A 229,527-nucleotide genomic window follows, 5' to 3' on the forward strand; every position below is an offset into this window, starting at 1 on the left:
GAATGCTGAAGCTGGGTTTCCGGCCTTGGGCCGGGCATCAATTCCGGCTGAGCCTGGTTCGCCAGGAGTCTGAAATGCGCACGCCGTGGGCCGCGAAGAGCGGCGACATCGCCGCCCCATCCGATTACGACATCAAGCGTTACGGATGGGAAGAGGCCTGGCTGAGGAAGACCGTGATGCGCGATCAGAAGGTGGACTCGATCAGCGGCGAATGGCGTTACGCCAGCCCGGATCTTCCCTGGCTCGACCTTGCTGTCAATTATGCCCAATCGCGCCGCTATCAACATGACAAGCGGCCGGAATCGACATGGAAGATCGATTTTCGATCTTCATACGGCCATGAGAGCTGGGTGACGCAGAACAGCCGCTCGCTGGACGTCCGCAATACGGCGAGGCTGGGGGAGCGGCACAAGCTGGTTTCCGGCTTGGCATGGAGCAAGCAAGATTGGGATCCGCTGACGTTCCTGGCCAACAAAGCGAAAGACCCGGACTACAACTATGGTTGGATGAATGCCTACGGCGGCAATCGCGGCGAAGAGACGATGCGTTCCGCTTACCTGATCCATGAATGGACGCCATTCGTCGGCTGGAGAGTCTCTCCCTCCTTGCGTTACGATCAGGTGAATCTATTTGGACGCCCCAATCTCGCTCCCATTTACAATGTGGCCAGCGCAGGTCACGACTACCGCCCCGTGAGTTTCTCGGGATGGTCTCCGCGCCTGGCGGTGGATTGGCGTTTCGCGCCTGGCTGGAACGCCAGCTTCAGTTATGTCGACACTTGGCGGGCGCCGTCGGTGGACGAGGTGTACGCGGCCCAGATTCCTCAATCCACGCTATCAGGCACCAGCAGGCAGCTGAAACCGGAAAAGCTGCGCGGTTTTTACTATGGGCTGAATTTCGACCGCAATGGCGCGCTGACCCCGGGAGACCGGCTGAGTCTGTCGTTGCTGGCTTATCGTCAACTGGTGCGCGACAACATCTACATGCGTCTGGGCCATGGCAATACCGGCGACGCGCCGGGCCAGGCGCCCAAGCCCGGCACCGGTTTTTATCGAAACATGAGCGGCTACCAAATCCATGGCTATGACCTGACGCTGGACTACCAGCTGCGCGGCTGGTTCGCCTCTGCCGCTTTTTCCGCGACGTCCGGCAACCATCGCAACAGCTTGCGCGACCCCTGGGGGCAATCCGAACCGGTTGTGGATGCGCCGCCGAGGAAAGCGGTGCTGACCACTGGCTTCAGAGTGGCCAGGTTGGGCCTGACGCTGGGCGTGCAAGGCAAGTTCGTTCGCGCGCAGGACAGGATTCCGTATTTCGAAGGCTCGCGCACAGCCTATGCGATGCCGCCCAGCAAGGGTTATGCGCTGGCCAACCTGTTCGCAAGCTGGCAGCCGCAGAGCGGCGCGTTCAAAAACATGGAGGCCCGATTGTCGATAGACAATCTGACCAATCGCGACTACCGGCCGTATTTGACCGAGGGCGCGCAGGGAATGGGCCGCTCCATCCGCACCAGCCTGTCCTGGCGCTTCTGATTATCCGCCCGATGATTCGAAACCGGCCTCGGGCCGGTTTTTTTGCGCCGGCGCGGATTGGAAAACACCCATTCGGCTACAATATCGTCCAAACGACAATTCAAACCAAGGAGGTTTGCCGTGTTCACCGGTATCGTCCAGGGCGTGGCCGAAGTGGTCGCCATCGAAGAAAAACAGGATTTTCGCACTCATATCGTCCGCCTGCCCCAGGAGATGCTGCCCGGCCTGCAGCTTGGCGCTTCGGTGGCCCACAACGGCTGTTGCCTCACCGTCACCCGCGTGGATGGCGACTTGGCTCACTTCGATCTGATGCAGGAAACGCTGCGCGTCACCAATCTCGGCACGCTCAAGGCGGGCGACGGCGTAAACGTGGAGCGCGCGGCGAAGTTCGGCGACGACATCGGCGGCCACGCGATGTCCGGCCACGTGATGGGCCTCGCATTGGTCGTCGACGTCATCGAATCCCCCAACAACCGCACCGTCTGGTTCGAATTGCCGGCCGGGCTGGAAAAGTACGTCTTCACCAAGGGCTATATCGGCATAGACGGCATCAGCCTCACCATCGGCGCGGTCGAAGGCCGCCGCTTCTGCGTGCACCTGATTCCGGAAACGCTGAGCCGAACCAATATCGCTGGCCGCCGGTCCGGAGACAAGATCAACATCGAGATCGACCCGCAGACCCAGGCCATCGTCGATACCGTCGAGCGCGTGCTGGCGCAGCGCGGTCAGGCGTGATCTTGCGCGATCTGCCGGTGCTGGCGTCGTGGAGCGGCGGCAAGGACAGCTGCCTCGCGCTGTGGCGCGCCGCTCAGGCCGGCGCCAAGCCGCAGGCTCTGTTGACCATGCTGGACGAGGCGGGCGACCGCTCCCGCTCGCACGGGGTGCGGCCCGACGTACTGGCCCTGCAGGCGCAGGCGCTGGGGTTGCCCCAGCGCTTGGGAAAGGCAAGCTGGAATGATTACCGCGAAGTCTTCATTGAGCAGTTGCGCGCGGCCGCGGCGGACGGCATCCAGGCGGCGGTGTTCGGCGATATCGATCTGGACGCGCACCGAGAATGGGAGGAGGGCGTCTGCGCCGAGGCGGGCCTGGCGGCGGTTTTGCCGCTATGGGGCGAGCGGCGTGCCGACCTCGCGCGCGAATTCGTCGATGCCGGATTCGTCGCCCGCATCGTGATGGTCAATACTGCGCTGGTGGACGAAAAGTGGCTGGGCCGGACTTTCAACCGGCAACTGATAAAAGATATGCTGGCCGAGGGCGTGGATCCCTGCGGCGAGGCGGGCGAGTTTCATACCCTGGTGATGGACGGCCCCTTGTTCGACAAGCCGCTGGCGCTGCGCGACGGCGAGGCGGCGAAGCTCGGGGAATACCGGGCGCTGGACCTGCTGCCCGCGTAGAACGGGCGTACCGACAAAGGAATAGAGAAATGACCATATCCCCGATTCAAGACATCATCGCCGACATTCAGGCTGGCAAGATGGTGGTGCTGATGGATGCCGAAGACCGCGAAAACGAAGGCGACCTGGTGATGGCGGCCGAATTCGTTACGCCGGAGGCGATCAACTTCATGGCCAAATACGGCCGCGGACTGATCTGCCTGACACTGACGGAAGAGCGCTGCAAGCTGTTGAATCTGCCGATGATGGCGACCAACAACGGCACCAGCTTCGGCACCAATTTCACCGTTTCGGTGGAGGCTGCCGAGGGCGTCACCACCGGGATTTCCGCCGCCGACCGCGCCCACACCATCAAAACCGCCGTGGCGCGGCTGGCCAAGGCCAGCGACTTGGTCCAGCCTGGCCACGTATTCCCCTTGAAAGCGCAGAACGGCGGCGTGCTGATCCGGGCCGGCCATACTGAAGCCGGTTGCGATCTGGCCATGCTGTCCGGCGTGGAGCCGGCCGGCGTGATCTGCGAGATCATGAACGACGACGGCACCATGGCGCGCCTGCCGGAGCTGATGGAGTTCGCCAAAGAGCATGGTTTGAAAATCGGCACCATCGCCGATCTGATCCAGTACCGCAGCCGCACCGAATCGCTGGTTGAAAAAGTGGGCGAGCGCCCGGTGGAAACGCCGTTCGGCAGTTTCGACCTGCACGTGTTCCGCGACATCACCACCTCCGCCACTCATCTGGCGCTGAGCAAGGGCAAAATTCGCCCCGACAAGGACATCCTGGTGCGGGTGCATGAGCCGCTGTCGGTGATCGACATGCTGGCTCCGCTGTGCAGCCGCCATTCCTGGACGCTGCCCAATGCGCTGGAAACCATCGAGGAAGAAGGCTGCGGCGTCATGGTGTTGCTGTACCGCGACGAGACCGGCCAGGACCTGGCTCAACGCGCCCTGGGCCAGGAAGCGCCGCGGCAGAAATGGGACAGCAAGACCTTCGGCATCGGCGCGCAGATGCTGAAGGCTCTGGGAGTGGGCAAGATGAGGCTGATGTCCAGCCCGGTCAGCTTGCCGTCCATGGCCGGATTCGAGCTGGAGGTGACGGGTTTTTGCCAGCCGGGCCACTTCCACGTGGACAGCCAGAACGGCCCGGGCGTGGCCTAAATGCGGCAATTACGTTACAATCGCCGGCTTTCCTTAGTGTTTTCGCCGCGAGGACAAACCAATGCTTGATGCAATCCAGTGTATTGAATCCAATTTTTCCGGCAAGGGCCTCAAAATCGGCATCGCCATGGCGCGTTTCAACACGCCGGTATGCCACGGCCTGCGCGACGCCTGTCTCGCCGAGCTGGGGAAACTGGGCGTAGGCGCTGGCGACATCACCCTGGCCACCGTGCCGGGCGCGCTGGAAGTTCCGCTGGTGCTGCAGACCATGGCCAAAAGCGGTCGCTTCGACGCGCTGGTGGCGCTGGGCGCGGTGATCCGCGGCGAAACCTATCATTTCGAGCTGGTATCCAACGAATCCGGCGCCGGCGTCACCCGCGTTGGCCTGGACTTCGACATTCCGGTCGCCAACGCCATCCTGACCACCGAGAACGACGAGCAGGCGGAAGTCCGCATGCAGGAGAAGGGCGCTGACGCGGCCCGCGTCGCGGTGGAGATGGCCAATCTGCACAAGACGCTGCGCGGCTGATCCATCGCCGCCAGCCGCCATGGGGAGCGCGCGGCAACGCCGCTTCCCTTGCTCTTTCAAGGAATCGCCAACATGAAAACCGCCCGTCGCCGCGCTCGCGAATTCGCCGTGCAAGGCATTTACGAATGGGAGCTGAATCCGGACCGCCCGGCTTCGCTGATTGAAAAACACCTGCGCGAAAACGAGTACTTCGCCAAGGCCGACGAAGCCCTGTTCCGCAGCATTCTGTACGGCGTGCTGAAGGACGTGGAGCCGTTGTCCGCGCAAGTGGGCCGTTATTACGAACGCGCCGAGGACGAGGTTAGCCCGGTGGAGCGCGCCGTGCTGCTGATGGCGGCTCTGGAGCTGACCCAAAGCCCGGAAACGCCGTACCCGGTGATCATCAATGAAGCCATCGAGATCACCAAGACTTTCGGCGGCACCGACGGCCACAAATTCGTCAACGGCGTGCTGGACAAGCTGGCCGCCGACGTGCGCGGCGATGAAGTGCTGGCGCAGAAACAACGCCGCAAACAAGACTGAGCCGGACGCCGCAAGCGCGCCGCTGTCGACGACACCCGCCGCGGCGGGTGTTTTTGCGTGAGAACGCCATGAACGAATTCGAACTGATAAGCCGTTACTTCAAGCGCGACGCGCCGTCCGCCCGGCTGGGCGTAGGCGACGACGCCGCCATCGTGCGGCCGACGCCTGGCTGCGATCTGCACATGTCGGTGGACATGCTGGTGGAGGGTCGCCACTTTTTCTCCGATGTGGCGCCGCGCGCGCTGGGGCACAAGACGCTGGCGGTCAACTTGTCCGACATGGCTGCGATGGGCGCGCGCGCGCGCTGGGCCTTGCTCTCCATTGCGTTGCCCAAGGCGAATGAGGCCTGGGTGTCGGAGTTCGCCGCCGGTTTTTTCGCGCTGGCCGACGCGCACGGCGTGGAGCTGATCGGCGGCGATACCACCGGCGGCCCGCTGACGCTGTCGGTCACCATCCTGGGCGAGGCGCCGTCGGGCCAGGCGCTGCGGCGCGACGCGGCCCAGGCGGGCGACGACATCTGGGTGTCGGGCGAGCTGGGGCTGGGCGCGCTGGCGGTGAGGCACAGATTGGGCTGGCTGAATGTAAACGATGCGGAACTGCTGGCCGCGGCGACGCACAAACTGGAATACCCGGAACCTCGGCTGGCGCTGGGCGCTGCGATGCTGCCGCTGGCCCGCGCGGCGGCTGACGTGTCGGACGGCCTGCTGGCCGATCTGGGCCACATTCTGGCCGCCTCGGGCGTGGCGGGGGAGATATGGGCGGAGGCGTTGCCATCCCACCCTTTGCTGGAAGCCCGGCGCATGGAGCATATCGCCTGCCTGGCCGCGGGCGGGGACGATTACGAACTGATATTCACGGCGCCGCCATCGCGCCGCGCGGACATCGAGGCGGCCGCCCAGGTCTGTGGCTGCCGTGTCAGCCGCATTGGACGGACGCTGGCGGGCAAGGGCTGCGCGCTGCTGGACGCGGAGGGACGCGCCGTGAAACTGGATAAGGAAGGTTATGACCACTTCGGCTGACACCCCGAAGATCACGCCCAACTGGCGTTTTCTGTTGAGCAATCCCATCCACCTGCTGTCTTTCGGCTTTGGCAGCGGTTTGATGAGGAAGGCTCCCGGCACCTGGGGCACTCTGGTTGCCTATCCCATTTTTTTCCCCTTGCTGGCGCTGGGCGTCCATGGCTGGGCGCTGATGGCGCTATGCCTGCCGCTGTTTCTGATCGGCGTCCATGTCTGCGGCGTGACCGGCAAGGCGCTGGGCGTGCACGACTACGGCGGCATCGTGTGGGACGAGGTGGTGGGCATGCTGATGGTGCTGGCTTTCGCTCCGGCTAACTGGGCGGGATGGATTCTGGCCTTCGCGCTGTTCCGCCTGTTCGACATCGTCAAGCCCTGGCCGATACGCTGGTTCGATCAGCGCGTCGGCGGCGGTTTCGGCGTGATGGTGGATGATGTGATCGCCGCGCTGTTCGCGCTGGCCGCGCAGGCGCTGATCTGGCATTGGTTGTGATGCGAACGAATAAAACAGTTACAATCGAATCCTAAAGTGACATACGCATTGCCGCTTGATTCAGTCAAGCGACTCGCCATGTAAAACATGCCCGCGCTTGCCGCGGGCGACTAGATTTCGGGGTTACCAACCGTGTGGGTTGCAGTCGTACTATTGCTGCTGGCGCTGGGCGTCGCCGGCTGGCTGGCGAAAAGCGGCAAACTGCCGCAACTGATGAGCAAACTGGATGGCTTGCTGGGCGTGGAAGGCCGCGGCGAGCGCTACCAGCCTGACTATTTTGCCGAGCGGATAGCGCCGGCGGAAAGCGGCGGCCAGCCCCCGGCCGAGGCCGAAATCGAAGCGCCGGCGCGCGCGTTCGAAGCGGCGGAAGACAGCGGGCCGCAACCTTTGCCCCGGGCCACTCCCGTCAAGTCGTCCCGGCCGATCCGCGTCGAAGGACTGGCTGACGGCGAAAAACCCAAGGACACCATCATCCTGCCTAGACGGCAGCAAGCGGCCAAACCGAAGACCGAGGCCGAGCTGCCGATGCTGGAGCTGTCGCGCGAGTATCGCCGCGGCAAGGCCCAGAAGCCTGCCAGCCCTGAGGCGCCGCCGACGCTGCCGGTGATAGGCCTGTCGGAAATGCAAAGCAATATGCGGCAGGATTACCGCCGCCGCCAGCGAGCCAAGGGCATTGAAGATTCCGCCAGCCGCGAGGACGGCTTGCCCGTGATCGGCAGCGGAGAAGTCCGCGCAGCCGTAGCCAATCTGCACGCCCACCGGCACCAGCCCGCGCCCAAGCCCGCGCCGTTGCCGAAAGTGGAGTTGGTGCCCATCCCGCGCGCCAAGCCGGAACCCAAACCGGACCCGGTCAAGCCGCTGGTGATTCTGGAGCCGTTGCGCAAATCGCCTCCGGACCCCGCTCCGGGATCCAGCCCGACCGAGGCGGCGGCCCCCTTCCCGCCAGCCGCCTTGTCCGCCGGCGAGCCGACTGCGCCAGCGCCTGGCGAGTTGCCGCCGGCGCTCGTGAGCGACGAAGCTTCCGCGCTGCCGGCATGGCAGGAGATTGGATCGGCCAAGGCGTCTGTCGAGAAAACCGCGGAAGCGGAAGAGGAGTCGCCGACGCCCATTGAGACGGTCGAACCCGCCCGGCAAGCGCTTGCCGCTTCGACGCCGCCCGAGCCGATGGAAAGCGTCGAGGACGCCGCTCCGGCTTCACGCGCGCCGTGGCGCTGGCCGCAAACGCGAGAGGTGTTGATTCAGCAGGAAGACGACGCGCCGACCATCGTTCAGCAAACGGCATTGCCCGAACCAGCGGCGCCGACGCTGGCCGCCACCGCCGCCCAGCTTGCCGCCAACCCCATGCCCTGGACGCTGATGGAGGAAAAGTCGGCTCCTGAGGAGGCCACGTCTTTCCTGGCGACAGAAGAGAGCGGGCCGCCGGCTTGGTCGCCAGCGCCTCAGACTGAGGAGATTGAGCGTCCCGCTTACGACGACTCCATGCTGCCCGGCCTCGACCTGCTGCGGCCGGCCGATGCCGCTCAGGAAGCCTGCAATCAAGATGAGCTGCTCGAGCGCGGCATTGTGATCGAGGAGAAATGCGCAGAGTTCAAGGTCAAGGTCAGCGTGGTGGATGCCTACGCCGGCCCGGTGATTACCCGCTATGAGGTCGAGCCGGCGGTGGGCGTGCGCGGCAACCAGGTGGTGAACCTGATGAAGGACTTGTCGCGCGCGCTGGGCCTCGCGTCCATCCGCGTGGTGGAGACGATACCGGGCAAGACCTGCATGGGCCTGGAGCTGCCCAATCCCACGCGGCAGATGATACGGCTGTCGGAAATCTTTTCCGCCGACGTGTTTCAGCATAACGCCTCGCGGCTGACAATGGCGCTGGGCAAGGACATCACCGGCGAACCGGTGGTGGCCGATCTGGCCAAGGCGCCGCACCTCTTGGTGGCCGGCACCACCGGCTCCGGCAAGTCGGTGGGCGTCAATGCGATGATCTTGTCGCTGCTGTACAAGGCGACGCCGGAAGAAGTCCGCTTCATCATGATCGACCCCAAGATGCTGGAGCTGTCGGTCTACAACGACATTCCGCATTTGCTGGCGCCGGTGGTGACCGACATGAAGCTGGCCGCCAACGCGCTGAACTGGTGCGTGGGCGAGATGGAGCGCCGCTACCGGCTGATGAGCGCTTTGGGCGTGCGCAACCTGGCCGGCTACAACCAGAAAGTCCGCGAAGCGGCCGAGCGCGGCCAGCGCATTGCCAATCCGTTCAGCCTGACGCCGGAAATGCCGGAGCCTTTGGACAAGTTGCCCTTCATCGTGGTGGTGGTGGACGAATTCGCCGACCTGATGATGGTGGCCGGCAAGAAGATCGAGGAACTGATCGCCCGCCTGGCGCAGAAGGCCCGGGCCGCCGGCATCCACCTGATCCTGGCCACCCAGCGGCCGTCGGTGGACGTGATCACCGGTCTGATCAAGGCCAATATCCCGACGCGGATCGCCTTCCAGGTGTCCAGCAAGATAGACAGCCGCACCATCCTGGACCAGATGGGCGCGGAGAGCCTGCTGGGCCAGGGCGACATGCTGTTCTTGCCGCCCGGCACCGGCTATCCGCAACGGGTGCACGGCGCCTTCGTTACCGACGACGAGGTGCACGCGGTGGTCGAGCACCTGAAGCAGTACGGCGAGCCGGATTACGTGGAAGGCCTGCTGACCGGCGAAAGCGAGGCGGACGACGCCTCGGCGGACGCGACGGCCAAGGCGCAGGCGGCGACGGAGTCCGACCCGCTGTACGACGAGGCGGTGGAAATCGTGCTGCGCACCCGCAAGCCGTCCATCTCCGGCGTGCAGCGCCATTTGCGCATCGGCTACAACCGCGCCGCGCGGCTGATCGAGGAGATGGAGGCCGCAGGCATCGTCAGTCCGATGGAGAGCAACGGCAACCGCACGGTGCTGGCGCCGCAACGGGATTTCTGATTCCTTGCCCCAATAAAAAAACGCCGCGTATCATCGCGGCGTTTTTTTATCAGCTTGTCCGGGGACTTAGCCGTAGCGCTTTTTCGCTTCGATGGCCAAGCCGCTGCCGATGCTGCCGAACAGATTGCCCTCCACGTGGCGGGCATTGGGCAACAGCGAGCGGATGCCGTCGCGCAGCGCCGGCACGCCGCTGGAGCCGCCGGTGAAGAACACGGTATCCACGTTCCCGGCTTTGAGTCCGGCATCGTCCAGCAGCTTGCTGACAGTGCCGCCGACGCGGTCCAGCAGCGAGGCGATGCTGGTTTCGAAGTCGGTTCGGCTGAGATCGCAATGCAGGCCGCGCTCGATGGCGTCCAGTGCCAGGCGGTGTCTGCTCTGGTCGGACAGCGCGATCTTGGCGGCTTCCACCTCCATCGCCAGCCAGTGGCCGGCGCGTTCCTGGATCAGCTTGAACAAGCGGTCCAACTTTAGCGGCTCGGCGGCGTCGCGGTGCACATCCTGCAGATCCATCCAGGCCTTGCGGGTGTAGGCGAAATTGATGGTGTGCCAGGTGGCAAGGTTGAAGTACTGGCTGGACGGCATCTCCGCATTGTTGCGCAGCCGGGTCTTGAAGCCAAACAAAGGCATCACGCCGTGCAGGCTCAGCTGGCGGTCGAAATCGGTGCCGCCGATATGCACGCCGCCGGTGGCCAGGATGTCGTCGCGGCGCTCGGCATGGCTGCGGCGCTCTGGCGACAGGCGGATCAAGGTGAAGTCCGAGGTGCCGCCGCCGATGTCGACGATCAGCACCAGTTCTTCCTTCTGAATGTTGGACTCGTAGTCGAACGCCGCGGCGATCGGCTCCAGCTGAAAGGAGATGTCCTTGAAGCCCACCTGGCGGGCAATATCGGCCAGCGTATCCTGGGCCAGCTTGTCGGCCTGAGGATTGTCGTCCACAAAATAGACCGGGCGTCCCAGCACTACTTGATCGAAGGCCTGGCCGGCGCTGGATTCGGCGCGAAGCTTCAGCTCCTGGATGAACAGCTTCAGCAGATGGCGGAACGGCAGCGCCTTGCCCTGGACCTCCGTCTGGCTGTCGATCAGGCTGGAGCCCAGCAGGCTCTTCAGCGAACGCATCAGCCGGCCTTCAAAGCCATCGATATACTCCGCCAGCGCCGCGCGGCCGAAACGGGAATGATCTTCCTCATAATTGAAGAACACCACCGAGGGCAGGGTGATCTTGCCGTCTTCCAGCTGCAGCAAGGTGTCACGGCCGGGACGCAGCCAACCGACGGTGGAATTGGAGGTGCCAAAGTCTATGCCGCAGGCGCGGGCGGCAGTTTGGTGAGTCATTCAGCATCTCCTTGAAAATAAAAGAGGCGCGATGGTACGCGGAATGGCGAGGAAAGGGAAGGGCGAAACGCTCAGCAATCGCGTTTCAGCTTGTGCCGCCGGTTGGCTTCGTGGCGCGCGTCCTCTTCGCTGTGCAGATAGCGGCGGGTGGTCTGGATGCTGGCGTGGCGCAGGTTCTGGCTGACCATCAGCAAAGGTATGCCGGCTTCCAGCTGATGGCTGGCGGCGGTATGGCGCAGCCAATGCGTGCTGGCCTCGCGCAGACTCGCTCGCATTTCATCGCGGGGCGCGCTGGCCTCGGCCCGGGAGAAGATTTCCTTGCAAACTAGATAAATGGCTTTGTCCGAAAGCGGCATTGCCTGGCCTTTGCCGCCGATCCGGCAAACCAGTGGCGTCTCATCGTCGGCAGCGGGTTGCTGCGGCAGGCCCAAGCTCAACCGATAACGGGCCAGCGCCTCCATCAGCTCGTCAGACAGCGGAATGCGGGCGGACACGCCGCCCTTGCCTGTCACTTGCCACCACCAGTTGCCGTTGCGCCTGGACAGGTCGCAAGTCCGGGCGGCGGCTACTTCGGCGCGGCGGGCCCCAGTCAGGTAAAGCAGGGTGAACAGCCAGCGGGCGCGCTCGGCGTGGCGGACTTCCCTGGCGCTGCCGCGCGGCATGCCGCTCAATGCGTCCTGGACATGGCGCCAACAGTCGGCGTCAAGAAAACGCTCCACTTCCTGGCTTGCCTGGCGCGCGCCGCGCCGCCGAAGCAGCTTGAAAGGATTTCCTCCCAGGTAGCCGGCGTCATTCAGGTAAGCGAACAGGGCGCCCAGCACGGTCAGGCTGTGCTCAACGCTGGCGGGCGACAGCGGCCGACTGAATGGTTTCCAGTCAGGGTGGCTGCGCGGTCGAGACGGCCCTATCCAGCGCTCGGCCGGGTAGGGCGAGGCGAGGAAGCGCCGGTAATCGAGCACATCCTCGCGTTTGAGCCGCGATAGCGTTTGTTGGCGGTCCGCCAGCCACAATATCAAGCGCTCGGCTTCGCGGCGGTAGACCGCGAGCGTGGCAGGCCGGTCGGCGTGCTCGGCCAGCCAGGTCAGCACCGCCTGGGCGTCTGACTTGGCTTGTATCAGCGAGCGGGCGCCGGAATCGGCGCGAAAAACATCTGGCAGCATGGAGAGACGGCCGCCGCGAGGGCGGCCGGCGCGCTTACTTGAAGCTGGGCTTGGCTGGGGTGCCGGCCGACTGGGTGAGGATTTCGTAGCCGGTTTCGGTGACCAGTACGGTGTGCTCCCACTGGGCGGACAGGCTGCGGTCCTTGGTGACCACGGTCCAGCCGTCGGCCAGCATGCGCAGGTGGCGCTTGCCTTGGTTGATCATCGGCTCGATGGTGAAGATCATGCCGGCCTGAATCTCCAGTCCGGTGCCCGGGCGTCCGTAGTGCAGAATCTGCGGCTCCTCGTGGAATTTCTTGCCGATGCCATGGCCGCAGAATTCCTGAACCACGCTGTAGCCGGCGCTTTCGGCATAGCTCTGCACCGCGTAGCCGATGTCGCCCAGCGTGGCGCCCGGCTTTACTTTCTCGATGCCTTTCCACATGGCTTCATAGGTGATCTTGCTCAGGCGCTTGGCATGCGGGCTGACGTCGCCGACGAAGAACATGCGGCTGGTATCGCCGTGGTAGCCGTCCTTGATCACGGTGATGTCCAAGTTCAGGATGTCGCCGTTCTTCAGCGGCTTGTCGTTGGGGATGCCGTGGCAGATCACGTGGTTGACCGAGGTGCAGACCGACTTCGGGTACGGATTATGCCCGTCCGGCGCGTAGTTCAGCGGCGCGGGGATGGTGCCTTGCACATTGACCATGTAGTCGTGGCACAGCTTGTCGATGGCTTCGGTGGTGATGCCGGGTTTGATGTGCGGCGTGATGAAGTCCAGGACTTCCGAGGCCAGGCGGCCGGCGACGCGCATTTTTTCGATATCTTGGGCGTCTTTTATATGAATGCTCATTGTATTGGCTTGCAGTGATTGGCGGCTAATGAGACGTAATTCTAACAAAACGCGGCTCTCGCGGCACCCGGCGGAACGGCATTAATCCGCATGCCTGTCCAGCCAGTCTTGCAATTGGGCGCATAAATCGTCCAGTTCGGCCCGAAAGGCGTCGAACAGCGGCTCCAGACCATCCTCGCCTTGTTTTACCGCGTGTTCGAGCTCCAGCGCCCGGCGGATGAATTCGTCGCGGGCAAAGGTGCCCAGCGAGCCTCGATAACCGTGTATCAGCTTGGCCGCGGAAGCCGCGTCTCCATCGCGCCAGCGTTGCCGAGCCAGGTCGAAGTCTTGGCGGCAACCGATGACGGCCTCGCGCACGGTATTGCGCAATCTGCCGGCCGAAGCGCGATGCAATAGCTCCAGCGTGCTCAGCTTCAGCTTGTCGTAGATTGCGGAGGTCGTCAGTCCGGCCCGGCTTCGGTAGTGATTGATCAGGCGCTGCAGCGCCGAGATGTCCACCGGCTTGGTCAGGAAGCCATCCATTCCAGCCGCGCGGCAGTTTTCCAACTCCTGCGCGCTGGCGGTCAGCGCGATGATGGGAATGTCCAGCCCCAGTTCATTCCGGACCTCCCTCGTCGCGCTTAGCCCATCCTGCACCGGCATTTGCAGATCCATCAACACCAGTTGGTAGCGCTCCGCATGCCTCCGCAGCGCCCGCACCGCCGCTGCGCCGTCCTCCACGCAATCCAGCACGATATCCAGGTCATCGGCCAAGCCGCCAAGCAGCAGCCGGTTGATTTCGTCGTCGTCGGCCAGCAATACATTCATCTCGCCCGTCGAGCTGGCGGTTTCGCATTGCTGGACCATGGTTTCTCCTGCGTCGCCAGACTGCCTCGATAGCATCCGCAATGACTTTGCCGTCAGCATATTCTGTCGCGGGTCCGAGGAAGAGCTATAGCTGTAATGTTGGAATGACGAGATAGTAGGCAAAGCGTGAATGCTTGAGTAGAAGCTTAGACAAGCGAAAGGGCGGTGGAAATGGAAAAACACCGGATGCTGGTGATTGATGACGATCCTATTCTGACCCAGATCATGCAAATGCTGTTCGAGGCCACGCTGGATCTTACGTGCCGAAGCAGCGGCGAGGAGGGGGTGCAGGCAGTGCGGGAGACCTTGCCGGAGATCGTGCTGCTCGACATCGAGATGGCCGGCATGGACGGTTACGAAGTCTGCCGCCGGATACGGGAGCTGGATCTGCCATCCCAGCCCTACATCATTTTCGTATCCGCGCACAGCGATCCGGTCAAGAGGCTGGCGGCCTACAGCGTCGGCGGCGAGGACTTCGTCGGCAAGCCGCTGCAGCCGGAGGAGCTGGTGCGCAAGGTGGGGCAGGCGCTCAGCTATCGTCGGGAAATTCACGAGTTGAGAACCCAGGCTCAGGGGGCGATGTCGGTGGCGATGTCCGCGATGACCGACAGCAGCGCGCTGGGCATTTGCCTGCAGTTTTTCCGCAAGCTGTTCCAGATATCCGATCCTGAGCAACTGATGAAAACCACGCTGGACACGCTAGCGGAATTCGGGCTCAGCGCCACCGTGCAATTGCGGGTGGACGGCGCTGCGAGAACGTTGAATTCCGCTCAACTGGACGACCACATGGAGTCGCTGCTGTTGCGGGACTTGTCCGCCGACCAGCAACATATCGTCTCTTACGGCAGCCGCACCGCCTTCAACTACGGGCCTGTCTCGCTGCTGATTCAGAACATGCCGGTGGACGACGAAGAAAGGTATGGCAAGCTTAAGGACTATCTGGCGCTGATGGGCGAAGGCGCGGCGGAGCGGGCTGAAGCGATGGCGAGGGACCGCGCCGGGGATAGATTGACCCAAGCGCGCAGCGTCTTGGGAGGCCTGCTTCAAAACCATCAAGCTGGCATGGCGGAGGCCCGGATGCTGCAGGAGGTGGCGCTATCCCGGCTGGGAGGCATGGCGAAGGAGTTCGGCCTGAGCCCAGCCCAAACCTCGGCGCTGCTCGATGCGGCTGGCGAGGCGCTGGGAGGCCTTTGCCAGCTTCAAGGCCGGCAGGAGGCCGGTTTGAGCTTATTGCGTGCCACGCTGGGGACCTGACGAAATCCGCTGAATTCAGTCAAGCTGTTCAGCTAGCGCAGCCAGCAGGCCTTGCAAATGCTCGGCGTTATTGTCGCCCCCAAGCAGCGCGTCCTCCAGCCGGGCGGCAGCCACCGCCAGCTCGGCTTTGTCGGCGCTCAGCGCCGCTCCATGCAGCCTGTGCGCGTGATGCCTGGCCTGCGGCCAGTTCCGCTCCGCCAGCGCCTTTTCCAGCTCGGCCATGTCATCGCGAGCGCTGACGCGGAAGATCTCCTCAAGCGCGCCTCCGGCGCTGGCGGGAAGAGGAGGCGCCGTTGCTTCAAACTCTGCCGCTTGATGGTCCAGCCACAGTATAAGGATGTTTTCCAGCTGGGCCAGTTGCAACGGTTTGGTCAGACTGCTGTCCATGCCGCTTTCCAGGCAGCGCTGTTGATGTTCGATTCCGGTCGTGGCGGAAATGGCGACGATGGGCAGGTACGCTTGCCACTGCAGCGCCGGATGCTGGCGCAGCCGCCTGGCTAGCTCGTAGCCGTCCATGTCCGGCAGATTGCAGTCGAGCAGCACCAGAGAAAAACGGCGCCCTTGATCCAGCAGCGCCAGCGCGGCGGCGGCGTCCTCAGCCATGACGGATCGAAAGCCCAGTGTTTCCAGCTGCTGGCCGATGACAAAACGATTGGCCGGCTGATCCTCCACCACCAGAACCGGCGAATAGGCTTCCATGAGGCCGCCGTGGCCGGAAGGGGGAGAAACAAGCTCCACGGCAGGAGCGGGCTCGGAGTCCACCGGCAGCCTCAGCGTCATTGTCGTGCCCCGGTCCGGCAGGCTGGACAAAGAAATGCTGCCCGACATCAATTCCACCAACTGGCGGCAGATCGCGAGCCCCAGGCCAGACCCCCCATAGCCTTGCCGACTATCCCCGGCTTGAGCGTAGGCCTTGAACAAACGTCCCTGCTGTTCCAACGCGATGCCGATGCCGGTATCCTGGACGGTGATGAGCAGCGTTCCGTTGCCGGACTCGCCTTGCTGCAACTCCACTCGCAGCAGCACCTCGCCCTGGTGGGTGAACTTGACCGCATTGCTGAGCAGGTTGCTCAATATTTGCCGCATGCGAACTGGATCCAGCCAGACCCTTACATCCGAAAGCCCCGATAGCTGGGTGGTCAGCGCCAGTCCCTTCTTTTCGGCGCAGGGGCGATAAATGCCCGCCACGCCACTCGCCAGCGCCGCCATGTCTATGGGAACGGGCTCCAACAGCAGTTTGCGCGCGTCCAGCTTGGAAATATCCAATACATTGTCCAGCAGCTCCAGCAGATTGACGGCCGAAGCATTGGCCAGCGCCACCAGCTCGCGTTCGCGCGGCGGCAGCATGCTGCCGCGCAAAAGCTCCACCGATGCCAGCACCGCGTTCAGCGGAGTGCGTATTTCATGGCTCATCATCGCCAGAAACAGCGACTTGTCGGCTTCGCTCCGCTGCGCGGCGCGTTTAGCGGTTCTGGCGTGCTGGGAAAACAGCAGCAACAATAGCAGCGCGACGGCGAGCATCGAAAACTCCACCCAGTAGTGGCGAATGATGGAGCCGACCGTAGGCGTGCCGTAATCCGTCGCCCGCAGCCAGTTGTACAGGATATTGTCGGTGTCCTCGGCAGTCAGTTGCCCCAGCGCGGCATTGATGATGTCTCTCAGCATGGGCTGTTGCTGGTTGACCGCCATCGATACCAGCCGGGGCATTTCGCTGACGCTGCCCGCGATGTGAAGTTTTCCGTAGTAACGACGTTGAATCACGCTCTGCAATATGGCATCCAGCCCCACTGCCGCATAGGCGTCGCCGTTCGCCACGGCATCCAAGGCAGCCAGCGGCGTGGGCGTTTGCAGGATTCGGACCTCCGGATAGTGTTCCCTCAGAAAATACTCGTACGGATCGCCTTGCTCCACCGCGACCATTTTTCCGGATAGCCGGCTCGGATCGAAAACGATGGGCTTGTCCGGCCGAGTGACCAGAAGGGTGCTGCCGGAAAAGTAGGGGTCGCTGAACAGCATCTGTTTGTTGAAAGGGGGGGGGATCAGTCGGGGCGAAGTGGCGGTGACCAAGTCCAACTTGCCGCTTAGCAGCATGCCCATCGCCTGGTGGCGGTTTTGCACTGGAACCAGTTGAAAGCGGATGCCGCTGATGTCCGCTATGCGTTGCAAATACTCCTGGGTCAAACCTTTATGCTTGCCATCTTCCAGATATTCGATCGGCCAACCGTGAGGGTCGATCGCATAGCGCACAACCGGATGACGCGCGAGCCAAGCTCGCTCCTCGGTGCTGAAGGGGCTGGACGCCCAGCCGAAAGAGGCCCAGCAGCACAGCAGCAGCCAGCTGTGAATCTTTGCCAATCTCATGACCCCTCCAGGCGCTGCTGCTGCATGAATAACTCGTTGTCGCTGCGCAGGCCCAGTTTTTTCAGCGCGGCTTGTTTTTGATTGCTGATGGTCTTGATGCTGCGGGAAAACTTGATGGCGATCTCGCTGACCGACAGCCCCAGCAGGCAGCAGCGCAGCACCTCGCGCTCTCTCGGCGAAAGGTCCGGATGGTCCAGCAAATTGGGCAAGGCGCCCTGGGCAACGGATTCGACAGGGGGCTGCGCCAGTGACTCCCTCATCGATTCGCCCAGGTAGTCCTGCCCGGAAGCCAGGCGTCGTATGGCATGGAGCAGCTCATCCATGCTCTGTTCCTTGCCGATGAATCCGTGAGCGCCGCCGCGCATGGCCAAGGCCACGGTGGCGGGGGTGTAGTAGGCGGACATGACCAGAATGCGCAGCAAAGGGAAGCGTATTCGCAATGCGCGGATCAGGTTGAGGCCATCGACGTCGTCCGGGCGCAGAGCATAATCGATGACGGCCACATCGGCGGCCGGCGCGCCAGGCGCTGCCAGGGTGCGCATCAGCTGGCTGCTGGAAGTGAAGCTGCCGACCAGCCGAATGTCGGCGACTGCCTCGAGTTGTCCGCCCAGGCCATGTAGCACCATCAGATGATCGTCCAGCAGGATGACGCGGATCGCTTGATCTGAGGGGGCGGAGGTGGCAGTCATGAGGGGTCTCGGCGTAGAAGGGGGTTGAGGGCCTGGGCGCGATTTGCGAGCGTAACTTGGCTTCATTGTTGACCATATTGGCTGAGAAAGGAAAATGCGATCGCCGTCCGGCGATGGATATCACTTTGTCGTCCAAGTTCGGCAAATTTTACGTCGTATGCGGCTGGCGGAATATGTCTGCGCGCAACGTATGGGTCAAGCCATTGATTTTTCACGGCACAAACCTGAAAACTTCCGATAAGTATAATTATCGGAAATAATCAGAATTTTAAGTATATTTACCACGTAATACGTAATATATTTACATCATTAAATTTGCTACACTCACAAGCAAGCTAATTGCAATGGATGGAGCATGATGATGAGCGCCGATATTTACTCGCGCATACGGCAAGCCGCCTTCGAACTGGTATCCGAAGGCGCCTGGCCCACCGTGGTGGACGTGAGAGCCCGGCTGGGGAGCGGCTCCAACACCACCATCAACAACACGCTGAAGGCTTGGAGACAGGAGTTTTTGGGGAAGGTGGCATTAAGCGCACGACGCCCGGACTGGCCGCCCGCGCTGACCGAAGCCTTTGACCAAGTGTGGCAAAAGGCCTGCGATGAATCCGAGCGGCAACTCGAATCCGTGCGCCGCGAAATAGAGGCCGAGGGCGAAGCGTTGCGTGACGCGCATGCCAAGACTCAGGGCAAGCTTGAGCAGCTCGAGGCAGAGACCCAATCGCTGCGACACGAGCTTGAGTTGCGGGCTGCGCGGCAAGTTGAGCTGGACAGCTTGCTGCAGCGCGAGAGGGCGCAGACAGAGTCGCTGGCTCGGGAGCGGGAGGCATTGCTGGAAGCGCAAGAAAGCGCGCGCGCGGAGCTTAAAAATGAGCGCAAGCTGGCAATCGAGCGCAAGGAGGAGCAGGACACTCTGCATCAACAGCAGTTGCAGGCGGCAAGAAATGAATCCGAGCGCAAAGAAGCGCTGGCCTATGAGCGTCTGGAAGGCCTGCGCGTCCGCCTTTATCAGCAAGTGGAAGAAGAACGGCGGGAAATGAAGCTGCAACAACAAAGGCTTGAGGAAGCGCTCGGCCAGGCCAGGCAGGACGCCGCGAAGGTCGAAAATTTGTGGCGAGAGCGCCTGCTTGAGCGAGAGCGCGAGAATGGAGGGCTTCAGGCCAAACTGGAACTGCTGGCGGAGAGGGAGGGAACGCTCTTGCGGGAGGCTGCGGACAGGCAGCAGGCGGTCGAAGCAGGCCAGCGCCGGACGCAGGAGCTTGCTGAACGCTGCGCCAGGGCGGAAGAAAGGGCCATGCAGGACAGGGCGCTATGGCTAGAGCGCATTGGCGCGGCCTGGGACAGGGGAGAGCGGCAAGCCGAGGGGCAGTCGATGCGAGACTGGCTGCATGCAGTTTGCCCAGCAAGCGAATAAACCCCGGGGGCCCCGCGCGCAGCCTGTCCATCGGGCCGGGCGCGACAGGCAGGCGTTGGCTATGCTGAATGGATTTCACCCCTCCAGCAAGGAGCCAAAATGAGCATGCAGGGATATGCCGTACTCTACTCGGCGCTTGTGATCGCGCTGTTCGCCGCCGTTGTCTGGAAAACCGACCTCCTCCGCGACCGAGGCACCCTGGCCAGCGGCGTAGCCAGCGGCCAGCAGACGTACAGCCTGGCGCGCAGCCAGCTGATCTGGTGGACATTTCTTGTCGCCATCATTTCCGGCTGGCTACTCCTCACCACCAACAATCTGCCAGCGCCCACCGCGGAAGTGCTAGGCTTGCTTGGAATCAGCGTGGCGACATCCGGTGCCGCATCGCTGATAGACGCCCCCTCCGGCGCGTCGCCTGGTCCGTTGCGGCATTCGCGCGGCTGGGCTCAGGACGTGCTGGACGACGGGCAGGGCATATCCGTGCATCGCTATCAGGCCCTGCTGGCCAATGCGGGCATCGGCATCGCCTTTTTATACAAATCGGTGCAGCAGCAAGGCTTTTACCAGATAGACGCCAGTTGGCTGGCGGTGCTGGGCCTGAGCAGCGCGATGTATGTGGGCATGAAGTCGCGCGAACCCGCCATTCCGGCCGCCGCCGCGCCAGCCATTTCCGCCTCGCCCCAGGCCAGCCCCGCCGTCAATACACCGCCGCAAGCCGCCCAGGCCTGATCAGCGCAAGGTGCGAATTTGGTCGCCCGCATGGCCAGTCGGGCGGCAATCCCATACAATAAGGGTCGATTCAATAGCGGTCTCCGTGCGCAATGCGCGCCCGGAGCCCGCTTTTTCATTACGGAAAGACCAAATGGAACCTGTACGCCTGTCCAAGCGCATGGCCGAATTGGGGATGTGTTCGCGCCGCGAGGCTGATAGCTATATCGAACAAGGCTGGGTCAAGGTGGATGGAGAAGTGGCTGTCCTGGGCCAGAAAGTCCTGCCGCACAATCAGATCGAAATCGACAAGAAGGCGCAGGACGCCCAATCCGCCCGAGTCACTATTTTGCTGAACAAGCCGGTCGGCTACGTCTCAGGACAGGCCGAGGATGGCTACCTGCCCGCCGTCACGCTGATCAAGCCTGAAAACCGCTGGGCAGAAGATGGCAGTCGCAAGCGGTTCCAACCCTCCCATTTGCGAGGATTGGCGCCGGCGGGCCGACTGGATATCGATTCAGTAGGCTTGTTGGTGTTGACGCAAGACGGCCGCATCGCCAAGCAATTGATCGGCGAGCGCTCGAACGTGGAGAAAGAGTATTTGGTCCGGGTGGAGGGAGAGTTGATTCCCAACGGCTTGAACCTGCTGAATCACGGTCTGGAGCTGGATGGCAAGAAGCTGCTGCCGGCAAAAGTCGGCTGGCAGAACGACGACCAGCTGCGCTTTGTCCTGCAGGAAGGCAAGAAGCGTCAAATTCGCCGCATGTGCGAACTGGTTGGCCTGCGGGTAACGGGCCTGAAGCGCATCGCCATAGGGAAAATCAAACTGGGAAATTTGCCGACCGGGCAGTGGCGCTATCTGCGCGATGACGAGCAGTTCTGAATCAACAGCAGATGAGGGCGCGACCATGTTCGAGAGTTTGCTGCGCAAATGGGGGTGGGATGCGGCCAGCAGGCAGCAGGCGAGGGAGCGGGGGCTGGAAATAGACCGGCTGCTCCACGCGTGCGACCGCAGGCTTTGCCTGCTGCCCAATCATCAGCAGGCGCTGGCTCCAGGCATGCGCATCTCTCAGGATTACCTGTCGACGTTAACGGAGAAGCTGCCGCCGGTTCTGGAGCTTTCCCTGCCCAGCTTTTCACGCGACCGCAGATTGGGATTGTTGTTCGCCGGCCCGTCCAGCTTGCTGGAGTTGCTAGAGGGCAGCGACGCCTTGCGGGATTTTTTCTCCCGCGCGGCCAATGGCGACGAAGCCTGGGCCCTGATGACCATGCGCCGCAGCGAAACAGGGCGTTTCGGCGTCGCGATGGAAAATGGAGAACTGCGCAATGACGTCGCCCAAACCGTGGTCAGTTTCGACGGGCACCGCCTGCAGATGCCTTGCGCGAGCGAAGACAGCTTTCATCGGCAGTCTGGCGAGCGGGCGCTCCATGTCCTGACCGCGGTCATTGCCGGCCAGCTCAGTCTGCAGGAGCAGACTCGTCTGCAACTGGAGGCAGAACAGGGCAGGCTGCAGCTACGCAAACTTGCCTTGAAATCCGCCGCCCATGTGGTTCTGGACGAACAGGACAGCGACGACCTGCCGGAAACCTTGGCGGGGGTCGATCAAAGGCTGAAGGAAATCAGGCCTTTGCTGGAAAGCTTGCGCGAACTCAACAGCCTGGAAGGGGGGCTGGACACGGTGCGGCACATTCTCGAGCACCCTCGCGATTATTTCAGCCTGGAGAGCGTGGCGCTGAGACTGAATCGAATGGGCGTCAAGGTGGGGGACGGCGACGAAGAGAGCACCCTCTTGCAACTTGAGGAACTGGTATTGGGCAAAGAGCGCCCCACTCGTCGCGCGCTGATGGCGGTGCGCGTGAGACGGGAACACGTTATCGAGCTGCGACAGCAATTCGGCGCATAAATCCAACGCACGCAGTCTTGAACCGGCTATGCTGAAAACAGTACAAGTTTCAATCGGCCTCAGGGCGGTCGGTTGAATCTGCCCCGACCTTCCGGCCGGGGCTTTTTTCTGGCCTTAAGCCATTGCCCCTCGCCCGGGGCGGCCCGCCGCCTTGACGATCGCCAGCCATGCCACTGACGCCCAGCCTGCTGTCAAGCAGATTCAGGCGCGCCGGACGGCGACAGGGCCAAATAAAAAAACCGCCATGGAAACAGGGGGGCTGCAAAACCACGGCGGTAGAGAAATCGAAACGACATCGCGGACGCCCCGGCCGGCATGAGGGGTTTGCGATCGAGGCCAACGCTCCTGAATGAGAGTAGATGGCGTTCGAGGCTGGCGACCTGTACCTTGGTTCAGGGCAAGAGGGAGGGCCGCTGGGCCGATGGGAAAAGAAAGCGATGCGCCGCGGTTGGCGACGCATCTGGTCAGTCATTTCAGCGCAACGGAGACAGCGCTTCTATCAGCGCCACTTCCTGGGCGTAGCCAAGCGCCTTCATCTTGGCGAGCAATGCTTCGGCATCGATCTGGTGCTGCCGGTCCAGTTCGTCTTCGATGATTCTGGCTTCCACCGCCAGCCAGACGCCGCGGCAGGAGGCGGCGCTGTCGAAATGGATGCCCGCGATCACGCCGGCGATCAAGCGCAGCTCATCGTCGCTGAACATCCGCGACAGCTGGGCCTGCTCGCGGCGGACGATTTCCGCGTAGCGGTCGCACATCTGCTGCACCCGCTCCGCGTCGCCGTAATGCGCAGGCTCGTCGACCGCGCCGATCTCGCCGCCGTGATGGAACCAGGCCTCGATCAGCGGGCGCAGTTGCGGCAAGTCCTCGTGCCAGACCCGCGCCAGCTCTTCGCGGAACTCGGCATTGTCGGTAAAGGACAGGTCGTCGAACGGCATGGCCGGCAGAACGTTCTCGTCCAGCGTGCGCTTGCCGACCCAAACGCGGCCCTCGTCGTCGATGCGGGTTTCCGCGCGCCAAACCGCCTGCTCTTCGGTGGCGAGATTGTCGACATGGATTTCGACATAAGGCAGGGCGACGCCCTGGCCTTCGTCCTCGCTGACGAAGCGCAGCGTGATGTCGAACAGCCCGTGCTTCATCACCTCCAACAATTGCGGGCCATTGTCGCAGCCGACCAAGATGTAGCGGTCATCATCTTCATAAACCGCCACCTGGCTGGCTGTCGACGCCGGGTGGATCAGCTTGGCGCGCAATGCGTCCGCCAGCTCGTTGGTGTCATTGCGCTGAATGTCGTAACCGGTGCGATAGGCTTCGCGTTCTCGCCAAAGAGCGTTCCAGTCGTACATGTTTGGTGTTCCTTGTTGGCAGATGCGCGGAAGTGTAGCGTCAAACCGGCCTCGCGACTAATCGGCCCCGCCGGCAAAACGCATGCCGCGTTCACGAGATTGTCATTTGCCTTTGCCGAAATTTTCGCGGCATTGTTCTACCATGCTATAATCTTTCGATTTTTCTGTTTTCAGAATTCCAGCCGAAACACGCTAAACATGACCCGACAAATCCGCAACATCGCCATCATCGCCCACGTCGACCATGGCAAGACCACCCTGGTCGACCAACTGCTGAAACAAAGCGGCACCTTCCGCGAAAACCAGCAGGTCGACGAACGCGTAATGGACAGCAACGATCTTGAAAAAGAGCGCGGCATCACCATTCTCGCCAAGAACACCGCCATCAACTACGAAGGCGTGCACATCAACATCGTCGACACCCCGGGACACGCCGACTTCGGCGGCGAAGTGGAACGCGTGCTGGGCATGGTTGACGGCGTGGTGCTGCTGGTCGACGCGGTCGAAGGCCCGATGCCTCAGACCCGTTTCGTGACCAAGAAGGCGCTGGCCCTGGGCCTGCGCCCTATCGTGGTGATCAACAAGATCGACCGTCCTGGCTCCCGCCCTGACTGGGTGGTGGACCAGACCTTCGACCTGTTCGACAAGCTGGGCGCCACCGACGAGCAACTGGACTTCCCGATCATCTACGCATCCGGCCTGTCCGGTTTCGCCAAGCATGAGCTGGAAGAAGAGTCCAACGACATGCGCCCGCTGTTCGAGACCGTGCTGAAGCATGTGCCGACTCCGGCCGGCGACGCAAACGCCCCGCTGCAGCTGCAAATCTCCGCACTGGACTACTCCACCTATACCGGCCGCCTGGGCCTGGGCCGCATCCTGAACGGCCGCATCAAGTCCGGCCAGCAAGTCGTGGTGATGAACCATGAAGAGCAAGTGGCCACCGGCCGCATCAACCAAGTGCTGGGCTTCAAGGGCCTGGAGCGCGTGGAAGTGCCGGAAGCCGAAGCCGGCGACATCGTGATCATTTCCGGCATCGAAGACATCGGCATCGGCGTGACCATCTGCGATAAGGAGCAGCCGATCGGCCTGCCGGTTCTGTCCGTGGACGAGCCGACGCTGACCATGGACTTCATGGTGAACACCTCGCCGCTGGCCGGCACCGAAGGCAAGTTCGTCACCAGCCGCCAGATCCGCGACCGCCTGAACAAAGAACTGCTGACCAACGTGGCGCTGCGCGTCGAAGACACGGCCGACGCCGACATCTTCCGCGTGTCGGGCCGCGGCGAACTGCACCTGACCATCCTGCTGGAAAGCATGCGCCGCGAAGGCTTTGAAATGGCCGTGGCCAAGCCGCGCGTGGTGTTCAAGGAAATCAACGGCCAGAAGTCCGAACCGTACGAAAACCTGACCATCGACCTGGAAGACGACCACCAGGGCGGCGTGATGGAAGAGATCGGCCGCCGCCGCGGCGAGCTGACCAATATGGAATCGGACGGCATGGGCCGCACCCGCCTGGAATACCACATTCCGGCTCGCGGCCTGATCGGCTTCCAGTCCGACTTCATGACCATGACCCGCGGCACCGGCCTGATGAGCCACGTGTTCGACGACTACGCGCCGGTGAAGCCGGATCTGCCGGGCCGCCACAACGGCGTGCTAATCTCGCAAGAGAACGGCGAAGCCGTCGCTTACGCGCTGTGGAAGCTGGAAGACCGCGGCCGCATGTTCGTGTCCCCGGGCGACAAGCTGTACGAAGGCATGATCATCGGCATCCACAGCCGCGACAACGACCTGGTGGTGAACCCGGTCAAGGGCAAGCAGCTGACCAACGTCCGCGCCTCCGGCACCGACGAAGCGGTTCGCCTGACCACCCCGATCAAGCTGACGCTGGAATCCGCCGTGGAGTTCATCGACGACGACGAACTGGTGGAAATCACGCCGAAATCCATCCGCATCCGCAAACGCTACCTGCAAGAGCACGAGCGCCGCAAGATGGCCAAGGTGGAAAGCATCTAATCCTTAATGGATGAAAAAAGCCCCGCTTTCGCGGGGCTTTTTTGTTCAACCGCGCCCTTCCAGCATGGCTGCCAGCTGGTCGTAAAATTGCCGGTAGTACGCCTGGTCGCTGCACAGCAGGGTGCGGGAGTTGCCGTTGCTGTCCCATATCGTTTGCCGGATCTGGGCGCGCAGCATGAGTTGCCGGGCCTGGCCGCCGGGCCTCAGCGTCAGCAGCAATTCGGTGGTTTGATGATCGGGCTTGCCGGGCAGCGGAAATTTCAGCTTCAACAAGCCGCGCAATACCTGGCGGGCCTGGCTGATCAGCACTTCGTCCTTTTCCGCCCGTATCACGCCATATTCCGGGTCGAGTTCGACGCGGCCATATCCCATTTTCTCCAAGGCCTGCTTGCCAGCCTGCAGCGCTTCGGCGGCGCTGGCGCTCTCCAGCCGCAGATCGCGAACTTGCAGATAGCGCCTCATCTCCTCGGCGGAAGGCTCCACTCGGACCTGGGTAGAGCTGTAATGCAGGACCCGCCCGCCCTGGCCTTGCACCTGCTCATTTTCCGCCGCCCGCGCGCCCGCGCAGAACGCCAGCGACAGGCACAGCCAGAATATGACTCGCATGAAGCCTCCGGAATGAACAATGACGATCAATTTAATACCAATTGAATGACAATTGCGAGCGGCGCCGCGTTTTCAGCTTCATTTTTAGGCGATGAACACTATATATTGATCGCACTCAAGTTGGCTCACCATATTTTGAAGAAAAAGGCGCGCATGGCTGGGCCAAATCGCCTACAGTATGGCCGGACTAAAGGCCTGCTCCGCGCAGGCGTGTTTTGCAACGGCCGCCAGCCGGCCGACTTGAGGAGAGAAGCAGGCGATGCTGCAAGTGAGCAAGCGCGATGGCGCGGTAGTGGGATTCGATATCGGCAAGATCGCCAATGCCTGCCAGCGGGCGGCGATGGCTTCAGGCCATGCCGAGCCGGCGAGGCTGGCCCTGGAGATCGCCGCACAAGTTGAGCGAGAATGCCGCGAACTGGCGCGCGAGGGACGGCTGGACATTCCCGCCATCCAGAAACGGGTGGAGGACGCGCTGATGCAGCGCTATCCGGAAGTGGCCCGCGTTTACATCGAATACCGGCACGATCGCGACATGGTGCGCGCGCGCGGCTCGGAGCTGCACGCCAAACTGATGGGCCTGGTGCACAAGACGGACGAAGAGGCCACCACCGAGAACGCCAACAAGGACGCCAACGTGTTCCCGGTGATGCGCGACCTGATGGCGGGCATCGTGTCCAAGCAATTCGCCGGCAATTTCCTGCCCAAGGACATCCTGACCGCGCATAACGAGGGGGATATCCATTTCCACGACCTGGATTACTCTCCGTTCCTGCCATTCACCAACTGCTGCCTGGTGGACCTGAAAGGCATGCTGGAGCAGGGCTTCCGCCTGGGCAATGCCCAGATAGAAAGCCCCAAGTCGATAGGCGTGGCTTGCGCCGTCACCGCGCAGATCATCGCCCAGGTGGCCAGTCATCAGTACGGCGGCACCACGATACCCAATATCGATCAAACCCTGGCCCCGTATGCGCTGAAAAGCTACCGCAAAAACCTGGATATCGCCCGTCAATACGGCATTGCGGAACCGGAACGTTACGCCCGCGAGCGTACGGAGAAAGAGTGCTACGACGGCATCCAGGCCTGCGAGTACGAAATCAACACCCTGTTCAGCTCCAACGGCCAGCAGCCTTTCGTGACCTTTTCCTTCGGCATGGGCACCGCCTGGGAGGAGCGCATCATTCAGCAGTCCATCCTGCGGGTCCGCATCAAGGGGCTTGGCAAGGAAGGGATCACGCCGGTCTTTCCCAAGCTGGTGATGTTCATCGACAAAGGCGTCAATCTGCTGCCGGAAGATCCCAATTACGATATCAAGCAACTGGCGCTGGAGTGCACTTCCAAGCGCATGTATCCGGACATCATCTCCGCGGAGCTGAACCGTCGCATCACCGGCTCGTCGGTGCCGGTTTCTCCAATGGGCTGCCGCAGCTTCTTGCCTGCCTGGCGGGACGAAACGGGCAGGGAGGTGCTGGATGGGCGCAACAACCTGGGCGTGGTCAGCCTTAATTTGCCGCGCATCGCCATCGAAGCGGCCGGCGACCGGCAGGCGTTCTGGTCCCGGCTGGAATCGAAGCTGGAGCTGTGCTTCCGCGCGCTGATGCTGCGCATCGACCGCCTGCAGGGCGTCAAGGCCAATGTGGCGCCGATTCTTTACACCGAAGGGGCGTTCGGCATGCGGCTGGGCCCGGACGAAGACATCATGAAGCTGTTCAGCGGCGGCCGCGCGTCCATCTCGCTGGGCTACATCGGCCTGCACGAGGTGGGTACGCTGCTGTTCGGCGCGCACCCCGCCGACGATCAAGCCGCCCAGACCTTTTTGCGGCAGGTGGTCGCGCGCATGAACGAGGCGGCGGCGGCCTGGCGGCGCGAGACCGGTTTCGGCTTCTCGCTGTACTCCACGCCCAGCGAATCGCTATGCCACCGCTTCTGCAAGCTGGACCGCGAGCGCTTCGGCCCGATTCCGGAGGTGACAGACAAGGGCTATTACACCAACTCCTTCCATCTGGACGTGTTCCGCAAAGTCAATCCTTTCGAAAAGATAGATTTCGAGGCGGGCTATGCGGAAAAGGCCAGCGGCGGCCATATCACCTACGTTGAATTGCCGAACATGAAGCACAACCTGAAGGCGCTGGAGCGCATCTGGGACTATGCGCTGGCACGGGTGCCGTATTTCGGCAGCAATACGCCGGTGGACTCTTGCGGCGCCTGCGGCTTCATGGGCGAAGCCAAGGCCGACGCGGACGGTTTCTGCTGCCCGCAGTGCGGAAACCGCGACAGCGCGTCGCTATCGGTGACGCGCCGGGTGTGCGGCTACCTGGGCAGTCCCAACGCGCGTCCGTTCAACGCGGGCAAGCAGAAGGAAGTGATGCGCCGGGTCAAGCACTTCGGCGGCGAGCACTGAGTCCGGCATGAATTACGATCGCTATTACACGTGCGATCTGGTCAACGGCGAGGGCGTGCGCGTCACGCTCTTCGTCACCGGCTGCGCGCATGCCTGCGAAGGCTGCCACAACCGCAGCACTTGGGATCGCAAGACCGGCAAGCCGTTCACCGCAGAGACGCGCGAGGCCTTGCTCGCCCATTGCGCCGATCACGACGGCCTCAGTCTGTCCGGCGGCGACCCGTTGCTGCCTGCCAACAGGCCGGAGGTTCTCGAGCTGTGCCGGCTTTTCAAGCAACGCTATCCGGACAAGGACATCTGGCTATGGACGGGCTACCTCTACGAGGAGGTAAGGGCGCTGGAAGTGTTGCGTTTCGTCGATGTGCTGGTCGATGGCCGCTATCGCCAAGACTTGCCGACAAGCCAGCCCTGGCGAGGATCGGATAATCAACGGCTGCTGCGCTTGCGCGCTGGCGGAACATTCCCTGAGGCCTGAGTCGTTTGCAAAAGGCTTGGCGCGCCCCCGCGCCAGGCACTAGCCTGTTAGGAACAGTCGCCAACGGGGGGAGGGCATGTCCGGAACGCTGTGTCGCATCTGGCTGATCCTGGCTTGCGCGCTGCCTCAACTGGTCTGGGCGGCAGAGCCGGCCCAGACCATCGCCCTGGCCAATGGCGAATGGGCGCCGTATCTTTCCGCCAGCCTTCCAGACAAGGGCTACGCGTCGCATATCGTCAGCGAGGCGTTCCATCGCGCCGGCATCCAGACGCGCTACGACTTCTATCCATGGGCCCGGGCGGAAGCCATGGTCAAGAGCGGCGAGATCGCGGGCTCGGTGGTATGGTCCATCACGCCGGAGCGTCAGCAGTTCGCCCTATTCAGCGATCCTGTGGTCAGCGACGAAGAAGTCGTGTTCCATCTCGCCAGCCGCAAGATGGCGGCGGAAAAGGTGGACGATTTTGATGGCCTCACCATGGCCACGCCCAATGGCTCCAGGCTGGGCATCTGGCAAGAGGCGATCGCCGCCGGCAGGATTCGCAGTTACGTCACCAAGGACATTCAGTCCGGCATGCGCCAATTGCTGCTGGGACGGCTGGACTTTTTCCCCCTGATTCGCTCGGTCGGCCTATCCGAACTGCGGCGGCACTTCACGCCAAGGGAGCAAGTCGCCATCGTCGCTGCGCCTCATGTCTTCGTCCGCACCGACTATCGGCTGATGCTCAGCCGCAAACAGCCCGGCGCCGAACAGTTGCTGCAACGCTTCAATCAAGGCCTGGCGGCGCTGCGCGCCAGCGGCGAGTATCGCCGGATGGAGAGAGGCTTCCTGGCCGGCCGTTACGACCCTCGCCAGCTTCCCTGACGCAACTATATTGTTGCCCTTTCTTTCCGCCAGTCTTGCTTGCGCAGAAATTTATTTATCATAATGCCGGGCCGCGCAGAACGGCCTGACACAGAGGAGCGAGACCGCGATGGCGTGGACCAAGGAGCAGAAAAGAACGGTATTTGCTTGCTATATGGGCTGGACGCTGGATGCGTTCGATTTTTTCCTGATGGTGTTTGTTTTGAAGGACGTGGCGCGGGAGTTCGGCGCCGACATCGAGGCGGTCAGCTGGGCGATCATGCTGACGCTGGCCGCGCGGCCGATAGGCGCGTTGATCTTCGGCCGGCTGGCGGATCGCTTCGGACGCCGGCCGGTGCTGATGGCCAATATCGCGCTGTATTCTGCGCTGGGCTTTTCCTCGGCGTTCGCGCCCAATCTGATGGTCTTGCTGATGCTGCGCGCCTTGTTCGGGGTGGCGATGGGCGGCGAGTGGGGCGTCGGCTCGTCGCTGACGATGGAAAGCATTCCCAAGGAGTCGCGCGGCTTCGTTTCCGGACTGCTGCAGGCCGGCTACCCCAGCGGCTATTTGTTGGCGACGCTGGCTTTCGGCCAGTTGTTCGAACACATCGGCTGGCGCGGCATGTTCATGCTCAGCCTGCTGCCGGCGCTGCTGACGCTGTACATCCGCCGCAATGTGCCGGAAAGTCCAAGCTGGGAGGCCGCCAAACACCACGAGAAACCCGGCCTGCTTCAGGCCATCGCCGCGCAATGGCGGCTGTCGCTGTACGCGATCGTGCTGATGACCTGCTTCAACTTCTTTTCCCATGGCACCCAGGACATGTATCCCACCTTCCTCCGCGTCCAGCACAAGTTCGATCCGCACACGGTTCAGATGATAGGCATCTGCTTGAATGTCGGCGCCATCATCGGCGGGCTGTCCGTCGGCGCGCTGTCGGAGAGGATGGGCCGCCGCAACGCCATCACGCTGGCAGCCTTGCTTGCGCTGCCGGCGCTGCCGCTGTGGGCATTCGCCGGCACGCCGTTGCTGCTGGCCGCGGGCGCGTTCCTGATGCAGATATCGGTGCAGGGAGCCTGGGGCGTGGTTCCGGCCCACCTCAACGAGATTTCGCCGTCCGCCGTGCGTGCCACCTTCCCGGGGCTGGTTTACCAGCTAGGCAACCTGCTGGCCTCGGTCAACAGTCCCTTGCAGGCGCGCATGGCCCAAAACAACGGCGGCGACTACGGCATGGCGATGGCCATCGTCGCCGGCATCGTCGCGCTCGCCATCGCCATTCTGATTCGATTCAGCGACGAGAAGCGCGGAGAGCCCATGCGCGTGGCGCCGCGCGGATAAAAGCGGTCACCAAGACTCGAACTCTTGCGGCGCGCCGTCGGACAGCATCACCTCCTGCATCCATTTCTCGGTCTGGTACTGCAGGTTGTTCAAGCCTACCATCACGCCCATCAGGGACGCGTGCAGCGGAGAGTCTTTCCCTTCCGCCTTCAGCGCCTGGCCGATCGCATCCAGCTGGCTGGCAAGGTCGGGGAAGGCGATCTGGCCGTTGTCGACGAACTCCCGGAGCAGCCTGGAAAGGGCGGCAATATGGTCCCGCCTGGCCTGAGGGGTATCGTCTATGGCTTGCGGCACATCGCGCGCGGCTTGCAAAAAGGCCTGGACCTGCGCTTCGGACGCGGCGTGGGCGGCCAGGCGCTGTGACAGCGGCAGCACTTCGCCGCCAGACGAGGCCGCCGCCGCCGGGTTGGCGGCGGCGATTGGATTCAACATGGTTCAATCTCCGAATGCTTGGCCGACAGGCCTTCCTCCGCCTCCCGCAAGCATGCGGTGGCTATTTTCGACAACGCGCGGCAATCCTCCGGCAGCGCGTCCAGACCGCTTTGCAGCAACTGGACGCCCTCATCCACGTAACGCGCCGGGTCAAAGTCCGCCGCCAGCTCGCCGCAACGCATGAGGAAGCGGGCGTCATCGTGATACTCGACGTCCAGCCGCCCCTGCCATGATTCGGCCAGCAGGCTCATCAGTTGCGCATGAGCGATGCCGGCTGAGCGGGGCAGGCGCAAATACAAGGTTTGCTCCGCCTCTTCGCCGCGCCGCTCCCGCAGCCACTCGTCCAGCGCCAACAACAGCGCCTCAGGATGATCCACCGCAGCGGCAAGCATGCGCCTGGCTTCCGCATCCAGGATGCCGCGGAAGCGACGCAACAAATCATCGCCATCGGACAGATAATTTGCGACATGGCTCATCGCCTCGCGCATGCCTTGCGCGTAACCGTCTCGCCTTGCTTGCTCCCGCAGGCTGTCCGCCTGCCGCTCGGCTTCGCGGACGATTCGGGCTGCGTGTCGGCGCGCCGCCTGCTCCAATCCGAGGGCTTGGTTCTGTCGCCATAGCCGCTCGCGCGGAATCAGCACGCCTTCAATCGCGGCCGGAGGGCGGAAAATGGGGATGTCTTTTGGCATATTGCAGCGCCAGGGTCAGTAATAAAGTATCAGGTCGCGAGGGGGCGCGCGCATTGGCGTCCACCCAGGAAGGAAACAACAAGGGCAGCCGTTGGCGCAGCGCTTCCGGCATCCGCGCCCGCCAAGCCAGCAACTGGCCATAGCCTGCCAATAGCAGTCCGTCGTGGCCGGGCAAATTCTCGCCCATCGTCGAGCCGCCCGCGTCTGCTATGCTCAGCGCGGCGAAGCTTTTCGCCCAGCCCGGCAGACTCAATATGGCGCCGCGCTCCGCCAGCGCCGCCCTGCGCAGCTGGCAGCCCATCAGGTAGGCGGCCTGCGGCAGATGCCGCCACGATTCCAGCCACCAGCGGTGCGAGCGGTCATCCGGCGAAGGCATCCAATCCGTGCTCAAGCTATAACCGGCAAGCAACATGTCGTTGACCACGCGCCGCCCCTCCGGACTGGAGAGCGCGGGAGGCAGGCTCAGGCGTTCCGGGTGCAAATAGGAAAGCGGATCGAACAGGATCGTCCTCAGGGCGCCGTCCATTTCAGCCATGTCCCGGCGTGCCGGCCATCGCGCCTCGCCTCAGCTTCCACCAGCCGGCCACGCCGGCCAGCAGGACTAGCGCGCCTCCCGCGAATAGCCAAGGCAACCATCCGCCATTGCTTTTAGGCATGGCGGCCGGCGGCTGTTGCTGCGCTTCCTCCCGCCGCGACAACACCACCGATATGTTGTCGTACTCCACCTCGGCGAAGCTGTTCTTCAGAAAGCGCTTGATATTGTTGATCATCGCGGCGGCGTCGACGTCGCGGTCATACACGGCCAACGCCGAGATGTGCATGGGTTGCGCCGTCCGCCCGGCCTCGCCGCCATCCAGGTCATAGCTGACATGCACCCGCGCGGACAAAATGCCATCCATGGTTTGCAGCGACTGCTCCAGTCGCTGTTCTATCGCAGAGTAGAGCCTAGCCTTTTCAGCGCGCGGCGAAGAAACCAGCGAGTCCGCGGGAAACATCTGCGCCACCTCCAGGCGCGGCCGCGAGGGCAAGTCGTAGGCGCGCAGCCAATCCACCGCGGCGGCGAAATCCGCCGGCGCCACGGTGATGCTAAAACCCGCCTTGCCGCGATCTGTCTTGTCGGCGTCGATATTGTGCCGTTGCAGCACAGCGATCACTTCATTGGCTTGCTGCTGGTCCAGACCCTTCAGCAAATCCTTCTGTTGGCAACCAGTCAGCAACAACGCCAGCAGCAAGGCCTTTACCCACATTTTCATCATGAACGCAACAGGCTTTCCACCGCGCCCACGCTCTTGCGGGTCAGGGTGCTGATCATCGACACTTCCAGGTTGTAATTGGACGTGCGTTGCTGCAGCGCGAACAGCTCAGCCGGGTTGCTGATCAGCTCCGGACGCTCCAGGCGCTGCATGATGTCGCTGCGTTCGGCGTCGGTGGCGACTGCGGATTGGGCGAAGGCCTGAATCAAGCGATCATCCAGCGACACCACTTGGTGCTCGGTCTGTGTGAGGTCCTTGGTTTGCGTCAGCGCTTGCAAGGCTGCGGGGGCGATCACGCTCATGGAAGGCTCCGTGGTCGGCGCCGGCGCAAACCGGCGCATGGGGTTTAGCGGAAGTTTTGGATGATGGCGGCGTCGATATCCTTGAACGCCTTCACCGCGTTGGATTGCGCATTGCGGTACAGGTTGTACTCAGACAGTTTTGACTGGTATTGCGCCAGCAGCGTCGGATCGGAAGGCGTTTCCTTGAGGTTGTTCAGCGCCTTCTCCACATCGGCTTGCATGTTGGATACCTTGTCAAAGCCCGCGGATGTTTTATCCAGGTAGCCGCTCCAGTCGAAATTGGTATCGATTGCCATGGGAGGAATTCCTTCTCGGTTTAGATGGGCTGGGGGAAGAACCAGTGGCCATTGCTCAATTTGACATAGCCCTGGCGTCCATATTGGAAGGAATGACCCTTGAGCAAGTCATCCTTCAGTTCAACCGCGAACTGCACGTAACGCGCGCCCCATTGGCGGTAGTAACCGTCAACGAATTGCCGAGCGCGTTGCAGCTCGCCGTCATCCAGCGCGCCAGCGATCACGAAAGTGACGCTGTCGCGCTGATCGTTGCGGGTGAAAGGCAGAGCCTGCCGGCTCAGGCCTTCCTCCGCTTGCTTGGCGGCCAGCTCGTCGTCTACCGGCACGATGGAAACCTTGTCCGAATACGGCATCAGCTCACCCAACTGGCTGGCCAGCTTCTGTTTTTCCGCATCGCTGAGCGGCGAGCGTTGCATGCTCACCCACAGTTGCGGCTGGCGGGGGTCGTCGAGCAATAGGCGGTAAAAGGCCAGCTCGGGGCGGCTGTCCGCCAGCCAGCGCGAGACGCGCGCGCCCTCGCTGACGGGCTCCAGCACCTGAACGGGCTCGCTAAAGTCGCCGCGCAGCAGCGATTGCCGCGCCCAAACGCCATCGCGGGCATCTGCGGCAGCGATGTAATACACGCCGTCGCGGCCGGTCATGACTTGAAAGCGCTTGCCATTGTCTCCCAGCAAGGCGCTGAGTTCGGCCATCTGCCGCTGAGGGCTGTTCCACAGCCAGTGCATGCCCGCGCTCAGCAGCGCGATCGCCAGCAGGGCGGCGAAACCGAACGCGCCATAACGCGCGCGCGCCATGGGGCGCTCGGCGCTCGGCGCGGGGGGCTCAGCCGGCTGGATATCGAATCCGCTCAGAACCTCAGGCTGCCAGGGAAGATGCTGCGGACGCATGGCCAGCCGCAGCGCGCCTATCGTCAACGCCTGATTGAATGGCGCGTCGCATTCCACGACCGGCTCGCCCAATATGCGCAAGCGGCTTGCGCCATCCTCCAGCAGGACCTCGAAATTGACTCCGCCTTCGGCCAACGGCACGAATAAGGTGTCCGCCGGCAGCACGGGGGGCAATCCATCTGCAATCAGCGCTGCCTCCGGACCAACCAGAAACAAGGTCTTGCCCGGCTGCAGCGTGAATTCGCATCCCCGCAGCGGGCTGTTGAGCAGGCGGACGACGACGGCGTCGCATCCGGAGGTGTTGATGTCTTCCACGGTGTTTATCGTCTTCTGGATCGGGTGCACGCCGGCAAAACCGGCCATGTCGGCACTCTAATGGCCTTCAGGCAACAGTTCCTGATGAAAAGCCGATCAAAATCCAATGGGACGATCAGATTTGTGAAAACGGCGGTCGCACGACCGCCGCTCAAAGAGAGAGGAGGGCCGGTCGGCCCGCAAGGAAAGGCGCTAGCCGACTCGGGACTTGCCATCCTGGCCGAACAGAATGGCGCGGGAGGCTTCAGTGACGGATGGGGCGGTGTTGATCGACTCCGCCAGCGCATAGGCGCGCATGGTGGCCGGTCGCGCGGCGACGCGTTCGAACCAGCGCATGAGCGATGGAAAATCATCCAGATTCTGCTGCTGGCGCTGATGCGGCACAATCCACGGGTAGCAGGCCATGTCGGCGATCGAGTACTCGCCGGCGATGTATTCGCGGCCATCGGCCAGCAGGGTATCCAGCACGCGATACAGCCTTGCCGTTTCACGCACGTAGCGGTCAATCGCGTACGGCAGCTTTTCCGGCGCATATTGAGAGAAGTGATGGTTCTGGCCGGCCATCGGCCCCAGGCCGCCCATCTGCCAGAACAGCCACTGCAGGACCTCGTTGCGTCCGCGCAGATCCCGCGGGATGAAGCGCCCGCACTTGTCCGCGAGATAGAGCAGGATGGCGCCGGACTCGAACAGGCTGACCGGTTCGCCGCCGCCTTGCGGCGCGTGATCCACGATGGCGGGAATGCGGTTATTGGGCGCGATGCGCAAGAAATCGGGCTGAAATTGCTCCCCGGCGCCGATGTTGACCGGCACGATGCGGTAAGGCAGGCCGGCCTCTTCGAGAAAGATGCTGATCTTGTGCCCGTTGGGCGTCGTCCAGTAGTAAAGGTCTATCATCATGCGCATCCTGGCAGGAGTCGGAAGAATGACATGGGGGCGGCCTGCCGCTTTCAAAAGGGCAGGTCGCCGCAATGCTTGCCGCGCGGTATGATCGCGCTGTAATAAATCACGAGCAGTCATTCCATGCGAAATACGCAAGACAACCACTCCCGCTTCCTCAGCCTGGTGCTGCGCCACCAGCCTGACGCCATCGATTTGAAACTGGATGCCCAAGGATGGGCCGATATCGATGAGCTGCTGGCCAGGATGGCGGCCAAGGGCAAACCGTTGCGCCGCGCGCAACTGGAAGACATCGTGCGAGACAGCGACAAGCAGCGCTTCGCCATCAGCGAAGACGGTCTGCGCATCCGCGCCAATCAAGGGCATTCGATCCGGGTCGATCTCGGCCTGCAGCCATGCGAGCCTCCGGGGACGTTGTATCACGGCACCGCCACCCGTTTTCTCGACGCCATCCTCAGCGAAGGCCTGCGGCCGGGCAGCCGGCAACACGTGCACTTGTCGGCCGACTGGGCAACCGCCCACGCGGTGGGCAGCCGCCACGGCAAGCCCGCTGTGCTGACGGTGGACGCCAAGGCGATGCGCGAGGCGGGTCTGGCCTTCTGCAGATCGGATAACGGCGTCTGGCTGACCAGCCACGTTCCGCCGCGCTTCCTCGCTCAGTCTCCCCAGCCATGTGCGTAAACTTCTTGCCGCCCAGCCGGGCTCAGTTGCGGGAGTGGTTCGGCTGCGATCCCGGAGAATGGCAGTGGCAGGAGGAGGCCTGGCAGGACTATCTGGCGCCCATATTGACGCGGGACGGCCTGCGCCTGGCCAGCTATGGCTTTGTCCCCAAGCGCCACCAACCGGCGGGCGTAAGGTTGAGCACCATGAACGCCCGCGCCGAAACCATAGGCCAGCTGCGCAGCTACCGGGATGCCTGGCGCCATGGCCAGCTGTGCCTGGTGCCGATGCAGGCCTTCTACGAGCCTTGCTATGACAGCGGCCGCGCAGTGCGCACCAAGATAAGCATGGCCGATGGCGCGCCGTTCGCGGCGGCGGGATTGTGGCGGGAGTGGCGAGAGGCCGACGGATCCGTCAGCCTGGCTTTTACCCAGATCACCATCAACGCCGACGGCCATGCCGTGATGGGCCGCATGCACCGGCCCGGGGATGAGAAGCGCTCGCTGGCCATCATACCCGCCGGACGGTATCGGCAATGGTTGAGTTGCAGCGATCCCGAGCAAGCCCGCGCCTTTCTGCAGCCATTCGAGGCGGAAGACATGCGGGCGGAGGGCGAAATTCCCGACGCGCCGCGGCAGGGGTCGCTATTCGACTGATGGCGCGGCAGACGCGAAAAAGCCCGCTAACAGCGGGCTCTCTTCAAGCATGGGCGACCATTACTGCTGTTCGAGGTGGTAGCGCGTCACCAGCTCCACTTCCTCCTTGGAGCCCAGGAACACCGCCACGCGTTCGTGCAGCTTGGCCGGCACGATGTCCATGATGCGCTGTTGGCCATTGGTGGCGGCGCCGCCTGCCTGTTCGATGATGAAAGCCATCGGATTGCCTTCGTACATCAGGCGCAGCTTGCCGGCCTTGGACGGATCGCGCGCGTCCTTCGGGTACATGAAAATGCCGCCGCGGGTGATGATGCGATGCACCTCGGCCACCATGGACGCCACCCAGCGCATATTGAAATCGCGGCCGCGCGGACCGGTCTTGCCGGCCAGCATTTCTTCCACGTAGCGGCGCACCGGGGCTTCCCAGTGGCGCATGTTGGACATGTTGATAGCGAACTCCGCCGTGCGCTCCGGCACCTTCATGTCCGGGTGGGTCAGCACGAAGGAACCGTGCTCGCGATCCAGCGTGAAGCCGTGCACGCCGCTGCCGAATGTCAGCACCAGCATGGTTTGCGGGCCGTACACGGTATAGCCGGCGGCCACCTGGTGGGTGCCGGGCTGCAGGAAGTCGGCCTCGGTCGGCTGCGCCACGCCTTCCGGGCAGCGCAGGATGGAGAAGATGGTGCCGACGGAGATGTTGACGTCGATATTGGACGAGCCGTCCAGCGGGTCGAACATCAGCAGGTATTCGCCCTTCGGGTATTCGCCCGGAATATGATACGGCAGCTCCATCTCTTCCGAAGCCATCGCGGCCAGGCTGCCGCCCCACTCGTTGGCGTCCAGCAGGAAATCGTTGGCGATCACATCCAGTTTCTTTTGCGCCTCGCCCTGGATATTGCCGGTGCCGGCTTCGCCCAGCACGTCGGCCAGCGCGCCTTTGTTCACCGAGTAGCTGATGGCTTTGCAGGCGCGGCCCACGGTTTCGATCAGCAGGCGCAATTCAGGCGGCAGCGTGCCTGCCTTGCGCTGTTGTTCGATCAGAAAACGGGAGAGGGTGATGCGGCTCATGACGTTCCTTAGGAGGGATGGGTGCGCGAATGATAATGCCGTCGGCTTGGCGGCACAACGCGGCATTATAACCGAATAAGGGTGCGGGCCGGGCCGCGAAAAGCTATCACGATATGAGTAGTTCGACGTAGGAGATGCGCCATGCTCAGCCGCGCCCTGGTCTTGTTGCTGTTCAGTCTTTCCGCTTGGTCGGCGCGCGCGCCGGCCTTGACCATCTACACCGAAGAGTGGCCGCCCATCACGTTTCAACGCAACGGCGTGGCCGATGGCATGGCCGTGGAGGTGGTGCGCGAGATCCAGACGCGCATCCACGACAACAGCCCGGTGGAGGTCGTGCCTTGGGCGCGGGGCTACAAGGACCTGCTGACCAATCCTGGCATCATGCTGTTCACCGTCGGCCGCAGCGAAGCGCGCGAAAAACAAATGACGTTGCTGGGGCCGATCGCCGTGTCGCAAACCGTGCTGCTGGCGCGCAAGGGCGAGGCGGCCAAGCTGCTGGCGCTTGGGGCCGGCATCTACCAGCGGCCAGTCGGCGCTTACCGAGGCAGCATCTTCGCCGACGCCGCCTCCGCCGCCGGCTTTGTCGAGGTGGATCTGGCGCCCACTCCGCAAATCACGGCGCAAAAAATGCTGATGGGCCGTTACGACATGTGGGTGGAGGGCGGCTTTGTCGTGGCGTCCGTGCTCAAGGACATCCACCGCCAGCCCGATGCGGTCGAGCTGGTCCGCGTGCTGGAGTCGCTGGAGCTATACCTGGCGTTTTCCCGCGGCACCCCGGCAGAGGAAGTCCACCGCTGGCAGGAAGGCTTCTCCGCCATCAAGAAAGACGGCACTTTCAAACGCATTTACAACAAATGGTTGCCGCGCGACGCCGCGCCGATGGATATGAGGCTAATAGGCCTGCCGCCCGGGGCGCATTGAACGCTCAAGAGGGAAAGCCGCCGTCTTCCGCCGCTTCGCTCTCCAGCCAGCGGCAGAATGAGGCAACCGTGGAGTCCTCGGCCGCCATGCGCGGCACCACCCAGCAGTAATCCCTTACCGTCACCACCGGCGCAGGCAGCGGCGACACCAGCTTGCCCTCATCGATCAGAGCCTGAGCCATCGGCATCGGCCCCAGCGCGACCCCAAGTCCGTCGACAGCGGCTTGCAGCGCCAGCGAGAATTTGTCGAAATGCATGCTGCTGGCCGGCTTCAGCTCCGCCGCGCCGGCCAGCGTCAACCAGCGGGGCCAGGCGGTGGGGCGAGTGTCGGCATGCAATAGCGTATGCGCGGCGAGATCCGCGGGTGCGCTTAGCGGCTGGCTGGCCAGCAGCGCCGGGCTGCACAGCGGCAGCTCCCACTCTTTCAGAAAAGGCTTGGCGATGTGGCCAGCCCAATCGCCGGGGCCGCGGCGAATGGCGACATCGAATGGCGCGTCCAGCCGGCTGAGGTCTCGGTCGGACGTCGCCAGCCGCAGCTCCAGATCGGGAAAGCGCTCGCGAAAACGCGCCAACCGGGGCAGCAGCCAATAGGACGCGAAAGTAGGGGTGGAGTTGACGGCCAGCCGGCGCTGATGATCCGGCTGCAGCAGCTGGGCGGTGGCGTTGGCGATCAGGTCCAGCCCATCCTGCACTTGGACCAGGTAACGCCAGCCGGCGTCGGTCAGCTTGACCCGGCCGCCGCTGCGCTCGAACAGCCGCACGCCCAGCCAGTCTTCCAATTGCTTAATCTGTTTGCTCACAGCGCCATGCGTGACGAAGAGTTCGCCCGCGGCCGCGGAAAAGCTTTCCAGCCGGGCCGCAGCTTCGAAAATGCGCAGGGAGTTCAGAGGAGGGTAAGTGCTCATGTTGTGATTTTATCTCACAATCCGTGTTGCGATTACTCGTTTGTATGCAAGCGCCGAAAAGCGTAATCTTCACTCACTACAAAGTGCATATTCCAGCGCGAAACGCGCGGAAGTGATGCAGAATTAGCAAGTGGAGACTGCCAGCCCGCGCCGGCAGACTTGCGCCAACCAAGCCAAGAAGGTCCCGAGTCATGCTAGAAGCTTACCGTCAGCACGTTGCCGAGCGCGCCGCGCTGGGCATTCCGCCCCTGCCGCTGTCCGCCAAGCAGGTTGAAGAACTGGTCGAACTGCTGAAGAACCCGCCCAAGGGCGAAGAAAGCGTTCTGGTCGAGCTGATCACCCACCGCGTGCCGCCGGGCGTGGACGACGCCGCCAAGGTCAAGGCCTCCTTCCTGGCCGCCGTCGCCGAAGGCAGCGCGAAGTCGCCGCTGGTAAGCCGCGAGCTGGCTACCGAACTGCTCGGCACCATGCTGGGCGGCTACAACATCAAGCCGCTGGTCGATCTGCTGGACGACGCCGCGGTAGCCAAGATCGCCGCCGCCGGCCTGAAGAAAACCCTGCTGATGTTCGATGCCTTCCACGATGTGAAGGAAAAGATGGACAAGGGCAACGCCGTCGCCAAGGAAGTGGTCGAATCCTGGGCCAATGCCGAGTGGTTCACCAGCCGCCCGGAAGTGGCCGAGAAAATCACCGTCACCGTATTCAAGGTGCCGGGCGAGACCAATACCGACGACCTGTCGCCGGCCCCGGACGCCTGGAGCCGTCCGGACATCCCGCTGCATTACCTGGCGATGCTGAAGAACACCCGCGCTGACGCGGCCTTCAAGCCGGAAGAAGACGGCAAGCGCGGCCCGATGCAGTTCATCGACGATCTGAAGAAAAAGGGCCACCTAGTCGCCTACGTCGGCGACGTGGTCGGCACCGGCTCCTCGCGCAAATCCGCCACCAACTCGGTGGTATGGGCCACTGGCCAGGATATCCCCTACGTGCCGAACAAGCGCTTCGGCGGCGTGACGCTGGGCGGCAAGATCGCGCCGATCTTCTTCAACACCCAGGAAGACTCCGGCTCGCTGCCGATCGAAGTGGACGTGTCCAAGCTGGAAATGGGCGACGTGATCGACATCTACCCCTACGCCGGCAAAATCGAGAAGAACGGCACCCTCGTCTCCGAGTTCAAGTTGAAATCCGAAGTGATCCTGGACGAAGTGCGCGCCGGCGGCCGCATCAACCTGATCATCGGCCGCGGCCTGACCTCCAAGGCGCGCGAAGCGCTGGGCCTGCCGGCTTCCACCGCATTCCGCCTGCCCAAATCCCCGGTCGATTCCGGCAAGGGCTTCTCGCTGGGCCAGAAGATGGTCGGCCGCGCCTGTGGCCTGCCGGAAGGCAAGGGCGTGCGCCCGGGCACTTACTGCGAACCCAAGATGACCACCGTCGGCTCGCAGGACACCACCGGCCCGATGACCCGCGACGAGCTGAAGGATCTGGCTTGCCTGGGTTTCTCCGCCGATCTGGTGATGCAGTCGTTCTGCCACACCGCCGCCTATCCGAAGCCGGTGGACGTGAAGATGCACAAGGAACTGCCGGCCTTCATCTCCACCCGCGGCGGCGTCTCGCTGCGCCCGGGCGACGGCGTGATCCACAGCTGGCTGAACCGTCTGTTGCTGCCCGACACCGTGGGCACCGGCGGCGACAGCCACACTCGCTTCCCGATCGGCATTTCCTTCCCGGCCGGCTCCGGCCTGGTGGCTTTCGCCGCCGCCACCGGCGTGATGCCGCTGGACATGCCTGAGTCGGTGCTGGTGCGCTTCAAGGGCAAGCTGCAGCCGGGCGTGACACTGCGCGACCTGGTCAACGCCATCCCGTTGTATGCGATCAAGTCCGGCCTGCTGACCGTGGCCAAGGCCGGCAAGAAGAACATCTTCTCCGGCCGCATTCTGGAAATCGAAGGCCTGCCGGATCTCAAGGTCGAGCAAGCTTTCGAACTGACCGACGCCTCGGCCGAGCGTTCCGCTGCCGGCTGCACCGTGCACCTGAACAAAGAGCCCATCGTCGAGTACATGCGCTCCAACATCACGCTGATGAAGTCCATGATCGCCGACGGTTATCAGGATGCGCGCACGCTGGAGCGCCGCATCATGGCGATGGAAGACTGGATCGCCAACGGCAAGCTGCTGCAGGGCGATGCCGACGCCGAGTACGCGGCGGTGATCGAGATCGACATGAACGACATCAAGGAGCCTATCGTCGCTTGCCCGAACGATCCGGACGACGTGAAGTTCATGTCCGAAGTGGCCGGCACCAAGATCGACGAAGTGTTCATCGGCTCGTGCATGACCAATATCGGACACTTCCGCGCCGCGTCCAAGCTGCTGGAAGGCAAGGCGGACATTCCGGTGCGCCTGTGGGTGGCGCCGCCGACCAAGATGGACGCCAAGCAGCTGACCGAGGAGGGCCACTACGGCGTGCTGGGCCGCGCCGGCGCGCGGCTGGAAATGCCGGGCTGCTCGCTGTGCATGGGCAACCAGGCGCAGGTGCGCGAAGGCGCGACCGTGATGTCCACCTCCACCCGCAACTTCCCGAACCGCCTGGGCAAGAACTCCAACGTGTTCCTGGGCTCCGCCGAGCTGGCCGCGATCTGCTCCAAGCTGGGCAAAATCCCGACCGTTGAGGAATACCAGGCGAACATCGGCATCATCAATGAAAAGGGCGCCGAAGTTTACAAGTATCTGAACTTCGACCAGATCCAGGAATATCAGGAACTGGCCGCCAGCAAGGCCTGACCGCCGCATCGATTGTCTTGGTGATAGCGCCGTTCGCCCGCGAGGGCGGGCGGCGTTTTTTTTACGGGAACTTGGCCGGCAATTCAGCGGCCCAATCCGGTCGTCGCAACGCCTCAAGAAACGAATGAAACGTGGAAGTCACAAGCGCGCCGTATCAGTATCTGCCGCCGGCCTTGCGCCGGGAGATCAATGCCATGCTGCATCAGGCCTATCAATGCGAAGGCGAGCTCGATCCGGACGAGCGGCTGCATAGGCCGGCGCTGGAGGCCCGCTCGTTCTGCCTGGCAAGCCATGGGCGGCTCGCGGCTTACGCGTCGGTGCTCGGCAAGGACATCATTCACCAGGGACTGGTCTTCTCGCTGGGCAGCCTCAGTTGCGTCGCCACCCGGCCGGAGATGCGCGGCCGCGGCCTGGGCGAACGCGTCGTCGCCGCCGCTTCGGACTGGCTCAGGACTTGCGGCCGCTATGACATCGCCGCGTTCTCCTGCGATGCCGGGCTATTGCCGTTTTACCGGCGGGCGGCAGGATGGGAGGCGGCCGACGTCGTGCTGATCGCCAATGGCGACGATTGCGCCTTGCGCAGCGACGCGCTGGGCAAGATTGTGGTGCTGGAGTTGCTGTCGGAGCGGGCGAAGAGGGCGGAAGCGTCGTTCCGCGGGTCGGCGGTCAATCTGGGCTTGCCGCCGGGAGAGTTTATCTAAGGATCAGCGCGGCGCTTTGCGGCGCGAAGCCTTGGCGGGCAGCTGCATGCCCAGCTCCAGTTCGAACAGGCTGCCGGTGCGGCCGGTTTGCGACTGGCAGGCGATCAGCAGCGCGCGGTTGATCGCCTCTTTCTTGCTGACGCCCCACCACTCGATCATCTTGTCCAAAGATTTTTGCGCATCGCGGCTCAACTCCACCGTCACCGACATTTCCTGCAGCCGGCTGCGGCGCAATTCGCGGCTGCGGCGCTTGCGCTCGGCCACCGTCATCGCGCGCTCGCCCAGCGGCTTGCGGCCTGGCTTCTTCGGCACTCCGCCTATCAGGTCGAAGGTGTAGTGGTCGCAGGGGTCTTTCATTGATGTGTGACGGGTCACGGCCATTTTGAGCGGGGGCGCAAGAATACCACAAAGGCAGCGTTTGCGCAGGCACTCCCGTCCCACCCAAAAGAAAAAGCCCCGAAAACGGGGCTTTTTCCATCAGGCCAAGAGGGCTATCAATTGACCGGGCAGCTGTTTGCCGCGCGGTAGTCCACCACCTTGATCTTGCCGGCGATGATGTCCTTGCGGGCCGCGGTGATCTTCTTTTCCATTTCCGGCGTGATCAGCGCGCGGTTGTACTGGTCCAGCGCCCAGTCCACGCCGTTTTCTTTCAGGCCCATCAGCTTGGTGCTGGGCTTCCACTTGCCATCCTTGGCATCGCGCATGGTTTCGTACACGGCGTTGTCCACGCGTTTGACCATGGAGGTCAGCACGGTGCCCGGCTGCATGTAGTTCTGGTTGCTGTCCACGCCGATGTAGTACTTGCCCGAGGCCTTGGCAGCCTGGATCACGCCCACGTTGGACAGGGCGGCGGCGGCGAAGATCACATCGGCGCCGCGGTCGAATTGGCTCTTGGCCAGCTCGTTGCCGCGCGACGGATCGTTGAACGCGGCGTGGGTGGTGCCCAGCATGTTCTGCAGCACCACAGCCTTCGGATTCACGTAACGGGCGCCTTGCGCGTAGCCGCAGCCGAAGGCGCGGATCAGCGGCACGTCCATGCCGCCCAGATAGCCCACCTTGCCGGTCTTGGATTTCATCGCGGCGGCCATGCCCGCCAGGAAGGAGCCTTCCTGCTCCTTGAAGGCGATGCTTTGCACGTTGGCGCCCTTGGCTACCGAATCCACCAGCGTGAACTTGGTATTGGGGAATTCCTTGGCCACGGTCTCGATCGACTGGGTGTAGGCGAAGCCGACGGCCACTACCAGGTCGGCGCCTTTGCGCGCCATATTGCGCAGCACTTGCTCTTTCTGCGCGTCGTTGCTGGGCTGACCTTCGCGGTAATTGATCTTGAACTCTTTCCTGAAGCGTTCGGCGCCGGTATAGGCCGCTTCGTTGAAGCTCTTGTCGAACTTGCCTGCCTGGTCGTAGACCACTGCCACATTGAAGTCCTTGGCCAGCGCGGGGGCGGCGAGCAGGGCGGCGGCTACGGCGCATCCTGCGGTCTTGATCGCAAACGTCATTTTCATCAGCTTTTCTAGTAGTCGTTTTCGAGATGGTGCCCGCGGGCGTCCGCGAGCGCTTCAACGAGAGGCGTACCGCGCCTGGGCGCATTGAAGCAGCCGCGCAGGCGGGATGAGGCGAGGCGGGCGCCGCGCCGTCTCTCGACCGCGCATGCAACCCGCCCATTGAAGCGGCGAGATTCTACCCAGCGCCACCCCTCGTGTAAACCAATATAGTCGAAACGCTGATCAAATCCGCCGAATCAACCGCCCGGCATGCCGACTTACTCCTCTCCGATGCTCTCGTGCGCGCCGGCATCGCCGCGCTTCCAATAGCCTGCCACCCGCATTCTTTCCTTGGCCAAGCCTCGCTGTTTCAACAAGGCATGGACGGCGCGCATTTCGCCGCTCTCGCCAGCGCCCCAGACAAAGCCTTCGCCATCGGGCAGCGCGCAACTGGACAGCGCCTGCTCCAGGCTCTCATGCCTGTCTCGCTGCAGCCACACCACATCCAGGCCTTCCGGCGCAGTCACGCGGATTCGGCAATCGGCGTCATCCACCAATATCCATGCCATGCCCTTGGCTTCAGCGGGCAACTCCTCCAGCCTCCGGGCGATGGCCGGCAATGCGGATTCGTCGCCGAGCAGCCAGTGCCAGTCAAAGCCGGCGGGAATCACACGCGACCCACGCGGACCTCCCAGGCCAAGCCAGTCCCCGGGGGCGGCGCCTCTCGCCCAGTCCGCGGCCACGCCGCCATCATGAACCACGAAATCGATGTCGAGCTCCCCGGCATCGGCATCGTAACGACGCGGGGTGTAGTCGCGCATCGCGGGCCTGGGCTGGTTGGCCGGAAACTGAATGCCGCTATCGGAAACCGCAGTCGGCAACGCGGGAAGTGTTTCGCCTGAGGCGGGGAAGAATAATTTCATATGATCGTCGAAGGAGGCCGAGACGAATCCGTCCAGCTCGTCGCCCGCCAGGGTGATTCTCAGCATGGTCGGGGAGAGTCTGGCAATGCGGGAGACTTGCAGTTTGCGAAAGCGCAACGGATGGCGCAGACGTTGTATTTCAAGTTCGGAATGCATGAGGTCAATCTCCTGTGGAATTTTCCGCGCCCACGATTTCATCCGTGGCGCGCTGCAAAATGGCCGCGATGCGGCGCTGTTCATCCGGCGCAGCCTGATCCCTGAGCAGCAAGGCCCGCTTCAACGCGCGCCTCGCGTCTATCAACTCCTTGGTCCACCCCGCGGCGCCGTCCTCGCCGATCTCTTCCCCGGCGTAGGCTCGGCGCGCCAGCTCCATCTTGCGTCCGATGTGAACCAGCTTGGCCAGCATCAGCTGCGCGCGCTCCCGCCCCTCGGCCAAGCGCTCGCGCCCGGCATCGGTGATGGAATAGCGGCGCCGCTTGCCATCGCTGGCGGCGGCCACATGGCCCGTTGCCTCCAGGCTGGATAGCGCGGGGTAGGCAACGCCAGGGCTGGGGCTGTAGTAGCCGTTGGAACGGACGGCCAGCTCCTTGATCAGTTCGTAGCCATGACAGGCGCGCTCGGCTATCAATGCCAGCAGCAGCAGTTGCAAATCGTCCGCGCTGAATTTTCGCCCCCTGGCCAGCACTTCTGCTTCGCCGCCGGCGCGGCGGGATGCGCGCATCGGGCAGGGGGGAGGCCTGTGTCGCGTCAATACGCGGCGGCAATGTTTCATGGCGTGCCCTTATTGCTTAAGATGTATCTTAAGATACAAAATCCCGCCCAAAAAATCAACAATGAGATTCATTATCACTATTGGCAAGCGGTAGATGCCCATTTCGATGACAAACATCAATAAATTGCATTTGAATATTGAATTTGAATAATGGCATCGGTTATCTTTGGGAGTTGTTTACAAATTCCGTGTGAGCGAGACCATGGCCAGAACCCTTTCCCTGAAGCGCCGCTTGTTGTTGCAAACCGTCAGCGCCATCGCCCTGGTGTGCGTACTGGGCGCCTTGCTGATGAATACGCTGCGCCAGCAAATGCTGGACGACAGGCATGACCAGGTCCGCACCCAGGTGGAAAACGCAGCCAGCCTGGTGGCGATGCATGAAGAGCAGGCCGCGGCCGGGCTGGTGCCGGAGGCGGAGGCGCAGAAAATGGCTTTGCAGGAGTTGGCCAAGCTGCGTTTCGACGGCGATGAGTATTTCTTCACTCTGGACAGGAACCTCAAATGGATTTCCCATGGCATGAACCCCAAGCTGATCGGCAAGGACATGCACAGCGTGAGGGATGGCGCCGGCGCCAATATCGGCGCGCTGTTCGAGCAAACCATGCGCAGCGGCGGCGGCAAGGGTTTTGTCAGCTACGTGTGGGACAAGCCGGGCTCGAGCGCGCCGCAACCCAAGCTCGCTTACTTTCAAAGCTCTCCGCGCTGGGGGTGGGTAATCGGCACCGGGCTTTACCTGGACGACATCAATGCCACGCTGACGCGGCAGTTGCTGAGCGTGGGCGCGCAGGTGCTGCTGTTCATGGCCGTGAGTTTGTCGCTGGGCTGGTGGGTGTACCGCAGCGTGATGCGCGAACTGGGAACGGAGCCTTCCGTGGCCGCGGACATCGTGCGCGAAATCGCCGCCGGCAAGCTGGATAGGGAGATAGACGTGGACGCGGCGCGCGGCGACAGCTTGTTGGCCCATATCCGGGAAATGCAGGGACAGCTGCGCCAGCTGGTGGGCGACATTATGCGCGATGCGGAGGAGTTGGGCCGGCTGAACGCCGACGTGGTGGACGGCGCCCGCATGGTGGCCGACAACTCGCAGGGACAGAGCGAGGGCGCGGCTGCGATGGCGGCGTCGGTGGAGCAACTGACGGTCAGCATCAACCATATTGCACAGCACGCGTCGGACGCGCGCGAGGTGTCGCAGGACTCCGGCCAGCTTTCCGAAGCGGGCAGCGACGTGATCGCTCGCGCGGTGGCGGAGATGCAGGACATCAGCGCCACCGTCGACATGACCGAGGCCGCCATTTCCGAGTTGGCCAGCAAAACCGCCACCATCTCCAACATCATGCAAGTGATCAAGGATATCGCCGACCAGACCAATCTGCTGGCGCTGAACGCGGCGATAGAGGCGGCGCGCGCGGGAGAAACCGGCCGCGGCTTCGCCGTAGTGGCCGACGAAGTGCGCAAGCTGTCCGAACGCACCGCCAAAGCCACCGAACAGACGGCCGGCATGATTGCCGAGATTCAGGCCAGCTCCGATTTGTCGCGCCAGAACATGAGCGAGACCGTGGCCAAGGTGAAAACCGGGCTGGAACTGGCCGAGCAGGGCGGCGAGCTGATCCAGCAGATACGCGGCAGCGCCAGCCAGGTGGTGCAAGTGGTCAACGACATTTCCCACGCGCTGCGCGAGCAAGGCACCGCCAGCCAGGATATCGCCCGCCATGTGGAGCAGATCGCGCAAGTGGCGTCCGGCAACGCGGTGGCCGCCACCCAGGCGTCGGAAAGCGTGCAGCGGATCGACGAGGTGACCGGCAATCTGAGGCTATCGGTCGCGCAGTTCCAGGTTTAGCGCCGGCCTGGCGCGAGCGCGAAGCGCGCGGGGTCGGCCGCCCGCGCGCGTTGGCGGTAGAAACGGTCCAGCTCCGCGCGATAACGCTGTATCGATTCCTGAGTCAGCCAGCGGTCCTGGGATTGGCGATAGGCGGGGTCGGCCACCGCTTCGCTCAGCAGCTGGTCTATTTTCATCACCGCCATTCGTCCCCATGGGGTCTTGGGGCAGGCGATGCCGACCGGAATCAGTCCGGAGCCCTCGATGGGCAGATTGACCAGACTGTCATCCTTGTCCACCTCGCGGTGGTATTTGTAGTCGGGTTCGAAATCCAGCGTGTAGTCGGCCCTGGACAGCTGCAGCAGCTTGAACAGGCCGCTATTGGAGGGAAGCCGCGGGCTTTCCTTCAGGTTGGAATCGTTGCGATGCGCGGCGAACAGTTTGTCTATCGGGTCGGAATAGCTGCGTCCGGCTGCGATCACCCCCCTCAGCCCAGACCGCAGAATCAGTTTTTCCAGCGGCACCTCTCCCTTGCCGTTCAGCGGCGCCTGGTCCGCCACCGCCCGGCGAATGATCACCTCCTGCGGCAGCTGCATATGGGTCAACGTGAAAAAAGCGAATTTTTCGCGCTCCGCCGTCGGTATCAGGTTCATTCGGCACAGCTGGCTGCCGCGCTGGAGCTCCAGCACGCTGCGGGCGGTGCTCATCACGGCGAAGCGGTGCTCGGCCTCCGGCCAGCGCGCGATGATCAGCTTCAGGTAGATGTCGTTCTGGCCGTCCGTAGGCTTGCCGTCGCGGATGATGAAGTTGGGCGCCCAGTCGGAAAGCACCCAGGTGATCTGATACGGCTCCGCCGCGATGGCTGTCGTCAGCGTCACGGAGAAGGGAATGGCCGCCAGGCATCGTCTCCAGCATGCGGGTATCAGAAAACCTAACATCTGCGCTCCATCTCTGGTCAGGCCTTGGTCCATTCTAGACCGCTGCGATTGCGCAACCAATTCTCACTCGCACTGTCAGTCTCTGCCTGACTGACGGATTTCGGCGGGCCTGGCCATGAAAACGGCCGCAGAGTATGGATTTCTTCGGTCTGGTTTTTGCGCCGGCAGCCTGTCTGCAGTAGCATGTGCGCCCCGTGCGAATGTCACGGCGAACAACAAGAAGCGATACGCCGCAAAGGCAACAACAAGATGAATGAGAATTTTAGCGGCGGGGACCTGCCATGATGGTGGCTACCCACGTCGCCTTCGGCGCGTTCTGCGCGGTTTCGGCGGCGCTGATCCTGCGCTTGCCGGCCATGATGGCGTTGCTGCTGCTGGCCGGCGGCTTGGCCGGCTCGCTGTTGCCGGACCTCGACCATCCCAAGAGCTGGCTTGGCCGGCGCATACCCTTCCTGTCCCGGCCTATCGCCTATCTGTTCGGCCATCGCGGCATCACTCACAGCCTGTTGGCCGTGGTCGGCGTGTTTTACGCCAGCGCCGCCTGCCTGCACGGCTGGGGCGTGCAGCTTGGCCATGCGATGCCGCTGGTGCTGGGGCTGTGCGTGGGTTACGCCTCCCATCTGGTAGGCGATTGGCTGACCCCGGCCGGCATCCCCTTGCTGTGGCCGATACGGATACGCTTTCGCGCGCCGCTGATGCTGCTTCGCCCCAGAATGGCCGAGCCGGTCATGACCGTATTGCTGTGGTTCGGCGCGGGGTTCTTGATGTCGCGCGCCCTGTAGCGGACTTCTCCATCGCGCGGGCATAATGGGCGACAGCGATGCCGACTCGAAAGGGAGCGGGATGAAACGATGGATAGCGGTCGCCGCGCTGCTGGCGCTGGCGACTATCGGAGGCCTGGCTTATGTCCATCACCAGCGGCAGGCAGAAGCCGAAAAGCAGTCCACGCTGTACGGCAATGTCGACATCCGCGAGGTGGCGCTGGCCTTTCGCGTGCCCGGCCGGCTTGCCGCCGTGCGGGCGGATGAAGGCGACAGCGTGCAGCCGGGACAGATATTGGCCCAACTCGACGTCGAGCCGCTGCGCAATAGCCTGAATGCCGCGCTGGCGAGCGAAGCCGCATTGGCGGCGCGCAACGCGCTGATGCACAAAGGCAGCCGGCAAGAAGACATCGCCCAGGCCAAATCGCGGCTGGAGGTTGCGGAAGCCGCCGCGAAACAGGCGGAAAGCGAATATCGGCGCCAACGCGAACTGGCGCCGGCCGGCGGCAGCAGTCAGCAACAGCTGGAAGCGGCCCGCTCTCAGCGCGACCAGTCCATCGGCCAGCGCGACGCAGCCGTCCAGCAACTGCGCGCTTTGCGCGCGGGCTTCCGGCCGGAGGAAATCGCCGAATCCGACGCCCAGCTCAAGCAGGCGCGAGCCAGCGTGGCCGCCGCCAGGCTGGCTCTGAAGGATGCCAGCCTGCAGTCGCCCAGCGCCGGCATCATCCTCACCCGCGCGGTGGAAACGGGCAGCCTGGTGCAGGCGGGCACGCCCGCGTTCACGCTGTCGCTGCGTCAGCCAACCTGGGTGCGCGCCTATGTCGACGAAACCCAACTGGGCCGATTCACCACCGGGACCGAAGTGTCGATCGCCAGCGACAGCCATCCTGAGAAATCTTACCGCGGGGTGGTGGGCTTCGTGTCGCCTACCGCCGAATTCACGCCCAAGTCGGTGGAAACCGCCAGCCTGCGCACTGCGCTGGTCTACCGGATACGGGTGGTAGTCGGCGATGCGGATGGCGGACTCAGCCAGGGCATGCCTGTGACGGTGAGGCTGGCCAAGTGAATTTGTCCATCCAGGCTTGCGCGCTGAAAAAGCGCTTTCCCGGCGCGGATGCCGATGCCGTCGCCGGGGTCGATCTGGACATTCCTCCAGGCTGCGTGGCGGGTCTGGTCGGTCCGGACGGGGCCGGCAAGACCACGTTGCTGCGCATGTTGGCCGGATTGCTGACGCCTGACGGCGGCAAAGCGAAGGTGGCCGGGCTGGATGCCGCCATCGGCGACGAGTTGCGGCGCGCGATCGGCTACATGCCGCAAAAGTTCGGCCTGTACGAAGACTTGACCGTGCAGGAAAACCTCAATTTGTACGCCGACCTGCGGGGAGTGTCCGCCACCGAACGCGAGGGGGATTTCGCCCGCTTGTTGGCGCTGACCGACCTCGCGCCGTTCACCGGCCGCTACGCCGGCAAGCTCTCCGGCGGCATGAAACAGAAGCTGGGCCTGGCCTGCTCGCTGCTGGGCAAGCCCCGCGTCTTGTTGCTGGACGAGCCCGGCGTCGGGGTCGACCCCATCTCCAGGCGCGAGCTGTGGCGGCTGATACGGTCACTGGCGGCCGACGGCATCACGGTGCTGCTCAGCACCGCCTACCTGGATGAGGCGGAAGCTTGCGATCAAGTGTATTTGATGGCGGGCGGGCGCTTGCGCGCCGCCGGATCTCCCGCCGAGCTGACCGCGCCGCTGGCGGGCCGTTGCCTGAGACTGACGGGCATCGAGGGCAATCGTCGGCGGTTGTTGCAGCGACTGCTGCGCCAGCCGGAACTGATGGACGGCACGATACAAGGAAACGGACTGAGGCTGCTGCTGCGCGACGAAAGCCGCTGGCCCGATCTCGCCTTGGCCGAAGCCGGCCCGGAAGCCGCACTGATTCCAGCCAGGCCCAGACTGGAGGACGCCTTCATCAGCCTGCTGGGCGGCGGCCCCGGCGGGGACTCGCCTCTGGCGGAGGAAATGCCGGAGGTGCCGGCTTATGCAGGCGAGGCTGTGATCGAGGCGCGCCGACTCGGCAAGCGCTTCGGCGACTTTCGCGCCGCCGCCGACATCAGCTTCGTGGTGCGCCGCGGCGAAGTGTTCGGCTTGCTGGGCCCCAATGGCGCCGGCAAATCCACCACCTTCAAGATGGAATGCGGCCTGCTAAAACCCAGCGGCGGACAGGCGCTGGTGATGGGCTTGGATCTGAAGCGCAGCCCCAGCGCGGCGCGGCAACAACTGGGGTATATGGCTCAGAAGTTCTCGCTTTACGCCCAATTGAGCGTGCGGCGCAATCTGATGTTTTTTTCCGGCGTGTATGGCCTGTCTGGAGCCAGGCAGCGCGACAAGGTGGCGCAAATGGAGAGGGTGTTCGGCCTGACGCCCCATATGGACAATCTTTCCGGAGAGCTGCCGCTAGGCTTCAAGCAAAGGCTGGCGCTGGCTTGCGCGGTGATGCACGAGCCGCCGCTGCTGTTTCTGGACGAACCCACCTCCGGGGTCGATCCGGTGACCCGCCGCGAGTTTTGGACCCATATCAATGGCTTGGCGGAGAAGGGGGTGACGGTGCTGGTGACCACCCACTTCATGGATGAGGCGGAGTATTGCGATCGCATCGCCTTGATCTATCGCGGCCGGTTGCTGGCGCTGGACACCCCGGACGCCCTCAAGCGCGGCGTAGCCGACTCCGCCTGTCCGGAGCCGACCATGGAGGATGCCTTCATCCGCCTGGTGGAAGAGGCGGACGCATGAACCCTCGCCGGCTGCTGGCCCTGTGCAGGAAAGAAAGCTACCAGATCGTGCGCGACCCAAGCAGCATCCTGATCGCCTTCATTTTGCCGGTGGCGCTGCTGTTCATTCTGGGGTACGCAGTGAATCTGGATTCCGCCCATATCCGTCTGGGGCTGCTCAATCAGGACGGCGGCGGCGCGGCGCGGCGCCTGGCGGCCACGCTGCGCGCCACGCCGGCGCTTGCGGTTCAATCGCTGTCCTCGCGCGCGGAGCTGGAAAGCAAGCTGTCCCGAGGCGAGATACGCGGCGCGGTGGTGGTGCCGAACGATTTCTCCCGGCAATGGCAGCGCGGCCAAGGCGTCATCCAGTTGCTGACCGATGGCGCGGAGCCCAATACCGCGAATTTCGTCGCCGCGTACGCCCAGGGTGCCTGGCTGCGTTGGCTGCAGGCCGAGGGCGACGAGAGCGCCCGTCCCATGCCGCCGGCCATCGATATCCGCCAGCGCTTCTGGTTCAATCCCAGCGCGGAAAGCCCTAATTTCCTGGTACCCGGCACCATCGCCATCGTGATGACCATCGTCGGCGCGCTGCTGTCGTCCTTGGTCGTCGCGCGGGAGTGGGAGCGCGGCACGATGGAGGCCCTGCTGGCGACCCCGGTCAGCCGCGCCGAACTATTGCTGTCCAAGATATTGCCGTATTACGCGCTGGGCATCGCGGCCATGCTGTTATGCCTGCTGGTCGCGGTGTTTGTGATGGGCGTGCCGTTTCGCGGACCTGTATGGCTGCTGTGGCTGATGTCGTCGCTGTTTCTCGCCAATGCGCTGGGCATGGGCCTGTTTCTGTCCACCGTGATGCGCACCCAGTTTGATGCCGCGCAGGCGGCGCTGACCGCGGGCTATTTGCCGGCGCTGATGCTGTCCGGCTTCGTGTTCGAGATTTCCAGCATGCCGGAGCCGCTGCAATGGCTGACCCGCATTCTGCCGGCCCGCTATTTCGCCAGCACGCTCCAAACTCTGTTCCAGGCGGGCGTAGTGCCCGGGCTGTTATGGTTCAACGCCGCCAGCCTGACGCTGTTGGGCGCGTTCTGGCTGGGGCAGACTGTGCGCAAAACGCGCCGGACATTGGACTGAAACCATGTGGCAACGCTTATTGTGGCTGATCACCAAAGAGCTGCAGGCGCTGGCGGGAAACCGCCAGGGGCGGCTGTTGCTGATCGTGCCGGTGTTGCTGCAATTGCTGGTGTTTCCTTTTGCCGCCACGCTTGAGGTCAAGCATGCCAGCCTCGCCGTGTATAACCAGGATGCGGGCCCGCCCTCCCAGGAGCTGATAAAGCGCATGGCGGCCAGCGCCACCTTCGACCATATCGTGCAGGTTCGCAGCCTGGAGGCGCTCCGCGACTGCCTGGACCGGCAATGCGCGCTGCTGGCCATCGTGTTCCCCCCTGATTTTTCCCGCGCGCTGGCGACGGGAAAAGGGGCGGCGATGCAGATCATTGTCGATGGCCGCCGCTCCAACAGCGGCCAGATCGCCAGCGCCTACATCGGACAGATCGTCTCCGCTTACCAGCAGGAGCGGGCAGGGCCGACGCCCAGGCTGGCGGTGCGCAATCTGTACAACCCCAACCTGGAGTTCCAGTGGCACGTGCTGCCCAGCCTGGTGGCCATCATCACCACCATAGGCTGCCTGATCGTCACCGCTTTGTCGGTGGCGCGGGAGCGGGAGGAGGGGACGTTCGACCAATTGCTGGTGTCGCCGCTGACGCCTGCCTATGTGATGGCGGGCAAGGCGGTGCCCGGCGTGCTCGTGGCGCTGGCGCAAGGCAGCGTCATCGCCGTGGCCGCCGTCTGGGCTTATCGGGTGCCGTTCGGCGGCTCCATCGCGCTGTTGCTGGTCAGCATGGCTAGCTACGGACTGGCGCTGGCCGGTGTCGGGCTATTCATTTCCTCCCTCTGCCGCACCCAGCAGCAGGCTTTTCTCGGCGTGTTTTCCTTCATGGTGCCGGCGGTGATCTTGTCCGGCTATGTGTCGCCCATCGAAAACATGCCCGAAACGCTGCAGTGGCTGGCGCGGGTCAATCCGCTCAGCTATTTCATTCCCATTCTGAAGGGGGTTTTCCTGAAAGGGTACGGTTTCTCCGATGCCTGGCCGTGGTTGCTGCCGCTGTGGCTGATCGCGGCCCTCACCCTTGGCCTGGCCTTGTGGTGCTTCCGCAGGCATATCGAATAGCCCTGGCCGGCCCCGATGGCGTGGCGATCAGGTTCGAGCGTGCATGAAGCCCCGCGCATGGGACAGCCCCTCCAGCGCCCCGCGCAGGATGCGAGAGCAGCGCGGCAGCGCGTCCGGGTCGTTTTCCAGCAAGTCGTACAAGCCAATGAAGAGGCAAACCAGATAGTCGGCCGCCAGACCCACGTCCAGCTCCGCTGGCAGCTCGCCTAGGGCGATGGCGCGGCGCAGTTGGCGGCGGGTGTAGTGCATGGTCAATCTATCCGCCAACTCCCGCCTGCGCAGCACGCTGCGGTTTTCCTCGGTGCGCTCGCACTTCTGATACAGAATCTGATACACACGCTGCGGAGAGCCCGGCTCCAGGAATTGCGCCAGATAGTAGCCGGCTCCGGCCAGCAATGTGTCGCGCGCCGAGGCGCTGGCGGGAGGGAAGCGCATGGCGTCCAGCGCGAAAGCGCGATCTATCATCGCCTGGCACACCTCCATCTTGTTGTCGTAATGCCCGTATACCGCGCCGCGCGACACTTTCGCCGCGTCGGCGATCTCAGCCATGGTGGCGTTGGCGATGCCCTTGTCCAGAAACACCCGTTCCGCGCCATCCAGTATCGCATCTCGCGTTTTTTGCGAATCTTCCTTGGTCTTGCGAGCCATCCCGGCTTCCTTCTCGTCATTGTCCGTCATATTGTGTCATGATTTAATCAATCATACATGACTGATTAAATGTTAAGATGGCCATCCTTCATCGCGCTTTACCGCAACGACGCCATGCCGCATACCAATACGCACATCCGTGACCTGGACACGCTTCCCGTCTCCACGCTGTTCTGGCGCTACGCCATCCCCTCCATTGCCGGCATGCTGGTAACCGGCTTATATGCGGTGATAGACGGCATTTTCGTCGGCCACTACGTGGGTAGCCACGGCCTGGCCGCGATCAACCTCGCCTATCCGCTGGTGATGCTGCAGGTGGGCCTGGGCGCGATGATCAGCATGGGCGCGGCCACCCGCATCGCCATCCAGCAGGGCGCCGGCGACATGCGCGCCGCGCGCGGCACGCTGCTGGCGGCGCTGGCGCTGCTGGCTTTGCTGAGCGCGCTGCTTCCCGCTCTGGGCCTGCCCAATATCGATCTGCTCCTGTCCTGGCTGAAGGCCGATGTTCAGCCGCAAGTAGCCGAGCAGGCGCGCGGCTATCTGCTGCTGATGCTGTCCGGCGCCGGTTTGACCATGGGGCCGATGCTCCTGACCTATCTGGTACGCAACGACGGGCGGCCCAAGCTGTCCACCGCCTTGATGACGCTGGGCGCGCTGCTGAACATCGGCCTGGATTACTTGTTCGTCGGCGTGATGGGCAAAGGCCTGGCCGGCGCAGCCATCGGCACGCTGCTGGCCGAAGCCGTAGTGCTGATTCTGGCGCTGGCGTATTTTTTCAGTCCGCGCGCGGCACTGCGCATTAAGCTGGGCCAGCTGCGGCCCGACTGGCAGGGGCTGTGGCCCATTCTGGCGCTGGGCGCGCCCAGCCTGTTGATGGAGCTCAACCTGGCCCTGCTGCTGTTCGCGCACAACCGCCAGCTGCTGGTGTGGGGCGACGACCTGAGCGTGGCCGCCTACGCGGTGGCGGGCTATAGCGAATCGCTGTTCACCTTGGTCATTCATGGCCTGGCGGTGGGCATGCAACCGCTATTGGGGCATGCGATCGGAGCCGGACAGCCCGACCGCGCCCGCGCGGCCTTGCTGCATGGCCTGAAAGTGGGCTTGGGCATAGGCGTGGCAGCATGGATGGCGGTTCAGCGATTTCCCGCCTGGATCGCGGGCTGGTACAGCGACGGCAGCGCCGAACTGATCGAGGCGGGCAGCCGCGCCCTGCGCCTGCACCTGCTGGCGATGCCGCTGGATGGCCTGGTCATCGTCGGCGCCACCGCGTTGCAGGCGATGGCGCTGACCCGCTTGGCGCTGGGCGTCACCGTGGGCAAGACTGCGCTGCTGCTGCCAGCGCTGGCATTGCTGCCGATGGCCATGGGCCTGGACGGCGTCTGGCTGGCCATGCCGATGGTGAATCTGTTGCTGGGCGTGGCGGTATCGTTGCTGCTATGGAAGCAAATCGGCCAGTTGCAAGGGGGCGCGCGCGCAGAGTCTTCATGACAAACGGAAATGAAGTTTGATTTATGTCATATTGATATCTCAAATCCTGAAAGGGGGGGGACGATATGGCGCATTTCGAACAGCCACGCCATCAGGAGATGGCTCGGCGAGACCATCTGCTGCGCAGCCGCCTGCTGGAGGCCGGCATCCGCCAGTACGTGGCCAGCGGCACGGAAAGCATTTACTACCTGTCCGGCATCAGCTACGAGCCTCTGGAGCGTCCTTTCTTCTTGCTGCTGGATGCCGCCACCGGTAAACGCAAGATGCTGGTGCCTCAGCTTGAACACGCCCACCTGAAACAGGCCTGGGGCGTGGCGGAGGGAGACGTCCACAGCTACCGGGAGTATCCGGCGCCAGCCGGCGAGCGCTGGGAGGATGCGCTGATCCCGCTTTTGAGCGACCGATTCGCCTTCGATCCAGCCACCCCGTTGCATCACGCCGAATTCATGCAATCGGTGGGAGGGCAGGCCGATGACTCGCTGGACCGGATACGCATGGTCAAATCCTCCTGGGAAATCGCCAAGCTGGCAAGGGCCGGGCGCTATGCGGCCGAAGGCGTGAACCAGTTGCTGCGAGGCGTATACGATGGCGTATCCGTGGCAGAAGGCTACGCCACAGGCCAGCAGCTGCTGCGGCGCATCATCCGCGACGAGCCGGATTTCGACCCGCTCTGCACCCGGGTGCTGCTGGCCCCGTGGCCGGCGCCGCTCAGCGCGCAGCCGCACGCCATTCCACAACTATCCCAGCGTTTGAAGGCGGGGCCGCACGTGGTGATCTCGGTGGTGCGCCTGGACGGGTATACCGCCGAGTGCGAGCGCACTTTCTTCACCCGTCCGCCCAGTCCCAGCCAGCGCGAACGTTTCCAGCTGATGAGCGAAGCGAGGCGAGTGGCCATGGCCATGTTGCGACCTGGCGTGGCCTGCGCGGAGATCGATGAAAAAGTGAACGCCTTCCTATGCGATCAGCGCTTCGGCGATTGGCATCTGCGGCTGCACCGCTGCGGCCATGGCCTGGGGCTGGGCAATCACGAAGCCCCATGGCTGGCCCAGGGCAGCGATGACGTCCTGCAGGCCGGCATGGTGGTATCGATAGAGCCAGGAATCTACCTGGCGGAGGAGGGCGGATACCGTCATTCCGACACGCTGGCCATTACGGCGGACGGCTGGACCAATCTCACGCAGCAGGCGGCGGTGGATCTGAACGCGCTGACCATCGCCGCAGCCAAGCCTGCGCAAAGAATGAAAGGTTATTTCATCCGAAAAATGGTATCCGCCTGAAAATGAACAAGTCAGCATCTTTCCAATAATCAATATTCATTTAAGTAAATAACTAGGCCAGTCTTTGACTGGCCTTTTTTACTGTATCTACTAATCAAACGTTTGAATTAACATTTCCATCAGAAATTCTCACGGCTTTTGCAATTAAATTCATATAAATCGCAATAAAAACGATATTTTCCGTTCATATAAAGTAGGGGCTAACATGTCTAAAATGGGAAAATCCGTCGTCGTTGTGCCAAGCCTGATGAATGAGATGGATAGGACGAAGCTAGTCAATGAACTGTATCTGGTTCATTGCGACATATTTGACGGCGTCAGCAAAGACGACTTCGCCAATTACGTCGTTTATTCCAAAGCGAGGCAGACGAGAATCCTGATTCATAAAAACGATCAGGGCCAATCCGTCGGCTATTGCGCAATCCATTTCTTCGAGCAAGAACTGGAAGGCAAGGCGTCCACCGTCATTCGGATGGAAGCCGGACTGATGCGCGCGTACCGGGGGAAAAACCGCAACGCGCCCTTTGTCTGCCGCCAGGTCATGGGGTATCGATTGACGCACCCCGGGCGCAATGTTTACTACCTTGGCGCATTGGTGCATCCATCCAGCTACATGCTGCTGGACAAATACGCCACCAAGGTCTGGCCCAGCGCCGAGCAATCGACCGAGCTGGACTACGGCGGCGTGATCCGGCAATTGACCCGGCTGTTCGGGCTCAAGGCGGTGGACCCTGACCGGCCAGGCGTGGTTCATGTAGGCTGGCAAACCCGCGACAACGAGCGCGATCGCAAACAATGGCAAGCCAACCCCAACCATGCGGCCCAGTTTTACATTCACCGCAATCCCGGCTATACGCAGGGCCATGGCTTGCTGACCCTGGTGCCGGTGACGATCGGCTGCGTCGCGCACGCCACCGGCCGCATGCTGTTGAACAAGCTTGGCAATCTGCTCGCGCCGCATCCTCACGGCAGCCGCGGCTAGCCCAGCCTTAGGCTAAGCGGAATAGGGCGGGTCCGGCCGAGCAGGCAGGGCCCGCTCGAATGCTTCCGCCTGCCGCCGCAGCCAGGCCTGAAAGCTCGCCAGGCGAGGAGAGCCATGGCTGCGGTGCGGCCAGACCAGAAAATAACTGGAGGTATGCGCGACTTCGCGTTCGCTGGCCAATACCAGTTCGCCGGCGCGCAGCCATTGGTCCGCGATCGAACGCCGCGTCAACGCAACGCCCAGTCCTTGTCGAGCCGCCTCCAGCATGGGGGTGGAGTCGGTGAACTCCAGCGCAGGCTGCCGCAACGGAGGCAGTTCTCCCGTCATGCCGGACAGCCAGGTTTCCCAGCTGTCCGCTGCGCGTCCGATATTACCCAACTCTGCGCGTTGAATTTTACCCAGGGAGGAAAGCCACTTCCGTCTAGGGGTGGCTGTGGATAAGTCTAATACATTCCAGTAGCCTGATTCAGTTCGATGTCACCAATACCGAGGGCTTGGTGCTGTGACCCTCACCCCCGGTAGATCAGTACCTAGAATGGCTCTGCTTCGTCAGCCCCTCCTAGCCGCGTTTTCTCCCTGGCCTTGATTCTCGATTTCGCCGTATCGCTGCTATGACGGAACCGATAGGACTCGTTACCCGTCTCGACGATATGGCAGTGGTGCGTCAATCGGTCGAGCAAGGCTGTCGTCAGCTTGGCATCGCCAAACACGCTGGCCCATTCGCCGAAGGTCAGGTTGGTGGTAATCATCACACTGGTGTGCTCGTACAGCTTCGACAGCAGGTGGAACAGCAAGGCCCCACCTGCCTGGCTGAATGGCAAGTAACCCAGCTCGTCCAGAATCACCAGGTCAACCCGCATCAACGCGAACGCCAGCTTGCCCGCCTTACCCGCCGCTTTCTCCTGCTCCAGCAAGTTGACTAGATCCACGGTGGAGAAGAAGCGTACCCGTTTGCCGTGGCGCGTAATGCCAGACACGCCCAATGCGGTGGCAAGGTGTGTTTTGCCGGTACCCGTGCCACCAATGAACACGACGTTAGGCCTAGTCATGATGCAGAAACCGACGCGAGGTAAGAGAACTGCGTCAGTTTCTGCCTAGTGTTGCGTAGGAGCGACATGAATCGTGTCACCAGCATTTTTGCGGTTTGCTTGAAAATCCGTCCTGCACAAGATTTGACATAATATAGATTATGCGAACTAAAGCAAGAACCCATCTCGCATTATGTGTAACTGCATTTACCAGCTCAGCGCGCTCATTCTCTGGAAAGCTGCTAGCATTCGGGACAGTCATTGGGGAGTAGCCATTCTCGCGTTTGCCGCGGGAAGTCCACGTCAACAAACTTGAGGCCCTCGCCTCATGGCGTGGCCAGCCGCCGTGTATCGGGACGAGCCAGGCGAGACCTTTGGCCGCAACGCGCCAGCCGGCCAGGCAAGCGCGCGTTTGCGCGCCATTGGTTACACACGCTTGCCTGGCCGGATACTGTTCATGTTTGTCACGCTTATCCTGTTTATCCTTTCCGCCATGGCGATCTACGTCGCTTGCGAGTATTTTGTCAACGGCATCGAGTGGCTCGGCCATCGTCTGAATCTGGGCGCTACGGCTGTGGGGTCGGTGCTGGCCGCGTTCGGCACCGCGCTGCCGGAAAGCGCCGTCACCTTTGTAGCCGTGGTATTCGGCGATACGCCGGAGCAGAAATCGCTTGGCGTAGGAGCGGCGATGGGCGGCCCTCTGGTTCTGGCCACGCTGGCTTACGCTGTGGTGGGTATCGCCCTGTTTGCAAACCGCAGGCGGCTTGGCCGTTCATCTTGGCAGGCGCAAGCGGATCATCATCGATTGAGCCGGGATCAAACCGCTTTCTTGGCGATTTTCGCCCTGAAAGTATTGCTGGGCTTGTTCGCATTCACCATAAAGCCTTGGCTTGGCCTGATTTTTCTGGGCGCCTATGCAGCCTACGCGTGGCGTGAAATTCGCCTTGCGGACACGGCGCCGGAAGAAGAAGCGCTGGAGCCGCTGAAAATCCGCCCTTCCGTTCAGCACGCGTCCTTGTTGTTCTGGGCCGGCGCGCAAGTGGTGCTTGCTTTGACCGTCATCTCACTGGCTTCCCATGTTTTCGTCTCCCAGTTGGACGCCATCGCGCTTTTCTGTGGCTGGCCGCCGCATCTGGTGGCGCTGTTGCTCAGCCCGGTGGCAACTGAGCTCCCGGAAATCATGAATGCGCTGATCTGGGTGCGCCAGGGCAAGGAGCGGCTGGCGCTGGCCAATATTTCGGGGTCGATGATGATTCAGGCCACCATACCCAGCGCATTGGGCATTTTCTTCACCCCCTGGTTGTTTGACGGCCCGCTGCTTGTCGCCGGCCTGGTCACCATGCTGGCCATCGGCCTGCTGTCATGGAGCTTTCGCCAAAAAGGCGCGCACGGAGGCTGGATGGTGTTGTCGGGCGGACTGTACGGCGCCTTCGCGGCGCTGCTCTTTTTTGCCTAAACCGCTAGTAGCCTTACGATAGGCAAGCATTGCGGCTCAGGCGGTTGTCGTCCTCACCCTTCTCCAGCGCCAGTTCTATCAGGTGCGAGATCAGGTCGGAATAGGATAGGCCAGCCGCCTGCCACAGCTTGGGGTACATGCTGATATTGGTGAAGCCGGGCAAGGTGTTCAGCTCGTTGATCACCACCTCGCCTTCCGGCGTCAGGAATACGTCCACACGCGCCATGCCGCTGCATTCCAAGGCCAGGAAGGCCTCGACGGCGATGCGCCGGATGCGTTGGCAGGCTTCGTCCGGAATGTCCGCCGGCACCGCCACGCGGGCGCCGTCTTCGTTCAGATACTTAGTGTCATAGGCGTAGAACTCGTCGCTCAGCACGATCTCGCCGCAGCCGCTGGCCCGAGGATGTCCATTGCCCAGCACCGCGCACTCGATCTCCCGGCCGATCACCGCCTGCTCCACCAGCGCCTTGTGGTCGAAACGGAAGGCCTCGTCCAGCGCCGCGCGCAGGTCTTCCGCGCGCTTGACCTTGCTCACGCCCACGGAAGAACCCTGATTGGCCGGCTTGACGAACAGCGGCAGACCCAATTTCGCGACGATGGCGGACAGGTCAGCCTGCTCGGCCTTGGCTCGCGTCAGGCAGACCCATGGCGCCACCTTCAAGCCCGCGTCTCGCAGCAGACGCTTGGCCACATCCTTGTCCATGCACACGGCCGAACCCAGCACGCCGGCGCCGACAAAGGGGATATTGGCCATTTTCAGCAAGCCCTGCAACGAGCCATCCTCACCCAAGGTGCCGTGAACGATGGGAAACACCACGTCCACCGGCTGCAGCGGGCTGGCATTGGCCGCGTCCACCAGCTGGCGCGCCTTCTCGCCCGGCACCAGAGCCAAGCCTTCGCCGGTTTCCCGAAGCGCGATGCGGGCAGGGTCATCCGCGTTCAGCAGGAAATCGGAAGGCTGGCCGGCATGCCATTGCCCCCGCTTGTCCACACCTATCAGCAGGGCCTCGAATTTATCTTTATCCAAGGCCTCCAGGATATTTCTGGCCGACTGCAGGGAAACTTCATGCTCGGACGACTGACCGCCGAAAATCAAACCCACCCGTATCTTGCTCATGACCGCTCTCAGTGTGTGTAAGGCGAAGGCGGCATGATAATGCAACTTGCATCTCCTCGCCGCCCTAGCCGCTTATTCTTCTTCGGACAGCTCCTCGTCCGCGTCGTCCCCGCCTTCCAGCCGCAACTGCGCCGCCAACTGCTTGTTGTTGCGTATGCCCAGCTTGCGCAGCTTCTCCGCGCTAGTCACCAGATTGCCGCGGCCGCCGGTCAATTGCTTCATCGCGTCGGTAAACGTGTCGCGGCTGGTATCCAGCTGCTTGCCCAGCTTTTCCATGTTCGACACGAAACCGACGAACTTGTCGTACATCGCCCCGCCCTGGCGCGCGATTTCCTGCGCGTTCTGGTTCTGGTATTCATAGCGCCAGATGCTGGCGACGGTGCGCAGCGTGGCCAGCAGCGTGCTGGGGCCGACTATCATGATGCGGCGCTCGAAGGCCTCGTTGAACAGGCTCATATCGTGCTGCACCGCCAGCAAATAAGCCGGCTCCACCGGGATGAACATGAACACGAAATCCAAGGTGTGCAGCTTGTACAAGTCCTGGTAGCGCTTCTCGGACAGCGTGCGGATATGCGCGCGGATGGCGGCGATGTGGCCTTTCAGTTCCGCTTCGCGCGCGGCGTCGTCCTCGGCCGCGGTATGGCGGACATAGGCGTTCAAGGACACCTTGGAATCCACCACCAGCTGCTTGCCTTCCGGCAGGTCTATCACCACGTCCGGCTGGTAGCGCTTGATGCCGTCCTCGGTCTCCACCACGTCGGACACCTGCACTCGGTACTCGCGGTCCTTGGTGAGGCCGGAAGTCTCCAGCACCTTCTCCAGCACCATCTCGCCCCAGGTGCCCTGCGCCTTGCTGCTGGCGCCGGTCAGGGCGTTGGTCAACGCGACGGCGTCGTCGCCCAGCCGTGTATTCAGCTCCTGCAGGCGCTTGAGCTCGGTTTCCAGCGTCAGCCTCTCCTTGCTGTCCTTGTCGTAAGTGTCCTGCACTAGCTTGCCGAAATTCTGGATGCGCTCATGCAGCGGATTGAGCAGCGCGCCCAGGTTTTGCTGGTTCTGCTCGGTGAAGCGCTTGGATTTTTCTTCCAGGATGTCGCCGGCCAATGCCTTGAACTGATCGGACAGCGTCTGCCTCGCCTCCATCAGCAGGGCCAGCTTTTCCTGGCTCTGCTGACGCTCCTGCTGCAGCGTGGTGGCGAGCTCCTGCTCGCGCGCGCTCAAACGGACAATGTCCTGCCCCTGCTGCAGGCTGCGCGCTTCCAGCGCTTCCAGCACCCTGCCCTGCTCCTCGCGGGCCGCCAGCTGAGCGGCGATCTCTCGCAACTCCCGCTGCGCCGCGGCCAAGGCCTGCTCCCTGTCCTGCAGCTGCCTTTCCAGCTCTGGCACGCGCTGGGCGCGGGCCACGTAAGCGCCCAGCTGGGTCTGGCTGTCGGCCAGTTGCTGCGCTTGCGCCTGCTGCGCGCGCACGGCCTCCTGCTCGCGCGCCCTCGCCTCGTCCAGTTGCGGGCGCAAGGCCTCCAGTTGCGCCTGCATCGCGGCGGCCTGCTGTTTCAATGCCTCCCGTTCGCGCATGCCCTTGCTTCTCGCCGTCCAGGCGGCGGCGCCGCCGCCGATCAGCCCCAGCAACAAGCCTATGGCCAACATTTCCATTCCCGATATCCCTTCATCGCCGGCGGCGCCAAGCGCTCATCCAGCTCATCACAAAATCCGCCCGCTGCATGACTGTGCCTCGCGGCACTTCCTGCAATCGGTATCCCAGTCTGGCGTAAACGCGCTCCATCGCTTCGCAGGTGCGCTCCGCCTCTTCCAGCGTTTGCCGGCGCTCGCGATCCTGGACGAATATTTCAGGCCATGGCCTAAGCAGGAAGACCTGGTCGTAGCGAAACACCTTGGCAGCGCTCTCCAGGTGCGCAGGCACCGGCAGGCCGCACAGTTCGAGATAGGCGATGACATCAGGGATGCCGCGATCAAAGAAAACCGGCCCCTCGCTCGCCTCCGCCATCCGGTGATTGCGCATGTCCCAACCCAGCATCTGGTCGGCAAAAGCGCGCCTGTCCATCCAGGGCAGCGCCGGCCCGCCTATCCGTTCCTGATCTTGAATGACGGCGCGCCCCGCCTCTTCCAATACGGACCAGCCTCGGCCCCGCAAGGTTTCCAGCAGCGAGGTTTTGCCGGCCCCGGGCCCGCCGGTCAGAACCAGGCGCGCTTGGCTTTCACCCCTCTGCGCCATCAGCAAGCGGTCCAATGCTGCAAATACACCTGCAGCTCCTTGCGGCCCTGCCATTCATTGGCGATCAGCTGATACACCGCCTGGATGCGGTCCGGCAGCCAGTCGGCGTGGTTGAACAGCATGGCGTCGAACTCGCAGCCGTCGCGCGCCAGCCTCAGCTTCAAGTGTTTGTCGCCCACCAGCTTCTGGTTCACCACGATGAAGGGATCGTGGAAGTACGGCACCGGGAAGCCCTGCCCCCATACCTCGGCCGCCAGCGTCTCGGCCAACTGCAGATTGACGTCCCGCGCCGGGAGGCTGCCGTCGGTCTCTATGGTGCGGGTCAGCTGTTTTTCGTCCAGCAGCTCGCGCGCCACCGCCTCGAAGGCTTGCTGAAACTCGCCGAAACGACGCTCGTCCAGGCTCAGCCCGGCCGCCATCGCATGGCCGCCGAACTTGAGGATCAGTCCCGGATGGCGCTTGTAGACCAAATCCAGCGCGTCGCGCAGATGGAAGCCGGGGATGGAGCGGCCGGAGCCCTTGATTTCGCCCTCGTCGCCGGGCGCGAACACGATGGACGGCCGGTGGAAGCGTTCCTTCAGCCGGGAGGCCACGATCCCCACCACCCCCTGGTGCCAGTCGTCACGGTACAGGCTGAGCGTGTAGCGGTTGTCGGCGTCTATGCCGGACAGCGCCGCCAGCGCTTCGTCCTGCATGCCGGCCTCGATGCCTCGCCGCTCGCGGTTGAGCTTGTCCAATTCCTGCGCCAGCCGCATCGCCTGCTCTTCATTGCTCGCCAATAGGCAGGCGATGCCCAGGCTCATGTCGTCCAGCCGGCCGGCGGCATTCAGCCGCGGGCCCAGGGTAAAGCCTAGATCGAAGGTATTGGCCTTGTAGTGGGCGCGGCCCGCCACGCGGAACAAGGCGGCGATGCCCGGCGCCATCTTGCCGGCGCGCATGCGCTTGAGGCCGTTTTCCACCAAGGTGCGGTTGTTGCGGTCCAACCGCACCACGTCGGCCACCGTGCCCAGCGCCACCAAGTCGAGCAGCACGCCCAGATTGGGTTGGGTTTGTTCGTCGAACGCGCCGCGCCGGCGCATTTCCGCCCGCAACGCCATCAGCACGTAGAACATCACGCCGACGCCAGCCAGGTTCTTGGACGGAAACTCGCAGCCCGGCTGGTTGGGGTTGACGATCAGCGCGTCAGGCAGCGCGTCGCCAGGCAAGTGGTGATCGGTCACCAGCACCTCGATGCCAAGCGCCTTGGCTGCTTCCACGCCCGCCACGCTGGCGATGCCGTTGTCGACGGTGACGATGATGTCAGGCCGCTTTTGCGCCGCGAGCTCGACGATTTCCGGCGTCAGGCCGTAGCCGTATTCGAAGCGGTTGGGCACGATGAAGCTGATGCGCGCGCCCAGCATGGAGAGCCCTTTGACCGCCACCGCGCAAGCAGTGGCGCCGTCAGCGTCGTAGTCGGCCACCACCAGCAAGCGCTTGTCGGCGGCGATGGCGTCGGCCAATTTGCTGGCCATCGCCTCGGCGTTCTTCAGATTTTGATAAGGGAGCAGCCCTTTCAGGCCGTAATCCAGCTCCTGGCTGTCCAAGATGCCGCGGGCGGCGTACAGCCGCGCCTGCAGCGGAGTCAGCCCTTGGCCAAGCAGCTTGTGCTGCAGTTCGGCGGGCACTTCTCGAGTGACGATTTGCGACATATCTTCTTCTAGTACAGCGCCGCCAGCGGCAGCGCGCGTTTCCAGAATCGCCACAAATCGGACGGCTTGAGCGTCAGCTCGAAACCGGCCGGCCCGGTGGCGATCAGCGTCAGTTGTTCCAACTTGCGCTGGCGCAGCGCGGACAGCATGGGAGCGAACCAGTCGCGCTCCAGCCGCTCCAGCCCTTCTCGCCAGCCCCAGGCGTCGCGGTATTGCGCGGCCGCCTGCAGCGTGTCCAGCGCCAGCAAGGCGTCCTCGCCGGCCTCCAGCCCATCGAAAGCGTACGGCGCGGCATCGGTTTGCATGCCGGTGAGCCGGGCCAGCGGCAGCAGCGTCTCGTCGTCGGCCAGCAGCCTTGGGGCCGGAGCGCGCCATGCGCCGGGGTCTCCTTCGCCCCACAACCATACGCTGTTGATCGCAAGATCGCCGCGCAGCTCGCGATCGTCATTCAGCGGCTGGGTGTAGAGCAGCATCTGCAGCTCGTTCAGCATCCGGCTCCAGGCCAGCCCGTCTTCGCCTTGCGGCAAATGGCGATTGATATCCTCCCCGACCACGTCCCACAGCGGCGTGAAGCGAGCGCGCAGCGGCTTATTCGAATGCAGCAGCCAGCGGCCGGGCTGCGTTGGGTGGAAAGTGAGGCCATCCTCGCCGAAATGCTCGTTCAATGCAGCGGTCAACCCAGCGGCTTCGTCGCCGCTCACCGTCATCACGCCCACGTCTGCCAATAGCGCGCGGTCGCGGTCCACCCGCAGGTGCACAGGGTCTGCGAACAGCCAATCGCCGCCGGCCGCATCCAGCCCGGCGGCTGCGGCGGCCAATCTGGCCAGGCCGGCAGGCGGAGCGCCCCACAACCGGCCCAAGCATTCCGCATGGCTCCGCTCGCGGCGCGCCAGCGCGCCTTTGCCCAAAAACTGTTGCAGCGACGGCACACTCAGATCTTTGCAAACTTCCGCTCCATCATGGGCGTCCAGCCAGCTCAAACCAGGTAACAACAGGATTAATTTCATTTTTTTGCCAGATGAATTGCAATTGGCGGGCATTTTGGCCGCTGGTCATTTGGCGCGCGGGACATTCTGCGGCACACTGAACCTTTTTGCCGGAACTATCTCGCGGCTTGCCGACCAAACATGAATTTGGCGCATGCCCGCGCCGGAATCGGGTCAAGATTATTTTTGAATAGGCAGGCCTCGCCTGCCCGGAAGAGTGATGGATTATCGCAAACTGATACGCATCCCGCAAAAGTGCGCCGACAAGCTGCTCAACCACCACATGAGCTGGCTGGGCGTCGCCGCCTGCCTCCCCCTGCTGGGCACCGCCACGGCCTTTGCCGTGGCCAACGGAGCCAAGGAAACGCAGCCGGAACAAATACTGCAGCAACAAGTGGTGGAGCGACTGGCTCTGCCTGAATTCCGCTTCGCCGAAAGCCAGACCCGCTACTGGCGCGATGAAGCCGTCAAGCGCGGCGACACCATCGCGCGCGTGCTGAACCGCCTGGGCGTCCGCGACAACGAAGCTCGCGCGTTCCTGTATACCAGCCCCTTGGCCAAGAACCTGCTCAAGCTGAAGGTAGGCGCCACGCTGACCGTGCAGACCAATGATGCCGGCGACCTGTTCGGCTTGCGCTTCCTGCAAGACGACGACAACGGCGAGCAGGTGCTGGTCGCGCTGGAAAAACGCGACGGGCAATGGCAAGCCAGCGCCGATCCGGTGGCGGCGGAAAGCGTGGAAACCGTGCGTTCCATCACGCTGAAGCGCGGCGCCGCGGCAGAGCTGGCCGCCGCCCGCGTGCCGGCCGATATCCGCAACCAGCTGGCCGAAGTGTTCTCCGACCAGTTCGAGCTGTCCAGCCTGAAACCGGGCGACCGCATCAATCTGGTGTACGAAACCATGGTTTACTCCGGCGCGCCCATTGCCAGCGGCAATCTGCTGGCGGTTTCCATTCTGCGCGGCGGACAGCTGCACCAGGCCTTCTACTTCGCCCATGACAGCGAAAGCGGCGCGTATTACGACGCAGCCGGCAAACCAATCAAAAAAGGCTTCAGCCGCCAGCCAGTGGCCAGCGCGCGAATCAGCTCCGGCTTCGGCCTGCGCATGCACCCGATACTGCGCTCGCTGCGCATGCACTCCGGCATAGATTACGCGGCCAGCTCTGGAACGCCCATCGTCGCCCCGGCGGACGGCGAGCTGGTGAAGGTGGCCCGAGAAAGCGGCTACGGCAACGTGGTGATGATACGCCACAACGGCAAGCTCACCACGCTGTACGCGCACATGAGCGCATTCGGCAAGGGCATCAAGCCTGGCGGCAAGGTCAAGGCGGGCGATGTCATAGGCTATGTCGGCAGCACCGGCCGCTCCACCGGCGCGCACCTGCATTTTGAGGTTAGAATCAACGATCAGCCGGTGGACCCGGCGACCAACGCCCTGCCCACGCCGGGCCTGAGCCGGACCCAGCTCGCGCAGTTCGACGCCAAAAAACAGGTGTTGAGCGCCCGCCTGGACCTGCTGCAGAGCATCCCGGTCAACGTTGCACTGATGGATTGATGACCGACCTTTACATTGGAATGATGTCCGGAACCAGCCTGGACGGCGTGGACGCCGTGCTGGTGCGTTTCGACGAAACGGGCCGGCCCGCATTGCTGGCCGACCACGTGCTGCCCTATCCCGCCGCGATCAAGCAAGCCGTGCTGGCGCTGCAGCCGCGCGGCCATGACGAATTGCATCGCAGCCAGACGCTGGCCAATCAGCTGGCCGACATCTACGCCCAGACGGTTCAACAGCTTTTGGCCAAGGCCGGACGCGCTCCCGGCGACATCCGCGCCATCGCCTGCCATGGCCAGACCGTGCGCCACGCGCCGCACCACGGCTACACCATTCAACTGGGCAATATGTCCAGGCTGGCGGAGCTGGCCGGCATCGACGTGATCGCCGACTTCCGCAGCCGCGACGTGGCGGCCGGCGGCCATGGCGCGCCGCTGGTGCCCGCTTTCCAGCAGGGGGCGTTCTCCTCCGTTGACGAAAAGCGCGTGATCCTGAACATCGGCGGCATCAGCAACCTCGCCCGGCTGCACGCCGGCGCGGCCGCCATCGGCTTCGACTGCGGCCCGGGCAATATGCTGATGGACGCCTGGTGCCTGCGCCACACCGGCCAGCCCTACGACGACGATGGCTGCTGGGCGGCCGGCGGCGCGGTCCATGCGCCGCTGCTGGCTGCGCTGCTGGCGGAACCCTATTTGACGCAGCCGCCGCCCAAGAGCACCGGCCGCGACTTGTTCGACGACGCGTGGCTGGCGGACAAGCTCAACGCACTGTCGGCCCAACCTAGCCCGCAAGACGTACAGGCCACCTTGCTGGCCTTCAGCGCCCGCAGCATCGCCGACGCCATCCTGGAGCACTGCCGCGGCAACCAGGCGGTTTACGTCTGCGGCGGCGGCGCCCGCAACGGCGCGCTGCTGGCAGAAATCGCCCGCCTGCTGCCCGGGCAGCGGCTGGAAGCGATAGAAGCCCTTGGGCTGCCCGCGCAACTGATAGAAGCCATCGCCTTCGCTTGGCTAGGATGGCGCTTCGACCGCCGCCAAGCCGGCAACCTGCCCGCCGTCACCGGCGCGCAAGGGCCACGCGTCTTGGGCGCGCTGTATCCGCGGTAAGGTGAAAAGCTTCGCATCAGGCTATAATCAGCAGCTGTCATAGCCAATTATGAGAAAAATGCGATTTTTCAAGCGCAAAGCCGTAGTCAAGAATAACCAGACGCCGCTGCCGCCGCAGCTGGTCGCCCTGTTCCGCGAGGCATGGTGGCTGCTGATGGCGGTGGCGGCCGTCTACCTTGTGCTGGTGCTGGCCAGCTACTCGCCGCTCGACTCTTCCTGGTCGCACAGCTCCTCCGACCCCACCGTCCGCAATTACGGCGGCGCCTTTGGCGCATGGCTGTCGGACATGCTGCTGTACGTATTCGGTTTCTCCGCCTGGTGGCTGGTGGTGTTCTGCCTGGTGGCGATAGGTTGGGGCTACCGCCGAATCGAAAGCCTGGGTTTCAAGTTCAACCCCATCACTGCGGCCGCGGTCGGCGGCTTTGTTCTGCTGCTGCTGTCCAGCTCCAGCTTCGAGGCCATCGTGCTGGATGGGAAAGCCGTTTCGTTGCCGCTTGATGCCGGAGGCATGTTCGGCCACTTCATCGGCAAAGGCATCGCCCACGGACTGGGGTTGTCCGGCTCTTATTTATTGCTGGGCGTGCTCTCCGCCATCGGTTTTTCCTTGTTCACCGGCCTATCCTGGCTCAACCTGATGGAACGCATCGGCGCTTGGCTGGAAGAAGGCGCGATGGATCTGTGGCGGAAATGGCAAGCCAAGAAGGATAGGGAAATCGGCAAAGAAACCGCGCAAAAGCGCGAAGAAAAGGTTTCCGTAGCCAAGAAGAGGATTGAGGACGCCGCGCCGGTGCGCATCGAACCGCCGGTATTGGAAGTGCCGGTTTCCTCCAAGGCGCAGAAGCCGGTCCAGCAATCGCTGTTCGCCGACCCGAAAGACAGCGCCCTGCCCGGACTGAGCCTGCTGGACGCGCCCAAGGAAACGCTGGAACCGGTGTCGCAAGAAACCGTCGAGTACACCTCGCGGCTGATCGAGCGCAAGCTGGCCGACTTCGGCGTGGAAGTGAAAGTGATCGCCGCCTATCCCGGCCCGGTGATCACCCGTTACGAAATCGAGCCCGCGGTCGGCGTCAAGGGCGCGCAGATCGTCAACCTGATGAAGGACCTGGCGCGCGCGCTGTCGCTGGTTTCCATCCGGGTGGTCGAAACCATTCCGGGCAAGACTTACATGGGCCTGGAGCTGCCCAATCCCAAACGCCAGATCGTCAAGCTGACCGAAATCATCGGCTCGGACGGCTATCAGAACATGGCGTCCAGGTTGACCATTGCGCTGGGCAAGGACATCGCTGGCCAGCCGGTGTCGGCCGATCTGGCCAAGATGCCCCACGTACTGGTGGCCGGCACCACCGGCTCCGGTAAATCAGTGGCCATCAACGCTATGATCCTGTCGCTGCTGTACAAGGCGACGCCGCAGGAAGTGCGGCTGATCATGGTGGACCCGAAAATGCTGGAGCTGTCGGTGTATGAAGGCATTCCGCACCTGCTGGCCCCGGTGGTCACCGACATGAAGCAGGCCGCCAACGCGCTGAACTGGTGCGTGGGCGAGATGGAGCGCCGCTACAAGCTGATGTCCAAGCTCGGCGTGCGCAATCTGGCCGGCTTCAACCAGAAGATCAAGGATGCCGACAAGGCCGGCGAGAAGATTCCAAATCCGTTCAGCCTGACGCCGGAAACGCCGGAGCCGCTGGACACCCTGCCCTTGATCGTGGTGGTGATAGACGAACTGGCCGATCTGATGATGGTGGCCGGCAAGAAGATCGAAGAGTTGATCGCCCGTCTGGCGCAGAAGGCCCGCGCGGCAGGCATTCACTTGATCCTGGCCACCCAGCGGCCATCGGTGGATGTGATCACCGGCCTGATCAAGGCCAATATCCCGACACGCATCGCCTTCCAGGTGTCCAGCAAGATAGACAGCCGCACCATCCTGGACCAGATGGGCGCGGAAACGCTGCTGGGCCAGGGCGACATGCTCTACCTGCCGCCGGGCACCGGCTACCCCAACCGCGTCCACGGCGCCTTCGTCTCCGACGAGGAAGTCCACCACGTCGTGGAGTTTCTGAAAGCCTCCGGCGAACCGAACTACATCGAAGGCATCCTCACAGGGCAGGCCGACGGCGACGACAACGCCAGCGCCGGCGGCCTAGACGGCGAATCGGACGGCGAATCGGATCCGCTGTACGACGAAGCCGTCGCCATCGTGGTGAAAACCCGCAAGGCGTCGATCTCTTCGGTGCAGCGCCATCTGCGAATCGGCTACAACCGCGCGGCGCGGCTGATCGAGCAGATGGAGGCCGCCGGCCTAGTATCCTCGATGGAAAGCAACGGCAACCGCACCGTGCTGGCCCCGGCCAGAGAAGACTGAGACCTCACGGACGCCGCCGCCGCGGCGTCCGCATTCCCACAATAAAGGATGGCCATGCCCCGCTATCTGCCCGAACCCGCGTTCCGCCATGATTACACGCCCAAGACCGGCGTGCTGCTGATCAATTTGGGTACCCCGGATGCGCCTACCGCGCAAGCGCTGCGCCCCTACCTCAAGCAATTCCTTTCAGATCCGCGCGTGATCGAGATCCCACGCCTGCCTTGGTGGTTGATTCTGAACGGCATCATTCTGAACACTCGACCCAAGCAGTCAGCTAAAAAATACGCCAGCATCTGGACCAAAGATGGCTCGCCGCTGCTGACGCACACCCGCAGCCAGGCCAAGCTGCTGAAGGGACAACTGGGAGAAATGGGGCTGCGCGAATTGGTTGTCGATTATGCGATGCGTTATGGCAACCCATCGATCGAAAGCGTAATCGGCAAGATGCGGGAACAAGGCGTGGAGCGGCTGTTGCTGCTGCCGCTGTACCCACAATACGCTGCCTCCTCCAGCGCCACCGCGTTAGACGAAGCCTTCCGGGTGCTGGCCCGTCTGCGCAACATGCCGGAAGTGCGCGCCGTGCGGCACTTTCACGACAATCCAGGGTATATCGCCGCGCTGGCGGCGCAGGTCCGCAAGCATTGGCAGCACGGCGGGTCGCCTGACACACTGGTGATGAGCTTCCACGGCGTGCCTCGCTTCACCCGCGACAAGGGCGACCCCTATCACTGCGAATGCCAGAGAACCGGCCGCCTGCTGGCCGAGGCTCTGCAGCTTCGGCCCGATCAATACGTCATCAGTTTCCAAAGCCGCTTTGGCCGCACCGAATGGCTGAAGCCCTATACCAGCGAAGTGCTGGAACAATTGGGCAGGGCGAAAACCGGCAAGATCGACGTGATTTGTCCAGGCTTTGTCGGCGATTGCCTGGAAACGCTGGAAGAAATCGCAATGGAGGGAAAAGAAACCTTCCTGAGCAGCGGCGGTGGCGAATTCCGCTACATCTCCTGCCTCAATGAGGATCCGCAATGGATAGCCGCACTCGCAGCCATTACCAGGGACAATCTGATAGGATGGATTGAAAAACCGGCAGAAGATGCCCAAGCGAGACGAATCCGCGCCCATGACATGGGGGCATCCTCCTGACATCAATGCCGGCCTTCACCTTGCCTGCCGCGCCGCACAAATCATTAAAAATCAACTGGATAACCTGAAAAACCGGGCATGTGACCTTTTGGTCATATGCCCGGTTTTAACTTATTTTCCGCAAAACGGCGATATTGATCCTATATTCATTGGGTGCGCGCCGGGCTGCATTGACACCCTCGCGAACTGCTCAACATAATCGATCGCAACTGACAGCCTCTTAATGGTGTTGTTGGTTTACCTAAAGAGATCATCAAAGTCTACGCAGATAAGATTCAGGGGAACTCTCAATGAACAAATACGCTCGCTACAGTCTGATCGCCACCGCCGTCATCGCCATGAGCGCCTGCAGCAAACAGGAACAACCCGCGGCCGATCAGGCCTCCTCCGCTCCGAGCCAGGCTGCAGGCGGAGGCGAAACCGTGGTCAAGATCGGCCAGGTTTCACCGATGTCCGGCCCCATCTCTCATCTGGGCAAGGACAATGAGTACGGCGCCAAGCTCGCCATCGAGGATCTGAACGCCAAAGGCGTTGAAATCGGGGGCAAGAAAGTCAAGTTCGAACTGGTGTCGGAAGACGATCAGGGCGATCCGAAAATCGGCACCCAGGTCGCGCAACGCCTGGTTGACGCCGGCGTGGTCGGCGTCGTCGGCCACCTGAACTCCGGCACCACCATTCCGGCCTCCAAGATCTATTCCGACGCCGGCATCCCGCAGATATCTCCGTCCGCCACCAACCCGGACTATACCAAGCAAGGCTTCAAGACGACCTTCCGCGTGATCGCCAACGACGTGCAGCAAGGCAAGGCGCTAGGCGAATTCGCCACCAAGGAGCTGCACGCCAAGAAGATCGCCATCATCGACGACCGCACCGCTTATGGCCAAGGCCTGGCCGACCAGTTCGAAGGCGCGGTGAAAAACGGCGGCTCGCAAGTGGTAAAACGCGAGTTCACCAACAACACCGCCACCGACTTCAACGCCATCCTCACCTCGATCAAGGCAACCAACCCGGATCTGGTGTTCTACGGCGGCATGGACGCGCAAGCCGGCCCGCTGGCCAAACAGATGCAACGCCTGGGCATCAAGGCCAAGCTGATGGGCGGCGACGGCTGGCAAACGCCTGAATTCGTCAAGCTGGCCGGCGATGCCTCCGAAGGCCAATTCGCTTCCAGCTGCGGCATTTCCCGCGACAAGATGCCTGGCTTCAAAGCCTTCGACGAGAAGTTCAAGAAGGAATTCAACACCGACGTGCAGATCTACGCGCCGTTCGAATACGACGCCGTGATGGTGCTGGTGGACGCAATGAAGCGCGCTAAATCCACCGATCCCAAAGCCTATCTGCCGGAAGTGGGCAAAACCGACTATGAAGGTGTGACGGGCAAGATCGCCTTTGACGACAAGGGCGACATCAAGAACGGAGCCGTTACCGTATATCAGGTGAAGAACGGCAAGTGGGAAGTGGTGTCCACCGTGGGCGGCAGCAAGTAAAGTCGCCCTTACGCCTGACGGCGCAGGCGCAAACGCCCCTTCGATTGCGGAGGGGCGTTTTCCTTGTGAAACAGCATCCTATGCGGTGCGGCCACATTGTTCATAGGCATGCTCAAGCGCTCAAATGACCAAGTCTACACATCAACAGGCGCTTGCTCGCTTAACTGGTCTACCAACGCGTAAGTTTGACGTCGTCGGACATTAAGAGCGCCGTAGCCTTTTTTAACAGCGACTTCGCCAGCTCCAACCGCAGGACGCGGGCCACCAACTCCTGAATGCGCTGTTGATCGGGCGTCAAGGCTTTGCTGCGTGGTGTGATGACGTGCATCTCCTGCTGCAGTTGCGCAATTCAGCGACGCAGAACCGTTTCTCCAACGCGAATGGCCTGGCAGGCCTGGCGAACGGAGTGGCCTTGCTCGAGAACGAGGCGGGCGGCTGCAAGTTTGAATTCGGGGTTGAAAGTACGACGTGCTCTGCTCATGGGTCACCTTGGTTGAGGCGGTGACTGTACCACCTAAGTTGGTGTCCGGATTTATTAGACCACTACATCCGGGACTTGACACCTATATAGCTGCGCTTCTTGTGTCGGCGTCAATATTTCCGAGATACGAACACCACGACTTCCCATGCCCCGCAAGACATCAGTGCTGTTTGGAACTAATTATTAAACCGATAAAGTTCAGGACTTAATTCAAATACACCAGCACCTACATCTACAAATTTATGCTCTCTATTAACTGAAGCACCCGTAGCAAGAAACTTGGCCAGCGGGATGTACGGATCGTCATCGAGAGAAACTTTTATTCCCCCTCTGGAAACACAATCCTGCCACTTAAGACAATTAATAACCAATATTTGCCTGTAGACCCCCCTTCAATTAGGCGCTCAATAATACTCTCAACCTCCTTCCAGCTTTCACCATCCTGGCTAAGAATTTCGGACAGTGGGTGAAATGGCCAACCAGATGCATTATGACGATCAAAGATAGTGAGAGACTTGACCAAATATTCCCTAAAGAATTTGGCCGAACAGCTATCTGCATCCCGTCGTTTTGCCACCGCATCAACAAACAATCCCAGCTCCTCTTGACTAATCATAGCCCACACCGTTTGCCTCTAAAATATTTCATCTAGCGGCGCCTTGAAAATTTACGTTATAAATCAATTCCCCATACCTGTTTCCAGGTATGCCATGGATCTACCCCAGCCTCTGGATGAGATGCTAGGGAAGGTCTGAACAAGTCCCCAACCTTCCCGCAAACTACTTCCACCCCAGCCTGACTCAGGACGCTACCATGCGACAGCAGATGACCTTCACCGATCTTGAGCTCGCCGCCAAGAAGAAGCGCACCCGCCGCGAAATCTTTTGGCCGAGATGGATCAGGTCATGCCTTGGCCGCAACTGGAAGCCGTCATCGCTCCGGTTTACCCCAAGCCCGGCAACGGTCGCCGCCCCTACCCGTTGTCCGCCATGCTGCGCGCCTACTGCCTGCAGCACTGGTACAGCCTGTCCGATCCCGCCATGGAAGAAAGCCTGCACGAGATCGCCTCCATGCGCCAGTTCGCCGGCCTCTCCCTGGATGCCATCCCGAACGAAACCACCTTGCTGAACTTCCGCCATCTGCTGGAGAAGCACCAGCTGACCCACGCCCTGTTTGCCGCCATCCACCAGCATCTCTCCGATAAAGGGCGGATGTTGAAGCAAGGCACCATCGTCGATGCCACCCTGATCCACGCGCCCAGCTCCACCCAAAACGCCCTGGGCGAACGCGATCCGGATAGGCATCAAACCAAGAAGGGCAATCAGTGGTTCTTCGGCATGAAGGCCCATATCGGGATCGATGCCCAGTCCGGCCTGGTGCATCACGTGGCCGGCACCGCTGCCAATGTGGCGGATGTCACGATGGTCGATCAGTTGCTGCACGGCGAGGAAGTCGATGTGTTTGGCGATGCCGGCTTTACTGGCGCGCACAAGCGAGTCGAACACCAATCGCGGGCAGTGCGCTGGTGGATTGCCATGCGGCCCGGTCAGCGCCAAGCGCTGACGGATTCAGCTGACGACCGGCAGATCCAGCTGGTCGAAACGGTCAAAGCCAAGATTCGGGCCAAAGTTGAGCATCCCTTCCGGGTCATCAAGCAGCAGTTTGACTACCTGAAAACACGCTACCGGGGCTTGAAGAAGAACACCGCGCAACTGATGACGTTGTTCGGGCTGGCCAACATCTGGCTGGCGCGAAAGGTCTTGCTGGCGGGGAGCTGAAAGGGCGGACGGCCGGGTATCCGGTCATTCTGGTGGTTGCCGGACTGAAATCGGTGGCCCTACTGCAGCCAAAGCATCTGCGAGAAATTGCATTTCTGTTTGCTCGGCAGGTTATTCAGACCTTCCATAGATATCCCACGAGCCACGCTGGCTCCTTGGTGCCTGTTTTGTTTTTCTGCCACATGAATCCGCAATTCCTACTGTTTTTTGACGCCAAAAGTTGAATGAACGTTCGTTCATTATATGATCAAGAAAGTCACCATTACGCAAAGGAAACCGCATGATGCCCAAGCGCCAGCAGCAAATCGAAAACCGCCGCGGACAGATCGTCGAGGCGGCGCTTGTCTGTTTCATCGCTTCAGGCTTCCACCAGACCGGCATGCGCGACATCGCGGATGCCGCCGGCGTCAGCCTGGGCAATCTGTACAACCACTTCCCGAACAAACAGGCCTTGATCGCGGAGATAGCCGTGATGGAAGCGCTGGAAAAACAGGACTTGATCGATGCGTTGGCGGCGGACCCCGCCGGCCCCGCCATCCGGGATTTCGCCGAACGCTATCTGCAGCTGTGCGAGCGTCCGGAAGATGTCAGCCTGACCGCCGAAGTGCTGGCGGAAGCGGCGCGCGACGCCGAGCTGGCTCGGCTGTTCGCTGCCAACCGCCGTCGCCTGGTCAGCGCCTTGGCCGATGCCTTGCACCGCGGCGCCGAACAGGGAGACATAGACAATGGCCTGCCCTTTTCCGCCTGCGCCCACTGGCTGCTGGATGCGCTGGAAGGCTGCGCCATCAATCGCGCCCTACTGGGCACCCAACTGGAAGACGCAGACATCTCCGCCTTGATCGACAAGCTATTGTCGCCCGCGGGAGGAAAATGATGAGCCCGCGCCCAAACCGTCTGGACGGCCTGGACCTGGCCCGTTGCCTGGCCCTGATCGGCATGGTGCTGGTCAACTTCCGCCTGGCGATCGCGCCCTTTCCGTCCGGCCAGGACCCGCTGCTGTTCTGGTTCTCGCTGCTTGAGGGGCGATCCGCCGCCACCTTCGTCACCCTGGCCGGTATTGGCCTGGGCCTGGCCACCGCGCGGCTGGCTCGCGTCCAGGCCATAAGCCAGACCTGCCGGCGCGCCGTGTTCCTGCTGGCGGTCGGACTGCTCAACTTCACCATATTCCCCGCTGACATCATCCATTACTACGCCTTCTATTTCTTCGCCGCCTGCCTGCTGCTGAAACTGCCTGAGCGATGGCTGCTGGCCGCGCTGTGCCTGACGTTGGCGGCGGCCTTCACCATGCAACTAACACTGGACTATGGACATGGCTGGAACTGGGACACTCTCAGCTACGAAGGCTTCTGGACGCCGTCAGGTTTCGCGCGCAACCTGCTGCTCAATGGCTGGCACCCAGTGTTGCCCTGGCTGGGCTTTGCGATATGGGGGCTATGGCTGTCGCGGCAATCCTTGGCCCGCTCTGACACGCAATGGAAGCTGATGGCCGGCGGCGCGTTGCTGGCGCTGGCCAGCGGTCTGTTGTCGGCCTGGCTGCAAGACTTTTCGCCGGCCCGGTTTTCGCCGTTTCTGGGAACGAAGCCATTGCCGCCCGGACCGCTGTACATGCTGAACGCAGGCGGTATCGCCAGCGTGGCGATAGGCGGCTGCCTGGCGCTGGCGTCGCGCCCGGCCTTGGCTGCCCGGCTCGCGCCGCTGCTGGCGGCGGGCCGGCAAACGCTGACGCTGTACATCGCCCATATTTTGATCGGCATGGGCGTTCTGGAGGAAATGGGATGGCTGGACAGCGGCAAGCTCGCGCAGGTGCCGCCGGCGGCGGCGCTGTATTGCGCCGCCGCCGTGGCCTTCGCCTGGCTATGGTCCAAGCGCTTCCGCCATGGCCCGCTGGAGTGGCTGATGCGGCGGGTCTGCGACCGGCCGGCACCTTGAAAACGACTTCCTTCCGGCAGGAAACCATCCCGCCGGAAGGCGAAGACATCTTTCTGTCCTCAGTCCCTGAAGCTCACCTGCTGCTTCATCATCGCCGCCATGCCTGCCTTCTGGATGTCTTCAGAAATCAGCATCGCAGCGTTCCAGCCGGCGACGAATTGCAAACCGTCGGCCACGCTGTGGTCGCGGCTGTAATTCATCACTTCCTTCACACCGCGCACCGCCAGCGGCGACTTGGCCGCGATCAGCCTGGCGCTTTGCAGCGCGGCCGCCAGCAAAGCGTCGGGATCGGCCAGCACCTTGTTGACCAGGCCGGCGTCCAACGCCTCGTCGGCCACCATGTCCCGCCCGGTCAGCGCCATCTCGCGGGCCACGCCTTCGCCCACCACCCGCGGCAGACGCTGCAGCGAACCGACATCCGCCACCATGCCCAGGTCCACCTCGCGCACGCCGAATACCGCGCCCTCGGCGGCGAAGCGGAAGTCAGCCGCCAAGGCGATGTCCAAGCCGCCGCCCAGGCAAGCGCCATGGACCGCTGCGATCACCGGCTTGCGACAACGCTCCAGGCTATTCACGCAGTCTTGCAAGTCGAGAATCACGCGGCGCAGCTTGTCCCGCTTGCGGCCCTCGCATTCATCCTGGATGCTGGACTGCAGGCCCACCAGCATGGACAAGTCTATGCCGGCGCAGAAGTGCTTGCCGTGTCCGGCCAACACCACGGCGCGCACGCCGGATTCGCCGTCGGCCCAGTCCAACGCCGCGCGCAGGTCGTGCCACAGCGGCAGATTCAGCGCGTTGGCCTTGTCCGGCCGGTTGAAACGCAATAGGGCGACCTTGTCGTCCAGCTTCACTTCCATGGTTTGCAGATCGATCATGCCGCTTTCGCCTCCGGACGTTTTTTAGGAATCCACGCCCACAACATCTCGCAGACGATGGGAGACTCGCCGGACTCGTCAGTAACCTGCACCTCGACCAGCACTTCGCCCTTTTCCTGCTCGTACATGTTCTGGATCTGCTGCGGCGTCAGCGTCGCCACGGCTTTCATGTCGCCTTGCGAACGCTTGGTGTAGTTGACCTTCATCGATTTGAGCAACATCAGCTTGTCGTCCGGCATGTTCATGCCCACCACGAAACCGGTGGAGGTTTCGGCCAGCAGCGCCATTGCCGCCGCGTGCACCCCGCGGATGTGGTTCTGCACCTTCTTGCGGTTGCGGATCGACACCGTCAGCCGGTCATGCCCGACTTCCTCGAAACGCAATCCGGCGGTGGACAGAAAGGGAACGATCTTGCCGAACAACATCGACATCACCGGACGGCGCCAGCCCACTGGCAGGCGCCCAACCTTGTCGGCGATCCGGCTCATGCTGTTTTTGCGATACTCCATGCTCACCCCTTTGTAGTTCTCGTGTTGTTCGCGCCGGCAAGCGGCCGCCGCGTTTCGTTTATGTTTTTATCCGTTTGCCGCGGCCAGGCCCAGCGTCGTCCTGACCTGGCTCTTCAGCAAGGGCAACGCGCCCTCGTCTATGCGCGCCAGTTGCAAGCCGCCCTGCAGGGCGGAAAACAACATCATGCCCACCGCTTCCGGCGTGCCGGCATAGTCCATCGATCCCGCTTCGCGTCCCAACCGGACGATGGCGACAGCCCATTGCCGCATCTCGTCGATGAAAGCCGCCGCTTCTTGCCGCATGTCGTCGGGCAGTGTCTGGAACTCGGTGCTGAGGATGCCGCTGGGGCAGATCTGCTTGTGCTGCAGGTAGTACTGGTCGGACAGCCCGAAATACGCCTCCAGCCGGCTGGCGGCGTCCCATTCGCCCTGCTGCCCGATGAAGCGTTGGAAGCGTCGGCGGTAACGCTGGATCAGCGCCACGCCCAAATCGCTCTTCTTGGGGAAATGGTAATGGATGGCCGCGTTGCGCACGCCCAGCGCGCTGCTGATGTGCTGATAGCTGAAGCCGTTGAAGCCGCGCGTCAGCAGCAGCTCCTCGGCCAGGTCGAGAATGCGCTTGCGGGTATCGTTCTTGCTGTCGGAACCATTATGCATCAAGCCACTCTACTTACTGGTCAGTAAGGTGTCAATCGCCTGCGCCCGCTTGCCAGCGAGGCCGCCGCATGACCTAAAATAGAGACTAGCGTTTTTCCCATTCGCGCCTCACCGGGCGCGCCACCCTGGTAGAACATGACCGAACATACCCCCGACCTGGAGTCCTCGCTGCGCCGGCTGTGCGACGCGCCAGGCCAGACCGAGGCGCTGGCGACTCTGATCGCCGCGCTCCGTCCCGGCGAGCGCCAGCCGCCGCAGCAGGCCACCGTCAACCTGCAAGCCCTGTCCTTCCTGCTGGAGCACCACCCCGAATTCCGCCAGGCGCTGCGCGAGGCCCTGTGCACGCTGCTGGCGGAAAGCCGGCAGATCCCGCTGTACACCGACGCCGGCATTCTGGCCAACGACGGTTTCGGCACCACGCTGCTGCGCCGGCTGGGCGAGCGCGCGCTGCCCATGCCCTACAACCCAGACTCGCTGCGAGACCGTTTCGGATTGCTGTTCAGCGACAAGGGCGACTATCTATGGCTGGAAACCGTGCCCGACGCCACCTGGCACGCGCTGTGGCGGGCCATAGCCTGGCAGGAAGCGCCGCGCCAGGACAGCGAGCGCCAGACCCGCTTGCAGCTGCTGGAATCGGTTCAGGTGCTGTCCGCCCGCATCACCGCCATCGGCCTGGAGCCTGAGCTGGTGCGCGTCTGCCCCGAGGTGGAGCGCTTCGCCTCGCCCTTCATGCACCTGAACGCCGAAGTGCAGCGCTATGTCGATAGCTATCGCCAGGCGCTGGTGGACGGCGTGGCGCCGCCCGAGGACGAAAAGCAGGTGCTGGTGCTGCTGGAACAATGCGAGGCCATTCTAAGCAAGGTTCGCAAGAACGCCGCCCGCTACGGCATCTCGGTCAGCCTCACTTACCACGGCCTGCGGCTGGCGCAAAGCATCGCCCGCCTGCGCGCTCTGCTGGAGTTGCTGTCGCCGGATCACAACCCAGCCGAGCGCCCGCAACTGTTCCACCTGCTGCTGGATTTCGCCCGCGCAGAAAACCGCAAGTACAGCGTGCGCGACCTGTTCAAGTCCAACACCGAACTGCTGGCGCTGCAGGTGACCGAGCATGCCGGCCGCCACGGCGAGCACTACATCGCCGAAGATCGCCGCGACTGGTCGAAAATGGGCAAGGCGGCGATGGGCGCCGGCCTGATCGTCGGCTTCATGGCGCTAATCAAGCTGATGCTGGCCCGCGGCCACCTGCCCTTGCTATGGGAAGGCATCGCCTTCGGCCTCAATTACGCGATCGGCTTCATCATCGTGCAGATCCTTCACTACACCATCGCCACCAAGCAGCCGGCGATGACCGCCGCCCGGATCGCCGCCGTGCTGCAGGCCCAATACGGCCGCAAAAAGCAATTGGAGGAGCTGGCGGAGCTGATCGTCAAGGTGGTGCGCACTCAATTCGTCGCCATCGTCGGCAACGTGATGCTGGCGATACCGACCGCGGCGCTGATCGCTTTGGGCTGGCACGCGCTATTCGGCGCGCCGGTGGTCGACGCGGCCAAGGCGCAGAAACTGCTGCATGAGATCGATCCGGTCAGCAGTCTGGCGCTGCCGCACGCCGCCATCGCCGGCGTGTTTCTGTTCCTGTCCGGCCTGATCGCAGGCTACTACGACAACAAGGCCATCTACCGGCGCATTCCGGAGCGCATCGCCGGCCACAGCTTGCTGAAGCGGGTTCTGGGCGAAAACCGCTCCTGGCGGCTGGGCCAGTACATCGAGCACAATCTTGGCGCGCTGGCCGGCAATTTCTATTTCGGCATGTTCCTGGGCCTCACCGGCACCGTGGGCACGATCCTGGGCTTGCCGCTGGACATCCGCCACATCACCTTCTCTTCGGCCAATCTTGCCTTCGCCAGCGTGGCGCTGGACTTCCAGGTCCCCCTGTCCACCGTGCTGCTGGCTTGCGCCGGCGTAGCGCTGATCGGGGTGGTCAACCTCGCCGTCAGTTTCTTTCTGGCGCTGTGGGTGGCGCTGCGCTCGCGCAAACTATCCGGATCGATGCTGCTGCCGCTGATCCCGATGCTGGCCAAGCGCTTCCTCCGGCAGCCGCTGGGCTTCTTCCTGCCGCCGGCCCCAGCGGCGGCGGCCGACGCGCCGCCAATGGACGAAACTCGAGGCTAGCCTGATGCCGGCCGCATGGCCGGCATCATCCCCTGGCCAGCGCGCGCGCCAGATGGTCGGCGCCCCGCAACGCGAAGGCGTAGACGGACAACTGCGGGTTCGCCCCTATGCTGGTCGGAAAAATGGAGCCGTCCAGCACAGTCAGATTCCGCCAAGTCCAATGCCCTCCCCATTCATCCACCACTGAGAGGGACGGGTCGCCGCCCATCGCCATGCCGCCCATCACATGGGCGCTGACCAGCCGGGCTTGCAGCGCCCTCAGCGGCAAACCTTCTATCATGGCGCGGGCCTGCCGCCAGCTGGAAGCGGGCCTGGCCGCCTCGTGCAGCGGCATCGCCAGGCGCGCGCCGGCGGCGAACTGCAACTCAGCCATCGCCAGCCAACTGCGGCGCGCGCCGTCCCAGATCACATCGTTGAGCGGATAGTCCAGCACTGGAGATCCGTCGCTGCGCAGTCGGACCTCGCCGCCGCGGCTGTCCGGATGAAAGCCATCGCGCATCAGCGCCAGGGTCGCATGCAGATGCGGCAGCTGTCGCAGCAAGCTCGCCTGTTCGCTGCCGAAACCCGGAAACGTGACGCTGGCCAGCAAGGGATGGATGGGCGGCACTTCCAGCTTGAAGCCCAGCGCGCCGTCCAGCGGCTGGGTGTGCATGTAGTGGTCGGAGTAAACGCTTTGCGGCGCGCCGTTGTAGGGCTCTATCCTCTCCGGCATGAGCGCCGCGCTCAGCGTCACCGGATGCAGAAAGGTGCGCCTCCCGGTTTGCCCCGATGCGTCCGCCAGACCGCTGCGCAACAAAATGGCAGGCGTGCCGATGGCGCCGGCGGCCAGCACCACATGCCGGGCCCGGACCATGAAGCGGCGGCCGCTAGGCGTATTGCCGTCCGCGCCCAGAAAGCTGCCCTCTATCGCCGAAATGCTTTTGCCCGCCGGGTCCGCGGCCAGCCTGTCTACCCGCGCGCGCGACAGCAGTCGCGCGCCCCGGGACAGCGCGGAGGGGATGCAAGTCACCAGCATGGATTGCTTGGCGTTGGTGGGGCAGCCCATGCCGCAGTAGCCCAGATTCCAGCAACCGCGCACGTTCCTGGGAATGCGCGCGTGCCTCAGCCCAAGCGCCAGGCAGCCGCGCTCCAGCACCAGATTGTTGCCATTGGGCTCCGCCAGCCACGGGCCGATGCCCAGCCTACGCTCCGCCTGCTCGAACCAGGGCCGCATCGCTTCGACGGATAGCCCTGGCAGCCCATGGTTTTCCTGCCACCACAACAAAGTATCCGGCGGCGTGCGGAAGCTGCTGGTCCAGTTCACCACCGTGCTGCCGCCCACCGCCCGGCCCTGCAGAATGGTGATAGCCTTGTCCAGCGTTTGCCGGCTGGCGGATTCCTGATACAGCTCGGGGTAGGCCTTGGCTTCCAATAGGCGGAAGTCGCTGGAGCTGTGCAAGCCGCCCTCTTCCAGCAGCAACACATCCAAACCAGCCAAGCTCAACGCCTCCGCGGCGATGCCGCCGCCCGCGCCGCTGCCGATGACGGCCACGTCGGCGCTCAGGAACAAGTCGTTGCGCTGCGCCGCGCCGTCCATGGCCTTCCAGCCGCTGGCCAGGCCCTGTCGGATCAGATCGGGTATTTTTCCGCTCACGGCAGCATTCCCATCACCGCGGCAGGTTGCTGATACCCCAGCGCGGCCCAACTTGCCGGGCTGCCATACCACCCGGCATGAATCAAACGATGCAAACCCTGATAGACGCTGTTTTGCAAGGCAAAGCGGCTTTCGCGCCAGCGCTGCAGAAAGCGCGCCGACTCCATGGCGCCCGCCATCCGCCATGGAGGGCGCACGCCCGCCAGCCAGCGTCGGGCCCAGCGATTGCCCAACAAATCGAACATCTGCCGGATTTCCTCTTGAGTCGCGAGCGGCAGGCCGGAGATAGCCTGGTCGACGCCCTGCGCCACTTTGGCAACCGGCAGCTCGGCCAAGCCCAGCAGCACCGGCGCCAACGCCATCACGATCTGCGCATCTGCCGGGCGCAGCCAGGACAATCCGGCGACGGCCTCCGCCTCCGGGTCTGCCGCTGGCGCGGCCCAATAGCCCGCGATCAGCAAAGCTGCGCCGCCGAACGCGCCTGCTTTCAAGAATTGACGCCGGCTAGCCATGTCAACGCAGCATCAGCTTGAGCAGCCATTCCACCGCCGCGCCATACGGCGGACGTGTCAACCAGGCTCCGGACAGGCGGCTCTGGCGAAATACCGGCTTGAGTTTGGAGAAGGTCAGGAAGCCTTCGCGGCCGTGGTAATGCCCCATGCCGGATGGCCCCACCCCGCCGAATGGCAGGTCTTCCTGCACCACGTGCAGCAAAGTGTCGTTGATGCTGACGCCGCCCGATATCGTTTCTTTCAGCACGCGCTCCATCCGCAGCGGATCGTCGTCGAACAGATACAATGCCAGCGGCCTTGGCCGGGCATTGATGTAAGCCAGCGCCTCATCGAACTTGTCGTAAGCGACGACCGGCAGGATGGGGCCGAAGATTTCCTCTTGCATCAGCGCGCAATCTTCCGGGCATCGTTGAACCAGGGTAAGCGGCAGCTTGCGGACCGCGGCCAGCGCCTCGCCCGCCGGATTGACATCGTCGATGCGCGCGCCCGCCTCGCGAGCGCCCTCCAGCCAACTCGTCAGACGCTGGTAATGCCTGGCGTTGACGATCGCGGTGTAATCGGGGTTACTTGCCAGCGTGGGATAAGCTCGCTTGGCCGCGTCCCGGATCTCGTCCAGCAACAGCGCGCAATCCTTCTCGTTGACCAGCAGATAGTCTGGCGCCACGCAGGTCTGCCCCGCATTCATCATCTTGCCGGCGACGATGGCTTCCGCCGCGCGCTTGAGATTGGCCCCCCGCGCGACCAAAACCGGCGACTTGCCGCCCAGTTCCAGCGTCACAGGCGTCAGGTTTTCCGCTGCCGCCCGCATCACATGGCGCCCCACGGCGGTAGAGCCGGTGAACAGCAAATGATCGAACGGCAACCGGACGAAAGCCTGCGCCAATTCCGGCCCGCCGTTCACCACGGTCAGCAAATCCTCCCCGAAATGCTCGCGCGCGAGTCGCTGAACCAGTTCCCCGGTGGCCGGCGTGTATTCCGACATTTTCACCATCACCCGATTGCCGGCCGCCAGCGCGGCGACGATGGGGCCGAAGGCGAGGAACAATGGATAATTCCACGGCACCACCACCCCCACCACGCCCAGCGGCTGGGGGTGCACGCTGGCGCCAGCGGGCGCGAACCAGAAAGAAACGCCGCGCCGCTGCGGCTTCATCCAGCTTTTCAGATGGCGGCGGGCATGGCGCAGCCCTTCCAGCGAGGGGAAGAGCTCCGCAAGACGCGTCTCCACGGCGCTGCGCTGGCCGAAATCGCGCCCCACCGCGTCGACCAGCGCCTGGCGGTTTTCCTGAATCAGGCGCTCCAGCGCGTTCAACCAGGACTTCCGGGTTTCTAGCGACGGATACGGCTCGGCGGCGGCAACGGCCTTGAGCCGAGAAAAGGCATCCAGCAGCGCGCCTTCTTCCTGAGGGGGCATCTTGATGGCATCCATAGCATTGTCCTTGTTGATACCAGCCAAACAATCGTTTAGAGCCTGCGCTCTAACCAAGATTAGCACCGGCCAGCCCCAACTGTCATCATGCCCGGATGTCATTCCCGCGGCCGCCATGCCTGAAATCCTCAGTCGGCGTCAGTCCATCTCGCGCGACTGGCGCCATTGTCGTGGCGTCAGGCCGCATTGCGCCTTGAATGCCCGGGACAATGCGGCTTCGCTGCCGTAGCCCACCTCGATTGCGATCACTTTCAAGCGCCTGCCCTGCCTCAACGCCTGCTGCGCGAGTCTGACCCGCCAGCCCTGCAGATAGGCTCCCGGCGTGCAACCGACAACGTCGCGGAAACTGCCGGCGAAAACGCTGCGCGACATCCCCGCGATGCCGGCCAGCCCATCCAGCGACCACTCTCTGGCCGGCCGCTCATGCATCGCCGCCAACGCTTTCCTAAGCTTGGGATGAGACAGCCCGGCCAGCATGCCGCCGCGCAGTTCGCCAGTTTCCAGCAGATGCCTCAGCAACTGCACAAGCACGACCTCGAACAGCCTGTCGACTACGACATGCCGGCCGCAGTTGTCGCTGAAGGCCTCGTCGAACAGCGTAGACAACACCGGCGCGGCGCCGGCGATGCGGCCCAACGGCAGACAAATCGCCGCCGGCAGCGCCGCCACGATGGGGTTTTCCGCTCCGCCGTCGAAGTTAAGCTCGGCGCAAACCAGGTCAGCCCGGCCCCCCTCATCCAAAACGAATCGGCGCGGCATCGGCCGCGGATAGAACAACAGGCTGGGCACGTCCACATGCAGATCGGCCGATGGGTTGGCATGGAGCACGTTCAAGACGCCGGACCTGACCAGATGCAGCTGGCCGCTGCTGCCGGACCGGGAAAATTCCGCGGCGCCGCACAGGGTGCCGGAATGGAACGTCCGAGCGCGAACTGGAAAGCGGTCCAACAACGCGTCTAGGCGATCGACACACGCAACCGTCATTTGAAACTTTCGATCAATTTTTTAGGATTTTATAAATCTTATCGTATCCACTCATGACGTAAAGTGCTTTATGCCAAACGGCCCAATGACACTCTGCCCAACCATCAGGAACACACCATGTCGATTGAAAAGATTCTGTACCGCACCCAGGCCACCGTCAGCGGAGGCCGCGAAGGTCGCGCCGAGTCCTCGGACGGGGCGCTGAAAGTCCTGCTATCCACGCCTCGCGAGCTCGGCGGCGCCGACGGCCCGGGCACCAATCCAGAGCAGCTGTTCGCAGCAGGCTATGCCGCTTGCTTCCTGGGATCGATGAAATTCGTCGCGGCCAAACAAAAAAAGACGCTGCCGGCTGAAGCCAGCGTGACCGGTGTCGTCGGCATCGGCGTCCTCCCCACCGGCTTCGGACTCGAAGTCGAGCTGCGGATCAGCCTGCCCGGACTGGACATCGAGGAGGCGAAGGCGCTGATCGGGCAGGCGCACATCGTCTGCCCCTATTCCCACGCCACGCATGGCAACATCGACGTGCGCCTGAACCTCGCGGAAACAGGGTCCAGATATCCCGAGCTCAAGGCACCGCCGTCGCCGCTCTGATCGCAGGCAGGCTCCGCGCTGGGACTCTCCGTTTCGGCGCGGACCGCCGGCGTGGCCCGACACCATGCATGCCGCGACCGCCCGGACATAGTATGATGCGCTGCAGAACCTCCTTCACTCCCAACCGCCCCACATGCTGATCGATTTCTTCTACGCGCTGCGCAACGCCGGCTTGCTGGTCACTCTGAAAGAATTCCTGCTGTTGCTGGAAGCGCTGCGGCTCAACATCGCCTTCGGCAGCCTTGACGAGTTTTACTATCTGTCTCGCTCGGCGCTGGTGAAGGACGAAAAATACTTCGACCGTTTCGATCAGGTGTTCGGCCACCACTTCAAGGGCTTGGAGCTGAGCCTGGACGATCTGCGACGCCCCGTTCCCGAGGAGTGGCTGCGCAAGCAGGCTGAAAAATACCTCAGCGAGGAGGAGCGGCAAAAGCTTCAGGGACTGGGCTGGGACAAGCTGATGGAGACGCTGCGCCAACGCCTGGAGGAACAACGGGAGCGCCATCAGGGCGGAAACAAGTGGATAGGCACCGGCGGCACCAGTCCCTTTGGCGCCTGGGGCTACAATCCAGAAGGCGTGCGCATCGGCCAGAACCAATCACGCCATCGCCGCGCGGTAAAAGTGTGGGACCAGCGCGAATTCCGCAACTTCGACGACAAAGTCGAGCTTGGCACCCGCAACATCAAGCTGGCGCTGCGGCGCCTGCGCGAGTTCGCCCGCGACGGGGCGGAAGAAGTCCTGGACCTGGACGCCACCATCGCCGCCACCGCGCGCAAAGGCGGCATGCTGGACTTGCAAATGCGGCGCGAGCAGCACAACAGCGTCAAAGTTTTGGTGCTGTTCGATGTGGGCGGATCGATGGACGACCATATCCGCGCCTGCGAAGAGCTGTTTTCCGCGGTCAAGGCGGAATTCAAGCATCTGGAGTACTTCTATTTCCACAACTGCGTGTACGAGTCGGTGTGGAAAGACAACAATCGCCGCCAAAGCCAGCGTTTTCCGACTTGGGACCTGATCCATACATTCGGCCGCGATTACAAGCTGATCTTCGTTGGAGACGCCAGCATGAGCCCCTACGAGATCACCTTTCCCGGCGGGAGCGTCGAGCATATGAACGAAGAGTCCGGAGCGGCCTGGCTCAAGCGCCTGCTGGAACACTTCAAGCACGCGGTCTGGATCAATCCGCTTGAGGAAGAGCACTGGAACCACACCCAATCGGTGGGGATGATCCACCAGCTGATGGGCCAACGCATGCGGCCGATGACGCTGGCCGGCCTGGACCAGGCGATGCGGGATTTGAAAAAAACTGCCGCTTCCGCTTGAAAATTTAACGTTGACTCACAACTTTCTACTTGAGTCTGCGGCAGGTTGTAGCCCAGAATGAAGTCAAGGGGCCGCGGAGACAGTCCGAAACCGGCCCCAGTTCCAGCCACGGGGAGTCATGAACATGCAAATCCTTCTTATCGCCGCCCTTGTCGTCGCGGTCGTCGCTGTCGCCAAATTGCTGGCTGCCCCGCAACAACAGCAAGTCAGGCTGGTGCCCATCCGCATCCGGAGCGACGAACCCCGCCGCCGCCGCTGATTCCGCAACATCTCTCCAGCGTGAAGCGCGTTCCAACGCGCTTTTTTGTTGTCCGCGGCAACCCGACATTTGTCGGATTGCATACACTCGTTAAGAAATGACGGTTGCCCGCCCAAGCCATTGTTTCTAAAATGAAACCGGATCATTGAACCCACCGGGATTCGCAGCGGAGAAACACCATGGCGCTGACAGTCAACACCAACCCGGCCTCGCTGGCCGGACAGTACCACCTGAACAAGACCCAGCAAGCCACCAAGCAGGTGCTTGCCCAGCTAAGCTCAGGCTCCGTGCTCAACAGCGCGGCGGACAATGCCGCCAATCTCGCCATCGCCCAGCAACTGCAAGCCCAGATCAATGGCAGCAACCAGGCGATCAACAACACCAATGACGGCGCATCGCTGGTGCAAACCGCAGACTACGCGCTCGGGCAAATACAGAACAACACCCAGCAGATTCAGGACTTGGCCATCCAGTCTGGCAACGGCATCCTCAGCTCCAGCAACCGCCAAGCGCTGCAACAGCAAGTCGACCAACTGACCCAAGCCAACTCCCAAATCATCCAGAGCACCCAGTTCAACGGCACCCAGTTGCTGAACAACGGCAACGGCACCACCTTCCAAGTCGGCCCCAACGGCACTGCCAGCAACCAGATCACGGTGCCCGGGATAGACTTGACCAATACGCCCGCCAATGGCGGCCTGAACGGCTATAACAGCAACTTGGCGGCCACCAATACCATAGATATCACCACCCAGGCCAATGCGCTGACCGCTCAGCAGAGCCTCAACAGCGATCTGGGCACCCTGGTTTCGCAGCGAGCGACGCTGGGCGCAGTCAGCAATAGTTTCGAAGCCGTGGTGAACAATCTGCAGAGCTCCACGCTGAACACGGCCGCCGCCCATAGCCGGATCAACGACACCGACTTTGCCGCGGCAACAGCCAGGCTGGCTTCGCAGCAAATACTGGGACGGACCGGCGCCGCCGCGCTGGGCCAGGCAAATATCGCCCCTCAAGCCGCCCTATCATTGCTTGGCTGAGCAACTTTCACGAAAAGTTCCCATTGGAACGAGAAAAATAATCCCAAATCTATCTTGTTTGATAGCATTTGATTCCGCTATCATCGACCACTGAATCCCTCCAGGGATTTGTCCATCGGGCACCGCAAGCGGTGCCCTTTGTCCATTTGCAAGGAGCTTCATATGTCGCCCACGCCGGCAATCACCATTTCCTCTCTTGACTACGACAGGCTGGCCGCCTTGCTGGAGAGCTGCGAGCATGACCATCCGGTGGCAAGCCGCCTGGAAGCGGAGCTGGAACGGGCAGATGTGGTTGAGCCGCAAGCCATGCCAGCCAGCGTGGTCACCATGAACACTTCTGTGCGCATTCGACTGGGAGACGGCCAGGAGAAGCTGCTGACCCTGGTCTACCCCAAAGACGCCGACAGCGAACAGGGGCGCATATCCGTGCTCGCGCCGATCGGCGCCGCGCTGCTGGGCTTGTCTGTAGGCCAGAGCATGCAATGGCCGACGCCGTCCGGCCATACCGAACTAAGCGTGCTGGAAATCACCTACCAACCAGAAGCGGCGGGCGAATTCCACCGCTGAGAAATGGCCAGGATACTCCTGGCCATTGCCTTCCGCCCTTCCCGCGCCGCGATAATCGCTCATCCGATCCGCGCCGGAGAACGGCGGTGCCGCTGGATAATTGCCTTCACCACTTGCAAAGCATCGCCGTCTGTTCGCTGGCGGGGTTCGACAATGATTTTCATCCATCCATGCACGTGGGCCAGGATTTTCTCATCCTCCAAGCATGATCTGGCGATGGGATGGCCTGGCTTCCCTCACTTCATCCGCCCGACAGCGACTTGCCATACGACTTCGCCAGTCTGCGCAACTCAGCCAACGCCGATACGAAATCGAAACAATTGAGCGCACTCTAGAACGCGGAGCATGCGTCTTCGGGAAACTCCGCCCAGACGCTCTGCGCATGCTCGAGAAAATACGCAAGCGCATCGACATCTCCAACCGCAAGCAAGACCGCCAAACGAGCAGGCACTCCTTCACCATCCCTCTCGCCCCAGCCCCTTCAGCCCAGCGCCGCCAGCCCGTCGCGCAAAGCATCCATCGCCTGGACCAGCTCCGCCTCCAATTCGGCCAGCAAGCCTTGATGGTCTTCCCGAGCTCGCGTGGCCATCTCCAGCCGCATTGCGGTTTTTTGCAAATCGACGAAGCCGATGTTCCCCGCGGCGCCCTTCAGCGTATGCACGACCCGCTCCGCCGTCTGGTAGTCTCCTTCGCTGACCGCCACACCGAAACGGATCGCCGCGCCGGATTCCTCTTCGAGGAATTGGCGCAACAAATGCAGATAAAGCTCTCGGTTTCCCGCCACCCGCCGCAAACCCGCAGCCTGATCCAATCCCGCAATCCTCGGCAGCGGCGCCTCCTCGGCAACCGCTACGTCCGACAGCGGGGCGTCGCGACTGATCCAGCGCGCCAACGTGGAAAACAACACCTGCGGGTCTATCGGTTTGGCCACATGGTCCGCCATGCCAGCCGCCAGGCAACGCTCCCTCTCCTCCACCAACGCGTCGGCGGTCATCGCGATAATGGGCAGCTCCGCATACTCCATCTGCTGACGGATGCGACGCGTGGCTTCGATGCCATCCATCACCGGCATCTGCACGTCCATCAGCACGGCGTCGAAAGCTTCGGGACCATGCGCCGCCAACTTGTCCAGCGCGGCCTGCCCATTTGCCGCCACCGTTATTGTCGCGCCGGTTCCCTCCAGCAGTTCGATCGCGATCTGCTGGTTGATTCGGTTATCTTCCACCAACAGCAAACGGGCCCCATAAAAATTAGGAGGATGATCGAGATCGGCGGCCACTCCCAAACTTCCGCCGCGTCCAAAACCGAATACCTCCAGCAATACATCGAACAACTGTGACTGGTTCACCGGCTTGACCATGAAAGCGTCACAGCCCGCGGCGCGGGCCTTGCTTCTGACCTCATCCTGTCCAAACGCCGTCACCATGATGATGCGCATCTTGCGGCTGATCTGACGCATGCGGCGGACTACCTCCAGGCCGTCCATCTCCGGCATCATCCAATCGACAAAAACCACGTCAAAGGGCTTAGCCAGACAGTCTTGCCTCACCTGGTTCACGGCATCCTGCCCATTCTGGCTTGACTGCACGTCAAAGCCCAGCTGCCGCAATTGGGCGCCGAGTACATCCAGCGCTGACTGGTTATCGTCCACCGCCATCACTCTCAACCCGCGCATTTCCCTGGGCAACGCCTGTCGGCGGGAGTCCGTTTCAAGCGACACGCCCAGCCAACAATTGAAAATGAACGAACTGCCCCAACCCGGAGCAGACTCAACCTTCATGGCTCCGCCCATCAGTTCCACCAGTCGCTTGGCGATGTTCAGACCCAGCCCCGTGCCGCCGAAACGGCGGGTGGTCGAATCATCCGCCTGGCTGAAAGCCTGGAACAAACGGGCCATTTGCTCCTCGCCCATTCCAATGCCCGTATCATGAACGCAGAATTTGAGCTGCGCCCTGTCGTCCATCCGCTCAACCAACCCAATGATGATGGAAACCTGCCCCTTTTCCGTGAATTTGATCGCATTTCCCACCAGGTTGGTCAACACCTGCCCCAGCCGCAAGGCGTCGCCAATCAGCCCTTGCGGGACATCCTCTGCCGTCTCGAACAACAACTCCAAGCCCTTGTCCGCCGCCCGCTGCGCCACCAGGGCGGACACGCTGTCCAGCACATCGTCCAGCCTGAACGGCTGCGCCTCCAGCTCCAGCCTGCCAGCCTCCACCTTGGAAAAGTCCAGTATGTCGTTGATGATGCCAAGCAGAGAGGTGCCGGCGTTATGAATCTTGCTGATGTAGTTGCGCTGCTGATCATCCAGATCCGTCCGCAGCGCCAGATAGGACATGCCGATGATCGCATTCATAGGCGTGCGGATTTCATGGCTCATATTGGCCAGAAACATGGATTTGGCCTGGGTCGCCCCTTCCGCCTCGAGTTTGGCCGATTTCAGCTCTGCTGCGCTCGCCGCCAACTGCGCATAAAGCCTGCCGTTTTCCAATAACAGCATCAGCAACACGAAGCTTGCCGCCAGCAAGCCATAGACCCGGCCTACATAGAATCCCAGGTCGAAACGCGAGGCGTTCAGCACATTCGACAAACCGACATCGCACAGCCATACGACCATCACCACGCTCAACCAAAGGTCCAGCCGAGACTGCCGCCAGCGAGCCGCAACCGCGACAAGCGCGAAAAAGCTGACGCCCCACATGAGCAAAGACACCACGCGCATATGCGGCGCATTGCTGTTGCCCTGCATGATGGCGGGCAATTCGTCGTGCCATGCTGTTGCCAACAAGACGAAAAAGCCCACCGCCAGGCAGGTTTGTCCGATAGACCACGCAATCGCGCCTCCCGCCGCCAAGGGGCGAGCTTCCGTTGTAGGCTTCTGCTTGGCGTACGCGATCACCATCACGGGAAAGCCGATATGCCAGAACATGTACAGCCAAGCCGTTGTCTGCGCCCCGCCTCCAAGCAGGCCATGATCGGCAAACAAGCCTGGAAAGCTGAGCGCGTGAAATACCGCCATCAGCGCGGTATACAAGTAACCGATGGCAAGCAATCGCAGACTGGAATGGCGCAGGATGGCGAATTGCCCGAACAGCAACGTAGCCGTCACCAGATCATTGATCGTCAGCGCTGACTGATAGATGGGAATGAAGGCCGTGGACTGGGGAAGATGAGTCTGCGCAAACGGCGCCGCCGCGCAGAAGAACAGCAGCGACGTCACGGCGACAATCAACGCGAGGCGGCGTTGCCCGGGAGAGGGAGGCAAGGTGGAAAGAAATTCCATATTGGCGGAAGAAGCCGGATGTGCCTGTTGCATGATGAGGACCACCCTCCACATGTCGGCATGCTTCCAGGCGTGGAACAACCTAGAAGAACCCCAGATTGCTTATGTATAGAGCATCAGCCTCCTCTTGCATATCATGCCGCCATCGCCGGCGAGGAAGGAAAAACGCCGCGCAGGGCGTTTTCCACATGGCGAGAAATAGCCTTAGCCCAACCATCCCTGAACCTTGGCAGCAGCCAGGCGCCCCTCCAGATAGTCCCACAAGGCGGGACAGCCCTGACGGATGGGCGGACCGATGCGGTCCAGCACCTGCTGATGGCGGATGCCGTTCTCGCGCCAGCTCTGGCCGTTGTTGGCCAGGTTCAACAAGACGGGCATCGCGCGGTCAGCCGCATGGGCGAAGCGCGCCTCCGCCGTGTCTCCGGCTTCGAATTCATTCCATAGCGCTAGGAAGCGCTGGCCTTGCTCTGCCGGCAGCAGACCGAAAATGCGGGTGACGCAGGCCAGTTCCTGCGCCTTGCGCTCCTCCCAGCCGCCTTCGGCATAGACGATGGTGTCGCCGGTTTCGATCTCGCCGATATCATGCACCAGCAGCATCGCCACCACCCGGCTCATGTCGACCGGCGCCACCGCGTATGGCGCCAGCGACGAAGCCAGCAAGGCGATTTGCCAACTGTGCTCAGCCGAGTTCTCATAGCGGTCGCTATTCAGCACCTTCGTTTTGCGGGTGACCTGCTTGAGCTTGTCGATTTCCAGCACGAAATCAATGATGTTCTGCATCTTTTTATCTTTCTGTAGGTGCAAAAAAAGCAGACCTGGGTCTGCTCGATTCTGTTACCAGCACCGCTGGATCATTTGCGCCAGCTGCACCAGCCGGCCATGGAAAAAGTGGCCCGCGCCGGGAAACACCAGCACCGGCAGGTTTTGCGGCCGCGCCCATTCCATCACGCTGGAGAGCGGAATCACCTCATCCTCTTCGCCGTGTATCACCAGCGTATCGGCCGGCACCTCCGGTGTCGGAATCGGATACTTGCCCACCGCCACGCCCATCAGCAGCAGCTTGTCGGCCTCGATGCGGGCGCGGGCGCGGGCGGCGACGAAGCCGCCGAAAGAGAAACCGGCCAGCGCCAGCGGCAGGCCCGGATGCTGCGATCTGGCGTATTCAACCACCGCGATCGCATCGTCCACCTCGCCGTTGCCGTAATCGTGTTCGCCCTCGCTATCGCCGACGCCGCGCAGATTCGGGCAATAACACGCGTAACCCAGCTGCGACAAAGCCTTGGCGGCGGTCTGCACCACCTTGTTGGTGTGGGTGCCGCCCTGCAGCGGATTGGGATGGCAGATCACAGCCACGCCGGATGCCTCGCCCTGCGCCGGCACGCAGATGGTGTCCAGCAGCCCTGCCGGGCCGGCGATGCCGACTTTGTTCATCGCCTTCAGCATCAGAGCTTCAGCCTTTCCACCACGCGGCCGTGGACCATGTGCTCGCGGACGATCTCGTCGATGTCGTCCTTGTCGACGAAGGTGTACCAGGTCTCCTCCGGGTAGACCACCATCACCGGGCCGTCGTCGCAGCGGCCCAGGCAACCGGCCTTGTTGACGCGAATCTTGCCCTCGCCGGCCAGGCCCAAAGCCTTGACCTGGTCCTTCATATAGCCCAGCAACTCGCTGGAGCCGTGGTTGTTGCAGCAATCCTGACAGGCGTCGCGCTGATTGCAGCAGATGAATACGTGCTTGTCGAAAAAGCTCATGAATTTTCTCGTTTAACTGTCGTTGTCCGCCCAGCCGCTGATGCCGAGGGTGGCGGCATTATCGAACTTGGCGTATTTGCCGACAAAGGCCAGCCGCACCGCGCCAGTGGGGCCGTTACGGTGCTTGCCGATGATGGCTTCCGCCATGCCCTTCACATCCTGGTTTTCCGGGTTGTAATACTCTTCGCGGTACATGAAGACGATCAAGTCGGCATCCTGCTCGATGGCGCCCGATTCCCGCAGGTCGGACATCATCGGCCGCTTGTTCGGCCGCTGCTCCACCGCCCGCGACAGCTGCGACAACGCGATCACCGGCACTTGCAGTTCCTTGGCCAGCCCCTTCAGGCCGCGCGAGATCTCGCCCAGTTCCGCCGTGCGGTTGTCGCCGCGCCCGGAGCCGGACATCAGCTGCAGGTAGTCGATCACGATCAAACCCAGCTTGCCGCCGTGCTGGCGCGCCAGTCGGCGGGCGCGGGCGCGCACCTCCAGCGCGGTCAGCGCCGGGGTTTCGTCGATGTACATCGGCGCCTCGGACAGCTTGCCTATCGCGTAGGTCAGCTTCTGCCAGTCCTCGTCGCCCAGTTTGCCGGTGCGCAAGGTATGCTGATCCAGCCGCCCCACCGAGCCCAGCATACGCATCACCAGCTGCGCGCCGCCCATTTCCATCGAGAAGACGGCCACCGGCAGGTGGCTTTCCACCGCCACATGCTCGGCGATGTTCATCGAAAAGGCCGTCTTGCCCATGGACGGCCGGCCGGCGACGATGATCAAATCGCCGGGCTGCAGACCGGAGGTTTTCGCATCCAGGTCGATGAAGCCGGTGGGAACCCCCGTCACCTCGTCCGGATTGTCGCGGCTGTACAGCATGTCGATGCGTTCCACCACTTCCTTCAGCAGGCCCGGCATTTCCAGGAAGCCCTGCTTGGATTTGGCGGTGGATTCGGCGATCTGGAACACTCGGCCCTCGGCCTCGTCCAGCAATTGCGCGGCATCGCGGCCCATCGGCGAATACGCGGCTTCCGCGATTTCGGTGCCCACCTGGGCCAGCTGGCGCATCACCGAGCGCTCGCGCACGATTTCGGCGTAGCGGCGGATGTTGGCCGCCGACGGCGTGTTCTGCGCCAGGGTGGCCAGATAGGCCAAGCCGCCGATCTCAGCCAGCTCGGCGTTCTTGTCGAGCGCCTCGGCCACCGTCACCACGTCAGCCGGACGCGCCAGCTCAACCAGCTTGGCGATATGCTTGTATACCAGCCGATGGTCATGGCGGTAGAAATCCGCCTCCGACACCACGTCGGCGATCTTGTCCCAGGCGCTGTTGTCCAGCAGCAGGCCGCCCAGCACGGACTGCTCGGCCTCCACCGAATGCGGCGGCGTGCGGATGGACGCCATCTCGCTGTCGAAATTCTCGTACTGTTCTGTCATGTAGACCCGGAAGGCGCGCCGGAAACGGCGCGCGTAAGGCAAAACGCAATTCTAACCCGAAACAATCAGGCTCGCTCAGCAGTTCATTCCGGCGACAAAGCCGGACGACCATGCCCACTGGAAGTTATAGCCTCCCAGCCAGCCGGTGACGTCCACCACCTCGCCGATGAAAAACAGTCCCGGCGCGTCATTGGCCATCAGCGTCTTGGACGAAAGCGCCTTGGTGGAAACCCCGCCCAACGTCACCTCAGCCTTCTTGTATCCCTGGGTGCCGTTGGGCTTCACGCACCAACGGTGCAACTGTTCCGCAAGCTGGCCGCGCTGTTTGGGCCCCAAATCCTTCAGACGCTTGTTCATGCCCACCCGATCCAGCCAGGCGTCGGCGAAGCGGCGCGACCAGCCAAGCTCGGTCAAAGCGTTGGCGATCAACTGCTCGCTGTCCGCCCTTTCCTCCAGCCAGCCCTCCGCATTGCCATCCGGCATCAGGTCCAGCAACAGTTCCATGCCGGGCTGCCAGTAAGACGACACTTGCAAAATGGCGGGACCGGACACGCCCTTGTGGGTGAACAGCGCATTTTCGCGGAAGCGCCCCTTGCCCGCCTTGGCCTCCACATCTACCGACACCCCGGCAAGCGGGGTGAAGATTTCGGCATCCTCCACGTGGAAGGTGAGCGGCACCAGCGCCGGCGACAGCGGCGTGACAGCCAGACCAAACTGCTCGGCCACCTGGTAGCCGAACGGCGTGGCGCCGATCTGCGGGATGGACAGTCCGCCGGTGGCGATCACCAGCGACTGGCATTCAAAGCGGCCGCCGCCGGTTTCCACCGCGAAACCGCCGCCCCCTGACCGAGATACGCCATGAATGGCGGTTTCCATCCGGCGATCCACGCCGCCGGCGCGGCATTCCTCATCCAGCATGGCGATGATGCGCTCGCTGCCGTCATCGCAAAATAGCTGGCCCAGCTTCTTCTCGTGGTAGCCGATGCCATGGCGCTCCACCATGTCGACGAAGTCCCGCGGCGAGTATTGCGCCAATGCGGAACGGCAAAAATTGGGATTGGCCGACAGGTAGCAATCGAAACGGGCGTGAATATTGGTGAAGTTGCAGCGGCCGCCGCCGGAGATGCGGATCTTCTCCGCCAACTTGGCCGCATGGTCCAGCAGCAGCACGCTGCGGCCTCGTTTTCCGGCCGTCGCCGCGCACATCAGGCCGGCGGCGCCGGCCCCAATGACAATCACATCAAATTGCAAAAGTCTATTCCTATCATTTTAGTCAACTATTGGCCTAGCCACGCATATTCCAGTAAACTGCGACCAAAGCCTCCGCTTATGCGGCTTACTTTCTCAACAAGGAGAGCATAATGGAACACAAACTGCCTGAACTGCCGTACGCGCTGGACGCCCTGGCCCCGCACATCTCCAAGGAAACCCTGGAATTCCACTACGGCAAGCACCACCAGACCTACATCACCAACCTGAACAACCTGATCAAGGGCACCGAGTTCGAAAACGCCTCCCTGGAAGAGATCGTCAAGAAATCGTCCGGCGGCATCTTCAACAATGCCGCACAGGTTTGGAACCACACCTTCTACTGGTTCGGCCTGGCTCCGAACGCCGGCGGCGAACCGACCGGCGCGCTGGCCGACGCCATCAAGGCCAAGTGGGGTTCTTTCGACGAATTCAAGAAGGCCTTCACCCAGACCGCCATCGGCACCTTCGGTTCCGGCTGGGCCTGGCTGGTGAAGAACAGCGACGGCAGCCTGGACCTGGTATCCACCAGCAACGCCGCCACCCCGCTGAGCACCGACAAGAAGCCGCTCTTGACCTGTGACGTGTGGGAACACGCGTATTATATCGACTACCGCAACAGCCGCCCGAACTATATGGACAGCTTCTGGAAGCTGGTGAACTGGGACTTCGTGGCCAAGAACTTCGCCTGATTCCCTGAAAGCATCGACGCAAGGGGCCACAGGCCCCTTTTTTGCGCCCTCGGTCAGCGGGCGGACTTGTCGGCTTCCTCGACAAGGCGCTGATAGCTGCCATCACGCCTCATGCTCTCCAGCGCGGCGTCGAAGCGTTCGCGCAGCCCGGCCAGCTCAGGCTTGCGCGCGAAGGCGAGATAGCTGGGAATCTGCTCCACCGGCGGCTGCAACTCCCGCACCTGTCCGTCAACATGCATGCGCTTCATGATGTCCCAGGCGCCGTAACGGTTGCTGACCAGAATGTCGAAGCGGCGCGCAAGCAGTTTTTCCACGTTCTGCTCGCCGCTGGCCGCCACCTCCGACACCTGGATATCTCCGCGCTTGGCCGCTCCATCGAATATCGCGCCGTAACTGACCGCCCTCACCACCCCGAAGCGATAGCCTGCCAGAGGCTTCAACTCTCCCTCGAAATGAATTGCCGCGCCTTTGAGCACGAAGAGCGACACTGCCTGCGGCATCAGCACCTGATGCGAGTAATCCAGCTTGGACTCGCGTTCAGGCGTCTTGTACAGCGTGAAGATGCCGTCCGCCAGCCCGGACTCCGCCATCGCCAGCGACCGTCCCCAAGGGTAAACGCTGACGTGGATGGAACGTCCCATCCTGCGGAAGGCCTCCCTCACGATATCCACCACGAAACCCTTGGTCTCCGCGCCGTCCTGATATTGGTAAGGCGGATATTGCAGCGTGACCAGCTCCAGCGTCGGCTCGCCGGCGGCGGACAACAGGGGCAGCAGGAACAATAGCGCGGACATCCGGGCCAAGAGTCCATCCTCTCTAAAAACAACGGGGCCGCTCCTTGCCGGAGCGACCCCGCGGGGATCATCGCGGCCGGAACCTCTTCAGGATAGTCCAGGCCGCGGCATGGCTCAGATCAGATTCTGCTCCGCCACGTTCAGGTTGAGGTCTATCATCTGCTCGCTGCCGTCCTTGTCCTTGTGCTTCAAGTCCAGCCGAGCGCACTCGATGGCGTCAAGGTAGGCCGAGGTGATGTCCCCGGTGATGTACTCGCCGTCGAAGCAGGAGCTCTCGAACAGCTTCAACTCCCGATTGACGCTCGCCACCGCGTCCTTCAGCGCGTCCAGGTCCTGGTAGATCACCGCGTCGGCGCCGATCTCGCGCGCGATCTCGGCCTCGTCGCGGCCGGTGGCCAGCAATTCCGCCCGGGTGGGCATGTCGATGCCGTAGACGTTGGGAAAACGCACCGCCGGCGCGGCTGAAGCGAAATACACATTCTTGGCGCCGGAATCGCGCGCCATCTGCACGATTTCCTTGGACGTGGTGCCGCGGACGATGGAATCGTCCACCAGCAACACGTTGCGGCCGGCAAACTCCAGCGGCACCGGGTTCAGCTTCTGCCGCACCGACTTCCGGCGCACCGCCTGGCCCGGCATGATGAAGGTGCGACCGATGTAGCGGTTCTTGATGAAGCCTTCGCGATACGGCAGACCCAACGCGTTGGCCAGCTGCAGCGCGCTCTGTCGGCTGGAGTCCGGAATCGGGATCACCACATCGATATCCAGATTCGGCAAGTCGCGGCGAATCTTCTCGGCCAGGGTCTCGCCCATGTTCAGCCTGGATTGGTAGACCGACACGCCGTCTATCACCGAGTCCGGACGCGCGAAGTACACATATTCGAACAGGCAGGGCGCAAGGCGGGTATTCTTCGCGCACACCTGGCTATGCATGTCGCCGTCGAAGGTCACGTACACGCATTCTCCCGGCGCCACATCGCGCAGCAGCGCGAAACCGGAACAGTCCAACGCCACCGATTCCGACGAGAACATGTATTCGGTTTTGCCGTCGGTCTCGGTGCAGCCCATCACCAATGGGCGGATGCCATTGGGGTCCCGAAAGGCCACCAGGCCGAAGCCGGCGATCATCGCCACCACCGCATAAGCGCCCTTGACGCGACGGTGCACGGCCTCCACCGCGCCGAACACCGCGTCGACGGTCAGCTCGTGGCCGCTCACCCGCTGCGCCACCTCATGCGCGAACACGTTAAGCAGCACTTCGGAGTCGGAATTGGTATTGATGTGGCGAAGATCGTTGCGGAACATGTCCGCCTTCAACTCGTCGGTATTGGTCAGATTGCCGTTATGCGCCAGCACGATGCCGAAGGGCGAATTGACGTAGAACGGCTGCGCCTCCGCCAGGCAGGCAGCCGAGCCAGCCGTGGGATAACGCACATGGGCGATGCCGGCATTGCCCAGCAGCGAACGCATATTGCGGGTGCGGAACACGTCGCGCACCATGCCGCTGCCCTTGTGCATGTGAAAGGTCTTGCCATTGGCGGTAACGATGCCGGCCGCGTCCTGTCCGCGGTGTTGCAGCACTTGCAAACCGTCGTACAGCAGCTGATTGACCGGAGACTGACCGACCACGCCTAGAATTCCACACATCTTGAATGCCCTCTATCCCAACTTGCTGCAAAAGGAAAAACCCAAAAGAAAAAGGCGGAATCTTGAAGTAAAGATATCAAGATATTCCGCCTCTTTCACCTAACTGTCCGGCGACTGGCCGCCGGGAGAGTCGTAGTGCAGATTGTCCGCCATCGTAGGCGGCAACCATGGCCTCAATGACAAAGCCAGAGATTCGAATGGCGCCGCCAGCACGGCATTCCTCCACATCGGTTTCTGCGGCAGGCTGCTCAGCCCGCCCAGCAACACCAGCGCCGTCACCAGCGCCAAGCCGCGCGCCAGGCCGAACATGCCGCCCAGCAGGCGATTGATCGCGCCCAGCCCAATGCTGTCCACCAAGCCTGTCAGCGTCACGCGCAACAAGGCGGTCGCCAGCCACACCACGAAGAAAACCAGGATGAAGCCGGCCACCATGCGCAAGCCCTCGCTCTGCAGGCTGTCCGGCAGAAACGCCATCACCAGCGGCGAAAACTGTTTGGCGCACCAAAAGGCGATCAGCCAGGCGCCCAGCGACAGCACTTCGGCGATCAGGCCGCGCATCAAGGCCATCAGCACCGATCCGGCGATAATGGCTATTGCGATATAGTCGAACACAGTCATGGCGGCTACTTATTGATGATGATGCCGTTGATGCCGGACTTGGCCAGCTTCTGCAGCGCCGCCTGCGCCTCGGCCTGACTGGCGAACGGTCCTACGCGAACACGGGTCACCTCGCCCTTGCTGGTCTCCACCTTGGAAAAGTGCGCCGCGACGCCGATGGAGGCGAGCTTGCTCCGCAACGTGTCCACCTTGGCCGGATCCGACAACGCCGCCAGCTGGATCATCGACTTGCCGTGCGCCGGCTCGGTCTTGGGCGCGGCATGGCTGTCGGGGTCGAAGCGGCCTTCCAGAATAGCCGCGGGGTCCGCTTTGCGCGGCTTCTCGGCCTTGGGCTCTTCCTTGCGCTTTTCCGGCTTGGGCTCGGGCTTAGGTTCCGCCTTGGGTTTGCTTTCCGAGACCGCCGGCGCTGGAGCGGGCCTTTCGGCCGGCTTGACGGCCTCCACCGGCGGCGGAGCGGTCACCGAGGACAGATTGGCCGGCAGCTCCGTAGCGTTGCCAGCGGCGGCAACCGGCGCGGGCGTCTCGGCCAACGGCTGCGACGCGGCGGGTTTTGCCGCGGCGGCGGGCGCCGACGCCGCGGCAGGAGCCGACGCGCCGCCCATGATTTCGATGGATTCCGGCTTCATCTGCTGTTCCGGCAGATGGCCCACCACGTTCCACAAAACGACGGTGGCAACAGAGACCAGCACCACCGCGCCGACCAGGCGGCGGCGAGCGCGCTTTCTCAACAAGATCAGTTCATCGTGGCTGGACAGTGCCATGCATTCCTCAAACCGGGTGACGCCGGGCCGCTTCCACTTCCGCTACCGTGTGGAAAGACCCGAAAACGACGATTCTATCATTGTCGCCGGCTTGCGATAAGGCAGCGGCCCAAGCATCGGCCACGGCGGGATAAGCGGCGACCGAGTCGATGCCGGCTGCGGCCAGCCTGGCGGCGATCGACTCTCCGCTCTGGCCGCGCGGCATGTCCAGCCCCGCGACCAGCCAGTGGTCGAATTCGCCGCGGGCGAGCTCGATCACCGCGTCCATGTCCTTGTCGGCCAACATGGAGAACACCGCGTAGCGCTTCTCCGCATACGGCAGCTGCTTGAGCGCGGCCGCCATGGCTTTCACCGCGTGCGGGTTGTGGCCGACGTCCAGCACCACGGCCGGTCGGCCCGGCAGCACCTGGAACCGGCCCGGCCACTCCACCTCGACCAGACCCTGCTTGACCGCGCCGATACCGACCGGCAGCGTGTCCTTGAGCGCTTCCAGCGCGGCCAGCGCGCCGCAGGCGTTGACCATCTGGTAGCCGCCGCGCAGCGCCGGAATCGGCAAGGCATGGCGAGCATGATCGCCATGGCGGAACGACCACTGGTTGTCCATGCGCGTGAAGCCGAAATCGCGGCCGTACAACCTGAGGTCGGCGCCGATGGCGGCGGCGTGCTCCAGCAGCCGCAGAGGCGGCTCGGGATCGACGCAGATCGCCGGCTTGCCTGCGCGGTAGATTCCGGCCTTCTCGAAACCGATGTCCTCGCGGTTGTCGCCCAGTATCGCCTGATGGTCCAGATCCACGCTGACGACGACGGACACGTCCGGCTCGAAGATGTTGACCGCATCCAGCCGGCCGCCCAGGCCGACCTCCAGGATGATCGCGTCCACTTTTTCGGCTGCGAAGCAATGCACCGCCGCCAGGGTACCGAATTCGAAATACGTGAGCGTGGTGTCGCCGCGCGCGGCGTCTATCGCCTCGAACGCCGAGATGATGCGTTCGTCCGACGCGGGCTTGAGGTCGATGGCGATGCGCTCGTTGTAGCGCAGGATGTGCGGCGAGGTGTAGGTGCCTACCTTATAGCCGGCGGCGCGCAGCATGCTGGACAGCATCGCGCAGGTGGAGCCCTTGCCATTGGTGCCGGCCACCATGATCACCGGACAGGCCGGTTTGAGGCCCATCGCGTCGCGCACGCGCTCCACCCGGGCCAGGCCCATGTCTATCGCCGCCGTGTGCAGGCTTTCCTGCCAATGCAGCCAGTCGTCGAGCGTCTTTCGTGTCGTCATCGGGTGGTTTCCGTACTTTCTTCCTTGGCCTGCGGCGGGTGGAACCACAGCAGGTAAACTCTGAGCAGCCGGCGCGCCTCGGCGTTGGAGGAGTCCGGCCACAGCGCCACGCTGCGGCGCTTGCCGCCCGCTTTGGCGCTCAATACTGTCAGTTGCGGCGTGGCGAAGCTGTCGTCCAGCGGCTCCGCCTCCAGGCGTTCCGCGCCGCTGCACAGAAACAGCCTGCCGCGCGGATCCACCTCGATGCGCTCCACCCTGGCCGCGCCGGCCCAGCCATCCGCGCGCAGCGCGCGCCAGGCCAGCCAGGCGGCGGCCGGCGCGCTCATCGCGTACGCCGCGGGCAGATAACACAGCACGATCAGCGCGTAGCCGGCAAAGCCGCCCGCAACCAGCGCCAGCCACAGCCGCGATGGCCGCAGCGGCACCGAGAAGGCTTGCAGCAACGGCCGTTCGCGCATGGGTGTTACAGCTCGCTGGCCGGACTGTTGGTGATGTCGTCGTCGACGCTGTCGATCACGGTGGAGTGGATCTCCACGTCGAACCATTCCCAGAACGCCTTCAGCGACAAATCCTTGGGCCACAGGCTTTCGTCCTCATCCCAGGACGCGAGTTCCATCTTGAACAGCTGCTCGCTGATCTCGTCGATGTGGGCGACGCCCTCTTCCGGGTCCACGAACTCCGGCAGCAGGATGGCGGTGCAGTCGCTGCGCAGGCTGTCCAGCGTCAGATCCACCATGTCGGTGTCCGGCAACTGGTTCAGCCAATCCAGGAACGGTTGTTTCGGCTTGATCACGGCAACGGCGCGGTCGACGAAGTACATGGCGGGACCTTTCAGGCAAATGTGGATTCGGCGCGCATTGTATCAGCCCTGCCGCCGCCAGGCGACCCGTCCGCGGCCAGGGGCATCGTGCTAAACTGGCGGCTATTTTTCCTATCGCAAGACACACCGAACATGGCTCTGATTACCGTCGAGAAGGCCTGCCTCGCCTTCGGACACCACGCGCTGCTGGACAATGTAGATTTCGCCCTGGAACCGGGCGAGGCGGTCGGCCTGATCGGCCGCAACGGCGCGGGCAAGTCGTCGCTGCTCAAAGGCATCGCCGGCGCGGTGCAGCTGGACGATGGCCGCATCAACACCAAGGGCGACGTCAAGGTCGCCTATGTGCCGCAAGAGCCGGAATTCGATCCCGGGCACACCGTGTTCGAAGCCGTGGCCGAAGGCCTGGGCGATCTCAAGGCCCTGCTCACCGACTACCACAAGGTCACTCAGCAACTGACCCAGGCCGACGCCGACCACGGACAGGCGCTCGCCCGCATGGAAACCATCCAGCACGAGCTGGAAGCCCGCGGCGGCTGGCAGTTCGACGCGCTGATCGCCTCCACGCTGAGCCATCTGGAACTGAACCCCGACGCGCGCATCTCCGACCTGTCCGGCGGCTGGAAAAAGCGGGTGGCGCTGGCGCGCGCGCTGGCGTCCAAGCCGGACGTGCTGCTCTTGGACGAGCCGACCAACCACTTGGACGTGTCCGCCATCGAGTGGCTGGAAGGCCTGATCAAGAGTTTCTCCGGCAGCGTACTGCTGATCACCCACGACCGCCGCTTCCTCGACAACGTCGCCACCCGCATCATTGAACTGGACCGCGGCATCCTGCGCAGCTATCCGGGCAGCTTCTCCGCCTACCAGACGCGCAAGGCGGAAGAGCTGGCGATAGAGGAAGAGCAGAACCGCGTATTCGATAAATTCCACGCTCAGGAAGAGGCGTGGATACGCAAGGGCGTGGAGGCGCGCCGCACCCGCAACGAGGGCCGCGTGCGCCGGCTGGAGGCCATCCGCCGCGAACGCTCCTCGCGCCGCGAGCGTGTGGGCCAGGTCAACTTCCAGCTGGACGCCGGCGAACGCTCCGGCAAGCTGGTGGCGGAGCTGGAGCATGTCAGCAAGGGATTCGGCGACAAGCAACTGATCCGCGATTTCACCAGCCGCATCCTGCGCGGCGACAAGATCGGCCTGATCGGGCCCAACGGCGCCGGCAAGACCACGCTGCTGAAGCTGATCCTGGGCGAGCTGGAGCCCGACTCCGGCACGGTCAAGCAAGGCACCAAGCTGGAAATCGCCTACTTCGACCAATTCCGCGAGCAACTGGACGAGGAAACCAGCGTCGCCGACATCATCAGCCAGGGCAATGATTTCGTCGAAATCGGCGGCGTGAAGAAGCATGTGATGAGCTATCTGGAAGACTTCCTGTTCTCGCCGCAGCGCGCGCGCAGCCCGGTGCGCTCGCTGTCCGGCGGCGAGCGCAACCGCCTGCTGCTGGCCCGCCTGTTCACCCGTCCGGCCAATGTGCTGGTGCTGGACGAGCCGACCAACGATCTGGACATCGACACGCTGGAATTGCTGGAAGACGTGATTGCCCAGTATTCCGGCACCGTATTCCTGGTCAGCCACGACCGCGCCTTTCTCGACAATGTGGTGACCCAGGTCATCGCCTTCGAGGGCGAAGGCAAGCTGGAAGAATATCCGGGCGGCTATCAGGACTGGCTGGACGCGAAAAAACGCATGGCCGAATACGCCCCGGCGGAAAAGACCAAGGACGCCGCGCCGGCCAAAGATGTTCCGCGCCAGGACAAGCCCAAGGCCCCGCGCAGCAAACTCTCCTACAACGAAACCCGCGAACTGGCGGCGCTGCCTGACCAGATCAGCGCGCTGGAGGCGGAACAGGCCGAACTGAACCAGCGTCTGCTGGACCCCAACTGCTACCGAGACGCGCCCAAGGAAGCCATCGCCTGGCAGCAGCGCGTGGAGGCCATCGACGAACTGCTGCTGGACAAGCTGGCGCGCTGGGAAGAGCTGGAGCAGCGCGCCAACTGACGGCCGCGCCGCTTTGCCGCGCAGGCGGCCATGGGCTACACCGGAAGGAGGCGGCGGCGCCCGCCCCGCCGACAACCGGTGGAAAAGCATGCGGCGCGTCCCGACACTCGATACTCCTGCCCTGCCTCTGGCCGCGGCGATGGCGATGGCGATGGCGATGGCAGGCGCGCATGGCCAGCCACTGCGCGCCTGCGCGTCGGACGCTGATTTCCCGCCCTATGTTTTCACCGCGTCGTCCGGCGAATCCGGCGTCGCCCAGGATACCGGGCTCGCCATCAACGTGCTGCAGCGCGCGCTGAGGCGAGCCGGACTGGAGCCGGCCGCCGTGCAGAGGCTGCCCTGGAAGCGCTGTCGGGAAATGGTCGCCCACGGCCAACTGGACATCGCCATCGACGTACCCACCCGCGAGCTCGACCCCGCCCGCTTTCTGGCCACCGATGCGTACGCCACGGTCCACCATCTGTACTTCTACTCCCGCCGCAAGCACCCCGACGCCGCGCCGCTGCGCTCGCCGGACGATCTGAAGCGCTTTCGCGCCTGCGGGCTGTTCGGCAGCAATCTGACCGCGCTCGGCGCCGCCCCATCGCGCCAGGACACTGGCGCCAAAAACGTCCGCAGCGCGATCGCCAAAGTAGCGGAGGACCGCTGCGACGTCTTCATCGAATTCAAGGAAGTGATAGACAATCTGTCGCAACGCGATGCCGCCTTGCGCGACGCGATCAACCAACCCGGCTTAGCTCGAGCCGAGCTGCCCGGCGAGGCTCCGGCCGGTTTGCACTTCGAATTCACCCCCGCGACGAAAGACGGCGTTGCGCTGCGCCAGTCTTTCAACGCCACCATCCGCGATCTGACGCGCAACGGCGAGATGGAGCGGATGACGCCCTGATCGCCGTTATTTAGGCGGCCTGCCGAATACCGTTCTGGCTGCGACCGGCATCAACTGGTCGATATTGAGGCGCGTCGCCACCAGAACCGGGATCAACACCTCCCTGGCCGGCGGCTTTCCATGCAGTTGCGCCGCCAAGCCTTCCGCCGCCGAACGGCCCATCAAGTATGGCTGCTGCATGCCGACTGCGATCAATGCCCCGCGTTTGAGCAAACTCGCGACTTCGGGCATCGCGTCAAAGGAAACCAGCAGCATCTGCTTATCCCTGCCCGCCTCCCGGATCGCCCGCAGCGCCCCTTCAACCGGCTGATCCGTCTCCACGAACAATCCTCGCAGCTCCGGATGCGCCGCCAGCGCGGCGCGAACGTAATGGTAGGTTTCTTCTGCGGAGTAATCCCGCATCTGCCTCAGCACGGATTCGCGAGGGAATCCCGCGTCCCGCATCGCGTCGCGGAATCCATTGCTGCGATCCAGCCCGTTCTTCCGGGCCAACTCTATCGCGATCATGCCGTACGCCCCGCCGCCCCAGCCGCGCGCGCGCATCTCCTTCGCCAGCGCCACGCCTACGTCGTAAGCGCCGCGATAGTTGTCCGACTTGACGAAGCTGACGTAATCTCCGCCGCTCGAGCCGATATCGGCGATGGCTACCGGAATCTTGGCCCGCTTGGCCAACAGCAACGCATCCTCCGCCGACTTGCTGTTGGTAGGGGAAATCACGATGCCCGCCGCATGCTGCTCGACGGCGCGGCGGACATTGTCCAGCTGCCTCTCCGCGCTGAGCCCGCTGTCCATTTCCACATAGGCGTAGCCGTTGGACTCCGCCACCGCCTTGACGCCCTGCCCCACCGTTGACCAAAAGGGCAGCTCCGCCTTGGCGGCGATGTAAACGATATCGGCGGCACTCGCTGGCGCCGCCGCCAGGGCGAGCGCAGCTGCGCCCATCCAGGAAGCCATTTTCGCGATCATCGAACGGTTCATTCCACTTCCCCAAACTGGTCTTGCCCGGTCTTCATTCTAGGGCGTGCATTCGTGAGTCATTGCGAAAAACAACGCCGCATTTACACTGCCGCCATGGCTGCGGCTCTGGCCCGCGCTATACTTCCCCCAAACGCCGCCCTCCCTATCCCACCGCTCGGAGAACCTGCCGGGATGGCCGGCCCGCACTGAGAATCGACCCGACGAACGGCGAAGCATTTCGATCGTCGCGGCATGAAATGACAGGAGTCCAAGCGAACATGCAAGACAACCCGCTGAGGGATGACAACTTCGACCGGCGCCGCCTGCTCAAGGGCGCCGCGCTGGCGGGTCTGGCGGCTTTGCTCGCCGCCTGCGGCACCACCCCCACCAAAACCGGCCAGCATCGCCCGCGCCCCGGCAAGCCAGGCGGCGACACCTCGCTGTCCAATCTGCGGGCCGACGGCAACGGCCGCGAAATCCTGCTGTACACGATAGGCCTGCTGGACGGCGGCTACCGCTTCGGCGGCAACAATCCCGAAGCCGGCCTCGATTGCAGCGGCATGGTCAGCTACATCTACCAGAACGCCGTCGGCATCCGCCTGCCGCACAACGCGGCCCAGATCGCCGGCATCGCGCGTGCCATTCCGGACAACCAGATGCAAGTCGGCGATCTGGTGTTCTTCAACACCATGAACCGGCCGTTTTCCCATATGGGCATCTTCATCGGCGACGGCAAATTCGTCCACGCCCCGCGCAGCAACAGCACGATCCGGGTCGCGCGGCTGGACAACGTCTATTTCGCGCCCCGCTACGAAGGCGCGCGCACCGTGCTGCGCGCCTGACCCCGCCAGCCGCCTTCGCGGCGGCTGCCCCTCCCGCCTTTCGTCCCTCGCCAAAAAATATTTCACTCCGCCGGGAATAATCGGCGGCGGCCTTGCGTATACCCCTATGCAAGCGCGGAACAAACGTTCCGCACTCCGCCAATCCGATCAGGAGTCATCGATGAAACGCACTTTGCTGCTCGGCGGCATGCTCGCCGCCTTCGCCACCGCCTCGAGCCTGGCCGCGCCCTCGCCGGTGTCGACACGCGACGGCGCGCTGACCGACACCGCCGGCATGACGCTCTACGTTTTCGAGAAAGACAAGACTGGCGATGGCCGCAGCGCCTGCAACGGCCCGTGCGCGGGGCTCTGGCCGCCCCTGGCCGCCGGCGCGGATGACAAGCCGGAAGGCGATCTGGGCCTGGTGACGCGAGACGACGGCTCGCGTCAATGGTCGTGGCGCGGCAAGCCGCTGTACCGCTTCGCTCAGGACAGCGCGCCCGGCGAACGCAAGGGCGACAACTTCAAGCAACTGTGGCGCGTGGCCAAACCGTAACCCCGCCGAGCCGAAACCCAAATCCAAGAGAGAAGACCCGCATGCGAAAAACCGCCACCCTCATCTCCGCCGCCATCTTGTGGGCGCTTGCGCAAGCCTCGGCCGCCCAGGCTTTCGACCCCGACATCCGCAACAACACGCTGGCGATCAGTCCCGACGAAAGCCTGGCGATCGCCGGCAATAGCCAGAGCCCAACGCTGAAGGTGTACGACTTGGCCAGCGGCGAGCAACGGGCGACGCTGCCCGGCTTCATCACGCCGCGCAACATCGTGTTTTCGCCCGATGGCCGCAGCTTCTACGTCACCGATAGCAGCAAGGGCCTGCTGGAACGATGGAATGCCGGCACATTGAAACTGGAAGCCAGCCTGGCGCTGGGGCCCGGCGCTTTCGGCAGCGCCATCGACCGCCAAGGCGAGCGACTCTATGTCAACAACCAGGCGTCCAATACCGTCAGCGTGGTGGATCTCAAAGCCTGGCGGGTCAGCAAGGTGATCACTGGATTCTCCGGCCCGCGCCAAGGCGTCAAGCTGTCGCCGGACGGCGCCGATCTCTATGTCACCAATTTCCGCAGCGACAAACTGAGCGTGGTGGATACCGCATCCCTGTCCGTGCTCAGGGAAATCGGCGGCTTCAACAAGATCCGCGCCATTTCGATCTCCGCCGACGGCGGCATCCTGTACGCGGCCAATAGCGGCAACGACACCCTGTCCAAGGTGGATACGAAAACGGGGCTGATCACAGCCACCGTCGCGGTGGGAAGCGAGCCTTACGGCGCCGCGCTGCGCCCAGACGGCAAAGTCTTGTATTCTGGCAACCTGAAGAGCGACTCGCTGACCGAAGTCGCCCTGCCGGCCTTCACGCCCGCCGCGCAGATCGGCGGCCTGTCCGGCCCGCGCCAGGCCATCTCCTTCAGCCGGGACAGCCGCAAGGCCTGGGTGCTGAACGAGGACCTGAGCGTGGCCGAGCTGGACTTGGCGACGCGCCGGATCACCCGGGAGATCAAGCCATCGGTGAATTAGCACCAGAGCGGCAGTTTCATCGACTGCTGCTGGACAACCTCGCCCGCCTGCGCCGCTACGCGCGCGTGCTGGAACGGAACGCGGCGCTCGCCGACGATCTGGTCCAGGACACGCTGGAGTCGGCCTGGCGCGGCTGGCGGCAATGGCGGCCGGACACCGACATCCGCCCCTGGCTGTTCGGCATCATGCACAACCGGCACGTGGACCACGTTCGGCGCAGCCGCCCGGCCAGCGAGCTGTCCGACGAGGAGTGGGCGGAACTGGCCGTCCCGCCCGCCCATGAGCGGACGCTTCGGCTGCGCGACCTCGACCGCGCCATCGCGCAGCTGCCGGCGGAGCAAAGAGAGGTCCTGTTGTTGGCGGTGGTGGAAGAGATGCGCTACCAGGACATCGCCAAGGTTCTGGGGCTGGCGATGGGCACCGTGATGTCGCGCCTTCACCGGGGGCGCGAGCGGCTGCGGCAATTGATGGTTGAATACGGAGGCGCAAAGCCATGACCGAACCGAATGCGGAAACGCTGCAGGCCTATCTTGACGGCGAATTGACCCAGCGGCAGGCCGAAGAAGTGGCAGCCTGGCTGGAGACGCATCCCGATGCCGTCCGGCGGCTGGATCAATGGCGCGAGCAGGACGACGCGCTGCGCGAATTGTGGCCGCTGCCAGAACAAGAAGCCATGCCCAGCCGGCTGTTGGCCGCGGCCAGGCCGCCTTCCCGACGCCCAGCTCCGGCGTGGCTCAGCCAGGCCATGGCCGCCGGGCTGGTGTTCGCGCTGGGACTGGGCGGCGGCTGGTACGGACGGCAAGCTTACCAGCCCGAACCCTCCGCCCAAGCCGCCGACTACGCGGCGGACAGCCTGCCGCGCCGAGCCGCCATGGCCCACGTGGTGTACAGCCCCGACATCCAGCGTCCGGTCGAGATCGGCGTGGACCAGGAGGCGCAGATGGTCGCCTGGCTATCGCGCCGCATGCGCAGCCCCATCACGCCGCCCCAGCTGGCGCCGGCCGGCTATGAGTTGATAGGCGGACGCCTGCTGCCCGGCGAACAAGGCCCGGTAGCCCAGTTGATGTATCACGACGCCGCCGGACAACGGGTGACGCTGTACGTGGCCAACGGCGCCCGGCCGCAATCGGAAAAGGGATTCCACTTCGCCAGCCAAGGGCCGGTCAACGTCTATTACTGGTGGGAGCATGGCCGCGGCTACGCCCTGTCCGCCGGCATGCCGCGAGACAAGCTGGCGGCGCTGGCGGCGCTGGCGCAGCGCCAGCTGGCCGCAGGCTAAGCCTTCGAGCCCGGGCCTTGGCCGCCCCGGTGTATCTCGCGCCCGGCTGTGCTAAGCTGCTCCATCCACAATGCATCGCCACGCGACACCGATGAAACTGAAATTCAGCAAGATGCACGGCCTGGGCAACGACTTCATGGTCGTCGACGGCGTGCGCCAGTCCGTCTCGCTCTCCACGGAACAGATCCGCCTGCTCGGCAACCGCCAGTTGGGCATAGGCTTCGATCAGTTGCTGCTGGTGGAGGCGCCGCGCGAGGCCGGCCACGACTTCCGCTACCGCATCTTCAACAACGACGGCGGCGAAGTCGAGCAATGCGGCAACGGCGCGCGCTGCTTCGCCAAGTTCGTCCGCGACGAGCGGCTGACCGACAAATCGCGCATCTCGGTGGAAACCGCGCGCGGCGTGATCTCGCCGGAATACCTGGGCGACGGACAGGTCCGCGTCGACATGGGCGTGCCGCGCTTCGCGCCCGCCGACTTGCCCTTCCTCGCCGATGCCGAAGCGCTGACCTACGCGCTGCCCGTCGCCGGCGGCGACGTCGAGATCGGCATCGCCTCGATGGGCAATCCGCACGCGGTGCAGCTGGTGGATGACGTGGACGCCGCGCCGGTGGCCGAAATCGGCCCCTTGATCGAGAACCATCCCGCCTTTCCGCAACGGGTGAACGCCGGCTTCATGCAAATACTCAACCGCGGCGAGATCCGCCTGCGCGTCTACGAGCGCGGCGCCGGCGAAACGCTGGCCTGCGGCACCGGTGCCTGCGCGGCGGCGGTCTGCGGCATTCGCCAGGGCCTGCTGGACGCGCGCGTCATCGTGCGCGCTCGCGGCGGCGACATCCTGATCGAGTGGGCGGGCGAAGGCCGGCCGGTGATCATGACCGGGCCCGCCGTCACCGTTTTCCGCGGCGAAATCGAACTTTAATCCCCAAGGCGACACCAACCCATTTCCGCATCCCGATAAGGAAAGGACAAGGCCGATGCACAGCGAACAAGTCCTGGCATTTCTCGACGAGCATCCCGATTTCCTGCAACAGCACGCCGCCCGCTTCGGCCTGCAAGCCGCGCCGCAAACCGGCGAGCGGGTCGTGGTGTCCTTCGTCGAGCGCCAGATGCTGGAATTGAAGGATCAGAACCGCCAGTTGGAAGCGCAGCTGCAGCAATGGGTGGAGCGCGGACAGGACAACGACCGCCTGCTCGCCAGGCTGCACCGTCTGACGCTGTCGCTGCTGGCCGCCCGCGACGCCCAGGCGATGATCGCCGAGCTCAAGGGCAGCCTGCGCCGGGAGTTCCAGTTGGACCGCGCGGCGCTGAAACTGTGGCACCCGGCGGCCGAGGGCGACGCAGAGCACTACAACGCCCGCAATGAAGTACAGGGCCTGGCCCGCAATCTGGTCTCGCCCTACTGCGGCCCCTACGTCAACGACGAGGTGCTGAGCTGGTTCCCCGCCACGCCGGTGCTGCAGTCCTTCGCCCAAGTGGCGCTGAAAAACGAGGCAGGCCAGCCCTTCGGCATTCTGGTGCTGGCCAGCGACGACTCCCAACGCTTCACCCTGGACATGCACACCCAGTATCTGGCCCAGATCGGCGAGCTGGTTTCCGCCGCGCTGCTGTCGGCGCTGGAGGCTGCATGACGGCGACGCCTGTCGGAATTCTGCTGCTCTCCGTACTCGTTCTGTTTTCGCTGCACATGGTCTGGCGGCTGGCGCGCGGACGCGACGGCACCGCCGTCGCCTGCTTCCTGGCCGCCTACCTGCTGCTGGCCGTATTGCTGGACCATCATCCCGAGCCGGTTTCGATCGAGCCGCTGATATTGCCGCTGTTCTATCCCTATGCCTGGCTGGGCATCGCCGCCGCGATGTGGGCGGCGGTCCACATGCGCGTGTGCCGGCGCGCCTTGCGCTTCCCGGGCCGCGACGTGCGCCTGGCCGCGCTGTTCGCCAGCCAGTTGGCCCTGCACCTCGGCGTGCTGGCGCTGTCCCCCTGGCTGGAATGGCGGCCGATGGCCGCCTATGTGCTGGTCTCTCCCCTGGTAGCCGTCATCAGCTATATCGCCTACCGGCTGCAACTGATGGAAATGCGCCGGCGCGCCGACTGCGAAACCCGCTGGGTTTTCTGGGGCGGCTTGTGCCTGCTGCTGCCTCTCGCGCTGGCCTGGCTGGCCGTGCGCGCGATGCCGCTGCTGCTGTATCTGACCTGACCCGTTGAGGCATGAAAAAAGCGGCGCGGGAAAGCGCCGCTTTTTTTCGTTCCGTCCGAACCGCCGGATCAGGACCCTCTCGTTTTCAGCCCCGCGCCTGCAACCTCTCGCGCCTCGCCCCGACTCAGAGAGCTGAGCGCGATGCCGCCGAAAATGGCGGCCAAGCCGGCCGCGTGATACCAATGCAGCTCTTCGCCCAACAGCGCAATGGACTGCAGCGCGCCGAAAGCCGGCATCAAGTACAGGAAGGCGGCCGCCTTGGCGGTGCCCACCATCGCGATGGCGCGGTTGTACAGCAGATAAGCCGCCACGGAAGGCAACGCGCCCAGATACAGCAGGCTGGCCGCGGCGCCGGCGCCCAGCGTCGGCAGGCCGCGCGACGACAACTCCACCAGGAACAGCGGCAGCAGCGCGGCCTCGCCCACCAGCAGCAGCGCGGCCATCTGCACCATGGGATCAATGCCCGGCTTCAGCTTGCGCAGGCCCAGCGTGTAAATGGCCCAGCTCAGGCCGCCGGCCAGCACGAACAGGTCGCCGCCGCCGAAATGGAAACCGCCGATCTCCAGCAGCTTGCCCTTCAGCACGATCAGCAAGGCGCCGCACAGCGCCAGCGTCATGCCCATCCATTGCCGGCTGCTCAGCCGCTGGCGGAAATACAAAGAACCCAGCATCAGCACCATCACCGGCGTCGCGCTGTTCAGGATCACCGCGTTGGTGGCAGTGGTGGTCTGCACCGCCCAATAGAGACAGGTATTGGTCAGGCCGATGCCGAACAGGCCCAGGACTAGCAACAGCGGCCACTGCGCGCGCAGCTTGCCCCAGTTGCGGCGCAGCCTGGGAAGGGCGAACGGCAGCACGCAGGCCAGCGCGATGCCCCAACGGGCGAAGGCCAGCGTGAACGGCCCCAGCTGCGTGTGCAGCGCGCGGGCGATGACGAAATTGGTGGACCACATCAACATGGTCAGCACCAGCAGGATATAGGCGTTGCGTTGGGTATAAGCGGCGGACATGGCGAGGAATGTAAACAATTTGTGCCATTTTACAACAATTCAACGATCAATTATTTTAATAATTAATATTAAACAGACACACAAATCCATACAATTGGATTTAATTGACATGGAAGTTCAATAAACACAAAAATGGCGCAAGCTCCTCCCGCAAGGCGAAATCGAGCCTCCCTCCTCCGCCTACGCCTAAATAGCTAGGCCGCCTCCCTCCTCCTGGGAACTGCCGCCCGGCGCTTTCCGGCATAGAATTTCCGACATATCGGCAGTCCCCGAGGATGCACCATGTTGTCCGACCGCTTTGGCCGCGCCATCGAATACCTGCGGCTCTCCGTCACCGATCGCTGCGATCTGCGCTGCAGCTATTGCCTGCCCAAGGGCTTCAAAGGTTTCGAGGAACCGTCGCACTGGCTGAACTTCGACGAGATCGAACGCGTCGCCGCGGCCTTCGTCCGCCTCGGCACCCGCCGCATCCGCCTGACCGGCGGCGAGCCGCTGCTGCGCCGCGATCTGCCTCGGCTTGCCGGACGGCTGTCCGCGCTGCCCGGCCTCGCCGATCTGTCGCTGTCCACCAACGCCACCCAACTGAAACGGCATGCCGAGGCCCTGCGCCGCGCCGGCGTAAGCCGGCTCAACGTCAGCCTGGACTCGCTGCGCCGCGACTGCGTGGCCGAACTTACCGGCAGCGACAGCCTGCCCAAGGCCCTCGCCGGCCTGGCCGCCGCCAAGGACGCCGGCTTCGACCGGATCAAGATCAACATGGTCCCCATCGCCGGGGTCAACGACGGCGACATCGAAGCGATGGCGGAATTCTGCATCGAACACGGCTTCATCTTGCGCCTGATCGAAGCGATGCCGATGGGCGACAGCGGCCGCCGGACGCGGGGCAGCGCGCTTGCGCCCATCCTGGCCCGGCTGAGCGGCCGTTTCGGCCTGTCCGAGCTCAGCCGCAGCCTGGGCGGCGGCCCTGCCCGCTACTGGGGGTCCCGCGACGGGCGCTTCACGCTGGGCCTGATCACCCCGATCAGCCAGCACTTCTGCGCCAGCTGCAACCGGGTGCGGATGTCGGTGGAAGGCACCCTCTACCTGTGCCTGGGCCAGGAGCAAAGCTACCCGCTGCGTCCCATGCTGCGAGCCGGCTGCAGCGACGCGGAGCTGGAGGCGGCCATCCGCGCCGCCATCGAGCTGAAGCCGGAAAAACACGACTTCCTGGACGCGCCGGCCAAGGTGATGCGCTTCATGTCGCAAACCGGCGGCTAGCCAGCCAGGCGGCGATGAACTGCGCCACCGCGTCCGCGTCGTTCAGATCCAGCACCGGGATGTCGGCCGTCAGCGGCGCGTCGCTGGCCACCGCGATGATATTCGGATCGGTCTCGTAGCGCGCAGGCTTGCCCAAGGCAGGCCGGTACACCTCCAGCTTGGGCACCGGCAGCGTTTTCTGCCCCTCCAGCAATACCAGGTCGCACGGCGACAAGCGCGCCAGCTGCTCGTCCAGCGTCAGTTCGCGCTCGGTTTCCGCGAACACGCCCACTCGGCGCGGCGACACGATCATCACCTCGCTGGCGCCGGCCTGGCGGTGGCGGAAGCTGTCCTTGCCTGGCGCGTCCAGCTGCACATCGTGATGGCTGTGCTTGATCACCGCCACCCGCAGCCCCGCCCGCTTCAGCCGCGGCAGCATCGCCTCCAGCAAGGTGGTCTTGCCGCTGCCGGAATAACCGCAAATTCCCAGTACCGCTTGCATGCATTCTCCTTTTGGCGGATTGTCTGAACCGTTGATAAACGCTATGTTCAAACAGTCAAAATCTAAACTTAAGCGCCGACGCGATATTGTGCAGCCCGCCGCCCGCGTTGGCCATCCGCCAAAAGCAGAATCATGTTCACGCTCAAGCCCGGCCGTTTCGGCGGCCGCCTCCAGACCCTGTCCAGCAAATTGCTGGTGCTGTCGCTGCTGGCCCTGCTGGTGGCCCTGGTATCGATAGGTTACACCCTGGCCCTGTCCTGGCGGCTGGAGGGCGGCGCCGCCGCCATCAACGATGTCGGCAGCCTGCGCATGCGCACCTTCCGCGCGGCCTACCTGCTGTCCACCCATGCGCCGCGCCGACAGCTGCTGGACGAGGTGGGCGGCTTCGACCAGACCCTGGCCCGGCTCAAGCGCGGCGATCCGGCCCGGCCGCTGTTCCTGCCAGACAACCGCGACATCCGCGACCAGCAGCGCCGCCTGGAACTGCGCTGGCGCGACGACATCCGCCCGCTGCTGCTGGCAGAGGACGGCGCCCAGCCCACGCCGCAGCGGCTGCATGCCTTCGTCGCCGAGATCGACAGCCTGGTCAGCCTGGTGGAGCGCGACAACGAAAGCCACACCAATCTGCTGCGGATGTTCCAGATGGTGCTGATCGCGATGGCGCTGGCCGGCGCGGTGACCATGGCCTACATGCTGTTCCTGATGGTGATCAATCCGGTCAGCGTGCTCAGCGACGCGATACGCCGCCTGCGTGAAGGCGAGCTGGACACCCGGGTGGATGTGGACCGCCGGGACGAATTCGGCATGCTGGCCGCCGGCTTCAACCAGATGGCGGACCGGATGCAGGACCTGTACCAGAACCTGGAAAACAAGGTCAGCCAGAAGACGCGCGAGGTGGAAGAACAAAACCTGCGCCTGAAAACGCTGTACGACATGACATCTTTCCTGCACCAGCAGCGCGCGCTGGACGAGACCTGCCAGGGTTTCCTCCGCCGGCTGATGCGCCTGACCGGCGCCGACGCCGCCAACGCGAGGCTGGTGGACCCGGAGCGCGGCAAGCTGGACCAGGTCGCCCAGCAAGGCCTGCCCGAGGAGATGGCGATCCACGAGGAATGCATCCCCAACGACGCCTGCCACTGCGGCGAAGCGGTGCAGCAGCCCTTCGCCGTGCTGCGCCACATCGGCGAATTGGAGGGAGAGGAAATCCGCCACTGCCGCAAGGCCGGCTTCGCTTCCATCGCCGTGTTCCACATCCGCAACCAGCGCGAGGATGTCGGCATCTTCACGCTGTACTTCCGTGAAAAGCGCACGCTGTCGATGGCGGAGCAAATCCTGATCGAGACCCTGGGCCAGCACCTGGGCGTGGCCATAGAAAACCAGCGGCTGAGCGCGCGCGAGCGGCATTTCGCGGTGTCGGAAGAACGCAACCTGATGGCCCAGGGCCTGCACGACAGCATCGCCCAGTCGCTGTCTTTCCTCAATCTGCAGTCGCAGATGCTGGAAGACGCGATGAACGCGCGCGAGGAGGAGCTGGCGCGGGAAAACCTGGCCTTCATCCGCGCCGGCGTGCAGGAATGCTACGAAGACGTGCGCGAATTGCTGTTGAACTTCCGCACCCGCATCAGCAAGCAGGAGTTTCCCGAGGCAGTGCTGACGCTGCTGCAGCGCTTCGAACAGCAAACCCGCATCCCCGCCAGCCTTGAGCTGAGCGGCGAAGGCAAGCCGCTGGACCCGCAACAGCAACTACAGGTGTTCTTCATCCTGCAAGAGGCCCTGTCCAATATCCGCAAGCACGCCGCCGCCAGCGCGGTTAAGGTGGAAATAGACAACGGCGCCAGCTTCCGCATGCGCATCAGCGACAACGGCCGCGGCTTCTCCCCCGAGCAGATGGCAGCCAAGGCTGCGCGCCACGTCGGCGTGTCCATCATGCAAGAGCGGGCCAACCGCATACACAGCCAGATACAGATCCGCTCGGAGCCCGATCAGGGCACCACGGTGGAGCTGACCCTGCCCAAAGAGGAGCGCACCAGCGCATGACACAAGCGATACGCATTTTACTGATTGACGATCACACGCTGTTCCGCAGCGGACTCAAGGCGCTGCTGCAACGGCAGGACGACTTCGTGGTGGTGGGCGAAGCCGCCGACGGTCTGGAAGGGGTGAAGCAGGCAGAGCAGCTGAAGCCCGACGTGGTGTTGCTGGACCTCGACATGCCGGTGATGAACGGCCGCGAGGCGCTGGGCCAGATACTGAGCGGCTGCCCCGACGCCGCGGTGCTGATGCTGACCGTGTCCGAGGATGGAGACGATCTGGCCGAATGCATGCGCGGCGGCGCGCGCGGCTATCTGCTGAAAAACATCAACGCCGACTTTTTGCTGGACAGCGTGCGCCGCGCGGTGGACGGCGACAGCGTGCTGTCGCCGGAAATGACCGCCAAGCTGCTGGCCCGCCTGCGCCAGCCGGCGGCCAAGGCCAGCGAGGCCGACGCGCTGACCCCGCGCGAGCGGGAAACGCTGGGCTGGCTGGCCCGCGGCTCCAGCAACAAGGAAATCGCCCGCGCGCTGGACCTGGCCGAGAGCACGGTCAAGGTCCACGTGCAGAACATCCTGCGCAAGCTGTCGCTGAGCAGCCGGGTGCAGGCGGCGGTTTATGCCGTGGAGCATGGGCTGGACAAGGTCTGAGCGCGCTTCGGGTGGGGTGTTTGCTGCGATGGCGCGTCCTATCCCCATGCCCGCGAATGACGCATGAACGACCACAAGGAAGAGAAACAGACACGGCCGTCCTCCAAAATGAGCCAATCGCGGCGTACTCACGGCGAATTAGAAGCGGGAGTGGCCTGACAGGCCAGGCCGCGCTACTTACGCGTCCTGCTCATGTGTCTATGAGCTCAGCGTGGAATGGCCCCCATGGTGAGTGGTGCATTTCGTCGAACTTTAGCCTCCACAAGAAGCAGCCCGCCCGACATCGTACTGATTTTAATATGAAAATATTGACGGCATATTTTCTGTGCACCAAAATCTGGCAGTTTTCATTCGATATTTCAGGTGGCTGTTAGACAGCATGGGCAACACTATCGGCAATCAATTTCTGCAGCTCTCGCTCCAGCGCGCTTTGCTCAGAGAGGTTCACCCTGATATTCGGCAGGTATCCGGTGAGTTGGACAGCGATAAACACATCGTTCGACTGCGCTTTGAGTATGATGGGCAGCCTTCTCCGCTAGCCAAAGAGAGTTATTCCTGCGCTGCTACTGAGATCATTGCCGACTTTCCCGAACCGTGGCAACTGAATGAGCAGCATGTATCGGTACCGAGTCCCGCAAGCTTGTCCGCCCTTACTCTTATTGCATATCGCCGCCAGGAACACGTGCATGCTGCCGAACAGTTCATTCAAGCTGACGTCAATTCGCGGCCTGGCTTAATTCAGACGTTAGCCGTCAAAACATGGACATACTGACTTTTATCACAAAGTTGATTGAATTTACCGCGTGGCCAATTGCGGCCGTAGCGCTGGTGACAATGCTGCGTACGGAGATAAAATCATTGCTACCATACCTCAAAAAAATTAAAGCTGGCCCAGTTGAAGCCGAGTTTGAGCGGGAGATCAAAGAACTTGAAGCAATGGCAAAGGCACAACATCAGCTGTTTCCTCCACCAGAAGGACTCACACCTGAGCGGCAGTTGTTGCTTCAATTAGTTCAAGTCAACCCGCGCTCTGCCATACTAGAAGCCTGGCGAGGCATAGAGGAGTCCGCAATTCGCGTGATCCAAAACAAGGCGCTGTATGTTCCTGAGAAAGAGTCACATTCTCCTTTGGCTGTAATTCGCGTCCTAAACAAGGAAAATGTACTTTCTGCAGAAGATATCTCGCTCTACCACGATCTCCGCACTCTCAAAAATCAGGCTGCCCACGCACAAGATTTTTCACCTACCACAGATGCGGCACTCAGCTACATCGAGCTGGCTAGCAGTTTAAGACGGACACTTGAAGTCGCACAAAATGACGTCTAACCCTAGTTTCTAACCAATCCTAAAAAATCTGCACTTTTGCCATCGACTGAGTTTTCACATTACCCATCAACGCATTTGTGGAGAGAAACATGAAGACCGCAGATTGGGCAGAATAAAATAAAGCCCAGCATTCACCAAGAATGAATAGGCATTGCCTAATCCATAAGCATCAAATGATCTTCGATAAGCGTTTGGCTTCGCAAGTTCAATTCACTCGACGGCTCTGTAGATATGTGATTCGCACGCCAAGTTAATCGATATATTGAAAAACAAAGAACCTAAAAACATAAGAACCATCAGTCTAAAAATTTCGCTGAGAGAGATAGTTTGCAAACTCCACTTCCACACGCCCTCTGCTGCTCCGCAGCTCCGACCACCTTTTATGTCAAACATTAGGTATATTTTGCATGCTTAAGTTTCACGCAGCAACATTATCCATTCTGCTAAGAGTGGCTAACAAAACCTCAGGCGGTCGCTTGTAAGTCGCTGATCTTCCATGTGCGCCACTGCGCAAAATATAGGTTTTGTTAGCGGGTCTAAGTATATTTCTTACCTCCTGCTATAACAAAGCACTTGAATATAAAGAGTTAGCAAGGAACTACAAAACCACTATTGGTCATGCCGCAGCAATGAATTGCTCCAATCATGGTGAGTTTTATTATACATTTCATGCAAATGGAAAGAAATACTCAAACAAAAGCCTTAGTGGTGGCGCAGATTGCGACTCCCTAAAGGAAGGAGATGAGCTTAATATTTATTACAATCCTGACAATCCATCGATTAATACAAACATCGATCCAAATACTGCATACAGTAAGAAATCTGGGCTCTATATCCCAGATTGGCTATGGGTTTTATTTCCAATCATCATCGTAGTTTCGCAAATACTTTTTCTGTCACGTAAAAATGCTGAAAATAATGACAAATAAAGGCCCTAAAATTACGTTGAAGACTCGCCCTTTGGAATGCGACTTACCAAGTATGGAGTCATCATGACAGATCGCAATCTCGACCTGACAGCACAAGAAAATTCCGCGCTGGAGCAGGATAAATTGACAATGGGGCTTGTGAAAGAGGCGAATGCTAGTCAGCCTGTTACAATTGCATCCATCTTCCCAGATGCGATCCCAATGAGCACGCTTCAGTACTGGTCTGCAATTCAACGATCTGACGCACTGGCTCACTTGAAGCAGGCTATTGCTGCTGGCGACAACGTAAACGAACATAATGGTGACGGATACACCGCCCTTCACAGCGCTGCTGAAAATGGATGTACCGGGAACGTTAAGCTTCTTCTTGGGAATGGTGCGGATACTACAATTAGAACCTCCTCTGGAAAATCCGCGGCCGATCTCGCGAGGCAACAAGGGTACGAAATGATTGCTACCCTTCGAGAAACAGCCGCCATTTCGCAGCCCGAGCGGCGTTGATGGAAGTTTTGGTAGCCGCAGCTATTCCCTCACCTCAAGGCCCATACCAGTGGATCACTTATGCACTTTGACCTTACCACCTTTCAAGAACCAATGAAGCGCGTCTATGACTTGGCTGGGGCGCTCAAAAGGAAGCCAGACTATGTAAAAGCGGTTCAAGAGATGACGCTTAATACCAGCAAACCATTTCTTGGTCTCAAGGGAATACATGGTCTTTGGGGTTCTGACCAGTGGTGGGAGAGCATTCGATCGGGAAGGCTGACTGTGAAAACGGTCACAGGTGTGATTCTAGAAATGGTGTTTTCCGGTCAAGATGCACGATGGGGAGATCAAACCAATAGCTTCAATCTAAAGCTTGAAGACGGCTCTGTTGTACTTGAATCAATTTACACGCATGAAAAAACTGATCGAAAACTATTTCGCCCAGGCGCCAAAGTCGTTATTGCATATGTCTTGGATGAGCTAAAAAAGCAACCCTCCCAAGGTGGTGGAGTTAACTATTCTGAATCCGTACTAGAAATGCTCGTTTCTAAGAGCCGCTAACAAAACCTCTTGATGCCAGATGCGTATGCCCTCACCTGGCGAAGATGCAACGAAAAGTCATCAGCCAGAAGCTTTGGAAGTCATTGCAGCCGCTACTCTCCCCGCCGCCGCGTTCCCGCCGGGGTGGGAGGCCGCGGCTGGATGATTTTGCTGCCCTCAACGGCATCTTGTTTGTTCTCACTACCGGCATTCCTTGGGAGGACCTCCCGCAGGAACTCGGTTTTGGCAGCGGGATGACCTGCTGGCGAAGGCTGCGGGATTGGCAAGCGCAAGGCATTTGGGACCGCCTACACCTGGCTCTGCTGATACAACTGCGCCAACACGATCAAATTGATTGGAGCCGGGCCAGCATTGATGGGGCTAGCGTTGCCAGCCCCCGGGGGCCAAGAGACCGGCCCCAACCCCACCGATCGAGGTAAATGCGGCAGCAAACGGCACATCATCGTAGATCGCCGAGGTTTGCCATTGGCGCTGAGCATTACCGGCGCCAATCGGCACGACTCCATGGTCTTCGAAACTTTGGTCGATGCGATTCCTGCCGTTCCTGGCTTGCCAGGACGGCCCAGACAAAAGCCTTACAAGCTGCATGCTGACAAAGGCTATGACTACCGCCGTTGTCGTGCACACCTGAGCCGACGCGGAATCTTGGTGCGAATTGCTCGGCGCGGGGTGGAAAGCAGCGAGAGACTAGGTCGCCACCGCTGGGTGGTAGAACGTACCCATTCTTGGCTAGCTGGCTTCGGCAAGTTGCGCATCCGCTTCGAACGGCGGCTGGATACGCATTACGCCTTGCTCAAGCTGGCTGTCTCATTGATATGTCTGCGATTTGTCGACAGGTTTTGTTAGCGGGTCTAAGAGCCGCTAACAAAACCTCTTGATGCCAGATGCGTATGCCCTCACCTGGCGAAGATGCAACGAAAAGTCATCAGCCAGAAGCTCTGGAAGTCATTGCAGCCGCTACTCTCTCCGCCGCCGCGTTCCCGCCGGGGTGGGAGGCCGCGGCTGGATAATTTTGCTGCCCTCAACGGCATCTTGTTTGTTCTCACTACCGGCATTCCTTGGGAGGACCTCCCGCAGGAACTCGGTTTTGGCAGCGGGATGACCTGCTGGCGAAGGCTGCGGGATTGGCAAGCGCAAGGCATTTGGGACCGCCTACACCTGGCTCTGCTGATACAACTGCGCCAACACGATCAAATTGATTGGAGCCGGGCCAGCATTGATGGGGCTAGCGTTGCCAGCCCCCGGGGGGCCAAGAGACCGGCCCCAACCCCACCGATCGAGGTAAATGCGGCAGCAAACGGCACATCATCGTAGATCGCCGAGGTTTGCCATTGGCGCTGAGCATTACCGGCGCCAATCGGCACGACTCCATGGTCTTCGAAACTTTGGTCGATGCGATTCCTGCCGTTCCTGGCTTGCCAGGACGGCCCAGACAAAAGCCTTACAAGCTGCATGCTGACAAAGGCTATGACTACCGCCGTTGTCGTGCACACCTGAGCCGACGCGGAATCTTGGTGCGAATTGCTCGGCGCGGGGTGGAAAGCAGCGAGAGACTAGGTCGCCACCGCTGGGTGGTAGAACGTACCCATTCTTGGCTAGCTGGCTTCGGCAAGTTGCGCATCCGCTTCGAACGGCGGCTGGATACGCATTACGCCTTGCTCAAGCTGGCTTTCTCATTGATATGTCTGCGATTTGTCGACAGGTTTTGTTAGCGGGTCTAAGCAACTCCATGATTAACCTTTCAGTCAACATGACCATGTACATGACCTGACAGGCCAACCCGCGTCATGATCTCTCCACCCCAAAAACGCCGCGCCCCCTCTCCGGATGCGCGGCGTTTTTCATGCCCAGGCGTTTAGCCGCGCGGGCGCACCAGCTGCCAGGCGCGTCCCAGGTAGGTCACGGCGCCGAAGCCGCTCCACACGTGCACCAACCGAGTGAAGGGGAAGATCACGAACAGACTCATGCCCATGAACAGGTGCAGCTTGAATACCGGCGAGGCTGAGACGATGAAATCCGCCGCGTCGCCGCGGAAGGTGACGATGTGCTGCGCCCAGCTCATCAGCAGCACCATTTCGTGACCGTCCAGATGCTGGGCCGACACGAAGATGGTGGACAGGCCCAGCAACAGCGTGGCCAGTATCCACAGCAGCACCAGCTTGTCGCGCCAGGTGGTGTTGGCCGCCAGGCGGTCGCATAGGAAGCGGCGGTGCAGCAGTAGTACGATGCCGATCAGGCACAGGCCGCCCATCAGGCCGCCGGCGCTCATCGCGAACACCTGCTTGAAGCTGTGAGTCACGCCCAGCGCGTCCCACACCGCCAGCGGCGTCAAGAGGCCGGCCAGGTGGCCGAAGAACAGGCCGATAATGCCCAGGTGGAACAGAATATTGCCCAGGCGCAGCTGGCCGCGGTACAAGAGCTGCGACGACTCGCTCTTCCAGCTGTACTGCTCGCGCTCGAAGCGGATCAGGCTGCCCAGCAGGAAAATGGCCAGCGCGATGTAGGGATAGATGCCGAATACGAATCTATGCAGGTAGTCCATGTTTGTCTCCCGATGGCGGGGCGTCAGCGCCGCCCGCCGCCCCTCTCCCATTCAGCGAAGAGGGGGCAAGGTTTCAGGCGCTTGCGCCGCGTGGATAGAAATTGACCGGGGCGATCGCCGGCGGCGCCGGGCGCAGCAGCGGCTCCACGCCGTCCGCGCCTGGGCCGAAGGTTTCCAGCATTTCGTCCATGTCGCGGATAGGCGGCGCCTGCAGCGGCTCCGGCTTGACCGGCGACAGCGTCAGCAGCGCGTCGAACAGGCCGGCGTATGCCGACTCCGCCTCGTTCAGCCTGCCGGCGACGTGGCCGATCACATGCACCGCGTCGCTCAGCAGCCGCTCGGACTCGGCCTTGTCGCACTGCCCCAGAAACTCCAGGAACAGCGGCAGGTAGTCCGGCAGCTCGCTGCAGGCCGGCTCGAAGCCGTGCCGGCGGTATTCCTCCAGCAGGTCCACCATGGCCTGGCCGCGGGCGCGGTCCTCGCCGTGGATGTGCTCGAACAGATGCAGCGAGTGCGAAGGGTTGCGGTCGAAGGTGCGCACGTAGCGCTCCTGCAGCTCGATCAGGTCCTCGCTCTGCAGCGACTGCAACAGCGGCTCCAGCAGGCTGGCGGTTTGCAGATGCTCGGCCGCCTCAGCGCGGATCTCGTCCACCGCAGCGATCAGCTCGGCCTCCGGGTAGCACAACAGCGCGGACAGAATGGCGTGGATGCGCATGATGGTCTCCTAGTTGCCGGCGTTGGACTTGCGGTCGCGCCGCATGTCGTGGAACACGATGGGCGTGGCCTTTTTCTTGCCGAACAGATTGGCGTCGGACTCGCCGCCGGAGCAGCCGTTGCCGAAGCTGAAGCCGCAGCTGGCCTTGTCCTCGAACGCGCTCTCCACCATTTCCTTGTGGCTGGACGGAATCACGAAGCGGTCTTCGTAATTGGCGATGGCCATCACCTGGTACATCTCTTCCACCTGGTTCGAGCTCAGGTGAGTGCCGGCCAAGGTCGACGCGTCGCTGACCTTCTCCACACTCTTCTTGCGCATGTAGCGGCGCATCGCCACCATGGTTTCCAGCGCCTTGACCACCGGCTCTTCCTTGCCCGCCGTCAGCAGGTTGGCCAGGTACTTGATCGGTATCCGCAGGCTCTGCACGTCCGGGATGATGCCGCCCTCGCCTATCAGGCCGTTTTCCATCGCGCTCTGGATCGGCGACAGCGGCGGGATGTACCACACCATCGGCAGCGTCCGGTATTCCGGGTGCAGCGGGAAGGCCACCTTCCACTCCATCGCCATCTTGTACACCGGCGAGCGGCGGGCGGCGTCCAGCCAGCTTTGCGGGATGCCCTGCTTCAGCGCCTCGGCCGCGATGGCCGGATCATTCGGGTCCAGGAACAGGTCCAGCTGCGACTGGTACAGATCCTGCGGATCTTCCACCGCCGCTGCCTGTTCGATCTGGTCGGCGTCGTACAGCAGCACGCCCAGGTAGCGGATGCGGCCGACGCAGGTTTCCGAGCACACGGTAGGCTGGCCGGACTCGATGCGCGGGTAGCAGAAGATGCACTTCTCGGCCTTGCCGGACGTCCAGTTGTAATAAATCTTCTTGTACGGACAGCCAGACACGCACATCCGCCAGCCGCGGCACTTGTCCTGGTCGATCAGCACGATGCCGTCGTCCTCGCGCTTGTAGATGGAGCCGGACGGGCAGGAGGCGACGCAGGCCGGGTTCAGGCAGTGTTCGCACAGCCGCGGCAGATACATCATGAAGGTGTTCTCGAAGGCCGAGTACATCTCCTTCTGGATGCCCTCGAACAAAGCGTCCTTGGCGCGTTTGGAGAATTCGCCGCCCAGGTCATCCTCCCAGTTCGGGCCCCACTCGATCTTGTCCATCTTCTTGCCGGTCAGCACCGACACCGGCCGCGCGGTGGGCGGCGTCTGCATCTGCGGCGCGTTCTGCAGATGCTCGTAGTCGTAGGTGAACGGCTCGTAGTAGTCGTCGATGGCCGGCAGATTGGGATTGGCGAAGATATTGGCCAGTATCTTCAACTTGCCGCCCTGGCGCGGCTCCAGCTTGCCGTCGCTGCGCCGCTTCCAGCCGCCCTGCCACTTGTCCTGGTTTTCCCAGTCCTTGGGATAGCCGATGCCGGGCTTGGTCTCCACATTGTTGAACCAGGCGTATTCGATGCCGTCGCGGCTGGTCCACACGTTCTTGCAGGTGATCGAACAGGTGTGGCAACCGATGCACTTGTCCAGGTTCAGCACCATGCCGATTTGCGCGCGTATCTTCATTGCTTCTCTCCTGCCGGAACGTCCATCCAGTCGACTTTGTCCATCTTGCGCACCACCACGAACTCGTCGCGGTTGGCGCCCACCGTGCCGTAGTAGTTGAAGCCCCAGGCCAGTTGAGCGTAACCGCCTATCATATGGGTGGGCTTGGTCACGGCGCGGGTCACCGAGTTGTGAATGCCGCCGCGCTTGCCGGAGACTTCGGCGCCCGGCACGTTCACGATCTTCTCCTGGGCGTGGTACATCAGCGTCATGCCTTCCGGCACCCGCTGCGACACCACGGCGCGGGCGGTCAGCGTGCCGTTGACGTTGAACACCTCGATCCAATCGTTGTCGGCGATGCCGGCCTTGGCGGCGTCGGTCTCGGACAGCCAAACATGGGGCCCGCCGCGGCTCAGCGTCAGCATGCGCAGGTTGTCGGAATAGGTGCTGTGTATGCCCCATTTCTGGTGCGGGGTGATGAAGTTGAGCACCAGCTCGCGGTTGCCGTTGCCATGCTTGCCCAGCACCGCCTGCGTGGTCTTCAAATCCACCGCCGGCTTATACACACATAATCCCTCGCCAAAGGCGCGCATCCACTGGTGGTCTTGGTAGAACTGCTGGCGGCCGGTCAAAGTGCGCCACGGGATCAGTTCATGGACATTGGTGTAACCCGCGTTGTAGCTGACTTCTTCGCTCTCCAGGCCGGACCAGGTGGGCGAGGAAATGATCTTGCGCGGCTGCGCCTGCACGTCGCGGAAACGGATCGTGTCGTGCTCGCGCGGACGGGCAAGGTGTGTATGGTCGCGGCCGGTCACTTTGGACAAGGCGTCCCAGGCCTTCACCGCCACGTGGCCATTGGTCTCCGGCGCCAGGGTCAGAATCATCTCCGCGGCGTCGATGGCGGTTTCGAGCTTGGGCTGGCCCTTGCCGGCGCCGTTCTGCGCCACTTGGTTCAGGCCGCGCAGGACATCCACCTCGTGGGCGGTCTTCCAGCCTATCCCCTTGCCGCCGTTGCCGGCCTTTTCCAGCAGCGGGCCGATGGTGGTGAACTTGTCGTAAATCGCGCCGTAGTCTCGCTCCACCACCGTCATCGCCGGCATGGTCTTGCCCGGCACCGGTTCGCACTCGCCCTTCTTCCAATCCTTGGGATCGAAAGGCTGGCCCAGTTCTTGCGGGCTGTCGTGCATCAACGGGGTCAGCACCAGGTCTTTCTGCACGCCCAGGTAATCCTTGCCGATCTCGGACAGGCTCTTGGCGAAGCCTTTGTAGATTTCCCAGTCGCTCTTGGACTGCCACAGCGGCTGCACAGCTTCGGACAGCGGGTGGATGAAGGGGTGCATGTCCGAGGTGTTCAGATCATCCTTTTCGTACCAGGTGGCGGTGGGCAGCACGATGTCGCCGTACAGACAGGTGGTGGACATGCGGAAGTCCAGCACCACCATCAGGTCCAGCTTGCCCTCGGCCGCCGGACGGACGGTGATCTCGCTCGGCTTGATGCAGTCGTCCTCGGCGCCCAGCACCGCGTTCTGAGTGCCCAGCAGATATTTGAGGAAATACTCGTGCCCCTTGCCGGAGCTTCCCAGGATGTTGGAGCGCCACACGAACAGATTGCGCGGGAAGTTTTGCGGGTTGTCCGGGTCGTTGCAGGCCATGTCCAGGCGGCCGGTCTTCAACCCCTGCACTGTGTAGTCCACCGGGTCAAGGCCCGCATCGGCGGCGGCGCGGGTGATGTCCAGCGGGTTGGCGGACAGCTGCGGCGCGGACGGCAGCCAGCCCATGCGCTCAGCCTTGGCGTTGTAATCGATCAGCGACAGGCCGGCCATCTTGCCGTCGGCGGTCGGACACAGGATTTCGCCCACGCCCAGCTTCTCGTGCCGCCATTGGCTGGTGTGCGCGTACCAGAAACTGGTGCCGTTCATTTGCCGCGCCGGTCGGTTCCAGTCGCCGGCGAAGGCCAGCGGCGCCCAGCCGGTTTGCGGGCGCAGCTTTTCCTGGCCCACGTAGTGGCACCAGCCGCCGCCGCTCTGGCCGATGCAGCCGCACATCATCAGCATGTTGATGATGCCGCGGTAGGTCATGTCCATGTGGTACCAGTGGTTCAGCGCCGCGCCGACGATGACCATGGACTTGCCCTGGGTTTGGTCGGCGTTTTGCGCGAACTCGCGCGCCACCTGGATCACCATCTCCGGCTTCACGCCGGTGTGCTTTTGCTGCCAGGCCGGCGTGTACGGCGCGTCATCCATATAGCCGGACGCCACATTGCCGCCGCCCAGGCCGCGGTCGATGCCGTAGTTGGCGGCCATCAGGTCGAACACCGTGGCCACCAGCGCCTCTTCGCCGCCGGCCAGTTTGATCTTTTTCGCCGGCACATTGCGGGTCAGCAGCTCGTCGTGCTCGGAGCCGAAATACGGGAAGCCGACGCCGACGATTTCATCGCGCTGATCGATCAAGGACAGGCGGCCGGAAACTTCGCGCTCGCCGCTCGCCTTTTGCTCCAGATTCCACTTGCCGGTCTTGCCCTCGGCCTGGCCCCAGCGGAAGCCGATGGAGCCGTTGGGCGCGACGATGTCGCCGCTCTGCTCGTCGAACACCAGGGTTTTCCAGTCCGGGTTGTTGTCCTCGCCCAGTTGGCCGTCCAGGTGGGACGCGCGCAGGAAGTAGTCCGGCAGCCAGCGCTCGCCATCGCGGCGCAGCTTCACCAGCATCGGCATGTCGGTGTAGCGGCGGATGTAGTCGGTGAAGTAAGCCGACGGGCGGTCGAGATGGAATTCCTTGAAGATCACATGGCCCATCGCCATCGCCAGCGCGGCGTCGGTGCCTTGCTTGGGCGCCAGCCAGATATCGCCGAACTTGGCCATTTCGCCGAAATCGGACGATACCGCCACCGTCTTGGTGCCCTTGTAGCGCACTTCGGTGTAGAAATGGGCGTCAGGGGTGCGCGTCATCGGCACATTGGAGCCCCACACCATCAGGTAGGTGGAGTTGTACCAGTCGGCGGACTCGGCCACGTCGGTCTGTTCGCCCCAGGTTTGCGGGCTGGCCGGCGGCAGGTCGCAATACCAGTCATAGAAGGACAGCGGCACACCGCCGATCAGGCTGAGATAGCGGCTGCCGGCGGCATAGGACACCATGGACATGGCCGGAATCGGCGAGAAGCCGGCGATGCGGTCCGGACCAAACTTCTTGATGGTGAAAGCGTTGGCCGCCGCGACGATCTCATTGGCCTCGTCCCAGCTGGCGCGCACGAAGCCGCCCTGGCCGCGGGTGGATTTGTATTGCTTGGCCAATTCCGGCGTCTGGCTGATCTTTTCCCAGGCTTCCACCGCGGACATCGTCTTGCGCGCGTCGCGCCACAGCCGGGCCAGTTGGCCGCGGATCATCGGATATTTGACGCGCTGGGCGGAGTACACATACCAGCTGTAGGAGGCGCCGCGCGGACAGCCGCGCGGCTCGTGATTGGGCAGGTCGGGACGGGTGCGCGGGTAATCGGTCTGCTGGGTTTCCCAAGTGATCAGGCCGTTCTTCACATACACCTTCCAGCTGCAGGAGCCGGTGCAGTTGACGCCGTGAGTGGAGCGGACGATCTTGTCGTGCTGCCAGCGCTGGCGATAGGCGTCTTCCCAGCCGCGGTCCTCGTTCACCACCGCGCCGTGGCCGTCGGCAAAAGTGCTTTTGACCTTGCCGAGGAAATTCAGTCTGTCGAGAAAATGGCTCATCTTGCCTCCATGCATGCCGGAAACCTTGTCCTGCCTCGCTGCCGGCCCGGCCTGTCGATACTGGTTGCGATAATCCTTAGCCTACCGCCCGCACTCAAGCGCTCCAATCGGCCAGTAGGGGTGAGCGGCGCCGGCATAGGAAGGAGGATGGCTAAGCCATAAGGAGTAGTCCGGAGTAGAACGAAAGCCGGACGTGAAAAAAGCGCCCGAAGGCGCCCTTTCCCGGCCATCCACGCCGCAGGCGTGCCATACCCGGCCACCCCTGCATGCGGCCGTCGCCCGCCAGGGCACGGCGCGCCTTTCTCAGCAACGCACTTCCGCGTTCTTCCGCGCGTAATACCAGCCATTGAGCAGCAGGCAGCTCAGGTAGAAGGCGATGAACACGTACAGCGCCGCGTCCACGCTGCCGGTCATCGAGATGGAGGTGCCGTAGCTCTTGGGAATGAAGAAGCCGCCGTAGGCGCCGATGGCGCTGGTGAAGCCCAGCACCGCGGCCGCCTCGCGGGTGGCGTCTTGCATCGCCTGCTTCTGCGCCGCTTCGCCGGGACCGGCCATGCGCTGGTGCAGCGTGAGGAAGATGGCCGGCACCTGCATGAAGGTGGAGCCGTTGCCGATGCCGGTCAGCGCGAACAGGCACAGGAACATGGCGAAGAAGCCATAAAAATTGCCGCCCTGCCCGTGATGCGGCAGGAAGAAGATCACGCCCAGCACCGCCAGCGCCATCAGGCCGAACACCGCCTGCGTCACCTTGGCGCCGCCTATCTTGTCGGACATCCAGCCGCCCAGCGGACGGGTCAGCGCGCCGACCAACGGACCGAGGAAGGCGTAGCGGGTAGGGTCGATCTCCGGAAACTGGCCCTTGACCAGCAACGGGAAGCCGGCGGAGAAGCCGATGAAGGAGCCGAAGGTGCCCAGATACAGCCAGCACATCAGCCAGTTATGCTTGCGGGTGAAGATGACCGCCTGTTCGGAAAACGAGGACTTGGCCGAGGCCAGATCGTTCATGCCGAACCAGGCCGCCAGCGTGGACAGAAGAATGAACGGCACCCAGACGAAGCCGGCGTTTTGCAGCCACATCTGCTTGGAAACCGCGCCCTTGACCCAGGTTTGCGGATCGCCGCCCAGCTGGCCGAACAGGCCCATGGTGATGACGATGGGCACCACCAGTTGCACCAGCGACACGCCCAGATTGCCCAGGCCGGCGTTCAGGCCCAGCGCGGTGCCTTTCTCCGCTTTGGGGAAAAAGAAGCTGATGTTGGCCATGCTGGAGCTGAAATTGCCGCCGCCGAAGCCGCACAACAGCGCCAGCGTCACCATGGTCACATAGCTGGTGCCCGGGTCCTGCACCGCGAAGCCTATCCCCACCGCCGGAATCAGCAGGCTGGCGGTGGAAATGGCCGTCCACTTGCGGCCGCCGAAAATCGGCACCATGAAGGAGTAGAAAATGCGCAGCGTGGCGCCGGACAAGGCCGGCAACGCCGCCAGCCAGAACAGCTGGTTCTGGGTGTAGCCGAAGCCGATATTGGGCATGTTCAGCACCGCCACGCTCCACACCTGCCAGATCACGAAGGCCAGCGTCAGCGCCGGTATCGAAATCCACAGGTTGCGGCGCGCCACCGAGCGCCCCTGCTGCTGCCAGAAAGCGGGCGCTTCCGGCTCCCAATGTTTGATCAGATGAGTCATGACAGGTCTCCCGCGCCGCGCTCAGGCGCGCTCGTTGCTCAAGGGAAGGGAAACGGACGGCTGCGCCTCGCGCCTGGCCGCCGATTTGAAAGAGAAATGCATCCACACCAGACTGACGCACACGGTGCCATACAACAGCATGAAAGCGCTGGAGCGCACGCCGGTCAGATCCAGCAGCGCGCCGAACAGGATGGGCAGCAAAAAGCCGCCCAGGCCGCCGGCCAGCCCCACCACGCCGGACACCGCGCCGATGGAGCCCGGGAATTCGTCGGCGATGAATTTGAACACCGAGGCCTTGCCTATCGCCATCGCCACGCCCACCAGGAACAACAGGCCGGTGAACAGGTAAACGTTGAGGCCGATGTGCAGGCTGAACGGCCCGCTCACGGTGGCGACGCGCATTTCGGTCTGCGGGTAGGACAACAGGAAGAAAGCCACCCAGCACACCCACATTACCGCCCAGGTGACCGAATAGGCGCCGAAACGGTCGGACAGATAACCGCCCACCGCGCGCAGCACGCCGCCGGGCAAGGAAAAGCACGCCGCCAGCAAGGCCGCGTGCTTGAGATCCAGCCCGTACTCGCCGACGTAGTACTTGGTCATCCACAGCGCCAGCGCCACGTAGCCGCCGAACACCACGGAGTAGTACTGGCAATAGCGCAGCACCGCCGGATGCTTCATCAGCGCCAGCTGCTCTCGCAGCGTGACGGAAGACGGCACCTTGTGGGACGGATCGCTGAAGGAGAACAGCCAGAACAGGATGGCGGCCGCCAGCATGATCAGCGCGTAGGCGGTGGGCACGCTTTGCCAGCCCCAGGCGACGATCAGCGCCGGCGCCACCAGCTTGGTCAAGGCGGAGCCGGCGTTGCCGGCGCCGAAAATGCCCATCGCCAGGCCCTGCTGTTCCTTGCGGAACCAGCGCGCCACATAGGGCGTGCCGACCGAGAACGAGCCGCCGGCCACGCCGACGAACAGGCCGGCCAGCAGGAATTGCCAATAAGCGCTGGCGAACTGCATCAGGTAGATGGGAATCACGCAGCTGAGCATCAACGCGAACATCACCGGCCGGCCGCCGTAGCGATCGGTCCAGATGCCCAGCGGCACGCGGACCAGCGAGCCGGTCAGCACCGGCGTGGCGGCCAGGATGCCGAATTCGGTTTCATTGAGGCCCAGTTGCTGCTTGATCGGGATGCCCAGCACCGCGAACATCATCCAGACCATGAAACAGAGGGTGAAAGCCAGCGTGCTGCTGGCCAGCACGCTGTAGCGTTGAAATGTTGGAGAGGACATGGCGCCATACCCATGGAGTGGTCATGGCTACCACGATAAGCGAGCGCCGCGCGCGCCGGTATTCGTCTGTCGCAGGACTATTCGCCTGCCAACGGACGAGCGGACTTAACCCTTAAGGCGAAGGCGGCCTACTCCGAATGGCGGAGTCAGCCGGCGCGCCACCACTCCGGATGCTCGCTCAGCGGCGCCGCCATGTCCGCGGCCAGTCCATCCAGCAAAATGCGCAGTTCCGCCACCAGCGCGCCCGGCTCCCGCGCCGCGGCCGCACGGCTGCGGCTGAAACCGCCGCGCGCCAGTATCTTGCCGTCGGCCACGCTCTGCAGCTGCCACGCCGCCTCCAGCGCCGCGCCCCGCCCCGGCCGCAGGCTGAGGCTGCGCACATCGACGATGAAGCGCAGATCGCCGCCATCCATGCCCGGCTGCGGGTAGGCGTAGACGCTGGCCACGCCGCTGGCGCGCGCCACGCCCTGGCTCAGACGCTGCGCCAGCAATCGGTCCAGCGGCGCGCCCCAGCGGTCGAACTCCTGCAGCTTGAGCTCGCCGCCGTCCATGTCCAGCACCAACTGCGGCCGCTCCAGCGCCGCCGGCAGGCTGACCGGACCCAGCAGCACGCGCTTGCCGAACTGCGCCGGCGCGGAAGCCGCCGCCGGGGCGTCCAATCCATAGAAGCGGGACTGCGGCGACGCGCAGCCCGCCAGCGCGGCGGCCATGGCCGCGGCGAGCATCGTTTTCTTCATCATGGCTGCGCCTCCTTGCCGCGCACCAGCGCCTCGGGATGGCGGTCCAGATAATCGGCCAGCGCGCGGAAGCTGCGCGCCGTCTCCTTCACTTCCTGCGCCGCCGAGCGCACGTCCTGCTGCAGCGGCGAGTCGGCCTTCATCGTCTGCCGCGTCGCCTCCAGCGTCTGCTGCAGCTGCTCCAGCGTCTTGCTCGCCTGCGGCACCGTCTGGTTGTTCAGGCCGTCGCTGAGCCGCTTCACGCTGTCCAGCGTCTGCTGTAGCGATTTCAGCGAAGCGTCGGCCTCCTGGCCGATGCTGTCGAACGGTATCGCATCCAGCTTCTTGACGATGCGCTGCAACACCCGCTGCAACTCTTCCAGATCGCCCGGAATCGTCGGCAGCTCGGGCAAGCCGCCCTTCACCGCCAGCTTGGCCGGCGGCGCGTCGCGGAAGAAGTCCAGCGCCACGTAGAGTTGGCCGGTCAGCAGGTTGCCGGACCGCAGCTGGGCGCGCATGCCGTTGGCCACCAGCGCCTGCGGCGACAGCTTGCCGCTGATGCGGCCGCCCCGCGACAGGCTGTCCAGCCGGCTGGGATAGGTGCGGATGTCCACCGTCATGTCGAAATCCTTGCGCTCCGGCACGTATTGCACGCCAATCGCCGTCACCTCGCCTATGGTGATGCCGCGAAAATCCACCGGCGCGCCAATGGTCAAGCCGCGCAGCGACTGGCGGAAGCGCAGCCGGAACGGCTGCATCTCGCGGTCAGGATTCTGCAACGCCTTGTCGCGAGTGTCGTGCAAAATGAAATTGCGGTCGGACAGCGGGATGCCGGCGTTGTCGGCGAGAGGCGTTTCAAAGGCGATGCCGCCCAGCGCGATGGCCGCCAGCGACTGGGTGCTGACGTTGAGGCCGTTGGCGCTCAGCGACACGTCGACGCCGCTGGCGTGCCAGAAACGGCTGTTGGCGGACACGAAACGGTCGTACGGCGCATTGATGAAGACGGCCACCTTGACGAAGCCGCCCTTGGGCTCCAGCTCGTAGCCGACCACCTGGCCCACCGGCACGCGGCGGAAATACACCGGCGAGCCGGTGTTCAGCGAGCCCAGGTTGTCCGCCCGCAGCGTGAAGGTCTGGCCCGGCAAGTCGGCGTTGATGATGGGCGGCGTCTCCAGGCCGACGAAGTCAGACTTGCGCGCCTCGCTCTTGCCGATGTCCATGCCGATGTAGGAGCCGGACAGCACGGTGCCCAGGCCGGACACCCCACCGCCGGACACGCGCGGCCGCACCACCCAGAAGCGGCTGTCCTCGGCCAGGTAGTCGGCCGCGTCCTTGCTCAGCTGCGCGGTGGCGATGATGGCCTGCCGGTTGGGGCTGAGCTTGACCGAGATCACCTCGCCGATCTCCACGTCCTTGTACTTGATCCGGGTCTTGCCGGCCTCTATCCCTTCCGCATTCTGAAAAGAAATGGTGATGGAAGGGCCGCGCGACAGAATGGCATGCACCGCCAGCCAGCCGCCTATCAGCGCAGCCACCACCGGTATCAGCCAGACCAGCGATGGCGCCAGCCTGTGGCGGCGCACAGGCACCGCCTGCGGCAGATCTGGCTCGGGAGGGTTTTGTTCACTGCTCATCGTCTTCCTCAACGGGGTCCCAGATCATCCTGGGGTCGAAACTCATCGCGGCCAGCATGGTCAGCACCACCACCGCGCCGAAGGCGATGGCGCCGGGTCCGGCCTTGATGCTGGCCAGAGACTGCCATTGCACCAGGGCCACCATCAGCGCCACCACGAAAATGTCCAGCATCGACCATGGGCCGATCACCTCAATCATCCGATACAGCCGCGTGCGCTGGCGCGGCGCCCAGCTCCACCGCCACTGCACGCTGCACAACAGCAACAGCAAAACCAGAATCTTCAGCAGCGGCACCAGCACGCTGGCAGTGAACACCACCAGCGCCAACGGCCAGGAGTCGTTGTTCCACAGATAGACCACGCCGCTCATGATGGTGTCGCGCTGCACGCCGGTCAGCGCCGTGGTTTCCATGATGGGCAACAGATTGGCTGGCAGATAGCTGATCATCGCCGCCAATAGCAGCGCCCAACAGCGCTGCAACGCAGCCGGCCGCCGCAAATGCAACGCCGCGCCGCAGCGCGGACAGGCGCCATCCTCCTCGGGATGGACGCGGCTTAGCAAGCCGCAGCCGTGGCACAGGCACAAGCCGCGCGCCGCGGCGCTGTTCACTCCGTAGCGCGGCATGCCTGATATCGCTCCCATAACTCATGCGGCCGGAAACGGCTGGCGCTGGCCGCCATCAACACGATCAGGCCGAAAAACGCCCACAGGCCTATCCCTGGCTGCACGCTGGCAAGGTGCACCAGCTTCACCAGCGAAACCAGCACGCCCAACAGAAACACCTCCACCATGCACCAGGGCCGCGCCAAACCGCGCAGCCTCATCATGCCCGGAAAACCCGGCGGCGCGCGGCCGAACAGCAACGGCAACTGCAGATACAGCATGCTGGCCAGCTCCAGCGCCGGCATCACGATGCCGGTGAACAGCACCAGCAGAGCCACCTCCGGCATCCCCTGCCCCTGCAGCGCCAGCGCGGTCTGCCACAACGTGGCGGCATTGCGGTTGCCTGCGATCTCCAGCACCAGCACCGGGTAGACATTGGCGATGGCAAACGCAATCAGCCCCGCCGCCAACAAGGCCGCGCTTGCTTGCGGCCCGCTGTCCGAGCACTCGTAGAGCGCGGCGCCGCAACGCGGACAGCACACGCTCACCCGCCCGGATTGCGCGCCAGGCAGCCTCAGCAGCAAATCGCAATCATGGCAGGCGGTCAACCGCCCCATCGCCCGGCTCATACGGTCCATTTTCGTTTGCGTTCCGCGGTGAAGCTCCACCAATTTCGGGCCTCGCCGCTATCCATGTAGCGGCAGACCGACATCAGCACGTCGAGCACGCAGGGATCTTGGCGCTCGCCGGTGGCGTCGCACAGCTGCAGGTAAAGCCGATGAGGGTCGCGGCCGCGCAGATCGGCCGGATGATTCAGGCCAAGCAGGCGAAAATCGGCCGCGGCGCGCGGGCCGACATTGGGCAGTTGCAGCAGATCGGTGGCGGCGTCCGGCGGCGGACAGCGGGATGGATGCATGTGAAACGGCCGTGGCGTAGTCATTCAGGCTACATGATAAAGGAGCGGCCGCCTCAGTTCAAAGCGGCCGCTCCAGGGCTAGGCCGTTCAGCCCAAGAAAATATCCCAGGCCAACTTGCAGATCAGCACGCTGGTCAGGCCAAGAAACAGCACCCGCACGAAGCCAGCGCCCTTTTGCATCGCCAGCCGGGTGCCTACCATCGCGCCGGCCATATTGGCAGCCGCCATCGGCAGCGCGAACTGATACAGCACATGGCCGGCGCCGACGAAAAAGATCAGCGCCGCGACATTGGTGGTCAGGTTCACCACCTTGGCCGCCGCCGACGCGTGCAGAAAGTCGAAGGCGAAGAAGCGGATGAACAGAAACATCAAAAAGCTGCCGGTGCCGGGGCCGAACAGGCCATCGTAGAAGCCGATGGCGCCGCCGATGGCCATGCCTATCGCCATCTCGCGCCGGCCGATGGCCACCGGCTTGTGCAGCTTGCCGAAATCCTTCTTCCACAACGTGTACACCGCCATCACCAGCAGCAGAACCAGCACAAGCGGCCGAATCACACCCTTGGGAATTTGCGACACCGCCGCCGCGCCGGCGAAAGAAAACACGAAAGCGGTGGCCGCGGCCGGCAGCACCAGCCGCCACGGCAGCCGCACCCGGCTCAGATAGGAACGCGCCGCCGACAGCGTGCCCACCGCCGCCGACAGTTTATTGGTGCCGAAAATGGTGGCAGGCGCCGCGTTGGGCAGCGCGCTGAACAGGCCGGGAATCTGAATCAGGCCGCCGCCGCCGACGGCGGCATCCACCAGACCGGCGCAAAAGGCGATCAGGCATAGAAAACTCAAGCTCAACAACATTGTCATCCTCCTCGACGCAAATTGTACGTGCTGGCCCGAAACAATGCTTGCAATGTAATATTGCAAAAACCGCAATATTGGAGTCGCTATGAAGCCGCTATGGGGAATCCGCATATTCTGCGCGGTGGTGGAGCAGAAAAGCTTCGTTGCTGCCGCCCGCCAGCTGGGCATCTCGCCCAGCAGCGCCACCCGCGCGCTGCAGGCGCTGGAAGAGGAGCTGGGCGCGATGCTGCTGGCCCGCTCCAGCAAGCAGGTGGAGCTGACCATGGCCGGCGAGGCCTACTATCCCTCAGCCCGCCAGATGCTGGACCTGCAGCAGCAGGCTGAGGAAGAGCTGAGCCAACAGGCCGGCGCGCCGCGCGGCCTGTTGCGCTTCTCCGCGCCGGAAACGCTGGGACGCGAACTTCTGCCCGCCGTGCTGGCCAGGTTGGCCGACGCCCATTCCGGCCTGCGCTTCGAGGTGCTGTACAGCGATTCGATACTGGAGCCGATACGGGACAAGCTGGACTTCTCCATTCGCGGCGCCTTCCCCGCCTCCAGCGAGCTCATCGGCCATCCGCTGTGGCATTACCGCCGCCACCTGTACGCCAGCCCGGATTATGTCGCCCGCCACGGCGAGCCGCGCCACCCAAGCGAGCTGCCGCAGCACCGGGTGGTGATCCACTCCGCGCCCAGGGTGCTGAAAGCATGGAATTTCGTGTCGGACCGGCAAACCGTCAGCCTCAACCTTGCCGCCTGGCACCGCAGCAACTCCGGCAACGGCGTGCTGGACGCCGTGCGCGCCGGCATGGGCATCGCCCGGCTGGGCGACTGGCTGGCGGAACCCATGGCCGCACGCGGCGAGCTGGTCCGGCTATGCCCGGATTTCCGCATCGTATCCAGCCAAGGCGACGATCCGCAGATGCACGCCGTATTCGCCAACCGCGGCATGCCGCGCAAGGCCAGGCTGCTGCTGGACGCGCTGCGCCTGGAAGCTGACAAACGGGCCCTTGATCGCCGCGCCGTCGCCTGAATGCGAAAAGCCCCGCTTGCGCGGGGCTTTGACCATCCTGCAACACCAGGATCAGTTGTTGTCAGTCAGCGACTGGTTGCCGGCGGTGACGGGATATTTCTCCCGCAGCGCCTTCAGGTAGCTGGCCAATTGGCTATTGGCGCTCAGTTCGCCCAGCATGCCGCCCAGCTGGCCGCGCTCGACGTCATTGATGGCCGGAGCCGGAATCACCTTGTTGACGCGGTAGATCACATACTCCCCGGCATCGTGGCGCACGCCGGCGAAGCCTGGCAGCTTGCCGCCGGCCACGGCGAACACCGCGCGCAAATCTGCCGCCGGCATGCCGGAAGCGGCGCGGCGCGATACTGTCGCGGCGGCGCTCCACTGCTGCGCATCCGCGCCCTTGCCCGCCTTCAGCTCGGCCAACAGGGACTGGCCCTTCTTGTCCGCCAGCTTGGCTCCCTCGCGCTCCACCAACTCCTTGCGGATGGCGTCGCTGACGTCGGCCAACGGCTGCTGACGCTCCGGTTGATGCTCGGCCACGCGCGCGACCACCAAACGGCTGCCCCCGATGTCCACCACCTCGCTGTTGTGCTTTTTCTTCAGCACGTCGTCGCTGAACACCGCGGCCTGCAGCTTGGCATTGCCCAACAGCTCATCCTGCGACGGCTGGCTGCGCCGGACCCAGTCCGAGCGCTTGACGTCAAGCTTGAGCGCATCGACCACCCCCTTCAACGAATCGGCCTGCTGGTAGGCGATTTCGTTCAGCTTGTCCGCCTGTTCGCGGAACAAAGCGGCGGACTTCTGCTTCTGCAGCTTGTCGACGATCGCGCCCTTCACGTCGTCCAGGCTCTGCGACTTGACCGCATCCAGGCGGATGATGTGGAAGCCATACTCGGTTTCCACCAGATCGCTGATTTCGCCCGGCTTCATCTTGAACACCGCGTCGTCGAACGGCTTGACCATCATGCCGCGGGCGTTGAAGCCCAGATCGCCGCCTTTCTCCGCCGAACCCGGATCCTGCGACTTGGCCTTGGCCAGCTCGGCGAACTTGGCCGGATTGGCGCGCGCCTCTTTCAGAATGGCTTCGGCTTCGGCCTTGATTTTGGCCTTCTGCTCCGGCTTGGCGTCCTTGGGGACAGCCAGCAGGATATGCGAGGCGCGGCGCTGCTCGCCCGCCAGGTCCGCCTTGTGCTGGTCGAAGTATTTCTGCACGTCGGCATCGCTGACCTTGATGTTCTGGGCCAACGCGTCCTGAGACAACACCACGTAATCCAGCTTCACCTGCTCCGGCAGGCGGAAGCGCTTGGCGTTGGCGTCGTAGTAGGCCTTGATCGCGGCGGCGTCGGTCTTCACCTCAGAGGCGAAATCGGACGGCTTCAGCACCAATTGCTGCAACTCGCGCCCCTCGCCCAGCAAGCCCGCGACGCGCTCGACGACTGTATTGGATACGAACTGGGTGCCCGCTACGCTATTCAACTGGCTCTGCAGCAAGATGTCGCGGCCGATGTCGGCCTCAAAGGCTTCAGGATTGGGATAGCGGCTCTTCAGGAACTCACTGTAACGCTGCGCGCTGAACTGCCCGTTTTCCTGAAAGGCGGGAATAGAGGCGATCACCTTGCGCAACTGCTCATGGCTGACGGCCGCGCCGTGGTCTCGCGCGTCGGCCAGCAGCAGCTCCTGGCGAATCAGGTTTTCCAGCGCGGCCTGGCGGGTCGCCGGATCGCTGGGTTGGCCCTCGAGCGCGCGATCCAGATCGCGCTTGTAGATCTTGGCTTTGCCGACCTTGACCAGGTAGGGATCGTCCGTGGCGCTGGAGTAGCTGCCGACGCCGAATCCCACGAAAGTCAGGGCTACCGCGCCCAGGATCACTTGAATGACGGTTTTGTTGTTCTGGACAAACTCGAACATGACGATTGGCTAAGGCCACCCCTGTAAAAAAAAAGGTGAACGCGCAAACCGGTTCACCTTCTCTCGTGTATTTTGGCGGAGTGGACGGGGCTCGAACCCGCGACCCCCGGCGTGACAGGCCGGTATTCTGACCAACTGAACTACCACTCCGTACCGTTGGTGGGCGTTGACGGAGTCGAACCGCCGACATTCTGCTTGTAAGGCAGACGCTCTACCAACTGAGCTAAACGCCCTTAATTCGCGCTCTGTCGGGATTGGATCAAATCCAACCCCGACAAGAGGGAACAATTATAGCGCGTCTTTCAGTGCCTTGCCAGCACGGAACTTCGGAGAACGTGCAGCCGGGATCTTGATGGTGGCGCCGGTCTTCGGGTTGCGGCCGCTACGCTCGGCGCGCTCGCCCACATAGAAGGTGCCGAAACCCACCAGGGTCACGGTATCGCCTTTTTTCAGGGCAGTGGTAACGGCAGCAACCATGCCGTCCAAAGCCTTGGCGGCGGCAGCCTTGGAGATATCGGCTTCAGCCGCAATGGCGTCAATCAGTTCAGACTTGTTCACGTAAGTCCCCTTTCGTCGTTCTCGGTCTACGTAGTTCAGATAAAAACGCTTGCTTTATAGCAAGGCGGAAATCCTTGTGTCAAGCGGCTTCCACGGCCATTTTGCTAATTCGCAAGCACAACGGGAAGCCGTGATGACAACACTTATTCACAGCCTCGGTAAGCGCATGATTATTAATGCTTCAGAACGGGCACATTCTTGCCGGCATCTTGCGCCGGAGGAATATCGCCAGACTGTTCTTCTTGCGACAATTCTTCCGGCTGGCGTTCCAGCGCCAGCGCCAAAACCTCATCAATCCACTTGACAGGATGGATTTCCAGCTTCTGCTTGATGTTGGCCGGAATCTCCGCCAGATCCTTTTCATTGCCCTTTGGGATGAGCACGTGGCGAATGCCGCCGCGATGCGCCGCCAACAATTTCTCCTTCAGCCCGCCGATCGGCAGCACCTCGCCGCGCAGCGTGATCTCCCCGGTCATCGCGACATCGGCGCGCACCGGAATGCCGGTCAGCACCGAGACGATGGCCGTGGTCATCGCAATGCCCGCGCTGGGACCATCCTTGGGCGTCGCGCCTTCCGGCACGTGGATGTGCATGTCGCTCTTCTCGTAGAAGTCCGGCTTGACGCCCAGGCTTCTCGCGCGGCTTCGCACCACGCTCATCGCCGCCGTGATCGACTCCTGCATCACCTCGCCCAGCTGGCCGGTGCGCACGATATTGCCCTTGCCTGGCAGCGACACCGCCTCGATGGTCAGCAACTCGCCGCCTACCTCGGTCCATGCCAGCCCGGTCACCTGGCCGATGCGGTTCTGCTCTTCGGCCAAGCCGTAATCGAAGCGCCGCACGCCTAGATACTTGTCCAGATTTTTGGCCGACACGGTCGCCTTGGCCGCCTTGGCTGGCTTCAGCAACGAGCCGGTCACCACCTTGCGGCAAATCTTGGCCACTTCGCGGTCCAGGCTGCGCACCCCCGCCTCGCGGGTATAGTAGCGGACAATGTCGCGCAAGGCCGACTCCTGAACCGCCAGTTCGCCCTCACGCACGCCATTCGCCTCGACCTGCTTCGGCAACAGGTATTTCTGCGCGATGCTGACCTTTTCGTCCTCGGTATAGCCGGAAAGACGGATGATTTCCATGCGGTCCAGCAGTGCCGGGGGGATATTCAATGAATTCGCGGTTGCCACGAACATCACATCGGACAGGTCGTACTCGACTTCGGCGTAGTGGTCGATGAAGGCGTGGTTCTGCTCCGGATCCAGCACTTCCAGCAACGCGGAAGACGGATCGCCGCGGAAGTCGGCGCCCAGCTTGTCCACCTCGTCCAGCAGGAACAGCGGATTCTTGACCCCCACCTTGGCCATGTTCTGCAGCACCTTGCCCGGCATGGAGCCGATGTAAGTGCGGCGATGGCCGCGAATCTCCGACTCGTCCCGCACGCCGCCCAGCGCCATCCGCACGAACTTGCGGTTGGTGGCGCGGGCGATGGACTGGCCCAGCGAGGTCTTGCCGACGCCCGGAGGGCCCACCAGGCACAGGATGGGCGCCTTGAGGCGATCTACGCGCTGCTGCACCGCCAGGTACTCCAGAATGCGCTCCTTGACCTTCTCCAGGCCGAAGTGATCTTCGTCCAGCACCTCTTCAGCCTTGGCCACATCCTTGCTGATCTTGGTCTTCTTCTTCCACGGCAGCTCAAGCAGGATGTCGATGTAGTTGCGGACCACGGTGGCCTCGGCCGACATCGGCGACATCATTTTAAGCTTCTTGAGCTCGGACAGCGCCTTCTCGCGGCCTTCCTTGCTCATGCCGGCGGCCTTGATGCGGCGTTCCAACTCCTCGTGATCGCTAGCCTCGTCCATCTCGCCCAGCTCTTTCTGGATGGCCTTGACCTGCTCGTTCAGGTAGTACTCGCGCTGGCTCTTCTCCATCTGGCGCTTGACGCGGCCGCGGATGCGCTTCTCCACCTGCAGGATGTCTATCTCGCCCTCCAGCTGGGACATCAAGTGCTCCAGCCGGGTGGCGACGTCGAACATTTCCAGCACTTCCTGCTTCTGCTCCAGTTTCAAGGGCAGATGGGCGATGATGCTGTCGGCCATCCGGCCGGCGCGATCGATGCCTGCCAGCGAATTCAGCACCTCAGGCGGAATTTTCTTGTTCAGCTTGACGTACTGCTCGAACTGGGCGAGCAGGGCGCGGCGCATCGCCTCGGTCTCGTTGGACTCTTCCAGTTCGCTGGACAGCGGCTCGAACTCGGCGACGAAGCAGCCATCCTCCTCTCCAACGCCCTGGATGGTGGCGCGCTGGCGCCCTTCCACCAGCACCTTGACGGTGCCGTCGGGCAGCTTGAGCATTTGCAGCACCGCTGCGATGGTGCCCACGCTGTAGAGGTCCTCGGCGGACGGCTCGTCCTTGGAGGCGGAGCGCTGGGCCACCAGCAGGATCTGCTTGCCTTCGTCCATGGCCAGTTCCAGCGCACGGATCGACTTGGCCCGTCCGACGAACAGCGGAATGACCATGTGCGGAAAGACCACCACATCGCGCAGCGGAAGCAGCGGCAGCGAGGTCTCTTCTCGGATTTCTGCGGGTTGCGGCATATCACCTAACCTTAGCTTGGGGAAACAATGCTTGGAAAATGGGGCGAAAGGCCAGAATATCAACACCCCATACTAAAACAGATTACGGCGGTGACAAATAAAAAACCGCCCTGACGGGCGGTTCAGTCATTCAGGCCAGGCCGTCAGGCGGATTGTGCCACACCGCCGCCTTCACGATAGATGAAAAGCGGCTTGTCGCCCTTCTCGATCACCTTCTCGTCAACAACGACTTTTTCCACATCCTGCATGGACGGCAGCTCGTACATGGTGTCCAGCAGCGCGCGCTCCAGAATGGAACGCAGGCCGCGGGCGCCGGTCTTGCGGGCGAGCGCCTGCTTGGCGATCACGCGCAGCGCCGACGGACGCACTTCCAGCTCCACCGTTTCCAGCGAGAACAGCTTCTGGTACTGCTTGATCAGCGCGTTCTTGGGCTGGGTCAGAATGGAAACCAGCGCCTCCTCGTCCAGCTCCTCCAGCGTAGCCACCACCGGCAGACGACCGATCAACTCCGGAATCAGGCCGAAGCGGATGATGTCCTGCGGCTCCACCTCCTGGAACACCTTGGTCAGGCTCTTGCCGTCGTCCTTGGAGGAGACCTCGGCGCCAAAGCCGATGCCACCCTTCTCGGAACGCTGGCGGATGATCTTGTCCAGACCATCGAAAGCCCCGCCGCAGATGAACAGGATGTTGGTGGTGTCGACCTGGATGAACTCCTGGTTCGGATGCTTGCGGCCGCCCTGCGGCGGCACCGAAGCCACCGTACCTTCGATCAGCTTCAACAGCGCCTGCTGCACGCCCTCGCCCGATACGTCGCGGGTGATGGACGGGTTTTCCGACTTGCGCGAAATCTTGTCGATCTCGTCGATGTAGACGATGCCGCGCTGGGCCTTGTCCACATCGTAGTCGCACTTCTGCAGCAATTTCTGGATGATGTGCTCGACATCCTCGCCCACATACCCCGCCTCGGTCAGCGTGGTGGCGTCGGCGATGACGAAGGGCACGTCCAAGAGGCGCGCCAGCGACTGGGCCAGCAGGGTCTTGCCGGAGCCGGTCGGGCCGATCAAGAGGATGTTGCTCTTGGCCAGCTCGACATCGTCCTTGCCGCCCTTGTTGTACAGCCGCTTGTAGTGGTTGTACACCGCCACCGACAGGGTCTTCTTGGCGAAATCCTGACCAATGATGTACTGGTCCAGATCCGCGCGAATCTCCTGCGGCGTCGGCAGCGGCTGATCGGAGGACGCGCCGCCCGCCGATTCGCCGCCAACGCCTTTTTCCAGCTCTTCGCGGATGATGTCGTTGCACAGCTCCACGCACTCGTTGCAGATGAACACCTGCGGTCCGGCGATCAGCCGCTGCACCTCATGCTGGCTCTTTCCGCAGAAAGAGCAGTAGAGGAGCTTCTCGTTGCCGTTTTTGTCAGCCATTAGCCCATTCCACTACTTAGGCCGTCACATCCCGACGGGAAGACAGCACTTTATCGATCATACCGTAGGCGCGGGCCTCTTCGGCGGACATGAAGTTGTCGCGCTCGGTGTCGGATTGCACCCGCTCCAGCGTCTGGCCGGAATGCTTGGCCAACAGCTCGTTCATCTTGGCCTTCACCTTCACCAGCTCGCGGGCATGGATTTCGATGTCGGTCACCTGGCCGGACAGGCCGCCGCCGTACAGCAGCGGCTGATGGATCATCACCCGGCTGTTTTCCAGCGCGAAGCGCTTGCCGTGCGTGCCGGCCGCCAGCAGGAAGGCGCCCATGCTGGCCGCCTGCCCGATGCAAAGCGTGGAAACGTCCGGCTTGATGAAGTTCATCGTATCGTAGATCGACATGCCGGCGGTAATCGAGCCGCCCGGCGAGTTGATGTAGAAATGGATGTCCTTGTCCGGGTTTTCCGACTCCAGAAACAGCATCTGCGCCACAACCAAGTTGGCCGACTCGTCGGTGACGGGGCCGACCAAGAAGACGATGCGCTCCTTCAGCAGGCGAGAGTAGATGTCATAGGCTCGCTCGCCGCGACCACTCTGCTCCACCACCATGGGCACCAAGCCCAGACCTTGCGGTTCCATCATAGATTTCATCGGCCACTCCGAAAGTTGTTATCAGGCTTGGCTGCCCATCAGTTCGTCGAAGGACAGGTCCTTGGCTACAACATTGGCCTGGGACAGCACAAATTCAACCACATTGTCTTCCAGGACCATCGAGGTCGGACCTTCCAGACGGTCGGCGCTCTCGTAGTACCAGGCCAGCACGTCTTCCGGCTGCTCGTAGCTGTCGGCGAATTCGACGATCATGGCGCGAACCTGTTCCGGCTTGGCCTCCAGCTTGTTGGCCTCAACCATTTCGGACAGGATCAGGCCCAGCTTGACGCGGCGTTCGGCCTGGGCGGTGAACAGTTCCGGCGGGAACGGCATGTCTTTGACGTTCATGCCGCGTTGCTGCATGTCGCGGCGGGCCTGCTCGACCAAGCGGCCGATTTCCAGGCTGATCAGCGCCTTCGGCAGCTCCAGCTCGGTGGCGTCGATCAGCGCTTGCATCACGTTTTCCTTGATGCGGGCCTGCAGGCGGCGCTTCACTTCGCGCTCGACGTTCTTGCGGATTTCGCCGCGCATTTTCTCAACGTCGCCTTCCGCGATGCCCAGAGCCTTGGCGAAATCGGCGTCCACTTCCGGCAGGGTGGCTTCAGCCACGTTCTTCACCAGGATTTCGAACACGGCGGTTTTGCCGGCCACGTCCTTGCCATGGTAGTCCTCGGGGAAGCTCACTTCCACGCTCTTGATGTCGCCTTCCTTGGCGCCGACGATCCCGGCTTCGAACTCGGCCAGCATCTGGCCTTGGCCCAGCACGAACGGGAAGTTTTCAGCGGAGCCGCCTTCGAAGGCCACGCCGTCGATGGCGCCCTTGAAGTCGATGATCACGCGGTCGCCTTCGGCGGCGGCGCGCTCAACGCGGTTGTAGCGGGTGCGCTGTTTGCGCAGGATATCGATGGTCTTCTCGATTTCGGCGTCGCCGACGGTCACGGCCGGCTTTTCGATTTCCTTGCCGGCCAGCTCGCCGACCTTCACTTCCGGGTAGATCTCGAAAGTGGCGGCGAACTTGAAGTTTTCCTTGTCGTCGCCAGCGGCAACCGGTTCGAAGCGCGGATAGCCGGCCACGCGCAGGCTTTGTTCGGTCACGGCTTTGTAGAAGCCTTGCTGAACCTGCTCACCCATCACTTCTTCACGCACCTGGGCGCCGTAGTTCATTTCCACGATCTTCAGCGGAGCCTTGCCCGGGCGGAAACCTTGGATCTTGGCGCCGCGGGCCACGCGCTTCAGGCGCTCGGCCACTTGGGTTTCGATGGCGGCCATCGGCAGGGCGATGTTCATGCGGCGCTCAAGATTGCTCAGAGTTTCCAGCTGTACTTGCATGTTGATTCCTTAACTGTGACAGGTGTTTAGTCATCTGGGACGGTACGACGCCGCCTCCCGCCTGGTTTCCGGCGCCTGCCGGTCGGCATGAAGGTCGGCGCTGCGCGGAGTTACACCACGCACCCAACGAAGCAAAGAGTATAGCACGCGAGCCGCGCTTGTCTGCATCCGAGGCCGCTCAGGCTTCGGCGCAAAAGCCCGCCGTTCGCGCGCCGGGCGCGGAAACGCGCCGCACTCCGCCCGAGTTCCGTCTTGATATTGCTCAGGATTTTCCCGCCCCGCGCGCGGCGTCCCGTCTCGTCTGCTATCATGCCGCCTCATGCGAATTGCCATTTCCGCCAGGAAAAATATCCTGAAAGAATGATCCGCCCCGACCCGAACCGCGCCTCGCGCCCCTTTTCGTCCACCGGTGACGTCATGAAAACTCTGATACGCCGCGGCCTGATGCTGGCCGCCCTCGCCGCTCCCGCCGCCTCTCACGCTGGCGTGGCCACCTTCAGCCCTCAGGGCGAAGCGAAGGAAATCAGCCAGGTGCGCGCCACCTTCTCCGCCAGCATGATCGCGCTGGGCAACAGCGCGGCGCCGGCGCCTTTTTCCTGGAGCTGCGGCCTGAAAGGCAAGGCCCACTGGGTGGACGACAAGACCTGGGCGCTGGACTTGCCGGAAACGCCGGCCGCCAACACCGATTGCCGCTTCACGCTGAAGCCCGGCCTGAAGGACATGCAGGGCAATCCGGTGGCCGGACCAGCCTTCCGCTTCTTCACCGGCCTGCCCATCATCAGCCGGCACTGGCCGGACGAGGGGCGGATCGAGGAAGATCAGGCCTTCGCGCTGAAATTCAACGCGGCCAATGTGTCGCCGTCCTCGCTGTACTGCCAGTCGTCGAGCTTGCCGGAGCGCGTCCCGGTGCGGCCGCTCGCCAGCGCCGACCGCGCGGCGCTGCTCAAGCACCTGGACCTGCAAAAAGACGCCGCCCGCGTGCTGACCGTGCGCTGCGACCAGCGACTGGCGCCGGACAGCAAGCTGTCGCTGGTCCACCTGCGCGGCGCCGGCAAGCCGGACAAGCTGGATTTCCAGGTGCGCCCCGCCTTCAGCGCCAACATGAGCTGCCAGCGCGAGAGCGCCAAGGGCGCCTGCATTCCGTTCAAGCCCATCATCCTTAACTTCAGTTCGCCGGTGCCGGAAAAGCTGGCGATGGCCATCCGCCTGTCCGGCGGCGGCGCAGATCGCGCGCCCCAACCGCAAGAGCGCAGCAAGGGCGAGCCGGTGGACAGCGTCAGCTTCGCGCCGCCGTTCCCGCCGCTGGAAACCTTGACGCTGACGCTGCCCAAGGACTTCCGCGACGAAGTGGGCCGGCCGCTGGTCAACGCCGGCCGCTTCCCGCTCGCGTTCAAGCTGGGCGACTACCCGCCGCTGGCCAAATTCGCCGCCGCGCCGTTCGGCATCATCGAGTCCGGCGCCGACGCCGCCTTGCCGATCACGCTGCGCGGCGTGGAAGCCAACCTGAAAGTCCAGTCGGTACAGCTGGGCGGCAAGGCGCTGCACGTGCTGAACGACGCCGACATGATGGAGTGGCTGGCCAAGGTGCAGCGCTACCATGAAAGCAATCTGCCTGCCGGCAAGGACAAAACCATAGAGAGCCGGCGCGTGTCGTTGCTGAATAAAAACCGCGACGCCGCGCCGCTGAAACTGCCGACCCAGCCGGACAAGAACGGCAAGTGGCCGTTCGAGGTGGTGGGCATCCCGCTGCCCAAGCCCGGCCTCTACGTGGTGGAGGTATCGTCCCGCTTGCTGGGCAAATCGCTGTTGGGCGCTGACAAGCCGATGTACGTGCGCACCGCCGCCCTCGTCACCAATATGGCCGTGCATCTGAAGCGCTCCGGCGAAAACGCGTCGGTTTGGGTGACCACGCTGGACAAGGGCAAGCCGGTGCCGGACGCCAAAATCAGCGTCTACGACTGCAAGGGCGAGACCCTGTGGTCCGGCAAGGCCGACAAAAACGGCATCGCCAGCATCAACAAGCAGTTGAACGGCGGCGAATGCTCGTCCGACGAGGCGCTGTCCGGCTTGTTCGTCACCGCCCGCGCCAAAGACGCGCAGGGCAACGAAGACGTGTCCTTCGTCCGATCCGGCTGGAACCGCGGCATCGAATCCTGGCGCTTCCCCTTCCCCACCCAATGGAACGACAACCCGTCCATACTGGCCCATACCATTCTGGACCGCCCGCTGTTCCGCGCCGGCGAAACGGTGTCGATGAAGCATCTGCTGCGAGTGCAGGCCGGCAAGGGCCTGGTTCAGCTGAAACCCGGCCAACTGCCGCAACAGCTGCGCATCGTCCATGACGGCAGCGGCGATGAAATCAACCTGCCGCTAGCCTGGCGCAACGGCCGCTACGCCGAAAGCAGCTACGCGCTGCCGAAGGAGGCCAAGCTGGGCGAGTACACACTGTATCTGGAACGCAAGGGCACGCGCGGCCCGGACGACAAGGCCAAGCCGGCCAGTCCGGAGCTGGACGGCTATTCGCTGCGCAGCGGCGGCTTCCGCGTCGAGGAATTCCGCCTGCCGGTGATGACCGGCCGCATCTTCACCGCCAAGGGCGCCAATATCGGCGCCAAGCAAGTGCCGCTGAATGTGTCGATGTCCTGGGGCAACGGCGGCCCGGCCAAGGACTGGCCGGTGGAGGTCAGCGCGATGCTGGCCGACAGCTATACCCACTTCAAGGCCTACGACGGCTTCACCTTCTCGCCCCCGCAGCGCAGCCGCGAAAACAGCGATGGCTCGCTCGATGGCAAGGTGGTGCTGGACAAGGCCGCGCTGAAGCTGGACGCCAACGGCAACGGCAAGGTGGCTATCGACAAGCTGCCCAAGCTGGACCGCCGCTACGATCTGGTGACCGAGGCCGCCTACCGCGATCCCAACGGCGAAACCCAGACCCTCACCCGCCGCATCCCGCTGTGGCCGGCCGCGCTGCAGGTGGGCGTCAGCGTCGACAGCTGGATCACCGCCGGCCGCGCGCTGAAACTGAAAGCCGTGGTGCTGGACACCGCGGGCAAACCTGTCGCCAACCAGGACGTCAAGGTGACGCTGCGCGAGCACCGCTACCTGTCCAGCCGCAAGAGGCTGGTCGGCGGCTTCTACGCCTGGGACCACAACGAGGAAACCGACGACAAGGGCAAGGTGTGCAGCGGCACGTCCGACGCCCGCGGCCTGGTGTTCTGCGACATCAACCTCAAGGACGCCGGCGACATGGAGTTGATCGCCGAAGCCAAGGACGGCCAGGGCAACGTCGCCCAGGCCGCGCAATCGGTGTGGGTCAGCAAGCATGACGAACTGTGGTTCGACGTCGACAACAACGACCGCATCGACATCCTGCCCGAGAAAACCAGCTACCTGCCCGGCGAAACCGCCCGCTTCCAGGTGCGCATGCCCTTCCGCAAAGCCACCGCCTGGCTGGCCATCGAGCGCGAAGGCATTCTGGAAACCCGCGTGGTGGAACTGGAAGGCAAGGACCCGACGGTAGAACTGAAAATCGGCCCCGACTGGACGCCCAACGTCTACGTGTCGGTGCTGGCCGTCCGCGGCCGCGTGCGTGACGTGCCGTGGTACTCGTTCTTCACCTGGGGCTGGAAGAGCCCGTCGGAATGGTGGGACGCCTACTGGAACGAAGGCGGCGACTATGCGCCGCCGACCGCGATGGTGGACCTGTCGCGCCCGGCCTTCAAATACGGCATCGCCGAAATCCAGGTGGGCGACGCCGCCAAACGGCTGAGCGTGGAGGTGACGCCGGCCAAGAAGAGCTACGGCATCCGCGAGACCGCCGAAGTTGCCATCAAGGTGAAGCTGCCCAATGGCAAGCCGGCCCCGGCCGGCACCGAGGTGGCCTTCGCCGCGGTGGACGAAGCGCTGCTGGAGCTGCAACCCAACCACAGCTGGGAGCTGATGCAGGCGATGTACCAGCGCCACAGCTACGGCGTGGAAACCGCCACCGCCCAGCTGGAGGTGGTGGGTAAGCGCCACTACGGCCGCAAATCGCTGCCGCCGGGCGGCGGCGGCGGCAAAGCGCCGACGCGCGAGCTGCTGGACACCCTGCTCACCTGGCAACCCAGCGTGAAATTGGACGCCAACGGCAGCGCCCGCGTCAAAGTGACCACCAACGACGCCCTCAGCCGCTTCCGCCTGGTGGCGGTGGCCGATGTCGGCAATGACATGTTCGGCACTGGCGAATCCGGCTTCAACGTCACGCAAGATCTGCAACTGACTTCCGGCATTCCGCCGCTGGCGCGCGAGGGCGACCAGTTCCAGGCCGGCGTCACCGTGCGCAACGGCGGCGAGAAGCCGCTGAAGATCAAGGTTTCCGCCGCCGCGTCCGGCCTCCCAGCGCTGCCGGCCCGGGAAATCAGCCTGCCGGTGGGCGAGGCGCGGCTGGTCAGCTGGAATGTGACGGTGCCGGAAGGCCTGAAAGAGGCGCAATGGACCTTCGCCGCCCAGCAAGTGGACGGCAAGGCCGCCGACAAGCTGGCGGTCAAGCAGCAGGTCGACCCCGCCGTGCCGGTGACGGTGGAACAGGCCACGCTGCAACGCGTGTCGCCCGATCTGGCCATCCCCGCGGCGCCGCCGCCGGGCGCGCTGCCGGGCCGCGGCGGCATCCGCGTCAGCCTGCAGGCCAAACTGGGCAACAGCCTGCCCGGCGTGCGCCGCTGGTTCGAGGACTACCCCTACGCCTGCCTGGAGCAGCGCAGCTCCATCGCCATCGGCCTGTCCGACGGCAAACGCTGGGAGCAACTGATGAGCGAGCTGCCGCTGTATCTGGACGGCAACGGCCTGGCCGCCTACTTCCCGCTTGGGGAAGGCGCGCCGGACCGCGGCAGCGACGTGCTGACCAGCTACCTGCTGTCCGTGGCCAACGAATCCGGCATGGCCATCCCGGAAGGTCCGCGCGGCAAAATGCTGGACGGCCTGTCCGCCTTCGTCGAAGGCAAGCTCAAGCGCGATCTGCCCACCAGCCGCCAAGACGCCGACGCGCGCCGGCTCGCGGCGATGGACGCGCTGTCGCGCTACGGCCGCTTCCGCCCGGCGATGCTGGACGTGCTGGACCTGAACCCACAGAAGATGGGCACCGCCATGCTGGTGGACTGGCTGTCGCTGCTGAACCGCGCGGCGGACATCCCCCAGCGCGCCGGCCGCAGCGCGGAAGCCTCCAACCTGCTGCGCGCCCGCCTGACCTACCAAGGCACCAAGATGGGTTTCAGCACCGAGGCCAGCGACTACGCCTGGTGGCTGATGGGCAACGGCGACGTCAACGCCGCCAAGCTGCTGCTGGCCGCGCGCAAGCTGCCGGACTGGCAGGCCGACATGCCGCGCCTGCTGACCGGCCTGCTCGCCCGCCAGCAAAAAGGCCATTGGGGCACCACCACCGCCAATCTGTGGGGATCTCTGGCCGCCGCGCAGTTCTCGCGCCAGTTCGAAACCGCGCCGGTGGCGGGCCAGACCCGCGCCGTCCTCGGCAATTCCAGCCTGAGCCTCGCCTGGCCGCAGGAAGGCGTCAAGCAACTGGGCCTGCTGCCCTGGCCGGCAGCGGCCGGCAGCTTGCAGCTCAAGCACGCCGGCTCGGGCGCCCCGTGGGCCACCATCCAGGCGGAAGCCGCCATCCCGCTGAAAACCGCGCGTTACGCAGGCTACAGCATCAAGAAGACGCTGACGCCGGTCAGCCAGAAGGTGGACGGCCAATATCAGCCCGGCGACGTGGTCAAGGTGACGCTGGTCATCCAGGCGCAAAGCGACATGAGCTGGGTGGTGGTGGATGACCCGATCCCGGCCGGCGCGGCGATCCAGGGCAGCGGCCTGGGCCGCGACTCGGCCATCGACGCCAAGTCCGGCAACGGCGGCGACTACGCCGACTACATCGAACGCCGCTTCGCCGGCTATCGCGCCTACTACAGCTACGTGCCGCGCGGCGAGCTGAAGGTGGAGTACACGATGCGGCTGAATAACCCCGGCGTCTTCAAACTGCCGCCGACCCGGGTGGAGGCGATGTACGCGCCGGACGTGTTCGGCATGTCGCCGAACGGGGTATTCAAGGTGGTGGACGGCGGCAAATGAGGTGATGGCCTCTCCTTTCATTTTCGAGGAGAGGCCTCATGCGCGCCATGATAAGGGGAGGAAGATGAAATGCCTGGGACGCCGTTTGGCCATTGGCCGGGAAACCATACACACAGTTTACGAAGACGACTTTGTGACATGCCTGCTCGACCACGATCCCTTCAGCGAAGGGCATGCGCTGATCGTTCCCAAGCGACACGCGGTGGAGCTGGAAGAACTGGACGATCCCCTGGCGAAAACCGTCATGGAAACATCCCAGATCGTTTCCAGGGCCATCAAGCTGCTATACCGCCCGGACGGCATCACCCTCTGCCAGAATGGCGGCGTCTTCAATGAGCTGACCCACTTCCACCTGCATGTCGTTCCCAGAACGGCAGAACGCCCATTTTCAGAATTCTGGTCAGCCGAACGCACGAATCCGCAGAATCAACAACTTAGCCACACAAGAGAAATGCTAAGTTCCTCTATAGCAGCCATCATCGCTTGCCAATGAATAAAGAGCCCGCATGATGGCCCTTAAGCGTGGCTTACAAACGCAGTTTTACGACTGAAGTGAGGCGCGTCGACGCAGACAGCGCCAGCAGTACGAAAAGTCGGCGCAACGCCGCATCAGGGGCTTGGTTAGCCGCTCCAAACACCGCCCCGGGAAACAGCAATAGGCAAGCTGCTTGGCAACGTGCGCGTCCTCGCGCCGAGACTGGCATTATCGACGCCCCAGAATTCAAAATCGGCGACTCGGCATCTGATTTTCATTCACACTGAAATTTTCGCACCGGCTCGCGCGCGGGCCGAAAAAGATTTTCGTTCAGAATCTTGTTATCCCGCTCGGTAATGAAAGGATTTTTTATGTAAAAAATCTCGCGGGACCCAATGTGCAAATCGCTGATGGTCGGAATGATCACCTCATTAAACAGCTTATCCAGACTTCCATCCCTATTGATTCCATTCAGGCCATACAAAAGCCTTTTTTTAATCTCTTCCCCTTTTTTTGTCTTGGCAACATAAAAATATCGGGCCAAGGGATAGTATATCGCATACCTTGGCTCAATCGTCAAATTGGGGTGAATGCCTCTGTTTCCATCCAGCTCTTTTTTAATTTCATTGACCCCGCGCGAAAACAGATCAAACCGTCCTTCGCTCAGCATTTTGAACAAGTTTTCATAACTACCGCCATCAACTACGCGATATCCGGCATCCCTCAATATGTCTATATCCTCCCAGCCACTGCCCTGCCCTATGGTATAATTTTTCAGATTATTGTTCGCGCGGGCGAGCATCTCTTCGCAGGTATCCTTGCGCAACAGGAATATTCTATATCCCAACACGCCCTTGTCCAAAGGAAACCGAACCGGATTCAGACTGGCGCCCCAAGTGGATATATTCCCATGCACCATGATATCTATGCCATCGCCGCCCATTTCGATAAGTTTCTTGGCTCTTCTCTCATTCATGTCGACTGCAGACTCGCGTATTTCATAAGCTCCAAACTTGCTACGCGATTTCTTCATAGCCAAACGCAAGACAGACCAGTAATAATCGGCATACCGTCTATCCCCGCTCGACTCAGGCTTGGGATACTGGATAAAAAGCACTTGCGCGCTCGCCGCCATCGACGCAAGAAACATAAGAAGAATCAGTTTCATTTTCACATTCTGCTCCAGACCGCAATAGAGTCAATGTAATGATATATAGCAAAAACAAAAAAGGAATCCTGGCGCAAAAAACTCAGGCTGAGATAATTCGACAAGCAGTTACCCATATAATCCGTACCAAGACTTGCCCTGGCTTCGTTCTGCGAATCTCTTCCCGACTTCGCCGTTCCGGCAATCGGCATCACAAAGACAAGACTTTGCCGAGAGCCGGCTGTCTAGGCGATGCTTCTGGCCACGCTTTTGCTTTTACCGATATCCGGCGCAGCGTCATCGACATACAATGCACGGGCGCATCCAGCGGACGCCCTGCGCAAAACCCCAATGCATTCTTCCAGCCACCAGAAAAGCAACCGAAGTGACCCCAGCCAACGCCTGCCTACTCACCCTCGCACTCCTCTCCGCCCCCACCTGGGCCCAGCCCACGTTCAAGGAGGTAAAAGCCGCCTGGCAACCGTCCGACGTGACGCTGCTGGACCGCCACGGCCAGGTCCTGCAGCGGCTGCGCGTCGACAAGCAGGCGCGGCGGCAGGACTGGGTCGGCCTGGCCGATACCTCGCCCGCCTTTCGCCAGGCGCTGGTGTTGTCCGAGGACAAGCGCTTTTACCAACACAGCGGCGTGGACTGGTCCGGCGCGGCGGCTGCGGCCTGGGCCAATCTGTGGAATACCCGCACCCGCGGCGCGTCCACGCTGACCATGCAGCTGGCCGGACTGCTGGACGACGATTTGAAAGTCAGCAAGGGCGGGCGCAGCCTGTGGCAGAAGATGGGCCAGACCTGGTCCGCCGCCTGGCTGGAGCGGCATTGGACCAAAGCGGAAATCCTGGAGGCTTATCTCAATCTGGTCGGTTTCCGCGGCGAGCTGGTAGGCTTGTCCGCGCTGTCGTCCACGCTGTTCGGCAAGCTGCCGTCCGGGCTGAATCTGGAAGAGTCGGCCATCGCGGTGGCGCTGATCCGCGCGCCCAACGCCGCGCCGGACAAGGTGGCCGGCCGCGCCTGCCATATCCTGCAGGGCATGGGCCGCAAGCCGGACTGCGCGGCGCTGGGCGTGCGCGCCGCGCAGGCCCTGGCCCGCAGCCGCGCCGCCAACCCGCTGGCCGAGCAGGACGCGCCGCACTTCGCGCAGAAGCTGCAGCAGGCGCGTCACTTTACCGCCGGCAGCCGGGTGGCCACCACGCTGGACCTGCCGCTGCAGCGCTTCGCCGCCGCCGCGCTGCGCCGCCACCTGTCCGCGCTGTCGCAGCGCAATGTGCAGGACGGCGCGCTGGTGGTGCTCGACAATCAGAGCGGCGACATTCTGGCCTGGGTGGGCTCCAGCGGCCGCGGCCTGTCCAACGCCGCCCAGGTGGACGGCGTCACCTCTCTGCGCCAGGCCGGCTCCACGCTCAAGCCTTTCCTCTACCAGCAGGCGCTGGAGAAGCATTACCTGACCGCGGCCTCACTGCTGGACGACAGCCCGCTGGACCTGCAGACCGGCGGCGGTCTGTACGCGCCGCAAAACTACTCCAAGGACTTCAAGGGCCTGGTGCCGGTGCGCACCGCGCTGGCCTCGTCATTGAACATCCCGGCCGTGCGGACGATAGAAATGGTCACCCCCAATGCCGCGCGCGACCGGCTGGTCAAGCTGGGCTTTTCCAGCCTGACCGAGGACGGCGACTACTACGGCTACAGCCTGGCGCTGGGCGCGGCCGACATCCGCTTGCTGGACCTGGCCAATGCCTACCGCACGCTGGCCAACCAGGGCCTGGCCAGCCCCGCGCGCTGGACGCAGGCCGACGCCAAGCCCAAGCCGGAACGCCGGCTGGACGCGGCCAGCAGCTTCATCATCGCCGACATCCTGTCCGACCGCACCGCGCGCGCGCTCACCTTCGGCCTGGAAAGCGCGCTGTCCACCCGCTACTGGAGCGCGGTGAAGACCGGCACCAGCAAGGACATGCGCGATAACTGGGCAGTCGGCTTTTCGCGCCGCTTCACCGTCGCGGCCTGGGTGGGCAACGCCAGCGGCGAGCCGATGTGGGACGTGTCCGGCATGCACGGCGCCGCGCCGGTGTGGCAAACCGTGCTGGACCGCGCCCAGCAATCGGCCCCGCCGCTGCCGCCGCCCGTCCCGCCGCCCGGCCTGGTGCGTCAAAAGGTGCGCTACCAAGGCGACGTGGCCGCGCCACGGACCGAATGGTTCCTGGCCGGCACCCAACGCGCGCTGATCGTGCCGCAAAAAGGTTCCGCCGCCGACCTGACGCCGGGCATCGCCGCGCCGGTGGACGGCAGCATCTTCGCGCTCGACCCCGACATCCCGCCGACCAACCAGCGCATGGTCCTTCGCGCGCGCGGCGTGGCCAAGCCGCAATGGTGGCTGGACGGGAAACGGCTGGGAAGTGGAGCGGAACTGGCCTGGTTCCCCTGGCCGGGCAGGCATCGGCTGGAGCTGCGAGGCGGGGACGGCAAGGTGGTTCAAGCGGTGAAGTTCGAGGTGCGCGGCGCTTCGCCCCGGCCCGGCAGGCCGCGTTGAAGCGCCGCGTCCCTTCAGACTACCTGGCCGCGGCCTTGCGCTGCTGCAGAGACTGCCACAGCTGGTCGGCGCGTTGCGCCGCGCCGGCCTTCTGCTGCTCGGTCAAGGCCTGGTAGTCCTTGGTTTTCAGCAGCCAATCGGCGCTGAGCGCGTCGCCGGAGCGGCGCGCCACCAGGTTCCAGGCGGCGGCCTCTTCCGGCTTTTTCTCCAACAGATAACTCTCCGAGATGATGGCCGCCGCGTGCAGGTTGCCGCGCGCATACGCCTGCTGCAGCGCTTCGCGCGCCTCCTCGCGATAACGGAAATCCGGCTGGTAATCCGGTTCCTTGGGCTTGCCGTCCAGCTGGAACAGATAGCGCTCGGCCAGATGCGTCAACGCTTGCGGATCGCCGCGGCTAGCGGCCATGCGCAGATCGGACAACGACATCTGGTAATAGCGCGCGGCGATCGCGTAGCCCAGCTTGCGCAACTGTTGCTTGCGCGCCAGCTCCGCCGGCGCTTCCCTTGGCGAGGCCGCGTCCTGCTGCCGCGACGAGGCCGATGGATCTCCGCCCACCGCGAAGCTGAAGCCATCGGCCGATACTTTCGCGCCGCTCCCCGCCGGCCCGCCCCGTCTCGTTTCTCCCTTGGCGCTCGCCGCGACGGACGGCGTCCCTTCCGAAGCGCCGTCCGTCATCGCGGTGCGAGCGGGCAGCCATAACCATGCCACGGCGGCCGCCGTCCCTGCGGCCGCTGCGAGCAACGCGGTTGCCCTCTTCATCGTCAGATCCTGTTCATGCAGGCGGAGAAGCCGTTGGCGTAGCCGTAGCGCGAGTAATAGTCGCGCTGCGACGGCGTGCCGTGCTCGGCGTAGTCGGCTGCGTTGCGCGCGGAGACCACGGCGTTCTCGATGAAGCTTGGATAGCGCAGATTGCTCTCGGCGTATTTGGCGAAGGTGCCGCCTACGCAATCGGCCTGCAGCTCCTGCATCGGCGCTTGCTTATAGATATTGTTGGCGAACTGCACCGAATGGCCCCACTCGTGCGCCAGGATGAACTTGGCCACGTAGTTGCCGTAGCTGTTTTCCTGCTGCTGCAGGAAGCCGGTGCCCACGCTGATGGTGTATGGCCCGCACGCCATCGCGCTGGATTGCGGCTCGCCGCAGGCGCGTTGATCCACGTACACCGTCGGCCGCGCGTAAGAGCCGAGGAAGCCGCGGATCTCGTTGGCGCTGGACTGGATGTAGCTGTTGTTGACCGGCATGGCCAGCGCGGCGCCGGTCTGGCCCGCCAAAGCCGCGCCAAGCGCGCACAGCATAATGATTTTCCTTGTCATGATCTCTTTCTCCTTGAGTGTTGCGTCACGGAGCTTTTTTTATGGCAAATGAATAATCATTCCGGAAAGAATTATTATTTATATAATTTCAATTTGATATTCTAACTATATGTTGTTGTTTTACCTAAAAATTACATTTGTTTCGTAGTGAAAATATCCATGCAAAAGGGCGGGCCGCATACGCGTCCCGCCCTTCTCCCTTGCCTCCTTGGCCAGACGCTGAGCGCCCGGCCTGCCCCATTTACGCCTGCTGCCCGGTGGCAGCCAGCACGATCTCCCGCACGCACACGCGTTGCGGCTGGCCGTAAGCGTAGGCGATGGCTTCGGCCACATCGTCAGCCTCCAGCACGCCGCCCATCTGCTGCTTCCACTCCTGGTAGCCCGCCTTGATCGCCGCGTCGGTGGTGTGACCCAGCAGCTCGGTCTCCACCGCGCCCGGCGCGATGGTGATCACGCGCACGCCGCTGCCCGCCACTTCCTCGCGCAGATTTTCCGAAATCGCGTGCACCGCGAACTTCGTCCCGCAATAGGCCACATGATTGGGAAAGGTCTTGCGCCCGGCGATGGAGCTGATGTTGATGATGGTGCCGCGGCCGCGGGCGGCCATGCCGGCCAAGACCGCGTGGATGCCGTTGAGCAGGCCCTTGACGTTGACATCCAGCATGCGCTGCCACTCGTCCGGGTCTTGCTGGACCATCGCGCCCAACAACATCACGCCGGCGTTGTTGACGATGGCGTCGGCCGGCCCGAACTTGGCCTCGGCCTCCGCCAGAGCGGCCTGCAACTGGTCGGGGTCGGTCACGTCCACTTGGCGGCACAGCGTGTCGGGCAACTCCAGCGCCTCCAATTTCTCGATGCGGCGCGCCAACAGCAACAATGGGTGGCCCGCCTGGGAAAACAATTTGGCGGCAGCCGCGCCGATGCCGGAGCTGGCGCCGGTGATCACGATCAGGGGTTTGTTCATGGACACACTCCTTCCATAAAATTTATCGATGCGAAACTCATGCCATGCAGTATATTCACCAATAAACCTGCTGAAAAATGATAAAAATCACTGACAGATATAGATAACATCTATGGATATTCGCCAACTGAAGGCTTTTGTCGCCGTATTCGAAGAACGCAGCGTCACGCTGGCGGCGCAGCGGCTGTTCGTCACTCAGCCCACGCTGTCGGTCACCATACGCCAGTTGGAGGAGGAACTGGGCGCCACCCTGTTCCAACGGCTGCCGCGCGGCGTGGAGGTCAGCGAGGACGCGCGCCTGCTCTACCCGCAAGCGCGCAGGATGCTGGCCCAGGCCGACGCGCTGGCGCGGATGTTCCGCCAGCGGCGCGACTGCCCGCCCTTATGCCTGGGGGTGGACCCGGACGTGGGCCGCGGCCAGCTGGAGACGCTGCTGGCTCGCGCCGCGCGCGCCGAGCCGGCGATATTGCTGGAGATTCGGGAAGGGTGTTGCGGCGACGCGAGGCTGGCGCCAGAGGATGGCCGCTGCGAAGACGAGCTGTTTCTGCCCTTGTGGGAAGAGGATTTCGTGCTGGCGGTGCCGACGGGCCATCCGCTGGCGGCAAGCGAGCGCGTGGAAATCTCGCAGTTGAACGAACCGGACTGGATCGTCTGTCCCGACCACCCCAGCCACCAGCGGCTGCTGGATTTGCACGGCGCCGCGGCGCCGACGTTGGCGGCGGCAGCCCGCGCCGGCAGCCTGCGGCTGGCCGCCCACATGGCGGCAGCCGGGCTGGGCGCGGCGCTGCTGCCGGCTTCGCTGGCCGACGACCATCCCGGCCTGGAAGCCATTCCGCTGGCCGGCGCGAAGCCGAACCGCCGCATCGGCCTATGCCATGCGCCCCAGGCGCTGGAGCTGCCCGCCGTCCAAGCCCTGCGGGAGGCGCTGGGCGATTACAGCGGCAGCGGCGCGGACAGCCCGTAGTTGTAGATCAACATGGCGGCGGTGAACAACATCACGAAGCCGATCACGCAGTCCAGCGCCCGCCAACTGGCCGGCTTGGTGAACAGCGGCGCCAGCTTGCCGGCGAACAGGCCGATGGCGCCGAACCACAGCACCGAGGCGCTGAGGCTGCCCATCAAAAAGGACAGCGCGCCATGCTCGCCGTATACCGAGGACACGCTGCCGATCAGCACCACGGTGTCCAGCCAGACAAAGGGATTGAGCAGCGTCACCACCAGGATGGTGCGGATGGCGCTCTTCCGATCTCGCTCCACGCCGCCCTCCAGCGACATGCCGCCAGCGTTCATCGCGGAGCGGAAGGACTTGAAACCCAGCCACAAAATGAAGGCCGCGCCCGCCCAGGTGACCACGCTGATGAAGCCGGGGATGCCGGCCACCACCTTGCCCACGCCCAGCACGCCGGCGGCGATCAGCAACACGTCGGCGGCGATGCAGATGGCGATGATGGGCAGCACGTGGCTGCGGCCTATGCCTTGTCTCAGCACGTAAGCGTTTTGCGGGCCGATGCCGACGATCTGGCTGAACGAAATCCCCAGCGCGGAAAGGAAAACACTGAAATTGAACATTGCCTGCTCCAAACTATTTGCAGGCAGATTAACCAGTGGCACGTATTAAGTAAAACTAATAAAAATCATGATACATAAGCAGAATTAATACAAACACCCTTGCTCCACTGCCTCAGCCACTCCGGCAGCTCATCGGCGGACAAAGGCGGCGAAATGCCGTACCCCTGGCCGTCGTGGCAGCCTATCTCGCGCAGCCGGCTCCAGATCGCCCGGCTTTCCACCCCCTCCACCACCAGTTTGCGGCCGGTGTAGTGGGCGAAAGACAGCATGCTGCGGATAATGGCCTCGTTGCCCGGCATGTCCAGCAGCAAACGCACGAACCGCTGGTCGATCTTGATGGTGTCGAACGGCAGCTGCTGCAAATGCACCAGCGACGACGCGCCGGTGCCGAAGTCGTCCAGCGCGATGGACAGGCCCAGGTCGCGGCAGCGCTCCAGCTTGGCCGTGATCTGTTCCGCCTCCTGTTGGGTGACGGTTTCCAGCACCTCCAGCTCCAAAAAGCCGTTGGGCAGCGGATTGGCCTCCAGCAGCGTCTCCAGCCCCAGCAAAAAGTCCTCGTGCTTCAGCGTGGCGGCGGAAAGATTGACGCTGACCGGCAGCGACAGCCCTCGCCGGCGCCACTCTCCCATCTGCCGCACCGCCTCGCGCAACACCCACCAGTCCAGCTCTCGCATCAGGTTGGTATGTTCGATGGCGGCGAAAAACTCGCCCGGCGGCACGTGGCGGCCGCCGCGCACCCAGCGCACCAGCGCTTCCGCGCCCTCGATGCGATGATTCTGCAGATTGATCTTGGGTTGGTAGTACAGCGCCAGCTCGCCGCGCGGGATGGCCAGCGCGAACGCGCTGCGCAGCGCGTGCAGCTTGTGGATTTCCTCGTCCATCGCCGCATCGTAATGCCGGGAATGGCCGCCGCCCTCCTCCTTGGCGCGGTTCAGCGCCAGGCCGGCCCGGCGCAGCAGGTTTGCCGCGTCGCACAGCGCGTCGCCGCTAACCGCCACCCCCACGCTGCAGCGTATCTCCACCTGAGCGCCCATCGCGTCCACCGGCTGCGGCAGCAACTCCATCAATTCTTCCACCAGTTCCTGCAGCCGGTCGGTGCGCTCGGAGCAGGCGACGAAGCGCGCGGCGCCGGCCCGGCCGACATGGCCGAACGGATAGATGGCCTGGCGCAGCCGCCGCGCCATCTCGCACAGCACCAGATCGCCGCCTTCGTAGCCCAGCCTGGCGTTGATGTCGTGAAAGCCCTCCACCGCGATAGCCAGCACCGCCACCTGGCCGCCGTCGCGGCGCGATTGCAGCAAGCGGTCGATCAGCTCCTGCATGCGTTTGCGGTTGGGCAGGCCGGTCAGCGCGTCGTGCTGGGCCAGGAAGGCGAGCTCGGTTTCAGCCCGGTGGCTACGTTCCAACGCGTCATGGCGCTCCAGGCCTCGGCCGACTTCGCGCGCCATCAGCTCGAACAGCGCGCGGCGGGATTGATCGAAAAAACCCGGCGCGCCGGCATGCAGCGCCAGCACGCCGGCCACCTGCTGGCGCACCAGCAGCGGCACCGCCATCAAGCTGCCTATGCCTTGGCGGCGCAGCTCTTCCAGCCAGGGGCGCAGGGAAACATCGTTTTGGGCGTCGTTGCTGATCTGGGTGGCGCGGCTGCGCAGCGCGCGCGACACCGGCCCCGGCGCCTGGACATCCTCGGCGTGGGCGGGCAGCACGCCGGACAGGGAAACCCGCTCGCCGCGGGACAGCGCCGCCACCTCCACGCGTTTTTCTTCCGCGTCCAGCAGGCCTATCCAGGCCATCGCGAAGCCTGCCTCCCGCACGCAGACGTCGCAGACGGTTTGCAGCAAAATGCGGCGGTCGGCGCTGTCGGCCAGGGCCAGGCTGACGCCGCTCAATGTCGCGTACAAGCCGGACATCGCCTGGAAATGCTCGCCGTGGCGCGACGCTTCTCGCCTCAGCGCCTGCTGGTAGCCATGGGTTTTCAGCATCTGGTCCAGCAGCACGCGCTTGCGCAGCAGCCGCGCCGCCTCGCCGCCCTCCGCCTGCTCCAGGCTGGCCAGCAGATGCGGCTGGCAGCGCTCGTACAAACCTTGCAGCCAGCCCAGGCTCACGCCCAGCCGGCAATACAGCTCGCCTTGCTCCACCAGCGCCGCGGCCGCCGCCTCGTCCAGCGGAAAGCGCAGCAGCGCATCCCACTCCGCCAACATCATGGCCGCCAACTCATCCTGGCGGCAGCCGTGATGCCGCTGCAGCCGCTCGGCTTCGCCGGGACTTTTCAGCAAGTGCCAGTACAACTCTTTGCCCAGCAGATCGCGCCGGCCAAGGCTGGCTTCGGCGTGGCGCGGCAGCTGCGCCAGATGTTCGGTCCGGATTCCGACAAAGCGGCACATGTTCGCCAGGAGTGCCATTTCATCCGTTTGCATTGTTTTCTGCGCCTGTCGTGGCTGGAGCGCGGCCTGCCCGACCGCGTCTCCTACTGTCTCGCCCACCTGCCCAGGAGCAGGTATTTCTTGTACCTTGTCCAACACGGCGGCGACCGCTTCGCCCCACTCCGGAAAGCCGCGCTGGGCAAGGCCGCCGCCAAAGCCTGCAACATGCCATGGCGCTGGCTTTTAAGCAAGTCCGGCCGCATTATTAAACGATCTCTTATCGTAGAAATCTTCCGGCAATCCACGTGATCGATCCCAAACAACTGCAAACCCTGGCCGCGGTGGCGGAAACGGGCGGCTTCGACAAGGCCGCCAAGAAACTGTTTCTGACCCAGTCCGCGGTATCGCAACGCATACGCCAGTTGGAGGAACAGCTAGGCCAGCCGGTGCTGACCCGCACGTCGCCGGCCGACGCCACCGAAGCCGGCCGCCAGCTGTTGCGCCATTACCAGCAGCTGCTGCTGATGGAAAACCAGCTGCTGCAAAAGCTCAGTCCCGCCCCGCGCCAGCGCGCGTTCACCACGCTGGCGGTGGGCGTCAACGCCGATAGCCTCGCCACCTGGTATCTGCAGGCGGTGGCGCCGGTGGCGGCGGCGCACGACCTGCTGCTGGACGTGGCGCTGGACGACCAGGACCATACCCATGAACTGATGCGCACCGGCCACGTGATGGGCTGCGTCAGCACCCGGGCGGCGCCGATCCAGGGCGGCGTCCTGCACTACCTGGGCGCGATGCGCTACCTGTGCGTGTGCACGCCGGCCTTCGCCGCTCGGCATTTTCCGGACGGCGTCGACCATGCGTCGCTGGCGCGCGCGCCCAGCATCCTGTTCAGCCGCAAGGACGCGGTGCATGGCCAATTCCTGCGCCAGGCCGCCGGCTACGACGGCGGCTTCCCCAGCTTCACCGTGCCGTCTGCCCAGGGCTTCGTCGAGCTGACCCGCCAGGGCGGCGCCTACAGCCTGCTGCCTGAGCTGATGTTGGACGACGACCTGGCGCAAGGCCGGCTGGTGGACCTGTTCCCCGGCCAGCACATGGACCTGCCGCTGTACTGGCACCACTGGCGGGTGGAGTCCGAGCTGTCCCAGGCGCTGACCGAGGCGATGCTGGATTACTGCGCCCATCACTTGCGCCAGGACAAAGTGTCATATCATGCAGCTGAAGGAGAATCGCTTGGCAAACCCTGACTCGAGCGGCATGGCCGTCGCATTGACAAGGCCCTGCCCCTGGCGCATCATCCAGCGCCGATCCGGTTCTATGGAGGCAGCATGACCAGCAAGCAACAAGCACCCAGCAACGAGCAATGGGCCGAACTGGAAATGGCCGCGCAACTGGCCGCCCACCAAGCCTACGCGCCTTATAGCCGTTTCACCGTCGGCGCAGCCATCCTCGACGGCAGCGGCAAGATACACATCGGCTGCAACGTGGAAAACGCCTCCTACGGCCTGAGCAACTGCGCCGAGCGCACCGCCATCTTCGCCGCCCGCGCCAACCATGGCCTGCAGGAAGTGGTGGCAGTCTGCATCTACACCCCTACCGACAAGCCGGCCTCGCCCTGCGGCGCCTGCCGTCAGGTATTGAACGAGTTCGGGCCCACCATGCACGTGCGCTCGATCTGCGACGGCGACGAGATCATCGACACCACGCTGGACGCGTTGCTACCCTCCGCCTTCGGTCCCAAGAATCTGCAGGACGCCAGCCAGAAAGGCTGATTCGCCCCCCCAAGACAGACCCGGCCCGCCGGGTCTTTTCCTTTGCCTGACAGCCTTTGCCGCTTTCGCCGAAAGGTTCCCGCCTCGCCCTCACCATTAAGGACAGCTGATAATAAACATCACAGGACTTATGGTCGTTCCCGCTGTTTCCGTTCAGAACGACAAGGAGTCCGCGATGATGATGAAACCCGCCATTTCATGTTTGTCCGCACTGCTGATCGCCCTGGGCGCGGCGCCCGCGCGCGCCGCCGAGGAAGTCAGGGATCCCGCGCTCCACCGGCAGGCCGCTGCCGCGCTGGCCAGAATCTCGCCCCCGGGCCTTGCCAAGGGCGCGCCGCCGCTAGTGGAGGCCAACCGGGAAAGCGCCGACCACCGCTGGGTGCTGGGCTCCATCACCCAGCCGTTGCCGGTCACCGCCGACGCGGCAGGGGACAAGGTGCCGCTATCCCGGCTGTTCCTCGCGCGCCAGACCGACGACGGCTGGCGGCTGGCGCTGGAGGGCGAGGATGATTTCGCCGCGCTGCTGGAGGCCGCGCCGGACGGCTGGCTCAACGCCGACGAGCGGCGCGCCTGGCGCAGCCAGGCCATCCGGGCCAAGCGGCTGGCGCCGGACGCCACCGGCCTGGGCCTGCCCTGGCAGGAAGGCTCAAGCTGGAGCATGACCGGCGGCCCGCACGGCTACAGCGGCGAGAGCCAGCCTTACGACTCCATAGACTTCGCCGGCGGCGACGGCCGGGTGCTGGCGCCTCAGGCCGGCGTGATCTACAAGAGCTGCCTGCGCAACGGCAGCGGCCTGGTCAAGCTGGTGCACGACAACGGCTACTCGTCCACCTACTACCACATGATCAATCTCAACACGGTGGCCGACGGCCAGCGCGTGGCCAAGGGCGCCTACCTGGGCAAGATAGGCAACGGCCTGCCCTGCGGCGGCAGCACCACCGGCCCCCACGTGCACTTCTCGCTGATCCACCAGGGCCAGGCCGAGCCGGTGAACCGCAAGTGGCTGGGCGGCTGGCAGTTCTTCGCCGGCGGCCGCGCCTACCAAGGCTACGCCCTGCGCAACGGCAGCCGGGTGAACGTGGGCGGCCGCCTGGCCAACTACGGCTCCGGCGCCGATCCGGCGCCGATCCCGGGCGGCGCCAGCGGCGTCGCCACGCCTCGCGGCAGCGACGGCCACGTCAACCTGCGCGGCGGCCCCAGCCTGAGCGCCGCCATCGTCGGCCGCGCCGCCCGCGGCGAGCAGGTGACCCTGCAATGCCACGCGCGCGGCGAGGCGGTGGACGGCGTCTGGGGCCGCACCGACATCTGGAACCGCACCGCCGCCGGCCACTGGATCAGCGACGGCTTCCTCGATACCGGCAGCAACGCGCCGGTAGTGCCGGCATGCCCATCGTCGGCGCGGCCGTGGTAGCCGCCTAGCCCGCGGCCCCCTCGCCGGGCGCGGCCGCCCAGGCGGCCGCGCGACGGCGCATCATCAGCCAGTACAAACCGGCCGCAGCCAGCCAGCCCACCAGCCAGGAAATGTCCGCTCCGCCCAGCGCGCGGACCATGGGGCCGCGGAACAGCGCGCTGTCGATAAAGGGCAGTTGCGACAGCACGCCGGCCAGATAGGCCAGCAGGCCTGGCCAGCGATAATCCGCTCCCTCCAGCGCCGACGGCGCCATTCGCCCGTCCCGCAGCCAATAAAAATCCAGCAGATTCACCGCGCTCCACGGCGTGAACAAGGCCAGCAGCAACAGCAGGAAAGACTTGAACAGCGGCAGGAAACCCTGCTGCGCCCACAAGGCCACGGCCAGCGACACCAGCGCCATCGCGGCGACGATCAGCCAGCGCCGGCGCGGACCCAGCGCTTCCGGCCGCGCGCCGAAGGCCGAAGCGATGCCGCCCGCGCACATGAAGCCGCCGTAGGCGTTGAGCGTGGAAATGGTGACCTTGCCGAACGCCACGCAGAAAAACAAGGCGGCGGCGATGGCGCCGTCCGCGCCCAGACCGACGAAATAAGCGACCTCGCGCCCGCGGAACGCCGCGCCGCCCACCGCCGCCACCAGCACGCCCAGCGACATCGCGATCTGCGCGCCCAGGCCGGAGCCCAAGCCTATCGCCAGCGCCACCTTCGCCGGCGGGGTGGCCGACGGCAGGTAACGCGAATAATCGGACACATAGGGCGCGAAAGCGATCTGCCAGGAAGCCGACAGCGATACCGCGGTGACGAAGGCGGCCGGCTCGAAACGGGCGTTCGCCGCCAGCAGCGGCAGCAAATCCGCCCGCCCCAGCAAACGCATGAACAAATAGCAGAAAGCCAACAGGCCGAGCAGGCTGGCCGCCCGCCCCAGCCGGTGTATCGCCCGATAGCCCAGCGACGCGGCCAGCAGCACCGCCAGCGCGAACAGCAGGCTGCCGACGCCGTCGCTCACCTGCAGCAGCTGGCCCAACGCCTGGCCGGACAGCACCATGCCCGTGGCGTTGAAGCCCAGATACATGACGCAGGCCAGCGCCAAGGGCAGCACCGCGCCCTTGACGCCGAACTGGGCGCGGCAGGCCAGCATCTGCGGCAGACCCAGCCTGGGACCCTGCGCGCCGTGCAACGCCATCGCCGCGCAGCCGACGACCTGCCCCAGCAGCAAGCCTGCGATAGACCAGACGACGTCGCCGCCCAGCGCCACCGCCAGCGCGCCGGTAACGACCGCGGTGATCTGCAGATTAGCCGCCAGCCACAGCGTGAACTGGCTGAACACGCGGCCATGCCGCTCGTTTTCCGGAATGAAGTCGATGGAGCGGCGCTCGACGAGCGGCGCGCCTGACAGCTGGCTTCTCATGGGTCTCTCCTCTGTGGACCGGGATGCCCGTCTCGCGCGGCGCGGCTCCGGCATGCCGGAACAATCTATACCTTTGGCATCCGAATTGGCAAAGCGTCATCTGGAAACCATGCCGCCGCATAGCCCGGATATTTGTCCTACCATTCCGTTCAGTGACATCCAACAAGGCTTGCAGGATCGCACCGTGCCCCCGTCCGTCGCTCGTTCGCTTGACCGCTTGCTGCGCCGCCGCCATGCACTGCTCATCGGCGCGGCTGGGATCTTTCTCGCGCTGCTGGGTGGGTTCGCCGCCGCCGGCTGGCTGCTGCGGATCGAGATCGGCCCGCCGGAAAGCATCCACATGGTGCTGTCCACCGCCGTCTGTCTGTCCCTGTACGGCGCGGCCCTGCTGCTGGCGCCCTGGCCGCGGCTGATGCGGCTGGCTGCGGCGCCGCTGCCGCTCATCGCCTCGCTGGCGCTGCTGGAGGCCGCGACCGGCCAGCGCTGGATAGATTTCCCATCGCTGCACGCCTGGCGGCACGATGCGCCGCCCCTGCCCGGCCGGATGGTTCCGACCACCGCGCTGGCGCTGCTTTTCCTCGCCGCGGGCATCTGGCTGCTGAACCCCGCCGATCGCCGCCGCCGGCGCGCGCTGCGGATCTGCACGCTGGCGCCGCTGCTGCTGGGCGCGCTGGGCGCAACCGCCTACCTGATCAATCTGGAGTTGTTGTACGGTTGGGGCTCGTCGGTGCGGATGCCGCTGTTGACCAGCGCCGGCCTCATCGTCGCCGCGCTGGGGCTGGATGGGCTGTCCCGCCGCGGGCGGCTTCGCCACCCCCGCTCCCAGGACATGGTGCGCGCGGTGTCGTCCACCGCCGCCGCGCTGCTGGTGGCGCTCTCCCTCGCCACCGGCCTGCTGGTTTACCGGATTTCCAGCGATGCCCACCAGCGCAGCTTGCTCACGGTGATGTCGTACAGCGTGCGCCAGCGCGCCGCGCTGCTGCAGGCTCAGTTCAAGCTGGCCGACAGCGATGCCAGACGGCTGTTCCAGCGCCGAGATGTCCAATCCCTGCTGGAAAGCGCCAGCCAGGGCAAGCTGGACGCCAGCGCCGCCGCGGCCGCGCTGGCCGGCTTCAACCGCACCAGCGTCACCGGTCTGGCCATTCTCGACGCCGCCCGCCGCCCGCTGGCGCAGGCCGGCTATTTCGAAACCCGCCCGCGTCAATCCGCCCCGATGCTGTCGCCACCCAACGCCCAGCTGCTGTGGAACGGGCATTATCTGTACCGCACCGAGCAGGTGTACCGCACCTCGGCCGGAACGGCCCGGCTACGCCTGGAACAAAGGCTGGACATGTTCGACCGCATCGTCCAGGACACCGCGCCGCACGACGCGCTGAGCGGCATCTTTTCGCTGTGCGGGCGCGACGAGCGCTATCTGCGCTGCTTCTCGCAAACGCCGGCGGACAAGGGCAGCACCATCCCCATCGCCGGCAATATCCACCGTTTCACCGTCTGGCCCGCCTTTTCCGGCAAAAGCGGCACCATGCATACGGTGGATTTCTCCCGCCGAAACGTGATCGGCGCCTATGAGCCGGTGACCGGCAACGGCCTCGCCTTCAGCTACAAGATCAAGGTGGGCGACCTTCTCGCGCCGATACGGCAGGGGCTGGAAACCAGCGCGCTGATCATGCTGGCCATGGTGGCGCTGGGCGCCGCCGTCCTGCGCACCCGCACCGGCCCCGTGCTCAAGGAGGTGCTTCGCTCCAACCAGATGGCCGAACTTGCCGCCGAACGCTTCCGCACCGCGGCCGAGGCCAATATGGACGCCTTTGTCATCATGGAGGCGCTGCGCGATGCCGACGGCAAGGTGGAAGACTTCCGCGTGGTCTACCTCAATGCCGAGGCGGAGCGAATGTGGGGACTGCGGCGGGCGGATTCGATCGGCCAGAAATGGCTGACGCTGGCCGAAACCCACGCCATCCCCAACCACTTCGACAGCTACAAACGGGTGATGGACAGCGGCCAACCGCTTTCCGAGGAGGTCCCGCGAGCCTTCGACGCCGTCCACCCGATATGGATCCATCATGAAATCGTCCACGCCGGCGACGGCATCAGCATCAGCGTGCGCGACATCACCCAGAAGAAGCTGGCAGAACTGGATCTGGTGCTGCGCGAAGCGCTGCTCAAAACCGTGACCGATTCCATCCCGGCGCTGGTGTCCTTCGTCGACGCCGACCAACGCTACCGCTACTGCAACAAGACCTATATGCGGCTGTTTGGCATTCCGCCGGAACAAGTGATAGGCCGCAGCATGCGCGACTTCCTGGGCGAGGAGAGCTACCAGGCTGTGAGCCCCTACATCGAGCAGGCGCTGCAGGGCCAGACCGTGTCGTTCGAGAAGGAAATGTTCCTGCACGGCAGCCTGCGCTACGTCGAAGGGCGCTACATCCCGCAGCAGCACGCCAACGGCACCGTGTCCGGCTTTTACGTGATGGTGTGGGACATCACCCAGGCGCGGGCGCGCGAAATCCAGCTGCGCAGCCAGGTCAGCCTGGACGCGATGACCGGCCTGCTCAACCGCGCCGCCTTCATGGACATGCTGGATGACGAAATCAAGCATCACTACCTGAAGCGCCAGTCGCTGGCGCTGCTGTTCCTGGACATAGACCGCTTCAAGCAAGTGAACGACACCCTGGGCCACGCCGCCGGCGACGAGCTGATCAAGGCCTTCGCCCAGCGCCTGCGCCAGAATGTGCGCGGCACCGACCACGTGGCCCGGCTGGGCGGCGACGAATTCGTGGTGCTGCTGGTAGGCCTGGACGCGGAGCAGACCGCCATCGCCGTGGTGGAAAAGCTGATGGCCGCGCTGCGCCGGGATGTCGACCTGTCCGGGCAAACCCACCATGTTTCCGCCAGCATAGGCGTGGCCTACGCCTACATGCCGGACATCACCCCGGCGCGGCTGCTGGAAATCGCCGACCAGGGCCTGTACCAGGCCAAGGCCGCCGGCCGCGACACCTGCCGCCTGCTCAAGGTGGGCTGAGCCGCCGTTCGTCGACGGCGGTTGCCTTTGCGCGGCAAATCGCGTAATTTGATTTTGTACAATTTCAAATCAGCCATCATGTCCGTTCGCCTACCCACCCCAAACGCCGCGCTGCCGTTGGCCCTGTCCCCGGTCCGCGCCGGTTTCCCCTCGCCCGCCGACGACTGCATGGATGCCAGCCTCAACCTGCAGGACTATCTGGTAGCCGACCCGTTGGCCACCTTCATGGTGCGGGTTAGGGGCGACTCGATGCGCGACGACGGCATCCTGGACGGCGATCTGCTGGTGGTGGACAAGGGCGAGCCGCCCCGTCACGGCGACATCGTGGTGGCGGTGGTGGACGGCGAATTCACCGTCAAGCGGCTGCGCCGCGTGAACGGCCGCTGCGCGCTGCTGGCTGCCAACCCCGATTACCCGCCCATCGTCCCGGCCGACGGCCAGGAATTGCAAGTCTGGGGCGTGGTGACCGCTTGCGTGAGGAAAATCCGATGAGCCTGTTCGCCCTGGTGGACGGCAACAATTTCTACGCCAGCTGCGAGCGGGTGTTCCGCCCCGACCTCGCCGGCCAGCCCATCGTAGTGCTCAGCAACAACGACGGCTGCGTGGTGGCGGCCAGCGCCGAGGCCAAGGCGCTGGGTTTCAAGATGTTCGGCCCCTTTTTCGAGATCGCCGGCCTGTGCCGCAGGCATGGCGTGCGGGTATTTTCCAGCAATTACACGCTGTACGGCGACATGAGCCGGCGGATGATGGCGGTACTGGCCCAGCACGCGCCCGGCCAGGAAGTGTATTCGATAGACGAGTGCTTTCTGGACCTGGCCGGCGCGCCGGACGCCGACGCGCTCGCCTGGCGGATGCGCGAGGACGTCTGGCGGCGCATCGGCATTCCGGTCAGCGTGGGCATCGGCGCCAGCAAGACGCTGGCCAAACTGGCCAACCATGTCGCCAAACGGGTGGAGGGCTGGGACGATGGCGTATTCGACTGGCGCTGGCTGGCGCCGGACGAGGCCGACGCGCTGATGTCCCGGCTGCCGGTGGGCAAGGTGTGGGGCGTGGGCCCCAGACTGGCGGCCAAACTGATGGAAAACGGCATAGACAACGCGCTGGGGCTGAAGCTGGCCGATCCCGGATGGCTGAAGCGGCGCTTCAGCGTGACGCTGGAACGCACCGCGGCGGAGCTGAACGGCATCAGTTGCCTGAGCCTGGAGGAAACGGCGCAGCCGCGCCAGCAAATCATCGCCAGCCGCTCCTTCGGCGAGAAAACCTCCGACTTCCCCGTGCTCGCCGCCGCGATCAGCCACCACATCGCCCGCGCCGGCGAAAAGCTGCGCGAACAGCGCGGCGCCGCCCGGCTGGTGGGCGTCAGCGCGCGAACCAGCCCCTTCGGCGACGATCCCTATCACGGCTACACCGTAGTGCCGCTGGCCCAGCCCAGCGACGACACCATCGAACTGACCCGCGCCGCGCTGTCCGGGCTGCGCGCCATCTACCGCCGCGGTCTGCGCTACCAGAAGGCGGGCGTGGTGCTGATGGAGCTATCTCCGCGCAGCCGGACGCAGGCCGACCTCTTTTCCGCCGCCCCCGACCCGCGCCGGGAACGGCTGATGCGCGCGATGGACGCGATCAACCGCGAATACGGCCACAGCTGCGTCAAGCTGGCGTCGGAAGCGCTGACGCCCAATTGGGACATGCGCCAGGACCAGCGCTCGCCCTGCTACTCCACCCGCTTCGACCAGCTGCCGCTGGCGCGCGCCGACAGCTGACGCCCGATAGACAGACGCGCTACCAGCCTCCGCCCGACGCGCCTGACAGCATCACATGATCCGCCCCCGGTTCGTGTCGCTCCGGCAAAGGATAAGCGCGCCACGGCGACAGCATTGATTTCAGGATATCCTCAGGCGCCCATCCCTGCGCGGCGCTCAGCGAAACATGCAACGCCCCGCTTTCGGACTTGACGCACTCGACCACGCAGGCAGCCCCATGGGCGACGATGGCATCGACGCCATCGTCGCTCAGAGAAAGATCGGCCACCCGCCATGGGCCCACGCGGATGCTCAATCCCGCATCGAGCCCGGTCCGGGAAAGAAGATCAAGCAAGGCTGGGTCGATGTGAAAGCGGAAAGAATGCTGCATGAAAGGATTTTCCTCTGGCTTCATGGATAGAGCGGGTATTTTCATTGCACGCCACCAAAACCACTTTCAAAAAATGGTCACAACCCATACTTTCCGCGCCATGAAATGCGAAAACCGCCTCCTGGCCGATAGGGCTGGAGGCGGTTCGAGCGAAGCTCCGGGACTTATTCCGTTTTCACGCTGAGCGGCACGCCGGCGGCGCCGGCATAGAATACCAACAGCTCAACCGGCTTATCGCCGGTCACGCCCCGGTGCTGGCTGCCGGCCATCTCCGCCAGCGTGTCGCCGGCGCGCAGCAGCTTGCGATGCTTGCCGTCCCGGCTCTCTACCGTCAGCTCTCCGCTTACCACATACGCGGCGTTCGGGGATGGATGGCGATGCCAAGGCAGGCTGGTCTTGGCCGGAATCGTGATCCGCACCAGCGTCAGCTCCGGTTGTCCATGCGGGTAGGCTTTATACAGCTCGCCATCCCAGGAGCGCTCGGTCTTCAGCAATGTCTCGGTTCGCACTTCCGCGCCGCCCGCGGCGTGAGCAAAAGGCGCGGTCAGCAGGCCAGCCAACAGGGCGAAACCGGCGCCCATCGAATGTATTTTCATAGAGATATCCTTACTATCATCCTGAGCTCAGGCGGCCAGCCGCTGCCGGACCGCCGAGCAAACATCGCCCACCGTGCGGATGCCGGCGATGTCGTCGGCGCCGATCTCGATGCCGAACGCGTCGTTCAGCGCCATCACCATGTCCAGCAGTTCCAGCGAGTCGGCGTACAGTTCGTCCACCAGGCTGGCCTGCGGGCGCATGCTCTCCACATCGGCGCCCAGCGTCGCCGCCATCACGGCCAGCACGCGGGCCTCGACCGGGAAGATCTGTTTTTCCACGGCATCCATCATCAGATATGCAGGAAAGCCTTGGCGGTTTCCAAGCAGCTGCTGATGGTGCCGCTGAGCACCTTGACCAGGTTGTCGAACAGGGAGTTGGCGTTGCTGTACTTCTGGGTCAGCGTCTGCAGCGTGTTTTTCATCTTCTCCTCTTGCGAGTCGAAGCCGGCCTTCCAGGACTGGAACTTGGCGTTGTCCAGGTCCTTGCCGCCGTTCGGCAAATCATTCAGCGCCTTGATCATGTTGTCGATGGGGCTGATGTCCAGCACCACCACGAATTGGCCGCTGCCTTTCGGCGACTCCTGAACGCAGCTTTTATCCGCCGGCGAGGTGGGCAGGCCCAGCTCCTTGGCCCACTGTTCTGCCTCGCGCTGGGTGGTGGTGCCGCTGCGGGGGAACAGTACCGCCTTTTCGTTATAGGCGCCGTTCGCGCCCAGACCGAACTCGGTTTTCAGTTTTTCTAAGGCGTCTTTCAATGACGAGACATTGAGCGTAATTTTGTCTCCCTTGTCATTGGACGAGATCCACGAACCCAGCTCGGCCAGCACCCTGTCGCTAAACGCCTGGTAGAACGCCGTGTACTTGCCTACCAGCTCCTCGTAGACCTTCAGATAGTTGTTGTTGATGCCGTTTATCCCGTCGGCGATCTTCTGCCACAGCTCCGAGTCGGGAATCGTCAACAGTTTTTGCCCCTGCTCGGTGCCGAGATGGCCTTGCAACAGATGCAGGTCCAATTCCAGGCGGGCAAAGTCGTCCGCGGTAGGCAGCATCCCTTTGGCGATGCCGTCGCGCATCGCCGTCAAGGCGTCCGCCAATTTGACAGCGGCGTCGCGGGCCGGCTTCAGTTCCGGCGTCGCGTCGCCCGCCTGCAAAAGGCTGTCCAACCCATCGCGCAGCGACGCGGCTTGCCGGCTCGCCTCGTCCGCCTTGTCGAGGGTCGGCGCGCCGGACTTCAGCGCCGCGATGTCCTGGCTCAACGCGGTGAAACCGGGTGAAAAACGATTCAGCGTATCTATCATGGACTCGCTCCCGCCCCGCGGGCGATCCACTCGCGGGGCATGAAAAACCGGGGCGGGCCCCGGCGGTTTGACCGTCGTCAGGCGCGCAGATTGCCCGCGATGGTGCTGATGGCTCCGCTCTTGGACTGCGTGATGCTGTCCAGCGCGCGCAGCAGATCCTGGATGATGCCGTCGGCCTTGCGGCTGCGGTCGCGCGCCTCGTCGGCGGCGTTGGACGCCACCCGGCCCGATGCCTGGCTGACCTGTTGCTGGGACTGCTCCAGCGAGGCCGCGTACTTGCCGGCGCCGCCGGAAATGCCGGCCAAGGAGCCGCCGATCTCGCCCATTGCTTTGCCTGACATCTGCTTGGACTGCACGCCGTTCATATCCAGCTTGAAGCGGTTTTCCTCGGCCTGGATCGCGCTCTTCATGCTGTGGCTGAGCTGGCCTTTGTTCTTCTCCATGAAGCTGGCCTCGTTGTTGAGCGGGCGCATCCGCTCCGCGTGCCCCTTCAGCGCCATCTTTTCTTGAGACAGGCCCTTGCCCTGCTTGGCCATGCTGGCGGCGGAAACCGCCACTTGGACCATGCTTTGCGAAACGCTGCTCAGCAGGTGGTTCATGCCTTCGCGGACGATGGAGGCCGCCGTGGCCTCGGCCGACTGGATGCTAACGATGGACAGCTTGCCGCTCAGCGCGCTGTCGTTGGTGCGCAGCGCCGACATCAGCACAATGGCCTGGGCCAGCAGCGCCGCCATCCGGGTGGACAGGCCGCTGATGTCGAAGCCGGCGTCCGGATTAGCGTCCCCCAGCTTGGCCAACTCCTCATTCAGGATACTTTCCATCTTGTCGATGGTCTGCTCCAGGCCGCCGGTGAACTGCGCGTCGTTCAGCTTGTCGCTGAGCCAGGCGCGCAGCACGCCCACGTCCTGCGGCTGCAGGCCGGCCTTGGGCGCGGCCAGGTCCGGTTTGCCCGCCAGCGCGGAGGCCAGGCTGCGGCCGGTTTCGCCGCCGGCCTTCAGGGCCGACAACAGCGAGGCGATGGAGACGGCGCCCTCGCCGGCTCGCGCCTTGCCTGCGCCGGCGGAGGATTCGCTCGCCGCTCCGCCGTTCAGAGAAGGGAAAGCGCCGGGCGCGCGGCTATGTACCGTCATGTTCATATTCATTCTCCTCAGGCTTGGCTATGGCGCAGCACGAAACGGCTGGCCTCGGCGTTCTGCTGCATCGCGTCGGACATCGCCGACGTCAGCTGCTGGGTGATTTTCTGGGTGCTGCCGAAGGCTTCGACTGCCTGCTTCAGCCATTGCTCGATCTGTTCGGAAAACGCGCGCGCCAGCGTGAACTCGGCGATCGCGTCGCTGGCGTTCTTCATGAACACGCCCTGGCTCACGTTGCCGCCCACTTGTGCGCCGGTGTTGACCGCGCCGATGCCGAGCGCCACCTTGTTCAAGGTATTGGCCGTCATCTGCCGCGACAGCTCGTCGGTGCGCAGGCCCAAGCGCTGCATGCCCTGGACAAAGGTCTTGCCGATGCTCTTGCCCACGCCGTCGGCCAGCTGTTGCAGCACTTTGGGCATCAGCTTCTTGATCGCGTCGCCTATCACCCGAGCCAGCGCGTTGCCCAGCTTGGCCGCCGCCCCCTTGCCCACCACGGCCACCACCACCACGACCACGATCATGGCGATGGCGGAAACGATGGCGCCCATGATGGCCCCGACCTTCTCCGCTTTCGCCTTGTCCATGCCGAAGGCTTCCAGCGCCTTGGTCAACCCCTTGGAAATCAGCTCCATCAAGGGCTGGATCACCTTCTCCATCAGCGGCTTCATCGCCTCTTCCATGAAGGAGACCCCGGTGATGGCTTTGCCGACCTGGTCAGCCACCATCAGCGCGACGCCCACCGCGGCCAGCGCCAAGCTGGCGCCGCCGGTGAAGGCCGCGGCAACGACGCTGACCACGGTCAGCAACGCGCCAAGAATCTTGCCCACGCAACCCATCACGCGGTTGAGCTCCTCCGACTTGCGCACCTCTTCCTGGTACTCGGAGGACTTTTTGTCCATTTCCTTCTGACGGCTTTCCTGCATCGCCTGGAACAGCTCCAGGTCGTTCTGCAGCGATTTCTCGCTGTTTTCTCCCACCAGCTTGGAGAATTGCGCCATCAGGTAGGTCAGCGTGGCGATATTGCTCAAATGCGCCTTGCCGGCCTCGCGGGCGGTTTCAGTGTTGACGCTGGCGCCCTGGACCTTGGTCGCCAGCTCGTCCGCCGCCTTGTTTTTTTCCACCGACGCCGCGCGCGCCTTTTCCGCCGCCTCGCCAGCCAGCTTGGCCTTGCCCAGCGCCTGCTGCGCCGCCAGCGCGGCCTGGTCGCTGGCCAGTTTGGCCGCTTCGTAGCCGGGCTCGCCCGGCTTCATCGCGTCCAGCTTGGCCTTGGCTTCCGCCGCCGCGCGCTGCGCGTCGTTGGCCGCCTTGGTGGCGCTGTCGAAATCGCCGACCGCGGCTTGCAGGATGTCGCCGGCCAGCTTGGCTTCGTCCACCGCGCTGGAAAAGGCTTGCGACAGTTCGTCGCCCTGCTTCTGTTGCGACGCCATCAGCGCGCTCCAGGTAGCCAGCCGGCTTTCCAGCTGCGACAGCGAGACCTCGCCCAGCAGCGTCATCAGCCGGCCCAGCAGCTCAGTCAGCTTGGAGCCGCTGTCCACTTCCTTCTTGGGCGGCGTCAGCGCCGGGGTGTTGAGATCGGCGCCGCGCTTGGCGCGGGGCGAGCCGGCGTCGTCGGCGACGCGGGTGTTGAACAACGCCTGCGCCGTCTTCTGCGCGGTGTCGACAAACTTCTCGCCGACCCGCGTGCCTTCGAACATGGCCTTGGCCAGCTCGGGGTTGCTGAGATAGGGGCTATGACCGATAACCGTGCTACCGCTCATGCTTGTTCCTCCTCCGGTTCCTGGGCGGACTCGTCCTCCCGCGACTGCGACAAGCTGTCCAGATACGCCTGGGCCTTGGCGCGCAGCGTGTCATCGCCGCTTTGCTCGCATACCAGCTCGAAGCATTGCCTGGCCTTGGCGGCCTTGCGCATGAACAACTGGCACTGGCCGGTGAAGAACACCGGACGGTAGTCGCTCTTGCTCAGCGCGAAAGCCACCGCGTATAAATCGATGGCCTTCTGGAATTGCTTCTTCAACTGGCTGACGGCGGCCAGACCCATGATGTAGTCGGGGTTGTAGAAGTCGTAGATGCAGAGAAAACGGAAAAAGGTTTCCGCCTCGTCGAGTCTGCCCTTGTGGTAAAAATCGTAAGCGTGGGCGTACAGGCCTTCCATCATGTCCTGCGGAATCCCGTGCACGTCTTTCAACGTGGCGCCGCCGCTCACGGCTTCCCAGACCATCTCTGCAAAACGGTCGTCGCTGACGTTGTCATTAGCGTTCATCAAATCTGCTCCTGAGTAAGGTCACCAACCCGGCAGAGCTGGCTGGCGCCCAGGCCTCGCGGCCGGGGACAGCGTCATTAAACCGCGCCCGCCGGGGTCAAACATTCAGGAATCGCTCATGGCGGCCCGGGCGGCTCCTCGTCCGGGCGGCCGGCGTTTTCCACTTGCTCCAGCCAGGCCAGCAACCGCAGCACGCCGTCCACTTCTTCCAGGCTGATGAAGGAGTAGCGGCGATGGCTGGCCAGAATGCGCCTCGCCAGCGGCACGTCGCGCACCACCGGTACCCCCGTCTTCTCGGCGTAGGCGCGCACCGCCAGCGCGCGCTGGTTGGTTTCCATCACGGAAATAAAGGGGATGGGCACGATCTCGGGCCGGAAATAGATGCCGATGGCGATATGGGTGGGGTTGGCGATGATCAACCTGGAGTTTTCCACGTCCGACTTCACCTGTTCGGACAGGATCTCGAAATGCGCCTCGCGCCGGCGCGACTTGATTTCCGGATTGCCTTCCTGCTCCTTCATCTCGCGCTTCACTTCCTGCTTGTCCATTTTCATGTCCTTCATGAACAGGAAGTATTCGGCGATCGCGTCCAGGATCAGGATCAGCACGATGCAGCCCAGGCAGGTCAGCACCAGCGACAGCAACAGCTCGCGCCACACCGCGGCGATGTCCAGCACGCTGCCGTTCAGCTGGGCGAACAACAGCGCCTTGTGCTTGTTCCAGATCAGCGCCACCGCCGCCACGAAACTGGCCAGGTAGAGCAGCGCCTTCACCGCCTCCTTCACCGTGCGCAGGCTGAACAGCTTCTTGAAGCCGTTCACCGGGTTGAGCGCGTCCAGGTTCAGCTTGAGCGCCTCGCTGGCCAGCACGAAGCCGGATTGCAGCAGCGCCGGCAGCGCCGAGGCGGCCACGCATAGCAGGAAAATGGGCAGCAGCAGCTTCAGCCCCTGCCAGAACACCGCCTGGGCGTAGCCTTGCATGTCCTGCTGGAAGCCGCCCGCCAGCGCCTGGCGGAACGCGCCCATCAGTTCCACCAGCGAGCCGAAAGATACGAGATAGGCGACGCCGCACAGCGTCAGGCAGGCCACCACCAGATCGCGGCTCTTGAAGGACTGGCCCTTCTTGGCCGCGTCCTGCAAGCGCTTGCGGGTAGGTTTTTCGGTTTTGTTCGACGACATCTCAGCGCACCAGCCACTGTCCCAGCGACGCCGGCCGGAACGACAGCCCCGCCACCGCGTCCGGCAACACCGGCGCGAAATACAGCAACATGATCAACAGCGCCACCGCGCTCTTCACCGTCAGCGACACCGCGAACGCGTTCATTTGCGGCGCGAAGCGCGACAGCAGGCCCAATACCGCCTCGGACAACAGCAGCGCCGCCATCACCGGACTGGCCAACACGATGGCCTTGGCAATCACCTGGGTCAGCAGCGACAGCACCGGCGCCAACGGCGGCAAGCCGGCGCCCAACGGGTCCAGCAATTGGTAGCTCTGGCGCATCACGTCCAGCATCAGCCGCATGCCGCCGCCCTGCAGATACACCGCGGCGGCGAACAGATTGAGCAGATTGGCCATTTCCGAGGTGTCCACCCCGTTGGCAGGGTCGATGCTGCTGCTGAGCGTGGCGCCGCGCTGGTTGTCTATGATGCTGCCCATCGCGTGGAACACCCAGAACGGCCACGCCAGCAGGCAGCCCAACAGCAGGCCCACGCCGGCCTCGCGCAGCAACAGCGCCAACAGCGGCCAGGCCTGCATCGGGGCCATCGCCAAAGGGGGATGCGGCCACAGCCCCAGCGCCACCAGCATCGCCACCGACGTGCGCACCATGCCGGTCAGCACGTTGTTGTTCAGGAAAGGCAGGATGAAGAACACCGGCGCCACGCGGGCGAAGCCCATGGCGGCGGCGGCCACCCAGCCGTGGATCTCGAAGAAAAATCCGAACTGCACGCGCTACCCCCGGGCCAGCGCCAGCCGCATCACTTCGCGGCCAAAGGCGAGCAAGGTCTCGCCATACCAGCCGGACAACAGAAACAGGCATACGCTGACGCCCAGCAACTTGATGCCGAAAGGCAGCGTCTGCTCCTGCAACTGGGTGACGGTCTGGAACAGGCCGACCAGCAGGCCGATCACGGTGGCCACGATGATGGGCCAGGCCGACAGCATCAGCACCAGGTAAAGCGCCTTGTTGCCGGCGAAAACCAGATCGTTCATGGGAAACCTTTCAATCAACAAAAGCCGTGCGCGCGGAACTGGAAACCAACACCCCTCCAACCCGCCCCGCGCGCTGCCGGAGGCAAAGTTTGGCCGAGCCGCCGCGATCGCCCGGCGTTGTCAGCGCGAACGCCATCCATCTACGTCGCCAAATCCAGGTACTGCAGCACCAGCCCCTTGGACAGCAAGGTCCAGCCGTCCAGCGCCACGAACAGCACCAGTTTGATCGGCACCGATATCGTCACCGGGCTCATCATCATCATGCCCAGCGCCAGCAGCACGCTGGAGATGACCAGGTCCACCACCACGAAAGGCAGGTAGAGATAGAAACCGATCTTGAACGCGCTCTTGATCTCGCTGAGCGCGTAGGCCGGCAGCAGGGCGAAGAGGGAGGGCTGGTCGTCGGGCGCGGCCGCCTCGCCGCCGTCGCGCTCGCTGCGCTGGCTTTGCGCCTTTTCGAAGAAGGACACCAGTTCCGGATCGGAATACTTGCGCAGATAGCCGCGATAGCCGTCCAGCCCGTTCTCGACGAAGCGGTTGACCGCCTCCACGCTGGTGAAGCTGACCTGTTCTTCCTGGTAATAGCTGTAAGCCTGCTGCGCCACCGGCAGCATCACGAACATGGACAGCATCAGCGCGATGCCGTTGAGCGTCATGTTGGACGGCACCTGCTGCAGGCCCAGCGCGTTGCGCACCATCACAAACACGATGGAGAACTTGACGAAGCAGGTGCCGGACGCGATCAGAAACGGCAACAGCGTCGAAAACGCCAGCAGCGCGATCAGCGAGATATCATTCGACATCGCCCGTCCCGCCCAGCCACTGCGCAATCTCCACCCCCAGCCGCCCGTCCAGCTGCACCAGCTCGCCGCGCCCCAGCAGCGCGCCGTTGGCGCGCAGCTCCACGCGGCGCTCGGCGTCGGCGCCCAAGGGCAGCACATTGCTCTGGCACAGCGCGCGCAACTCGTCCAGGCTGACCTCGCTCGTTTGCAGCACGAACTCCAGCCGCACCGGCAATTGGCCGAAACCGTCCAGCGGCTTGCTTTCCTCGGCCGCAGCCATATCGTTACGCCACTCCATCTTGATTCCTTGCTCCATCCATTGATAAGTCCCAATCGCCCGGCCGCGGCAGCTCACCGTCTGCGCCGGCCTCGCGATCAGCAATACGTCCCCCGCCCTCGCCCGCCGCAGCAGGGCCAGGCTGACCAGGCTGTCGCCCAGGCTGAAACTCAAGGGCATCGGCAAGGCATCCGGCACTCGGTCCCGCCCCGCCTGCGCCAATTGGGGCGCCCGTTCCAGCCATACCTCGCCCTGCGGCGTGTCCAGCCGCAGCATCGGCCGTTGCGGCACGCCCTCGCGACGCTCTCCAGCCACGACCCTCCCACGCGGCAAGCCCGCCACTGGCCAAGCCAGCGGCGCGGCGCTGGCGGAGATCAATTCCGGTACGCGGGCATCCACGCCCGCGGCGCTGGCCAGCGCCGCCAGTTCGGGCAACGCGCTTTGCAGCCAAGCGCGCGGCTGCAGCCAGCCGTTCCAATCGCCATCCATGCCGGAGACCGCCAGCCAACAACCGTGGGCCGGCGGGTAATCGATGCGCGCGCCCTGCCCCGCCCATGCCTCGGCGCAGCGCCCCAACGCCTGCGCCGCCTCGTCCAGCCGCCTCAATTCCAACTTCAACCTTCATCCTCCTCGTCACGCCGAGCCTGGCCTTGCCTGCCGTCTTGCCGGCCGTCGTCGCGCATCGTCCATTGCTGCGGATTGCCGCTCTGCCACTGCTCGGCCAGGCGCTGCTGCACCAATCCGTCGGACGGCGCCAGCGCCAGTTGCGCGCCGCCTTGGCCGGCCAGCGCCTGCACGCTGACCGCGTGATCGCCCCCCCAGCTCTGGAAGCGATAGGTCAACGCCGCCGGCGCGGGCGAAGCCGGGGTCTGGGACGCCGACATCGCGGCCTGCGCCTGCTTCCACTCTGCCTTGGCGCGCGGCATGGCCGGCGGTTGCGGCGGTTGCGGGGCCGGCGCGATCTGAGATGCGGCGGGACCATGCGGCAGCGGCGCCGGCGATGAGGCCTCGCGCGCTCGCTTCTTGCTCAATGGCGGACGCGGCTCGTCCGGCGCGGTTTCTCGGACATGCTCCTGCGCCAGCGCTTCCGCCCCTGCCGTCTGCGCCGCCTCGCCGGCCTGCGCGGCGGCCGGGATTGCGCCGGCTTCCAGCGGCTCGGCCGAAGCCATCTGCAAGCCTTTGGGCGCGGACGCCGGCGTTTGCGGCGCAAACGCTTCGCGCCAGGCCGGCATCGCGAACGGCGACAATTGCGCCTTGTCCAGGCCGCGCCGCGCGCGCGCGTCCCCGCGGTCCGCCTTGCCCTCGGCCGGCCGCGCCGCGCCGGCATCCTGCGCCGCATCCACAGGGGCCATAGGCGACAAGCGCTCAGACTTGCCATCCGTCCGCCCCATTTGCCGCTTCAAGCGCAAATGCAGGGGCAACGGCGGCTGCCAGCGCTCGGCCTGAGCCGCCGGCTCCACGCGAGCTTCCGGCTCCTCCCTCGGCCGCTCGCGCTCCAACGCGCCGGCCTCGCGCTCGAACGCCTGCTCCAGCTCCATGCTCTCGTCGGACGGCTCCGCCGTCGCCGCCGCCATCGTCACCGCTTTTACGCCTTCCATGCCGACACCTCTTCCATTTCCGTCTCTTCCATCCGCAGGCTCGACAACCGCGCGCGCTTGCGCTCCAGTTGCTGCCAGCGCCGGTACTTGTCTTCCTTGCGCAGCCATTGCCCCAAGGTCTTGGCCAACGCGTCCTTCTCGCCCGCAAGCTCGCCCTGCTTCTCCCGCAACTGCTCCAGCTGCAGCCCCAGGTTCTGCCGCTGGCGGCGCAACACCGCCTGCTTGCGCAGCAGCGAAAACAGCTCGCCGCGGTCCATCTTCAGCCCCGCCGGCCGCTGCGCCTGCAGCAGTTCGCCCAGGCTGCGGTCCTGCGCCGCGATCGCGGCGCGCTCCCGCTCCAGCGCCTCTTCGCCGCGCGCCAGCTGCGCCAGGCCGCTCCGGCAGCGCGATTGCGCCGCCTGGCAACGGCTGAGCAGCGGGCCGAGCTTAAGCGGAGAAGCCATGCATGCCCCTGAGCGTGTCCTCGAACCCGGCGCGCTCGTCCATCCGCTGGCGCAGCCACTGCCGCAAGGGCTCGCGCAGGCTCATCGCGCGGTCGTTGTCGGCGTTCTCCCCGCGACGGTACTCGCCCAGGTCGATGAACACCTGCAGCTCCTCCAGCCGCGCCAGCAGGCCGCGCATCGCGGCGGCGGACTGCTGATGGCCGGCGTCCGTCACCTGGCCTGCCACCCGGCTGGCGCTCTTGAGCACGTCTATCGCCGGGTAATGGCCCTGGCCGGCCAACTTGCGGCTCAGGTAGATGTGGCCGTCCAGAATCGAACGGATCTCGTCCGCCATCGGGTCCGGTTCATCGTCGCTCTCCAGCAGCACTGTGTAGAACGCCGTGATGCTGCCTTCGCCGGTGGCGCCGGGACGCTCCAGCAGCCGCGGCAGGCTGTCGAACACCGAGGCCGGGTAGCCGCGCCGCGCCGGCGGCTCGCCGGCGGCCAGCGCCACGTCGCGCAGCGCGCGGGCGTAACGGGTCATCGAATCGACGAACAGCACCACCCTCTTGCCCTGATCGCGGAAATGCTCGGCCACCGTGGTGGCCAGCAGCGCCGCGTTGCAGCGGTCCACCGACGGAAAATCCGAGGTAGCGAACACCAGCACGCAGCGATCGCGCTTGTCCGAGCCGCGCAGCGATTCGGCGAATTCCGTGACTTCGCGCCCGCGCTCGCCGATCAGGCCGATCACGAACACGTCGGCGTCCGCCTGTTCGATCAGCATGTGCATCAACATGGTCTTGCCGCAGCCGGCCGAGGCGAAAATGCCGACGCGCTGGCCGACGCCACAGGTCAGCAGGCCGTCGATGGCGCGCACGCCGGTGGCGAGCGGCTCGCGCACGCCCACCCGGCGGGAATAATGCGGCGGATCGCTGTCGATGTCGCGCGCCTCGCCGCCGCCGGCGCGGGCCGGCGCCAGGCGCTCGACGATGCGGCCGGTCGGATCCAGCACCGCGCCCAGCGCCTCCTCGCCCACCCAGGCGGACAAGGCGCGGCCTGTCGGCTGCAATACCGCCTCCCGCGACAGGCCCCTGGCGTTGCCGATCAAGCTGAGCACCGCGCGCTCATGCTGAAAACCCACCACCTGCGCCCGCGCCACTACCTCGCGGTCCAGCCAATCGCGGCGGATGTCGCACAGCTCGCCCACCGCCACGCCGGGCAGCTCGGCCTCCAGAATGGGGCCGGACAGCCGCTGCGGATTGGCCAGGCGTCGCAACAGGCGCGGCGGTTTCATCGCAGCACCGTCTCGCAGAAACGCTCCAGGCTATCGAAGAAACCCTGCAACGCCTCGGAAAAAGCGCGGCCGTCCTCCAGCAGCGCCGGACGCACCAGCGCGCGCAACTCCAGCGCGCCTTCGTTCAGCGCCAGCTGCAACTTGCCGCCGCGGGCATAGCCGCAATCCTGCAGCAGCGCGGCCAGCAACTCCGGCGCGCGCTGCGCCGCGGCGGCGTCGCCGTGCTCGGTCAGCCGCGCCCACAGCCAGACGTCGTCGTCCTGGGCCGCCACATGGATGCTGGGCAGGTCATGCAGGTCCAGCGCGATGGTGGAATGATTGTCCAGCGCGCCCAACAGGCTGGGGTCGCAGCCGCTTTCCTGCAGCGCGGAACGAACAAGCTGGGCGATGTCCAGTGCGATCATGGTGTGGGCTCCTCGTTAGATGGTTTTGATCACGTTGACCGACACGCTGTCGGTGATTTCGCCGAAAGACACCACTTCCAGCTCGCGGAAGCGGGTTTCGACCAGTTTCTTGATGAAGCGGCGCACATCCACCGAGGCCAGCAGCACCATGTCCTTGTGCGCGACGCCAAGGCCGTCCAGACCCAGCGCGAACAGATCCATCAGCTCGTCCGACGCCGCCGGCTCCAGGTTGAGGAAAGCGCCGGCCGAGGTCTGGCGCACGCCCTTGCGCACCATGTCCTCGACTTCCGCCGACACCATCACCGCGCGCAGTTCGCCGCCGGCGGCGAACTTGTGGCAGATGTAGCGCGCCAGCGCGCCGCGCACGTGCTCGACCAGATTGATCACGTCCTTCTCGCGCGGCGCCCATAGCGCCAGCGCCTCCATGATCAGCTTCATGTTGCGCACCGAGATGCGCTCGGCCAGCAGCCGCTGCAGCACTTCGGCGATGCGCTGCACGGTGGCGTGGCGCAGCACTTCTTTCAGCAGATCGGGATACTTGTTCTCCAGTTGGTCCAGCATGTGCTTGGTTTCCTGGACGCCGAAGAATTCGTTGACGTGGCGGGCCAGCAGCGCGGCCAGGCACAGGTAAAGCTCATCCAGCGCCGGGCGCAGCTGGTAGCCCAGGCGGGCCAGCTTGTCGCCATCCTCCTGCCGCACCCACACGCAATCGCGCTCCACCACCGGCTGCACGTCCAGCGCCAGGATTTCCTCGCTGGGATTGATCACCCGCGCCAGGTCGAACTGGATGGCGAACTCGTCGGCGCGGATTTCATTGATCAGCACCGCCGCCCGGTTGTCGTCCATGCCCTCGGATTCGCGCAGCAGCATCTCCGGCAGCCTCACGCCGTAATCGATGAAAAACTGGCTGCGTAAGCGCTCCGCCAGCTGCGCCTTCTCCAGCGCGGCGCGGCGTTTGGCCGGCACCAGCAGGATCAGCGGCACCGTTTCCGCCGCCACCCGATCCAGATCGCCGATCAGGCCCAGCGAACTGTCTCCGCCGCCAGGCTGCGCGGGCTCGGACGCGGCGGCGGCCTTGCCCGCCGCCGGCTTTCCCGAGGCGGGTTGGCCGCCCAAAGCCGCGCGCCGCTTGTAATAGAACAGGCCGCCCAGCGCCGCCGCCAGAATCAGGAACACCGGCAGCGGGAAGCCCGGCAACATGCCCACCGCCACCGCCAGCACAGCGGTCACCACCAGCACGAAGGGGTTGCCCAGCAACTGGCTCATGATGTTGCGGCCCATGTTGTCGCTGTCGCCGTTGACGCGGGTGACGATGAAGCCGGCGCTGATGGCGATCAGCAGCGCCGGAATCTGCGCCACCAGGCCATCGCCGATGGTGAGCATGGTGTAGGTGGACAACGCGGCTGACAGGTCCATGCCGTGCTGGGTCATGCCCACGGCGATGCCGCCGATGAAGTTGACGAAGATGATGATGATGCCGGCGATGGCGTCGCCCTTGATGAACTTCATCGCGCCGTCGAAAGAGCCGTACAACTGGCTTTCGCGCTCCAGCACGCTGCGGCGCTCGCGCGCGCCGTCCGCGTCGATGATGCCGGCCTTGAGGTCGGCGTCTATGCTCATCTGCTTGCCGGGCATGCCGTCCAGCGAGAAGCGCGCCGCCACCTCGGCCACCCGCTCCGAGCCCTTGGTGATCACGATGAACTGCACCACGGTGACGATGGAGAACACCACGAAGCCCACCGCCAGGCTGTCGCCGATCACGAACTGGCCGAAGGTGGCGATGATCTCGCCGGCGTCGGCCTCGATCAGGATCAGGCGGCTGGTGCTGATGGACAGCGCCAGCCGGAACAGCGTGGTGATCAGCAGCACCGACGGAAAGGTGGAAAAACTGAGAATGCGGTCGATGTAGAACGAGCCCATGAACACCAGCACGGCCAGCACGATGTTCAGGCCGATCAGGAAGTCCACCAGATAGGTGGGCAACGGGATGATCAGCATCGCGATGATCATCACCATCAACAGCAAAATCAGCAGTTCCGGGCGCGAGCGCGCGCCGTTCAGCAAGGAATTCAGCACCAGGGGTCCATTCAATCGCAAGCCGGCGAGCATGCGCCGGGTTCGGGGTCAAACAAGCGTCAGCTTTCGCGCCGCCGCTCTATCAATTCATGCTTGTAGGCGATGCCCGCCAACTCGCGCAGCGCTTCCAGCAACGCCGGCTGCCAGACCTCCTCCGGAAACAGCCGGGGAGGCAACGCCTTGCAGGCCTGGTACAGCGCCTGCAGCAAGGCGGAGCGATCGGCATGGCGGCTCAACAAGGCTTCCTTGCCTACCGTGTCCGCCAGCAGCGCGTCCACCTCCTGCGGCTGCTGCAGCAAGCTGAGCAGCAGCACCAGCCAGTCCGCCTCTTCCGGATTGAAGCGGCGCGCCAACGGATTGGCCAGCAATTGGCCGACGAATTGGCCATCGGCCGAGCGCAGCAGCTTGAGCTGGGTCAGCCGGCCCAGCAGCTGGCCGAACTCCAGCCGCGAGCAGCTGGCGTCCTGGGAGTCGATGTCGGCCAGCAGCGCGCCCTCCATGAAATCCAGCACCGTCGCGCGCCGCTGGTGGCCGTAGCTCGCCACCCAGTCGGCGTACACCTCGGCTTCCGGAGCCTCGCTTTCCAGAAAACTGCGGTAGCTGGCGCGCAGCAGACCGGGGCTGAGATTCAGCGCCTTGCCGAACAGGCGCGCCTTCAGCGCGCAATTGATGCCGGCCTTGAGCGGCTTGGGCTCCGCCTCTTCCTCCACCTGGGTCAGCAGCGCCTGCAGTCGCTTGCGCACCACCTCGTCCAGTTGGCGGCGGCGCAGCAATTCGCGCAGCACCAGCACCAGGTCGCTGGCGTCGGGAAACAGCGCGCGCGCCTGGCGCAGCAACTCCTCGGCGGACACCCCATGGGTCTTGGCTACCTGCAAGATGCGCTGCGCCTTGGGCAGCGTGTCCTCGTCCAGCACGCGCTCGAAGCTGTCCGCCAGCGCGCCCAGCTTCTTGTCGAAGTCCCGCCGGTTGCGGAACTGGGTCATCACCGCCGACATTTCGTCGGTGGATTGGACGAAGCGCTGCACCTCGGCCGCCGGACTGGCGTCGTCCGCCTGCTGAGCCTCGGCGTGCCGGGCCTCGCTCTGCCGCTGCGCGTCTTTCTGCGCTTCGGCCTTGGCCTGGTGCTTGGGCGAGCGCAAGCCGATGCTGAATACGGTGCGCGGAGTGAAGTCGACCGCCATTTACTTGCCTTGCTGCTCGCGGTCCAGGTAGCTGCGCACCCATTGCTGCAGCGGATCGGTCTCGATGCCGGCCCGGCGCGCCAAATCGGCGGACAGGTCGCTGGCGTCGGGCGTCAGCGCATCCTCTATCTCCCGCGGCTGGATCAGGAACACCCGCACGGTGTTCAGCTGTTTCTCGCTCTCGTAGCGGAACAGCCCGCCCAGCAGCGGAATGTCGCCCAGCAGCGGCACTTTGCCCTCTCCCTTCTCGCGGGAGTCTCGGGTGAAGCCGCCTATCAGCAGGCTTTTGCCCTGCGGCACCCGCGCCACGGTGCTGATCCGGGTGCGCCCCACCAGCGGCAGCCCGGCGTCCTTATTGCTCTTGGAGTAGTCCGGCGCGCGTTCCTGGCTGCCGTCCTCCACGTTCAGCGACATTTCGATCTGGCCGTCGGCGGTGAATCGCGGCAGCACGCTGATCAGCGTGCCGTAGGTCACATGTTGCAGGTCCACGCTGCGCTCGCCTTCCAGCTTGGCGTAGAAGGTGCGGTTGTTGTCGAAGATGGCCGGAATGTTTTCCTGGGTCAGCACCACCGGGCGCGACACCACGTCTGCCTTCTTTTTTTCCGAAAGCGCCATCACCGAGGCCAGAAAGCGGGTGCCGTCCAGCGTGCTGAGCGAGCTGGACTGGTTCAGCGCCACGCCCAGCTTGCTGCCCACGGTGACGCTGCCGCTCCAGTTGACGCCCAGTTGATCCAGATCGTCCTTCTGCAGGTCGATGATCCACAGCGACAGCTCGACGTGGCGCTTGGCCACGTCCAATGCCTGGGCCAGGTTCTCGATGAAGCGCACCTGCTCGGCGGTGCCCTTCACCAGCAGGCTATTGGTATCCGGGTAGGCGATCACCTTGATGTCTCCGGCCGCGGCGTCGCGCTTGAGCGCTTCCGGCAAGCTCAGTCCGCCCTGGTAGGGCAAGCCCTTGGCTTCGCCCTCCTTGAAAATCGGCATCGCCGGAATGTCGCCGCGCCTTTCCGCCGACGGTTCCGCCAAGCCCGCCACCGGCTTGCGTTCGCCTTCCAGCAGCTTCTCTATCACCGCCGCCATGCCGGGAATGACGATCTTCTGATCGCGCAGATCGTAGCTGCGGTCGCCGACGAAGGTATTGTTCAGCCTGATCACGCCTATCTTCTGCCGGCCCAGCTCCAGGCCATCGCTCTGTTTGTCCATCATCGAGGCGGCATTGACCACCAGATCGACGAATACCGGCGGACCGGACACGTAGAAAGTGCCGCCGCGGCCATCTCCGCGCAGCGGGTAACGCTTGTCGTACAACCCCGACTTGCGCAGAAAGTCGTTGAAGGACTGCAGCGACACATTGCGCAGCGACACGATGGAGTTGCGCGTCTCGCTGGCGTCGTAGACATAAATGGCCTGGCCGTCGTGGTACCAGATCAAGCCCAGCTGCTGGGAGATTTTCTCCAGCAGCGCTTGCGGGCTGGCCAGGTCGAATTCGCCGCTGATCTGTTTGCGCGCGGCCAGTTTGCTGACGATCACCGGCTTCTTCAGCCGGGACGACAACGCGTCGAAAAAGCCGCGCAGCCCGTCTTTCTTCGCCACGTAGCCGGTGGGTTCCGCCGCCTGCGGCGCCGAGATGGCGGCCTGGTTCATCAAAATGGCGCACCCGGTCAGCAGCGCGCACAAAAGGTGCTTGTTCATTTGGTAGCCAGCTGAATGATATTGCTCAGACCCCGCGGCGACACGCCGATCAGGTCCTTGATCTCGTTGGAAAAATGAGACGACGACGCATAGCCGTGCTTGAGCGCGACCTGAGTCAGGTTATCCCGCCCCTCCACCACGTCCAGCAGCGAGCGCGCCATGCGCCAGCCGCGCAACTCGGTCTTGGCGGCATTGCCCAGCGCGTTGCGGCACAAGCGGCGAAAGTGCGAATACGACACGCCGTACCGCTCGCCCAGCTGTTGCAGCTTGTCGCCGCAAACCGACTGGGCCAGCAGAAAGCGCACCAGCCAGTAGCTTTCGCTGCGGCGCAGCAACGACAGCAGCGCCGAAAACGCCTGAGTCGGCTGCAGCACCTGGCGCAGAAACCAGTACTCGCAGGCCCGGCGATCCGTCCAGTCCTCGCCGTCCGCCAGTTGCAGCAACGCGCAATGGACATCGGCCGCCGCCTGCTCGGCGTCGCGCGATTCGTCGATGAAGGCCAGCAGCTTGGTCAGCGCCTCCAGCCGCAGCGGCTGAAATCCCAGACGACCGCGCGTCACCGACACATCCAGCCGGTCCAGCAGCAGCAGGCCGCGCCATCCGGCCGTCATGGCGACGGTTTCGCCGCCGCCCGGCCAGGACAGCGCCAGCTCGGCGCCCTCTTGCCCCTGCACCAGCCATATTTCCTGCGCCGCCACGCTTTTCACGGCGGCCGCATTCAATGTCTCCGGCGGATTCAACACATCGTTATCAGTCATCTGTCACGCCCAAATCGCGGGCTCTCGTCTCGATGTCGGCAGTTTCCCGCAGCGGCGGCAAGGAATCCTGATGCAAATCTGATGACAGTCAGAACAATGTCCGGTACAGATGCATGGGAACCTCGACAAGCCGCCGCGCGTCTACGCGCCATGCCGAAACTATCGGAGAAAGACATGAGAACCGTCCTGATCGCCGCCGCGCTGGGACTGATCGCCCACACGGCCCGGGCCTCCGCGTCCCTGCCCCCTCCCATTCAGGCGCTAGAACAACAGGGGTATGAGATCCTGAGCCGCTTCGACGCCCCCGCAGGCATGACCGGCTACGCCGCCCTCTACCTGGGTCGCCCGCAAACCCTCTACCTGACGCCGGACGGCCGCCAAGCCATCGCCGGCGCAATGACCGACGCCAACGGCGAGCGCTGGAACCAGGCCGGCGTGGACCTGCAATTCAGCGATGCGATGTGGGCGCAATTGCGAGGCAGCGCCTGGATCGCCGACGGCCGCGCCGACGCGCCGCGGACGATCTACGTCTTCACAGACCCCAACTGCCCGTATTGCAAGCAATTCTGGCGCGACGCCCGTCCCTGGGTGCGCGCCGGCAAGGTCCAGCTGCGCCACATTCCGCTAGGCATCCTCCAGGCCGATAGCCGAAGCAAGGCGGCCGCCATGCTGGCCGACGCCGATCCAGCCGCCGCGCTGGCCCGCCACGAATCGGGCGAAGACGTTCAACCGCTGCTGCGGCCGCCCGCCACTGTAGACGCCAAGCTGGACGCCAACCATCGGCTGATGGAAAGGCTGGGAGCATTCTCCACGCCCGCCATCTTTTATCGCGACGCCAACGGCGAATTGAAAAAAACGCAGGGCGCGCCAAGCGCCGCCAGTCTGGAAAAGGTGCTGGGCCCGCGCTGACGCGCGGAAACGAAAACGGGCATGGCCGCGCCATGCCCGTTTCCACCCGCCCGCGCCTCAAGCCTGCAGCGGCCGCTCCACCAAACCTGGGAAGGCCAGCTTGTCCTCCTGCCATAGCGGCAGCTGCCGCTGCATCAGCTCATCCAGCCGCTCGCGCGCGGCATCGAACCCTAGCCTGCCCGCGGCAAACTCCCGCATCGCGCCGAAGAAGCGCTCGCCGAACCCATCCTGCGGCTGGCGGCGCAGAAAATACTCCGCCTCCTTGCGCACCGCGGACCCGCCGTCCGCCAACTGCCGGAACAGGCCGCCCAGCGAAGCCTGCTGCCTGTCGGCGATGCCTTGCCAGCGCTCGGACTCGCCCACCCCTTGCAGATGCAGGTAGTGCATCATCGGCGCGCTCAAGGTGTTGTCGCCCCAGCGTTCATGCAGCACGGTGGCCGCGGACCCGCCGGCGCTCAGGCCCAACTCCAGCGAAACGCCCGGCTGCAGCGGCACGCCGCCGGACAGATTGACCGAGGCGTCGCCGCTGGCGACCACCCGCGCCAGCTGCAGGCGGAACCCGGCCGCGTCCTGCGGAAAATCCGCTTGCCCTTGGTACTGAGGACGATAAAAACGCAGCAGCAGCGTGGCCCCGGCGCCCAATTGGCCGGTCAAAGCCGTCTCCATGCCCGCCAGCGCCGCCGGCAGGGCGTCCGCCAAACCATGCGGCGCCAGCTGCGACGCCAGCGCGTCCTTCAATTTGCCCAGCGCGCCGGCGTCGCCCAGACTGCCGGACAACGTCAGCCGCACATCCTTGTAATCGCCGGCCCGCACCGGGTTCAAGTGATCCCGATGCTGCTCGGTCAAGGAAGCCTCGACCTTCGCGCCGAAGGGGCCGATGCCGCCGCCCAGATCCAGCGCGAAACTGCGGTTGCGGATTTGCAGCTCCAGCGTGTCGCGGAAGGCCACCCGCTTGGACAACGCTTCGGCATCATGGCGGATCGGCGGCGAATACAACTTGTCCGCCATGTCCCTCAACGCCCGCTCCGCCTCGCCGGCATCGTTGCTCGCCCTGGCCGCGACCAGCAAAGCGCCGTGCGCCAGCGCCATATTGGCGAGCGCGTCTTCGCGCCGCTTGCCGCGCCAGCTGGAAAGAATGGATTTTTCCACCAAGTCGCCGCCTTGGCGCTTGCCGACGCCCGCGTCCAGCTGCTGCGCCACCGCGCAAAAATGATCCAGCTCCGCGCCCAGCCGCTCGGCCGCCTTGCTCAAGACATCCGGCGGGCATTCGCGAAGAGGTATGCCGCCGGTCAGCCGGCTAAGCGGACGCGTGCCGGGCCGCTCGCCGGCCGCGTCGAACAGCGATTGCGCCTTTTGCTCGATGCCGGCCACCCGCTGCGCGGCGACGGCCGCGTTTCTGGCCGCGCCCTCCGGCGCGCTCAAGGCCTGCCAATACGGCGTCAGCGAGTCGGCGTGAATATCGATGCGCTCCACCGACACCGCCGCGCCGGCGCTGACGCTGGCAGCCGCGGCGCGGACATTGGCGCCGCCCTTGAGGCTGACCACGTCGCCGCTGGGCACCACCGGCGCCTTGCCGCCGGGCAGCGCGGCCGAAGCGTCGCGCTGGCCCAACCAGCCCTGCAGCACGCCCAAGCGCTGCTGCTGATCCGCCGCCTGCTGCTGCAGCCGATGGTAATGCTTCAACTCGTTGCCGTGACCGGGACGGAACAGTCGGATCAGCGCCCCCACCGCGGTGCGCGCGCTGATGCCCAGCGTGTCGCGGCGCGAACCATGCTGCAGCTTTTCCGCGTTCAGATGCACGAAAGCCCGCGCGCTGTTGTATTCGCGGTAGCGCGTTTTCTGCGCCCGGCCCTCCACCCCGCCGGACAGAGCGGCAAGGCCCACCCCGCCCTTGGCGCCCGCAGACGCGGAGATTGAGCGGCTCTGGTTCTGGAATATGAAGCCCTCGTCGTCGTTATCCATGCTGCGAGCCCACCCCAGCCCGACGGAGAACGTCGCCTTCGCGCCGGCCCCGCCCTCGCCCAGGCCCAGCCCTGCGCCGACGGAAACGCCGACATGTTTCTCCTGGCTGGCGCCGGGACGATCGAAGCGCTGAAATTGCGGCAACAGCTGGGTTTCCGCCTCAGCCCGCGCCAGCTGGGCCCAGGCGGCCTGGCCTTGCAGCGCCAGCCGCTGGCTCAGTTCTGCCAACAAACTGCCTGCCGGCAGCTTGCCAGCGAGCTTTTCCATCTGCAGCGACAACCTGGCGCATTCCCGGATGTCCAGCGTTTCGCCTTGGCCTTCGCCCAGCTGGCGAATCTGGTTCTGCAGGATCGCCACCGTCTCCGGCGTCACCCTCCCGCTGCCCGACCGCAGCCGCAAGGCGTCCACCCAACGCGGCCTGGCCGGCTCCGCCAATTGATAGGCCCGATCCGACATCGCCCGCATCGTTTCCAATGCGCCCTGCCTCAGCAGCTTCATATCCGCGTCCGTCAGCTTGATTTCAGCCGCCGCCCGAGAAATCGCCGGCAGGCTGCCCGCTCCCCTCAGGCTGGCGGCCAAGCCGCCTTCCGCCCTGCCGGTCTCGCTCAAGGAACGCCAGGACAGCGGCGTCACCGTATTGTTCGTCCTCACTTCTCCCAGCATGCTGTTCTCCTCTATTCGATCCGGGATGGGCTGTTAAGCCTCTCGCGCGCCATTCAGGTTCCTGGACAGCGACAATGGGCTGCGATCCAGCTCCAGCCGGCCTTCCAGGGCCTCCATATTCGCAAGCAGGGCCGCGGCCTCGCTGCGGGCGCCCGGCGTCAAGGAGTGATCCGCCGCAAGCAACTTCAGCATGCTCGCCACCGCGTTCAAGCCCCCCTTCAAGTCCGCCATTCCGCCCTGCAGCTCTTCCCGCGCGCCGGCCTCCCGCGGCGCGGCTTGCGGCGGCGAGACCGCGGCCATGCCTGCCGCGCGCAGGCTATCGCCAAACGCGGAAGCCTCGGCTGCCTGCGCGCCTGGCCGCGCAGCCGAGAGACCCAACAGGTACGGATGGCCCGCGCCCGACACTCCATTCATCATGCTCGCTACTCCTGCCCGGCATCGCCGGGACAACGGTTTCGGTATCTCGCCGTCTACGACCATGGAGAAACGGCGACTGTGCGCACCTTACCCGAGGCTTTCCCGCCGGACTTGCATAAAACGCCGATCCCCGCCCGCTTTTGAGAGTTTTCCCATTTGTAGCAAGCGCTCCCTCGCGTAGTATTCCTACTCTAAATTAGTTGTTTCCGTGATCGCCCCATCGGCAAGCTGTTCTATTCATGGCAAATCCAGGCGCCCTCATCGCGCCATGCCATTGCTCTGAACGTTTTTTGCAAGCCGCTCTCAAGGCCGTATAAGTACCATGCGCTATCTGGGCGCATGCCGCGATGATATAGACAAGACTCGGCACTGATCACCCGACACATCCATGACAAGAAAACACGCCGACATGTTGCGTCGCTACGGGGAAAGCGCGTGGCGCGACTGTCGACTCTATTCCTGCGGCTCGTCCGCACGGTGATGGCGCCTTGCGCGCCTTAGGAACAGGAAGATGGCGTTACATAACGATGGCTTCATCAATCGGCAATTCGTCTTCGGCGATTTTGTCCTGCGGTTCGACGGTGCGCTATGCCACCGCGAGCAGCAAATCAGCGTGCCGCCCAAGGAGCTGGCGGTGCTCACCACCTTGCTGGAGGCAGCCGGCGAACTGGTGAGCAAGGACACCTTGCTGGATAAGGTATGGCCGGATGGCGACGTCAACGAGGAGTCGCTGACCCGCTGCATCTACGCGCTGCGCCGCATCCTGCTGGAAGACAAGAGCAATCGCTTCATCGATACCGTCTACGGCAAGGGCTACCGTTTCAGCCGGCCTGTCGCCGTAGTGTCGCGCCCCAGCGCCGAAGCGAAAAAATGCACGATGGCCATCTTGCCTTTCCGCACGGATGGACAACTCGACTCGCTGGAGCTGCACGCCGCGCTGGTGCAGTGCCTGTCGCGCTACTCTCCATTCGGCCTGATGGTGCTTCCTGCGACGATTACCCGCAATTGCGGCGACGTGGCCGACATCATCTCGATGATCGATCAACTTCGTCCCGACTATTACCTCGCCGGACAGGCGCAGCGCCAGGGCGACGCCTGGCTGCTGCGAGTGGAGCTGGTCCGCGCGGACGGCCACCAGCTGGTGCACCACGAAAACATTGAAGTCCATGCCGGCGAGCCGCTTTCCATGCTGCAGGCCCGGCTGGCCAGCTTGCTGCCGCAACGCATTCCCGGCTTGCGCTGGCAGCAAGGAAACGGCAGCCAATTGGACTCGCTGGACATGGCCATCACCTACCTGAACGGCCGCCACGAGATGCAGCGCCACACGCCCTCCAGCCTGAAACGCGCGCTGGCGCTGTTCCTCCAATGCGCCAGCAACCAGCCCGCCAACGCGCTGCCCTATTGCAGCCTGGCCGAGTGCTATCTGGCGCTGGCGCAGTTGGGCCTGTTCGATCAGCAGCGCGCGCTGGACGGCGCGCAGCAGGCAGTGGACCGCGCAGTGGCGCTGGATGCCGCCAATCCCCAGGCACTCGGTCTGCTGGCCCTGCTCAGCAGCATGCGCGGCCAGCACACCATCGCCGAAGCGCTGTTCGAGCAGGCGCGCATGCTGGCGCCGGATTCGATCGACATCCACTACTACCATGCCTGGCATTTATTCCTGTCAGACCGCATCTCCCAGGCTCAGCGCGCGCTGGAGCTTTGCCTGGAACGCGATCCCTCGCGCATCGCGGCCAGCTTGCTGCAACTCTGGCTGACTTATTGCGAACACAAGCTGGACGATGCCGTGGCGTTGGGCAAACGCCAGCTTTGCCAATACGGCCAAGACCATCCGGTGCTGCAAAGCATGCTGAGCCTGATGCTGGCCATTCAGGGACAACATGCCCAGGCCGAAGAGCTTGCCGCCGCGGTCAAGGCTTCCGGCGAAGAGTGCGGCCTGCTGGCGGTCAACGGCTGCTATGTCGCGCATTGCCGGATGGGGGATGCCGCGCGGCCGCTGCTGCAGGACTTCCTGTCCCGCGCAGACTGCCGCCAGGTCCGGTCCAGCCTGCTGCCCTTGATTCTGGTTCTGCATGGCCGCGTCGCGGCGCTGCACCTGTGGGGCCAGCTGGAGGCCGATGGCTATCTTTGGCTGCGCGCCTCCAGACTGGACCCCCGCCTGGCCGGCCTGTTCCACCCCGCCTTGCCGGAAGCCGCATGAAGCGCGCCGTTCTGATCGCCGCCCTGCTGCTGGCGTCGCCGTTGGCGAAAGCCGATTGCTGGGACCATGCGGGTTCGATGTTCAACATCTCTCCGGACCTGCTTTACGCGATCGCCTTGCAGGAGTCCGGCATGCGTCCGGACGCCATCGGCCGCAACCGCGACGGCAGCCGCGACCTGGGGCTGATGCAGATCAACAGCATCCATCTGCCGCGGCTGCGCCAACTGGGCGTGAATGAGAGCCAGCTGCTGGAGAGCCCCTGCCTGTCGGTGGTGGTGGGCGCCTCGATCTTGTCCGACATGATGAAGCGCTACGGCTATTCCTGGGAGGCCGTCGGCGCCTACAACGCCGGCCTGGCGCCCGGCCGCCATGAACTGAGAATGCGCTACGCGCGCCAGGTATGGCGACGCTACCAGAAGCTGCAAGGACCGAGCCCGGCCCGCTAGCTGCGGCCGGTTTCCGGACATCAGACCATTTCCCCGTTGGGCGGCGCCACCTGATTCTCGGCGCCGCCATTTTTTTGCCCGCGCGCGGCGCATGAAAAAACCCTCCGCTTGGCGGAGGGTTTCGATTGCCGGAAAACCGGAAAAGGCGCCTGATCAGTCGCGGTTGCCCGCGAAGGCCAGCAGCAATTGCAGCAGGCTGGTGAACAGGTTGTAGATGCTGATGTAGATCGACAGCGCGGCGGAGATGTAGCTGTTTTCGCCGCCATCGACCACGGTCTTCACCTGCCACAGGATCATCAGCGAGCTGAACAGCGCGAAAGCCGCGGAGATCATCAGCTGGAACGCCGGCATGCGCAGGAAGATGTTGGCCACCACGGCCACCATCAGCACGATGGCGCCCACGGTCAGGAAGTTGCCCAGGCCGGACAGGTCGCGCTTGGTGGTGGTGGCGATGCCGGCCATCACGAAGAACACCACGGAAGTCGCCGCGCCTGCGGTCATGATCAGCTGGCCGCCGTTGGAGAACTTGAGCGCGAATTGCAGCAAGGGCCCCAGCAGCACGCCCATCATGAAGGTGAAGCCCAGCATCAGGAACACGCCCAGCGAGCTGTAGCGGTTCTTCTCAATGGCGAAAACCAGGCCGTAGAACACCGCCATGATCAGCAGCATGCCGATGATGGGGCTGCCCGCCAGAAAAGCGAAACTCATGTGGGTGCCCACGATGGCGCCCATCACGGTCGGAATCATCGACAGGCCGAGCAAGCCGTAAGTGTTGCGCAACACCTTGTTGCGCACCTCGGCCATCGGGGTCGACTGGTAGGCCGTTTGAAAATCCGGGTGCATGTGAAACTCTCCTGAGTTGGTTGTTCTGGAATAATTTGGAATTGTAAGCAACAGACCATGCCGAAGGGAATAAGTTTCCGCCGCGGCTTCCTGCTTGTCTTGGGACGCGGCTTGGGTTAATATCGCCTTCCCTCACGACGCAGATGCGGCCAAGTCCCGCATTTGCAAGTCATGTGGATGCGAGAGTGGCGGAATTGGTAGACGCACTGGATTTAGGTTCCAGCGCCGCAAGGCGTGAGAGTTCGAGTCTCTCCTTTCGCACCATGATCATCGGCACATGCCGCATGTCAAACGGCTACCTCTAAAACTCCATACTGTCTTTGTCCCGATTTCATATCGCCGGATGTTCGTCCAGCCAGGCCTGGGCCGCGCCGTTGATCTTGAGCAATTCCCGCTGCGCATCCCGCAGCAAGCCAGCCCAGTCCCCCTCCCGACCGGCCCTAACCGCCTGTTCCAATTGTTTCAGCAAGGCCACCAGCTCGGTCGCGCCGAAGGATCCCACGCTGCCTCGCAATGCGTGCAACTGCCTGGCACCATCCTCCAGCAAGCCATCGCTCAGGCAGGCGCGCACGCGCTCCAGATTCGGCCCGCTGGTCTCTATCAGCAGCCGCATCAACTTGCGCACCCGCTCCCGCGCGGCGTCGCTGCCTGCAGCCAGCTTCAACAGCTCCGCGGAGAAAGGCGAGCTTTCCGCGCCCTTTCGCGACGCCTTGCCCAGATAACGGTCCAGCACTGCGTACAATCGATCCAGCTGTATCGGCTTGGCGATGAAATCGTTCATGCCGGCTCCGATGCAGTCCGATTGCTCCGCCGTCGTCGCGCAGGCGCTCATCGCGATGATGGGCAACGTCAAGCCAAGTTCGCCGCGAATCAGGGAGGTGGCGGTATCGCCATCCATTTCCGGCATCTGGCAGTCCATCAATACCATCGCGTAATCGCCGCCTCGCTTGCTCAGCGCCTCCACTGCCTGCCTGCCGTTCTCCACCATATCCACCTGCAGCCCGGCCTGCTGCAGCAGGCCGCACGCCACCTGCTGATTGATGGGGTTGTCCTCCACCAGCAAAACGCGCGCGCCCTCTCTCTCCAACCGCTCCAACGCGGCCTCTCCAGCCTCAGGCAAACCACCCCTCCTTGCCTTAGCCAATCGCAACGCCTCCGCCAGCGCGCTGGTAATCACCGGCTTCACCAGCACGCCATCCAGCTGGCCCGCTCCTGGCAAATGATCCAGCCGAGACCGATCGCACACACTCACCAGCGCGATCACCGCCGCGTTCGCGCCGCTCGCGCAGCGGCCAGCCTCCAGCAGGCGATCCGCCCCCCGCTCCAACAAGCGCCAATCAGCAAGCACAGCCTCAACCTCTCCCTCTTGCGCCAACACATCGCAAGCCTCATCCAGGCTGGCTGCCACCACCGCCCGCCCCCCCAGTCGCTCGATGTGGCCGCGCATGGCTTCGCGACTGGCCTCGCGATCATCCGCAACCAAGACCGTCCATGACTCGATCCGGCCGCCCCGCTCGCCCATCGCCTCCAGCGGCAGATCGAACCAGAAACGGCTCCCTTGCCCCAGCTCGCTTTCCACGCCCACCTCGCCGCCCATCAGCCTGACCAATCGCTGCGATATCGTCAGCCCGAGCCCGGTGCCGCCGAAACGCCTGGTGGCGGACGCATCAGCCTGCGCGAAGGGATCGAATATCAGCCTCAGCTGCTCAGCGGCTATTCCGGGACCGGTATCGCTGACGGAAAACAGCAGCCGTTCCCCGCCTTCCCTTTGTTCGCGCCGGACACTGACCATCACCTCGCCGCATTCAGTGAACTTGATGGCGTTACCCGCCAAGTTCACCAGCACCTGCTGCAAACGCAAGGCATCGCCCCGCAGACTGAAAGGCACATCCGGAGCGACCGCCACAACCAGCTCCAACGATTTGCGCGCGGCGTTCATCGACATCATCGCCGCCAACGCGCCGAGCGCCTCGTCCAGTTCGAACGGGGCGCACGCCGCCTCCAGCTTGCCGGCTTCCATCTTGGAGAAGTCCAGAATGTCGTTGAGAATGGACATCAGCGAACGGCAGGACAACTGCAGCATGTCCAGATAATTGCGCTGCGCGTCGTCCAGACGGGTATTGGCCAACAACTGCAACATGCCGAGAATGCCATTCATGGGCGTGCGGATTTCATGGCTCACATTGGCGACGAACTCGCCCTTGGCACGGCTGGCGCGCTCCGCATGCTCCTTGGCCTGCTCCAGCAGCCGCGTCGCCTCCCGCTCTGCCCTCACGTCCTTGGCGATGCCGACAAATCCATACAGCCAGCCATCCTGCCAGATGCCGGTAGTCACCAGACTCACCGGAATGCAATGGCCGTCCTTGTGCCGATAGGTCCATTCCTGAGTGATGCTGCCGCCCCCGCGCGTCTTCTCGACGAATACGTCGAACCCGCGCACCGGCCGTCCCAGCTCCTCGGACAGTTCGCTCTCCCGCCTGGCCACCTCCTCCGGCAAATGCAACACCATCGGCGTCTCCACCCCCACCATTTCATCCGCTCGATATCCCAGCATGCGTTCGGCGCCGGCGCTGAAAATGCTGATCTCGCCGCGCAAATTTGTGGCGATGATGGCGAAGTCGCTCGCCGAGTCAATAATGCCCTGCAGCCTGGCCTGGGCCTCTTGCCGGTCTCGCTGCGCCTGCTTCAATGGCGTGATGTCGGTGACGAAGACATAGAAACCCCGCACCTGGTCCTGCTGCCAGTGCGGCACGTAATGAGCCAGCCAATGCCGCTCGCGGCCGTTCAAATCTATGATGCATCGCTCCGCCAGGCTAGCCTCTCCGCCCAGCGCGCCCTGGATGTAGGGCTGGTTGGCGCGATAGCGTTCATCCCCGATCACATGCCGCAAATGCCGGCCGCGCACATCCCCTATCTCCAGCCCCATCCAGTCCAGATACGCCCGGTTGGCGAACACGTTGCGCAGGCCGCCGTCCCAGTAGCTGACCATGGCCGGCATCGCATCCAGCACAGTCTGCAGCTCCTCGCGCACCCGCTTCAGTTCGGTCCGCCCTTCTTGCCAATCGCCCGCGTCCCAACACACCCCTTGCGCCAACCTCGGCCGGCCATCGCCCCCCCGCTCCACCTGGGCATAGAGGCGCAGCCAACGCAGGCAGCCCTGGGCATCGACAATGCGGCAATCCCAGCCGAGGCCTTCAAGCTCGGCCAGGCTGCCGCTCCACAACGCGTCCCAAGCATCCAGCTCGTCCGGATGCACGCAAGCGCGCCAGCGCTGCCAATCCAGAGGCTCTTCCGCCGCCACCCCGTGCAAGCCGCGCATGCGAAGGTCCCAACGCAGCGATTGCGCCTCGGCGTCCCATTCCCAACGGCCGACCTCGAAAGCCTCCGTCATCGCGGCCAACTGCCCTTGCAACAACGCGGCCTTCTGCTTGGTTTGCTGCTGGGGCCCCAGGTCTTCCGCCTGCAGCAGCCAGGCCATCTCGTCCGAGCGCATGCCAAGCGGCGTCAAGCTGGCTTCGCTTCGCAACCAGCCGCCCGCGCCATCTCGCAACAAAAGCCGCATCCGCTGCGGCTGCCCCGACGAAGCCAGCGCGGCGCGCCAGCGATCCCTATCCTCTTCGGAGATCAGCGTTTCCGCCGACACACCCAGCAAGTCGGCCCGCCCCACGCTCAACAGCCGGCACAAACCGTGGCTGACTTCCCGCACCTTGCCATCGGCGTCCAGCAAGGCGCTGCCCGACTCCATGCTCTCCAGCAAACGCAGCAGCCGTTGCCGCTCGCCCGCGCGCCAGTCCCGCTCGTCGCGCGCCTGCTTGATGATGAAAGGCAACAGGGCGGCACCCAGCCAGAATAGGACTTGGCCAATCAGAGACCGAGAATCGGGACGCCCCCAATCGACGGAAAATGCCGCGGGGAACCCGCGGGTCGCGGCCTCCGCGGCCATGACGGCGAGCAGCGGCAAGGCCAGCAGGGCGGATTCGGCGCTCAACAGCAAAACGGCCAGCAACACGACGAGAACCAGCTCCAGCGCGCCCAGCGCCTGCCAGCGGGCGGCCAGCGCGCAACCGCCCGCAGCGAGAAGCAGCAGCGCCAACAGCCGATCCAGCTTCAGCCCGGCCGCGCCGCGCCTCCGGACGATCCCCCACAACGGCAACAGCGTCGCGGCGGCGATCAGGCTGCCCGCATACCATCCAGCAGCCTCCGCCGCCCCGTGCCGCCAAAGCAGCGCCGCGCCCGGCACCCCCGCCCCGAGCATCGCCGCCAGGGCGGCGGCTTCGCGTCCCGCCCACCCCGGCCGCTTGCGCGTCAGCAGCTCATGCCACAGCCAGCCGCTCCCTACAGCCATCATCCAGTTGGCGGCGGCCAGTTCCAAAGCGGCGGCGGCGCCCAGAAAAGGCAACGCCCCAGCCGCGCATGCGGCCAAGGCGAACAGGTGGCGAGCCGGTCTATGCCATGCCCGCCACAAGAGCGGCAGCGCCAGCGCGGGGGCGAACCACGGCACCGCCACGCCGCCATGCAAACGGGACAGGCTCAATGCCCACCAGGTGGACAAGGAAATGGCGACGATCAGCGCCAGGACGGCGCGCCTGGATGACACAGTCAAACAATCGGGCAGGGAGATCATGTCGGACCAGACTCCTTTTGGACTGCGAACCAAACTCTGGATCTTGCGAGCCGCCTCCCCGTTGTCTTTATTGTGAGCGCCGCCATTGCGCCAATCGCCGCAACGACGTCGCGGACATGCCTGGCCGGCGATGGCCGTTACAGTCTGAAGCGCGCCTCCACTTCATTGCCGCTGCCATGGTAAGCCAGCGATTCGCACAGAGAATGGACCAAAGCGACCCCGCGGCCATGCCTGTGGCTGCCCATCTGCTGCTTCAGCCGCTCCATCAGCGAAGGGTGGTCGAATCCGCAGCCGCTGTCCCTTACCCGGATTCGCACGGCTTCGCCGGCCTCGTCCCGGCATCGCTCCAGCGTCAGCTCCACCCAGGCCTGGCTCAACATGGCCAGCCCCTCGCGCCTCAGGGTGAAATAGCGTTCATATCCATCCTGCTGGTCCTTCAAACTGGAATCCAGACCCAGCACGCCGTGGTCCAGCGCATTGTTGAACAACTCGGACACGATCAGCAGCACTTCCTTGAACTGGCGGCCGCGAAACCCCAGCTGGTTCAGCCAGCCTATCAGCAAGGGAATGGCTTGATCGCGGCCCAGCTCTTCCGCCCCGAAATGCAGCCTGACCTGCCAGCCGCCCAGCTGCCCGCCATCGTCGCGGCCCTGATGCTCGGCGGCCAATTCGCGCGCGTCGCCGCTCCCGGCCTCCAGGTGGACCACGCCCAGCGAGATGTCGTCGCGGTTGCTCGCGCCTCCCATGTGCGCCAACACCGCCTGCCGTATCGACTCCAGCGGCGAAACGCCGCCATCAGCCAGCGCCCGCAGCACGCCGGAGGCGCCGAACTGCTCGCCCCGGCCATTTTCCGCCTCGGTCAAACCATCGGAGCACACCACCAGTTGTCCGTCGCGCTCCCAAAAATAGGACTCGCTGCTCCAGCAGAATTCGTCCACTCCCAGAATGCCCAGCGGCGGATACTGCGAACGCCACTCCTTGACCAGGCCGCCCTCCTCATCTACGAACATCACGCAGGGAATGCCGCCATTCCACACCTCGACGCAACCCAACTCCCAATCCACCGTGATCAGCGCCGCGGCCACGAAACGCCCCACCGGCAGCAGGCGATTGAGCTTGGCGTTGATCTCCCTGGCCATGGATGTCAACGGGAAGCCCCGGCGGGCCATCGCATAGAAAATGTCCACCGCCGGCAGACAGGCCAGCGCCGCCGACAGCCCATGGCCGGTGCTGTCCGCCAGCATCACGCACAACTGGCCGGTAGGTGACTGCGCGCACGCCAGCACGTCGCCGCTGAACTGTTCGGCGGACTGCTGCCAGCCGGACACATCCGGTAAATCCTGCCCCTCGCTGCCGACGATGCCATCCAGCACATGCTTGGCGAACAGCTGCTCCCGCTCGTTGATATGGAAATAATTGAGCAGCTGCTCCGAATCCCGGGATATCCGCCGCTGCATTTCACTGATGCGCTGCATCACTCGGATTTTGGCCCCAAGCATGGTCAGATTGATAGGCTTGGCCAGATAGTCGTCGGCGCCCACGTCCAAGCTGCTGATATGCGCTTCCTCATCGCTGCGCGCGCTGAGAAAGATGATAGGCAGCCAATGGTCGCCGCACAGCTGGCGTATCTGCCGGGTGGCCTCGTGGCCGTCCATCACCGGCATCATCATGTCCATCAGCACCATGTCCGGCAGCTCGCGCCGGCATTGCTCAACCGCCTGCAAACCGTTTTCCGCGTACCAGACCTGATGGCCCATTTCCTCGATCACCAGGCCCATCAGCAACCGCGTAGGCTCGACATCCTCGGCCACCAGCACGGTGAATGTGCGATCCATGGCGCGCGCTCAGCGAAATTGAAAAAACTTGCCGAAACTGGCCACGTCCAATATCTGTCGCACAAAGCCCCGGGCGCCGGTCAGGGCGATGCCGTCTATGCCCTGCGCCTTGGCCTTGTCCCGCATCACCAGCAACATGCCCAGCGCCGAGCTTTCCAGATAATCCACCCGCGACAAGTCCACCTCCAGGCCCAAGCCGCCGCCGCGGGCCAGCGCCTCGTCAAGACAAGTCCGGAACGCCTCGTGCTGCTCGAAATCGAACCGCCCCTCCACCGCGATGACAGACTTGTCCGCCATCTTGTTCAGCTTGACTCCCATCCCGCCACTCTCCCGCTGACGCCGGCGGAACCGCCGGCCTTATCTTCGCGCTCGACCGACTTGCGTCAGAACAAGTCCACGTCCCCCGCCGATATGCCTTGCGGCGCGCCGCCGCTCTGGCTCTTTTCCAGCATCTGCTGCAATTGGCGCCGCATGTCGTCCAGGCCGTCCAGACCATCCCGGCCCTCCATCTGCTTCATGCTGTCGCCCACTTGGTAAAAGCCCTGCATCCGGCTGCTGACATTGCGCACCAAGGGAGAAACCAGATCCTGAAACTGCAGCGCCGTCACCGTGACGCGCACGCTGTCGCCCACCCGCCCCGCGATCTGGGACAGTTGGTCCACCGCCTGCCCGGTTTCGGCGTTCATCTGCGACAATTGGCCCAGCATGCCTTCGATCTGCGTCTTGGCGTCCAACGCGAAGTTCATGTCTTTGGAGGCCATTTCGAAGATCTCCGACTTGGCCAGCTCGATCGCCTGCACCATCAAATCTATCGACTGGCGTATCTGGCCGGAAAAATCGGAAGAGCGCTGCGACAGCTTTCGCACCTCGTCCGCCACCACGGCGAAGCCCCTGCCGGCCTCCCCCGCGCGCGCCGCCTCTATCGCGGCGTTCAGCGCCAGCATATTGGTCTGGGCGGTGATCTCGGCCATGTCGCTGAGCGCGCTTTCCACCGCGCCGACGCGCTGATGGATCTCATGCATGCGGTCCACCAGCACCATCGCCGTTTTGCTGGTGCTGACCGTGTTGTCGACGAACTCAGTCATGCTTTGCGAAGTGCGCTTGAGAAAAGAATCGAAGCCCATGCCCTCGCCATGGTCGCCGCGCTGCACGATCTTCAGCGCCAACTCCTGCTGCTCGCGCAGCATCGCCTCGATATCGGAAAAACCCTGCACCAGCTTGACGATGGCGTCGCTCAGGATGGTCTGCATCTGCGACACGTCCCGCTCCACCGCGCCGGACACGTCGGAAATGCCGTTGCCCAGCAGCCCCAGCTCGCTCAGCACCTTGCGCCTGGCCTCTTCCTTGGCGTAGGCCGCGCCGGTGTCCGCCGGCGGCGCGCCCAACAAGCCGATCGCAGCCATGCAGCCCGCCGCGAGCAGGCAAAGGGACAAATAGCCCGCCCATCCCCCTCCCAAAGCCGCCAGCAAACCGCACGCGCTCAGGCCAAGCCCGGCGCAGCACCACATCATTTTCTTTCTGGGGTCCGGCCTGGTATTCGCAGGAGTCATCTTGTTTTCAGCCGAGATTGAAAGGAAAAACTGAAACAGTTACGGCAAACCGCATGCCATTCGTTTAACGCTACCGATTATTGCGATATGGCGCATAAGGCGATGCCTGTCAAACAGCCAGTTGCCGAAAGCGGACAAATTCTGAATTGAACCCCGCCTTACACATGAAACATGCTCATCCGAAGCTTGTCCATTCATCCTTTGCCAAGCGCGGCGCGCTAGCGTTTAATGGCGACAATATCCGGCAACTGCACAGGAAATCCGCATGATCCACGGCAAAACGCCAGCCGAATGGCGGCAGTCGCACCCCCTGCTCCGCGAGCTGATGTCGCTTCATCCGTGCGCATGGTTCAATCCGCCCGTCGCCCCAGCCTCCGACGCGCTGGCCGATGTCGGCCTATCCGCTTCGGACGCGGCCGACGCGTCGGAGCGGCTGCGACGATTCGCTCCCTATGTCCGCCGCGCCTTTCCGGAGACCGAGCCGAGCGGCGGCATCATCGAATCTCCGCTGCGCGCCGCTCCCGCGCTTAAGCAAGCGCTGGCCGCCCATTACGGCATGGCGCTGCCCGGCCAGCTGTGGCTGAAAGCCGACAGCCAACTGCCCATTTCCGGTTCGATCAAGGCCCGCGGCGGCATTTACGAGGTGCTGAAGCACGCGGAAGACCTGGCGCTGGCCGAGGGACTGCTGCAAAGCGGAAGCGACTACGCCTTGCTGGACGGCGCAGAGGCGCGCGCGCTGTTCGGCCGCCGCAAGATCGCCGTAGGCTCCACCGGCAACCTGGGGCTTTCCATAGGCATCATGGCCGCGAAACTCGGTTTCCAGGCCACCGTGCACATGTCGGCGGACGCTCGCCGATGGAAGAAGGACACGTTGCGCGAACATGGCGTAACCGTGGCGGAGTACGCGTCCGACTACAGCGCGGCGGTGGCGCAGGGCCGCGAACAGGCGAAAAACGACCCCACCTGCCATTTCGTCGACGACGAGAACTCCATCCATTTATTTCTGGGTTACGCGGTAGCGGCAGAAAGACTGAAAGTCCAATTTGCCGAAGCGGGCGTGCGGGTGGACGCCGAGCATCCGCTGTTCGTCCACTTGCCCTGCGGCGTGGGAGGCGGCCCCGGCGGCGTGGCCTTCGGCCTCAAGCTGGCGTTCGGCGACGATGTCCACTGCCTGTTCGCCGAACCCACCCACTCGCCCTGCATGCTGCTGGGCGTGCTCACCGGCCTGCACGATCAGGTTTCGGTGCAGGATTTCGGCATCGACAACCGCACCGCCGCCGACGGCTTGGCCGTCGGGCGTCCGTCGGGCTTCGTCGGCCGAGCGATGCAAAGGCTGGTAGACGGCTATTACACGGTGGACGACGACGAATTGTTCCGCCTGCTGGCGCTGGCCGAACGCGAGGAAGGCCTGCGGCTGGAGCCGTCGGCATTGGCAGGCGCGCCCGGCATCGCCCGCGTGCTGGGCGAAAGCCAGGGCTACCGCCAACGCATGGGACTGGACAAGGACCGGATGGCGCGCGCGACGCACCTGATCTGGGCGACCGGCGGCGGCATGGTGCCGGAGGCGGAAATGGAAAGCTATCTTCGCCGCGGCCGCGCGCTGCTGGGCTAGACGGCCATGCTCGCGCCCAAACTGGATGGCGGCCAACTGGCCAATCTCCATACCTTCATGACGGTCGCGCGGCGCATGAGCTTCGCCGCCGCCGCCGCGGAATTGTGCCTGACGCCCAGCGCGGTCAGCCACCGCATCGCCCGGCTGGAGCGCGCGCTGGATTTGCGCCTGTTCCAGCGATTGACGCGCAGCATACGCCTCACCGCCGATGGCGAACGCATCCTGGCCGCGCTGGAGGCCGGCCTCGCGGAAATCGAGTCTGCGCTCAGCCCCGCCGCCGGCCAGGAACCCGTCGGCCGCGTCGCGCTGCACGCCCACCCGTCCATCGCGCAGTGCTGGCTCGCGCCTCGGCTGGCCGAATTCGCCGATCGCCATCCGAGAATCGCTTTGGACATCCGCACCGGCAATGAAGACCCTGACTTCCGCGGCGGCCGCGCCGACCTGGCGCTGTGCTACAGCGATGGCCATTTTCCCGGCCTGGCCAGCATCAAACTGATGGATGAAGAAATGGCCCCGGTCTGCAGCCCCGGCTACGCCGAACGGCACGCGCTAAGCGGGGCGCCGGAAAGACTCGCCGGCTGCCGGCTGTTGCACGACGCCCAGGCTTGGCGGCATGCCGCGCACGACGCCGAATGGATGCTGTGGGCGCAACGGCGCGGCTGCGAAGCCAGCCTGCCGCAAGCGGGGCTGACCCTGGACCGCTCCGACCTGTGCCTGGCCGGCGCGGCCGGCCACGCCGGCGTCGCCATTGGCCGTCGCCGGCTAGCCCAGCCCCTGCTGGACAGCGGGCAGCTGATGCTGCCGCTGGGCGGCTTCGAGCCGGCGGAGCGCTATGCCTATTATCTGGCCTACCCGCTGCGCGCCGCGCCCTCCCCGCCACTGCAAGCCGTCATCGACTGGCTGCGGCGATGCGCAAACGCAGATATGTCCCAATCGGGAAACTAGGACGGCGCCGCGTTCATTCCGAAGCGGGGCTGTCAGCCGGCCACGGTCGCCCCCTTCTCCTTGTTGTGCAATGCAACATGCAACAATGCCGGCTTGTCAACTCCCCACCCGGCCAGCAGACACCCTTCACACAAACGTCAATAAATGCGCAGAGAATGCCTTCCGCCGTCCCCTCTAAACAATTGAACAGACAGGAGAATTGTCATGGCCAACACTTCCTCGGATGTGGTTCAGCTGGGAGAATACAAGGTGGAAAAGGGCAAGAGTTCGGTATCGGGCTTGTCATCCGGCGCTTTCATGACGGTGCAGCTCCATCTCGCCCACTCGGCCAGCTTCGCCGGCGCCGGCGTGGTGGCGGGCGGCCCTTACCGCGGCGTGGAAACCTTCCGCGGCGCGGCGCCGCTGGCAGAGGACGCCTATGAATTGAACGCGCTGCAGCTGTGCATGGCCCCGTTGCTGCCGGAACTGGCGCCGGATGCGCGCCGCTCGCTGCAACTGGCGCAGGAGGCAGAGCAAGCCGGCAAGATCGACCCGCTGTCCAATCTGCGCGACAACCGCGTCTACATCTTCACCGGCAGCAAGGACAGCGTCGTCCAGTCTTCCGTGGTGGCGCAAACCCGCGAGCTCTACCGCCTGCTGGGCCTATCCGACGCCAACCTGTCCTACCATGACAACGTCCCGGCCGGACACTCGCTGATCACCGACAACCCGGAAGACTCCGAGCTCGACCTCAACCAGCCGCCCTATCTCAACAACGGCGGCTTCATGCAATCCCATCGCATCCTCAACCATGTCTATCCCGGACTGAATCCGCCGGCGGAACGGCTCAGCGGCCGCCTGCTGCGCTTTGACCAGTCTGAATTCCTCAATGGCCAGCAGGCTTGCGCCAGCATGGGCAAGTTCGGCTACGCCTATGTGCCGCGCGCGGTGGAGGAAGGCGCGCCGGCGCGCATCCATATCGCGCTGCACGGCTGCAAGCAGGGCTACAGCTACGTGGACTTCAACTTCGGCCGGGAGGATATCGCCAACCAGCCCCCCTACGGCAACCGCTACGTCACCACCACCGGCTACAACGACCTGGCCGACAGCAACAACATCATCGTGCTCTATCCCCAGGCCTGCGGCAGCGACGACGATCAGGCGCAAAACCCAGACGGCTGCTGGGACTGGTGGGGATATACCAGCGACGAGCCAGACAACCCGGACTATTACTCCCGCAACGCGGTGCAGATCCGCGCCATCCATGCCATGCTGACCCGCCTGGGCGGCTGAGCCCGCAGAAAGGAAACGCCATGTCCAACACCGACGATACCGTCCGCCAATTGTCCGCCGCGCTGGAGGCCTCGGCCCGCCACGCCGCGACGCCGGCCAAGATCGGCACCCTGTTCAGCAACTGGCTGGCCCGAAGCGCGAACAACGCCGTCGCCACGCTAGCCCTGCTGCCCGGCGCCGCCCAGCCGCAAACCTGGCAGAACCTGTTACAGCTGAATCAGGCCGCGCTGCAAAAATGGCAGCAACAGCAAAGCGTCTGGATAGAACATTGGACCGCCTGGTTCGGAGAGGCGGAGAAACTGCGCAACGCGAATACCCTGTCCAAGCTGCTGGAGCAGGAGTTCAATCTGGCGATGCAGGCGGTGCAGATCGTGGGCAACCACTCGGTCAATCTGTCCGATCTGCAGGAAAACCTGGAGGTCAATTACGGCCGCTGGGCGCAGCTGCAACGAAACGAGTTGTCCAGCCAAGACTGATTGCCCGGCATCAAGGGTGGTTCGGTTCGAAAGCCAGGATCAGGGTAAGCACCTGTCCATCCATCACGTGAAAGCCGCCTTCAAACGCCCGCCCGGCCTCCAGGCCGGGCGCCAGCGTCTTGCGCAGGCGAATCAGGAAACGGCCGGCAACCCAATCGACATCCGCCATTTCCGCGGCGTCGAAGTCGAAATAGCCGCCCACTCTGGGATACAAGGCTTTGAACAGGCTCTCCTTGGCGGAAAAGGCCAGCGTCAGCGCCCGCGTGAACGGCCAGGCGCCGGCCAGCGCGTCGCGTTCGCCATCCACCAAGATGCCGGACTCGACATTGTCGGCGGTCTTGTCCGACATCCACCGCTCCAGATCCAAGCCGAACATGCAACCATCCGCAGCCGGCGCCAAAGCTGCCACCGCCACGCCGGCGCTATGCGTGATGGCGCCCACCCACCCCTCCGGCCACAACGGCTGGCGATGCTGGCCGCTGCCCACCTGAGTGGGCAGCCCCCGCTCCGCCAACAGCAGCTTGCATAGATAACGGGCGGCCAGATACTCCGACTTGCGCTTGGCCACCGCCCGTTCCAGCGACGCCGGCCGCGTGACGCCCATCCGGTCGAACCAGACATCGTCATAAGCGTCCACCATGAAATCGCAGCGCAGCGCGGCCACGCCAGAGGCCAATGGCAATGGCAATGGCAATGGCAATGGCGACACATTCTGCAGGAAGGGGGCGAGTTCAAGACTGGAAATCGGCATCACTGGCAATGAAAAGGGCTTGCGAACGCGGCCGACAAGAGTAAACCGGCGCATCCCGCCGAGGCAAGCGCAATGCCATGCAGTTATCCCGACAAACACGCGCTCACATCAGCCGGCAGCCATTGGCCACTGGCTGCCGGCCAGGCAGGGGCAAGCCGCGCCGCGGGCGGCAAATCCAGTTGCAAAGGGGCCATTCTCCCTGCGCGGACAAGTCCAGAGCCGATTGCCCTCCCCGTCTGCGTAGCCATGCGCCAGCCCCGCCGGGATGCCACAATGCCCGCCCGGGGGCATTGCCATATCCGCGGCCATCCATTTCCGCCCCCTCCAGACCTATCACCCACCGATGAGGGCGATCATGAACATGGCGGACGCTTTCAATTCGACGCTGGGATGAAGCATGATGGGCACGCGGATGGCGAAAAACCGCCGCGGTTAGTAAAGCGGCTGGCCCCGGCAAGCGCCTGGTCCGCCGCCGCGGCTGTCACAGCCTTGCTATCGCCAGCGTCAGCGGCTTGTCCGGCCGTTGCGAAACATGGAACACCGGCCGCGGCGGCTGGGCGCCGGCGGGGATGGACAAGCGGAACCTCCGCAGCAGCTGCGCAGCCACCAGCGTCATCTCCGCCATCGCCAGGTGCTGGCCAAGACACACGCGCGGCCCGCCGCCGAACGGCAGGTAGGAGCCCAGCTGCGGCCGGCCGGCCTCCGGGGCGAATCGCTCAGGCCGGTAGCGGCGCGGCTCCGGAAACCAGCGCTCGTCATGTTGCATCAATTGCATGGGCACCATGAAAACCGTGCGCGCGGGAAAGGTCCAGTCGCCAATGGCAACCGGCTTGATGGCGCGCCGGCTCATCAGCAGCGGCACCGCCGGGTAAAGCCTCATGCTTTCCAGCAAGGTCTGGCTCACGAACTGCAACGCGGACAAATCCATCTCGCCATGCTCGTCGCCAGGCCAGGCCGCGATCGCCTCCTCCCGCGCCCGCTGCTGGATATCTGGATGCGAAGCCATGCTCCACGACCACCAGCCCAGCGAGGCGGCGATGGTTTCATGGCCGGCCAGAAACGCCGTCTTGCACTCGTCCCGCACCGCCTGCAACGGCCACTCCTCTGGCTGTTCCAAATGCAGCCGCAGCAAGCGCGACAGCAAATCCTCAGGCCAGGCGTCCGGCGGCACGGCCAGGCGCGCCTGAAGGTGACGCTCGATCAACTCGCCCATCACCAGGCGCGCCCGGCGCCGCTTGCGCTGCCACGGCATCCAGTCCGGCAGGCTGAACGGCCGCCACAGCTCGTCGGTGGAGGCAACCATCAACGTATGCACCGCATCCTCCGCCTGCTGAGCCTCCTCGCCCACCCCGCTGGAGAACATCATTCTCAAGATCACCTCCATCGTCAGCGAAGTCAGTTCGCGCTCGATCGGCCAGGCGTCATCGCGCTCCGGCCACTTGGCGAACGCCTGCTTGCCGGCGTCGATGATGGACGGCGAAAACGCCTGCACCGACTTGCGCGTGAAGTCCGGCTGCAGCGCCTGCCGCTTCTGATGCCAGGCCTCCCCTTCGGCAATCAGCACGCTGTGGCCATGCACCCGGCCATAGACGAACAAGGCGCGCTCCCAGCGCTGCAACGCGTCAGCCTGGCTCACCAGCAGCTCGCGCGCCCATTGCGGATGGCAAACGATGATCTGGTGTTCCGGCCAGGTGCGCACATGCACCAGATCGCCGAACTCGCGCTGCCAGTCGGCTAGCGTGCCCATCAAGTCACGCGACATCCGCGACAGCAAGCGCCACCCCATCAGCCCCGGCTTGGGACCGGGCGGCCAAGCGCCGGCTTGAGGATTGGGCTGCGATGCCGGCTGGCCGCCGGGACGAAAAGGGCAAGAAGAGGATGTCGTTTTCATATGAAAAATCATACCATTTATATCAGGCATGGCGAGACAAAAGGCAGAAAACGGCTCGCGCCGCTCCGCAATCGGCATTTGCTCGGTTCCGGACGGATGTTTAAGGAAACTGATCGTACTGCGGCAGCGTATCCGCGATGTCATGCCACGGCGCCTTGGAACCTACAAAAATGTGCGCGGATGGCCGAATGAGCGGCGAGTCCAGCAAGGTGCCCAGCGTGACATGGACAAACGCGCCGTCTCTGACCAAGGAATAAAGCAAGGAACCGCAATGGCGGCAACGCGCGTCATGCGCGTCACCGCCGCCATAGATCAGCAGATCGCCCTCGCCCTGCGTCAAGCCCAGCTTGGCGCGCTCGATTCCGGCGAAAGGCTTGCAGGCGGCGCCGGTGGCGCGGCGGCACAGTCCGCAATGGCAATTGAACGCATACTGAAATCCATCCGCAACTTGATAGCGCACCGCTCCGCACAGGCAACTCCCTCGCAACATTCCACTCTCCCCATTCGCTTGGTATCGACGCAAGGAATGGCGCTCCTCGCCGGCTTCCAAATCAATCCCCTCCGGAAAACATTGACAAATCTAAAAAACATCGTCAACATTGCCCGACATTGCTTCATGTTGTCCTGCTTACAAGAGCTTCCAAGCTCCTCTTCTCAAGCCAAGCTTTCACTCCCGAATCATCAGTTGTTGGCACGCGAAGATACTTGTCGCACGCCCAGCCCTCGCCCACTGCACATCGCCATTCGCGAACGCATTGCGCCTGTGGAAGCTGATTGGAATCCGCCATTTCGCGGTCGCCATGACATCCGGACAAAATCCATGAAAACAACGCAAGCCGTCCTTGCGGAAAGGACTCGCCTTAACAAAATTCAACCATGCAAAAAGCATGGAACAGGAAGTAGCCATGAAAATCAAAGAACTGAAACAGGGTGACCTGATCACCCAACGCATCGACAACCTGATCGTCTCTTTCAAGGTTTTGTCCATCAAGCAAATCGGCCGCCGTTTCCAGGTGACGTTCAGCTCGGCATCGGGCATCGAAACCGCCAGCTACCAGGGCGACGCGCTGATCACCGCCATTTGATCGGGCCATTGCGCGCAGCGCAATCACGCTCACGGGGCGCTTGCCGCGACACGCATCCGGTCAATCGCCGCCTCCCCACCCCTGCCGCACAGGCGACGCGATGCGCCGCATCCCGCCCCCTCCATGGCAAAAAGAACGACGCGCCATCCGCCTGGGAATGACGCGCCTTGCCCGCCGGCCGCAACAACGATGGCGAAATCGAAATCAACCGGGCTCAGCCGCTGCCGTCATTTTTTTCGATTTCTTCACATGATGCTTATGGCCATGCTTGTGTTTCATCGCATGCTTGCCCTGCATGTCTTCCGCGCGCGCCAGTCCGTGATCTCTGTCCGCAGCCTCGGGACCATTGGTATTCGCCAAACCCTTCGAACCCATGTGTTCGGCGGACTTGCCTCCCGCGCCCTCATGCCCCGCTCCGCCGCCGTGAGCGCCATCGGCAGCATCCGCAGCCGCCGCGGCCACGCCCAGAGACAACGCCGCAAACGCGGCCACCCATTGCTTCTTGCTCATTACCTTTCCCTCCATCGCCAACCCGCCATGCGAGCACGACAGCCCTGAACAGGCCGCGGCCCTGATTACAATTTACACTCCTCCCCGCGGCCATAATGCAGTTTTCTATTAAAAATCTTGCGTCCGCGCGATACCATCCCGACATGGAACCGTAAACTGAAGTCACGCCTCAACGCCAGATCAGGGCCGTATTCGACGACAAGACCATTCGCGTCTACCAGGCCTACTCCGACGCCATCGCCGATAGCGCTTTAGCCAATGGCACGTTCGCCTCTCCGCCATTCAAGATGGAGCGGATGACCTGGGTAAAACCTTCATTTTTATGGATGATGTACCGCGCGGGCTGGGGGTTGAAAGATCCGGGGCAAACCCACATCCTCGCCATCGACATTTCCAGAGCGGGGTTCGACTGGGCGCTTGCCAACAGCTGCCCGAGCCATCCGACGCCTGGCATCAGCCAACAGGAATGGGAACGGCAGAAGCATCAAAGCCCTGTCAGAATCCAGTGGGACCCGGAGCGGGATCTACGGCTGCAACCGCTCTCGCACCACGCCATTCAAATCGGACTTGGCCGGCAGGCGGTAGCGCTTTATGTCAATGAGTGGATACAGCGCATCAGCGACGTGACATCGCTTGCCCATGAGGTGCATGCCTTAGTGGAAAAAGAAAAGTTTGATGAAGCCCGGGCTGCCCTGCCCAAGGAAATACCCTATTCTCCACAGATGGCAAGCGCCACGAACTAAAATCGTCACCACAGCCAGGCATCGCCAGCCCAGCCGCCCGTCCCCCTGGCCATCGCACAAACAGAAAAGCCGCCAGCGCAAATACCGGCGGCTTTTGCTTTAGCTCGCCAGACCCGCTCAGGGGCTGATCGCGAAGAACACGAAAGAGGCGAAGATCACCAGATGCACGATGCCCTGCAAAATCGTGGTGCGCCCTACCGATAGCGACAGGGAGCACGCCACCAGCGTCAACAGCAGGAAGATGGTTTCCTTGATTTCCAGCCCCAGGATCAGCGGCTCGCCCATGAACACGAAAATCATCGCCACCGTGGGAATGGTCAGGCCAATGGAAGCCAGCGCCGAACCCAAAGCCAGATTCAGGCTGGTCTGCACTCGGTCCGCCCGCGCCGCGTTGGCGGCGGCCAGCCCTTCCGGCAGCAGCACCAGGGCCGCGATGATAATGCCCACCACCGCCGCCGGCGCGCCGGCATCCACCACGAAACTTTCAATCGACGGCGACAGCAGCTTGGCCAGCGTCACCACCGCGACCAGGCAAACCAGCAGCATCGCCACAGCAAGCAAGGACACCTTATTGGACGGCGGCGGCGCATGCACGTCCTCGTCACGGCTGCCTTCCACCAGAAAATAATCGCGGTGGCGGATGGTTTGCACAAACACGAAAGCACCGTACAGCACCAACGACACCACCCCGGTGAACGCCAGCTGCGACGACGACAGCAACGGACCCGGCTGGCTGGTGCCATAGTTGGGCAGCACCAGCGCCAATACCGAAATCGCCGCCAGCACGGTCAAGGCGGCCTTGGCACCGCTGAGCTGGAAATTCTGTTCGCGATGGCGCAAACCGCCCAACAGCAGGCAAATGCCCAGAATGCCGTTGCAGGTGATCATGATGGCGGAAAAAATGGTGTCCCGCGCCAGCGCCAGCTTCTCCTCGCCCCCGCCCAGCATGAAGGAGATGATCAGCGCCACCTCGATAACCGTCACCGCGATCGCCAGAATCAGCGTGCCGAAAGGCTCGCCTACCTTATGCGCCACCACCTCGGCGTGGTGCACCGCGGCGAATACCGTGCCTGCCAGCAAAACACCCAACAAAGCCAGATAGAGCGAATGGCCGCCCGCCGCCGAAGAAGCGGCGATGGCCGCCCAGGCCAAAACAGGGGCGGCAATGGTCCACCGCGGAATCGAGTTATGAGCCAATGGATTTTCCTTATTGTTGACGAACGGCCGCCTTGTCCGGCCAAGATTTGGCCAAGGCAAGGCAGGCAACCGTTCAGGGAGAGCAATCGAGAAAGCTGCGTGAAGTCTGCATTAGCCACAGCATAGCAGCATCAGGTAAATAGACCATGACGCGGCCGGCTGGTTCAGGCTTTGTAAACAAACGGTGCGTCGCGCCATTGGGGTGACGCCCCCCTCCCTCACTCATTCCCGCCCCGCAAGGTCATCCACTCCGCCAATCGCAGCTGGCAAACCACGGCCAGCCGAGTAGGGTGCGTCACCCCGCAGGGGCGACGCACCGCCAACGCATCACGCCGAATCAATATTGAAGAAGGTGGAAACAAGCGGTGCGTCGCCCTTTGGGTGACGCACCCTACGAATCACTCATCGGCTACCCGCAGGCTCATCCGCTCGGCCAGGCGCAAATGGCAAGCCGCCGCCAGTTTGACCAGCTCGGTATCGGTTGCCGGCATGCCATCCGGCACGGCGATCAGCTCGGCCAAGGCATCCAAGGTGGCGACGGAGCTGTTGAGGCCCATCATGCGGCCGAGCGGGTGTTTCTGGCGGTTATGCCGCTCATAGTCCAGCGTCACCAACCAACGGCTATGCTGCCAGCACGCCTCGCCATTCTCCAACACCGCATCCAGCACCGCCCGGCTCACCTGCCGCGCCGCCTCCGCCGCCAGCGCCAAGGCCAGCTCCAGCTGATCCGCCGTCAACGCCTCCTCGCCCTCCCGCCGCAAAGTTGGCAGCAACTCCTCCTCCAACCAACGCCGAAACCGCCGCGCCGCCGGCTTTCGATAGCGCCGAATCGCCGTGGCCACGCCGGTTTCCGACAGGCAAACCACCTCCCCGCCACCCACCGGCATGGCGCGGACCTCCTCCTTGTTCAGCTTGCTCAGCAAGGCCGCCGTGGTACGGCATTTGATCGCCGCCGCGACGTCATCGGCAAAAAACCACAGGCCATTGTGGCGGCGGAGAAGATGGATAGTGTGATTGAGAAAGGGAAAAGACAGCAGCCCAGGCTGCATGGGAGAGTGCGCCAATTGGGTCATGGCTAGAACTCCATCAAGATTATGAAGCGCCGCAGTGCAGCGCACTTCCATGTAGTTCGAGTCGCCAAACCCGGTCATGCCGTTCAGCATGACTTAGAAAGGATAATTACTGAGCAAAGCAGAAACAAGTCAGGACTTTACGATCAATGCTGACAAGAAGGTCAGTCATCACCAAGCATCCTTGGCGGTAGAACAGATGCGACTCGCCGCTCCCCCATCAGCGCAAGCCGGCTTCGAAGCCATTTTCAAGGTTTTAAGTCGCCGGTTGTTCGACGCGGCGCGACGGTAGCGCGCCGCTAGTTCCGGCGGCTCCTTGAAAATGGCTTTGAAGACGGGGTTTCGCAGCGCTGTTGGGCCGCCTTTTCTTTCGTCCATTTCTTTTGCTCCGCTAAAAGAAATGGACCCATCAGCCGGGCGGAACCGACACCCAAACAATCGTCCGCGCAGCGGACACAAAAATACTGACAAACCAATGCGGTAAACGTTGGGCCTTATTTCATTCAGCCCAACCTACGGTCCTTCATTTATCTATCACTGTCTAATACAGCAAGAAAATCCTCAGCGACACTAAGCTTTTTAACAAGCTCCAATGCTGCTCTCTCTTTATCTGACCCAATCACAGACGCCACTCTTTTCCAAGCCTCTTCCGCATCATCCACCTGCCCACTATTTGCAGCAAGTCTAAATAGTGCAGCTGCACGCAATAAATCTTGAGCAACCCCCTTTCCTTCTTCAAACTTCCTCCCAAGATTATACTGTGCATCTGCAGTACCTTGTGCAGCAGAAAGTCGATACCACTTAACCGCGTCAACATCGCTCTGTTTTACTCCCGTTCCGGCATTATACATCTCGCCCAAATTATCTTGGCCGCAAGCATCCCCTGCTTTTGCAGATCGCTCAAACCAATATATCGCCTTCTCAAAATCTTTCGAAACAATATCACCATACATATACCGATTTCCGATAAAGCACATGGCTCGCCCACTGCCATCATCTGCAGCCTTGTTTAGCCATTTCATAGCCAAAACTGCATCCTTTTCAGTACCAATACCCTTTAGGTATAACATTCCCAACTGCATTTCCGCATCCTCATCCCCTTGCATTGCAGCTTGCTTATACAAAGAAAAGGCTTTGTTTATATCCCTATCTACTCCCACCCCTTGGGCATACATATCGCCAAGCACTCTCTGAGCAATTGCATTTTTATTCTCGGATGCGAGACTCAACCAATACAAAGCTTCTTTACCATCAACATCTGTACGAGAAAATTTGTCGCCATTCAAATACAGAGAACCAAGCATAGCCTGCGCCATAGATTCGCCGCGCTTTGCAGCGAGAAGATACCACTTCACTGCCTCAGTGCCATTTTTAGCTACTCCTTTACCTTCCCAATACATTAGTCCTATATAATATGAAGCAGTCGCATCCCCTTCATTACTTGCCACAGTTAACCACTTCATTGCACGTACAAAATTTTCAGGCTCACTCAAATCATACAAGAAAAATAACCCTACCTCTCTCTTCTTGATGGACGTTCCATGCTCAGCACTTTTTTCAAGCGCATCGATAAGCCATGGCTGAACACTGCTTCCATTACCAACAACTTCCTCTTTAACTAGCCCTGTCGGATTTCCTAGTTTCGCACCCAAGCCACCATCAGCATGCGCTGCAATTGAAAAAACCAAAAAAACCATCGCCCCAACAATATAAAAATAGGAAATAAGCAATCTCACAGCCATTACTCCTCAATACAATTAAGCATTAGATTTTAATTCGCCTTACAAACACTACTTGCCAGAATGCATACAATCCAATTCACCAATCTTACGACCCATCACGAGTACCATTATACTTTCCCAAAAAGGCAGCTGGATACCTCTTAAATTCTGTTTCGAATCTATTTGCAGCGCTCCACAGAAACAGCGAAGGCACTAGCCAAATTATTACACAGGCAATAAATACGCCTCCCGACACACCCTCAACCTTTTCCAGCCTTGGCATATTTTTCAACAAAAAAGCCAAAACAGAAATTTCCACAACAACAATAAAGACCGCATTTGAATGCTCCCTCAAATGAGAGTAAGTATCCCTTACATCACGAGCCCCTTCCATACCTCTTGCTCTCGTCAGCATTTTATAAGAATGATACAACTCTCTCCTACCAGCCGCACTCCATATTCTAAATATAATCACATACTGAAAGAAACCAATCCATAGCGCAGGCATAACGACAAATGACCACACAGACAAATCAGAGAATAAATATGAAACTGAAAACATCACAAAGGAAAACAGCATAGCAAATAGAGCTGAAAATTTATATCCAACTCCATCAACAACCTTGCCATCTTTTTTTACATACCAAAACACCATCAAAACCAATGAAAGCAACAATAAGACCATTACAAATGAATCATGCAATCCAAAAAAAATACCCTTAGAGACGCAAAAGCAATTAACCAAATTTAAAACCAAACCAAGCCAAAAATATCGAGAAAGCCTCTCAATATTCCAAGCCCCAAATCTTCCGAAATGCATAACAGCTATAGGCATACTGGCAAAATAGCAATATACAAAACCAAGAAAGCAAAGCATAACCAATTGCCAGCTCTGCCCCTCCTTCAGAATCGACTTCAAATTCTGAATATCAAAACTAGAAACATCTATCTTATTTTCAATAATAATAAAAACACAAATTGACCCTACAATGAAACCAAAAAAATACCTTACAAGATAAGCCTCCCACCACCTATGCGGCGTTCCATCACTTGATTTCTCTTTACTCACAAAACCCCCTTGTCATATTCCGTGGGCAAAAAAAGAGGCGGGATTCCGCCTCTTGCGAGAATCAAATCAGCCTAGCTTAACCAGCTGCGCCTTAATCTTCTCCAACTTATCCGTAAACTCCGCCACCTGAGCCTTGTCCCGCTCAACCAAATGCGCCGGTGCCTTGTCGACGTAGCCCGGCTTCTCCAGTTTGGCGGTCAGCTTGGCCAGCTCGGCCTCCACCTTGCCCTGCTCCTTGGTCAGGCGCGCGGTTTCGGCGGCTTTGTCCACCTCCACCTTCAGCATCAGGCGGGCTTCGCCGGACATCGCCACCGGGGCGTCGTCTTCCGGCAGCTTGGACACCAGCGTGCCTTCGGTCAGACGGGCCAGCAGCTTCAGATAAGGCACGAAGTCGGCGATGGAGGCGTCGGCGGTTTCGATGAACAGCGGGGCCTTGACGGCCGGGCCGATGCCCATTTCGCCGCGCAGATTGCGCACCGCGTTGACCATGTCCTTGAACGCGTCCATGCGGGCGTTGGCTGCCGCGCTGATCTTGCTCTCGTCCGCCACCGGCCACGGAGCCAGCATCAGCGAGTCCGCCTTCTTGGCGTTGGCCAGCGGGGCCACGGTCTGCCACAGCTCTTCGGTGATGAAGGGCATCAGCGGGTGGTTCAGGCGCAGCGCCACTTCCAGCACGCGCACCAGGGTGCGGCGGGTGGCGCGCTGCTGGGCTTCGTTGCCGCCCTGGATCTGCACCTTGGCCAGTTCCACGTACCAGTCGCAGTACTCGTTCCAGATGAATTCGTAGATCACCTGGGCGGCGATGTCGAAGCGGTAGGTTTCCAGCGCGTTGGTGACGTCGATCTCGGCCTGTTGCAGGCGGCCGATGATCCACTGGTCGACGAAGCTGTATTCCAGCGGCAGGCTTTCATCCTGGCCGCAGTCCTTGCCGCCCACGTTCATCATCACGAAGCGGGTGGCGTTCCACAGCTTGTTGCAGAAGTTGCGGTAGCCTTCGGCGCGCTTGAAGTCGAAGTTGACCGAGCGGCCCAGCGTGGCGTAGCTGGCCATGGTGAAGCGCAGCGCGTCGGTGCCGTAAGCCGGGATGCCTTCCGGGAACAGCTTCTCGGTGGCCTTGGCGATGGCCGGGGCCTTTTCCGGGCGGCGCAGGCCGGTGGTGCGTTTCTCCACCAGCGGCTCCAGCGCGATGCCGTCGATCAGGTCCACCGGATCGATCACGTTGCCCTCGGACTTGGACATCTTCTTGCCTTCGTGATCGCGCACCATGCCGTGGATGTAGACATCCTTGAACGGCACCTTGCCGGTGAAGTGCTTGGTCATCATGATCATCCGGGCTACCCAGAAGAAGATGATTTCGTAGCCGGTCACCAGCACGTTGGAGGTGAGGAAAGCTTTCAGGTCCGGGGTTTCTTCCGGCCAGCCCAGGGTGGAGAACGGCACCAGGGCGGAGCTGAACCAGGTGTCCAGCACGTCCTGCTCGCGGCGCAGCGTCTTGCCCGGGGCCTTGGCCTGGGCTTCGGCTTCAGTGCGGCCGACGTAGATGTTGCCGTCTTCGTCGTACCAGGCCGGGATTTGATGGCCCCACCACAGCTGACGGGAGATGCACCAGTCCTGGATGTTCTTCATCCACTGGTTGTAGGTGTTGACCCAGTTTTCCGGCACGAAGCGCACTTCGCCGGATTCCACCGCCTCGATCGCCTTGGCGGCGATGGATTGGCCGGTGGCATCGCCGTCGGCGACCTTGTTCATGGCCACGAACCATTGGTCGGTCAGCAGCGGCTCGATCACGGTGCCGGTGCGGTCGCCGCGCGGCACCATCAGCTTGTGCGGCTTGGTTTCCAGCAGCAGGCCTTGGGCTTGCAGGTCAGCCAACATGGCCTTGCGGGCCTCTTGAGCGGTAAGGCCGGCGTAGGCGGCCGGCAACTCGATGGTGCCTTGGGCGGCGCCGTCGAAGCCGAAGATTTGCGCCTTGGCCAGAATCTTGGCTTCCAGGCTCATCACATTGATCAGCTGAGTGCCGTGGCGCTTGCCCACTTCGTAGTCGTTGAAGTCGTGCGCCGGGGTGATCTTGACGAAGCCGGTGCCGAACTCCTTGTCCACGTACTCGTCGGCGATCACCGGGATGGTGCGGCCGGTGAGCGGCAGCTCAAGCTGCTTGCCCAGCAGGTGCTGGTAGCGCTCGTCGTCCAGGGCGATGGCCACGGCCACGTCGCCCAGCAGGGTTTCCGGACGGGTGGTGGCGACGGTGACATATTCATCGCTGCCGACAACCGGGTACTTGATGTGCCACATGTGGCCGTCTTCTTCCTCGGATACCACTTCGAGGTCGGAGATGGCGGTGCCCAGCTTGGCGTCCCAGTTGGACAGGCGCTTGCCGCGGTAGATCAGGCCTTGCTCGTACAGGCGGACGAAGACTTCGGTCACCACCTCGGCGCGGACGTCGTCCATGGTGAAGTATTCGCGGTCCCAATCCACCGAGCAGCCGACGCGGCGCATCTGGCTGGTGATGGTGCCGCCGGATTTTTCCTTCCATTCCCAGATCTTGCTGGTGAACGCTTCGCGCCCCATGTCGTGGCGGTTCAGGCCCTGGTCGGCCAGCTGGCGCTCCACCACGATCTGGGTGGCGATGCCGGCGTGGTCGGTGCCCGGCACCCACACGGTGTTGTGGCCCTTCATCCGGTAGAAGCGGGTCAGGCCATCCATGATGGTCTGATTGAAGGCATGGCCCATGTGCAGCGTGCCGGTCACATTGGGCGGCGGCAGCTGGATGGCGAAGGACGGCTTGGACGCGTCCATGCTCGGCTTGAAGTAGCCGGCCTGTTCCCAGTGTTGGTACCAACGGCGCTCGAGATCGCCCGGTTCATAGCTCTTGGCAAGTTGTTCCATGGTGCTGAATCTTGGTTTTCTGGATGGAAAAAATGGTTCGATTATAACCGTATTTCCTTGCCGAAAGTCAGGTTTGGCGGACATTTCAAGCGAACCGGCCGTTTTGCTGGGGCGGCCTCCGCCGCCGGCCGGGCCATGAGACCATCCCTCCGCCGTTCACGCTGCCGGCAAACGGCGCCGGCTTATTCCCTGGAGGATGTGCAGCCATGAGCGATCACCACCAACACGAACACCACCTGGGCTGCGCCTGCTGCGCGCTGCCGCTGCTGGGCCAGCTGGATCAGACTCAGTTTTCGCCGGATGGCTTGCGGCAGGAATTGGATGCCTTGGCGTCGGAGATCGGCCAGCGCTTCCCGCGCCCAGCCAAGATGGAAAACGCCATTTTCCACGGCGGCATCATCCGTCCGCTCGCCGCGGCCGGCGCGGAGCAGGTGGAGGCGCTGGGCATCGCCGGCGGCGGCATCGTGGCGGCTGGCGATCTGATCTCGGTGCGGGCGGCGATGGCCAGCCACCAACCGTGCCGCGAAATCCATCTGGAAGGCCGCGCGCTGCTGCCGGGCCTGATCGATCCCCACATGCACATTCTGCCCAGCGCCATCTTCAAAAGCTGGCTGCCGCTGGGCGCCTTCGGCCTGACCCGTCCCGGCCAGGACAGCGAGGACGCTCAGGTGCTGAACCCCGATTACAGCTTCGACCAGATCAAGAGCAAGCTGGCGCCGGCCATCCAGGCGGCCCAGAGCCAAGCCAGCGCCGCGCAGCCGGCCTGGGTGCTGGGTTTCGGCGTGGACCCCTCGCTGATGCGGCAGTGGACCAATATCGACGCCGGCGTGCTGGACCAGCTGGCGCCCGCCGCAGACAACGTCGCCGTATTCCTGCTCAACGCCTCCGGCCACATCGGCTACGCCAACACCGCCGCGATGAAGGCGGCGGAGCTGAGCGAACAGGAAATGGCCCATTGCCAGGGCGTGCTGACCGAAGCCAGCATCGCCAAGATCATCGGCAAGATACCGCCCAAACTGCTGGCCAAGGACCTGCTGCTCAACCTGCTGCAAGTGCTGCACGACGCCTCGGCCCGCGGCAACACCACGCTGTTCGACGCCGGCCTGGGCTCTTCGCTGAAGGAGCTGGAGGTGCTGCTGCTGAAAACCATCGCCGACAACGGCCTGTCCCCGGTGCGCATCGCCGGCGCGCTGTACTCCAACGAGCTGCCGCAAATGGTGCAGTGGATGCGCCGATATCAGCCCGAGCCGGACAGCCGGACGCCCTCCAACTTCAGCGTCAAGGCACTGAAGCTGGTGGCGGACGGCTCCAACCAGGGTCTGACCGGCTTCCAGTTCCGCCCTTACCTGCATGCCGCGAAACACGCGGTGCCGGACGTGCCGCCCG

At 63.4% G+C, this 229,527-nt stretch carries 206 protein-coding genes, 3 tRNA genes, 3 pseudogenes and 1 riboswitch (2 of these 213 only partly in view); of the genes and pseudogenes, 93 read left to right on the forward strand and 119 right to left on the reverse strand.

Annotation, left to right across the window (positions count from 1 at the left end; all coding sequences use genetic code 11):
* From DK842_RS19250 to DK842_RS24300, 9 genes and pseudogenes are all read left to right on the forward strand, one after another.
* Positions 1–1,532, forward strand: partial view of a TonB-dependent receptor domain-containing protein gene (locus tag DK842_RS19250; RefSeq protein ID WP_114062904.1) — the 3' portion only. 697 nt of this gene lie to the left of the window's left edge; 1,532 of the gene's 2,229 nt are visible here — the last part of the coding sequence; the start codon falls outside the window, past its left edge; the stop codon is at positions 1,530–1,532.
* A gap of 120 nt (positions 1,533–1,652) precedes the next feature.
* On the forward strand, positions 1,653–2,267 hold the full coding sequence (locus DK842_RS19255; protein ID WP_114062905.1) for a riboflavin synthase subunit alpha: 615 nt from the start codon (positions 1,653–1,655) through the stop codon (positions 2,265–2,267).
* Positions 2,264–2,926: a Dph6-related ATP pyrophosphatase gene (locus DK842_RS19260; RefSeq protein WP_114062906.1), complete on the forward strand. Its 663-nt coding sequence runs from the start codon at positions 2,264–2,266 to the stop codon at positions 2,924–2,926. Before DK842_RS19255 ends, DK842_RS19260 begins: the two co-directional genes overlap by 4 nt.
* 29 nt (positions 2,927–2,955) lie before the next feature.
* Complete coding sequence (gene ribBA / locus DK842_RS19265; RefSeq protein ID WP_114062907.1) at positions 2,956–4,080, forward strand: bifunctional 3,4-dihydroxy-2-butanone-4-phosphate synthase/GTP cyclohydrolase II; 1,125 nt, start codon at positions 2,956–2,958, stop codon at positions 4,078–4,080.
* Between the two features lie 61 nt (positions 4,081–4,141).
* On the forward strand, positions 4,142–4,609 hold the full coding sequence (ribH, locus tag DK842_RS19270; RefSeq protein ID WP_114062908.1) for a 6,7-dimethyl-8-ribityllumazine synthase: 468 nt from the start codon (positions 4,142–4,144) through the stop codon (positions 4,607–4,609).
* A gap of 72 nt (positions 4,610–4,681) precedes the next feature.
* On the forward strand, positions 4,682–5,131 hold the full coding sequence (gene nusB / locus DK842_RS19275; protein ID WP_114062909.1) for a transcription antitermination factor NusB: 450 nt from the start codon (positions 4,682–4,684) through the stop codon (positions 5,129–5,131).
* 68 nt (positions 5,132–5,199) lie between these two features.
* Positions 5,200–6,150 carry a thiamine-phosphate kinase gene (gene thiL, locus DK842_RS19280; RefSeq protein ID WP_114062910.1) on the forward strand — a complete coding sequence of 317 codons (951 nt, stop codon included), beginning with the start codon at positions 5,200–5,202 and terminating at the stop codon, positions 6,148–6,150.
* Complete coding sequence (locus DK842_RS19285) at positions 6,134–6,640, forward strand: phosphatidylglycerophosphatase A family protein (RefSeq protein ID WP_114062911.1); 507 nt, start codon at positions 6,134–6,136, stop codon at positions 6,638–6,640. The genes thiL and DK842_RS19285 overlap by 17 nt, the downstream gene beginning before the upstream one ends.
* A 1,482-nt stretch (positions 6,641–8,122) precedes the next feature.
* Positions 8,123–9,598 (forward strand): annotated as a pseudogene (locus tag DK842_RS24300) (DNA translocase FtsK); the annotation flags it as partial.
* Between the two features lie 66 nt (positions 9,599–9,664).
* Here DK842_RS24300 and DK842_RS19295 read toward each other — a convergent pair.
* The 4 genes from DK842_RS19295 to DK842_RS19310 all read right to left on the reverse strand — a co-directional run bounded on the left by DK842_RS19295 (position 9,665) and on the right by DK842_RS19310 (position 13,768).
* Positions 9,665–10,930 carry an Hsp70 family protein gene (locus DK842_RS19295; protein WP_114062912.1) on the reverse strand — a complete coding sequence of 422 codons (1,266 nt, stop codon included), beginning with the start codon at positions 10,928–10,930 and terminating at the stop codon, positions 9,665–9,667.
* A gap of 71 nt (positions 10,931–11,001) precedes the next feature.
* The gene (locus DK842_RS19300) at positions 11,002–12,090 is read right to left on the reverse strand and encodes a tyrosine-type recombinase/integrase (RefSeq protein ID WP_114062913.1); all 1,089 of its coding nucleotides are present in this window, start codon (positions 12,088–12,090) and stop codon (positions 11,002–11,004) included.
* 34 nt (positions 12,091–12,124) lie between these two features.
* On the reverse strand, positions 12,125–12,922 hold the full coding sequence (map, locus tag DK842_RS19305; protein ID WP_114062914.1) for a type I methionyl aminopeptidase: 798 nt from the start codon (positions 12,920–12,922) through the stop codon (positions 12,125–12,127).
* An 81-nt stretch (positions 12,923–13,003) separates the two neighbouring features.
* A complete protein-coding gene (locus tag DK842_RS19310; RefSeq protein ID WP_114072415.1) occupies positions 13,004–13,768 on the reverse strand; it encodes a response regulator in 765 nt (254 codons plus the stop codon).
* Positions 13,769–13,954: 186 nt separating this feature from the next.
* Here DK842_RS19310 and DK842_RS19315 point away from each other — a divergent pair, with 186 nt between their 5' ends.
* Positions 13,955–15,022, forward strand: a complete 1,068-nt coding sequence (locus DK842_RS19315; protein ID WP_168194927.1) for a response regulator — start codon at positions 13,955–13,957, stop codon at positions 15,020–15,022.
* Positions 15,023–15,037: 15 nt separating this feature from the next.
* Here DK842_RS19315 and DK842_RS19320 read toward each other — a convergent pair whose 3' ends face one another.
* Positions 15,038–17,383, reverse strand: a complete 2,346-nt coding sequence (locus DK842_RS19320) for an ATP-binding protein (RefSeq protein WP_114062917.1) — start codon at positions 17,381–17,383, stop codon at positions 15,038–15,040.
* A complete protein-coding gene (locus tag DK842_RS19325) occupies positions 17,380–18,072 on the reverse strand; it encodes a response regulator transcription factor (RefSeq protein ID WP_114062918.1) in 693 nt (230 codons plus the stop codon). Before DK842_RS19325 ends, DK842_RS19320 begins: the two co-directional genes overlap by 4 nt.
* Before the next feature lie 355 nt (positions 18,073–18,427).
* On the opposite strand from DK842_RS19325, the gene DK842_RS19330 reads away from it, so the two are divergent.
* The 4 genes from DK842_RS19330 to DK842_RS19345 all read left to right on the forward strand — a co-directional run bounded on the left by DK842_RS19330 (position 18,428) and on the right by DK842_RS19345 (position 22,095).
* Positions 18,428–19,486, forward strand: a complete 1,059-nt coding sequence (locus tag DK842_RS19330; protein WP_114062919.1) for a DNA-binding protein — start codon at positions 18,428–18,430, stop codon at positions 19,484–19,486.
* Between the two features lie 99 nt (positions 19,487–19,585).
* Positions 19,586–20,212 (forward strand): hypothetical protein, encoded by a 627-nt coding sequence (locus DK842_RS19335; protein ID WP_114062920.1) that lies wholly within the window; start codon positions 19,586–19,588, stop codon positions 20,210–20,212.
* A 133-nt stretch (positions 20,213–20,345) separates the two neighbouring features.
* Positions 20,346–21,074 (forward strand): pseudouridine synthase, encoded by a 729-nt coding sequence (locus DK842_RS19340; RefSeq protein ID WP_114062921.1) that lies wholly within the window; start codon positions 20,346–20,348, stop codon positions 21,072–21,074.
* A gap of 25 nt (positions 21,075–21,099) precedes the next feature.
* Entirely contained in the window at positions 21,100–22,095 is a 996-nt protein-coding gene (locus DK842_RS19345; RefSeq protein ID WP_114062922.1) for a hypothetical protein, read from the forward strand.
* Positions 22,096–22,568: 473 nt separating this feature from the next.
* Here the strand turns inward: DK842_RS19345 and DK842_RS19350 are convergent, their stop codons facing one another.
* On the reverse strand, positions 22,569–23,438 hold the full coding sequence (locus DK842_RS19350) for a hypothetical protein (RefSeq protein WP_114062923.1): 870 nt from the start codon (positions 23,436–23,438) through the stop codon (positions 22,569–22,571).
* A gap of 198 nt (positions 23,439–23,636) precedes the next feature.
* Between DK842_RS19350 and typA the strand changes: the two genes are divergently transcribed.
* Complete coding sequence (typA, locus tag DK842_RS19355) at positions 23,637–25,454, forward strand: translational GTPase TypA (RefSeq protein ID WP_114062924.1); 1,818 nt, start codon at positions 23,637–23,639, stop codon at positions 25,452–25,454.
* Positions 25,455–25,499: 45 nt separating this feature from the next.
* Here the strand turns inward: typA and DK842_RS19360 are convergent, their stop codons facing one another.
* Positions 25,500–26,060 carry a hypothetical protein gene (locus tag DK842_RS19360; RefSeq protein WP_114062925.1) on the reverse strand — a complete coding sequence of 187 codons (561 nt, stop codon included), beginning with the start codon at positions 26,058–26,060 and terminating at the stop codon, positions 25,500–25,502.
* A gap of 259 nt (positions 26,061–26,319) precedes the next feature.
* Between DK842_RS19360 and nrdD the strand changes: the two genes are divergently transcribed.
* From nrdD to DK842_RS19380, 4 genes are all read left to right on the forward strand, one after another.
* Complete coding sequence (gene nrdD / locus DK842_RS19365) at positions 26,320–28,458, forward strand: anaerobic ribonucleoside-triphosphate reductase (RefSeq protein ID WP_114062926.1); 2,139 nt, start codon at positions 26,320–26,322, stop codon at positions 28,456–28,458.
* 7 nt (positions 28,459–28,465) lie between these two features.
* Complete coding sequence (nrdG, locus tag DK842_RS19370) at positions 28,466–28,933, forward strand: anaerobic ribonucleoside-triphosphate reductase activating protein (RefSeq protein WP_114062927.1); 468 nt, start codon at positions 28,466–28,468, stop codon at positions 28,931–28,933.
* A gap of 76 nt (positions 28,934–29,009) precedes the next feature.
* Positions 29,010–29,795, forward strand: a complete 786-nt coding sequence (locus DK842_RS19375; RefSeq protein ID WP_114062928.1) for a substrate-binding periplasmic protein — start codon at positions 29,010–29,012, stop codon at positions 29,793–29,795.
* A 109-nt stretch (positions 29,796–29,904) separates the two neighbouring features.
* Positions 29,905–31,110, forward strand: a complete 1,206-nt coding sequence (locus DK842_RS19380; RefSeq protein ID WP_114062929.1) for an MFS transporter — start codon at positions 29,905–29,907, stop codon at positions 31,108–31,110.
* Positions 31,111–31,116: 6 nt separating this feature from the next.
* Here DK842_RS19380 and DK842_RS19385 read toward each other — a convergent pair whose 3' ends face one another.
* The 8 genes from DK842_RS19385 to DK842_RS19420 form a co-directional block, all read right to left on the reverse strand.
* The gene (locus tag DK842_RS19385) at positions 31,117–31,542 is read right to left on the reverse strand and encodes a hypothetical protein (protein WP_114062930.1); all 426 of its coding nucleotides are present in this window, start codon (positions 31,540–31,542) and stop codon (positions 31,117–31,119) included.
* Positions 31,536–32,231, reverse strand: coding sequence for an oxygen-regulated invasion protein OrgB (locus DK842_RS19390; RefSeq protein WP_145964091.1), 696 nt, complete (start codon positions 32,229–32,231; stop codon positions 31,536–31,538). Before DK842_RS19390 ends, DK842_RS19385 begins: the two co-directional genes overlap by 7 nt.
* Positions 32,188–32,757 carry a type III secretion apparatus protein OrgA/MxiK gene (locus tag DK842_RS19395; RefSeq protein WP_168194928.1) on the reverse strand — a complete coding sequence of 190 codons (570 nt, stop codon included), beginning with the start codon at positions 32,755–32,757 and terminating at the stop codon, positions 32,188–32,190. Before DK842_RS19395 ends, DK842_RS19390 begins: the two co-directional genes overlap by 44 nt.
* Before the next feature lies 1 nt (position 32,758).
* A complete protein-coding gene (locus DK842_RS19400; RefSeq protein WP_168191951.1) occupies positions 32,759–33,484 on the reverse strand; it encodes an EscJ/YscJ/HrcJ family type III secretion inner membrane ring protein in 726 nt (241 codons plus the stop codon).
* Positions 33,484–33,786 (reverse strand): type III secretion system inner rod protein PrgJ, encoded by a 303-nt coding sequence (gene prgJ / locus DK842_RS19405; protein WP_114062934.1) that lies wholly within the window; start codon positions 33,784–33,786, stop codon positions 33,484–33,486. Before prgJ ends, DK842_RS19400 begins: the two co-directional genes overlap by 1 nt.
* A gap of 44 nt (positions 33,787–33,830) precedes the next feature.
* Positions 33,831–34,082: a type III secretion system needle complex protein gene (locus tag DK842_RS19410; protein ID WP_114062935.1), complete on the reverse strand. Its 252-nt coding sequence runs from the start codon at positions 34,080–34,082 to the stop codon at positions 33,831–33,833.
* Positions 34,083–34,102: 20 nt separating this feature from the next.
* On the reverse strand, positions 34,103–35,332 hold the full coding sequence (locus DK842_RS19415; RefSeq protein ID WP_114062936.1) for a PrgH/EprH family type III secretion apparatus protein: 1,230 nt from the start codon (positions 35,330–35,332) through the stop codon (positions 34,103–34,105).
* Between the two features lie 144 nt (positions 35,333–35,476).
* The gene (locus DK842_RS19420) at positions 35,477–36,181 is read right to left on the reverse strand and encodes a glutathione binding-like protein (RefSeq protein WP_456297826.1); all 705 of its coding nucleotides are present in this window, start codon (positions 36,179–36,181) and stop codon (positions 35,477–35,479) included.
* Positions 36,182–36,304: 123 nt separating this feature from the next.
* On the opposite strand from DK842_RS19420, the gene DK842_RS19425 reads away from it, so the two are divergent.
* Together DK842_RS19425 and DK842_RS19430 are read left to right on the forward strand one after the other, a co-directional pair.
* Positions 36,305–36,862: an RNA 2'-phosphotransferase gene (locus DK842_RS19425; RefSeq protein ID WP_114062938.1), complete on the forward strand. Its 558-nt coding sequence runs from the start codon at positions 36,305–36,307 to the stop codon at positions 36,860–36,862.
* Positions 36,853–37,497, forward strand: coding sequence for an SOS response-associated peptidase (locus DK842_RS19430; protein ID WP_114062939.1), 645 nt, complete (start codon positions 36,853–36,855; stop codon positions 37,495–37,497). The genes DK842_RS19425 and DK842_RS19430 overlap by 10 nt, the downstream gene beginning before the upstream one ends.
* Positions 37,498–37,557: 60 nt before the next feature.
* Here DK842_RS19430 and DK842_RS19435 read toward each other — a convergent pair whose 3' ends face one another.
* The gene (locus tag DK842_RS19435) at positions 37,558–38,565 is read right to left on the reverse strand and encodes a class 1 fructose-bisphosphatase (protein WP_114062940.1); all 1,008 of its coding nucleotides are present in this window, start codon (positions 38,563–38,565) and stop codon (positions 37,558–37,560) included.
* Positions 38,566–38,706: 141 nt separating this feature from the next.
* Between DK842_RS19435 and DK842_RS19440 the strand changes: the two genes are divergently transcribed.
* Positions 38,707–39,486 carry a substrate-binding periplasmic protein gene (locus tag DK842_RS19440; protein ID WP_114062941.1) on the forward strand — a complete coding sequence of 260 codons (780 nt, stop codon included), beginning with the start codon at positions 38,707–38,709 and terminating at the stop codon, positions 39,484–39,486.
* 4 nt (positions 39,487–39,490) lie between these two features.
* On the opposite strand, the gene gcvA is transcribed toward DK842_RS19440, so the two are convergent.
* A complete protein-coding gene (gcvA, locus tag DK842_RS19445) occupies positions 39,491–40,390 on the reverse strand; it encodes a transcriptional regulator GcvA (RefSeq protein ID WP_114062942.1) in 900 nt (299 codons plus the stop codon).
* Positions 40,391–40,581: 191 nt separating this feature from the next.
* On the opposite strand from gcvA, the gene acnB reads away from it, so the two are divergent.
* Both acnB and DK842_RS19455 read left to right on the forward strand, forming a co-directional pair.
* Entirely contained in the window at positions 40,582–43,170 is a 2,589-nt protein-coding gene (gene acnB, locus DK842_RS19450; protein ID WP_114062943.1) for a bifunctional aconitate hydratase 2/2-methylisocitrate dehydratase, read from the forward strand.
* A gap of 131 nt (positions 43,171–43,301) precedes the next feature.
* Positions 43,302–43,871, forward strand: coding sequence for a GNAT family N-acetyltransferase (locus tag DK842_RS19455; protein ID WP_114062944.1), 570 nt, complete (start codon positions 43,302–43,304; stop codon positions 43,869–43,871).
* A gap of 3 nt (positions 43,872–43,874) precedes the next feature.
* Here the strand turns inward: DK842_RS19455 and DK842_RS19460 are convergent, their stop codons facing one another.
* The 4 genes from DK842_RS19460 to DK842_RS19475 form a co-directional block, all read right to left on the reverse strand.
* Positions 43,875–44,228 (reverse strand): hypothetical protein, encoded by a 354-nt coding sequence (locus DK842_RS19460; protein ID WP_114062945.1) that lies wholly within the window; start codon positions 44,226–44,228, stop codon positions 43,875–43,877.
* Positions 44,229–44,365: 137 nt separating this feature from the next.
* The gene (locus DK842_RS19465) at positions 44,366–45,376 is read right to left on the reverse strand and encodes a BMP family lipoprotein (protein ID WP_114062946.1); all 1,011 of its coding nucleotides are present in this window, start codon (positions 45,374–45,376) and stop codon (positions 44,366–44,368) included.
* A gap of 257 nt (positions 45,377–45,633) precedes the next feature.
* Positions 45,634–46,434: a siderophore-interacting protein gene (locus DK842_RS19470; protein WP_114062947.1), complete on the reverse strand. Its 801-nt coding sequence runs from the start codon at positions 46,432–46,434 to the stop codon at positions 45,634–45,636.
* 4 nt (positions 46,435–46,438) lie between these two features.
* Complete coding sequence (locus DK842_RS19475; protein WP_114062948.1) at positions 46,439–46,999, reverse strand: PadR family transcriptional regulator; 561 nt, start codon at positions 46,997–46,999, stop codon at positions 46,439–46,441.
* Positions 47,000–47,252: 253 nt separating this feature from the next.
* On the opposite strand from DK842_RS19475, the gene DK842_RS19480 reads away from it, so the two are divergent.
* Complete coding sequence (locus tag DK842_RS19480; protein WP_114063819.1) at positions 47,253–48,887, forward strand: methyl-accepting chemotaxis protein; 1,635 nt, start codon at positions 47,253–47,255, stop codon at positions 48,885–48,887.
* Here the strand turns inward: DK842_RS19480 and DK842_RS19485 are convergent.
* Positions 48,884–49,804 carry a TIGR02285 family protein gene (locus DK842_RS19485; protein WP_168194930.1) on the reverse strand — a complete coding sequence of 307 codons (921 nt, stop codon included), beginning with the start codon at positions 49,802–49,804 and terminating at the stop codon, positions 48,884–48,886. The genes DK842_RS19480 and DK842_RS19485 overlap by 4 nt on opposite strands.
* Before the next feature lie 281 nt (positions 49,805–50,085).
* Here DK842_RS19485 and DK842_RS19490 point away from each other — a divergent pair, with 281 nt between their 5' ends.
* From DK842_RS19490 to DK842_RS19510, 5 genes are all read left to right on the forward strand, one after another.
* A complete protein-coding gene (locus DK842_RS19490; protein ID WP_114062950.1) occupies positions 50,086–50,586 on the forward strand; it encodes a metal-dependent hydrolase in 501 nt (166 codons plus the stop codon).
* A gap of 61 nt (positions 50,587–50,647) precedes the next feature.
* A complete protein-coding gene (hlyD, locus tag DK842_RS19495) occupies positions 50,648–51,631 on the forward strand; it encodes a secretion protein HlyD (protein WP_114062951.1) in 984 nt (327 codons plus the stop codon).
* On the forward strand, positions 51,628–53,343 hold the full coding sequence (locus DK842_RS19500) for an ATP-binding cassette domain-containing protein (RefSeq protein WP_168194931.1): 1,716 nt from the start codon (positions 51,628–51,630) through the stop codon (positions 53,341–53,343). Before hlyD ends, DK842_RS19500 begins: the two co-directional genes overlap by 4 nt.
* A complete protein-coding gene (locus DK842_RS19505; RefSeq protein WP_114062952.1) occupies positions 53,340–54,452 on the forward strand; it encodes an ABC transporter permease in 1,113 nt (370 codons plus the stop codon). The genes DK842_RS19500 and DK842_RS19505 overlap by 4 nt, the downstream gene beginning before the upstream one ends.
* 4 nt (positions 54,453–54,456) lie before the next feature.
* Positions 54,457–55,548 (forward strand): ABC transporter permease, encoded by a 1,092-nt coding sequence (locus DK842_RS19510; protein ID WP_114062953.1) that lies wholly within the window; start codon positions 54,457–54,459, stop codon positions 55,546–55,548.
* A 27-nt stretch (positions 55,549–55,575) separates the two neighbouring features.
* On the opposite strand, the gene DK842_RS19515 is transcribed toward DK842_RS19510, so the two are convergent.
* Positions 55,576–56,226 (reverse strand): TetR family transcriptional regulator, encoded by a 651-nt coding sequence (locus DK842_RS19515; RefSeq protein ID WP_198414581.1) that lies wholly within the window; start codon positions 56,224–56,226, stop codon positions 55,576–55,578.
* A 39-nt stretch (positions 56,227–56,265) separates the two neighbouring features.
* Here DK842_RS19515 and DK842_RS19520 point away from each other — a divergent pair, with 39 nt between their 5' ends.
* From DK842_RS19520 to DK842_RS19530, 3 genes are all read left to right on the forward strand, one after another.
* Entirely contained in the window at positions 56,266–57,684 is a 1,419-nt protein-coding gene (locus DK842_RS19520; protein ID WP_114062954.1) for an MATE family efflux transporter, read from the forward strand.
* Positions 57,685–57,749: 65 nt separating this feature from the next.
* Positions 57,750–58,961 (forward strand): M24 family metallopeptidase, encoded by a 1,212-nt coding sequence (locus DK842_RS19525; protein ID WP_114062955.1) that lies wholly within the window; start codon positions 57,750–57,752, stop codon positions 58,959–58,961.
* A 256-nt stretch (positions 58,962–59,217) separates the two neighbouring features.
* A complete protein-coding gene (locus DK842_RS19530) occupies positions 59,218–59,943 on the forward strand; it encodes a hypothetical protein (protein WP_145964092.1) in 726 nt (241 codons plus the stop codon).
* Positions 59,944–59,955: 12 nt separating this feature from the next.
* Here DK842_RS19530 and DK842_RS19535 read toward each other — a convergent pair whose 3' ends face one another.
* Positions 59,956–60,321, reverse strand: coding sequence for a LysR substrate-binding domain-containing protein (locus DK842_RS19535; RefSeq protein WP_198414582.1), 366 nt, complete (start codon positions 60,319–60,321; stop codon positions 59,956–59,958).
* A gap of 152 nt (positions 60,322–60,473) precedes the next feature.
* Positions 60,474–61,004, reverse strand: a pseudogene (istB, locus tag DK842_RS19540) (IS21-like element helper ATPase IstB); the annotation flags it as partial.
* Positions 61,005–61,217: 213 nt separating this feature from the next.
* Positions 61,218–61,369, forward strand: a riboswitch (yybP-ykoY riboswitch).
* A gap of 59 nt (positions 61,370–61,428) precedes the next feature.
* Here istB and DK842_RS19545 point away from each other — a divergent pair.
* The gene (locus DK842_RS19545) at positions 61,429–62,427 is read left to right on the forward strand and encodes a sodium:calcium antiporter (protein WP_114063822.1); all 999 of its coding nucleotides are present in this window, start codon (positions 61,429–61,431) and stop codon (positions 62,425–62,427) included.
* Positions 62,428–62,440: 13 nt separating this feature from the next.
* Here the strand turns inward: DK842_RS19545 and ddlA are convergent, their stop codons facing one another.
* From ddlA to DK842_RS19570, 5 genes are all read right to left on the reverse strand, one after another.
* Positions 62,441–63,544, reverse strand: a complete 1,104-nt coding sequence (gene ddlA / locus DK842_RS19550; RefSeq protein ID WP_114062958.1) for a D-alanine--D-alanine ligase — start codon at positions 63,542–63,544, stop codon at positions 62,441–62,443.
* 72 nt (positions 63,545–63,616) lie between these two features.
* Positions 63,617–65,191 (reverse strand): DNA recombination protein RmuC, encoded by a 1,575-nt coding sequence (gene rmuC, locus DK842_RS19555; RefSeq protein ID WP_114062959.1) that lies wholly within the window; start codon positions 65,189–65,191, stop codon positions 63,617–63,619.
* 13 nt (positions 65,192–65,204) lie between these two features.
* On the reverse strand, positions 65,205–65,771 hold the full coding sequence (locus tag DK842_RS19560; RefSeq protein ID WP_114063823.1) for an AAA family ATPase: 567 nt from the start codon (positions 65,769–65,771) through the stop codon (positions 65,205–65,207).
* Positions 65,771–67,459: a single-stranded-DNA-specific exonuclease RecJ gene (gene recJ / locus DK842_RS19565; protein WP_114062960.1), complete on the reverse strand. Its 1,689-nt coding sequence runs from the start codon at positions 67,457–67,459 to the stop codon at positions 65,771–65,773. Before recJ ends, DK842_RS19560 begins: the two co-directional genes overlap by 1 nt.
* 8 nt (positions 67,460–67,467) lie before the next feature.
* Positions 67,468–68,388, reverse strand: coding sequence for a hypothetical protein (locus DK842_RS19570; protein ID WP_232538536.1), 921 nt, complete (start codon positions 68,386–68,388; stop codon positions 67,468–67,470).
* A 277-nt stretch (positions 68,389–68,665) separates the two neighbouring features.
* On the opposite strand from DK842_RS19570, the gene DK842_RS19575 reads away from it, so the two are divergent.
* The 5 genes from DK842_RS19575 (at position 68,666) to DK842_RS19595 (ending at position 76,092) form a co-directional block, all read left to right on the forward strand.
* On the forward strand, positions 68,666–70,000 hold the full coding sequence (locus DK842_RS19575) for a M23 family metallopeptidase (protein ID WP_114062962.1): 1,335 nt from the start codon (positions 68,666–68,668) through the stop codon (positions 69,998–70,000).
* On the forward strand, positions 70,000–71,103 hold the full coding sequence (locus tag DK842_RS19580) for an anhydro-N-acetylmuramic acid kinase (RefSeq protein ID WP_114062963.1): 1,104 nt from the start codon (positions 70,000–70,002) through the stop codon (positions 71,101–71,103). The genes DK842_RS19575 and DK842_RS19580 overlap by 1 nt, the downstream gene beginning before the upstream one ends.
* Before the next feature lie 58 nt (positions 71,104–71,161).
* On the forward strand, positions 71,162–73,462 hold the full coding sequence (locus tag DK842_RS19585) for a DNA translocase FtsK (RefSeq protein WP_114062964.1): 2,301 nt from the start codon (positions 71,162–71,164) through the stop codon (positions 73,460–73,462).
* Positions 73,463–73,516: 54 nt separating this feature from the next.
* Positions 73,517–74,605, forward strand: coding sequence for a ferrochelatase (gene hemH / locus DK842_RS19590; RefSeq protein WP_114062965.1), 1,089 nt, complete (start codon positions 73,517–73,519; stop codon positions 74,603–74,605).
* 290 nt (positions 74,606–74,895) lie between these two features.
* Positions 74,896–76,092 carry a branched-chain amino acid ABC transporter substrate-binding protein gene (locus DK842_RS19595; protein WP_114062966.1) on the forward strand — a complete coding sequence of 399 codons (1,197 nt, stop codon included), beginning with the start codon at positions 74,896–74,898 and terminating at the stop codon, positions 76,090–76,092.
* Between the two features lie 349 nt (positions 76,093–76,441).
* Here DK842_RS19595 and DK842_RS24305 read toward each other — a convergent pair whose 3' ends face one another.
* A complete protein-coding gene (locus DK842_RS24305) occupies positions 76,442–76,573 on the reverse strand; it encodes a transposase (RefSeq protein ID WP_114062967.1) in 132 nt (43 codons plus the stop codon).
* 319 nt (positions 76,574–76,892) lie between these two features.
* The gene (locus DK842_RS23130) at positions 76,893–77,189 is read right to left on the reverse strand and encodes a hypothetical protein (RefSeq protein ID WP_145964093.1); all 297 of its coding nucleotides are present in this window, start codon (positions 77,187–77,189) and stop codon (positions 76,893–76,895) included.
* Between the two features lie 209 nt (positions 77,190–77,398).
* Here DK842_RS23130 and DK842_RS19605 point away from each other — a divergent pair.
* From DK842_RS19605 to DK842_RS19615, 3 genes and pseudogenes are all read left to right on the forward strand, one after another.
* Positions 77,399–78,351 (forward strand): annotated as a pseudogene (locus tag DK842_RS19605) (IS5 family transposase).
* Between the two features lie 280 nt (positions 78,352–78,631).
* Entirely contained in the window at positions 78,632–79,225 is a 594-nt protein-coding gene (locus DK842_RS19610; protein WP_114062968.1) for a TetR/AcrR family transcriptional regulator, read from the forward strand.
* Positions 79,225–80,280 carry a DUF418 domain-containing protein gene (locus DK842_RS19615; RefSeq protein WP_114062969.1) on the forward strand — a complete coding sequence of 352 codons (1,056 nt, stop codon included), beginning with the start codon at positions 79,225–79,227 and terminating at the stop codon, positions 80,278–80,280. The genes DK842_RS19610 and DK842_RS19615 overlap by 1 nt, the downstream gene beginning before the upstream one ends.
* A gap of 59 nt (positions 80,281–80,339) precedes the next feature.
* On the opposite strand, the gene DK842_RS19620 is transcribed toward DK842_RS19615, so the two are convergent.
* The 3 genes from DK842_RS19620 to DK842_RS19630 form a co-directional block, all read right to left on the reverse strand.
* Positions 80,340–81,155 (reverse strand): crotonase/enoyl-CoA hydratase family protein, encoded by an 816-nt coding sequence (locus DK842_RS19620; RefSeq protein WP_198414583.1) that lies wholly within the window; start codon positions 81,153–81,155, stop codon positions 80,340–80,342.
* Positions 81,152–81,664, reverse strand: coding sequence for a DUF4442 domain-containing protein (locus DK842_RS19625; protein ID WP_114062970.1), 513 nt, complete (start codon positions 81,662–81,664; stop codon positions 81,152–81,154). The genes DK842_RS19620 and DK842_RS19625 overlap by 4 nt, the downstream gene beginning before the upstream one ends.
* A 66-nt stretch (positions 81,665–81,730) precedes the next feature.
* On the reverse strand, positions 81,731–82,321 hold the full coding sequence (locus tag DK842_RS19630; protein ID WP_114062971.1) for a TetR/AcrR family transcriptional regulator: 591 nt from the start codon (positions 82,319–82,321) through the stop codon (positions 81,731–81,733).
* 135 nt (positions 82,322–82,456) lie between these two features.
* Here DK842_RS19630 and DK842_RS19635 point away from each other — a divergent pair, with 135 nt between their 5' ends.
* Positions 82,457–84,487, forward strand: a complete 2,031-nt coding sequence (locus tag DK842_RS19635; protein WP_232538537.1) for a site-specific recombinase — start codon at positions 82,457–82,459, stop codon at positions 84,485–84,487.
* A gap of 25 nt (positions 84,488–84,512) precedes the next feature.
* Here the strand turns inward: DK842_RS19635 and DK842_RS19640 are convergent, their stop codons facing one another.
* The 4 genes from DK842_RS19640 to DK842_RS19655 all read right to left on the reverse strand — a co-directional run bounded on the left by DK842_RS19640 (position 84,513) and on the right by DK842_RS19655 (position 89,045).
* Positions 84,513–86,120 carry a GMC family oxidoreductase gene (locus tag DK842_RS19640; RefSeq protein ID WP_232538538.1) on the reverse strand — a complete coding sequence of 536 codons (1,608 nt, stop codon included), beginning with the start codon at positions 86,118–86,120 and terminating at the stop codon, positions 84,513–84,515.
* Complete coding sequence (locus DK842_RS19645) at positions 86,117–86,632, reverse strand: twin-arginine translocation signal domain-containing protein (protein ID WP_114062972.1); 516 nt, start codon at positions 86,630–86,632, stop codon at positions 86,117–86,119. Before DK842_RS19645 ends, DK842_RS19640 begins: the two co-directional genes overlap by 4 nt.
* Position 86,633: 1 nt before the next feature.
* Positions 86,634–88,061, reverse strand: coding sequence for a coniferyl aldehyde dehydrogenase (locus DK842_RS19650; RefSeq protein ID WP_114062973.1), 1,428 nt, complete (start codon positions 88,059–88,061; stop codon positions 86,634–86,636).
* A 138-nt stretch (positions 88,062–88,199) separates the two neighbouring features.
* Positions 88,200–89,045 (reverse strand): AraC family transcriptional regulator, encoded by an 846-nt coding sequence (locus DK842_RS19655; RefSeq protein WP_114062974.1) that lies wholly within the window; start codon positions 89,043–89,045, stop codon positions 88,200–88,202.
* A 117-nt stretch (positions 89,046–89,162) separates the two neighbouring features.
* Here DK842_RS19655 and DK842_RS19660 point away from each other — a divergent pair, with 117 nt between their 5' ends.
* The 5 genes from DK842_RS19660 to rnk all read left to right on the forward strand — a co-directional run bounded on the left by DK842_RS19660 (position 89,163) and on the right by rnk (position 92,823).
* The gene (locus tag DK842_RS19660; protein WP_114062975.1) at positions 89,163–89,636 is read left to right on the forward strand and encodes an organic hydroperoxide resistance protein; all 474 of its coding nucleotides are present in this window, start codon (positions 89,163–89,165) and stop codon (positions 89,634–89,636) included.
* A gap of 133 nt (positions 89,637–89,769) precedes the next feature.
* Positions 89,770–90,960 (forward strand): vWA domain-containing protein, encoded by a 1,191-nt coding sequence (locus DK842_RS19665; RefSeq protein ID WP_114062976.1) that lies wholly within the window; start codon positions 89,770–89,772, stop codon positions 90,958–90,960.
* 124 nt (positions 90,961–91,084) lie between these two features.
* Entirely contained in the window at positions 91,085–91,219 is a 135-nt protein-coding gene (locus DK842_RS24155; RefSeq protein WP_268877731.1) for a hypothetical protein, read from the forward strand.
* 179 nt (positions 91,220–91,398) lie between these two features.
* The gene (locus tag DK842_RS19670; RefSeq protein WP_114062977.1) at positions 91,399–92,256 is read left to right on the forward strand and encodes a flagellin N-terminal helical domain-containing protein; all 858 of its coding nucleotides are present in this window, start codon (positions 91,399–91,401) and stop codon (positions 92,254–92,256) included.
* A gap of 162 nt (positions 92,257–92,418) precedes the next feature.
* A complete protein-coding gene (gene rnk / locus DK842_RS19675; RefSeq protein ID WP_114062978.1) occupies positions 92,419–92,823 on the forward strand; it encodes a nucleoside diphosphate kinase regulator in 405 nt (134 codons plus the stop codon).
* Positions 92,824–93,304: 481 nt separating this feature from the next.
* Here rnk and DK842_RS19680 read toward each other — a convergent pair whose 3' ends face one another.
* From DK842_RS19680 to DK842_RS19705, 6 genes are all read right to left on the reverse strand, one after another.
* The gene (locus tag DK842_RS19680) at positions 93,305–96,139 is read right to left on the reverse strand and encodes a hybrid sensor histidine kinase/response regulator (protein WP_168194934.1); all 2,835 of its coding nucleotides are present in this window, start codon (positions 96,137–96,139) and stop codon (positions 93,305–93,307) included.
* A gap of 171 nt (positions 96,140–96,310) precedes the next feature.
* Positions 96,311–96,886, reverse strand: a complete 576-nt coding sequence (locus DK842_RS19685) for an HD domain-containing protein (RefSeq protein ID WP_114062980.1) — start codon at positions 96,884–96,886, stop codon at positions 96,311–96,313.
* Positions 96,887–96,940: 54 nt separating this feature from the next.
* Positions 96,941–97,549: an alpha/beta hydrolase gene (locus tag DK842_RS19690; protein WP_114062981.1), complete on the reverse strand. Its 609-nt coding sequence runs from the start codon at positions 97,547–97,549 to the stop codon at positions 96,941–96,943.
* On the reverse strand, positions 97,549–97,857 hold the full coding sequence (locus tag DK842_RS19695; RefSeq protein ID WP_114062982.1) for a (2Fe-2S) ferredoxin domain-containing protein: 309 nt from the start codon (positions 97,855–97,857) through the stop codon (positions 97,549–97,551). Before DK842_RS19695 ends, DK842_RS19690 begins: the two co-directional genes overlap by 1 nt.
* A gap of 12 nt (positions 97,858–97,869) precedes the next feature.
* The gene (gene dnaB / locus DK842_RS19700; RefSeq protein ID WP_114063827.1) at positions 97,870–99,279 is read right to left on the reverse strand and encodes a replicative DNA helicase; all 1,410 of its coding nucleotides are present in this window, start codon (positions 99,277–99,279) and stop codon (positions 97,870–97,872) included.
* 75 nt (positions 99,280–99,354) lie between these two features.
* Positions 99,355–100,518: a BaiN/RdsA family NAD(P)/FAD-dependent oxidoreductase gene (locus DK842_RS19705; RefSeq protein WP_232538539.1), complete on the reverse strand. Its 1,164-nt coding sequence runs from the start codon at positions 100,516–100,518 to the stop codon at positions 99,355–99,357.
* A gap of 122 nt (positions 100,519–100,640) precedes the next feature.
* Between DK842_RS19705 and sodB the strand changes: the two genes are divergently transcribed.
* Positions 100,641–101,219, forward strand: a complete 579-nt coding sequence (gene sodB, locus DK842_RS19710; protein ID WP_114062984.1) for a superoxide dismutase [Fe] — start codon at positions 100,641–100,643, stop codon at positions 101,217–101,219.
* Positions 101,220–101,272: 53 nt separating this feature from the next.
* On the opposite strand, the gene DK842_RS19715 is transcribed toward sodB, so the two are convergent.
* From DK842_RS19715 to DK842_RS19745, 7 genes are all read right to left on the reverse strand, one after another.
* On the reverse strand, positions 101,273–102,013 hold the full coding sequence (locus tag DK842_RS19715) for a substrate-binding periplasmic protein (protein WP_114062985.1): 741 nt from the start codon (positions 102,011–102,013) through the stop codon (positions 101,273–101,275).
* A gap of 114 nt (positions 102,014–102,127) precedes the next feature.
* Positions 102,128–103,660: an amidophosphoribosyltransferase gene (gene purF, locus DK842_RS19720; protein WP_114062986.1), complete on the reverse strand. Its 1,533-nt coding sequence runs from the start codon at positions 103,658–103,660 to the stop codon at positions 102,128–102,130.
* A gap of 99 nt (positions 103,661–103,759) precedes the next feature.
* Positions 103,760–104,278, reverse strand: coding sequence for a CvpA family protein (locus tag DK842_RS19725; protein ID WP_114062987.1), 519 nt, complete (start codon positions 104,276–104,278; stop codon positions 103,760–103,762).
* Between the two features lie 5 nt (positions 104,279–104,283).
* Complete coding sequence (locus tag DK842_RS24160) at positions 104,284–105,039, reverse strand: SPOR domain-containing protein (RefSeq protein ID WP_114062988.1); 756 nt, start codon at positions 105,037–105,039, stop codon at positions 104,284–104,286.
* A gap of 7 nt (positions 105,040–105,046) precedes the next feature.
* On the reverse strand, positions 105,047–106,315 hold the full coding sequence (gene folC, locus DK842_RS19735; protein WP_114062989.1) for a bifunctional tetrahydrofolate synthase/dihydrofolate synthase: 1,269 nt from the start codon (positions 106,313–106,315) through the stop codon (positions 105,047–105,049).
* Entirely contained in the window at positions 106,312–106,773 is a 462-nt protein-coding gene (locus DK842_RS19740) for a hypothetical protein (RefSeq protein WP_114062990.1), read from the reverse strand. The genes folC and DK842_RS19740 overlap by 4 nt, the downstream gene beginning before the upstream one ends.
* A 5-nt stretch (positions 106,774–106,778) precedes the next feature.
* On the reverse strand, positions 106,779–107,135 hold the full coding sequence (locus DK842_RS19745; RefSeq protein WP_114062991.1) for a hypothetical protein: 357 nt from the start codon (positions 107,133–107,135) through the stop codon (positions 106,779–106,781).
* A gap of 132 nt (positions 107,136–107,267) precedes the next feature.
* Here DK842_RS19745 and DK842_RS19750 point away from each other — a divergent pair, with 132 nt between their 5' ends.
* Together DK842_RS19750 and DK842_RS19755 are read left to right on the forward strand one after the other, a co-directional pair.
* Positions 107,268–109,181, forward strand: a complete 1,914-nt coding sequence (locus DK842_RS19750) for an ATP-binding cassette domain-containing protein (RefSeq protein ID WP_114062992.1) — start codon at positions 107,268–107,270, stop codon at positions 109,179–109,181.
* 88 nt (positions 109,182–109,269) lie between these two features.
* A complete protein-coding gene (locus tag DK842_RS19755) occupies positions 109,270–110,067 on the forward strand; it encodes a substrate-binding periplasmic protein (protein WP_114062993.1) in 798 nt (265 codons plus the stop codon).
* Between the two features lie 6 nt (positions 110,068–110,073).
* Here the strand turns inward: DK842_RS19755 and DK842_RS19760 are convergent, their stop codons facing one another.
* Positions 110,074–111,045 carry a substrate-binding domain-containing protein gene (locus DK842_RS19760; RefSeq protein WP_114062994.1) on the reverse strand — a complete coding sequence of 324 codons (972 nt, stop codon included), beginning with the start codon at positions 111,043–111,045 and terminating at the stop codon, positions 110,074–110,076.
* A gap of 257 nt (positions 111,046–111,302) precedes the next feature.
* Between DK842_RS19760 and DK842_RS19765 the strand changes: the two genes are divergently transcribed.
* The 8 genes from DK842_RS19765 (at position 111,303) to DK842_RS19800 (ending at position 116,896) form a co-directional block, all read left to right on the forward strand.
* Positions 111,303–111,866 carry a C40 family peptidase gene (locus DK842_RS19765; RefSeq protein WP_198414584.1) on the forward strand — a complete coding sequence of 188 codons (564 nt, stop codon included), beginning with the start codon at positions 111,303–111,305 and terminating at the stop codon, positions 111,864–111,866.
* A gap of 160 nt (positions 111,867–112,026) precedes the next feature.
* Positions 112,027–112,401 carry a COG4315 family predicted lipoprotein gene (locus DK842_RS19770; protein WP_114062995.1) on the forward strand — a complete coding sequence of 125 codons (375 nt, stop codon included), beginning with the start codon at positions 112,027–112,029 and terminating at the stop codon, positions 112,399–112,401.
* A gap of 41 nt (positions 112,402–112,442) precedes the next feature.
* Positions 112,443–113,420 (forward strand): YncE family protein, encoded by a 978-nt coding sequence (locus tag DK842_RS19775; protein WP_114062996.1) that lies wholly within the window; start codon positions 112,443–112,445, stop codon positions 113,418–113,420.
* A gap of 26 nt (positions 113,421–113,446) precedes the next feature.
* Positions 113,447–113,917 (forward strand): RNA polymerase sigma factor, encoded by a 471-nt coding sequence (locus DK842_RS19780; RefSeq protein WP_269779802.1) that lies wholly within the window; start codon positions 113,447–113,449, stop codon positions 113,915–113,917.
* A complete protein-coding gene (locus DK842_RS19785) occupies positions 113,914–114,699 on the forward strand; it encodes an anti-sigma factor family protein (protein WP_114062998.1) in 786 nt (261 codons plus the stop codon). Before DK842_RS19780 ends, DK842_RS19785 begins: the two co-directional genes overlap by 4 nt.
* 91 nt (positions 114,700–114,790) lie before the next feature.
* Entirely contained in the window at positions 114,791–115,621 is an 831-nt protein-coding gene (gene dapF, locus DK842_RS19790; protein ID WP_114062999.1) for a diaminopimelate epimerase, read from the forward strand.
* A 55-nt stretch (positions 115,622–115,676) separates the two neighbouring features.
* Positions 115,677–116,330, forward strand: a complete 654-nt coding sequence (locus tag DK842_RS19795) for a DUF484 family protein (protein WP_114063000.1) — start codon at positions 115,677–115,679, stop codon at positions 116,328–116,330.
* A complete protein-coding gene (locus tag DK842_RS19800) occupies positions 116,327–116,896 on the forward strand; it encodes a hypothetical protein (protein WP_114063001.1) in 570 nt (189 codons plus the stop codon). The genes DK842_RS19795 and DK842_RS19800 overlap by 4 nt, the downstream gene beginning before the upstream one ends.
* A gap of 68 nt (positions 116,897–116,964) precedes the next feature.
* Here the strand turns inward: DK842_RS19800 and DK842_RS19805 are convergent, their stop codons facing one another.
* A complete protein-coding gene (locus tag DK842_RS19805) occupies positions 116,965–117,906 on the reverse strand; it encodes a DMT family transporter (protein WP_114063002.1) in 942 nt (313 codons plus the stop codon).
* A 282-nt stretch (positions 117,907–118,188) separates the two neighbouring features.
* Between DK842_RS19805 and moaA the strand changes: the two genes are divergently transcribed.
* Positions 118,189–119,163, forward strand: a complete 975-nt coding sequence (gene moaA, locus DK842_RS19810) for a GTP 3',8-cyclase MoaA (protein WP_114063003.1) — start codon at positions 118,189–118,191, stop codon at positions 119,161–119,163.
* On the opposite strand, the gene mobB is transcribed toward moaA, so the two are convergent.
* Positions 119,141–119,644, reverse strand: a complete 504-nt coding sequence (gene mobB, locus DK842_RS19815; protein ID WP_114063004.1) for a molybdopterin-guanine dinucleotide biosynthesis protein B — start codon at positions 119,642–119,644, stop codon at positions 119,141–119,143. The two genes, moaA and mobB, sit on opposite strands and share 23 nt — an antisense overlap.
* 132 nt (positions 119,645–119,776) lie before the next feature.
* Here mobB and DK842_RS19820 point away from each other — a divergent pair, with 132 nt between their 5' ends.
* The 9 genes from DK842_RS19820 (at position 119,777) to DK842_RS19845 (ending at position 127,336) form a co-directional block, all read left to right on the forward strand.
* Positions 119,777–121,681 carry a type IV pili methyl-accepting chemotaxis transducer N-terminal domain-containing protein gene (locus tag DK842_RS19820; RefSeq protein ID WP_114063005.1) on the forward strand — a complete coding sequence of 635 codons (1,905 nt, stop codon included), beginning with the start codon at positions 119,777–119,779 and terminating at the stop codon, positions 121,679–121,681.
* Complete coding sequence (locus tag DK842_RS19825; protein ID WP_114063006.1) at positions 121,678–122,325, forward strand: response regulator; 648 nt, start codon at positions 121,678–121,680, stop codon at positions 122,323–122,325. Before DK842_RS19820 ends, DK842_RS19825 begins: the two co-directional genes overlap by 4 nt.
* A 325-nt stretch (positions 122,326–122,650) precedes the next feature.
* Positions 122,651–123,097 carry a hypothetical protein gene (locus DK842_RS19830; protein WP_198414585.1) on the forward strand — a complete coding sequence of 149 codons (447 nt, stop codon included), beginning with the start codon at positions 122,651–122,653 and terminating at the stop codon, positions 123,095–123,097.
* Positions 123,085–123,651 (forward strand): hypothetical protein, encoded by a 567-nt coding sequence (locus DK842_RS23135; RefSeq protein ID WP_145964094.1) that lies wholly within the window; start codon positions 123,085–123,087, stop codon positions 123,649–123,651. The genes DK842_RS19830 and DK842_RS23135 overlap by 13 nt, the downstream gene beginning before the upstream one ends.
* Positions 123,652–124,175: 524 nt before the next feature.
* Positions 124,176–124,580 carry a DUF3592 domain-containing protein gene (locus tag DK842_RS23140; protein WP_145964095.1) on the forward strand — a complete coding sequence of 135 codons (405 nt, stop codon included), beginning with the start codon at positions 124,176–124,178 and terminating at the stop codon, positions 124,578–124,580.
* Between the two features lie 63 nt (positions 124,581–124,643).
* Complete coding sequence (locus DK842_RS19835) at positions 124,644–125,081, forward strand: ankyrin repeat domain-containing protein (RefSeq protein WP_168194935.1); 438 nt, start codon at positions 124,644–124,646, stop codon at positions 125,079–125,081.
* A 60-nt stretch (positions 125,082–125,141) separates the two neighbouring features.
* Positions 125,142–125,624: a hypothetical protein gene (locus DK842_RS23145; RefSeq protein WP_145964096.1), complete on the forward strand. Its 483-nt coding sequence runs from the start codon at positions 125,142–125,144 to the stop codon at positions 125,622–125,624.
* A gap of 44 nt (positions 125,625–125,668) precedes the next feature.
* Positions 125,669–126,470 (forward strand): IS5 family transposase gene (locus DK842_RS19840; RefSeq protein ID WP_114063008.1). Its coding sequence is split into 2 segments (ribosomal slippage): positions 125,669–126,000 and positions 125,999–126,470, totalling 804 coding nucleotides; the frame shifts between segments, so codons are not numbered across the junction.
* A 63-nt stretch (positions 126,471–126,533) separates the two neighbouring features.
* A protein-coding gene (locus DK842_RS19845; RefSeq protein ID WP_114063009.1) for an IS5 family transposase occupies positions 126,534–127,336 on the forward strand; the annotation gives its coding sequence in 2 pieces (ribosomal slippage) (positions 126,534–126,861 and positions 126,861–127,336; 804 coding nt in all).
* Positions 127,337–127,479: 143 nt separating this feature from the next.
* Here DK842_RS19845 and narI read toward each other — a convergent pair.
* The 12 genes from narI to DK842_RS19905 form a co-directional block, all read right to left on the reverse strand.
* Positions 127,480–128,166, reverse strand: coding sequence for a respiratory nitrate reductase subunit gamma (gene narI, locus DK842_RS19850; protein ID WP_114063010.1), 687 nt, complete (start codon positions 128,164–128,166; stop codon positions 127,480–127,482).
* A 73-nt stretch (positions 128,167–128,239) separates the two neighbouring features.
* Positions 128,240–128,881: a nitrate reductase molybdenum cofactor assembly chaperone gene (gene narJ / locus DK842_RS19855; protein WP_114063011.1), complete on the reverse strand. Its 642-nt coding sequence runs from the start codon at positions 128,879–128,881 to the stop codon at positions 128,240–128,242.
* A gap of 9 nt (positions 128,882–128,890) precedes the next feature.
* Positions 128,891–130,441: a nitrate reductase subunit beta gene (gene narH / locus DK842_RS19860; RefSeq protein ID WP_114063012.1), complete on the reverse strand. Its 1,551-nt coding sequence runs from the start codon at positions 130,439–130,441 to the stop codon at positions 128,891–128,893.
* The gene (locus tag DK842_RS19865; protein ID WP_114063013.1) at positions 130,438–134,136 is read right to left on the reverse strand and encodes a nitrate reductase subunit alpha; all 3,699 of its coding nucleotides are present in this window, start codon (positions 134,134–134,136) and stop codon (positions 130,438–130,440) included. Before DK842_RS19865 ends, narH begins: the two co-directional genes overlap by 4 nt.
* 303 nt (positions 134,137–134,439) lie before the next feature.
* A complete protein-coding gene (locus DK842_RS19870; protein WP_114063014.1) occupies positions 134,440–135,819 on the reverse strand; it encodes a NarK family nitrate/nitrite MFS transporter in 1,380 nt (459 codons plus the stop codon).
* Positions 135,820–135,840: 21 nt separating this feature from the next.
* On the reverse strand, positions 135,841–137,109 hold the full coding sequence (locus tag DK842_RS19875) for an MFS transporter (protein WP_114063015.1): 1,269 nt from the start codon (positions 137,107–137,109) through the stop codon (positions 135,841–135,843).
* Positions 137,110–137,255: 146 nt separating this feature from the next.
* Complete coding sequence (locus DK842_RS19880) at positions 137,256–137,849, reverse strand: PqiC family protein (protein WP_114063016.1); 594 nt, start codon at positions 137,847–137,849, stop codon at positions 137,256–137,258.
* Positions 137,846–139,459: a PqiB family protein gene (locus tag DK842_RS19885; RefSeq protein WP_114063017.1), complete on the reverse strand. Its 1,614-nt coding sequence runs from the start codon at positions 139,457–139,459 to the stop codon at positions 137,846–137,848. The genes DK842_RS19880 and DK842_RS19885 overlap by 4 nt, the downstream gene beginning before the upstream one ends.
* Positions 139,449–140,084, reverse strand: a complete 636-nt coding sequence (locus tag DK842_RS19890; RefSeq protein ID WP_114063018.1) for a paraquat-inducible protein A — start codon at positions 140,082–140,084, stop codon at positions 139,449–139,451. Before DK842_RS19890 ends, DK842_RS19885 begins: the two co-directional genes overlap by 11 nt.
* Positions 140,066–140,701: a paraquat-inducible protein A gene (locus DK842_RS19895; RefSeq protein WP_114063019.1), complete on the reverse strand. Its 636-nt coding sequence runs from the start codon at positions 140,699–140,701 to the stop codon at positions 140,066–140,068. Before DK842_RS19895 ends, DK842_RS19890 begins: the two co-directional genes overlap by 19 nt.
* A complete protein-coding gene (locus DK842_RS19900) occupies positions 140,689–140,979 on the reverse strand; it encodes a helix-hairpin-helix domain-containing protein (RefSeq protein WP_114063020.1) in 291 nt (96 codons plus the stop codon). Before DK842_RS19900 ends, DK842_RS19895 begins: the two co-directional genes overlap by 13 nt.
* An 87-nt stretch (positions 140,980–141,066) precedes the next feature.
* Positions 141,067–141,831 carry a sulfite exporter TauE/SafE family protein gene (locus DK842_RS19905; protein ID WP_198414586.1) on the reverse strand — a complete coding sequence of 255 codons (765 nt, stop codon included), beginning with the start codon at positions 141,829–141,831 and terminating at the stop codon, positions 141,067–141,069.
* A gap of 88 nt (positions 141,832–141,919) precedes the next feature.
* Here DK842_RS19905 and DK842_RS19910 point away from each other — a divergent pair, with 88 nt between their 5' ends.
* Complete coding sequence (locus DK842_RS19910) at positions 141,920–142,843, forward strand: LysR family transcriptional regulator (RefSeq protein WP_114063021.1); 924 nt, start codon at positions 141,920–141,922, stop codon at positions 142,841–142,843.
* Between the two features lie 51 nt (positions 142,844–142,894).
* Here the strand turns inward: DK842_RS19910 and DK842_RS19915 are convergent, their stop codons facing one another.
* From DK842_RS19915 to tig, 8 genes are all read right to left on the reverse strand, one after another.
* Positions 142,895–144,733, reverse strand: coding sequence for a SurA N-terminal domain-containing protein (locus tag DK842_RS19915; RefSeq protein ID WP_114063022.1), 1,839 nt, complete (start codon positions 144,731–144,733; stop codon positions 142,895–142,897).
* Positions 144,734–144,806: 73 nt separating this feature from the next.
* A tRNA-Asp gene (locus DK842_RS19920) sits at positions 144,807–144,883 on the reverse strand.
* Positions 144,884–144,890: 7 nt separating this feature from the next.
* Positions 144,891–144,966: transfer RNA gene (locus tag DK842_RS19925), tRNA-Val, on the reverse strand.
* A 55-nt stretch (positions 144,967–145,021) separates the two neighbouring features.
* Positions 145,022–145,291 carry an HU family DNA-binding protein gene (locus DK842_RS19930; protein ID WP_114063023.1) on the reverse strand — a complete coding sequence of 90 codons (270 nt, stop codon included), beginning with the start codon at positions 145,289–145,291 and terminating at the stop codon, positions 145,022–145,024.
* A gap of 173 nt (positions 145,292–145,464) precedes the next feature.
* The gene (gene lon / locus DK842_RS19935) at positions 145,465–147,879 is read right to left on the reverse strand and encodes an endopeptidase La (RefSeq protein ID WP_114063024.1); all 2,415 of its coding nucleotides are present in this window, start codon (positions 147,877–147,879) and stop codon (positions 145,465–145,467) included.
* Between the two features lie 143 nt (positions 147,880–148,022).
* A complete protein-coding gene (clpX, locus tag DK842_RS19940) occupies positions 148,023–149,303 on the reverse strand; it encodes an ATP-dependent Clp protease ATP-binding subunit ClpX (protein WP_114063025.1) in 1,281 nt (426 codons plus the stop codon).
* Positions 149,304–149,319: 16 nt separating this feature from the next.
* Positions 149,320–149,952 (reverse strand): ATP-dependent Clp endopeptidase proteolytic subunit ClpP, encoded by a 633-nt coding sequence (gene clpP, locus DK842_RS19945; RefSeq protein WP_011136105.1) that lies wholly within the window; start codon positions 149,950–149,952, stop codon positions 149,320–149,322.
* Positions 149,953–149,973: 21 nt separating this feature from the next.
* Positions 149,974–151,281 carry a trigger factor gene (gene tig / locus DK842_RS19950; protein ID WP_114063026.1) on the reverse strand — a complete coding sequence of 436 codons (1,308 nt, stop codon included), beginning with the start codon at positions 151,279–151,281 and terminating at the stop codon, positions 149,974–149,976.
* Positions 151,282–151,698: 417 nt separating this feature from the next.
* On the opposite strand from tig, the gene DK842_RS19955 reads away from it, so the two are divergent.
* Together DK842_RS19955 and DK842_RS19960 are read left to right on the forward strand one after the other, a co-directional pair.
* Positions 151,699–157,380: an alpha-2-macroglobulin family protein gene (locus DK842_RS19955; protein WP_198414587.1), complete on the forward strand. Its 5,682-nt coding sequence runs from the start codon at positions 151,699–151,701 to the stop codon at positions 157,378–157,380.
* A gap of 64 nt (positions 157,381–157,444) precedes the next feature.
* Positions 157,445–157,873 (forward strand): HIT family protein, encoded by a 429-nt coding sequence (locus DK842_RS19960; protein ID WP_114063830.1) that lies wholly within the window; start codon positions 157,445–157,447, stop codon positions 157,871–157,873.
* A gap of 256 nt (positions 157,874–158,129) precedes the next feature.
* Here the strand turns inward: DK842_RS19960 and DK842_RS19965 are convergent, their stop codons facing one another.
* Positions 158,130–159,029 (reverse strand): amino acid ABC transporter substrate-binding protein, encoded by a 900-nt coding sequence (locus DK842_RS19965; RefSeq protein ID WP_145964097.1) that lies wholly within the window; start codon positions 159,027–159,029, stop codon positions 158,130–158,132.
* Positions 159,030–159,387: 358 nt separating this feature from the next.
* On the opposite strand from DK842_RS19965, the gene pbpC reads away from it, so the two are divergent.
* Complete coding sequence (gene pbpC / locus DK842_RS19970; protein ID WP_114063029.1) at positions 159,388–161,538, forward strand: penicillin-binding protein 1C; 2,151 nt, start codon at positions 159,388–159,390, stop codon at positions 161,536–161,538.
* 19 nt (positions 161,539–161,557) lie between these two features.
* On the opposite strand, the gene DK842_RS19975 is transcribed toward pbpC, so the two are convergent.
* The 3 genes from DK842_RS19975 to DK842_RS19985 form a co-directional block, all read right to left on the reverse strand.
* Positions 161,558–162,298: a hypothetical protein gene (locus DK842_RS19975; RefSeq protein ID WP_145964098.1), complete on the reverse strand. Its 741-nt coding sequence runs from the start codon at positions 162,296–162,298 to the stop codon at positions 161,558–161,560.
* Positions 162,299–162,300: 2 nt separating this feature from the next.
* Positions 162,301–162,852 (reverse strand): neutral zinc metallopeptidase, encoded by a 552-nt coding sequence (locus DK842_RS19980; RefSeq protein ID WP_114063031.1) that lies wholly within the window; start codon positions 162,850–162,852, stop codon positions 162,301–162,303.
* A 241-nt stretch (positions 162,853–163,093) separates the two neighbouring features.
* On the reverse strand, positions 163,094–163,816 hold the full coding sequence (locus DK842_RS19985; protein WP_114063032.1) for an SDR family oxidoreductase: 723 nt from the start codon (positions 163,814–163,816) through the stop codon (positions 163,094–163,096).
* 112 nt (positions 163,817–163,928) lie between these two features.
* Between DK842_RS19985 and DK842_RS19990 the strand changes: the two genes are divergently transcribed.
* Complete coding sequence (locus DK842_RS19990) at positions 163,929–164,780, forward strand: LysR family transcriptional regulator (RefSeq protein ID WP_114063033.1); 852 nt, start codon at positions 163,929–163,931, stop codon at positions 164,778–164,780.
* Here the strand turns inward: DK842_RS19990 and DK842_RS19995 are convergent.
* Both DK842_RS19995 and DK842_RS20000 read right to left on the reverse strand, forming a co-directional pair.
* Positions 164,750–165,385 carry a LysE/ArgO family amino acid transporter gene (locus DK842_RS19995; RefSeq protein ID WP_114063034.1) on the reverse strand — a complete coding sequence of 212 codons (636 nt, stop codon included), beginning with the start codon at positions 165,383–165,385 and terminating at the stop codon, positions 164,750–164,752. The two genes, DK842_RS19990 and DK842_RS19995, sit on opposite strands and share 31 nt — an antisense overlap.
* Before the next feature lie 65 nt (positions 165,386–165,450).
* Positions 165,451–167,736, reverse strand: coding sequence for an EAL domain-containing protein (locus DK842_RS20000; protein ID WP_232538695.1), 2,286 nt, complete (start codon positions 167,734–167,736; stop codon positions 165,451–165,453).
* Between DK842_RS20000 and DK842_RS24010 the strand changes: the two genes are divergently transcribed.
* The 4 genes from DK842_RS24010 to DK842_RS20020 all read left to right on the forward strand — a co-directional run bounded on the left by DK842_RS24010 (position 167,620) and on the right by DK842_RS20020 (position 170,928).
* Positions 167,620–168,057, forward strand: coding sequence for a hypothetical protein (locus DK842_RS24010; protein ID WP_232538703.1), 438 nt, complete (start codon positions 167,620–167,622; stop codon positions 168,055–168,057). The genes DK842_RS20000 and DK842_RS24010 overlap by 117 nt on opposite strands.
* Positions 168,054–168,992 carry an ArgP/LysG family DNA-binding transcriptional regulator gene (locus DK842_RS20010; RefSeq protein ID WP_114063037.1) on the forward strand — a complete coding sequence of 313 codons (939 nt, stop codon included), beginning with the start codon at positions 168,054–168,056 and terminating at the stop codon, positions 168,990–168,992. Before DK842_RS24010 ends, DK842_RS20010 begins: the two co-directional genes overlap by 4 nt.
* A gap of 81 nt (positions 168,993–169,073) precedes the next feature.
* On the forward strand, positions 169,074–169,517 hold the full coding sequence (locus DK842_RS20015; RefSeq protein WP_168191731.1) for a cytidine deaminase: 444 nt from the start codon (positions 169,074–169,076) through the stop codon (positions 169,515–169,517).
* 175 nt (positions 169,518–169,692) lie between these two features.
* Complete coding sequence (locus DK842_RS20020; protein WP_168194937.1) at positions 169,693–170,928, forward strand: M23 family metallopeptidase; 1,236 nt, start codon at positions 169,693–169,695, stop codon at positions 170,926–170,928.
* 4 nt (positions 170,929–170,932) lie between these two features.
* Here the strand turns inward: DK842_RS20020 and DK842_RS20025 are convergent, their stop codons facing one another.
* Entirely contained in the window at positions 170,933–172,333 is a 1,401-nt protein-coding gene (locus tag DK842_RS20025) for a purine-cytosine permease family protein (RefSeq protein WP_114063831.1), read from the reverse strand.
* Between the two features lie 184 nt (positions 172,334–172,517).
* On the opposite strand from DK842_RS20025, the gene DK842_RS20030 reads away from it, so the two are divergent.
* The 3 genes from DK842_RS20030 (at position 172,518) to DK842_RS20040 (ending at position 177,115) form a co-directional block, all read left to right on the forward strand.
* A complete protein-coding gene (locus tag DK842_RS20030; RefSeq protein WP_168194938.1) occupies positions 172,518–175,355 on the forward strand; it encodes a diguanylate cyclase domain-containing protein in 2,838 nt (945 codons plus the stop codon).
* 78 nt (positions 175,356–175,433) lie between these two features.
* Positions 175,434–175,847 carry a LexA family protein gene (locus DK842_RS20035; RefSeq protein WP_114063832.1) on the forward strand — a complete coding sequence of 138 codons (414 nt, stop codon included), beginning with the start codon at positions 175,434–175,436 and terminating at the stop codon, positions 175,845–175,847.
* A complete protein-coding gene (locus tag DK842_RS20040; RefSeq protein WP_114063041.1) occupies positions 175,844–177,115 on the forward strand; it encodes a Y-family DNA polymerase in 1,272 nt (423 codons plus the stop codon). The genes DK842_RS20035 and DK842_RS20040 overlap by 4 nt, the downstream gene beginning before the upstream one ends.
* Positions 177,116–177,134: 19 nt before the next feature.
* Here the strand turns inward: DK842_RS20040 and DK842_RS20045 are convergent, their stop codons facing one another.
* Positions 177,135–177,485, reverse strand: a complete 351-nt coding sequence (locus tag DK842_RS20045) for a hypothetical protein (RefSeq protein WP_114063042.1) — start codon at positions 177,483–177,485, stop codon at positions 177,135–177,137.
* On the opposite strand from DK842_RS20045, the gene DK842_RS23150 reads away from it, so the two are divergent.
* On the forward strand, positions 177,484–177,669 hold the full coding sequence (locus DK842_RS23150; RefSeq protein ID WP_145964099.1) for a hypothetical protein: 186 nt from the start codon (positions 177,484–177,486) through the stop codon (positions 177,667–177,669). The two genes, DK842_RS20045 and DK842_RS23150, sit on opposite strands and share 2 nt — an antisense overlap.
* Here DK842_RS23150 and DK842_RS20050 read toward each other — a convergent pair.
* The 19 genes from DK842_RS20050 to invF all read right to left on the reverse strand — a co-directional run bounded on the left by DK842_RS20050 (position 177,650) and on the right by invF (position 195,467).
* On the reverse strand, positions 177,650–178,081 hold the full coding sequence (locus DK842_RS20050) for a cupin domain-containing protein (RefSeq protein ID WP_114063043.1): 432 nt from the start codon (positions 178,079–178,081) through the stop codon (positions 177,650–177,652). The two genes, DK842_RS23150 and DK842_RS20050, sit on opposite strands and share 20 nt — an antisense overlap.
* Positions 178,082–178,108: 27 nt before the next feature.
* A complete protein-coding gene (locus DK842_RS20055) occupies positions 178,109–178,372 on the reverse strand; it encodes an acyl carrier protein (RefSeq protein WP_114063044.1) in 264 nt (87 codons plus the stop codon).
* Positions 178,372–179,379 (reverse strand): type III secretion system needle tip protein SctA, encoded by a 1,008-nt coding sequence (sctA, locus tag DK842_RS20060; protein ID WP_114063045.1) that lies wholly within the window; start codon positions 179,377–179,379, stop codon positions 178,372–178,374. Before sctA ends, DK842_RS20055 begins: the two co-directional genes overlap by 1 nt.
* Before the next feature lie 77 nt (positions 179,380–179,456).
* Positions 179,457–180,515: an IpaC/SipC family type III secretion system effector gene (locus DK842_RS20065; RefSeq protein WP_168194939.1), complete on the reverse strand. Its 1,059-nt coding sequence runs from the start codon at positions 180,513–180,515 to the stop codon at positions 179,457–179,459.
* Between the two features lie 11 nt (positions 180,516–180,526).
* On the reverse strand, positions 180,527–182,269 hold the full coding sequence (gene sctE, locus DK842_RS20070) for a type III secretion system translocon subunit SctE (RefSeq protein ID WP_114063047.1): 1,743 nt from the start codon (positions 182,267–182,269) through the stop codon (positions 180,527–180,529).
* On the reverse strand, positions 182,266–182,772 hold the full coding sequence (gene sicA / locus DK842_RS20075) for a type III secretion system translocator chaperone SicA (RefSeq protein ID WP_114063048.1): 507 nt from the start codon (positions 182,770–182,772) through the stop codon (positions 182,266–182,268). The genes sctE and sicA overlap by 4 nt, the downstream gene beginning before the upstream one ends.
* 116 nt (positions 182,773–182,888) lie before the next feature.
* A complete protein-coding gene (locus tag DK842_RS20080) occupies positions 182,889–183,950 on the reverse strand; it encodes an EscU/YscU/HrcU family type III secretion system export apparatus switch protein (RefSeq protein ID WP_114063049.1) in 1,062 nt (353 codons plus the stop codon).
* A gap of 1 nt (position 183,951) precedes the next feature.
* Entirely contained in the window at positions 183,952–184,719 is a 768-nt protein-coding gene (gene sctT / locus DK842_RS20085; RefSeq protein ID WP_114063050.1) for a type III secretion system export apparatus subunit SctT, read from the reverse strand.
* A 3-nt stretch (positions 184,720–184,722) separates the two neighbouring features.
* On the reverse strand, positions 184,723–184,983 hold the full coding sequence (locus DK842_RS20090; RefSeq protein ID WP_114063051.1) for an EscS/YscS/HrcS family type III secretion system export apparatus protein: 261 nt from the start codon (positions 184,981–184,983) through the stop codon (positions 184,723–184,725).
* A gap of 140 nt (positions 184,984–185,123) precedes the next feature.
* Entirely contained in the window at positions 185,124–185,786 is a 663-nt protein-coding gene (locus tag DK842_RS20095) for an EscR/YscR/HrcR family type III secretion system export apparatus protein (protein ID WP_114063052.1), read from the reverse strand.
* The gene (locus DK842_RS20100) at positions 185,776–186,660 is read right to left on the reverse strand and encodes a YscQ/HrcQ family type III secretion apparatus protein (protein ID WP_114063053.1); all 885 of its coding nucleotides are present in this window, start codon (positions 186,658–186,660) and stop codon (positions 185,776–185,778) included. The genes DK842_RS20095 and DK842_RS20100 overlap by 11 nt, the downstream gene beginning before the upstream one ends.
* Positions 186,657–187,640: a SpaN/EivJ family type III secretion system needle length determinant gene (locus tag DK842_RS20105; protein WP_114063054.1), complete on the reverse strand. Its 984-nt coding sequence runs from the start codon at positions 187,638–187,640 to the stop codon at positions 186,657–186,659. Before DK842_RS20105 ends, DK842_RS20100 begins: the two co-directional genes overlap by 4 nt.
* A complete protein-coding gene (locus DK842_RS20110) occupies positions 187,628–188,083 on the reverse strand; it encodes a hypothetical protein (protein WP_114063055.1) in 456 nt (151 codons plus the stop codon). The genes DK842_RS20105 and DK842_RS20110 overlap by 13 nt, the downstream gene beginning before the upstream one ends.
* Complete coding sequence (sctN, locus tag DK842_RS20115) at positions 188,067–189,356, reverse strand: type III secretion system ATPase SctN (RefSeq protein ID WP_114063056.1); 1,290 nt, start codon at positions 189,354–189,356, stop codon at positions 188,067–188,069. Before sctN ends, DK842_RS20110 begins: the two co-directional genes overlap by 17 nt.
* Positions 189,353–189,760 carry an SPI-1 type III secretion system chaperone SpaK gene (gene spaK / locus DK842_RS20120; protein WP_114063057.1) on the reverse strand — a complete coding sequence of 136 codons (408 nt, stop codon included), beginning with the start codon at positions 189,758–189,760 and terminating at the stop codon, positions 189,353–189,355. The genes sctN and spaK overlap by 4 nt, the downstream gene beginning before the upstream one ends.
* A gap of 15 nt (positions 189,761–189,775) precedes the next feature.
* Positions 189,776–191,836 (reverse strand): EscV/YscV/HrcV family type III secretion system export apparatus protein, encoded by a 2,061-nt coding sequence (locus tag DK842_RS20125; RefSeq protein WP_114063058.1) that lies wholly within the window; start codon positions 191,834–191,836, stop codon positions 189,776–189,778.
* A gap of 59 nt (positions 191,837–191,895) precedes the next feature.
* On the reverse strand, positions 191,896–193,017 hold the full coding sequence (locus DK842_RS20130; RefSeq protein ID WP_114063059.1) for a YopN/LcrE/InvE/MxiC type III secretion system gatekeeper: 1,122 nt from the start codon (positions 193,015–193,017) through the stop codon (positions 191,896–191,898).
* Complete coding sequence (sctC, locus tag DK842_RS20135) at positions 193,018–194,709, reverse strand: type III secretion system outer membrane ring subunit SctC (RefSeq protein ID WP_114063060.1); 1,692 nt, start codon at positions 194,707–194,709, stop codon at positions 193,018–193,020.
* On the reverse strand, positions 194,706–195,467 hold the full coding sequence (gene invF / locus DK842_RS20140) for an AraC family transcriptional regulator InvF (RefSeq protein WP_269779781.1): 762 nt from the start codon (positions 195,465–195,467) through the stop codon (positions 194,706–194,708). The genes sctC and invF overlap by 4 nt, the downstream gene beginning before the upstream one ends.
* Before the next feature lie 174 nt (positions 195,468–195,641).
* Here invF and dsbG point away from each other — a divergent pair, with 174 nt between their 5' ends.
* Positions 195,642–196,376 (forward strand): thiol:disulfide interchange protein DsbG, encoded by a 735-nt coding sequence (dsbG, locus tag DK842_RS20145; protein ID WP_198414588.1) that lies wholly within the window; start codon positions 195,642–195,644, stop codon positions 196,374–196,376.
* A 57-nt stretch (positions 196,377–196,433) separates the two neighbouring features.
* Here the strand turns inward: dsbG and DK842_RS20150 are convergent, their stop codons facing one another.
* Complete coding sequence (locus DK842_RS20150) at positions 196,434–199,001, reverse strand: hypothetical protein (RefSeq protein ID WP_114063062.1); 2,568 nt, start codon at positions 198,999–199,001, stop codon at positions 196,434–196,436.
* 33 nt (positions 199,002–199,034) lie between these two features.
* Positions 199,035–199,418, reverse strand: a complete 384-nt coding sequence (locus DK842_RS20155) for a hypothetical protein (protein WP_114063063.1) — start codon at positions 199,416–199,418, stop codon at positions 199,035–199,037.
* A 511-nt stretch (positions 199,419–199,929) separates the two neighbouring features.
* On the opposite strand from DK842_RS20155, the gene DK842_RS20160 reads away from it, so the two are divergent.
* Both DK842_RS20160 and iagB read left to right on the forward strand, forming a co-directional pair.
* On the forward strand, positions 199,930–201,615 hold the full coding sequence (locus DK842_RS20160) for a HilA/EilA family virulence transcriptional regulator (RefSeq protein WP_114063064.1): 1,686 nt from the start codon (positions 199,930–199,932) through the stop codon (positions 201,613–201,615).
* Positions 201,612–202,061 (forward strand): type III secretion system invasion protein IagB, encoded by a 450-nt coding sequence (gene iagB, locus DK842_RS20165; RefSeq protein ID WP_114063065.1) that lies wholly within the window; start codon positions 201,612–201,614, stop codon positions 202,059–202,061. The genes DK842_RS20160 and iagB overlap by 4 nt, the downstream gene beginning before the upstream one ends.
* 153 nt (positions 202,062–202,214) lie before the next feature.
* Here iagB and DK842_RS20170 read toward each other — a convergent pair whose 3' ends face one another.
* Complete coding sequence (locus tag DK842_RS20170; protein WP_114063066.1) at positions 202,215–202,904, reverse strand: Bax inhibitor-1/YccA family protein; 690 nt, start codon at positions 202,902–202,904, stop codon at positions 202,215–202,217.
* Positions 202,905–203,083: 179 nt separating this feature from the next.
* On the opposite strand from DK842_RS20170, the gene DK842_RS20175 reads away from it, so the two are divergent.
* Positions 203,084–203,168: transfer RNA gene (locus DK842_RS20175), tRNA-Leu, on the forward strand.
* A gap of 67 nt (positions 203,169–203,235) precedes the next feature.
* Here the strand turns inward: DK842_RS20175 and DK842_RS20180 are convergent.
* The 4 genes from DK842_RS20180 to DK842_RS20195 all read right to left on the reverse strand — a co-directional run bounded on the left by DK842_RS20180 (position 203,236) and on the right by DK842_RS20195 (position 210,766).
* On the reverse strand, positions 203,236–207,528 hold the full coding sequence (locus tag DK842_RS20180; protein WP_114063067.1) for a PAS domain S-box protein: 4,293 nt from the start codon (positions 207,526–207,528) through the stop codon (positions 203,236–203,238).
* 137 nt (positions 207,529–207,665) lie between these two features.
* Positions 207,666–209,363, reverse strand: coding sequence for an ATP-binding SpoIIE family protein phosphatase (locus DK842_RS20185; protein ID WP_114063068.1), 1,698 nt, complete (start codon positions 209,361–209,363; stop codon positions 207,666–207,668).
* A 9-nt stretch (positions 209,364–209,372) separates the two neighbouring features.
* A complete protein-coding gene (locus DK842_RS20190) occupies positions 209,373–209,681 on the reverse strand; it encodes an STAS domain-containing protein (RefSeq protein ID WP_114063069.1) in 309 nt (102 codons plus the stop codon).
* A gap of 65 nt (positions 209,682–209,746) precedes the next feature.
* Positions 209,747–210,766: a methyl-accepting chemotaxis protein gene (locus DK842_RS20195; RefSeq protein ID WP_168194940.1), complete on the reverse strand. Its 1,020-nt coding sequence runs from the start codon at positions 210,764–210,766 to the stop codon at positions 209,747–209,749.
* Between the two features lie 412 nt (positions 210,767–211,178).
* Here DK842_RS20195 and dsdA point away from each other — a divergent pair, with 412 nt between their 5' ends.
* The 4 genes from dsdA (at position 211,179) to DK842_RS20215 (ending at position 215,218) form a co-directional block, all read left to right on the forward strand.
* Positions 211,179–212,525, forward strand: coding sequence for a D-serine ammonia-lyase (gene dsdA / locus DK842_RS20200; RefSeq protein ID WP_114063071.1), 1,347 nt, complete (start codon positions 211,179–211,181; stop codon positions 212,523–212,525).
* Positions 212,526–212,531: 6 nt separating this feature from the next.
* Positions 212,532–213,470 (forward strand): DNA-binding transcriptional regulator DsdC, encoded by a 939-nt coding sequence (gene dsdC / locus DK842_RS20205; RefSeq protein WP_114063072.1) that lies wholly within the window; start codon positions 212,532–212,534, stop codon positions 213,468–213,470.
* A gap of 204 nt (positions 213,471–213,674) precedes the next feature.
* Positions 213,675–214,742, forward strand: coding sequence for an extracellular catalytic domain type 2 short-chain-length polyhydroxyalkanoate depolymerase (locus tag DK842_RS20210; RefSeq protein ID WP_114063073.1), 1,068 nt, complete (start codon positions 213,675–213,677; stop codon positions 214,740–214,742).
* 20 nt (positions 214,743–214,762) lie between these two features.
* The gene (locus DK842_RS20215) at positions 214,763–215,218 is read left to right on the forward strand and encodes a hypothetical protein (protein ID WP_114063074.1); all 456 of its coding nucleotides are present in this window, start codon (positions 214,763–214,765) and stop codon (positions 215,216–215,218) included.
* Positions 215,219–215,228: 10 nt separating this feature from the next.
* On the opposite strand, the gene DK842_RS20220 is transcribed toward DK842_RS20215, so the two are convergent.
* From DK842_RS20220 to DK842_RS20230, 3 genes are all read right to left on the reverse strand, one after another.
* On the reverse strand, positions 215,229–215,969 hold the full coding sequence (locus tag DK842_RS20220; protein WP_168194941.1) for a 4'-phosphopantetheinyl transferase family protein: 741 nt from the start codon (positions 215,967–215,969) through the stop codon (positions 215,229–215,231).
* 481 nt (positions 215,970–216,450) lie between these two features.
* The gene (locus DK842_RS20225; protein WP_114063076.1) at positions 216,451–217,860 is read right to left on the reverse strand and encodes a cytochrome P450; all 1,410 of its coding nucleotides are present in this window, start codon (positions 217,858–217,860) and stop codon (positions 216,451–216,453) included.
* Positions 217,861–217,960: 100 nt separating this feature from the next.
* Positions 217,961–218,350 (reverse strand): GFA family protein, encoded by a 390-nt coding sequence (locus tag DK842_RS20230; RefSeq protein WP_114063077.1) that lies wholly within the window; start codon positions 218,348–218,350, stop codon positions 217,961–217,963.
* 415 nt (positions 218,351–218,765) lie between these two features.
* On the opposite strand from DK842_RS20230, the gene DK842_RS20235 reads away from it, so the two are divergent.
* The gene (locus DK842_RS20235; RefSeq protein ID WP_145964100.1) at positions 218,766–218,945 is read left to right on the forward strand and encodes a hypothetical protein; all 180 of its coding nucleotides are present in this window, start codon (positions 218,766–218,768) and stop codon (positions 218,943–218,945) included.
* Positions 218,946–219,149: 204 nt separating this feature from the next.
* Here DK842_RS20235 and DK842_RS20240 read toward each other — a convergent pair whose 3' ends face one another.
* A complete protein-coding gene (locus DK842_RS20240; protein ID WP_114063079.1) occupies positions 219,150–219,455 on the reverse strand; it encodes a hypothetical protein in 306 nt (101 codons plus the stop codon).
* 179 nt (positions 219,456–219,634) lie between these two features.
* Here DK842_RS20240 and DK842_RS20245 point away from each other — a divergent pair, with 179 nt between their 5' ends.
* The gene (locus tag DK842_RS20245) at positions 219,635–220,198 is read left to right on the forward strand and encodes a DUF4291 domain-containing protein (protein WP_114063080.1); all 564 of its coding nucleotides are present in this window, start codon (positions 219,635–219,637) and stop codon (positions 220,196–220,198) included.
* Between the two features lie 117 nt (positions 220,199–220,315).
* Here the strand turns inward: DK842_RS20245 and DK842_RS20250 are convergent, their stop codons facing one another.
* The 5 genes from DK842_RS20250 to DK842_RS20265 all read right to left on the reverse strand — a co-directional run bounded on the left by DK842_RS20250 (position 220,316) and on the right by DK842_RS20265 (position 228,141).
* Entirely contained in the window at positions 220,316–221,395 is a 1,080-nt protein-coding gene (locus DK842_RS20250) for a calcium:proton antiporter (protein ID WP_114063081.1), read from the reverse strand.
* A 398-nt stretch (positions 221,396–221,793) separates the two neighbouring features.
* Positions 221,794–222,468 carry a BRO-N domain-containing protein gene (locus tag DK842_RS20255; protein ID WP_168194942.1) on the reverse strand — a complete coding sequence of 225 codons (675 nt, stop codon included), beginning with the start codon at positions 222,466–222,468 and terminating at the stop codon, positions 221,794–221,796.
* A 524-nt stretch (positions 222,469–222,992) separates the two neighbouring features.
* A complete protein-coding gene (locus DK842_RS20260; RefSeq protein WP_114063083.1) occupies positions 222,993–224,207 on the reverse strand; it encodes a tetratricopeptide repeat protein in 1,215 nt (404 codons plus the stop codon).
* 85 nt (positions 224,208–224,292) lie between these two features.
* Positions 224,293–225,255 (reverse strand): hypothetical protein, encoded by a 963-nt coding sequence (locus DK842_RS23155; RefSeq protein WP_145964101.1) that lies wholly within the window; start codon positions 225,253–225,255, stop codon positions 224,293–224,295.
* A gap of 66 nt (positions 225,256–225,321) precedes the next feature.
* Positions 225,322–228,141, reverse strand: a complete 2,820-nt coding sequence (locus tag DK842_RS20265) for a valine--tRNA ligase (RefSeq protein ID WP_114063084.1) — start codon at positions 228,139–228,141, stop codon at positions 225,322–225,324.
* Positions 228,142–228,347: 206 nt separating this feature from the next.
* On the opposite strand from DK842_RS20265, the gene DK842_RS20270 reads away from it, so the two are divergent.
* A protein-coding gene (locus DK842_RS20270) for an amidohydrolase (protein WP_114063085.1) crosses the window boundary here: on the forward strand, positions 228,348–229,527 show its 5' portion. 743 nt of this gene lie beyond the right edge of the window; the window shows 1,180 of its 1,923 coding nt (coding positions 1–1,180); it begins with the start codon at positions 228,348–228,350; its stop codon lies off the right edge, out of view.

The organism is Chromobacterium phragmitis (assembly GCF_003325475.1).
GTDB classification, from domain to species: Bacteria; Pseudomonadota; Gammaproteobacteria; order Burkholderiales; family Chromobacteriaceae; genus Chromobacterium; species Chromobacterium phragmitis.

Bases quoted from the DNA above. Each gene is read 5' to 3' on its own strand.
- DK842_RS19350 (WP_114062923.1), bottom strand. From the start codon at position 23,438: ATGTACGACTGGAACGCTCTTTGGCGAGAACGCGAAGCCTATCGCACC.
- DK842_RS24305 (WP_114062967.1), bottom strand. From the start codon at position 76,573: ATGAGCAGAGCACGTCGTACTTTCAACCCCGAATTCAAACTTGCAGCC.
- DK842_RS20040 (WP_114063041.1), top strand. From the start codon at position 175,844: ATGAGCCTGTTCGCCCTGGTGGACGGCAACAATTTCTACGCCAGCTGC.
- DK842_RS19800 (WP_114063001.1), top strand. From the start codon at position 116,327: ATGACGGCGACGCCTGTCGGAATTCTGCTGCTCTCCGTACTCGTTCTG.
- DK842_RS20225 (WP_114063076.1), bottom strand. From the start codon at position 217,860: ATGAAAACGACATCCTCTTCTTGCCCTTTTCGTCCCGGCGGCCAGCCG.
- sicA (WP_114063048.1), bottom strand. From the start codon at position 182,772: ATGAACGCTAATGACAACGTCAGCGACGACCGTTTTGCAGAGATGGTC.
- DK842_RS19525 (WP_114062955.1), top strand. From the start codon at position 57,750: ATGGCGCATTTCGAACAGCCACGCCATCAGGAGATGGCTCGGCGAGAC.
- sctC (WP_114063060.1), bottom strand. From the start codon at position 194,709: ATGAACAAGCACCTTTTGTGCGCGCTGCTGACCGGGTGCGCCATTTTG.
- DK842_RS19510 (WP_114062953.1), top strand. From the start codon at position 54,457: ATGTGGCAACGCTTATTGTGGCTGATCACCAAAGAGCTGCAGGCGCTG.
- DK842_RS19870 (WP_114063014.1), bottom strand. From the start codon at position 135,819: ATGACTCATCTGATCAAACATTGGGAGCCGGAAGCGCCCGCTTTCTGG.
- DK842_RS19360 (WP_114062925.1), bottom strand. From the start codon at position 26,060: ATGCGAGTCATATTCTGGCTGTGCCTGTCGCTGGCGTTCTGCGCGGGC.
- DK842_RS20025 (WP_114063831.1), bottom strand. From the start codon at position 172,333: ATGAGAAGCCAGCTGTCAGGCGCGCCGCTCGTCGAGCGCCGCTCCATC.
- DK842_RS19900 (WP_114063020.1), bottom strand. From the start codon at position 140,979: ATGCATCCATCCCGCTGTCCGCCGCCGGACGCCGCCACCGATCTGCTG.
- DK842_RS20195 (WP_168194940.1), bottom strand. From the start codon at position 210,766: ATGGCTGCGATCGGCTTGTTGGGCGCGCCGCCGGCGGACACCGGCGCG.
- DK842_RS19660 (WP_114062975.1), top strand. From the start codon at position 89,163: ATGTCGATTGAAAAGATTCTGTACCGCACCCAGGCCACCGTCAGCGGA.
- DK842_RS19715 (WP_114062985.1), bottom strand. From the start codon at position 102,013: ATGTCCGCGCTATTGTTCCTGCTGCCCCTGTTGTCCGCCGCCGGCGAG.
- DK842_RS19515 (WP_198414581.1), bottom strand. From the start codon at position 56,226: ATGACGGACAATGACGAGAAGGAAGCCGGGATGGCTCGCAAGACCAAG.
- DK842_RS19880 (WP_114063016.1), bottom strand. From the start codon at position 137,849: ATGATGAAGAAAACGATGCTCGCCGCGGCCATGGCCGCCGCGCTGGCG.
- DK842_RS19490 (WP_114062950.1), top strand. From the start codon at position 50,086: ATGATGGTGGCTACCCACGTCGCCTTCGGCGCGTTCTGCGCGGTTTCG.
- DK842_RS19980 (WP_114063031.1), bottom strand. From the start codon at position 162,852: ATGACAAGGAAAATCATTATGCTGTGCGCGCTTGGCGCGGCTTTGGCG.
- DK842_RS19345 (WP_114062922.1), top strand. From the start codon at position 21,100: ATGTTCGAGAGTTTGCTGCGCAAATGGGGGTGGGATGCGGCCAGCAGG.
- DK842_RS19425 (WP_114062938.1), top strand. From the start codon at position 36,305: ATGCGAAATACGCAAGACAACCACTCCCGCTTCCTCAGCCTGGTGCTG.
- dsbG (WP_198414588.1), top strand. From the start codon at position 195,642: ATGAGAACCGTCCTGATCGCCGCCGCGCTGGGACTGATCGCCCACACG.
- sctN (WP_114063056.1), bottom strand. From the start codon at position 189,356: ATGAAACCGCCGCGCCTGTTGCGACGCCTGGCCAATCCGCAGCGGCTG.
- DK842_RS19905 (WP_198414586.1), bottom strand. From the start codon at position 141,831: ATGTTGTTGAGCTTGAGTTTTCTATGCCTGATCGCCTTTTGCGCCGGT.
- DK842_RS20150 (WP_114063062.1), bottom strand. From the start codon at position 199,001: ATGCTGGGAGAAGTGAGGACGAACAATACGGTGACGCCGCTGTCCTGG.
- DK842_RS19320 (WP_114062917.1), bottom strand. From the start codon at position 17,383: ATGAGATTGGCAAAGATTCACAGCTGGCTGCTGCTGTGCTGCTGGGCC.
- DK842_RS23135 (WP_145964094.1), top strand. From the start codon at position 123,085: ATGGACATACTGACTTTTATCACAAAGTTGATTGAATTTACCGCGTGG.
- recJ (WP_114062960.1), bottom strand. From the start codon at position 67,459: ATGTCGCAAATCGTCACTCGAGAAGTGCCCGCCGAACTGCAGCACAAG.
- DK842_RS19315 (WP_168194927.1), top strand. From the start codon at position 13,955: ATGCTGGTGATTGATGACGATCCTATTCTGACCCAGATCATGCAAATG.
- clpP (WP_011136105.1), bottom strand. From the start codon at position 149,952: ATGAAATCTATGATGGAACCGCAAGGTCTGGGCTTGGTGCCCATGGTG.
- DK842_RS19560 (WP_114063823.1), bottom strand. From the start codon at position 65,771: ATGGCGCAGAGGGGTGAAAGCCAAGCGCGCCTGGTTCTGACCGGCGGG.
- DK842_RS19380 (WP_114062929.1), top strand. From the start codon at position 29,905: ATGGCGTGGACCAAGGAGCAGAAAAGAACGGTATTTGCTTGCTATATG.
- DK842_RS19385 (WP_114062930.1), bottom strand. From the start codon at position 31,542: ATGTTGAATCCAATCGCCGCCGCCAACCCGGCGGCGGCGGCCTCGTCT.
- DK842_RS20160 (WP_114063064.1), top strand. From the start codon at position 199,930: ATGGCGTTACATAACGATGGCTTCATCAATCGGCAATTCGTCTTCGGC.
- DK842_RS19695 (WP_114062982.1), bottom strand. From the start codon at position 97,857: ATGAGCTTTTTCGACAAGCACGTATTCATCTGCTGCAATCAGCGCGAC.
- DK842_RS19505 (WP_114062952.1), top strand. From the start codon at position 53,340: ATGAACCCTCGCCGGCTGCTGGCCCTGTGCAGGAAAGAAAGCTACCAG.
- DK842_RS19785 (WP_114062998.1), top strand. From the start codon at position 113,914: ATGACCGAACCGAATGCGGAAACGCTGCAGGCCTATCTTGACGGCGAA.
- DK842_RS19475 (WP_114062948.1), bottom strand. From the start codon at position 46,999: ATGCGCGCATCCCGCCGCGCCGGCGGCGAAGCAGAAGTGCTGGCCAGG.
- DK842_RS20185 (WP_114063068.1), bottom strand. From the start codon at position 209,363: ATGGATCGCACATTCACCGTGCTGGTGGCCGAGGATGTCGAGCCTACG.
- DK842_RS19740 (WP_114062990.1), bottom strand. From the start codon at position 106,773: ATGCGCGAACGGCCGTTGCTGCAAGCCTTCTCGGTGCCGCTGCGGCCA.
- DK842_RS19395 (WP_168194928.1), bottom strand. From the start codon at position 32,757: ATGGACGGCGCCCTGAGGACGATCCTGTTCGATCCGCTTTCCTATTTG.
- spaK (WP_114063057.1), bottom strand. From the start codon at position 189,760: ATGATCGCACTGGACATCGCCCAGCTTGTTCGTTCCGCGCTGCAGGAA.
- DK842_RS19665 (WP_114062976.1), top strand. From the start codon at position 89,770: ATGCTGATCGATTTCTTCTACGCGCTGCGCAACGCCGGCTTGCTGGTC.
- DK842_RS20035 (WP_114063832.1), top strand. From the start codon at position 175,434: ATGTCCGTTCGCCTACCCACCCCAAACGCCGCGCTGCCGTTGGCCCTG.
- DK842_RS20015 (WP_168191731.1), top strand. From the start codon at position 169,074: ATGACCAGCAAGCAACAAGCACCCAGCAACGAGCAATGGGCCGAACTG.
- iagB (WP_114063065.1), top strand. From the start codon at position 201,612: ATGAAGCGCGCCGTTCTGATCGCCGCCCTGCTGCTGGCGTCGCCGTTG.
- purF (WP_114062986.1), bottom strand. From the start codon at position 103,660: ATGTGTGGAATTCTAGGCGTGGTCGGTCAGTCTCCGGTCAATCAGCTG.
- DK842_RS20105 (WP_114063054.1), bottom strand. From the start codon at position 187,640: ATGGAAGGCGTAAAAGCGGTGACGATGGCGGCGGCGACGGCGGAGCCG.
- DK842_RS20260 (WP_114063083.1), bottom strand. From the start codon at position 224,207: ATGGCTGTGAGATTGCTTATTTCCTATTTTTATATTGTTGGGGCGATG.
- DK842_RS20230 (WP_114063077.1), bottom strand. From the start codon at position 218,350: ATGTTGCGAGGGAGTTGCCTGTGCGGAGCGGTGCGCTATCAAGTTGCG.
- ribH (WP_114062908.1), top strand. From the start codon at position 4,142: ATGCTTGATGCAATCCAGTGTATTGAATCCAATTTTTCCGGCAAGGGC.
- DK842_RS19825 (WP_114063006.1), top strand. From the start codon at position 121,678: ATGACACAAGCGATACGCATTTTACTGATTGACGATCACACGCTGTTC.
- thiL (WP_114062910.1), top strand. From the start codon at position 5,200: ATGAACGAATTCGAACTGATAAGCCGTTACTTCAAGCGCGACGCGCCG.
- DK842_RS20190 (WP_114063069.1), bottom strand. From the start codon at position 209,681: ATGGGAGTCAAGCTGAACAAGATGGCGGACAAGTCTGTCATCGCGGTG.
- DK842_RS19400 (WP_168191951.1), bottom strand. From the start codon at position 33,484: ATGAAAATGTGGGTAAAGGCCTTGCTGCTGGCGTTGTTGCTGACTGGT.
- DK842_RS24010 (WP_232538703.1), top strand. From the start codon at position 167,620: ATGCCGCTGCAGCCGCTCGGCTTCGCCGGGACTTTTCAGCAAGTGCCA.
- DK842_RS20050 (WP_114063043.1), bottom strand. From the start codon at position 178,081: ATGAAAATACATTCGATGGGCGCCGGTTTCGCCCTGTTGGCTGGCCTG.
- DK842_RS19680 (WP_168194934.1), bottom strand. From the start codon at position 96,139: ATGCAACAGGCACATCCGGCTTCTTCCGCCAATATGGAATTTCTTTCC.
- DK842_RS19975 (WP_145964098.1), bottom strand. From the start codon at position 162,298: ATGAAGAGGGCAACCGCGTTGCTCGCAGCGGCCGCAGGGACGGCGGCC.
- DK842_RS19750 (WP_114062992.1), top strand. From the start codon at position 107,268: ATGGCTCTGATTACCGTCGAGAAGGCCTGCCTCGCCTTCGGACACCAC.
- DK842_RS19340 (WP_114062921.1), top strand. From the start codon at position 20,346: ATGGAACCTGTACGCCTGTCCAAGCGCATGGCCGAATTGGGGATGTGT.
- gcvA (WP_114062942.1), bottom strand. From the start codon at position 40,390: ATGAGCACTTACCCTCCTCTGAACTCCCTGCGCATTTTCGAAGCTGCG.
- DK842_RS19300 (WP_114062913.1), bottom strand. From the start codon at position 12,090: ATGCTGCCAGATGTTTTTCGCGCCGATTCCGGCGCCCGCTCGCTGATA.
- DK842_RS19910 (WP_114063021.1), top strand. From the start codon at position 141,920: ATGAAGCCGCTATGGGGAATCCGCATATTCTGCGCGGTGGTGGAGCAG.
- DK842_RS23150 (WP_145964099.1), top strand. From the start codon at position 177,484: ATGAAAGGATTTTCCTCTGGCTTCATGGATAGAGCGGGTATTTTCATT.
- DK842_RS19615 (WP_114062969.1), top strand. From the start codon at position 79,225: ATGAGCCCGCGCCCAAACCGTCTGGACGGCCTGGACCTGGCCCGTTGC.
- DK842_RS24155 (WP_268877731.1), top strand. From the start codon at position 91,085: ATGCAAATCCTTCTTATCGCCGCCCTTGTCGTCGCGGTCGTCGCTGTC.
- DK842_RS20170 (WP_114063066.1), bottom strand. From the start codon at position 202,904: ATGCACCCGGATTTTCAAACGGCCTACCAGTCGACCCCGATGGCCGAG.
- DK842_RS19530 (WP_145964092.1), top strand. From the start codon at position 59,218: ATGGATAGGACGAAGCTAGTCAATGAACTGTATCTGGTTCATTGCGAC.
- DK842_RS19595 (WP_114062966.1), top strand. From the start codon at position 74,896: ATGAACAAATACGCTCGCTACAGTCTGATCGCCACCGCCGTCATCGCC.
- DK842_RS20090 (WP_114063051.1), bottom strand. From the start codon at position 184,983: ATGAACGATCTGGTTTTCGCCGGCAACAAGGCGCTTTACCTGGTGCTG.
- DK842_RS20095 (WP_114063052.1), bottom strand. From the start codon at position 185,786: ATGTCGAATGATATCTCGCTGATCGCGCTGCTGGCGTTTTCGACGCTG.
- DK842_RS19670 (WP_114062977.1), top strand. From the start codon at position 91,399: ATGGCGCTGACAGTCAACACCAACCCGGCCTCGCTGGCCGGACAGTAC.
- DK842_RS19985 (WP_114063032.1), bottom strand. From the start codon at position 163,816: ATGAACAAACCCCTGATCGTGATCACCGGCGCCAGCTCCGGCATCGGC.
- DK842_RS19390 (WP_145964091.1), bottom strand. From the start codon at position 32,231: ATGCCAAAAGACATCCCCATTTTCCGCCCTCCGGCCGCGATTGAAGGC.
- mobB (WP_114063004.1), bottom strand. From the start codon at position 119,644: ATGCAAGCGGTACTGGGAATTTGCGGTTATTCCGGCAGCGGCAAGACC.
- hlyD (WP_114062951.1), top strand. From the start codon at position 50,648: ATGAAACGATGGATAGCGGTCGCCGCGCTGCTGGCGCTGGCGACTATC.
- narI (WP_114063010.1), bottom strand. From the start codon at position 128,166: ATGGACTACCTGCATAGATTCGTATTCGGCATCTATCCCTACATCGCG.
- DK842_RS19630 (WP_114062971.1), bottom strand. From the start codon at position 82,321: ATGCATAATGGTTCCGACAGCAAGAACGATACCCGCAAGCGCATTCTC.
- DK842_RS19585 (WP_114062964.1), top strand. From the start codon at position 71,162: ATGCGATTTTTCAAGCGCAAAGCCGTAGTCAAGAATAACCAGACGCCG.
- DK842_RS19770 (WP_114062995.1), top strand. From the start codon at position 112,027: ATGAAACGCACTTTGCTGCTCGGCGGCATGCTCGCCGCCTTCGCCACC.
- acnB (WP_114062943.1), top strand. From the start codon at position 40,582: ATGCTAGAAGCTTACCGTCAGCACGTTGCCGAGCGCGCCGCGCTGGGC.
- DK842_RS19430 (WP_114062939.1), top strand. From the start codon at position 36,853: ATGTGCGTAAACTTCTTGCCGCCCAGCCGGGCTCAGTTGCGGGAGTGG.
- DK842_RS19990 (WP_114063033.1), top strand. From the start codon at position 163,929: ATGGATATTCGCCAACTGAAGGCTTTTGTCGCCGTATTCGAAGAACGC.
- DK842_RS19655 (WP_114062974.1), bottom strand. From the start codon at position 89,045: ATGACGGTTGCGTGTGTCGATCGCCTAGACGCGTTGTTGGACCGCTTT.
- DK842_RS19995 (WP_114063034.1), bottom strand. From the start codon at position 165,385: ATGTTCAATTTCAGTGTTTTCCTTTCCGCGCTGGGGATTTCGTTCAGC.
- rmuC (WP_114062959.1), bottom strand. From the start codon at position 65,191: ATGGAAATGTTGGCCATAGGCTTGTTGCTGGGGCTGATCGGCGGCGGC.
- DK842_RS19725 (WP_114062987.1), bottom strand. From the start codon at position 104,278: ATGACTGTGTTCGACTATATCGCAATAGCCATTATCGCCGGATCGGTG.
- ddlA (WP_114062958.1), bottom strand. From the start codon at position 63,544: ATGAGCAAGATACGGGTGGGTTTGATTTTCGGCGGTCAGTCGTCCGAG.
- DK842_RS19420 (WP_456297826.1), bottom strand. From the start codon at position 36,181: ATGATGATAGACCTTTACTACTGGACGACGCCCAACGGGCACAAGATC.
- DK842_RS19955 (WP_198414587.1), top strand. From the start codon at position 151,699: ATGAAAACTCTGATACGCCGCGGCCTGATGCTGGCCGCCCTCGCCGCT.
- clpX (WP_114063025.1), bottom strand. From the start codon at position 149,303: ATGGCTGACAAAAACGGCAACGAGAAGCTCCTCTACTGCTCTTTCTGC.
- hemH (WP_114062965.1), top strand. From the start codon at position 73,517: ATGCCCCGCTATCTGCCCGAACCCGCGTTCCGCCATGATTACACGCCC.
- DK842_RS20255 (WP_168194942.1), bottom strand. From the start codon at position 222,468: ATGACCCAATTGGCGCACTCTCCCATGCAGCCTGGGCTGCTGTCTTTT.
- DK842_RS19865 (WP_114063013.1), bottom strand. From the start codon at position 134,136: ATGAGCCATTTTCTCGACAGACTGAATTTCCTCGGCAAGGTCAAAAGC.
- DK842_RS20020 (WP_168194937.1), top strand. From the start codon at position 169,693: ATGATGATGAAACCCGCCATTTCATGTTTGTCCGCACTGCTGATCGCC.
- ribBA (WP_114062907.1), top strand. From the start codon at position 2,956: ATGACCATATCCCCGATTCAAGACATCATCGCCGACATTCAGGCTGGC.
- DK842_RS19685 (WP_114062980.1), bottom strand. From the start codon at position 96,886: ATGCAGAACATCATTGATTTCGTGCTGGAAATCGACAAGCTCAAGCAG.
- DK842_RS19795 (WP_114063000.1), top strand. From the start codon at position 115,677: ATGCACAGCGAACAAGTCCTGGCATTTCTCGACGAGCATCCCGATTTC.
- DK842_RS19915 (WP_114063022.1), bottom strand. From the start codon at position 144,733: ATGTTCGAGTTTGTCCAGAACAACAAAACCGTCATTCAAGTGATCCTG.
- DK842_RS19580 (WP_114062963.1), top strand. From the start codon at position 70,000: ATGACCGACCTTTACATTGGAATGATGTCCGGAACCAGCCTGGACGGC.
- DK842_RS19805 (WP_114063002.1), bottom strand. From the start codon at position 117,906: ATGTCCGCCGCTTATACCCAACGCAACGCCTATATCCTGCTGGTGCTG.
- DK842_RS19765 (WP_198414584.1), top strand. From the start codon at position 111,303: ATGCAAGACAACCCGCTGAGGGATGACAACTTCGACCGGCGCCGCCTG.
- DK842_RS19330 (WP_114062919.1), top strand. From the start codon at position 18,428: ATGATGATGAGCGCCGATATTTACTCGCGCATACGGCAAGCCGCCTTC.
- DK842_RS19690 (WP_114062981.1), bottom strand. From the start codon at position 97,549: ATGCTGAAGGCGATGAACAAAGTCGGCATCGCCGGCCCGGCAGGGCTG.
- DK842_RS20235 (WP_145964100.1), top strand. From the start codon at position 218,766: ATGAAAATCAAAGAACTGAAACAGGGTGACCTGATCACCCAACGCATC.
- DK842_RS19835 (WP_168194935.1), top strand. From the start codon at position 124,644: ATGACAGATCGCAATCTCGACCTGACAGCACAAGAAAATTCCGCGCTG.
- DK842_RS19775 (WP_114062996.1), top strand. From the start codon at position 112,443: ATGCGAAAAACCGCCACCCTCATCTCCGCCGCCATCTTGTGGGCGCTT.
- DK842_RS23130 (WP_145964093.1), bottom strand. From the start codon at position 77,189: ATGATTAGTCAAGAGGAGCTGGGATTGTTTGTTGATGCGGTGGCAAAA.
- DK842_RS20130 (WP_114063059.1), bottom strand. From the start codon at position 193,017: ATGGCGGTCGACTTCACTCCGCGCACCGTATTCAGCATCGGCTTGCGC.
- DK842_RS19295 (WP_114062912.1), bottom strand. From the start codon at position 10,930: ATGACTCACCAAACTGCCGCCCGCGCCTGCGGCATAGACTTTGGCACC.
- map (WP_114062914.1), bottom strand. From the start codon at position 12,922: ATGAGCATTCATATAAAAGACGCCCAAGATATCGAAAAAATGCGCGTC.
- DK842_RS20065 (WP_168194939.1), bottom strand. From the start codon at position 180,515: ATGAACATGACGGTACATAGCCGCGCGCCCGGCGCTTTCCCTTCTCTG.
- DK842_RS20110 (WP_114063055.1), bottom strand. From the start codon at position 188,083: ATGGCTTCTCCGCTTAAGCTCGGCCCGCTGCTCAGCCGTTGCCAGGCG.
- narH (WP_114063012.1), bottom strand. From the start codon at position 130,441: ATGAAGATACGCGCGCAAATCGGCATGGTGCTGAACCTGGACAAGTGC.
- DK842_RS19755 (WP_114062993.1), top strand. From the start codon at position 109,270: ATGCGGCGCGTCCCGACACTCGATACTCCTGCCCTGCCTCTGGCCGCG.
- DK842_RS19485 (WP_168194930.1), bottom strand. From the start codon at position 49,804: ATGTTAGGTTTTCTGATACCCGCATGCTGGAGACGATGCCTGGCGGCC.
- DK842_RS19885 (WP_114063017.1), bottom strand. From the start codon at position 139,459: ATGAGCAGTGAACAAAACCCTCCCGAGCCAGATCTGCCGCAGGCGGTG.
- DK842_RS19435 (WP_114062940.1), bottom strand. From the start codon at position 38,565: ATGAGCCGCATCACCCTCTCCCGTTTTCTGATCGAACAACAGCGCAAG.
- DK842_RS19650 (WP_114062973.1), bottom strand. From the start codon at position 88,061: ATGGATGCCATCAAGATGCCCCCTCAGGAAGAAGGCGCGCTGCTGGAT.
- moaA (WP_114063003.1), top strand. From the start codon at position 118,189: ATGTTGTCCGACCGCTTTGGCCGCGCCATCGAATACCTGCGGCTCTCC.
- prgJ (WP_114062934.1), bottom strand. From the start codon at position 33,786: ATGAGCGTGATCGCCCCCGCAGCCTTGCAAGCGCTGACGCAAACCAAG.
- DK842_RS19460 (WP_114062945.1), bottom strand. From the start codon at position 44,228: ATGAAAGACCCCTGCGACCACTACACCTTCGACCTGATAGGCGGAGTG.
- DK842_RS19375 (WP_114062928.1), top strand. From the start codon at position 29,010: ATGTCCGGAACGCTGTGTCGCATCTGGCTGATCCTGGCTTGCGCGCTG.
- dsdA (WP_114063071.1), top strand. From the start codon at position 211,179: ATGATCCACGGCAAAACGCCAGCCGAATGGCGGCAGTCGCACCCCCTG.
- nrdD (WP_114062926.1), top strand. From the start codon at position 26,320: ATGCTGCAAGTGAGCAAGCGCGATGGCGCGGTAGTGGGATTCGATATC.
- DK842_RS20180 (WP_114063067.1), bottom strand. From the start codon at position 207,528: ATGATCTCCCTGCCCGATTGTTTGACTGTGTCATCCAGGCGCGCCGTC.
- nusB (WP_114062909.1), top strand. From the start codon at position 4,682: ATGAAAACCGCCCGTCGCCGCGCTCGCGAATTCGCCGTGCAAGGCATT.
- DK842_RS20210 (WP_114063073.1), top strand. From the start codon at position 213,675: ATGGCCAACACTTCCTCGGATGTGGTTCAGCTGGGAGAATACAAGGTG.
- DK842_RS19635 (WP_232538537.1), top strand. From the start codon at position 82,457: ATGACCGAACATACCCCCGACCTGGAGTCCTCGCTGCGCCGGCTGTGC.
- sodB (WP_114062984.1), top strand. From the start codon at position 100,641: ATGGAACACAAACTGCCTGAACTGCCGTACGCGCTGGACGCCCTGGCC.
- DK842_RS20215 (WP_114063074.1), top strand. From the start codon at position 214,763: ATGTCCAACACCGACGATACCGTCCGCCAATTGTCCGCCGCGCTGGAG.
- DK842_RS19895 (WP_114063019.1), bottom strand. From the start codon at position 140,701: ATGGACCGTATGAGCCGGGCGATGGGGCGGTTGACCGCCTGCCATGAT.
- DK842_RS19760 (WP_114062994.1), bottom strand. From the start codon at position 111,045: ATGAACCGTTCGATGATCGCGAAAATGGCTTCCTGGATGGGCGCAGCT.
- DK842_RS19335 (WP_114062920.1), top strand. From the start codon at position 19,586: ATGAGCATGCAGGGATATGCCGTACTCTACTCGGCGCTTGTGATCGCG.
- DK842_RS19465 (WP_114062946.1), bottom strand. From the start codon at position 45,376: ATGAAAATGACGTTTGCGATCAAGACCGCAGGATGCGCCGTAGCCGCC.
- DK842_RS24160 (WP_114062988.1), bottom strand. From the start codon at position 105,039: ATGGCACTGTCCAGCCACGATGAACTGATCTTGTTGAGAAAGCGCGCT.
- dapF (WP_114062999.1), top strand. From the start codon at position 114,791: ATGAAACTGAAATTCAGCAAGATGCACGGCCTGGGCAACGACTTCATG.
- DK842_RS19415 (WP_114062936.1), bottom strand. From the start codon at position 35,332: ATGGCCGGTTTTGCCGGCGTGCACCCGATCCAGAAGACGATAAACACC.
- DK842_RS23145 (WP_145964096.1), top strand. From the start codon at position 125,142: ATGCACTTTGACCTTACCACCTTTCAAGAACCAATGAAGCGCGTCTAT.
- DK842_RS19620 (WP_198414583.1), bottom strand. From the start codon at position 81,155: ATGATCGATCTGCAAACCATGGAAGTGAAGCTGGACGACAAGGTCGCC.
- DK842_RS19285 (WP_114062911.1), top strand. From the start codon at position 6,134: ATGACCACTTCGGCTGACACCCCGAAGATCACGCCCAACTGGCGTTTT.
- sctA (WP_114063045.1), bottom strand. From the start codon at position 179,379: ATGATAGATACGCTGAATCGTTTTTCACCCGGTTTCACCGCGTTGAGC.
- lon (WP_114063024.1), bottom strand. From the start codon at position 147,879: ATGCCGCAACCCGCAGAAATCCGAGAAGAGACCTCGCTGCCGCTGCTT.
- DK842_RS20265 (WP_114063084.1), bottom strand. From the start codon at position 228,141: ATGGAACAACTTGCCAAGAGCTATGAACCGGGCGATCTCGAGCGCCGT.
- tig (WP_114063026.1), bottom strand. From the start codon at position 151,281: ATGCAAGTACAGCTGGAAACTCTGAGCAATCTTGAGCGCCGCATGAAC.
- DK842_RS19410 (WP_114062935.1), bottom strand. From the start codon at position 34,082: ATGGCAATCGATACCAATTTCGACTGGAGCGGCTACCTGGATAAAACA.
- DK842_RS19325 (WP_114062918.1), bottom strand. From the start codon at position 18,072: ATGACTGCCACCTCCGCCCCCTCAGATCAAGCGATCCGCGTCATCCTG.
- nrdG (WP_114062927.1), top strand. From the start codon at position 28,466: ATGAATTACGATCGCTATTACACGTGCGATCTGGTCAACGGCGAGGGC.
- invF (WP_269779781.1), bottom strand. From the start codon at position 195,467: ATGACTGATAACGATGTGTTGAATCCGCCGGAGACATTGAATGCGGCC.
- DK842_RS20045 (WP_114063042.1), bottom strand. From the start codon at position 177,485: ATGCAGCATTCTTTCCGCTTTCACATCGACCCAGCCTTGCTTGATCTT.
- sctE (WP_114063047.1), bottom strand. From the start codon at position 182,269: ATGAGCGGTAGCACGGTTATCGGTCATAGCCCCTATCTCAGCAACCCC.
- dnaB (WP_114063827.1), bottom strand. From the start codon at position 99,279: ATGACAGAACAGTACGAGAATTTCGACAGCGAGATGGCGTCCATCCGC.
- DK842_RS19875 (WP_114063015.1), bottom strand. From the start codon at position 137,109: ATGTCCTCTCCAACATTTCAACGCTACAGCGTGCTGGCCAGCAGCACG.
- DK842_RS19625 (WP_114062970.1), bottom strand. From the start codon at position 81,664: ATGGAGTATCGCAAAAACAGCATGAGCCGGATCGCCGACAAGGTTGGG.
- DK842_RS19440 (WP_114062941.1), top strand. From the start codon at position 38,707: ATGCTCAGCCGCGCCCTGGTCTTGTTGCTGTTCAGTCTTTCCGCTTGG.
- DK842_RS20240 (WP_114063079.1), bottom strand. From the start codon at position 219,455: ATGAGCAAGAAGCAATGGGTGGCCGCGTTTGCGGCGTTGTCTCTGGGC.
- DK842_RS19520 (WP_114062954.1), top strand. From the start codon at position 56,266: ATGTTAAGATGGCCATCCTTCATCGCGCTTTACCGCAACGACGCCATG.
- DK842_RS19645 (WP_114062972.1), bottom strand. From the start codon at position 86,632: ATGGCTAGCCGGCGTCAATTCTTGAAAGCAGGCGCGTTCGGCGGCGCA.
- DK842_RS19890 (WP_114063018.1), bottom strand. From the start codon at position 140,084: ATGCCGCGCTACGGAGTGAACAGCGCCGCGGCGCGCGGCTTGTGCCTG.
- DK842_RS20055 (WP_114063044.1), bottom strand. From the start codon at position 178,372: ATGATGGATGCCGTGGAAAAACAGATCTTCCCGGTCGAGGCCCGCGTG.
- dsdC (WP_114063072.1), top strand. From the start codon at position 212,532: ATGCTCGCGCCCAAACTGGATGGCGGCCAACTGGCCAATCTCCATACC.
- narJ (WP_114063011.1), bottom strand. From the start codon at position 128,881: ATGCGCATCCACGCCATTCTGTCCGCGCTGTTGTGCTACCCGGAGGCC.
- folC (WP_114062989.1), bottom strand. From the start codon at position 106,315: ATGACGACACGAAAGACGCTCGACGACTGGCTGCATTGGCAGGAAAGC.
- typA (WP_114062924.1), top strand. From the start codon at position 23,637: ATGACCCGACAAATCCGCAACATCGCCATCATCGCCCACGTCGACCAT.
- DK842_RS19480 (WP_114063819.1), top strand. From the start codon at position 47,253: ATGGCCAGAACCCTTTCCCTGAAGCGCCGCTTGTTGTTGCAAACCGTC.
- DK842_RS19470 (WP_114062947.1), bottom strand. From the start codon at position 46,434: ATGCATTCCGAACTTGAAATACAACGTCTGCGCCATCCGTTGCGCTTT.
- DK842_RS19310 (WP_114072415.1), bottom strand. From the start codon at position 13,768: ATGGTCCAGCAATGCGAAACCGCCAGCTCGACGGGCGAGATGAATGTA.
- DK842_RS19745 (WP_114062991.1), bottom strand. From the start codon at position 107,135: ATGTACTTCGTCGACCGCGCCGTTGCCGTGATCAAGCCGAAACAACCG.
- DK842_RS19960 (WP_114063830.1), top strand. From the start codon at position 157,445: ATGAAATGCCTGGGACGCCGTTTGGCCATTGGCCGGGAAACCATACAC.
- DK842_RS19610 (WP_114062968.1), top strand. From the start codon at position 78,632: ATGATGCCCAAGCGCCAGCAGCAAATCGAAAACCGCCGCGGACAGATC.
- DK842_RS19820 (WP_114063005.1), top strand. From the start codon at position 119,777: ATGTTCACGCTCAAGCCCGGCCGTTTCGGCGGCCGCCTCCAGACCCTG.
- DK842_RS20155 (WP_114063063.1), bottom strand. From the start codon at position 199,418: ATGATGAATGGAGTGTCGGGCGCGGGCCATCCGTACCTGTTGGGTCTC.
- DK842_RS19575 (WP_114062962.1), top strand. From the start codon at position 68,666: ATGGATTATCGCAAACTGATACGCATCCCGCAAAAGTGCGCCGACAAG.
- DK842_RS19545 (WP_114063822.1), top strand. From the start codon at position 61,429: ATGTTTGTCACGCTTATCCTGTTTATCCTTTCCGCCATGGCGATCTAC.
- DK842_RS20220 (WP_168194941.1), bottom strand. From the start codon at position 215,969: ATGCCGATTTCCAGTCTTGAACTCGCCCCCTTCCTGCAGAATGTGTCG.
- DK842_RS20080 (WP_114063049.1), bottom strand. From the start codon at position 183,950: ATGTCGTCGAACAAAACCGAAAAACCTACCCGCAAGCGCTTGCAGGAC.
- rnk (WP_114062978.1), top strand. From the start codon at position 92,419: ATGTCGCCCACGCCGGCAATCACCATTTCCTCTCTTGACTACGACAGG.